The organism is Hydrogenophaga sp. GW823-FHT04C09, from assembly GCF_058796355.1.
Genome location: NZ_JBXAIO010000002.1, coordinates 160,973 through 380,484, shown reverse-complemented (window position 1 = coordinate 380,484; position 219,512 = coordinate 160,973). Strand labels below are relative to the sequence as shown.

At 66.3% G+C, this 219,512-nt stretch carries 224 protein-coding genes, 2 tRNA genes, 1 pseudogene and 1 riboswitch (2 of these 228 running past the window's edge); of the genes and pseudogenes, 83 read left to right on the top strand and 144 right to left on the bottom strand.

Annotated features, from left to right (window positions below):
- The 7 genes from AC1Q9M_RS07000 to AC1Q9M_RS06970 all read right to left on the bottom strand — a co-directional run.
- Positions 1-2,057: the 5' portion of a 4Fe-4S binding protein gene (locus AC1Q9M_RS07000; protein ID WP_492433038.1), read on the bottom strand. The gene continues 28 nt to the left of window position 1, outside the view; the window shows 2,057 of its 2,085 coding nt (coding positions 1-2,057); the start codon lies at positions 2,055-2,057; the stop codon falls past the left edge of the window.
- Positions 2,017-2,694, bottom strand: coding sequence for a DUF3306 domain-containing protein (locus tag AC1Q9M_RS06995; RefSeq protein ID WP_382323421.1), 678 nt, complete (start codon positions 2,692-2,694; stop codon positions 2,017-2,019). The genes AC1Q9M_RS07000 and AC1Q9M_RS06995 overlap by 41 nt, the downstream gene beginning before the upstream one ends.
- A 2-nt stretch (positions 2,695-2,696) precedes the next feature.
- The gene (locus AC1Q9M_RS06990; protein ID WP_382323420.1) at positions 2,697-3,314 is read right to left on the bottom strand and encodes a DUF3305 domain-containing protein; all 618 of its coding nucleotides are present in this window, start codon (positions 3,312-3,314) and stop codon (positions 2,697-2,699) included.
- A gap of 255 nt (positions 3,315-3,569) precedes the next feature.
- Positions 3,570-4,871, bottom strand: coding sequence for a benzoyl-CoA 2,3-epoxidase subunit BoxA (gene boxA / locus AC1Q9M_RS06985; RefSeq protein ID WP_382323419.1), 1,302 nt, complete (start codon positions 4,869-4,871; stop codon positions 3,570-3,572).
- A 70-nt stretch (positions 4,872-4,941) separates the two neighbouring features.
- The gene (gene boxB, locus AC1Q9M_RS06980) at positions 4,942-6,369 is read right to left on the bottom strand and encodes a benzoyl-CoA 2,3-epoxidase subunit BoxB (RefSeq protein WP_382323418.1); all 1,428 of its coding nucleotides are present in this window, start codon (positions 6,367-6,369) and stop codon (positions 4,942-4,944) included.
- Between the two features lie 35 nt (positions 6,370-6,404).
- Positions 6,405-8,072, bottom strand: coding sequence for a 2,3-epoxybenzoyl-CoA dihydrolase (boxC, locus tag AC1Q9M_RS06975; protein WP_444688405.1), 1,668 nt, complete (start codon positions 8,070-8,072; stop codon positions 6,405-6,407).
- 145 nt (positions 8,073-8,217) lie between these two features.
- Positions 8,218-9,165 carry a helix-turn-helix transcriptional regulator gene (locus tag AC1Q9M_RS06970; protein WP_382323417.1) on the bottom strand — a complete coding sequence of 316 codons (948 nt, stop codon included), beginning with the start codon at positions 9,163-9,165 and terminating at the stop codon, positions 8,218-8,220.
- Positions 9,166-9,343: 178 nt separating this feature from the next.
- Between AC1Q9M_RS06970 and AC1Q9M_RS06965 the strand changes: the two genes are divergently transcribed.
- The 4 genes from AC1Q9M_RS06965 (at position 9,344) to AC1Q9M_RS06950 (ending at position 13,102) form a co-directional block, all read left to right on the top strand.
- Positions 9,344-10,921, top strand: a complete 1,578-nt coding sequence (locus AC1Q9M_RS06965; protein ID WP_492433034.1) for a 3,4-dehydroadipyl-CoA semialdehyde dehydrogenase — start codon at positions 9,344-9,346, stop codon at positions 10,919-10,921.
- Positions 10,922-10,956: 35 nt separating this feature from the next.
- Complete coding sequence (locus AC1Q9M_RS06960) at positions 10,957-12,531, top strand: benzoate-CoA ligase family protein (RefSeq protein ID WP_382323415.1); 1,575 nt, start codon at positions 10,957-10,959, stop codon at positions 12,529-12,531.
- A 68-nt stretch (positions 12,532-12,599) separates the two neighbouring features.
- Positions 12,600-12,851 carry a type II toxin-antitoxin system Phd/YefM family antitoxin gene (locus AC1Q9M_RS06955; protein ID WP_382323414.1) on the top strand — a complete coding sequence of 84 codons (252 nt, stop codon included), beginning with the start codon at positions 12,600-12,602 and terminating at the stop codon, positions 12,849-12,851.
- Positions 12,848-13,102, top strand: a complete 255-nt coding sequence (locus tag AC1Q9M_RS06950; RefSeq protein ID WP_382323413.1) for a Txe/YoeB family addiction module toxin — start codon at positions 12,848-12,850, stop codon at positions 13,100-13,102. Before AC1Q9M_RS06955 ends, AC1Q9M_RS06950 begins: the two co-directional genes overlap by 4 nt.
- Positions 13,103-13,115: 13 nt before the next feature.
- Here the strand turns inward: AC1Q9M_RS06950 and apbC are convergent, their stop codons facing one another.
- A complete protein-coding gene (gene apbC, locus AC1Q9M_RS06945) occupies positions 13,116-14,207 on the bottom strand; it encodes an iron-sulfur cluster carrier protein ApbC (protein WP_492433031.1) in 1,092 nt (363 codons plus the stop codon).
- Between the two features lie 158 nt (positions 14,208-14,365).
- On the opposite strand from apbC, the gene metG reads away from it, so the two are divergent.
- Both metG and AC1Q9M_RS06935 read left to right on the top strand, forming a co-directional pair.
- Positions 14,366-16,420: a methionine--tRNA ligase gene (metG, locus tag AC1Q9M_RS06940; protein WP_444688408.1), complete on the top strand. Its 2,055-nt coding sequence runs from the start codon at positions 14,366-14,368 to the stop codon at positions 16,418-16,420.
- Between the two features lie 14 nt (positions 16,421-16,434).
- A complete protein-coding gene (locus AC1Q9M_RS06935) occupies positions 16,435-17,178 on the top strand; it encodes a YoaK family protein (protein WP_291115017.1) in 744 nt (247 codons plus the stop codon).
- A 9-nt stretch (positions 17,179-17,187) separates the two neighbouring features.
- Here the strand turns inward: AC1Q9M_RS06935 and bamE are convergent, their stop codons facing one another.
- Positions 17,188-17,715, bottom strand: a complete 528-nt coding sequence (gene bamE / locus AC1Q9M_RS06930; RefSeq protein WP_444688409.1) for an outer membrane protein assembly factor BamE domain-containing protein — start codon at positions 17,713-17,715, stop codon at positions 17,188-17,190.
- 98 nt (positions 17,716-17,813) lie between these two features.
- On the opposite strand from bamE, the gene AC1Q9M_RS06925 reads away from it, so the two are divergent.
- The 4 genes from AC1Q9M_RS06925 (at position 17,814) to nadB (ending at position 22,295) form a co-directional block, all read left to right on the top strand.
- On the top strand, positions 17,814-19,457 hold the full coding sequence (locus AC1Q9M_RS06925; protein ID WP_492433028.1) for a SulP family inorganic anion transporter: 1,644 nt from the start codon (positions 17,814-17,816) through the stop codon (positions 19,455-19,457).
- Positions 19,458-19,516: 59 nt separating this feature from the next.
- Entirely contained in the window at positions 19,517-19,729 is a 213-nt protein-coding gene (locus AC1Q9M_RS06920) for a DUF3460 family protein (protein WP_297398212.1), read from the top strand.
- Positions 19,730-19,741: 12 nt separating this feature from the next.
- Positions 19,742-20,590, top strand: coding sequence for a segregation and condensation protein A (locus tag AC1Q9M_RS06915; RefSeq protein ID WP_382161177.1), 849 nt, complete (start codon positions 19,742-19,744; stop codon positions 20,588-20,590).
- A 106-nt stretch (positions 20,591-20,696) separates the two neighbouring features.
- Positions 20,697-22,295, top strand: coding sequence for an L-aspartate oxidase (gene nadB, locus AC1Q9M_RS06910; protein WP_492433025.1), 1,599 nt, complete (start codon positions 20,697-20,699; stop codon positions 22,293-22,295).
- A gap of 7 nt (positions 22,296-22,302) precedes the next feature.
- Here the strand turns inward: nadB and nadA are convergent, their stop codons facing one another.
- Positions 22,303-23,412 (bottom strand): quinolinate synthase NadA, encoded by a 1,110-nt coding sequence (gene nadA / locus AC1Q9M_RS06905; RefSeq protein ID WP_382323408.1) that lies wholly within the window; start codon positions 23,410-23,412, stop codon positions 22,303-22,305.
- Between the two features lie 30 nt (positions 23,413-23,442).
- Positions 23,443-24,306, bottom strand: coding sequence for a carboxylating nicotinate-nucleotide diphosphorylase (gene nadC, locus AC1Q9M_RS06900; protein WP_444688413.1), 864 nt, complete (start codon positions 24,304-24,306; stop codon positions 23,443-23,445).
- 72 nt (positions 24,307-24,378) lie between these two features.
- Between nadC and panB the strand changes: the two genes are divergently transcribed.
- Genes panB through AC1Q9M_RS06885 form a run of 3 tightly spaced genes read left to right on the top strand, consistent with a single transcriptional unit; the run spans position 24,379 to position 26,402 of the window.
- Positions 24,379-25,266 carry a 3-methyl-2-oxobutanoate hydroxymethyltransferase gene (panB, locus tag AC1Q9M_RS06895; protein ID WP_382161190.1) on the top strand — a complete coding sequence of 296 codons (888 nt, stop codon included), beginning with the start codon at positions 24,379-24,381 and terminating at the stop codon, positions 25,264-25,266.
- Positions 25,267-25,281: 15 nt separating this feature from the next.
- On the top strand, positions 25,282-26,133 hold the full coding sequence (gene panC / locus AC1Q9M_RS06890) for a pantoate--beta-alanine ligase (RefSeq protein WP_382323405.1): 852 nt from the start codon (positions 25,282-25,284) through the stop codon (positions 26,131-26,133).
- A gap of 17 nt (positions 26,134-26,150) precedes the next feature.
- The gene (locus AC1Q9M_RS06885; RefSeq protein WP_382323404.1) at positions 26,151-26,402 is read left to right on the top strand and encodes a DUF1272 domain-containing protein; all 252 of its coding nucleotides are present in this window, start codon (positions 26,151-26,153) and stop codon (positions 26,400-26,402) included.
- Here the strand turns inward: AC1Q9M_RS06885 and AC1Q9M_RS06880 are convergent.
- From AC1Q9M_RS06880 to AC1Q9M_RS06865, 4 genes are all read right to left on the bottom strand, one after another.
- The gene (locus AC1Q9M_RS06880) at positions 26,399-27,415 is read right to left on the bottom strand and encodes an NAD(P)H-dependent glycerol-3-phosphate dehydrogenase (protein WP_382161195.1); all 1,017 of its coding nucleotides are present in this window, start codon (positions 27,413-27,415) and stop codon (positions 26,399-26,401) included. The genes AC1Q9M_RS06885 and AC1Q9M_RS06880 overlap by 4 nt on opposite strands.
- 19 nt (positions 27,416-27,434) lie before the next feature.
- A complete protein-coding gene (secB, locus tag AC1Q9M_RS06875; protein WP_291114995.1) occupies positions 27,435-27,893 on the bottom strand; it encodes a protein-export chaperone SecB in 459 nt (152 codons plus the stop codon).
- Positions 27,894-28,003: 110 nt separating this feature from the next.
- Positions 28,004-28,261, bottom strand: a complete 258-nt coding sequence (gene grxC / locus AC1Q9M_RS06870) for a glutaredoxin 3 (protein ID WP_492433021.1) — start codon at positions 28,259-28,261, stop codon at positions 28,004-28,006.
- A gap of 42 nt (positions 28,262-28,303) precedes the next feature.
- Positions 28,304-28,714: a rhodanese-like domain-containing protein gene (locus AC1Q9M_RS06865; protein WP_382161198.1), complete on the bottom strand. Its 411-nt coding sequence runs from the start codon at positions 28,712-28,714 to the stop codon at positions 28,304-28,306.
- A gap of 152 nt (positions 28,715-28,866) precedes the next feature.
- Between AC1Q9M_RS06865 and gpmA the strand changes: the two genes are divergently transcribed.
- From gpmA to AC1Q9M_RS06850, 3 genes are all read left to right on the top strand, one after another.
- Entirely contained in the window at positions 28,867-29,610 is a 744-nt protein-coding gene (gpmA, locus tag AC1Q9M_RS06860; protein WP_492433018.1) for a 2,3-diphosphoglycerate-dependent phosphoglycerate mutase, read from the top strand.
- 152 nt (positions 29,611-29,762) lie between these two features.
- Positions 29,763-31,244 carry a S41 family peptidase gene (locus AC1Q9M_RS06855; RefSeq protein WP_382161201.1) on the top strand — a complete coding sequence of 494 codons (1,482 nt, stop codon included), beginning with the start codon at positions 29,763-29,765 and terminating at the stop codon, positions 31,242-31,244.
- Between the two features lie 37 nt (positions 31,245-31,281).
- Positions 31,282-32,034 carry a HesA/MoeB/ThiF family protein gene (locus AC1Q9M_RS06850; RefSeq protein WP_444688415.1) on the top strand — a complete coding sequence of 251 codons (753 nt, stop codon included), beginning with the start codon at positions 31,282-31,284 and terminating at the stop codon, positions 32,032-32,034.
- Between the two features lie 9 nt (positions 32,035-32,043).
- Here the strand turns inward: AC1Q9M_RS06850 and AC1Q9M_RS06845 are convergent, their stop codons facing one another.
- From AC1Q9M_RS06845 to AC1Q9M_RS06705, 29 genes are all read right to left on the bottom strand, one after another.
- Positions 32,044-32,550, bottom strand: coding sequence for a thermonuclease family protein (locus tag AC1Q9M_RS06845; RefSeq protein ID WP_382323402.1), 507 nt, complete (start codon positions 32,548-32,550; stop codon positions 32,044-32,046).
- The gene (locus AC1Q9M_RS06840; protein WP_291114983.1) at positions 32,547-32,768 is read right to left on the bottom strand and encodes a hypothetical protein; all 222 of its coding nucleotides are present in this window, start codon (positions 32,766-32,768) and stop codon (positions 32,547-32,549) included. The genes AC1Q9M_RS06845 and AC1Q9M_RS06840 overlap by 4 nt, the downstream gene beginning before the upstream one ends.
- Positions 32,769-32,875: 107 nt before the next feature.
- A complete protein-coding gene (locus AC1Q9M_RS06835; protein WP_382323401.1) occupies positions 32,876-33,460 on the bottom strand; it encodes a preprotein translocase subunit YajC in 585 nt (194 codons plus the stop codon).
- Entirely contained in the window at positions 33,457-33,882 is a 426-nt protein-coding gene (locus AC1Q9M_RS06830) for a hypothetical protein (RefSeq protein ID WP_382323400.1), read from the bottom strand. Before AC1Q9M_RS06830 ends, AC1Q9M_RS06835 begins: the two co-directional genes overlap by 4 nt.
- A 63-nt stretch (positions 33,883-33,945) precedes the next feature.
- On the bottom strand, positions 33,946-35,046 hold the full coding sequence (locus tag AC1Q9M_RS06825) for an MBL fold metallo-hydrolase (RefSeq protein ID WP_382327293.1): 1,101 nt from the start codon (positions 35,044-35,046) through the stop codon (positions 33,946-33,948).
- 77 nt (positions 35,047-35,123) lie between these two features.
- Positions 35,124-35,582 carry a VOC family protein gene (locus tag AC1Q9M_RS06820; RefSeq protein ID WP_382323398.1) on the bottom strand — a complete coding sequence of 153 codons (459 nt, stop codon included), beginning with the start codon at positions 35,580-35,582 and terminating at the stop codon, positions 35,124-35,126.
- An 80-nt stretch (positions 35,583-35,662) separates the two neighbouring features.
- Positions 35,663-36,490: a helix-turn-helix domain-containing protein gene (locus tag AC1Q9M_RS06815; RefSeq protein ID WP_492433014.1), complete on the bottom strand. Its 828-nt coding sequence runs from the start codon at positions 36,488-36,490 to the stop codon at positions 35,663-35,665.
- Positions 36,491-36,541: 51 nt separating this feature from the next.
- A complete protein-coding gene (locus AC1Q9M_RS06810) occupies positions 36,542-37,051 on the bottom strand; it encodes a 6,7-dimethyl-8-ribityllumazine synthase (protein ID WP_382323396.1) in 510 nt (169 codons plus the stop codon).
- Positions 37,052-37,139: 88 nt separating this feature from the next.
- Positions 37,140-37,335, bottom strand: a riboswitch (FMN riboswitch).
- Positions 37,336-37,411: 76 nt separating this feature from the next.
- Positions 37,412-38,266, bottom strand: a complete 855-nt coding sequence (locus AC1Q9M_RS06805; RefSeq protein WP_492433012.1) for a DUF429 domain-containing protein — start codon at positions 38,264-38,266, stop codon at positions 37,412-37,414.
- A gap of 1 nt (position 38,267) precedes the next feature.
- Positions 38,268-39,149, bottom strand: coding sequence for an EamA family transporter (locus AC1Q9M_RS06800; protein ID WP_444688419.1), 882 nt, complete (start codon positions 39,147-39,149; stop codon positions 38,268-38,270).
- Positions 39,150-39,279: 130 nt separating this feature from the next.
- Positions 39,280-39,705 (bottom strand): BLUF domain-containing protein, encoded by a 426-nt coding sequence (locus tag AC1Q9M_RS06795; RefSeq protein ID WP_382161236.1) that lies wholly within the window; start codon positions 39,703-39,705, stop codon positions 39,280-39,282.
- Between the two features lie 8 nt (positions 39,706-39,713).
- Positions 39,714-40,448: a GTP cyclohydrolase I gene (gene folE / locus AC1Q9M_RS06790; protein ID WP_444688420.1), complete on the bottom strand. Its 735-nt coding sequence runs from the start codon at positions 40,446-40,448 to the stop codon at positions 39,714-39,716.
- A gap of 62 nt (positions 40,449-40,510) precedes the next feature.
- Positions 40,511-42,346 carry an ATP-dependent DNA ligase gene (locus tag AC1Q9M_RS06785; protein WP_492433009.1) on the bottom strand — a complete coding sequence of 612 codons (1,836 nt, stop codon included), beginning with the start codon at positions 42,344-42,346 and terminating at the stop codon, positions 40,511-40,513.
- Positions 42,343-43,365, bottom strand: coding sequence for a ligase-associated DNA damage response exonuclease (locus AC1Q9M_RS06780; protein WP_492433007.1), 1,023 nt, complete (start codon positions 43,363-43,365; stop codon positions 42,343-42,345). Before AC1Q9M_RS06780 ends, AC1Q9M_RS06785 begins: the two co-directional genes overlap by 4 nt.
- Positions 43,366-43,375: 10 nt before the next feature.
- Positions 43,376-44,641 carry a cardiolipin synthase ClsB gene (gene clsB / locus AC1Q9M_RS06775; RefSeq protein WP_444688422.1) on the bottom strand — a complete coding sequence of 422 codons (1,266 nt, stop codon included), beginning with the start codon at positions 44,639-44,641 and terminating at the stop codon, positions 43,376-43,378.
- Between the two features lie 41 nt (positions 44,642-44,682).
- A complete protein-coding gene (locus AC1Q9M_RS06770) occupies positions 44,683-45,411 on the bottom strand; it encodes an endonuclease/exonuclease/phosphatase family protein (protein ID WP_291114956.1) in 729 nt (242 codons plus the stop codon).
- A complete protein-coding gene (nudB, locus tag AC1Q9M_RS06765; protein WP_444688423.1) occupies positions 45,408-45,863 on the bottom strand; it encodes a dihydroneopterin triphosphate diphosphatase in 456 nt (151 codons plus the stop codon). Before nudB ends, AC1Q9M_RS06770 begins: the two co-directional genes overlap by 4 nt.
- A 17-nt stretch (positions 45,864-45,880) precedes the next feature.
- Complete coding sequence (locus tag AC1Q9M_RS06760) at positions 45,881-46,186, bottom strand: YqjK family protein (RefSeq protein WP_492433004.1); 306 nt, start codon at positions 46,184-46,186, stop codon at positions 45,881-45,883.
- The gene (locus AC1Q9M_RS06755; RefSeq protein ID WP_382161255.1) at positions 46,183-46,569 is read right to left on the bottom strand and encodes a phage holin family protein; all 387 of its coding nucleotides are present in this window, start codon (positions 46,567-46,569) and stop codon (positions 46,183-46,185) included. The genes AC1Q9M_RS06760 and AC1Q9M_RS06755 overlap by 4 nt, the downstream gene beginning before the upstream one ends.
- A gap of 17 nt (positions 46,570-46,586) precedes the next feature.
- Positions 46,587-46,907: an ElaB/YgaM/YqjD family protein gene (locus tag AC1Q9M_RS06750; RefSeq protein ID WP_382323387.1), complete on the bottom strand. Its 321-nt coding sequence runs from the start codon at positions 46,905-46,907 to the stop codon at positions 46,587-46,589.
- Between the two features lie 139 nt (positions 46,908-47,046).
- Entirely contained in the window at positions 47,047-48,849 is a 1,803-nt protein-coding gene (gene aspS / locus AC1Q9M_RS06745; protein WP_382161261.1) for an aspartate--tRNA ligase, read from the bottom strand.
- A 48-nt stretch (positions 48,850-48,897) separates the two neighbouring features.
- On the bottom strand, positions 48,898-49,575 hold the full coding sequence (locus AC1Q9M_RS06740; RefSeq protein WP_382161264.1) for a DUF502 domain-containing protein: 678 nt from the start codon (positions 49,573-49,575) through the stop codon (positions 48,898-48,900).
- Positions 49,576-49,585: 10 nt separating this feature from the next.
- Positions 49,586-49,918, bottom strand: coding sequence for an FmdB family zinc ribbon protein (locus tag AC1Q9M_RS06735; protein ID WP_382161267.1), 333 nt, complete (start codon positions 49,916-49,918; stop codon positions 49,586-49,588).
- Between the two features lie 151 nt (positions 49,919-50,069).
- Positions 50,070-51,635 (bottom strand): ubiquinone biosynthesis regulatory protein kinase UbiB, encoded by a 1,566-nt coding sequence (gene ubiB / locus AC1Q9M_RS06730; RefSeq protein WP_382161270.1) that lies wholly within the window; start codon positions 51,633-51,635, stop codon positions 50,070-50,072.
- Positions 51,632-52,249, bottom strand: a complete 618-nt coding sequence (locus AC1Q9M_RS06725; RefSeq protein ID WP_492433001.1) for a hypothetical protein — start codon at positions 52,247-52,249, stop codon at positions 51,632-51,634. The genes ubiB and AC1Q9M_RS06725 overlap by 4 nt, the downstream gene beginning before the upstream one ends.
- An 81-nt stretch (positions 52,250-52,330) precedes the next feature.
- Positions 52,331-53,335, bottom strand: coding sequence for a Tim44 domain-containing protein (locus AC1Q9M_RS06720; RefSeq protein ID WP_382161276.1), 1,005 nt, complete (start codon positions 53,333-53,335; stop codon positions 52,331-52,333).
- A gap of 41 nt (positions 53,336-53,376) precedes the next feature.
- Complete coding sequence (ubiE, locus tag AC1Q9M_RS06715; protein ID WP_444688425.1) at positions 53,377-54,108, bottom strand: bifunctional demethylmenaquinone methyltransferase/2-methoxy-6-polyprenyl-1,4-benzoquinol methylase UbiE; 732 nt, start codon at positions 54,106-54,108, stop codon at positions 53,377-53,379.
- A 17-nt stretch (positions 54,109-54,125) separates the two neighbouring features.
- Entirely contained in the window at positions 54,126-54,539 is a 414-nt protein-coding gene (locus AC1Q9M_RS06710; RefSeq protein ID WP_382323384.1) for a gamma-butyrobetaine hydroxylase family protein, read from the bottom strand.
- A gap of 23 nt (positions 54,540-54,562) precedes the next feature.
- A complete protein-coding gene (locus AC1Q9M_RS06705) occupies positions 54,563-58,441 on the bottom strand; it encodes a DUF3683 domain-containing protein (protein ID WP_492432998.1) in 3,879 nt (1,292 codons plus the stop codon).
- A 186-nt stretch (positions 58,442-58,627) separates the two neighbouring features.
- On the opposite strand from AC1Q9M_RS06705, the gene ugpB reads away from it, so the two are divergent.
- The 5 genes from ugpB (at position 58,628) to ugpQ (ending at position 63,604) form a co-directional block, all read left to right on the top strand.
- A complete protein-coding gene (gene ugpB, locus AC1Q9M_RS06700) occupies positions 58,628-59,947 on the top strand; it encodes a sn-glycerol-3-phosphate ABC transporter substrate-binding protein UgpB (RefSeq protein WP_382323383.1) in 1,320 nt (439 codons plus the stop codon).
- 126 nt (positions 59,948-60,073) lie between these two features.
- The gene (gene ugpA / locus AC1Q9M_RS06695) at positions 60,074-60,955 is read left to right on the top strand and encodes a sn-glycerol-3-phosphate ABC transporter permease UgpA (RefSeq protein WP_382323382.1); all 882 of its coding nucleotides are present in this window, start codon (positions 60,074-60,076) and stop codon (positions 60,953-60,955) included.
- A gap of 1 nt (position 60,956) precedes the next feature.
- Entirely contained in the window at positions 60,957-61,808 is an 852-nt protein-coding gene (gene ugpE, locus AC1Q9M_RS06690; protein ID WP_291114924.1) for a sn-glycerol-3-phosphate ABC transporter permease UgpE, read from the top strand.
- A gap of 36 nt (positions 61,809-61,844) precedes the next feature.
- Positions 61,845-62,849: a sn-glycerol-3-phosphate ABC transporter ATP-binding protein UgpC gene (ugpC, locus tag AC1Q9M_RS06685; RefSeq protein ID WP_382323381.1), complete on the top strand. Its 1,005-nt coding sequence runs from the start codon at positions 61,845-61,847 to the stop codon at positions 62,847-62,849.
- Entirely contained in the window at positions 62,846-63,604 is a 759-nt protein-coding gene (gene ugpQ / locus AC1Q9M_RS06680) for a glycerophosphodiester phosphodiesterase (protein WP_492432995.1), read from the top strand. Before ugpC ends, ugpQ begins: the two co-directional genes overlap by 4 nt.
- A gap of 10 nt (positions 63,605-63,614) precedes the next feature.
- On the opposite strand, the gene AC1Q9M_RS06675 is transcribed toward ugpQ, so the two are convergent.
- Positions 63,615-63,884 carry a hypothetical protein gene (locus tag AC1Q9M_RS06675; RefSeq protein WP_291114918.1) on the bottom strand — a complete coding sequence of 90 codons (270 nt, stop codon included), beginning with the start codon at positions 63,882-63,884 and terminating at the stop codon, positions 63,615-63,617.
- Between the two features lie 48 nt (positions 63,885-63,932).
- On the opposite strand from AC1Q9M_RS06675, the gene hemA reads away from it, so the two are divergent.
- The 5 genes from hemA (at position 63,933) to AC1Q9M_RS06650 (ending at position 68,790) form a co-directional block, all read left to right on the top strand.
- Complete coding sequence (gene hemA / locus AC1Q9M_RS06670) at positions 63,933-65,231, top strand: glutamyl-tRNA reductase (protein WP_382327304.1); 1,299 nt, start codon at positions 63,933-63,935, stop codon at positions 65,229-65,231.
- A gap of 69 nt (positions 65,232-65,300) precedes the next feature.
- Positions 65,301-66,389, top strand: coding sequence for a peptide chain release factor 1 (gene prfA, locus AC1Q9M_RS06665; RefSeq protein WP_382323380.1), 1,089 nt, complete (start codon positions 65,301-65,303; stop codon positions 66,387-66,389).
- Positions 66,386-67,225: a peptide chain release factor N(5)-glutamine methyltransferase gene (gene prmC / locus AC1Q9M_RS06660; protein WP_382161310.1), complete on the top strand. Its 840-nt coding sequence runs from the start codon at positions 66,386-66,388 to the stop codon at positions 67,223-67,225. Before prfA ends, prmC begins: the two co-directional genes overlap by 4 nt.
- 52 nt (positions 67,226-67,277) lie before the next feature.
- Positions 67,278-67,601 (top strand): Grx4 family monothiol glutaredoxin, encoded by a 324-nt coding sequence (grxD, locus tag AC1Q9M_RS06655; protein ID WP_291114910.1) that lies wholly within the window; start codon positions 67,278-67,280, stop codon positions 67,599-67,601.
- A gap of 184 nt (positions 67,602-67,785) precedes the next feature.
- Complete coding sequence (locus AC1Q9M_RS06650) at positions 67,786-68,790, top strand: AAA family ATPase (protein ID WP_492432991.1); 1,005 nt, start codon at positions 67,786-67,788, stop codon at positions 68,788-68,790.
- A 14-nt stretch (positions 68,791-68,804) separates the two neighbouring features.
- Here the strand turns inward: AC1Q9M_RS06650 and AC1Q9M_RS06645 are convergent, their stop codons facing one another.
- Positions 68,805-69,434, bottom strand: coding sequence for a lytic transglycosylase domain-containing protein (locus AC1Q9M_RS06645; RefSeq protein WP_492432989.1), 630 nt, complete (start codon positions 69,432-69,434; stop codon positions 68,805-68,807).
- Positions 69,431-71,176, bottom strand: coding sequence for a proline--tRNA ligase (locus AC1Q9M_RS06640; RefSeq protein ID WP_444688429.1), 1,746 nt, complete (start codon positions 71,174-71,176; stop codon positions 69,431-69,433). Before AC1Q9M_RS06640 ends, AC1Q9M_RS06645 begins: the two co-directional genes overlap by 4 nt.
- Before the next feature lie 182 nt (positions 71,177-71,358).
- Between AC1Q9M_RS06640 and AC1Q9M_RS06635 the strand changes: the two genes are divergently transcribed.
- Both AC1Q9M_RS06635 and AC1Q9M_RS06630 read left to right on the top strand, forming a co-directional pair.
- The gene (locus tag AC1Q9M_RS06635) at positions 71,359-72,000 is read left to right on the top strand and encodes an RNA pyrophosphohydrolase (RefSeq protein ID WP_291114902.1); all 642 of its coding nucleotides are present in this window, start codon (positions 71,359-71,361) and stop codon (positions 71,998-72,000) included.
- Positions 71,997-72,533, top strand: a complete 537-nt coding sequence (locus AC1Q9M_RS06630) for a CNP1-like family protein (protein ID WP_382323377.1) — start codon at positions 71,997-71,999, stop codon at positions 72,531-72,533. The genes AC1Q9M_RS06635 and AC1Q9M_RS06630 overlap by 4 nt, the downstream gene beginning before the upstream one ends.
- A 21-nt stretch (positions 72,534-72,554) precedes the next feature.
- Here the strand turns inward: AC1Q9M_RS06630 and proB are convergent, their stop codons facing one another.
- The 4 genes from proB to rplU form a co-directional block, all read right to left on the bottom strand.
- Complete coding sequence (gene proB, locus AC1Q9M_RS06625) at positions 72,555-73,685, bottom strand: glutamate 5-kinase (protein WP_382325898.1); 1,131 nt, start codon at positions 73,683-73,685, stop codon at positions 72,555-72,557.
- 69 nt (positions 73,686-73,754) lie between these two features.
- Positions 73,755-74,828 carry an Obg family GTPase CgtA gene (gene cgtA, locus AC1Q9M_RS06620; RefSeq protein ID WP_382161332.1) on the bottom strand — a complete coding sequence of 358 codons (1,074 nt, stop codon included), beginning with the start codon at positions 74,826-74,828 and terminating at the stop codon, positions 73,755-73,757.
- A gap of 140 nt (positions 74,829-74,968) precedes the next feature.
- On the bottom strand, positions 74,969-75,226 hold the full coding sequence (gene rpmA / locus AC1Q9M_RS06615; RefSeq protein WP_297397423.1) for a 50S ribosomal protein L27: 258 nt from the start codon (positions 75,224-75,226) through the stop codon (positions 74,969-74,971).
- A 13-nt stretch (positions 75,227-75,239) separates the two neighbouring features.
- On the bottom strand, positions 75,240-75,551 hold the full coding sequence (rplU, locus tag AC1Q9M_RS06610; protein ID WP_382161335.1) for a 50S ribosomal protein L21: 312 nt from the start codon (positions 75,549-75,551) through the stop codon (positions 75,240-75,242).
- Between the two features lie 264 nt (positions 75,552-75,815).
- Here rplU and AC1Q9M_RS06605 point away from each other — a divergent pair, with 264 nt between their 5' ends.
- From AC1Q9M_RS06605 to AC1Q9M_RS06570, 8 genes are all read left to right on the top strand, one after another.
- Positions 75,816-76,745 carry a polyprenyl synthetase family protein gene (locus AC1Q9M_RS06605; protein ID WP_382325896.1) on the top strand — a complete coding sequence of 310 codons (930 nt, stop codon included), beginning with the start codon at positions 75,816-75,818 and terminating at the stop codon, positions 76,743-76,745.
- Between the two features lie 51 nt (positions 76,746-76,796).
- A tRNA-Pro gene (locus AC1Q9M_RS06600) sits at positions 76,797-76,873 on the top strand.
- Positions 76,874-77,031: 158 nt separating this feature from the next.
- Positions 77,032-78,765, top strand: a complete 1,734-nt coding sequence (gene pilB / locus AC1Q9M_RS06595) for a type IV-A pilus assembly ATPase PilB (RefSeq protein ID WP_382161347.1) — start codon at positions 77,032-77,034, stop codon at positions 78,763-78,765.
- A gap of 41 nt (positions 78,766-78,806) precedes the next feature.
- Complete coding sequence (locus AC1Q9M_RS06590; protein WP_291121454.1) at positions 78,807-80,024, top strand: type II secretion system F family protein; 1,218 nt, start codon at positions 78,807-78,809, stop codon at positions 80,022-80,024.
- A complete protein-coding gene (locus AC1Q9M_RS06585; protein WP_492432984.1) occupies positions 80,024-80,887 on the top strand; it encodes a prepilin peptidase in 864 nt (287 codons plus the stop codon). The genes AC1Q9M_RS06590 and AC1Q9M_RS06585 overlap by 1 nt, the downstream gene beginning before the upstream one ends.
- Positions 80,884-81,498, top strand: coding sequence for a dephospho-CoA kinase (gene coaE / locus AC1Q9M_RS06580; protein ID WP_382323374.1), 615 nt, complete (start codon positions 80,884-80,886; stop codon positions 81,496-81,498). Before AC1Q9M_RS06585 ends, coaE begins: the two co-directional genes overlap by 4 nt.
- A gap of 43 nt (positions 81,499-81,541) precedes the next feature.
- Positions 81,542-82,297 (top strand): cell division protein ZapD, encoded by a 756-nt coding sequence (gene zapD, locus AC1Q9M_RS06575; RefSeq protein WP_291121446.1) that lies wholly within the window; start codon positions 81,542-81,544, stop codon positions 82,295-82,297.
- 8 nt (positions 82,298-82,305) lie between these two features.
- The gene (locus AC1Q9M_RS06570; RefSeq protein ID WP_382161355.1) at positions 82,306-82,509 is read left to right on the top strand and encodes a DNA gyrase inhibitor YacG; all 204 of its coding nucleotides are present in this window, start codon (positions 82,306-82,308) and stop codon (positions 82,507-82,509) included.
- A gap of 30 nt (positions 82,510-82,539) precedes the next feature.
- Here the strand turns inward: AC1Q9M_RS06570 and AC1Q9M_RS06565 are convergent, their stop codons facing one another.
- From AC1Q9M_RS06565 to AC1Q9M_RS06545, 5 genes are all read right to left on the bottom strand, one after another.
- A complete protein-coding gene (locus AC1Q9M_RS06565) occupies positions 82,540-82,992 on the bottom strand; it encodes an NUDIX domain-containing protein (RefSeq protein ID WP_382323372.1) in 453 nt (150 codons plus the stop codon).
- Positions 82,989-83,867, bottom strand: a complete 879-nt coding sequence (locus tag AC1Q9M_RS06560) for an ATP-binding protein (RefSeq protein ID WP_492432981.1) — start codon at positions 83,865-83,867, stop codon at positions 82,989-82,991. The genes AC1Q9M_RS06565 and AC1Q9M_RS06560 overlap by 4 nt, the downstream gene beginning before the upstream one ends.
- The gene (gene argJ, locus AC1Q9M_RS06555; RefSeq protein WP_444688432.1) at positions 83,864-85,111 is read right to left on the bottom strand and encodes a bifunctional glutamate N-acetyltransferase/amino-acid acetyltransferase ArgJ; all 1,248 of its coding nucleotides are present in this window, start codon (positions 85,109-85,111) and stop codon (positions 83,864-83,866) included. The genes AC1Q9M_RS06560 and argJ overlap by 4 nt, the downstream gene beginning before the upstream one ends.
- Before the next feature lie 78 nt (positions 85,112-85,189).
- Positions 85,190-87,949 (bottom strand): preprotein translocase subunit SecA, encoded by a 2,760-nt coding sequence (secA, locus tag AC1Q9M_RS06550; protein WP_492432979.1) that lies wholly within the window; start codon positions 87,947-87,949, stop codon positions 85,190-85,192.
- A gap of 170 nt (positions 87,950-88,119) precedes the next feature.
- Positions 88,120-89,070 carry a M23 family metallopeptidase gene (locus AC1Q9M_RS06545; protein WP_444688434.1) on the bottom strand — a complete coding sequence of 317 codons (951 nt, stop codon included), beginning with the start codon at positions 89,068-89,070 and terminating at the stop codon, positions 88,120-88,122.
- A 79-nt stretch (positions 89,071-89,149) separates the two neighbouring features.
- On the opposite strand from AC1Q9M_RS06545, the gene AC1Q9M_RS06540 reads away from it, so the two are divergent.
- Positions 89,150-89,440, top strand: coding sequence for a DciA family protein (locus AC1Q9M_RS06540; RefSeq protein ID WP_291121429.1), 291 nt, complete (start codon positions 89,150-89,152; stop codon positions 89,438-89,440).
- 29 nt (positions 89,441-89,469) lie between these two features.
- Here AC1Q9M_RS06540 and AC1Q9M_RS06535 read toward each other — a convergent pair.
- The 6 genes from AC1Q9M_RS06535 to petA all read right to left on the bottom strand — a co-directional run bounded on the left by AC1Q9M_RS06535 (position 89,470) and on the right by petA (position 93,696).
- A tRNA-Thr gene (locus AC1Q9M_RS06535) sits at positions 89,470-89,545 on the bottom strand.
- A gap of 17 nt (positions 89,546-89,562) precedes the next feature.
- Positions 89,563-90,096, bottom strand: coding sequence for a ClpXP protease specificity-enhancing factor (locus tag AC1Q9M_RS06530; RefSeq protein ID WP_492432976.1), 534 nt, complete (start codon positions 90,094-90,096; stop codon positions 89,563-89,565).
- Positions 90,097-90,135: 39 nt separating this feature from the next.
- Positions 90,136-90,747, bottom strand: coding sequence for a glutathione S-transferase N-terminal domain-containing protein (locus AC1Q9M_RS06525; RefSeq protein WP_291121425.1), 612 nt, complete (start codon positions 90,745-90,747; stop codon positions 90,136-90,138).
- A 115-nt stretch (positions 90,748-90,862) separates the two neighbouring features.
- Entirely contained in the window at positions 90,863-91,618 is a 756-nt protein-coding gene (locus AC1Q9M_RS06520) for a cytochrome c1 (protein ID WP_382161371.1), read from the bottom strand.
- A 31-nt stretch (positions 91,619-91,649) separates the two neighbouring features.
- Positions 91,650-93,050 (bottom strand): cytochrome b, encoded by a 1,401-nt coding sequence (locus tag AC1Q9M_RS06515; protein WP_291121420.1) that lies wholly within the window; start codon positions 93,048-93,050, stop codon positions 91,650-91,652.
- 37 nt (positions 93,051-93,087) lie between these two features.
- Positions 93,088-93,696, bottom strand: a complete 609-nt coding sequence (gene petA, locus AC1Q9M_RS06510; RefSeq protein ID WP_291121418.1) for a ubiquinol-cytochrome c reductase iron-sulfur subunit — start codon at positions 93,694-93,696, stop codon at positions 93,088-93,090.
- A gap of 207 nt (positions 93,697-93,903) precedes the next feature.
- Between petA and mscL the strand changes: the two genes are divergently transcribed.
- Positions 93,904-94,332: a large conductance mechanosensitive channel protein MscL gene (gene mscL, locus AC1Q9M_RS06505; RefSeq protein WP_382161377.1), complete on the top strand. Its 429-nt coding sequence runs from the start codon at positions 93,904-93,906 to the stop codon at positions 94,330-94,332.
- 58 nt (positions 94,333-94,390) lie between these two features.
- Here mscL and pdxA read toward each other — a convergent pair whose 3' ends face one another.
- Both pdxA and AC1Q9M_RS06495 read right to left on the bottom strand, forming a co-directional pair.
- Positions 94,391-95,395: a 4-hydroxythreonine-4-phosphate dehydrogenase PdxA gene (gene pdxA, locus AC1Q9M_RS06500; RefSeq protein ID WP_382323368.1), complete on the bottom strand. Its 1,005-nt coding sequence runs from the start codon at positions 95,393-95,395 to the stop codon at positions 94,391-94,393.
- A gap of 44 nt (positions 95,396-95,439) precedes the next feature.
- A complete protein-coding gene (locus AC1Q9M_RS06495) occupies positions 95,440-96,225 on the bottom strand; it encodes a Nif3-like dinuclear metal center hexameric protein (RefSeq protein ID WP_492432972.1) in 786 nt (261 codons plus the stop codon).
- A 164-nt stretch (positions 96,226-96,389) separates the two neighbouring features.
- Here AC1Q9M_RS06495 and AC1Q9M_RS06490 point away from each other — a divergent pair, with 164 nt between their 5' ends.
- Positions 96,390-97,538: a Do family serine endopeptidase gene (locus tag AC1Q9M_RS06490; protein WP_382161384.1), complete on the top strand. Its 1,149-nt coding sequence runs from the start codon at positions 96,390-96,392 to the stop codon at positions 97,536-97,538.
- Between the two features lie 13 nt (positions 97,539-97,551).
- Here AC1Q9M_RS06490 and tatC read toward each other — a convergent pair whose 3' ends face one another.
- The 7 genes from tatC to hisI all read right to left on the bottom strand — a co-directional run bounded on the left by tatC (position 97,552) and on the right by hisI (position 100,854).
- Positions 97,552-98,352 carry a twin-arginine translocase subunit TatC gene (gene tatC / locus AC1Q9M_RS06485; protein WP_382161387.1) on the bottom strand — a complete coding sequence of 267 codons (801 nt, stop codon included), beginning with the start codon at positions 98,350-98,352 and terminating at the stop codon, positions 97,552-97,554.
- Complete coding sequence (gene tatB, locus AC1Q9M_RS06480) at positions 98,352-98,837, bottom strand: Sec-independent protein translocase protein TatB (protein WP_382323366.1); 486 nt, start codon at positions 98,835-98,837, stop codon at positions 98,352-98,354. The genes tatC and tatB overlap by 1 nt, the downstream gene beginning before the upstream one ends.
- 93 nt (positions 98,838-98,930) lie before the next feature.
- The gene (gene tatA, locus AC1Q9M_RS06475) at positions 98,931-99,176 is read right to left on the bottom strand and encodes a Sec-independent protein translocase subunit TatA (protein ID WP_291121406.1); all 246 of its coding nucleotides are present in this window, start codon (positions 99,174-99,176) and stop codon (positions 98,931-98,933) included.
- A gap of 114 nt (positions 99,177-99,290) precedes the next feature.
- Entirely contained in the window at positions 99,291-99,653 is a 363-nt protein-coding gene (locus AC1Q9M_RS06470; protein ID WP_382323365.1) for a histidine triad nucleotide-binding protein, read from the bottom strand.
- 13 nt (positions 99,654-99,666) lie between these two features.
- A complete protein-coding gene (locus tag AC1Q9M_RS06465; protein ID WP_291121402.1) occupies positions 99,667-100,056 on the bottom strand; it encodes a DUF4870 family protein in 390 nt (129 codons plus the stop codon).
- Positions 100,057-100,068: 12 nt separating this feature from the next.
- On the bottom strand, positions 100,069-100,449 hold the full coding sequence (locus tag AC1Q9M_RS06460) for a phosphoribosyl-ATP diphosphatase (protein WP_382323364.1): 381 nt from the start codon (positions 100,447-100,449) through the stop codon (positions 100,069-100,071).
- 6 nt (positions 100,450-100,455) lie between these two features.
- A complete protein-coding gene (gene hisI, locus AC1Q9M_RS06455) occupies positions 100,456-100,854 on the bottom strand; it encodes a phosphoribosyl-AMP cyclohydrolase (protein ID WP_382163743.1) in 399 nt (132 codons plus the stop codon).
- Positions 100,855-100,963: 109 nt separating this feature from the next.
- Here hisI and AC1Q9M_RS06450 point away from each other — a divergent pair, with 109 nt between their 5' ends.
- Entirely contained in the window at positions 100,964-101,464 is a 501-nt protein-coding gene (locus tag AC1Q9M_RS06450; protein ID WP_492432968.1) for a LapA family protein, read from the top strand.
- Between the two features lie 9 nt (positions 101,465-101,473).
- On the opposite strand, the gene hisF is transcribed toward AC1Q9M_RS06450, so the two are convergent.
- From hisF to AC1Q9M_RS06305, 29 genes are all read right to left on the bottom strand, one after another.
- Positions 101,474-102,253: an imidazole glycerol phosphate synthase subunit HisF gene (gene hisF / locus AC1Q9M_RS06445; RefSeq protein WP_382323362.1), complete on the bottom strand. Its 780-nt coding sequence runs from the start codon at positions 102,251-102,253 to the stop codon at positions 101,474-101,476.
- Between the two features lie 8 nt (positions 102,254-102,261).
- Positions 102,262-103,002, bottom strand: coding sequence for a 1-(5-phosphoribosyl)-5-[(5-phosphoribosylamino)methylideneamino]imidazole-4-carboxamide isomerase (gene hisA / locus AC1Q9M_RS06440; protein WP_291121393.1), 741 nt, complete (start codon positions 103,000-103,002; stop codon positions 102,262-102,264).
- A 27-nt stretch (positions 103,003-103,029) separates the two neighbouring features.
- Positions 103,030-103,692: an imidazole glycerol phosphate synthase subunit HisH gene (hisH, locus tag AC1Q9M_RS06435; protein WP_382323361.1), complete on the bottom strand. Its 663-nt coding sequence runs from the start codon at positions 103,690-103,692 to the stop codon at positions 103,030-103,032.
- 13 nt (positions 103,693-103,705) lie between these two features.
- The gene (hisB, locus tag AC1Q9M_RS06430) at positions 103,706-104,326 is read right to left on the bottom strand and encodes an imidazoleglycerol-phosphate dehydratase HisB (RefSeq protein ID WP_382161405.1); all 621 of its coding nucleotides are present in this window, start codon (positions 104,324-104,326) and stop codon (positions 103,706-103,708) included.
- Positions 104,323-105,411, bottom strand: a complete 1,089-nt coding sequence (gene hisC / locus AC1Q9M_RS06425) for a histidinol-phosphate transaminase (RefSeq protein WP_382323360.1) — start codon at positions 105,409-105,411, stop codon at positions 104,323-104,325. Before hisC ends, hisB begins: the two co-directional genes overlap by 4 nt.
- Complete coding sequence (hisD, locus tag AC1Q9M_RS06420; RefSeq protein WP_492432966.1) at positions 105,408-106,799, bottom strand: histidinol dehydrogenase; 1,392 nt, start codon at positions 106,797-106,799, stop codon at positions 105,408-105,410. The genes hisC and hisD overlap by 4 nt, the downstream gene beginning before the upstream one ends.
- Positions 106,796-107,449 carry an ATP phosphoribosyltransferase gene (hisG, locus tag AC1Q9M_RS06415; RefSeq protein WP_492432965.1) on the bottom strand — a complete coding sequence of 218 codons (654 nt, stop codon included), beginning with the start codon at positions 107,447-107,449 and terminating at the stop codon, positions 106,796-106,798. The genes hisD and hisG overlap by 4 nt, the downstream gene beginning before the upstream one ends.
- Positions 107,446-108,726 carry a UDP-N-acetylglucosamine 1-carboxyvinyltransferase gene (murA, locus tag AC1Q9M_RS06410; RefSeq protein ID WP_492432964.1) on the bottom strand — a complete coding sequence of 427 codons (1,281 nt, stop codon included), beginning with the start codon at positions 108,724-108,726 and terminating at the stop codon, positions 107,446-107,448. The genes hisG and murA overlap by 4 nt, the downstream gene beginning before the upstream one ends.
- Before the next feature lie 8 nt (positions 108,727-108,734).
- On the bottom strand, positions 108,735-108,980 hold the full coding sequence (locus AC1Q9M_RS06405; RefSeq protein WP_291118478.1) for a BolA family protein: 246 nt from the start codon (positions 108,978-108,980) through the stop codon (positions 108,735-108,737).
- A 9-nt stretch (positions 108,981-108,989) separates the two neighbouring features.
- Positions 108,990-109,745 (bottom strand): ABC transporter permease, encoded by a 756-nt coding sequence (locus AC1Q9M_RS06400; RefSeq protein ID WP_492432963.1) that lies wholly within the window; start codon positions 109,743-109,745, stop codon positions 108,990-108,992.
- Entirely contained in the window at positions 109,742-110,680 is a 939-nt protein-coding gene (locus AC1Q9M_RS06395) for an ABC transporter ATP-binding protein (RefSeq protein ID WP_382161421.1), read from the bottom strand. The genes AC1Q9M_RS06400 and AC1Q9M_RS06395 overlap by 4 nt, the downstream gene beginning before the upstream one ends.
- Positions 110,681-110,799: 119 nt before the next feature.
- A complete protein-coding gene (locus tag AC1Q9M_RS06390) occupies positions 110,800-111,075 on the bottom strand; it encodes an STAS domain-containing protein (protein WP_382161423.1) in 276 nt (91 codons plus the stop codon).
- A 4-nt stretch (positions 111,076-111,079) separates the two neighbouring features.
- Complete coding sequence (locus AC1Q9M_RS06385) at positions 111,080-111,709, bottom strand: MlaC/ttg2D family ABC transporter substrate-binding protein (protein WP_382323354.1); 630 nt, start codon at positions 111,707-111,709, stop codon at positions 111,080-111,082.
- A gap of 122 nt (positions 111,710-111,831) precedes the next feature.
- Positions 111,832-112,569: an MlaA family lipoprotein gene (locus AC1Q9M_RS06380; protein ID WP_492432962.1), complete on the bottom strand. Its 738-nt coding sequence runs from the start codon at positions 112,567-112,569 to the stop codon at positions 111,832-111,834.
- Positions 112,570-112,678: 109 nt separating this feature from the next.
- A complete protein-coding gene (mlaD, locus tag AC1Q9M_RS06375; RefSeq protein WP_382323352.1) occupies positions 112,679-113,167 on the bottom strand; it encodes an outer membrane lipid asymmetry maintenance protein MlaD in 489 nt (162 codons plus the stop codon).
- A gap of 15 nt (positions 113,168-113,182) precedes the next feature.
- Positions 113,183-113,965, bottom strand: a complete 783-nt coding sequence (gene mlaE, locus AC1Q9M_RS06370; protein WP_297397875.1) for a lipid asymmetry maintenance ABC transporter permease subunit MlaE — start codon at positions 113,963-113,965, stop codon at positions 113,183-113,185.
- Positions 113,962-114,789 (bottom strand): ABC transporter ATP-binding protein, encoded by an 828-nt coding sequence (locus tag AC1Q9M_RS06365; RefSeq protein WP_492432961.1) that lies wholly within the window; start codon positions 114,787-114,789, stop codon positions 113,962-113,964. The genes mlaE and AC1Q9M_RS06365 overlap by 4 nt, the downstream gene beginning before the upstream one ends.
- Before the next feature lie 89 nt (positions 114,790-114,878).
- The gene (locus AC1Q9M_RS06360; protein WP_382323350.1) at positions 114,879-116,345 is read right to left on the bottom strand and encodes a glutamate synthase subunit beta; all 1,467 of its coding nucleotides are present in this window, start codon (positions 116,343-116,345) and stop codon (positions 114,879-114,881) included.
- Between the two features lie 35 nt (positions 116,346-116,380).
- Positions 116,381-121,159 (bottom strand): glutamate synthase-related protein, encoded by a 4,779-nt coding sequence (locus AC1Q9M_RS06355; RefSeq protein WP_492432959.1) that lies wholly within the window; start codon positions 121,157-121,159, stop codon positions 116,381-116,383.
- A 190-nt stretch (positions 121,160-121,349) separates the two neighbouring features.
- Positions 121,350-122,051, bottom strand: a complete 702-nt coding sequence (locus AC1Q9M_RS06350; protein ID WP_382323349.1) for a transposase — start codon at positions 122,049-122,051, stop codon at positions 121,350-121,352.
- A 55-nt stretch (positions 122,052-122,106) separates the two neighbouring features.
- Positions 122,107-123,306, bottom strand: a complete 1,200-nt coding sequence (locus AC1Q9M_RS06345) for an MFS transporter (protein WP_492432958.1) — start codon at positions 123,304-123,306, stop codon at positions 122,107-122,109.
- On the bottom strand, positions 123,303-124,493 hold the full coding sequence (locus AC1Q9M_RS06340) for a deoxyguanosinetriphosphate triphosphohydrolase (RefSeq protein WP_444688447.1): 1,191 nt from the start codon (positions 124,491-124,493) through the stop codon (positions 123,303-123,305). The genes AC1Q9M_RS06345 and AC1Q9M_RS06340 overlap by 4 nt, the downstream gene beginning before the upstream one ends.
- Positions 124,493-125,614: a 3-dehydroquinate synthase gene (gene aroB, locus AC1Q9M_RS06335; protein WP_492432956.1), complete on the bottom strand. Its 1,122-nt coding sequence runs from the start codon at positions 125,612-125,614 to the stop codon at positions 124,493-124,495. Before aroB ends, AC1Q9M_RS06340 begins: the two co-directional genes overlap by 1 nt.
- A gap of 45 nt (positions 125,615-125,659) precedes the next feature.
- Positions 125,660-126,223: a shikimate kinase gene (locus tag AC1Q9M_RS06330; protein WP_492432954.1), complete on the bottom strand. Its 564-nt coding sequence runs from the start codon at positions 126,221-126,223 to the stop codon at positions 125,660-125,662.
- Positions 126,220-128,352 carry a type IV pilus secretin PilQ gene (locus tag AC1Q9M_RS06325; protein WP_492432952.1) on the bottom strand — a complete coding sequence of 711 codons (2,133 nt, stop codon included), beginning with the start codon at positions 128,350-128,352 and terminating at the stop codon, positions 126,220-126,222. Before AC1Q9M_RS06325 ends, AC1Q9M_RS06330 begins: the two co-directional genes overlap by 4 nt.
- Positions 128,349-128,903, bottom strand: a complete 555-nt coding sequence (locus tag AC1Q9M_RS06320) for a pilus assembly protein PilP (RefSeq protein WP_382323344.1) — start codon at positions 128,901-128,903, stop codon at positions 128,349-128,351. The genes AC1Q9M_RS06325 and AC1Q9M_RS06320 overlap by 4 nt, the downstream gene beginning before the upstream one ends.
- A complete protein-coding gene (locus tag AC1Q9M_RS06315; protein WP_382325894.1) occupies positions 128,900-129,580 on the bottom strand; it encodes a type IV pilus inner membrane component PilO in 681 nt (226 codons plus the stop codon). Before AC1Q9M_RS06315 ends, AC1Q9M_RS06320 begins: the two co-directional genes overlap by 4 nt.
- 17 nt (positions 129,581-129,597) lie before the next feature.
- On the bottom strand, positions 129,598-130,203 hold the full coding sequence (locus AC1Q9M_RS06310) for a PilN domain-containing protein (RefSeq protein WP_382323343.1): 606 nt from the start codon (positions 130,201-130,203) through the stop codon (positions 129,598-129,600).
- Positions 130,200-131,279: a pilus assembly protein PilM gene (locus AC1Q9M_RS06305; RefSeq protein ID WP_291113824.1), complete on the bottom strand. Its 1,080-nt coding sequence runs from the start codon at positions 131,277-131,279 to the stop codon at positions 130,200-130,202. Before AC1Q9M_RS06305 ends, AC1Q9M_RS06310 begins: the two co-directional genes overlap by 4 nt.
- Positions 131,280-131,547: 268 nt before the next feature.
- On the opposite strand from AC1Q9M_RS06305, the gene AC1Q9M_RS06300 reads away from it, so the two are divergent.
- Positions 131,548-133,974, top strand: coding sequence for a penicillin-binding protein 1A (locus AC1Q9M_RS06300; RefSeq protein ID WP_444688452.1), 2,427 nt, complete (start codon positions 131,548-131,550; stop codon positions 133,972-133,974).
- Here AC1Q9M_RS06300 and cyaY read toward each other — a convergent pair.
- Positions 133,964-134,293, bottom strand: a complete 330-nt coding sequence (gene cyaY, locus AC1Q9M_RS06295; RefSeq protein ID WP_291113827.1) for an iron donor protein CyaY — start codon at positions 134,291-134,293, stop codon at positions 133,964-133,966. The two genes, AC1Q9M_RS06300 and cyaY, sit on opposite strands and share 11 nt — an antisense overlap.
- A gap of 713 nt (positions 134,294-135,006) precedes the next feature.
- On the opposite strand from cyaY, the gene AC1Q9M_RS06290 reads away from it, so the two are divergent.
- The 15 genes from AC1Q9M_RS06290 to AC1Q9M_RS06220 all read left to right on the top strand — a co-directional run bounded on the left by AC1Q9M_RS06290 (position 135,007) and on the right by AC1Q9M_RS06220 (position 147,827).
- On the top strand, positions 135,007-135,366 hold the full coding sequence (locus AC1Q9M_RS06290) for a hypothetical protein (RefSeq protein WP_492432948.1): 360 nt from the start codon (positions 135,007-135,009) through the stop codon (positions 135,364-135,366).
- Positions 135,363-135,542: a hypothetical protein gene (locus tag AC1Q9M_RS06285; RefSeq protein ID WP_492432947.1), complete on the top strand. Its 180-nt coding sequence runs from the start codon at positions 135,363-135,365 to the stop codon at positions 135,540-135,542. The genes AC1Q9M_RS06290 and AC1Q9M_RS06285 overlap by 4 nt, the downstream gene beginning before the upstream one ends.
- 275 nt (positions 135,543-135,817) lie before the next feature.
- A complete protein-coding gene (locus AC1Q9M_RS06280) occupies positions 135,818-136,030 on the top strand; it encodes a hypothetical protein (RefSeq protein ID WP_492432945.1) in 213 nt (70 codons plus the stop codon).
- A gap of 90 nt (positions 136,031-136,120) precedes the next feature.
- Complete coding sequence (locus AC1Q9M_RS06275) at positions 136,121-137,515, top strand: hypothetical protein (protein ID WP_492432943.1); 1,395 nt, start codon at positions 136,121-136,123, stop codon at positions 137,513-137,515.
- Position 137,516: 1 nt separating this feature from the next.
- Positions 137,517-137,846 (top strand): DUF5455 family protein, encoded by a 330-nt coding sequence (locus tag AC1Q9M_RS06270; RefSeq protein ID WP_492432941.1) that lies wholly within the window; start codon positions 137,517-137,519, stop codon positions 137,844-137,846.
- A gap of 1 nt (position 137,847) precedes the next feature.
- The gene (locus tag AC1Q9M_RS06265; RefSeq protein ID WP_492432939.1) at positions 137,848-138,738 is read left to right on the top strand and encodes a zonular occludens toxin domain-containing protein; all 891 of its coding nucleotides are present in this window, start codon (positions 137,848-137,850) and stop codon (positions 138,736-138,738) included.
- 1,050 nt (positions 138,739-139,788) lie between these two features.
- The gene (locus AC1Q9M_RS06260; protein WP_492432937.1) at positions 139,789-140,766 is read left to right on the top strand and encodes a rolling circle replication-associated protein; all 978 of its coding nucleotides are present in this window, start codon (positions 139,789-139,791) and stop codon (positions 140,764-140,766) included.
- Positions 140,657-141,373: a recombinase family protein gene (locus AC1Q9M_RS06255; RefSeq protein ID WP_492432935.1), complete on the top strand. Its 717-nt coding sequence runs from the start codon at positions 140,657-140,659 to the stop codon at positions 141,371-141,373. Before AC1Q9M_RS06260 ends, AC1Q9M_RS06255 begins: the two co-directional genes overlap by 110 nt.
- Positions 141,336-141,590, top strand: a complete 255-nt coding sequence (gene lptM, locus AC1Q9M_RS06250; protein ID WP_492432933.1) for an LPS translocon maturation chaperone LptM — start codon at positions 141,336-141,338, stop codon at positions 141,588-141,590. The genes AC1Q9M_RS06255 and lptM overlap by 38 nt, the downstream gene beginning before the upstream one ends.
- Positions 141,591-141,621: 31 nt before the next feature.
- The gene (gene lysA, locus AC1Q9M_RS06245; RefSeq protein ID WP_382327326.1) at positions 141,622-142,911 is read left to right on the top strand and encodes a diaminopimelate decarboxylase; all 1,290 of its coding nucleotides are present in this window, start codon (positions 141,622-141,624) and stop codon (positions 142,909-142,911) included.
- Between the two features lie 198 nt (positions 142,912-143,109).
- Complete coding sequence (locus tag AC1Q9M_RS06240) at positions 143,110-143,892, top strand: ABC transporter ATP-binding protein (protein WP_382323340.1); 783 nt, start codon at positions 143,110-143,112, stop codon at positions 143,890-143,892.
- Positions 143,892-144,602: an ABC transporter ATP-binding protein gene (locus AC1Q9M_RS06235; RefSeq protein WP_382323339.1), complete on the top strand. Its 711-nt coding sequence runs from the start codon at positions 143,892-143,894 to the stop codon at positions 144,600-144,602. Before AC1Q9M_RS06240 ends, AC1Q9M_RS06235 begins: the two co-directional genes overlap by 1 nt.
- Before the next feature lie 65 nt (positions 144,603-144,667).
- On the top strand, positions 144,668-145,861 hold the full coding sequence (locus AC1Q9M_RS06230) for an ABC transporter substrate-binding protein (protein WP_291113839.1): 1,194 nt from the start codon (positions 144,668-144,670) through the stop codon (positions 145,859-145,861).
- Between the two features lie 87 nt (positions 145,862-145,948).
- The gene (locus AC1Q9M_RS06225; protein WP_291113842.1) at positions 145,949-146,827 is read left to right on the top strand and encodes a branched-chain amino acid ABC transporter permease; all 879 of its coding nucleotides are present in this window, start codon (positions 145,949-145,951) and stop codon (positions 146,825-146,827) included.
- 10 nt (positions 146,828-146,837) lie between these two features.
- Positions 146,838-147,827, top strand: a complete 990-nt coding sequence (locus tag AC1Q9M_RS06220) for a branched-chain amino acid ABC transporter permease (RefSeq protein ID WP_444688455.1) — start codon at positions 146,838-146,840, stop codon at positions 147,825-147,827.
- A gap of 6 nt (positions 147,828-147,833) precedes the next feature.
- Here the strand turns inward: AC1Q9M_RS06220 and msrQ are convergent, their stop codons facing one another.
- From msrQ to AC1Q9M_RS06195, 5 genes are all read right to left on the bottom strand, one after another.
- Positions 147,834-148,460: a protein-methionine-sulfoxide reductase heme-binding subunit MsrQ gene (msrQ, locus tag AC1Q9M_RS06215; RefSeq protein ID WP_382323337.1), complete on the bottom strand. Its 627-nt coding sequence runs from the start codon at positions 148,458-148,460 to the stop codon at positions 147,834-147,836.
- Positions 148,461-148,465: 5 nt separating this feature from the next.
- Positions 148,466-149,467: a protein-methionine-sulfoxide reductase catalytic subunit MsrP gene (msrP, locus tag AC1Q9M_RS06210; protein ID WP_382161480.1), complete on the bottom strand. Its 1,002-nt coding sequence runs from the start codon at positions 149,465-149,467 to the stop codon at positions 148,466-148,468.
- 129 nt (positions 149,468-149,596) lie between these two features.
- Positions 149,597-150,964: a c-type cytochrome biogenesis protein CcsB gene (gene ccsB / locus AC1Q9M_RS06205; RefSeq protein WP_382323336.1), complete on the bottom strand. Its 1,368-nt coding sequence runs from the start codon at positions 150,962-150,964 to the stop codon at positions 149,597-149,599.
- On the bottom strand, positions 150,961-153,117 hold the full coding sequence (locus tag AC1Q9M_RS06200) for a cytochrome c biogenesis protein ResB (RefSeq protein ID WP_444688456.1): 2,157 nt from the start codon (positions 153,115-153,117) through the stop codon (positions 150,961-150,963). The genes ccsB and AC1Q9M_RS06200 overlap by 4 nt, the downstream gene beginning before the upstream one ends.
- Before the next feature lie 188 nt (positions 153,118-153,305).
- Entirely contained in the window at positions 153,306-153,920 is a 615-nt protein-coding gene (locus AC1Q9M_RS06195; protein ID WP_382161488.1) for a c-type cytochrome, read from the bottom strand.
- Between the two features lie 103 nt (positions 153,921-154,023).
- On the opposite strand from AC1Q9M_RS06195, the gene yihA reads away from it, so the two are divergent.
- Together yihA and AC1Q9M_RS06185 are read left to right on the top strand one after the other, a co-directional pair.
- Entirely contained in the window at positions 154,024-154,812 is a 789-nt protein-coding gene (gene yihA / locus AC1Q9M_RS06190) for a ribosome biogenesis GTP-binding protein YihA/YsxC (RefSeq protein ID WP_382327328.1), read from the top strand.
- A gap of 26 nt (positions 154,813-154,838) precedes the next feature.
- A complete protein-coding gene (locus AC1Q9M_RS06185; protein ID WP_382323334.1) occupies positions 154,839-155,759 on the top strand; it encodes an alpha/beta fold hydrolase in 921 nt (306 codons plus the stop codon).
- Between the two features lie 6 nt (positions 155,760-155,765).
- On the opposite strand, the gene AC1Q9M_RS06180 is transcribed toward AC1Q9M_RS06185, so the two are convergent.
- Positions 155,766-156,689 carry a lysophospholipid acyltransferase family protein gene (locus tag AC1Q9M_RS06180; protein ID WP_444688457.1) on the bottom strand — a complete coding sequence of 308 codons (924 nt, stop codon included), beginning with the start codon at positions 156,687-156,689 and terminating at the stop codon, positions 155,766-155,768.
- On the bottom strand, positions 156,689-157,585 hold the full coding sequence (locus AC1Q9M_RS06175; RefSeq protein WP_492432926.1) for a lysophospholipid acyltransferase family protein: 897 nt from the start codon (positions 157,583-157,585) through the stop codon (positions 156,689-156,691). The genes AC1Q9M_RS06180 and AC1Q9M_RS06175 overlap by 1 nt, the downstream gene beginning before the upstream one ends.
- A 124-nt stretch (positions 157,586-157,709) precedes the next feature.
- Here AC1Q9M_RS06175 and metK point away from each other — a divergent pair, with 124 nt between their 5' ends.
- From metK to AC1Q9M_RS06160, 3 genes are all read left to right on the top strand, one after another.
- The gene (gene metK / locus AC1Q9M_RS06170) at positions 157,710-158,891 is read left to right on the top strand and encodes a methionine adenosyltransferase (protein WP_297397795.1); all 1,182 of its coding nucleotides are present in this window, start codon (positions 157,710-157,712) and stop codon (positions 158,889-158,891) included.
- 183 nt (positions 158,892-159,074) lie between these two features.
- A complete protein-coding gene (locus tag AC1Q9M_RS06165) occupies positions 159,075-161,126 on the top strand; it encodes a PAS domain-containing sensor histidine kinase (RefSeq protein WP_444688459.1) in 2,052 nt (683 codons plus the stop codon).
- 27 nt (positions 161,127-161,153) lie between these two features.
- On the top strand, positions 161,154-161,954 hold the full coding sequence (locus tag AC1Q9M_RS06160; protein WP_444688460.1) for an SDR family oxidoreductase: 801 nt from the start codon (positions 161,154-161,156) through the stop codon (positions 161,952-161,954).
- A gap of 12 nt (positions 161,955-161,966) precedes the next feature.
- Here the strand turns inward: AC1Q9M_RS06160 and AC1Q9M_RS06155 are convergent, their stop codons facing one another.
- A complete protein-coding gene (locus AC1Q9M_RS06155; protein ID WP_291114095.1) occupies positions 161,967-162,518 on the bottom strand; it encodes an NADPH-dependent FMN reductase in 552 nt (183 codons plus the stop codon).
- 76 nt (positions 162,519-162,594) lie between these two features.
- Positions 162,595-164,253 (bottom strand): sensor domain-containing diguanylate cyclase, encoded by a 1,659-nt coding sequence (locus tag AC1Q9M_RS06150; protein WP_492432923.1) that lies wholly within the window; start codon positions 164,251-164,253, stop codon positions 162,595-162,597.
- A gap of 324 nt (positions 164,254-164,577) precedes the next feature.
- On the opposite strand from AC1Q9M_RS06150, the gene AC1Q9M_RS06145 reads away from it, so the two are divergent.
- Complete coding sequence (locus AC1Q9M_RS06145) at positions 164,578-164,871, top strand: co-chaperone GroES (RefSeq protein ID WP_066268460.1); 294 nt, start codon at positions 164,578-164,580, stop codon at positions 164,869-164,871.
- A gap of 31 nt (positions 164,872-164,902) precedes the next feature.
- Positions 164,903-166,549 carry a chaperonin GroEL gene (gene groL, locus AC1Q9M_RS06140; RefSeq protein ID WP_382323280.1) on the top strand — a complete coding sequence of 549 codons (1,647 nt, stop codon included), beginning with the start codon at positions 164,903-164,905 and terminating at the stop codon, positions 166,547-166,549.
- Between the two features lie 188 nt (positions 166,550-166,737).
- On the opposite strand, the gene tal is transcribed toward groL, so the two are convergent.
- Complete coding sequence (tal, locus tag AC1Q9M_RS06135) at positions 166,738-167,679, bottom strand: transaldolase (protein ID WP_382323279.1); 942 nt, start codon at positions 167,677-167,679, stop codon at positions 166,738-166,740.
- 69 nt (positions 167,680-167,748) lie between these two features.
- Here tal and AC1Q9M_RS06130 point away from each other — a divergent pair, with 69 nt between their 5' ends.
- Positions 167,749-168,597: a MurR/RpiR family transcriptional regulator gene (locus AC1Q9M_RS06130; RefSeq protein ID WP_382161596.1), complete on the top strand. Its 849-nt coding sequence runs from the start codon at positions 167,749-167,751 to the stop codon at positions 168,595-168,597.
- Between the two features lie 141 nt (positions 168,598-168,738).
- On the opposite strand, the gene AC1Q9M_RS06125 is transcribed toward AC1Q9M_RS06130, so the two are convergent.
- The 8 genes from AC1Q9M_RS06125 to AC1Q9M_RS06090 all read right to left on the bottom strand — a co-directional run bounded on the left by AC1Q9M_RS06125 (position 168,739) and on the right by AC1Q9M_RS06090 (position 178,319).
- Positions 168,739-169,818, bottom strand: a complete 1,080-nt coding sequence (locus AC1Q9M_RS06125) for an ABC transporter ATP-binding protein (RefSeq protein WP_444688462.1) — start codon at positions 169,816-169,818, stop codon at positions 168,739-168,741.
- Entirely contained in the window at positions 169,815-170,789 is a 975-nt protein-coding gene (locus AC1Q9M_RS06120) for an ABC transporter ATP-binding protein (RefSeq protein WP_382161602.1), read from the bottom strand. The genes AC1Q9M_RS06125 and AC1Q9M_RS06120 overlap by 4 nt, the downstream gene beginning before the upstream one ends.
- A 7-nt stretch (positions 170,790-170,796) precedes the next feature.
- Entirely contained in the window at positions 170,797-171,708 is a 912-nt protein-coding gene (locus tag AC1Q9M_RS06115) for an ABC transporter permease (protein ID WP_444688463.1), read from the bottom strand.
- Between the two features lie 64 nt (positions 171,709-171,772).
- On the bottom strand, positions 171,773-173,359 hold the full coding sequence (locus AC1Q9M_RS06110) for an ABC transporter substrate-binding protein (RefSeq protein ID WP_444688464.1): 1,587 nt from the start codon (positions 173,357-173,359) through the stop codon (positions 171,773-171,775).
- On the bottom strand, positions 173,356-174,639 hold the full coding sequence (locus tag AC1Q9M_RS06105; RefSeq protein ID WP_492432918.1) for a M20 aminoacylase family protein: 1,284 nt from the start codon (positions 174,637-174,639) through the stop codon (positions 173,356-173,358). The genes AC1Q9M_RS06110 and AC1Q9M_RS06105 overlap by 4 nt, the downstream gene beginning before the upstream one ends.
- Complete coding sequence (locus AC1Q9M_RS06100; protein WP_291114063.1) at positions 174,639-175,619, bottom strand: ABC transporter permease; 981 nt, start codon at positions 175,617-175,619, stop codon at positions 174,639-174,641. The genes AC1Q9M_RS06105 and AC1Q9M_RS06100 overlap by 1 nt, the downstream gene beginning before the upstream one ends.
- 63 nt (positions 175,620-175,682) lie before the next feature.
- Positions 175,683-177,254 (bottom strand): ABC transporter substrate-binding protein, encoded by a 1,572-nt coding sequence (locus AC1Q9M_RS06095; protein ID WP_444688466.1) that lies wholly within the window; start codon positions 177,252-177,254, stop codon positions 175,683-175,685.
- 96 nt (positions 177,255-177,350) lie between these two features.
- Positions 177,351-178,319, bottom strand: coding sequence for a DUF3047 domain-containing protein (locus tag AC1Q9M_RS06090; protein ID WP_492432915.1), 969 nt, complete (start codon positions 178,317-178,319; stop codon positions 177,351-177,353).
- 50 nt (positions 178,320-178,369) lie between these two features.
- Here AC1Q9M_RS06090 and AC1Q9M_RS06085 point away from each other — a divergent pair, with 50 nt between their 5' ends.
- On the top strand, positions 178,370-178,684 hold the full coding sequence (locus tag AC1Q9M_RS06085; RefSeq protein WP_492432913.1) for a ComEA family DNA-binding protein: 315 nt from the start codon (positions 178,370-178,372) through the stop codon (positions 178,682-178,684).
- A 73-nt stretch (positions 178,685-178,757) separates the two neighbouring features.
- On the opposite strand, the gene AC1Q9M_RS06080 is transcribed toward AC1Q9M_RS06085, so the two are convergent.
- Complete coding sequence (locus AC1Q9M_RS06080) at positions 178,758-179,744, bottom strand: porin (RefSeq protein ID WP_382161624.1); 987 nt, start codon at positions 179,742-179,744, stop codon at positions 178,758-178,760.
- A 261-nt stretch (positions 179,745-180,005) separates the two neighbouring features.
- Positions 180,006-181,010 carry a porin gene (locus tag AC1Q9M_RS06075; RefSeq protein ID WP_492432911.1) on the bottom strand — a complete coding sequence of 335 codons (1,005 nt, stop codon included), beginning with the start codon at positions 181,008-181,010 and terminating at the stop codon, positions 180,006-180,008.
- Between the two features lie 316 nt (positions 181,011-181,326).
- Between AC1Q9M_RS06075 and coq7 the strand changes: the two genes are divergently transcribed.
- Positions 181,327-181,989, top strand: coding sequence for a 2-polyprenyl-3-methyl-6-methoxy-1,4-benzoquinone monooxygenase (coq7, locus tag AC1Q9M_RS06070; RefSeq protein ID WP_492432909.1), 663 nt, complete (start codon positions 181,327-181,329; stop codon positions 181,987-181,989).
- A gap of 21 nt (positions 181,990-182,010) precedes the next feature.
- Here coq7 and AC1Q9M_RS06065 read toward each other — a convergent pair whose 3' ends face one another.
- Positions 182,011-182,460 carry an OsmC family protein gene (locus AC1Q9M_RS06065; RefSeq protein ID WP_444688470.1) on the bottom strand — a complete coding sequence of 150 codons (450 nt, stop codon included), beginning with the start codon at positions 182,458-182,460 and terminating at the stop codon, positions 182,011-182,013.
- 220 nt (positions 182,461-182,680) lie between these two features.
- Between AC1Q9M_RS06065 and ilvA the strand changes: the two genes are divergently transcribed.
- Together ilvA and AC1Q9M_RS06055 are read left to right on the top strand one after the other, a co-directional pair.
- Positions 182,681-184,285: a threonine ammonia-lyase, biosynthetic gene (ilvA, locus tag AC1Q9M_RS06060; protein WP_444688471.1), complete on the top strand. Its 1,605-nt coding sequence runs from the start codon at positions 182,681-182,683 to the stop codon at positions 184,283-184,285.
- Between the two features lie 9 nt (positions 184,286-184,294).
- Positions 184,295-185,392 (top strand): nicotinate-nucleotide--dimethylbenzimidazole phosphoribosyltransferase, encoded by a 1,098-nt coding sequence (locus AC1Q9M_RS06055; protein WP_492432906.1) that lies wholly within the window; start codon positions 184,295-184,297, stop codon positions 185,390-185,392.
- An 8-nt stretch (positions 185,393-185,400) separates the two neighbouring features.
- Here the strand turns inward: AC1Q9M_RS06055 and AC1Q9M_RS06050 are convergent, their stop codons facing one another.
- The gene (locus tag AC1Q9M_RS06050; RefSeq protein ID WP_382161635.1) at positions 185,401-185,907 is read right to left on the bottom strand and encodes a type II secretion system protein N; all 507 of its coding nucleotides are present in this window, start codon (positions 185,905-185,907) and stop codon (positions 185,401-185,403) included.
- Positions 185,908-185,999: 92 nt separating this feature from the next.
- Here AC1Q9M_RS06050 and gspG point away from each other — a divergent pair, with 92 nt between their 5' ends.
- The 13 genes from gspG (at position 186,000) to AC1Q9M_RS05985 (ending at position 199,731) form a co-directional block, all read left to right on the top strand.
- Positions 186,000-186,461 (top strand): type II secretion system major pseudopilin GspG, encoded by a 462-nt coding sequence (gene gspG / locus AC1Q9M_RS06045; protein ID WP_488929251.1) that lies wholly within the window; start codon positions 186,000-186,002, stop codon positions 186,459-186,461.
- A gap of 121 nt (positions 186,462-186,582) precedes the next feature.
- On the top strand, positions 186,583-187,035 hold the full coding sequence (locus AC1Q9M_RS06040; RefSeq protein ID WP_492432904.1) for a prepilin-type N-terminal cleavage/methylation domain-containing protein: 453 nt from the start codon (positions 186,583-186,585) through the stop codon (positions 187,033-187,035).
- On the top strand, positions 187,032-187,400 hold the full coding sequence (gspI, locus tag AC1Q9M_RS06035) for a type II secretion system minor pseudopilin GspI (RefSeq protein WP_382161641.1): 369 nt from the start codon (positions 187,032-187,034) through the stop codon (positions 187,398-187,400). Before AC1Q9M_RS06040 ends, gspI begins: the two co-directional genes overlap by 4 nt.
- 2 nt (positions 187,401-187,402) lie before the next feature.
- A complete protein-coding gene (locus AC1Q9M_RS06030; protein ID WP_382323268.1) occupies positions 187,403-188,137 on the top strand; it encodes a PulJ/GspJ family protein in 735 nt (244 codons plus the stop codon).
- Positions 188,137-189,114, top strand: a complete 978-nt coding sequence (gene gspK / locus AC1Q9M_RS06025; protein ID WP_444688474.1) for a type II secretion system minor pseudopilin GspK — start codon at positions 188,137-188,139, stop codon at positions 189,112-189,114. The genes AC1Q9M_RS06030 and gspK overlap by 1 nt, the downstream gene beginning before the upstream one ends.
- A 103-nt stretch (positions 189,115-189,217) precedes the next feature.
- Positions 189,218-190,525 carry a type II secretion system protein GspL gene (gspL, locus tag AC1Q9M_RS06020; RefSeq protein WP_492432901.1) on the top strand — a complete coding sequence of 436 codons (1,308 nt, stop codon included), beginning with the start codon at positions 189,218-189,220 and terminating at the stop codon, positions 190,523-190,525.
- Between the two features lie 2 nt (positions 190,526-190,527).
- Entirely contained in the window at positions 190,528-191,064 is a 537-nt protein-coding gene (locus AC1Q9M_RS06015; RefSeq protein WP_444688475.1) for a type II secretion system protein M, read from the top strand.
- Entirely contained in the window at positions 191,061-191,855 is a 795-nt protein-coding gene (gspN, locus tag AC1Q9M_RS06010) for a type II secretion system protein N (protein WP_492432898.1), read from the top strand. The genes AC1Q9M_RS06015 and gspN overlap by 4 nt, the downstream gene beginning before the upstream one ends.
- A gap of 45 nt (positions 191,856-191,900) precedes the next feature.
- On the top strand, positions 191,901-194,099 hold the full coding sequence (gene gspD / locus AC1Q9M_RS06005) for a type II secretion system secretin GspD (protein WP_492432896.1): 2,199 nt from the start codon (positions 191,901-191,903) through the stop codon (positions 194,097-194,099).
- Positions 194,100-194,109: 10 nt separating this feature from the next.
- Positions 194,110-195,552 (top strand): type II secretion system ATPase GspE, encoded by a 1,443-nt coding sequence (gene gspE, locus AC1Q9M_RS06000; protein WP_382323264.1) that lies wholly within the window; start codon positions 194,110-194,112, stop codon positions 195,550-195,552.
- 160 nt (positions 195,553-195,712) lie between these two features.
- Positions 195,713-196,942 carry a type II secretion system inner membrane protein GspF gene (gene gspF / locus AC1Q9M_RS05995; RefSeq protein ID WP_382161664.1) on the top strand — a complete coding sequence of 410 codons (1,230 nt, stop codon included), beginning with the start codon at positions 195,713-195,715 and terminating at the stop codon, positions 196,940-196,942.
- Positions 196,943-196,944: 2 nt separating this feature from the next.
- Positions 196,945-197,844: a 5'-nucleotidase gene (locus AC1Q9M_RS05990; protein WP_382161667.1), complete on the top strand. Its 900-nt coding sequence runs from the start codon at positions 196,945-196,947 to the stop codon at positions 197,842-197,844.
- A gap of 87 nt (positions 197,845-197,931) precedes the next feature.
- Entirely contained in the window at positions 197,932-199,731 is a 1,800-nt protein-coding gene (locus AC1Q9M_RS05985) for an ABC transporter ATP-binding protein/permease (protein WP_492432893.1), read from the top strand.
- A 24-nt stretch (positions 199,732-199,755) separates the two neighbouring features.
- Here the strand turns inward: AC1Q9M_RS05985 and AC1Q9M_RS05980 are convergent, their stop codons facing one another.
- The 21 genes and pseudogenes from AC1Q9M_RS05980 to flgB all read right to left on the bottom strand — a co-directional run bounded on the left by AC1Q9M_RS05980 (position 199,756) and on the right by flgB (position 218,315).
- A complete protein-coding gene (locus tag AC1Q9M_RS05980) occupies positions 199,756-200,442 on the bottom strand; it encodes an HlyD family type I secretion periplasmic adaptor subunit (RefSeq protein WP_492432891.1) in 687 nt (228 codons plus the stop codon).
- On the bottom strand, positions 200,367-200,786 hold the full coding sequence (locus tag AC1Q9M_RS05975; RefSeq protein WP_492432889.1) for a hypothetical protein: 420 nt from the start codon (positions 200,784-200,786) through the stop codon (positions 200,367-200,369). The genes AC1Q9M_RS05980 and AC1Q9M_RS05975 overlap by 76 nt, the downstream gene beginning before the upstream one ends.
- Positions 200,783-201,346 (bottom strand): hypothetical protein, encoded by a 564-nt coding sequence (locus tag AC1Q9M_RS05970; protein WP_492432887.1) that lies wholly within the window; start codon positions 201,344-201,346, stop codon positions 200,783-200,785. The genes AC1Q9M_RS05975 and AC1Q9M_RS05970 overlap by 4 nt, the downstream gene beginning before the upstream one ends.
- Positions 201,347-201,357: 11 nt before the next feature.
- A complete protein-coding gene (locus AC1Q9M_RS05965; RefSeq protein ID WP_492432885.1) occupies positions 201,358-202,578 on the bottom strand; it encodes an SPM autocatalytic domain-containing protein in 1,221 nt (406 codons plus the stop codon).
- A gap of 314 nt (positions 202,579-202,892) precedes the next feature.
- Positions 202,893-203,072: a hypothetical protein gene (locus AC1Q9M_RS05960; RefSeq protein WP_492432883.1), complete on the bottom strand. Its 180-nt coding sequence runs from the start codon at positions 203,070-203,072 to the stop codon at positions 202,893-202,895.
- Positions 203,073-203,196: 124 nt separating this feature from the next.
- Complete coding sequence (locus AC1Q9M_RS05955; protein ID WP_492432881.1) at positions 203,197-203,577, bottom strand: hypothetical protein; 381 nt, start codon at positions 203,575-203,577, stop codon at positions 203,197-203,199.
- Between the two features lie 62 nt (positions 203,578-203,639).
- Positions 203,640-204,566, bottom strand: a complete 927-nt coding sequence (locus AC1Q9M_RS05950) for an SPM autocatalytic domain-containing protein (protein ID WP_492433396.1) — start codon at positions 204,564-204,566, stop codon at positions 203,640-203,642.
- A 513-nt stretch (positions 204,567-205,079) separates the two neighbouring features.
- Positions 205,080-205,706 (bottom strand): annotated as a pseudogene (locus AC1Q9M_RS05945) (SPM autocatalytic domain-containing protein).
- 158 nt (positions 205,707-205,864) lie between these two features.
- Entirely contained in the window at positions 205,865-206,653 is a 789-nt protein-coding gene (queC, locus tag AC1Q9M_RS05940) for a 7-cyano-7-deazaguanine synthase QueC (RefSeq protein WP_492432879.1), read from the bottom strand.
- A gap of 21 nt (positions 206,654-206,674) precedes the next feature.
- Positions 206,675-207,874 (bottom strand): HDOD domain-containing protein, encoded by a 1,200-nt coding sequence (locus AC1Q9M_RS05935; RefSeq protein WP_382161675.1) that lies wholly within the window; start codon positions 207,872-207,874, stop codon positions 206,675-206,677.
- Between the two features lie 19 nt (positions 207,875-207,893).
- On the bottom strand, positions 207,894-209,111 hold the full coding sequence (gene flgL, locus AC1Q9M_RS05930) for a flagellar hook-associated protein FlgL (protein WP_382327388.1): 1,218 nt from the start codon (positions 209,109-209,111) through the stop codon (positions 207,894-207,896).
- A gap of 161 nt (positions 209,112-209,272) precedes the next feature.
- Complete coding sequence (gene flgK, locus AC1Q9M_RS05925; RefSeq protein ID WP_382161680.1) at positions 209,273-211,186, bottom strand: flagellar hook-associated protein FlgK; 1,914 nt, start codon at positions 211,184-211,186, stop codon at positions 209,273-209,275.
- A 13-nt stretch (positions 211,187-211,199) separates the two neighbouring features.
- Positions 211,200-212,066 carry a flagellar assembly peptidoglycan hydrolase FlgJ gene (gene flgJ, locus AC1Q9M_RS05920; RefSeq protein WP_444688479.1) on the bottom strand — a complete coding sequence of 289 codons (867 nt, stop codon included), beginning with the start codon at positions 212,064-212,066 and terminating at the stop codon, positions 211,200-211,202.
- On the bottom strand, positions 212,067-213,185 hold the full coding sequence (locus AC1Q9M_RS05915) for a flagellar basal body P-ring protein FlgI (protein WP_382161686.1): 1,119 nt from the start codon (positions 213,183-213,185) through the stop codon (positions 212,067-212,069).
- Positions 213,186-213,237: 52 nt separating this feature from the next.
- Positions 213,238-213,933, bottom strand: a complete 696-nt coding sequence (locus tag AC1Q9M_RS05910) for a flagellar basal body L-ring protein FlgH (RefSeq protein ID WP_382161689.1) — start codon at positions 213,931-213,933, stop codon at positions 213,238-213,240.
- Positions 213,934-213,942: 9 nt separating this feature from the next.
- Complete coding sequence (gene flgG / locus AC1Q9M_RS05905) at positions 213,943-214,725, bottom strand: flagellar basal-body rod protein FlgG (RefSeq protein WP_382323257.1); 783 nt, start codon at positions 214,723-214,725, stop codon at positions 213,943-213,945.
- A 25-nt stretch (positions 214,726-214,750) separates the two neighbouring features.
- Positions 214,751-215,488: a flagellar basal-body rod protein FlgF gene (flgF, locus tag AC1Q9M_RS05900; protein WP_382327390.1), complete on the bottom strand. Its 738-nt coding sequence runs from the start codon at positions 215,486-215,488 to the stop codon at positions 214,751-214,753.
- 37 nt (positions 215,489-215,525) lie between these two features.
- On the bottom strand, positions 215,526-216,740 hold the full coding sequence (gene flgE / locus AC1Q9M_RS05895) for a flagellar hook protein FlgE (RefSeq protein ID WP_382161698.1): 1,215 nt from the start codon (positions 216,738-216,740) through the stop codon (positions 215,526-215,528).
- 50 nt (positions 216,741-216,790) lie between these two features.
- Positions 216,791-217,453, bottom strand: coding sequence for a flagellar hook assembly protein FlgD (locus tag AC1Q9M_RS05890; RefSeq protein WP_492432875.1), 663 nt, complete (start codon positions 217,451-217,453; stop codon positions 216,791-216,793).
- Positions 217,454-217,479: 26 nt separating this feature from the next.
- Entirely contained in the window at positions 217,480-217,884 is a 405-nt protein-coding gene (gene flgC / locus AC1Q9M_RS05885) for a flagellar basal body rod protein FlgC (protein WP_291112611.1), read from the bottom strand.
- Between the two features lie 17 nt (positions 217,885-217,901).
- On the bottom strand, positions 217,902-218,315 hold the full coding sequence (gene flgB / locus AC1Q9M_RS05880) for a flagellar basal body rod protein FlgB (RefSeq protein ID WP_382323255.1): 414 nt from the start codon (positions 218,313-218,315) through the stop codon (positions 217,902-217,904).
- Between the two features lie 194 nt (positions 218,316-218,509).
- Between flgB and flgA the strand changes: the two genes are divergently transcribed.
- Positions 218,510-219,241 (top strand): flagellar basal body P-ring formation chaperone FlgA, encoded by a 732-nt coding sequence (flgA, locus tag AC1Q9M_RS05875; RefSeq protein WP_291112615.1) that lies wholly within the window; start codon positions 218,510-218,512, stop codon positions 219,239-219,241.
- A gap of 131 nt (positions 219,242-219,372) precedes the next feature.
- Positions 219,373-219,512, top strand: the 5' portion of a protein-coding gene (gene flgM / locus AC1Q9M_RS05870; protein ID WP_382161714.1) for a flagellar biosynthesis anti-sigma factor FlgM. It continues 178 nt past the right edge of the window; 140 of the gene's 318 nt are visible here — the first part of the coding sequence; the start codon lies at positions 219,373-219,375; its stop codon lies off the right edge, out of view.

Below are 219,512 nucleotides of genomic sequence, written 5' to 3'. Positions count from 1 at the left end.
GGGTTGGAATACAGGTCCACCACGCGGCAGTCGCCGCACATCTTCAGGCGCTCCAAGGCCTCGCCCTGGAACATCGCATGGCCCGAGAGCTTGGCCAGCATCACCTCGATGCCCTTGAGCGTGCCAAAAGGCTTGGCACAGCGGATGCAGTGGTACGGCTGAGCCTCGTTGAGCACGCGCAACTGCTTGCGCTGCTCACCCAGCAGGAGACGCGGTTGCAGCGTGATCGCGTCCTCCGGGCAGGTGCTGGCGCACAGGCCGCACTGCACGCAGTTCTTTTCGATGAAGCGCAGCTGCGGGCGCTCGGTGTTGTCCTGCAAGGCGCTGGACGGGCAGGCGCTCACGCAGCTCAGGCACAGGGTGCAGGTGTCCTTGTTGACCTCGATCGAACCCAGCAAGGACGCACCGGGCAGCACGATGGTTTCCACCGGCGCGCGCTGGGCCGCGCTGTCCTGCATCAGGTGGTCGAGCGCGAGTTCCACGGTCGCGCGCTTTTCGGCCTGGATGGCGAAGGTTCCGCGGCGCTTCACGGTCTGTGCCGGTGCGTCGCCGAGCTCGGCGTCCAGCGCCTTCACGTCCTTCGCTTCGATCAGGCGGAAATGACGGCCGCCATAGCCCAGGCCGCTCACGATGGCCTGCGCCACGTCCATCTGCGCGCGCACCGCGTCGCGGTACTGCGGCGCTTCGTCGCCGGTCATCAGCACCCAGACCTGCGAGGCGCCATAGGCGAAGGCGGAGAGCCACACGTCCAGCCCGATGGAGGCGGTGTGCCACAGCGGCACCGGGATCACGCGCGCGGGCACACCGCGCGCGGGCACACCGCGCACGGCCTTCTTGTCCAGCGAGGCCGCGCGCCCGAGTTCACCGATGAGCGCGCCGCCCGCTTCCTCGCTGTGCAGCAGCACGGCAGCGTCTTTGCCGCCGGCCTTGGCGTAGGTGGCCAGCAGGGTGCGCAGCTTCACGCCCTGCTCGCTCGCTCGCGGGTAGGCGTACGACAGCGCGCCAGTGGGGCACACCGTGGTGCAGGCGCCGCAGCCCACGCAGAGGTTGGGGTTGACGACGATCTGGTTGCGCTTGATCTCGCTGCGGATCGCCAGCGCCGAGCAGATCTCCACGCAGGCGTTGCAGCCCACGGTCTCGTTGCGGCCGTGCGCGCACAGCTTCTGCTTGTAGGTGAAGAACTTGGGTTTCTCGAACTCGCCGACCAGGTCGCGCAGTTGCACGACGGTGGCCATGGCGGCCTCGGCCTGCAGGCCGCCGCGCAGGTGGAAGTAGCCCTGCGGGTGCGCGTGCTGGGTGAAGGCGGGAGCGTCGCGCAGGTCGAGCACGATGTCGAAGCGCTCGCTGTGGGTCTGCGGCTCGCGCTGGAAGTTGATCGCACCCACGGCCTCGCAGGCCTTCACGCAGGCGCGGTGGTCCTGGCACTTGGCCAGGTCGATCTGGTAGTCCAGGCCGATGGCGCCTTCCGGGCAGGCCGCCACGCAGGCGTTGCAACGCGTGCAGAGGTCGAGGTCGATCGGGTTGTCGCTGCGCCATTGCACGTCGAACGCGCCCAGCCAGCCTTGTACCTGCTCCAGCGCGCCCGCGATCACGGGGTAACGCCGCGCCTGCATGCCCTGCCCGCCCGTGGCCAGGAGGCTGACCTCGAGCACGTCGCCCACCAAGCCGGCGATGCGCTCGCTCTCGTCCAGCGCGCCGATGATCAGCAGGCGCCCCGCGCTGTGGTAGGTGACGGTGGGCACCGGCTCGGGATCGGGCAGGCGCGCCGCCGCCAGCAGCGCGGCCATCTTCGGCATGGCCTGCGCGCCTTCGCGGCCCCAGCCGCCGGTCTCGCGGATGTTCACGAAATGGATCGGCCGCACGTCCAGCGGCACCGCGCCCTCGGTCTGTTCCGAGAGTTCGGTGAAGAGCCGGCTTTCCTGCGTGCAGGCCACCACGAGCTCATCCTTGCTGCGGCAGGCCTTCTGGAAAGCGGGCGCGTCGCGGCGGCACAGCGTGGTGTGCAGGCTCAGGTCTTCATCCAGCGCGTCGCCCAGAACCTGGGGGTTCAGGGACATCGTCTGGTTGCAATTGCAGATCAGCGTGGTCATCGTGGGGTGCCGCGTCGTGGGCGGCAGCAGTGGGCTCGCGGGGGTCGGCGGCGACAGGGGCGTCGTCGACGGCGTCGTTGGCTTCGGCCTGTTCGGCGGCCGTTGTGTCGGGTGGTGTATCGGTGGCCGGTGTGGCGGTGGCGGCGGCGGGCTTGGGCTCGTTGGGGTCGTCCACCAGCTTGAGGAACTGCGCGCCCACCATCTTGGCCATCTCGGCGGCCGTGATGGGGCTGGGCTGGGAGTAGTCGTCGATGTAGATGTCCAGCCCGTCCATCACGTTGTAGTGCGGGTCGGTAAACAGCTTCTTCACGGCGGCGTTGCGCACGTCGGCAGGCACGTCGCGCGCGACGAAGGCCGAGTAGTCCGATTCGGGCGTGAGGCGGGCCACGTCGTCCAGCGTGAGCGCGGGTGGCGGCTCGGCAGGTGTTTCGGCGGGCGCGGTCACCAGCTCAGGCATCGGCGGCGCCACCACCGCGGCCGCGGCCGCGACCGGGGCCACGGGTGGGGCGGGCGGCTCGGGCGGCAGGGGCTCGCCACTGCGCACCTGCACCTTGCGGCGCGACCAGCGCGAGAAGAAATTGCTGCTGTCGTCTTCGGCGGCCATGCTCACTCTCCGGGCGGCCCACCGCCACGCAGCTTGCTGGTGCTGATGCGTACGGGTTGGCCGAAGCGGTCGGTCAGCGGCTTGAAGCTGTCGGGCCGCTTGCGGCGCTTGGGTTCGGGCTGGTAGGTGGTGTCCACAAAAGCGCGCAGCCAGCCCACCACCTCGTCGGGCGCGGCGACCTGGTCCACGCGCTCCTGCGCGTCGAGCCAGCGGCCGGCATCGTGGTAACTCAGCGTGACGATCTGCGGCACCGCCATGGGCTCGCCGTCGAGCAGGCGCGCTTCGTCAGCGCGCCAGAACACCCAGAAGCAGGGGTTCGGGCTGTTGAGGTTGAGGAAGTAACCCTCGGCGTCGTCGCGGAACAGTTCGACACGAAAACGCGGGAACAGCCAGTGCGTGGCCTGCGCGTCGACGCCCTGGGTGTTCACGGGCTCGACCGCCTGCGGTTCGTGGCTCTCGTGCTCGGGTGCCGGGCCGGTCTCGTCGGGATCGCTGCGCACCATCACGTCGGCCAGCACCCAGCGCCAGGCCTGCCAGCGGCTCATGGGCCCACTCACCGGCTCGCGCCGCATCACCACATCGACCTCGATGGCGGGTCGGCTGCGGGTGGGGGACGACATATGTTCGATCTGCATACGGAGACCGACTGTAAGCCATACCCCTGGGAGAAGTACCCCTTCGGGCGTTTCTCCCCGCCCCACGGTGTGACATGCGCGGGGAAACCCTGAGTGCAACGCCAGCCCGAAGGTCGGTGGTGACCGGGTGGCCCGCCGCAGCGAAGTCAAGGGGGAGGCGGCACCAGCCGCCGGAGGACATTCGCGGAGGCGGGCCACCCGGTCGCCACCGACCGCCGCCACGCCAACGCGAAACGCAACTCAGTACGTCTCGAGGTGCAGGCGTCCTTCGCGCTTCAACGCGCCGCCGATCGTTTCCCAATTCAGGCCAGCGCCCTGCGCCACATCGCGCAACGCGAGCACCACGCCCTCTTCCATGCTCTTGAGGCCGCACACATAGAAATACGTGTTCGGGTCCTGCAGCAGCACGGCCAGGTCGGCCGCGCGCTCGCGCATCACGTCCTGCACGTAGCGCTTGGGCTGACCGGGCGTGCGGCTGAACGCGAAGTTGGTGTCGATGAAATCCTTGGGCAGGCTCTGCAGCGGGCCGAAGTACGGCAGCTCTTCCTGCGTGCGCGCGCCGAAGAACAGCAGCAGCTTGCCGCCTTCGAACTTGCCCGAGGCGCGCAGGCGCCGGCGCCACTCGGTCATGGCGCGCATGGGCGCACTGCCGGTGCCGGTGCAGATCATCACGATGTTCGAGCGCGGGTGGTTGGGCATGAGGAAGCTGGTGCCGAACGGCCCGATCACCTCCACCTTGTCGCCCACCTTGAGATCGCACATGTAATTGCTCGCCACGCCACGCACCGGTTCGCCGTCGTGGTCTTCGAGCACGCGCTTGATGGTGAGCGACAGGTTGTTGTACCCCGGGCGCTCGCCGTTGCGCGGGCTGGCGATGGAGTACTGGCGCGCGTGGTGACGGCGGCCGATGTCGTCCACGCCCGGCGGCACGACGCCGATGCTCTGGCCTTCCAGCACCGGGAAGGGCATGGCGCCGAAATCGAGCACGATGTGGTGGGTGTCGTAGTCGCTGCCGGCGGTCTTGCCGACTTCGGTCACGCGCACATTGCCCACCACGGTGGCGGTCACGGTCTTCTGCGTGGCCTTGGGACCGTAGAGGTTGCTGTAGGCGTGCGCGGCCGACCAGGGCGGCAGCGTCGCGCCGAAGGCCGACGAGTTGAAGGCCTCCTCACCGCTGGGGTCTTTCGCCACCGCGGGCGCGGCGGCGGGCGGCGCGGCCACGGACACGTCGGCATCGGCATCGGCCAGGCCTTCGAGCTCTTCGGGCGGCAGCTCGGCCGGCAGCGATTCCCAGGTGAGCTGCTCGGCGGTCGTGTAGGCCCGCACGCGCGGCATCATGCGCCAGTTGTCGATCGAGCCCGTGGGGCACGGCGAGATGCAGTCCATGCACAGGTTGCACTTGGACGCGTCGACCACGTAGTTGAGGTTGTCGTGCGTGATCGCCTGCACCGGGCAGATCGCTTCGCAGGTGTTGCAGCGGATGCAGATCTCGGGGTCGATCAGGTGCTGCTTGATGACAGCGGCTTCGGCAACAGCGTTCATGATGGTGTCTCCATGCGGTCGAGACAGTGTAGGAGAGAGGGGCGCGCCGCGGGGTGCGGCGCGCAGAGGTTCAACCAAACCGGACGTATTCGAAATCCACCGGCTGGCGGTTGATGCCCATCACGGGCGGCGCGATCCAGCCGGCGAACTTGCCGGGGTCGACCACGCGGCCCATGAGCGAGGCGACGAAAGCGAAGTCTTCCGGCGTCGGCAGCCATTCGCTCTTCTTCGCGGCCCACTCGGCCTCGCTCACCACGCGGCCTTCGGGCGACATCTTGATGCCCGCGAGCGCGCCGATCTGGCGGTTGAAGGCCTTGTGCGGCACGGTCAGGCGCGTGGGGATACCGGCTTTTTCCAGCACCTTGTTCCAGCGGTTCACGCCAGCCACGGAGTCGGCGATGAAGTCGTCGCGCAGCACTTCGTTGAGCGCGTTGAGCATGGGCACGTCCTTCTCGACGAGCTGGCCGTCCTTCACTTCGAGCACCTTGTAGGTCTGGCCCTTGAGCACGTGGTCGTCGGTGCGCTTGCCTTCTTCGTAGCGGCCCTTGAGGCCCGAGCTGTAGAAGATGGCGGCGTTGCTCGACTGGTCGGCGCCGAACAGGTCGATGGTGACGCTGTAGTGGAAGTTCAGGTAACGCTGGATGGTGCCCAGGTCGATGGCGCCGGCGGCACGCACCTTCTGCGCGTCGTCGGTCTTGAGCTCGTTCATCACCTGCGCGGTGCGCGTGAGCACGCGCGAAACGCCGCTCTCGCCCACGAACATGTGGTGGGCTTCTTCGGTCAGCATGAACTTGGTCGTGCGGGCCAGCGGGTCGAACGCGGATTCGGCCAGGGCCGACAGCTGGAACTTGCCGTCGCGGTCGGTGAAGTAGGTGAACATGAAGAAGGCCAGCCAGTCGGGCGTCTTCTCGTTGAACGCGCCCAGGATGCGCGGGTTGTCCTGGCTGCCCGAGGTGCGCTGCAGCAGCGCCTCGGCCTCTTCGCGGCCGTCGCGGCCGAAGTGCTTGTGCAGCAGGTAGACCATGGCCCACAGGTGGCGGCCCTCTTCCACGTTGATCTGGAACAGGTTGCGCAGGTCGTACATGCTGGGCGCGGTCAGGCCCAGGTGGCGCTGCTGCTCGACCGACGCGGGCTCGGTGTCGCCTTGCGTGACGATGATGCGGCGCAGGTTGGCGCGGTGTTCGCCGGGCACGTCCTGCCAGGCCTTTTCACCCAGGTGGTCACCGAAGTGCACCTTGCGCTCGGCGTCGCCCGGGTTCAGGAAGATGCCCCAACGGTAGTCGCGCATCTTCACGTGGCCGAACTGGGCCCAGCCTTGCGGGTCCACGCTGACCGCGGTGCGCAGGTAGACCTCGTGGTTGGTCGAACCCTCGGGGCCCACGTCGTCCCACCAGTTGATGAAGTTGGGCTGCCAGCCTTCGAGCGCGCGCTGCAGCGTTCGGTCTTCGCTGAGGTTGACGTTGTTGGGGATCTTCTCGCTGTAGTTGATCGAGCTCATGTCGTGCTTCCTCGGGTTCGGTGGCTGGAATGAAATCAGACGCGGTTGAAGTCGAAGGCGGCCTTGTCGCCCTTGCCGTAGACCTTGAGTGCGCCCTTTTCGCCGACGGCGTTGGGGCGGATGAAGATCCAGTTCTGCCAGGCGGTGAGGCGGCCGAAGATGCGGGTGGCCATGTTTTCCTTCTGCGCGAAACGCAGGTTGGCTTCCAGGCCGGTGAGCGCGTCGGGCGACATGGAGGCGCGCTCTTCGAGCGCCATGCGCACTTCGTCGGCCCAGTCGATGTCGTCGGGCGCGGCCGTCACCAGGCCCAGGGCCAGCGCGGCGTCGGCGTCCAGCGCCTGGCCGATGGCACCGCGCGCGGCTTCCATCGGGGCCGTTTCTTCGTAGAAGCGGCGCTGCAGGCGCGACTGCTCGTTGACCATGGGCAGGAAGCCGAAGTTGAACTCGCCCAGCTGCAGCTTGGGCGCGGCATCGGCGTCGTCGGGCAGGGCCAGCATGTAGGCGCGGTCGGCGCAGAAGGCCAGCTCGGCCAACGAGCCGGCGAAGCAGGAGCCGGACTCGATCAGCGCGAACAGGCTGCGCGAGGACACGTCCAGGCGGGCGAAGGTGCGGCGCATCAGGCCCAGGGTCTCGCGCACCAGCCAGTGGTCCTTGTTCGCGAGCATCAGCGCGTCGCTGGCGAGCACGGCGGCGGCGTCGCCTTCGGTCTTGAGCAGCCAGGTGCCGATGTCGAGTTCGTTGGTGCGCAGGCAGAGGATGGCGTCGTCGAGCTCGCGCGCCATCTGCAGCGGCCACCAGGCGGCGCCCGCGGCCTCGATGCCGGCGATGTCTTTCGGCTGCGCGCCGGTGGGCGCCTTCACGGTGAGGGTGACGTTGCGCTTGGCGCGGTCGATCGCCACGTTCACATATTGGTAGCTGATGCCGTCGGCGCTGTCGGTGCGCTCGACGCGGGTCAGGGCCACGCCCTTGCCGGCGGCCGGGCGGTCGCTCTTGGCGGCCAGCGCGGCGGCGCGCTCTTTCACGTGGGCGGCGAACTGCTGCGGCTTGGCAATGGAATCGACCAGGCGCCAGTCCACGGCCTTCTGGCCGCGCACGCCTTCGCTGGTGGTGCAGAAGATGTCGGCCAGGTCGTGGCGCACGTGGCGCTTGTCGGTCACGCGGGTCAGGCCGCCGGTGCCGGGCAGCACGCCGAGCAGCGGCACTTCGGGCAGGGACACGGCGGAGGAGCGGTCGTCCACCAGCACGATCTCGTCGCAGGCCAGGGCCAGCTCGTAGCCACCGCCGGCGCAGGCGCCGTTGAGCGCGGCGACGAACTTCAGGCCGCTGTATTGGGAGGAGTCTTCGATGCCGTTGCGGGTTTCGTTGGTGAACTTGCAGAAGTTCACCTTCCAGGCGTGGCTGGAGAGGCCGAGCATGAAGATGTTGGCGCCGGAGCAGAACACGCGGTCCTTGCCGCTGGTGACGACCACGGTGCGCACTTCAGGGTGTTCGAAGCGCACGCGGTTGAGCGCGTCGTGCAGCTCGATGTCCACGCCCAGGTCGTAGCTGTTGAGCTTGAGCTTGTAGCCGGGGCGGATGCCGGCGTCTTCGTTGATGTCGACGGCCAGGGTGGCGACATCGCCTTCAAACGACAGCTTCCAGTGGCGGTACTGGCTGGGGTCGGTGCGGTAGTCGACGGCGGGGGGCGTGGCGGTGGCGCTCATGGGGTGTCTCCGGGCAGGTGTCTGAGGTCGATGGCGGTCCGCAGGGGACTGCGGCGGGATCAGGCCCGAAGACCTGCACTCAAACGCCGGTCCGAACCTGGTGATGTGAATAATAATTCACAAAGTCAAAAACGTCAATGCACTTTCATGCATGTTTTTCTTCAAGCCCGATCGCCTCGCGCACCTGGGCCCGCAGCGCGTGGAAAGCGTCTTCCAGGTTGTAGGCGCTGGTGTCGAAGGCCATGTCGGCCTTGGAATAGAAGGCCGAACGCCCGGCCAGGATGCGCTTGAGGTCTTCCATGGCCTCGCGGCTCGCGGCCATGGGCCGCAGGTCGCCCTGGGCCGCCACGCGGCCCATGTGGTCGGCCGGGTCGGCCTGCAGCCAGACCGTGGTGCAGTGGGACAGCAGCAGGTTGAAGTTGGCCGCGTCGGACACCAGGCCACCGGGGGTAGCGATCACCACCTCGGGGTAGATCTGGATCGCCTCTTCCAGCGCGCGGCGCTCGTAGCGGCGGTAGGCCGGCGTGCCGTAGAGGGAGTGGATCTCGTTGATGCTGCAGCCGGCGAATTTCTCGATTTCGCGGCTGAGCTCGATGAAGGCAAAACCCAGGTCGTCGGCCAGCCGCTGGCCCAGGGTGGACTTGCCCGCCCCGCGCAGGCCGATGAGGGCGATGCGCGCCTTGCGCCCGGGGTCGCCGCCACTGGCCGCGCCGCCGCCCAGCAGGCTGCCGATGGCAATGCGGGCCCGGCGCAGGTCGGCTTCGTTGCGTTTTTCCAGCAGCTCACGGATCAGCAACCATTCCGGTGAGCTTGTGCTCACATCACCCAGCAGCTCGGCCAACGAGCATTGCAGCGCCTGTGCCACCTGCAGCAGCACGAGGATGGACGCGTTGCCGGTGCCGTACTCGAGGTTGGCAAGGTGCCGCTCGGACACATCGGCCGCGATCGCCACCGCCTTGCGCGTCATGCCCCGGCGCGAGCGCAGAGTGCGCACGCGCTCGCCCAGCGCCACCAGAAACGGGTGGCGCTCTTCTTCGGCGCCGGGCTGCTTGGCCTCGCTGGCGGCCATCACGCCGGTCGCGTCGATGTCCATGGTGGGCTGACCTTTCTGTGGATCGGTTGGGCGGGAAAAACCCTTTGAGGGCTTGCCATTCGGCAAAACATGCACTTTAATGCACAATCCGCAAAACGCAAGATAGTGCATTTATAGCGCCATTCTCCCCCCGCGGCCAGTGCCCCGGGGTCCGCCATCACCCACCGAGACAACCACCATGACCCCCTCTTCCCTGCTCCCCAACTTCCTCGGCGGCCAATGGCAGACCGGCACCGGCGCGGGCACGCCTTTGTTCGACCCGGTGCTGGGCACCGAACTCGCCCGTGTGAGCAGCGCCGGGCTGGACCTCGCCGCCGGTTTCCGGTTCGCCCGCGAACAGGGCGGCCAGGCCTTGCGCACCCTGAGCTACGGGGAACGCGCCGGGCTGCTGGCGGCCATCGTCAAGGTGCTGCAAGCCAACCGCGACGCCTACGACGAGATCGCCACCGCCAACTCGGGCACCACCACCAAGGACTCGGCGGTGGACATCGACGGCGGCATCTTCACGCTGGGCTACTACGCCAAGCAGGGCGAGGCCCTGGGCGGCGCGCGCGCGCTGCTCGACGGCGAGCGCATCCGCATGGGCAAGGACCCGGTGTTCCAGACCCAGCACGTGCTGCAGCCCACGCAGGGCGTGGCGCTGTTCATCAACGCCTTCAACTTCCCGAGCTGGGGCCTGTGGGAAAAGGCCGCGCCCGCCCTGCTCTCGGGCGTGCCGGTGATCATCAAGCCCGCCACGGCCACCGCGTGGTTGACCCAGCGCATGGTCAAGGACGTGATCGACTCGAACATCCTGCCGCCGGGCGCGCTCTCGGTGGTCTGCGGCTCCTCCGCCGGCCTCATGGACCAGCTGCAGCCCTTCGACGTGGTCTCGTTCACCGGCTCGGCCGACACGGCGCGCATCATCCGCAGCCACCCGGCCGTGGCCGAGCGCTCGGTGCGTTGCAACATCGAGGCCGACAGCCTCAACAGCGCCCTGCTCGACCCGGCCGCCACGGCCGACAGCGAGGCCTTCAACCTGCTGGTGAGCGAGGTGGTGCGCGAGATGACGGTGAAGGCCGGCCAGAAGTGCACCGCGATCCGCCGCGTGTTCGTGCCGCGCGCGCTGTACGACGCGGCCGCCCAGGCCATCGGCGCCAAGCTCGCCAAGACCAGCGTGGGCAACCCGCGCAACGAGGGCGTGCGCATGGGTTCGCTGGTGAGCCAGGAGCAGAAGGCCAGCGTGCTCGAAGGCATCGCCAGACTGTGCACCGAAGCCGAGGTGTTGTTCGACGGCAGCGGCGCTGCCCTGGTGGACGCCGACGCGGCCGTGGCGGCCTGCGTGGCGCCCACGCTGCTCGGCTCGCGCGAACCCGCGAAGGCGAAGGTGCTGCACGAGGTCGAGGTGTTCGGCCCGGTGGCCACGCTGATGGCCTACGACGGCATCGAACAGGCCTACGAACTCATTCGCCGCGGCGAGGGATCGCTGGTGTGTTCGGTCTACAGCGCCGACCCGGCCTTCACCGCCAGCGCCGCGCTGGAGCTGGGCTCGGCCCACGGCCGCGTGCACGCCATCTCGCCCGACGTGGCGGCCAGCCAGACCGGCCACGGCAACGTGATGCCCATGTCGCTGCACGGCGGCCCGGGCCGCGCCGGTGGCGGTGAAGAACTCGGCGGCCTGCGCGCGCTCGGCTTCTACCACCGCCGCAGCGCGGTGCAGGCCAGCAGCGCCGCGCTGGACGCCCTGGCCGCCTCGGCGGTAGCCTTGAAGTATTGAGCCCGAACCCCGCGAACCGCAGAGGAGACAACCCCATGGACACCACCGTCGCGCCGCCCCCCGAGCGCTTCAACTTCGCGCGCCACCTGCTGGACCTCAACAGCGGCCGCGCGGCCAAGACCGCCCTGATCGACGACCAGGGCCAGCTGAGCTACGGCGAGCTCGCCGACCAGGTGCGGCGGTTTTCCGCCGCGCTCAGCGCCTTGGGCCTGCGCCGCGAAGAGCGCGTGCTGCTGCTCATGCACGACAGCAGCGACTGGGTGGTGGCCTTCCTCGGCGCGCTGCATGCGGGCGTGGTGCCGGTGGCGGTGAACACCCTCCTGACCGCGCAGGACTACGCGTACATGATGGCCAACAGCCGCGCCCAGGCCGCGCTGGTGTCGGCCGCGCTGCTGCCCACGCTGCAGACCGCGCTGGACCACCTGAGTGCCCAGGGCGGCCACGAGGTGAAACACGTCATCGCCTCGCGCGCCACGGGCGCCCTGCCCGAGGGCGTGCACCACTTCACCACCTTGGTGGGCAGCCACGCACCGGCGGCGCAGGCCGCCGACACGCACGGCGACGAGCCCGCGTTCTGGCTGTATTCCTCGGGCTCCACCGGTGCGCCCAAGGGCACGGTGCACACCCAGGCCAACCTGTACTGGACCGCCGAGCTGTACGGCAAGGGTGTGCTGGCGCTGCGCGAGAACGACGTGGTGTTCTCCGCCGCCAAGCTGTTCTTCGCCTACGGCCTGGGCAACGCGCTGAGCTTCCCGCTCACCGTGGGCGCCAGCGTGGTGCTGATGGCCGAGCGCCCGACGCCGCAGGCCTGCTTCAAGCGCTTCAAGGACCAGCAGCCCACGGTGTTCTACGGCGCGCCCACCGGCTACGGCGGCATGCTCGCCGCTGCCGACCTGCCGAAGAAGAGCGAGGTGGCCCTGCGCCTGTGCTCCTCGGCCGGCGAGGCCCTGCCGCAGGACATCGGCCAGCGCTGGACGAACCACTTCGGCGTCGAGATCATCGACGGCATCGGCTCCACCGAGATGCTGCACGTGTTCCTCTCCAACCGCCCCGGCGACGTGCGCTACGGCACCACCGGCAAACCCGTGCCGGGCTACCAAATCGAACTGCGTGGCGAGGACGGCCAGCCCGTGGCCGACGGCGAGATCGGCGACCTCTACATCAAGGGCCCGAGCGCCGCGCTGATGTACTGGAACAACCGCGGCAAAAGCCGCGACACCTTCCAGGGCGGCTGGACCAAGGCCGGCGACAAGTACACGCGCGACGTGGACGGCTACTGCACCTACGCGGGCCGCAACGACGACATGCTCAAGGTCAGCGGCATCTACGTGAGCCCGTTCGAGGTGGAGGCCACGCTGGTGCAGCACCCCGCCGTGCTCGAAGCCGCCGTGATCGGCAAGACCGACGCCGACGGCCTGACCAAGACCAAGGCCTTCGTGGTGCTCAAGGCCGGCGCTCAGGCCACCGAAGCCGAACTGCAGGCCTTCGTGAAGGAAAAGCTCGCGCCCTACAAGTACCCGCGCTTCATCGAGTTCCTGCCGGAACTGCCGAAGACGGCCACGGGCAAGATCCAGCGCTTCCGGTTGCGGGAGCGGGAGACGGGGACCTGACGACCTGGTCAAGCAGGCCGGCCGACAGGGGCGTACAATAATGCGTACCTGTACAAGAAGGAGTACGCATGAACACCATCAGCTACAGCGCCGCCCGAGCCAACCTGGCCACCACCATGGACCAGGTGTGCGAGGACCATGAGCCCATGATCATCACCCGGGGCGGAGAACGCTCGGTGGTGATGCTCTCGCTGGAAGACTACAAGGCGCTGGAAGAAACCGCCTACCTGCTGCGCAACCCCACCAACGCACGGCGCCTGCTGTCGTCGGTATCCCAGCTGGCCGCCGGGAAGGGAAGCGAGCGGGGGCTGGCCGAGTGAAGCGGGTGTTCTCGGACGAAGCCTGGGAAGACTACCTGTACTGGCAAAAGCAAGACCGCAAAATGGTCGAGCGCATCAACAAGCTGATCCGCGAGGTGATGCGAGAGCCTTTTGCCGGCGTGGGCAAGCCCGAACCGCTCAAGCACGCGCTGTCGGGTTTCTGGTCCCGGCGCATCACGGACGAGCACCGCATGGTGTACCGCATCGAAGGCGATGCGCTGCAACTGGCCCAGTTGCGGTACCACTACTGACGGCAGGAAGGCCTCAGGTGTCCTTCGAAATCTTGATCGAAGGGAACTTGCTGGAGAAGTCCTTGGACTTGGCCGCGATCTTGATCGCCACCTGCCGCGCCACACCCTTGTAGAGGCTGGCGATCTCGCCCTCGGGGTCGGCCACCACCGTGGGCATGCCGCTGTCGGCCTGCACACGGATGCTCATGTTCAGCGGCAGCGCGCCCAGGTAGTCCATGCCGTATTCGGCCGCCATCTTCTTGCCGCCGTCGGCGCCGAAGATGTGCTCCACGTGGCCGCACTTCTCGCACACGTGCACCGCCATGTTCTCCACGATGCCCAGGATGGGCACGCCCACCTTCTCGAACATCTTGATGCCCTTGCGCGCGTCGAGCAGCGCGATGTCCTGCGGCGTGGTCACGATCACGGCGCCGGTGAGCGGCACGCGCTGGCTCAACGTGAGCTGGATGTCGCCGGTGCCCGGCGGCATGTCGACGATGAGGTAGTCGAGGTCGCTCCAGTTGGTCTGGCGCAGCAGCTGTTCCAGCGCCTGCGTGGCCATGGGGCCGCGCCAGATCATGGCTTCGTCGCGGTCGATCAGGAAGCCGATGGAGATCACCTGCACGCCGTAGTTTTCCAGCGGGTCCATGGTCTTGCCGTCCGAACTCTCGGGCCGGCCTTCCACGCCCATCATCATGGGCTGGCTGGGGCCGTAGATGTCGGCGTCCAGGATGCCGACCTTCGCGCCCTCGGCGGCCAGCGCCAGCGCGAGGTTGACGGCGGTGGTGCTCTTGCCCACGCCGCCCTTGCCCGAGGCCACGGCGATGATGTTCTTCACGTTGGGCATGAGCTGCACACCGCGCTGCACGGCGTGCGCGACGATCCTGGTGCCCATGTTGACCGAGACGTTGTCCACGCCGGGCACGCTCTTGGCCGCCGCGATCAGCGCGCGGCGCAGCGACGGCAGCTGGCTCTTGGCCGGGTAGCCCATTTCCACCTCGAACGAGACATCGCCCTCGGCCACCTGCAGGTTCTTCACCGCCTTCGTGGAGACAAAATCCTTGCCGGTGTTCGGATCGACAACGGCTTGCAGCGCGGTCAGCAGTGCCTGGGAATCAACGGCCATGGGAAACGGTCTCCTGAGAGGGGGTGGGGTATCGGTGTTGTGAGGGGTGCGGGAGCGTGGGGAAGTCTAACGTGACCCCCGGGTCAAGGGCATACACACAGGCGCCATGAGGGCATCGGCCCGTAAAATGGCCGGTTCCCCGACAGAAAGCCCTTCCCATGAGCCAGCGACGCCTGTTCGTCACCACCGCCCTGCCCTATGCCAACGGCCATTTCCACATCGGCCACATCATGGAGTACATCCAGGCCGACATCTGGGTGCGTTTCCAGCGCATGCAGGGCCATGAGGTGAACTTCGTCTGCGCCGACGACGCGCACGGCGCCCCCATCATGATCGCCGCCGACAAGGCCGGCAAAACCCCGCAGCAGTTCGTGGCCGACATCGCCGCCGGCCGCAAGCCCTACCTGGACGGCTTCCACATCGGCTTCGACAACTGGCACAGCACCGACGGCCCGGAAAACCACGCGCTGGCCCAGGACGTGTACCGCGCGCTCAAGGCCAACGGCCTGATCGAGACGCGCACCATCGAGCAGTTCTTCGACCCCGAGAAGAACATGTTCCTGCCCGACCGCTTCATCAAGGGCGAGTGCCCGAACTGCCACGCCAAGGACCAGTACGGCGACAACTGCGAGGTCTGCAGCAAGGTCTACAGCCCGACCGACCTGATCAACCCCTACTCGGCCCTCTCGGGCGCCAAGCCGGTGCTCAAGCAGTCGGAGCACTTCTTCTTCAAGCTCTCCGACCCGCGCTGCCTGGCCTTTCTTGACCAGTGGACCCAGAGCGGCGCGGTGCAGCCCGAGGTGCTCAACAAGATCAGCGAGTGGATCGAACCCGGCGAGGACGGCAAGCCCAGGATGGGCGACTGGGACATCAGCCGCGACGCGCCCTACTTCGGCATCGAGATCCCGGACGCCCCGGGCAAGTACTTCTACGTGTGGCTGGACGCGCCGGTGGGCTACCTGGCCTCGCTGAAGAACCTGTTCGACAAGACCGGCCGCGACTTCGATGCCTTCATGGCCGACCCGAGCACCGAGCAGTACCACTTCATCGGCAAGGACATCATCACCTTCCACACCCTGTTCTGGCCCGCGATGCTGAAGTTCAGCGGCCGCAAGGTGCCCAACGCGGTGTTCGTGCACGGCTTCCTCACCATCAACAACGGCGAGAAGATGAGCAAGAGCCGGGGCACCGGCCTGGACCCGCTGAAGTACCTGCAGCTGGGCATGAACCCCGAGTGGCTGCGCTACTACCTGGCCGCCAAGCTGAGCAGCCGCAACGAAGACATCGACTTCAACCCCGAAGACTTCATGCTGCGCGTGAACAGCGACCTGGTGGGCAAGTACATCAACATCGCCTCGCGCGCGGCCGGCTTCATCGCCAAGCGCTTCGAGGGCCGCCTGGGTGAGGTCTCGGCCGACGGCGACGCGCTGCTCGACCACCTGCAGAGCGCCGCGCCCAGCGTCGCCGAGCTCTACGCCGAGCGCGAGTACGGCAAGGCGCTGCGCGAGATCATGCTGCTGGCCGACCGCGTGAATGCCTATGTGGACCAGAACAAACCCTGGGAACTCGCCAAGCAGGAGGGCATGGACGGCCGCCTGCACGACGTGTGCACCACCTGCATCGAGGCCTTCCGCCTGCTCACGCTCTACCTCAAGCCAGTGCTGCCCGCGCTCGCCGCGCAGGTGGAGGACTTCCTGCAGGCCGCGCCGCTGCAGTTCGCCCACACCACGCGCCTGCTCGGCAAGGGGCACGCGATCAAGGCCTACCAGCACCTGATGCAGCGCGTGGATGTGAAGCAGCTCGACGCCCTGTTCGAGCCGCCACCGGCGCCCGCGCAGGCCGTCACAGTGCCGGGGGGCGAGCCCATCGCCGACACGATCACCATCGACGACTTCGCCAAGATCGACCTGCGCATCGCGCAGATCGTGAACTGCGAGGCGGTGGAAGGTTCGAGCAAGCTGCTGCGCCTCACGCTCGACGTGGGCGAGGGCCGCACGCGCAACGTGTTCAGCGGCATCGCCAGCGCCTACGCGCCCGAAGACCTGGTGGGCAAGCTCACCGTGGTGGTGGCCAACCTCGCGCCGCGCAAGATGAAGTTCGGCGTCAGCGAAGGCATGGTGCTGGCCGCCAGCCACGCCGACGAGAACGCCGAACCCGGCATCCACGTGCTCAACCCCTGGCCGGGCGCCACGCCGGGCATGCGGGTGCGCTGAACGGCGGTCCGCCCGTGTTCAAACCGATCCGGGGCTTCACCAGTCTGCAGCGCACGCCGCAGACCGATCTGAAGCTCGGCTCGGTGCTGGCCTTCGTGGCCGGAGCGGCCAACGCGGGCGGCCTGCTGGCCGTGGGCCAGTACACCTCGCACATGACGGGCATCGTGTCCTCGGTGGCCGACCACCTGGTGCTGGGCGAACTCACGCTGGCCCTGGCCGGCCTGGGCTCGGTGCTGGCCTTCCTGCTCGGGGCCATGACCACGGCCTGGCTGGTGAACTGGGGCCTGCGCCGCGAACTGCGCAGCGCCTACGGCCTGCCCCTGGTGCTGGAGGCCGCCGCGCTGCTGGTGTTCGGCCTGTTCGGTGCCGCCATGGGTTTCATGACGCCGGTCTTCCTGCCGCTCACCGTGGTGCTGCTGTGTTTCATCATGGGTCTGCAGAACGCGGTGATCACCAAGATCTCGCGCGCGACCATCCGCACCACCCACGTCACCGGCCTGGTGACCGACCTGGGCATCGAGCTGGGCAAGCTGCTCTACGTGAACCGGCAACCGGGCGCCGCGCCGGTGCGGGCCCACCGCGGCCGGCTGCGCGTGCACGGCCAGCTGATCGCCTGCTTCTTCTTCGGCGGGCTCGCGGGCGCGCTGGGCTTCAAGCACCTGGGTTTCATCAGCACCCTGCCGCTGGCGCTGATGCTCCTGCTGCTGGTGATGCGCCCGGCGCTGGACGACTGGCAGCGGCTGCGGGCAGCCGCCTGACCCCGCCGCTCAGCGGTTCTTGTCCAGGTCCGGGTCGCGCACCGACATCGTGCGCACCACCTTGAGGTCGGCGTCGAACACCACGGTGAAGACCTGGGACTCGCCCACGTTCGGGCTTTCGAAGTAGCGCCAGTCGTAGTGCGTCTCGCGCTTGAGCGCGTAGGTGGTGATCTTCATGGGCTTGCCCAGCATGCGGCGCACCGCCTCCATCGGCATGCCGGGCTGCACCTGGGCAAAGGTGCGCGGGTTGAGCACCTGGCGCAGCGAGGCCATCTTGCCGTCCGGGCCGATGGTGATCATGTAGTTGGTGTGGCCCGCGGGCTGGCGGTTGTACTCGTAGATCTGCGCGCCGTCCTCGCCTTCCCACACCGCCTCGGGCGCGCCGAAGCGCTCGCGAACGTCGGCCTCGGTGGACACGCCCTCTTCCAGCTCGCTGATGTTCTGCGGGTCGCAGGCCGCGAGCAGGCCCGCCAGGCCGAGCCCGCCCAGCAACGCCAGCGCGCCACTCCACGTCTTGCCCATCGCCGCTGTTCGCATGTCGGTCCTTGTCCAGATCAAAAGGCCAGTCTAATGCCCGACCCCATGGCTCAAGCTTGGCGGGCGGCACGAACCGTAGCCAAAGGTAACATCGGCCCATGTTCCAAGGCCTGCCGCCCCTGGCGCCGTTCCGCCCCCGCCTGCTGAAAGACCTGCAAGGCTACAACCGCGACAAACTCGCGCGCGACGTGGGTGCGGGTGCCACGGTGGGCATCGTGGCGCTGCCGCTGGCCATGGCCTTCGCGATCGCCAGCGGCCTCAAGCCCGAGGCCGGTCTGTGGACCGCGATCATCGCGGGCTTCCTGATCTCGGCCCTGGGCGGCACATCGATGCAGATCGGCGGCCCGGCCGGCGCCTTCATCGTCATCGTCTACGGCATCGTCGAGCGCTACGGCGTGGCCAACCTGCTGATCGCCACCGCCAGCGCGGGCGTGTTGCTGTTCCTGCTGGGCCTGTTCCGCCTGGGCACGCTGGTGCGCTACGTGCCGGTGAGTGTCGTGATCGGCTTCACCAACGGCATCGCGGTGCTGATCGCGCTGTCGCAGGTGCGCGACCTGCTCGGGCTGGACATCGCGAAGATGCCGGGCAGCTTTTTCGGTCAGATGAAGGCCCTGGCGCAGCACCTCGACAGCTTCAACCCCTTCGCCTTCGCGCTCGGCGGCCTGTGCGTGCTGGGCCTGTTCGTCTGGCCGCGCCTGTGGGCGGTGGACTTCCAGTTCCGCCGCCAGATCGAGAAGCTGGACCGGGTGAGCGCGCTCAAGGCCACCTCGCGCCTGCCCGGCCCGGTGGTGGCCCTGGTCACGCTCACGCTGCTGGCCTGGGCCCTGAGCCTGCCGGTGGAGACCATCGGCACGCGCTTTGGCGGCATCCCGCGCGGCACGCCGGCCTTCGAGCTGCCCGACTTCTCGTGGGAGACGGTGCGCCTGCTGGTCACGCCCACGCTGACCATCGCGCTGCTGGGCGCCATCGAATCGCTGCTGTGCGCGCGCGTGGCCGACCAGCTGAGCGACGCGCCCAAACACGACCCCAACCAGGAGCTGATGGCGCAAGGCATCGCCAACGCCGTGGTGCCGTTTTTCGGCGGCATGCCCGCCACCGGCACCATCGCGCGCACCGTGACCAACATCCGCTCGGGCGCCGCCTCGCCGGTGGCCGGCATGGTGCACGCGCTCACGCTGGCCGCCGTGGTGCTGGTGGCCGCGCCCCTGGCGTACCACATCCCGCTGGCGGTGCTGGCCGGTGTGCTGCTGTTCGTGGCCTGGAACATGGGCGAGTGGCGCGAGTTCGGGCGCCTGAGGCAGTTCAGCAACCACTACCGGTTGATGCTGCTGTCCACCTTCTTCGTCACCATCGTCTTCGACCTCACCGTGGCGGTCGAGCTCGGCCTGGTGCTGGCGGTGGTGCTGTTCGTGCGCCGCCAGAGCGAGATCTTCCGCGCCGAGCCGGTGGCGCGCACCGAGCAGCAGGCCACCTACAAGCTCTACGGCTCGCTGTTCTTCGGCGCCGTGGCCAAGATCGACCCCATCGTCGCGGACGTGGAGCGCTCGCCCACGCCGATCAACGTGATGCTGGACGCCAGCCACATGATCTCGCTCGACACCACCGGGCTGGACGCGCTGGAACAGCTGCACAAGGCGGTGCACAAGCGCGGCGGCCACCTGGGCATGGTGGGCCTGCACGCCCAGCCGCGTTCGCTGATCGAACGCTCGGGCTTCGCGGGGCGGCTGAACACCTTCCAGTGAGGCCCCGGGGCGGCCCGGTAAAATCGGCCTCTTTCCCCCCGCGCACCACCGAGCCCACCATGTCCATCTTCCGCCGCCCCGACTACCAATCCGACACGACGCAGTTCATCGAACAGCTCAAGGCCGGCAAGCCGGGGCTGGAGCAGTCGCAGCGCCAGGGGCGCGCCCTGCTCTGGGACAAGCAGATCGACCGCGAATTCCAGGCCAAGGCCGAGGCCGCCCGCGTGCCCCAGCAGCCCTACGTCTACCAGACCGGTTCCGACCACGCCTGACCGGCCTCCTGAATGAGCGATCCGCACACGCTCAACGAGGCCCCTCAGGGCCTGGACGATGTCCTGCCATCGGTGGTGGACCACGTGGCGCTGGCGCGGCTCTACGGCGAACCGCTGTTCGCCATGCCGCGCGACCTGTACATCCCGCCGGACGCGCTGCAGATCTTCCTGGAGGCCTTCGAGGGCCCGCTGGACCTGCTGCTCTACCTGATCCGCAAGCAGAACTTCAACATCCTCGACATTCCGATGGCGGCGGTGACCCGCCAGTACCTCACCTACGTCGATGAGATCCGCGCCAGCAACCTGGAGCTGGCGGCCGAGTACCTGCTGATGGCGGCCATGCTGATCGAGATCAAGTCGCGCATGCTGCTGCCGCCCAAGAAGACGGCCGAGGGCGAGGAACCGGAAGACCCGCGCGCCGAGCTGGTGCGCCGCCTGCTCGAGTACGAACAAATGAAGCTGGCCGCGCACCGCCTGGCCGACAGCCCGCAGTACGGCCGCGATTTCCTGCGCGCCCAGGTCTATGTGGAACAGGCGCTGGCGCCGCGCTTCCCGGACGTGAACGCGATCGACCTGCAAAGCGCCTGGCGCGACATCCTCAAGCGCGCCAAGCTCGTGCAGCACCACAAGATCAGCCGCGAGGAGCTCTCGGTGCGCGAGCACATGAGCATCGTGCTGCGCCACCTGCAGGGCCGCAAGTTCGTCGAGTTCGGCGAACTGTTCGATCCCTCGCAAGGCTCGCCGGTGCTGGTGGTCACCTTCATCGCCATGCTCGAACTCGCCAAGGAAACGCTGATCGAGCTGACCCAGGCCGAGGCCTTCGCCCCCATCTACGTGCGGCTCGCCTACACCCCTGCATGAGCACCCCCACGCTCCGCCGCTGCGCGGGTCGCTGCCCCCCGAGGGGGCTGGGCCGCCTTGGGAGCGGCCCGGCGTCGGCCCTGTCCCTCTTCCTCCTCTCTCCGCCATGACCGACCAACACCGCTTCGACGTCCTCATCATCGGCAGCGGCCTGGCCGGTCTCACCGCCGCGCTGCACCTGGCCAAGACCCACCGCGTGGCGGTGATCACCAAGCGCGCGCTCAGCGACGGCTCGAGCAACTGGGCGCAGGGCGGCATTGCCGCCGTGCTGGCCCAGGGCGACAGCGTGGCCTCGCACGTGGAAGACACCCTGGTGGCCGGCGCCGGCCTGTGCGACCTGGAAGCCACGCAGTTCACGGTGGAGAACGCCCCGGCCGCCATCGCCTGGCTGCAGGAACTCGGCGTGCCGTTCTCGCTGGAAGACGGCGAGCTGCACCTGACCCGCGAGGGCGGCCACAGCCACCGCCGCATCGTGCACGCGGCCGACGCCACCGGCGCGGCGGTGCAGGCCACGCTGATCGATCGCGTGCGCGCCACGCCCGAGATCCAGCTGTTCGAGCACCACATGCTGGTCGACCTCATCACCGACCGCAAACACCCGGGCACCGATGGCCAGCCGCGCTGCTTCGGCGCCTACGTGCTGGACACCGAGCGCGACGAGGTCCTGACCTTCAGCGCCACCCATACCGTGCTGGCCACGGGCGGCGCGGGCAAGGTCTACCTCTACACCACCAACCCCGACACCGCGACCGGTGACGGCATCGCCGCGGCCTGGCGCGCCGGCTGCCAGGTGGGGAACATGGAATTCATCCAGTTCCACCCGACCTGCCTGTACCACCCGCACGCCAAGAGCTTCCTCATCACCGAGGCGGTGCGCGGCGAGGGCGGCCACCTCAAGCTGCCGCCCCACCTGGGCAGCCACCGTTTCATGCCCGACCACGACCCGCGCGCCGAACTCGCGCCGCGCGACGTGGTGGCGCGCGCGATCGACTTCGAGATGAAGAAGCACGGGCTGGACTGCGTGCACCTGGACATCTCGCACCAGCCGCCCGAGTTCCTGCACGAGCACTTCCCCAACATCCTCGCGCGCTGCGCCGAGCTGGGCATCGACATCACGCGCGAGCCGATTCCCGTGGTGCCGGCCGCGCACTACACCTGCGGCGGCGTGGTGACCGACCTGGCCGGCCACACCGACATCGCCGGCCTGTACGCGGTGGGCGAAACCACCTGCACCGGCCTGCACGGCGCCAACCGCCTGGCCAGCAACTCGCTGGTGGAGTGCATGGTGTTCGCGCAAGGCGCGGTCAACGCGATCCGCAACGCCCCGGCGGCACCCGCCGCGCCGGCCGCGCCGCTGTGGGACGACAGCCGCGTGACCGACGCCGACGAGCAGGTGGTGATCTCGCACAACTGGGACGAGCTGCGCCGCTTCATGTGGGACTACGTGGGCATCGTGCGCACCAACAAGCGGCTGGAGCGCGCGGCGCACCGCATCGCGCTGCTGCAGCGCGAGATCCAGGAGTTCTACTCGCAGTTCCACGTCACGCGCGACCTGCTGGAGCTGCGCAACCTGGTGCAGGTGGCCGACCTGATCGTGAAGTCCGCCCTGTTGCGGCACGAGAGCCGCGGCCTGCACTTCAGCCGCGACTACCCCGGGCTGCTGCCCGAGGCAAAACCGACGATCCTCGTTCCCCCGAGCCGATAAACCGGGTTCAGGCCGCGCCGATGTTCGGGATGAGCGCGCCGGGGTTCTGACCGTTGCGCTGCGCACCGGTGAAGGCCAGCATGCGGTCGATCGGCCGGCGCGCCAGCGGGATCAGCGCCGGGTCGACGTGGATCTCGTTGAGGCCTTTTTCCAGGATCTGCGCCACGCCCGCCAGGCCGTTCATCGCCATCCAGGGGCAGTGCGCGCAGCTCTTGCAGGTGGCGCTGTTGCCGGCCGTGGGCGCCTCGATGAACACCTTGCCCGGATTCTGCTGGCGCAGCATGTGCATCATGCCGTTGTCGGTCGCGACGATGAACTCGGGCGCGTCCAGCGTGCGCGCGGCCTTCAGGATGGCCGAGGTCGAGCCCACGGCATCGGCCAGCGCGATTACGTCGGCCGGGCTTTCCGGGTGCACCAGCACCTTGGCTTTGGGGTGCTCCTTCTTGAGCGCTTCGAGCTCGAAGGCCTTGAACTCATCGTGCACGATGCACGAGCCGGTCCACATCACCATGTCGGCGCCGGTCTCGCGCTGGATGTAGGCCCCCAGGTGCTTGTCGGGCGCCCACAGGATCTTGTGGCCCTTCTCCTTGAGCGCCTGCACGATGTCGAGCGCGCAGCTGGAGGTGACCAGCCAGTCCGAGCGCGCCTTCACGGCCGCGCTGGTGTTGGCGTAGACCACCACGGTGCGGTCGGGGTGGGCGTCGCAGAAGGCGTTGAACTCGTCGATCGGGCAACCCAGGTCAAGCGAGCAGTTCGCATCGAGGTCGGGCATGAGCACGGTCTTTTCGGGGCTCAGGATCTTGGCGGTCTCGCCCATGAAGCGCACGCCCGAGACCACCAGCGTGGTGGCCGCGTGGTCGCGGCCGAAGCGCGCCATCTCCAGCGAATCGCTCACGATGCCGCCGGTCTCGATGGCGAGGTCCTGCAGGTCGGGGTGCACGTAGTAGTGCGACACCATGACCGCGTTGCGCTCCTTCAGCAACTGGCGGATGCGCTCCTTGAGCGCGGCGCGCTGCTTCGGGCCGGGCTCGACCGGCACGCGCGCCCAGGCATGCTGCGTGGGGCAGGCCGGCTGTTCGTATTCCACGTCGATGACGGAAGGGTCTGCGGTGTTCATGGGGTCGTTGTGTCTCGGAGTTCCGACGCCTCAGAGCGTCTGGAAACGCATGGAAAAGTCGGTGGCCTTGACGTCCTTGGTGAGGGCGCCGACAGAGATGCGGTCGACCCCGGTTTCTGCAAGGGCCCGCACGGTGTCCAGGTTCACGCCACCGGAGATTTCAAGAATCGCGCGGCCGGCGTTGAGCCGCACCGCCGCGTGGAGCGTGGGGATGTCCATGTTGTCGAGCAGCACCATGGTGGCGCCGCAGGCCAGGGCCTCTTCGAGCTGGGCCAGGGTCTCGACCTCGATCTCGACGAAACGCGCCTCCGGCGCGGTCTCGCGCACGCGCTGCAGCACCTGGGCCACGCCGCCGGCCGCGGCAATGTGGTTTTCCTTGATCAGCACCGCGTCGTACAGGCCGATGCGGTGGTTCACGCCGCCGCCGGCCTTCACCGCGTATTTCTGGGCCAGGCGCAGGCCCGGCAGGGTCTTGCGCGTGTCCACGATCTGCGCGCGCGTGCCGGCCACGGTGTCGACGAAGGTGGCGGTCTTGGTGGCCACGGCCGAGAGCAGCTGCAGGAAGTTGAGCGCGGTGCGCTCGGCCGTGAGCAGCGCCTGCGCGCGGCCTTCGATGGCGAGCACGGTCTGGTCGGCGGCGCAGCGCTGGCCTTCGCCCACGTGCCAGGTCAGCGTGGCCTGGGGGTCGAGCGCGTGCACGGCGGCTTCCACCCAGGGCGTGCCGCAGATCACGGCCGCTTCGCGCGCCAGAATGCGCGCCTGCGCGGGGCGCTGCGCGTCCACCAGCGCGGCGGTCAGGTCACCCGCGCCCACGTCTTCGGCCAGCGCCAGCGCCACGTCGCGCCGGGCCAGCTCCTGCACGTCGGCCTGGGTGAATTCAGAGAGGTGTTTCATGGGGCGCAAGCATAGCGGTTTGGTCTATAGTGCCCGATTCTCACCCACCCCCAACCCCTGCGGGATTTCCAGATGAGCACCCCCACAAACCCCACGCCCATGGCCACCCCCTACGGCACCCTGCCCGCGGCCTCGCCCCTGCCCCAGCGCAAGCCGGTGAGCCTGCCCCGGTTGAACGAGCTGCGCGAGCGGGGCGAGAAGATCACCATGCTCACCGCCTACGACGCGACCTTCGCCGCCGTGGCCGACGCCGCCGGCGTGGAATGCATCCTGGTCGGTGATTCGCTGGGCATGGTGTGCCAGGGCCTGGCCAGCACGGCCGGCGTGACGCTGGAGACCATGGCCTACCACGTGGAGAGCGTGGCGCGCGGCCTGCGCCGCGTGCAGGGCACGGCCTGGCTGCTCGGTGACCTGCCGTTCGGCAGCTACCACGAGTCCAAGGAACAGGCCATGCGCAGCGCGGCGCAGCTGGTGCATGCGGGCGCCCACATGATCAAGCTCGAAGGCGGCGGCTGGACGGCCGAGACCGTGCGGTTCCTGGTGGAGCGCGGCATTCCCGTGTGCGCCCACCTGGGCCTGACCCCGCAGACCGTGCACGCCCTGGGCGGCTACCGCGTGCAAGGCCGTGGCGACGCGGCCGCGCTCACGCTCAAGCGCCACGCGCTGGAGCTGCAGGACGCCGGCGCCACCATGCTGGTGCTCGAGATGGTGCCGGCCGCGCTGTCGGCCGAGATCACCGGCCAGCTGCCGCACTGCCACACCATCGGCATCGGCGCGGGCAAGGGCACGGCCGGCCAGGTGCTGGTGATGCACGACATGCTCGGTGTCAACCTGGGCAAGAACCCGAAGTTCGTGCGCAACTTCATGGAAGGCGCCAGCAGCGTGCGCGACGCCATGGCCGCCTACGTGGCCGCGGTGAAGGACGGCAGCTTCCCCGACGACAGCCTGCACGCCTGGTAAATCAACGATCCACCCATGAAACTCGTTCACACCATCGAAGAGTTGCGCGCCACGCTGCGGCCCTTCAACGCGCCTGCCCTCGTGCCCACCATGGGCAACCTGCACGACGGCCACCTGGATCTGGTGCGCGCCGCCAAACCCCTGGGCGACGTGACCGTCGCCAGCATCTTCGTCAACCGCCTGCAGTTCGCGCCGCACGAGGACTTCGACACCTATCCCCGCACCCTGCAGGCCGATTGCGACAAGCTCGCCGCCGAAGGCTGCGACGTGGTGTTCGCCCCGTCGGAAAAGGAGCTGTACCCCGAGCCCCAGGGCTTCAAGGTGCAGCCGCCCGCCGAGCTGGCCGACATCCTCGAAGGCCATTTCCGGCCCGGTTTCTTCACCGGGGTCTGCACCGTGGTGATGAAGCTGTTCCAGTGCGTGCTGACCGAGGGCAAGGGCCCGCGCCACGCGGTCTTCGGCCAGAAGGACTACCAGCAGCAGATGGTGATCCGCCGCATGGCGCAGCAGTTCGCCCTGCCGGTGACCATCGTGAGCGTGCCCACGCAGCGCGCGGCCGATGGCCTGGCGCTGAGTTCGCGCAATGGTTACCTGAGCGAGACCGAACGCGCCGAGGCGGTGCAGCTCTCGCTGGCCTTGCGGGCGCTGGGGCGCGACGCCCTGGCCGCCGCCGATGGCCTGGCGCGGCACCTGCCGGGGCTGGAAGAACGCGCCATGAAGGCCCTGGCCGCGCGCGGCTGGCAGCCCGACTACCTCACCGTGCGCCGCCGCGCCGACCTGCAGGCGCCGCAGGCCGGCGACCCGCTGGTGGTGCTGGGCGCCGCGCGCCTGGGCAAGACGCGCCTGATCGACAACTTCGAAATCTGAGCTCCCGGAGGTCCGCCATGCTGCAACTGCGCCCCAATTGCGAATGCTGCAACCGGGACTTGCCCAACGAAAGCACCGAGGCGCGCATCTGCACCTTCGAATGCACGTTCTGCAGCGACTGCGCCGACACCCGGCTGAACCACATCTGCCCCAATTGCGGCGGTGAACTGGTGCGTCGCCCACGCCGGCCGGCGGCGGCGCTGGCGCGGCATCCGGCCTCGACCGAGCGCGTGCTCAAGCCCGAAGGCTGCGCATCAGCGGCGGCCTAGAGGCCTTCTTCTTTCGGGTCGCGCCCCATGAGCGCGGCCACGGCCTGCGCTGGCTTGAGCCGGCCTTCGATCAAGGCCACCACGCCCTCGCTGATCGGCATGTCCACGCCGAGCAGGCGCGCGCGCTGCACCGCGGTGCGGGCGCTGTACACGCCCTCGGCCACGTGGCCCAGCGAGTCCACCGCCTGCTGAAGGCTCATGCCCTGCGCCAGCAGCTGGCCGACACGGCGGTTGCGCGAGAGATCGCCGGTGGCGGTGAGCACCAGATCACCCAGGCCCGACAGGCCCATGAAGGTCTCGGCGCGCGCGCCGAGGGCCAACCCCAGGCGCGTCATTTCGGCCAGGCCGCGCGTGATCAGCGCGGCGCGCGCGTTCAGGCCCAGGTCCAGGCCGTCGCACAGGCCGGTGGCGATGGCCAGCAGGTTCTTCACCGCGCCACCCACCTCCACGCCCACGATGTCCTCGTTGGCGTACACGCGCAGCGTGGGGCTGTGGAACGCGGCCACCAGCATGTCGCGCACGCTGGCGTGTTCGCTCGCGGCCACCAAGGCGGTCGGTTGGCCCCGCGCCACTTCCTGCGCGAAGCTCGGGCCGCTGAGCACCCCGGCCTTGAGCCGTGGCGCCACCTGGGCGCGCACCTCATGGCCCAGCAGGCCATGGTGGCCCTCGCGCGGTGCCTCGAAACCCTTGCAGAGCCAGGCCACGGGCGCGGGATGCGATGCCAGCACCTGCAACATGCCGCGCAGGCCCGACATGGGCGTGCCGATGATCAGCAGATCGGCCTCGGCCAAGGCCTTCGAGGACGCGTCCAGCGGACCGGCATCGATGCCCACCGAGGGCGGCAGAGCCACGCCCGGCAGGTAGCGCCGGTTCTCGCGCTGCGCGCGCATGTCATCGGCCTGCTGCGCATCGCGCGCCCACAGCGTCACCTGGCGGAACTCGCCGCCCTGGGCGGCCGCGCCGACGGCCAGGGCGGTGCCCCAGGCGCCCGCTCCGAGCACGACGATGTTCATGGGTCCCCCGCGAGAGGACTTACTGCGTGACGATGCGCGGTGCGTCGTCGGCGGCTTGCGCCTGCTGCTGCTCGTACATGGCCTGGAAGTTGATCTCGGCCAAGTGCACCGGCGGGAAACCGCCGCGCTGGACGATGTCGGCCACGTTGCTGCGCAGGTAGGGGTAGACGATCTGCGGGCAGGCGATGCCCATGATCGGGCCCATCTGGTCCTGCGGCAGGTTGCGGATCTCGAAGATGCCGGCTTGTTTGGCCTCGACCAGGAACACGGTCTTGTCCTTGATCTTGGTGGTCACCGTGGCGGTGACGCAGACCTCGTACACGCCATCGGCCACCGGGCTGGCTTCCACGCCGAGCTGGATGTCCACCGTGGGCTGCTCCTGCTCCAGCAGGATGGCCGGGGAATTGGGTTGCTCCAGGGACGCTTCCTTGAGGTAGACGCGCTGGATCTGGAAGATGGGGTCCTGGTTTTCTGCCATGGTGGTGTCTCGAAAGATTCGGGGAGGAAAAAACAAACCCGCCGGGGATCGAAGTCCCTGCGGCGGGCACTGCCCGGGATTATGTCAGCCCGGCAAGGCGGCTTTGTGACTCAGGCCTGCAGCATCGGCACCAGGCCGCCGCGCCCGTCGAGCGCGTGCAGGTCGTCGCAGCCGCCCACATGGGTGTCCCCGATGAAGATCTGCGGCACGCTGGTGCGCCCGGTGAGCTGGGTCATCTGGGCGCGCAGTTCGGGTCTGCCATCCACGTACACCTCTTCCAGGTCGGACACGCCCCGCCGGTCGAGCAGGGCCCGGGCCCGGCTGCAATACGGGCAGTACGCGCTGGTGAACATCTTGACCTTGGCCATGCGGAAATCCTGTCGAACCCGATGAAAAACAAGCCCAGATGATCAGGCTTTTTCCACGGGCAGGTTGGCGGTGCGCCAGGCACCCATGCCACCGGTCAGGGCATGCGCATTCTCGTAACCCAGCTTCTTGGCGATGGCCACGCCCTTGTTCGCGCTCGCGCCATTGGCGCACACGAAGATCAGCGGCAGCGCCTTGTTCTTGACCGTGGTGGGCAGCTTGGCCTCCAGGTCGGCCAGAGGCAGGTTTTTCGCGCCGATCACGTGGCCCGACGCAAAACCGTCGGCGTCGCGCACGTCCACCACCACCGCCTTGTCGCGGTTCATGAGCTGCACGGCCTCGGTCGTGTTGAGGGACCCCGCGCGACCGCCGGCAGAGGCCAGCGGCCAGAGCAGGAAGGCCCCCGACGTGATGGCCACGGCAATCAGAACCCAGTTTTCGATGAAGAAACTCACAGATACACCTTTCGAGTAAGCCCGGGATTTTAGAATGCTTGGCTGTGCCGCGCCGGCCACATCCCGGCGGCACGTCACCCGACAGGCCGGTTGGCCCGGCTTGTGATCCCCCCGTCCGTCCCCATTTCCGCTCTTCAACGCACGCCCTGCCCATGTACAAACTCGTCCTGATTCGCCATGGCGAATCCACCTGGAACCTGGAAAACCGCTTCACCGGCTGGACCGACGTGGACCTCACCGCCACCGGCCTGGAGCAGGCCAAGAACGCCGGCCGTCTGCTCAAGGCCGATGGTTACGACTTCGATCTGGCCTACACCAGCGTGCTCAAGCGCGCCACGCGCACCCTGTGGCACGCGCTGGACGAGATGGACCGCACCTGGTTGCCGGTGGTGCACAGCTGGCGCCTCAACGAGCGCCACTATGGTGCATTGCAGGGCCTGAACAAGGCCGACATGGCCAAAAAGTACGGCGACGAGCAGGTGCTGGTCTGGCGGCGCAGCTACGACACGCCACCGCCGGCCCTGGAGGCCACGGACCCGCGCAGCGAGCGCGGCGACCGGCGCTACGACCGCCTCAAGGCCGAAGAAATCCCGCTCACCGAGTGCCTCAAGGACACGGTGGCACGTGTCTTGCCCTTCTGGAACGAAGCCATGGCGCCGGCGATCAAGGCCGGCAAACGGGTGGTGGTGGCGGCGCATGGCAACAGCATCCGCGCCCTGGTGAAGTACCTCGACGGCATTTCCGACAACGACATCGTGGGCGTGAACATCCCGAACGGCATTCCACTGGTGTACGAACTCGACGCGGATCTGAAACCGATCCGGCATTTCTACCTGGGCGATGCCGAGGCGGCGGCGAAGGCCGCGGCGGCGGTGGCCGCGCAGGGCAAGGCCTGAAACCGGCGATCCGTCACGACAACCCGGGGAATACCACTGTGGAGCCCCGGGAACCGAAGCATCTCGCCATGCTCCAAGGTGTATATTGACCCGAGAGGGTCCCGCAGGCCCTGCACGGGCTTTTTTACTGGGGTATTTCGATGGCAAAACAGGTGAGTCACAAGCTGAAGATTGCAGGCTGGGTGGCCATTGGCGTGGTCGCCGGCGCGCTGACCACGGTGCAGTTGCAGGCGGTTGCGCGCGGTGCGCTGGCCCCGCTGCCGCTGGAAGAGCTGCAGCAGCTCGCCGCCGTCTTCGGCATGGTCAAGAGCGACTATGTGGAACCGGTGGACGAGAAGAAGCTCATCTCCGAAGCCATTTCGGGCATGGTCGCGAGTCTGGACCCGCATTCGCAGTACTTCGACAAGAAGTCGTTCAAGGAATTCCGCGAAGGCACCAGCGGGCGCTTCGTCGGCGTGGGCATTGAAATCACGATGGAGGACGGCCTGGTCAAGGTGGTCTCGCCCATCGAGGACTCCCCCGCCTTCCGCGCCGGCCTCAAGACCGGCGACCTGATCACCAAGATCGACGACACCCAGGTCAAGGGCCTGAGCATCAACGACGCCGTCAAGCTCATGCGCGGCGAGCCGCGCACCAAGGTGCTGCTCAACATCTACCGCAAGGACGAGAACCGCAGTTTCCCCGTGACGATCACGCGCGAGGAAATCAAGACGCAGAGCGTGAAGTCGCGCGTGGTCGAACCCGGCTACGCCTGGGTGCGCGTGTCGCAGTTCCAGGAGCGCACGATCGAGGACTTCGCCCGCAAGATGGAAGACATCTACAAGGCGGACCCCAACCTCAAGGGCATCGTGCTTGACCTGCGCAACGACCCGGGCGGCCTGCTCGACGCGGCCGTCGCCCTGTCCGCCGCCTTCCTGCCCGACAACGTGACCGTGGTCTCCACCAACGGCCAGCTCGAGGACAGCAAGTTCACCTACAAGGCCATTCCGCAGCACTACCTGCGCCGCGGCGGCACCGACCCCATCAAGCGCCTGACCGACAACACGCAGGGTGCGCTCAAGCGCGTGCCGCTGGTGGTGCTGGTCAACGAAGGCTCGGCTTCGGCCAGCGAGATCGTGGCCGGCGCCCTGCAGGACCACAAGCGCGCCACCATCCTGGGCAGCCAGACCTTCGGCAAGGGCTCGGTGCAGACGGTGCGTCCGCTGGGCCCCGACACGGGCCTCAAGCTCACCACGGCGCGCTACTACACGCCGTCGGGCAACTCCATCCAGGCCAAGGGCATCGTGCCCGACGTGATGGTCGATGAAACGCCCGAGGGCAACGTGTTCGCCGCGCTGCGCACGCGCGAAGCCGATCTGCAGAAGCACCTGAACAACGGCACCGAGGCCGTCAAGGGCGACCAGGGCATGACCGACGCCCAGCGCGCCGCCGAGCAGCAGCGCGACGAGGCCCGCGAAGCCGCGCGCAAGCGCCTGGAAGAGGAAGCCAAGAAGAACCCGAACCAGCGCCTCGTGCCCGAGTTCGGTACCGACAAGGACTTCCAGCTGACGCAGGCGCTCAACCAGCTCAAGGGCCAGCCGGTGCTGATCAGCAAGACGCTGTCGGTGCGCACCGAAGAGAAAAAAGAAAACTGATGGATGCCGCGGGCGGTGACCGCCTGCGGCAAGACCCTTGGACGACGCCCAGCTCCTGCGCTATTCGCGCCACATCCTGCTCAACGAACTCGGGGTCGAAGGCCAGGAAGCCCTGCTGGCTTCGCACGCGCTGGTGATCGGCGCGGGCGGCCTGGGCTCTCCGGTGGCGCTCTACCTGGGCAGTGCCGGTGTCGGTCACATCACGCTGGTGGACCACGACACGGTGGACGAGACCAACCTTCAGCGGCAGATCGCGCACAACCTCGCGCGTGTGGGCCACCTCAAGGCCGAATCGGCGCGCGAGGCGATCGCCGCCATCAACCCGGACGTGCGCGTCACCACTGTCACCCAGCGGGCCGATGCGGCGCTGCTGGACCAGCTGGTGTCGCAGGCCGACGTGGTGCTGGACTGCACCGACAACTTCGCCACCCGCCACGCCATCAACCGCGCCTGCGTGAACCACCGCAAGCCGCTGGTGTCGGGCGCGGCGATCCGCATGGACGGCCAGCTCAGCGTGTTCGATCCCCGCACCCCGGGCAACCCGTGTTACGCCTGCGTGTTCCCCGAGGACGCCGGTGTGGAGGAGGCCCTGTGCGCCACCATGGGCGTGTTCGCGCCACTGGTGGGCATCGTGGGCACCATGCAGGCGGCCGAGGCGCTCAAGCTGCTGACCGGCCTGGGCTCGCGCCTCACGGGCAAGCTGCTGATGATCGATGGGCGAGACCTGGCCTTCACGCCGATCTCGCTGCCGCAGAACCCGCAATGCGCGGTCTGCGGCCAGGCCCACTGAAGCCTTTCGTCAATCGGGCCGCGGGCAAGGCCCGTGGCGCTGGCGGAATTCGCGTGGCAACTCGGCCGAGGCATCGGCGAACAGACCCTTGCGGCCCTGCCTGGCACGCGCCTCTTCGGCCTGGAACGGCCCCAGGCTGCGGCGCCACCGGTAGGACCAGGCCTGGCCTTGCGCCACCATCCAGGCGGCGATGTCGTCGTCCTGGTGCGTGAGCCTGGCCAGCCCACGGCCGTAGTCGTCGTGATGGCGCACGCTGACCGCCACCACCTGGTTCAACACCCGCCGGGCCAGCGCATCGCGCGAGGCCGTGCCGCCGGCCTGGCAGATCTCGGGCGCGTCGATGCCATCGAGGCGCAGCTTGCGGTAACGGCCACCGTCCAGCGGCTTGACCCACAGCGTGTCGCCATCGAACACGCGGCTGACCCGGGCGGCGTACACCGTGGGTTCATCCGCCGCCGCGTGCAGCGTCCCGGCGCTCGCCAGCGCCAGGACCGCGCAGAAAAGCGCCCGCCTCAACCCTTCTTGCCGCCCAGCACCAGCAGCACCGCGCCGACCACGATGGCGCCGACACCGGCCCACACCGGCACGTTGACGGTTTCCTTCTGCTTCACCGACAGCTCCAACGGCCCCAGCTTCACGGCTTCCGTGTCCTTGGTGTAGCTGAAACTGCCATACACCAGGCCGAGCACACCGGCGACAATGAGCACGATACCGACCAGCTTGGCTGCGTTCATGGGGATTTCCTCGAAGGCTTGTGCTTCCGCCGGCCGACCCGAGTGTCGGCGGCGCAGCGCAAGCGCCCATGATGCACCAAGTGCGGGCCCGCAGAGCACGCCTTGGCTCAGTTGTGGAGGACTTCCCCGGCGATCAGGCCCGCGCCCAGCCCGCCCGCCGCGGCCCCTCCCCCGCCGCCCCCTCCACCACCTCCCGCGCCGCCACGCCCCCCCGCACCGCCGCCACCGCCGCCACCGCCTTCACCGTCCCCCCGCCCGCGCGGCGCGGCGCGCCCCGGCCCCGAGGTCGGCAACAGCAGGGTGATCGGAATGGGTTCGAGCCCCAACTGGCGGCGCAGGTCGGACCGCAGGGCTTCCACCAGGGGCTGGAAGTCCGGCGATTCGCCGCGCTTGAGCGCGGTGGCGCAGGCCGCGGCCAATTCGACCTGAGGCAGCGAGCCGAACAGCACGATCTCGGCCAGCGTTTCCTCCATCTGCGTCGCGTGCTCGACCGTGGCCGGCGAGAACGACCCCGCCAGCGCGCGGTACGCCGCCACCAGCGATTTCAGGCGCTCGGTTTCCTGGCGGTTCTCGCGCTGGCGCCGCTGCTGCACCCGCTGCATCACGAGCACGCGGATCACCAGCAGCACGATGGCGACGCCCAGCGAGGCCAGCAGGGTGAGTGGCAGGGCTCCCATGTCGGTCAGGTTCACGGTGCGGCCTCGGGCGCGGCCAGGGCTTGCTGCAGGCGCGCGCGCAGGGCCTCGTACTCGGGTCGGTGGCGGGCCTTGAGGCGCCGCAGGCCGGCCTCGACCATGTCCACCTGGGCCGCCGCGTCCTCGGCCTTGATGCGCTCGATCTCGGCCTGGATCTTCTGCAGCCGCTGGCGCGCCTCGCGGCCGGCCCGGGTGCGCGGCGGCGTCTGCGCGGCCATGTCGAGCAGCAGTTCGGTGATCAGCCCGAGCTGGCGCCCATAGGTCGCCACCTCGAAGGCCTTGCGCTCGATCACCGGATCGCCCGACGCGGTGTCGATGCCGTCAAAGAACCACTGGGTGCGGGGTTCGATACGCTGCGCCACATCGCCGCTGAAGGGCAGTTGCAGCTGCGGCGCCCACAGAAAGAGCCAAGGGTACATGGGAGTCCTCCTGAAACACGGAGGACAGCTTACCCGCTCGGGCGCTCCCTGGGGGCGGGCGCGTCAGCGCAGGCCTTTCCACCAGCGCTGGTTCTGGCGCGGGCGGCCCAGCGTCAACACCTCGCCGATCTCCGGCGTGGCCAGGGGCAGGCCTTCCCGCTCGGCGATGTCGGCCACGCGGTCCATGGGGTCGTGCCAGGTGTGGAAACCCAGGTTGAAGGTGCTGTTGTGCACCAGGTACAGCTGCTTCGCCCGCAGGTCCTTGAAGGCCTGCACGGTCTCCTCGGGCGACATGTGGGCGGACGGCCAGTAGCTGTCGTAGGCCCCGTTTTCCAGCAGGGCGATGTCGATGGGGCCCAGGCGCTCGGCAATCGCCTTGAAACCCGCGAAATAACCCGAGTCGCCGCTGAAGAAGATGCGCTCGTCGCCACTCTGGATGAACCACGAGGCCCACAGCGTGCTGTTGCGGTCCCACAGCGTGCGCCCCGAGAAGTGGTGGGCCGGCGTGGCGGTGAGCTGCACCCCCGCGTGGCGGGTGCCCTGCCACCAGTCGAACTCCTGCACGCGCTGGGGGTCCACGCCCATGCCCTGCAGGCGCTCGCGCACGCCCAGGGGCACGAAGTAGCGCTGCACGCGCTCGCGCAGCGCCTCGATGGTGGCTTGATCCAGGTGGTCGTAGTGGTCGTGCGAGAGGATCAAGCCATCGATGGGCGGCAACTCGTCCAGCGACAGCGGCGGCGCGTGGAAGCGCTTCGGGCCGAGCCACTGTACCGGAGACGCGCGTTCGCTGAACACCGGATCGATCAGCCAGTAGCGGCCCTGCAGCTTGAGCAGGTGCGACGAATGGCCCAGGCGCACGATGTGGTTGGCCGCCGGGTCCAGCGCGTCGAGCGTGGCCCGGTCCAGACGGCGAACCGGGATCGGGTCCAGCGGGACGGCGCCCACCGGGGTCTCGAACAGGAAGCGGCTCCAGATTTTCCAGCTGCCTTCGGTGGGGCGGTTGCTCGGGTCGGGCGGATTGCGGAACCGCCCGTCGTCGCCCCGCTGGGTCGAGGCCGGTGGGCGCTCGGCCTCACCGGCGCGAACGGCGGCGCAACCCGCGAACAGGCCGACAGAGGTCAGGATCAGGGAGCAGGAAACGGCCAGGTGCGACAGCAGGTGCATGAAGGGCTTCGGATGGATGAAACCCGTGCATGGTGCCTGCGCGGCGGGCCGGCGTCGAGGCCCGGCCGCGGATGTCCTCAACCCTCGCCGGGATCGCCGGATGCCATCAGCGCCGTGTAGCGGCGCTGCATCTCGTCCGTGGTCACGTCTTCGATGTGGTGGCCGATCAGCCAGCGGTGGCCGAAGGGGTCGCGCACGACGCCGGAGCGTTCGCCGTAGAACGCGTCTTGCGCCTCGCGCTCGAGCGTGGCCCCGGCCTTCAGGGCCTGCTCGATCATGCGGTCGGCGTTGTCCACGTGCAGGTGGATGGACACCGGGGTGGCGCCGATCGCCGAGGCCGAGCGGATGCCGTATTCCGGGTACTCGTCGCTGAGCATGACGGTCATCGGGCCAAAGGCCATCTCGGCGTGGCCGACGCGGCCGCTGGGCTCGGTGAGGCGGAATTTCTCGGTGGCGCCGAAGGCGTTGCGGTAGAACGCGATGGCGGCCTTCGCGTCGGACACGCAAAGGTAGGCGAACACTTCTTCGATCTTCATGGTTTCACCTCGGTGGACAGGAATGGACAGGGTTCGCATCTTCCCCAGGCACCGCGCGGGCGTATAGAAAAAAATTGACCTCAGCCACCGCCCATCGGCAGGTGGTGGATGTCGGTCCCCATGCGCTGACGGTACGCCAGCGGCGTGACACCGCTGAAGGCCAGGAACTCGCGGTTGAAATGCGACTGGTCGCTGTAGCCCAGGTCCGCCGCCAGCGCCGCCAGGGACAGCGCGGGGTCCGAGCGCAGGACCGGCAGCACGCGCTGGAAACGCAGCACGCGCAGGTAGGTCTTGGGCCCCAGGCCCACGCCCTGGCGGAACAGCTGCAGGAAGCGGCGGTGGCTGAAACCGCTGTCCTGCACGGCGGCCGCCACCGACACCCCACCCCGGAACTGCGCCAGCGCGCCGGCCACCGCGGGATGCAGGCCCTGCACGCGCGGCAGGCGCGCCGCGAGCGCGGCCTCGAACAGGGTCAATCGGTCCTGCGGCGAGCGCAGCGCCAGCAACCGCTCGCGCAGCCGATGCGCCTCAGCGCCCCACAGCGCGTCCAGCGGGGTGTGGCGTTCGGCCAGCTCGTCGGCGGTCACGCCACCGAACAGGCATTCGGCCGCACCGGGCCGCAGCACCGCGCCCACGGAGCAGGACGGCGCGAGCAACTCCCGCAGGTAGAACCGGGAGCGCATGCCGCCCACCAGCGACGGGGCCACCGTCTGCGCGCGGTCGCCGCTGCCGGCATCGGCGATGCGCAGCGGGTGGTCGGACAGCCGGATGACGAGGTGCATCGCCCCGCTGGGCAAGGCGTGCTCGCGCCACGGCGTGGCGCAGCGCGCCTCGCCCGGGTCCTCGCTCGCCCACAGCTGCGCCACGAAAGGGCGCAGGGCGGGCGAAGGCAGGCGTTGCAGCGACATGGTGAACGGCGGTTGTACCCCATCGCCCCCGCGCGCTCAAGGCGCCGGCCGTCAGGCGGCGGCGGTCGGGCTCAGCAGCGCGTCCAGGCGGCGCAGACCGGCCACGGTCTGCAGACAGGCCTGCGCGGCCTCGGTGCCCTTGACGGCGAAGTGCCGCAGGAAGTACTTGCGGTGCTCGGCGTGTTCGTGGAAGTGGTGCGGCGTGAGCACGGCCGAGATCATCGGCACGCCGGTGTCGAGCTGCACGTCCATGAGCGCCTGCACCACCGTCTGCGAGACGAAGTCGTGGCGGTAGATGCCCCCATCGACCACCAGCGCGCTGCCGACGACGGCGGCGTAGCGGCCGGAGCGGGCCAGGCGCTGGGCATGCAGCGGGATCTCGAAGGCGCCGGGCACGTCGAACACGTCGATGGCGTCGGCGCCGAAGCCGCCTTGCGCCATTTCGGCGAAGAAGGCATCGCGCGCCTGGTGCACGATGTCGGCGTGCCAGGACGCCTCGACGAACGCGAAGCGCAGGCCGGCGGGCAGGTGGAGGTGGTGGGAAGACTCGGTCTGATTCATGGTGTCCTCGGAAAAAGGAGGGGCCAACAAATCAGGGCGCACAAGCGCACGCGCCACCGGCGCGCGGGCGCGCACGGGGGTGCCTGGCTCGCGCTCTCTTTCATCCGGACTGTCAAGCGGGTCGGTCAGACCCGCTTCTTACCGTCGGTCCCGGGATCTCACCGGGTCTGCTGACCCCACGCGCCGGACGAACCGGCGCCTGGGCGCTCGCGGCACTCGTGCGGTCGTGTCGCCACGCCGCCATCACCGCCGGTGGGGAGTTTCACCCCGCCCTGAGAACGCTTGTGTCCGGCACGCGGCCGGACCCGACGAATTCTAGGCAGTGCCGAAATCCCGCGCTGTCGCACGGGTACCAACCCGTCAGGCCGTGACGATCCAGCCTTCGAGCGGGTCGAACACCGGCAGGCCCCAGCGTGGCAGGCCGGCGCGGTGCTGCTGCTCGGCCCAGGCCGCCTGCAGCAGGCAGAGCACGGCGTCCAGCCGGTCGCCGCTGGCGTCGTCGGCCAGCGCGTCGCGCTGGGCGTGCGTGAGCCGCAGGCGCAGGCCCACGGCCTGCAGCAGCGGGGCCTGGCCGTTCTCCAGCGCGTTGATCAGCGTCTTGCGCGCGATCAGGCGCTCGGGCGTCTGCTTGGCCTTGTCGTCGCTCTTGTACGAGACCGTGCCCAGCACGCTGCGCGCGAGCAGGCCCGGGTAGGCCTCCAGCCCCACGCGGCTGCCGTCGCCCTCGAACAAGCCCGGCAGCGTGACGCCGGCGGCGATCAGGCGCGGCACGCCGGCGTGCAGCATGAAGGCCACCGGCGGGTTGACCCATTTCATGCTCGGGCTGGAGCCGGCCGGCCCGTCGGTGGCGCGGTGCGCGAACTTGCCGCCCACCGGCCGCGCATCGCAGAAGGCGGCGAAGGCCTCGCGGATCGCCTGTCGGCTCAGGCCCTCGTAGTGCGCCATGCAGGCCGCCCAGTCGGTCGGCCAGCCCAGGGTGGTGACCAGTTCGCGCGGCAGGCCGAACGGCAGGTCGAAACCGCCTACCCACCGGCCCGATGCCCCCAGGCGCTGGCTCCAGGCGTCGAGCGTCTCGAAGTGCTCCACGCCCTCGAGCACCACGCGGCCCCGGTCGGCGCGTCCCACGGCCAGCGTGATGGGTTTGCGCCGGCTCGGTGCGCTGCTGAAGTCGCAGCCCAGCAGCTGGAAGGCCGCCGTGTCGCTCACACTGCCCATTTCAACCCAGGGCCAGCGCGGTCACGCCGGCGGCGATGCACAGGGCGCCGAGGATGCGCGCCGCGCGGTCGCCCTCGCCCAGCAGGTGGCCACCGATCAGCGCCGCGAACAGCATGGACACCTCGCGCGCGGGCGCCACATGCGACAGCGGCGCCTCGCGCATGGCGTAGAGCACCAGCACATAGGCGATGGGGCTGACCACGGCCACCAGCAGCGCGTAGCGCCACTGCACGCGCCACAGCTGCCGCGCGGTGGGCAGGTCGCGCAGCACGGCGGGGGCGAGCAGGCCCAGGCGCACGAAGTTGCCCATGTAGTCGATCAGGATGGGCGACATCAGCAGCATCTTGACCGCGTAGCCGTCCACCACCGTGTAGGCCGCGATGAACACGCCCGTGAGCACGCCGTAGACCATGCCCTTGTGCACGCGGCGGCGCGCCACCGGATCGTGCGCGGCGCGCAGCAGGCCCGGGCCGCCGGCGATCAGGAACACACCGCCCACCACCCCCGCGATGCCCAGGGCGCCCAGCGCCGAAATGCGCTCGCCCAGAAACACGATGGCCACCAGCGAAGACAGCAGCGGCCCCGAGCCGCGCGCCATCGGGTAGACCACGGTGAGATCCGCCTTGCGGTAGCCGCGCAACAGGATCACGTAGTAGAAGACGTGCAGCACGCCGCTGGCGACCACGAAACCCCATTCGGTCGCGCCCCAGCGCGGCACCTCCTCGCGGCCCAGCCACCAGCCCAGCGGCGCCCAGACCAGCATCATGAGGAAGGCGTTGAAGAAGGCGAAGCGCGCGTCGCCCGCGGCCTTCTTGGCGACGATGTTCCAGCCGGCGTGGATCAGGCCGGCCAGCACGATGAGACAGAACGCGTTCAGCGACATGCAGTGGAGAAATCAAACTCAAGGGGCGCCGAGGGTCCGGCTCCGCCGGCCCAAGGTGCCGTCCCCCCTCGAAGCGCCGAAGGCGCGCCACGGAGGGGGGAAGCCGCGCAGCGGCGCAGGGGGGAGATCCTCAAGCTCTGCCGATGATGCTGGCTGTGGCCATCAACTCTTCGAGAAGAGCCAGCGACACCCGACCCGAGACGGCGTAGGGGTCGAACTCAGGGCGTTCGGAGTACTTCAGCACGATGGAGGTGTTGAGCTTGGAGAGGTTGACCTGGCCCATGGTCCAGCCACCGAAGCGGCGCTCGGTGATCTCTTCGTAGTGCAGCAGCACCACCTCGGTGTGGCGCGGGTCGGCCACGATGTGGCTGTAGAGGCCGTTCACCGCGTTGCGGCCGCCCTCGATGGCCTGCAGGAACACGCCGCCGCCGTAGCAGAGCACACCGGTGATGCCGTTGCCCAGGTTGTGCGAGCGCGACGACTCCAGGATGGATTCGATGGCTTTGGCGCAGTCCTTGTCGACAGCGCGGCTGACGTAGAGCAGGCGTACCAGCATGATGGGCCTCAGGATTGACGGGGGATGAGGGCGAGGAATTCGCGGCGCAGGTTGGGGTCCTTGAGGAACACGCCGCGCATGACCGAGTTGATCATCTTGCTGTTCATGTCCTTCACGCCGCGCCAGGCCATGCAGTAGTGGCTGGCTTCCATCACCAGCGCCAGGCCGTCGGGCTGGGTCTTTTCCTGGATCAGGTCGGCCAGCTGCACCACGGCCTCTTCCTGGATCTGCGGGCGGCCCATGATCCACTCGGCCAGGCGCGCGTACTTGGACAGGCCGATCACGTTGGTGTGCTCGTTGGGCATCACGCCGATCCAGATCTTGCCGATGACCGGGCAAAAGTGGTGGCTGCAGGCGCTGCGCACGGTGATCGGGCCGACGATCATCAGCTCGTTGAGGTGCTCGGCGTTGGGGAACTCGGTGATGCTCGGGGCCTTCACGTAACGGCCGTTGAACACCTCCTTGAGGTACATCTTGGCCACGCGACGCGCGGTGTCGCCGGTGTTGTGGTCGTTCTCGGTGTCGATGACCATGGCATCGAGCACGCCCTGCATCTTCTCGGTCACTTCGTCGAGCAGCTTCTCCAGCTCGCCGGGCTGGATGAACTCGGCGATGTTGTCGTTGGAGTGGAAACGCTGGCGCGCGGCCTTCACGCGCTCGCGGATCTTGACGGAAACGGGCACGCCGTGGTCGTCGTCAGGGGGGGCTGCGGGGGTCATGTCGGATGCGGTTTTCGTCAGCATTGGGGCATGCTAACACCGGACCTCCCGGGGGTACCCGGCCTGGGGGCATTGGGCGCCGGGCCTCAGCCGGCCTTGCTGGCCAGCAGTTGCTCGAGGTCCTGCAGGGTGTTGGCCTCATGCAGCGGCTTGTCGTCGCGGATGCGCTGCATGCGCGGAAAGCGCAGCGCCACGCCGCTCTTGTGGCGCGAACTGCGTGCGATGCCCTCGAACGCCAGCTCGAACACCAGCGTGGGCCGCACGCTGCGCACCGGGCCGAACTTCTCCAGCGTGTTCTGGCGGATCACCGCATCGACCGCTTTGAACTCCTCGTCGGTCAGGCCTGAATAGGCCTTGGTGAAGGCCACCAGCTGCAGGCCCTCGGGGTCGGCCGGGCGGCGCTGCGCGATCGCCTCGACCACCGCCTGCGCCTCGGCGGCGTCCACCGGGGGACGGTTCCACACCGCGAAGGTGTAGTCGGTGTAGACCGAGGCGCGGCGGCCGTGGCCGGCCTGGGCGTAGATCAGCACGCCATCGATCGTCAGCGGATCGATCTTCCATTTCCACCACGCCAGCAGACCCGGGCCGTCGCCGCGTTTCTGCCGGCCGGTGCCGTAGGCGCTGTCGCGGTGCTTGAGCATCAGGCCCTCCACGTCGAGCGTCCGCGCCTGCGCGCGCCAGCGGGCCAGCGTGGCCCAGTCCCCGCCCGGGACCCGGGGCGAGAGCCACAGGCGCGGGCCCGGCGTGGCGTTGAGCGTGGCGGCCAGGGCTTCCAGGCGCAGGCGGCGTTCGTGCTGCGGCACCTGGCGCAGGTCATCGTGGCCGGCCTCGAGCAGGTCGTAGGCCATGAAGCCGACCGGCGCCTCGGCCAGCACCTTGGGGCCCAGGGTCTTGCGGCCGATGCGCTGCTGCAGCAGGGCGAAGGGTGCGGGGCCGCCCGGTCTCTCGCTGCCGGGCAGCCGGGGCGTGACCGGGTCGCCGTCGTCCCAGACCAGGATTTCGCCGTCCAGAACGGTGCCGTCCGGCCAGCGCTGCGCGAGCGCCTGCAGCTCGGGGAAGCGCTCGCTCATCAACTCCTCTCCGCGCGACCAGACCCACACCTGCCCCGCGCGCTTGACGATCTGGCCCCGGATGCCGTCGAACTTCCACTCGGCGAGCCAGTCGCTCGCGGGGCCCAGGCGGGCCTCCATGGTCTGGGCCGTGCCCGCGCTCGCGATCTCCATGGCCAGGAGATCGCCGTCCGCCTCCGCGCTCAACGGACTGGCCAGGAAGAACGGATAGGGCTGGCTCGGGTCGCGGCCGCCCTGTGCCTCGCCTGCCGGCTCGGCCGGCGCCACCAGCGCGCGGTACAGCGCGGGCGTGGGCGAGCGTTTGCTGTCGGTGAAGCCCATCATGCGCGCGGCCACCAGCTTGGCGTCCAGCCCGGCGTGCGCGGCGATCGCGCGCTGCACCAGCAGCTTGCTCACGCCGACACGAAAGCCTCCGCCCACCAGCTTGACGAGCAGGAAACGCCCCGCGGCGTCGAGCTCGCGCCACCAGGCGCCCAGGGCCATGGCCACGGCCTCGTCCCCTTGCCCGCGCAGGGGCAGCAGCCGCTCTTCCATCCACTCGCTCAACCGGGTCTGCATGCCTTCGGCCTGTGGCGGCAGGGGCAACACCAGCGCGATGGTCTCGGCCAGATCGCCCACCGCCTGGTAGCTGGCCTCGAACAACCACTCCGGCAGGCCCGAGGCGGCGATCGCCTGCGCGCGCAATTGCGCCGTCTTGATGAGCTGGCGCGGCTTCCCGCCGGCCAGGAAGTACACCGCCCAGGCCGCGTCGGCGTCGTCCACCTCGGCCAGGTAACGGCGCAACGCGGCGACCTTGGCGTTGGTCGCGGTGGTCGCGTCCAACTCGTTGAACAGGGCCGCGAAGCGTTTCATGCGCCGGTGGCCTCGGTCTCGTCGCCGTACTCGGTGTCGAAGCTCTCGGCCTGCAGGCCCTGCTCCTGCAGGTAACGCACCAGCACCGGCACGCTGCCGTGCGTGACGATGACCCGCTCGGCCCCGCTGGCGCCGATGGCGCTGAGCAGGCCGGGCCAGTCGGCATGGTCGCTGAGCACGAAGCCGCGGTCCAGGCCACCGCGCCGCCGCCAGCCGCGCACCTGCATCCAGCCACTGGCGAAGGCGTCGGAGAAATCGCCGAAGCGCTTGATCCAGGGCGTGCCCAGGGCGGAGCCCGGGCACAGCACCAGCGCGCGGCGGAAGGTGGCGGGGTCGCTCACGTCGCTCACCTGCAGCGTCTCGGGCAGCGCAACGCCGGCAGCGCGGTAGGCGCGGTTCAGCGGTTCGACCGCGCCATGGCACACGATGGGACCAATGGACGCGTCCACCCCGGCGAGGATGCGCTGCGCCTTGCCCAGGCTGTAGCAGGAGAGCACGCTGGCGCGGCCGGTCTCGGCGTTGTCCTGCCACCAGCGGTTGATCTCGCCGAACAGCTCGGCATCGGAGCGCCAGCGGTAGATCGGCAGGCCGAAGGTGGACTCGGTGATGAAGACGTCGCAGCGCACCGGTTCGAAGGGCGCGCAGGTGCGGTCGGGCACGGCGCCGGCCGGCGTGGTGCGGTAGTCGCCGCTGGCCACCCACACGCGCCCTTGGTGCTCCACCCTCACTTGCGCCGAGCCCAGCACGTGGCCGGCCGGGTGCAATGAGATGCGCACGCCGTGGTGCTCCACCGTCTCGCCGTAGGCAAGCCCTTGAAGGTGGATGTCAGCCCCCAGCCGCGCGCGCAGCAGGCCTTCGGACACCGCCGTGGCCAGGTAGTGCGCGTGGCCGGTGCGCGCGTGGTCGGCATGGGCGTGGGTGATGACGGCGCGCTCCACGCGGCGCCAGGGATCGATGTAGAAGTCGCCGGGCGGGCAATACAGCCCTTCGGGGCGCTGGAGGATCAGGTCGTCGGGCATGTGGCTGGCTCTAGTAGCGGTGGCCCGTCACGAACAACGTGATCCGCATGACAGCGAAGGCGACGCGGTCGAGCTGCCGCTGCACCCAGGGGCGCCGATTCAGGGCACCCGTGTCGAGCAACTGGCCGGTGTGCTGCACCAGACCATCGAGGTAGCTGTGCAGCAGGCCGGAGAAGCGGCGGTCGTTGGTCATCACGTTGGCCTCGCGCGCCAGCAGCATGGACAGCGGATCGAGGTTGGTGGAACCCACGGTGGACCAGCGCCGGTCCACCACCGCCACCTTGGCGTGCAGCGCGCTGGGCGCGTACTCGTGGATCTCGATGCCCGCGTCCACCAGCCGCTGGTACACCGGGCGCGCCGCGCGGTACTGCAGGAAGTGTTCGTAGCGCCCCTGCAGCAGCAGGCGCACGCGCACGCCGCGCGCGGCGGCCATCGTGAGCGCGCGGCGCAGCTTGCGCCCGGGAATGAAGTAGGCGTTGGCGATCACCACCTCCTGGCGCGCCTCGCCGATGGCTTTGAGGTAGGCGCGCTCGATGTCGTGCCGGTGGGTCACGTTGTCGCGCAGCAGCAGCGTGGCGCGCGCGCCGTCCACCCCCAGCGGCGACGGCGCGGATTCGCCGTAAGGGCCTTCCACCCTGGCGTCCTCCTGGGCCTCGGCCAGGGCTTCGATCTTCTGCAGCAGGCGGGAGAAATCGCCCACCGGGCGCGAGGCCCGCAGCGCGTCCCACGCGGCCTTGAACTCGCGCTGGCGCACGCGCCGCGCGGCCAGGGTGCGCCACCAGAGCTGTTCCATGGTGTCGACCATGTCCTCCACCAGCGGGCCGGCCACGCGCAGCGCGAAGTCCAGCCGGGGCGCGGTCAGGCGGCCGAGCGCCACGTCGTCCTGATCGTCGATGATGTTGATGCCGCCGCAGAAACCCACCACGCCGTCGACCACGCAGAGCTTGCGGTGCAGGCGGCGCCAGTTGCGCGGCACCAGCAGGCCGAGCCGGCCCAGCGGGGCGTAGATGCGCATCACCACGCCGGCCTCGGCGAAACGGCGCTGCCACTCCTGGGGCACCATGGGCGTGCCTACGCCGTCGATGAGCAGGCGCACCACCACGCCGCGCCGCGCCGCGCGCTCCAGCGCCTCGGCCACGCCCAGGGCCGAGCCGGCGAACTCGAAGATGTAGGTCTCCAGGTGCACCACCATGCGCGCCGCGTCCATCGCTTCGATCAGGGCGGGGAAGAACTCCACGCCGCCCTGCAGCAACAGCAGCTGGTGGCCCCTTCGCATGGGCGCGTGCCGCGCGCTCGCGGAACGAAGGGGTGCCGCGCTCACAGTTCGAGCTCGGCGATCAGGGGCAGGTGGTCCGACATGCGCGACCACACCCGGCCGTGCGGCACGTGGGCCGAGACCGGCCGCAGGCCGCGCGCGAAGATGCGGTCCAGGTGCAGCAGCGGCAGGCGCGACGGGTATGTGGCCAGGCGGATGCCCTCGAAGGTGCGCAGATCCAGGGCCGCCATGGGCCGCAGCAGCTGCGCGCCCCAGTCGTTGAAGTCGCCCGCCACCACCAGCGGCGCGCTCGGCGGCACGGCGGTGGCGATGTACTCGCCCAGGCGCTGCACCTGGCGCTCGCGGCTGGCGTGGATCAGCCCCAGGTGCACCACCACCACGTGCACATCGACGCCCTCGACCAGCAGCTGCACGTGCAGCAGGCCGCGCTGCTCGAAACGGTGGTCCGACACGTCGGAGTGTTTGGTGTCGATCACCGGCCAGCGCGAGAGCAGCGCATTGCCGTGTTCGCCGTGGCGCGTGATCGCGTTGGTCCGGTAGACCGATTCGTAGCCTTCGGGGGAGAGGTAACCCGCCTGATCGAGCTCGGGCCAGCGGGTGAAGTGTTTTTCGAGCTTGCGGTTGTGGCGCCGCACCTCCTGCAGGCACACGATGTCGGCGTCGAACTGTTCCACCGCGTGGGCGATGTTGTGGATCTCCAGCCGGCGCCCTGGCCCGAGGCCTTGCACACCCTTGTGGATGTTGTAGGTCGCGATCCTGACGATGCTCATGGGCAAATCATGCCACCAAGGCGGGGCAGCCAGGCGATCGCTTCGGCGTTGGATGGCGAGAAGCAGCGTTCGGCAGCCTGCGCCCAGGGCAGCCACACCTGGTTGCGGTGTTCGCGTGGGCTCAGCCGCACCGGCACCGCGCGGGGAATGCACAGGCCGAACAGGTGCTCGGTGTTGTGCGTGACGCCCGGCGCGTAGCGGTGCCGCCACTGCGGGTAGATCTCGTACACGTTTTCCAGCCCCCAGTCGCTCAGCACGTGGCCGGGCGCATGGGCATCAAGGCCGGTCTCTTCCTGCACTTCGCGCGCCGCCGTGGCCTCGAAGCCCTCGGCCTCGGTGTCCTTGGAGCCGGTGACCGATTGCCAGAAACCGGGCGCATCGGCGCGCTCGATCAGCAACACCTCCAGCGCCGGGGTGTGAATCACCACCAGCACCGATTGCGGAATCTTCACGGGACGAACAGGTGGGTTCAGCGCCGTGGGGACGGCGGTTTCGCGCCGATCCCGCGAAGGCCCTGCACGAACTTCCAGGCCGACCACAGCCGCATGCCGAAGCTGGCCGCACGGCGCGGGCGCCACACGGCCAGCAGCAGGCTGCCGGCGGTGGCGATCAAGGGGTTGCCGCGCAACCACAGCAGGGCGTCCTGCAGGCGGTCCACCCAGGTCAGCGCGGGCTGCACCGCCTGCAACTCGGTGGTGATCTGCCGACGAAGCTGCTGCGAGCGCAGCACCAGCCGCTCCCGCCGCATCGCCAGCACGACCGCACGCGGGTTCAAGCGTCCTCCTTGGCGGCGCGCAGACCCTCACGGTCCTGCCTGAGTTCCTCGACGCTGGCCGAGAACAGGTAGGTGCCGGAGCGCACGCGCTCCCGCGCCAGCCAGGCGGCCACGCCGCCGGTGACGAGGAACAGCCCGGTGAAGATGCCCAGCGCCAACAGGCGGTGGGTGTCCCAAAGGGCCACGGTGATCAGCAGCGCCAGCAGCACCACGCCCAGGCTGAGGAAGGCCACGGCCACGGCGCCATAGACCAGCAGCGCGCCGACGCGCAGCACCTCTTCCTGGGCTTCGATGCTGAACAGCTCCAGCCGGATCTGCACCAGTTCCAGGACCGTGGAGGCCAGTCCCCGGAGAGACGACGAAAAACGCTGCGGCGTGGCCATGGCGCGGGCGGCCCCGATCAGCGGCGGCTGATGAGCAGGCCGACCAGCAGGCCCACACCGGCGGCGGCGCCGATCGCGGACCAGGGGTTTTCGTGCACGTAGTCGTCGGTGGCGCGGGCCATCTCCAACGTCTTTTCCTTGATGGCCTCCTCGGCATCCGCCAACTTGTGGCGGGCGTCGCGCAGGTTCTCGTTGATGCGGTCGCGCAGTTCCACCACCTTGCCTTCGGTCTGGTGGGCCGTGGCCTGCATCAGTTCTTCGGCGTCGGTGATCACGCGCTGGAGGTCGGCCACGAGCTTGTCCTTGCCATCGAGGGCGGTCGTACGAATCTTGGGCATGAGGGACTCCTTTTCAAAAGGCCATGTTACCCCGAAGGAATGGCGATGTTTGAAGGCAGATCGCTGCAATCAGCGCATTGATACAAGAAAAAGGGGCGCACTCGGCGCCCCTTTCGGAGGTGTCCTACAGACAGGCTCGTCAGGCGGATTTCGCCAGGTCCACGTTGCGCAGACGGATGTGCAGCTCGCGCAGTTGCTTCTCGTCCACCGGGCTGGGGGCCTGGGTCAGCAGGCACTGGGCGCGCTGGGTCTTGGGGAAGGCGATCACGTCGCGGATGGACTCGGCACCGGTCATGAGCGTGACGATGCGGTCCAGGCCGAAGGCCAAGCCGCCGTGGGGCGGCGCGCCGTACTGCAGCGCGTCCAGCAGGAAGCCGAACTTGAGCTGGGCTTCCTCGGGCGTGATCTTGAGCGCGTCGAACACCTTCTGCTGCACGGCCGCGGTGTGGATGCGGACGGAACCGCCGCCGATCTCCCAGCCGTTGAGCACCATGTCGTAGCCCTTGGCGATGCACTTCTCGGGCGCGGTCACCATCCAGTCCTCGTGGCCGTCCTTCGGCGCGGTGAAGGGGTGGTGCACCGCGGTCCAGCGATCGGCTTCCTCGTCGTGTTCGAACATCGGGAAGTCCACCACCCACATGGGCGCCCAGCGGTCTTCGAACAGGCCATTCTTCTTGCCCAGTTCGCTGTGACCGATCTTCAGGCGCAGCGCGCCGATGGCGTCGTTGACCACCTTGGCCTTGTCGGCGCCGAAGAAGATGATGTCGCCGTTCTGCGCGCCGGTGCGCGAGAGGATGTCGGCCACGGCCTTGTCGTGCAGGTTCTTCACGATCGGGCTCTGCAGGCCATCGCGGCCCTGGGCGGCGTCGTTGACCTTGATCCAGGCCAGGCCCTTGGCGCCGTAGATCTTCACGAACTCGGTGTAGGCGTCGATCTCGCTGCGGCTCATGTCGGCGCCGCCGCGCACGCACAGGGCGACGACGCGACCACCCTTCATGGTGGCGGGTGCCGAGAAGACCTTGAAGTCCACGTCGCCCATCACGTCGGTGAGTTCGGTGAACTCCAGCTTCACGCGCAGGTCGGGCTTGTCGGAGCCGAAGCGATGCATGGCTTCGCTGTAGGCCATGATGGGGAACTCGCCCAGGTCCACGCCCAGCGTGTTCTGGAACACCGTCTTGATCATGCCCTGGAACATGTCACGGATGTCTTCCTCGGTCAGGAACGAGGTTTCGATATCGATCTGGGTGAACTCGGGCTGGCGGTCGGCACGCAGGTCTTCGTCGCGGAAGCACTTGGTGATCTGGTAGTAGCGGTCGAAGCCGGCCACCATCAGCAGCTGCTTGAACAGCTGGGGCGATTGCGGCAACGCGAAGAAGTGGCCGTCGTGCACGCGGCTGGGCACGAGATAGTCGCGCGCGCCTTCGGGCGTGCTCTTGGTCAGCATCGGGGTTTCGATGTCGATGAAGCCGTTGGCGTCGAGGAACTTGCGCACTTCCATGGCCACGCGGTAGCGCAGCATCAGGTTGTTCTGCATGTAGGGGCGGCGCAGGTCGAGCACGCGGTGCGTGAGGCGCGTGGTCTCCGACAGGTTCTCGTCGTCGAGCTGGAACGGCGGCGTCACCGAGGCGTTGAGCACCTTCAGTTCGTGGCACAGCACCTCGATCTGGCCGCTCTTGAGCTTGTCGTTGGTGGTGCCCGCGGGGCGCGCGCGCACCACGCCGGTGACCTGCACGCAGAACTCGTTGCGCACGTCCTCGGCGGTCTTGAACATCTCGGCGCGATCGGGGTCGCAGACCACCTGCACATAGCCTTCGCGGTCGCGCAGGTCGATGAAGATCACGCCACCGTGGTCGCGGCGGCGGTTGACCCAGCCGCACAGCTGAACGGTTTGGCCCAGTTGGGCTTCGGTCACCAGACCGCAATAGTGGGTACGCATCGCCATTTCGACTCTTCTTTCAACAGGTTCGCGGACAGGCCCGCGGGAGAACATTCAGGAGGCTTCGGTGATGGCGCCATCGGCGGCCACCTTGAAGTGCGGGTTCTTCGGCCCGCCGGGCACGATCACGCCCATGGAGACGACGTAGGTGAGCGCTTCGTCCACGCTCATCTGCAGCTCCACGCAGGCGCTCTTGCGCACCATCACGAAGTAGCCACCCGTGGGGTTGGGCGTGGTGGGCACGTACACGCTGAAGAACTCATCGTGCTCGGCGCCGCCGGGCATGGATTGGAGGTGGGTCAGGACGTCGCCCGCGGGGGAGCCGGTGAGAAACGCGATGGTCCACATGCCTTCGTGCGGCCATTGCACCAGCATGGCCTTGCGAAAGGCGTTGCCCTTCTCGGAGAACAGCGTGTCGGAGACCTGCTTGACGCCCGAATAGATCGAGCGCACCACCGGGATGCGGTGCAGCATGGCGTGCCACCAGCTCACCAGCTTGTTGCCGATGATGTTGGACGCCAGCGCGCCGATGGACAGCACGACGACCAGGGCGAACAGCACGCCCAGGCCCGGGATGTGCACCCCCAGCAGCTGATCGGGCTGCCAGCTCGTGGGCAGGATGCGCAAGGTCTGGTCGAGCGTGCTCACCACCCACTCCAGCACCCAGAGGGTGATGATCAGGGGCACCAGGACCAGCAGGCCCGAGAGCAGCCATTTGCGCAAGGAAGGCATCAGGACAGGCTCAGGTGGAGGACGCGGGCGGGCTGGCGGGCGCCGTTGCCGGCGCGGGCGCGGCGGCCGGCGCCGGGGCGGCGGAGGCATCGGCCTTGGCCGGTGCGGGGGCCGCGGCGTCGCCGGCCGTGGCGGGCGCGGTCGTGGTGGCGGGCTTGTTGCCTTCGCGGAAGTCGGTCACGTACCAACCCGAGCCCTTGAGCTGGAAACCGGCCGCCGTCAGCTGCTTCTTGAAGCTGGCCTGGCCGCAGGCCGGGCAGACAGTGAGCGGATCGTCGGAGATTTTCTGCAGCACGTCCTTGGCATGGCCGCAGGACTCGCACTTGTAGGCATAGATAGGCATGGCGTGGACCGGAATGAGGGCTGGAGCGCCTCGGGGAATCGGACCCCGGAGGGCGCCGGACGTTCCCGTGCGGGACGTGGAACAAAACCCGTCATTATAAATTGAGGGTGTGTCCCGCGTGCGCCGGGCGTCGGCGCCCGTTGGCCCCCACCTACCAGAGCCGGACCCGCACCAGCACCTGCATGACGATCAGGCCCAGCACGAAGCCGACGCCGCCGTAGATGATGCTCTGCAGCAGGCGGTTGGTGCGGCGCTGCTCGGCCACCAGGGTGTCGAGTTCGCGCCGCAGTTCGTGTGGCTTGTGCTGCAGGTAGTCGTGCAGCAGGCGCGGCAGCGCCGGCAGCAGCTTGGCGTACTGCGGCGCCTCGGCCTTGAGTTGCTGCAGCAGCTTCTGCGGGCCGACCTGCTCCACCATCCATTTCTCCAGGAACGGCTTGGCCGTGCTCCAGAGGTCGAGTTCGGGGTCGAGCTGGCGCCCGAGGCCCTCGATGTTGAGCAGGGTTTTCTGCAGCAGCACGAGCTGGGGCTGGATTTCCACGTGGAAGCGGCGCGAGGTCTGGAACAGCCGCATCAGCACCATGCCGAGCGAGATTTCCTTCAGCGGACGGTCGAAATAGGGTTCGCACACCGCGCGGATGGCCGATTCGAGCTCGTCCACCCGCGTTTCGGCGGGCACCCAGCCCGATTCGATGTGCAGCTCGGCCACGCGCTTGTAGTCGCGCCGGAAGAAGGCGGTGAAGTTCTGCGCCAGGTATTCCTTGTCGAACTCGGTGAGCGTGCCCACGATGCCGAAATCGAGCGAGATGTAGCGCCCGAAGGTGGCCGGGGCGGTGCTGACCTGGATGTTGCCCGGGTGCATGTCGGCGTGGAAGAAGCCGTCGCGGAACACCTGGGTGAAGAAAATGGTGACACCGTCGCGCGCGAGCTTGGGAATGTCCACGCCCAGGGCCCGCAGCTCCTCGACCCGGTTGATGGGCGTGCCGTGCATGCGCTCCATCACCATCACCTCGGTGTGGCAGTAGTCCCAGAGCATTTCCGGGATCAGCACCAGGTCCAGCCCCTGCATGTTGCGGCGCAGTTGGGCTGCGTTGGCGGCTTCGCGCAGCAGGTCCAGCTCGTCGTGCAGGTATTTGTCGAACTCGGCGACCACCTCGCGCGGCTTGAGGCGCTTGCCGTCGGCCGACAGCCGCTCGACCCAGCCGGCCATCATGCGCATGAGGCTGAGGTCCTTGTCGATCACCGGGCGCATGTTCGGGCGCAGCACCTTCACCGCGACCTCGCGCCCACCGTGGCGGCCGTCCAGCAGGGTGGCGAAATGCACCTGGGCCACGGAGGCGCTGGCCACCGGCACCTGTTCGAAATGCGAGAACACCGAGGACAGCGGTTTGCCGAAGGCGCGCTCGATGCTGGCGACCGCAACTTCGCTGGGGAACGGCGGCACCCGGTCCTGCAGGCGCGCGAGTTCGTCGGCGATGTCGGGCGGCAGCAGGTCGCGCCGCGTCGACAGCACCTGGCCGAACTTCACGAAGATCGGGCCCAGGCGCTCCAGGGCCTCGCGCAGGCGGGCACCGCGCGGCGCGTCCAGGTTGCGGCCGATGGAGACGATGCGGGTGAGCAGGCGAATGGCCGGGCGCTCGAAGCTGGAGAGCACCAGCTCGTCCAGGCCGTAGCGCAACACCACCCAGACGATGAAGGCGCCGCGGAAGAGCCGGCTCATGCCGCGGTTCCGTCGGCGCGCGGAGGCACCGACGCATCGCCACCGGCGGCCGCGCGCGGCGCACGGCCGGCTGGCAGGCGCTCCACGAAGGCCTTGACGGCCTGGGCCGCCGACTGAGCGAAGCGCGCCAGCGTGTGGGCAGTGGCGTCACCGACGATGCGGGAAAGATCTTCCTCCACGTCCCAGCGCACGTTGTCCACCAGCCAGGCCACCTCGGCGGCGAGTTGCACGTCGCCCTGGATGTCTACGCCCGGTTTCTGGCCGGCGAGCACGCTCTGGGCCAACGCCAGCGGCGAGCGCTGGGTGAGCGTGACGCTCAGTTCGGGCGTCGCATCGGGTGCACAGCGCTCCAGCAGGCCGGCGGCGCTGGGTGCGAGCGTGAGGTGGAAATCGCCCCACTGGATGCGCACGGGTTTGCCCTTCTGGCGGCGCAGGCGGTCCTGGGCCGCTTTTTCCTGCATCAGCACGTGGTTGAGGAACAGCACCACGCGGTTCTGCAATTCGTCCACCACCCATTCGGGCGGGCGGATCGCGCCGAGCAGCGATTGCAGGAAGCTCAAGGGGGCGGCGGCCGCACCGGCCCTGGAAGAAGAATCGGGTGGTTCATTTTTCATGACCACCCGATTTTGACGGATAAAGCGCGAGGCACGGCGTCAGCGTGCATCAGCCGGGCTGGCGAGGCAGCCCCTGCGGCGTCACTGCAGCGCTTGCACGCCCGCCACCAGCCAGCCACCCGGGCCGTTCTTCGGGCGGGTGATGTTCCAGACTTCGCGGAACGGGTTGGGACCGGCGGACGCTTCCTCGCGGATGAGACCGGAGAATTCGACACTGGCCATGTACTCGCCCTGCAGTTCCTCGATGCCGAGCAACTGCGCGTCCAGCATGACGACCTCGGTCTTGTTGGCGCCACTCCGGGCCTGCTCGCGCTCGGCCAGCTGGCCGCGGATCTGCTGGAGCATGTCGTCGGTCATCATCGCGCGCAGCGCGGGGATGTCGGAACGGTCCCAGGCATCCTGCAGGCTCACGAAGTTGGCTTTGGAGGCCTTGAGGAAGCCCTCGGCATCAAAACCGGCGGGAACGCCCCAGCTCTGGCTGCCGCCGAGCGCCGAACCGATCATGGAACCGCCGACGGGGCGGTGGGAGTGGTCCAGCGCGGCCGGGCCGCTGCGCTCCCAGGGCCGGGCCGAGGCGTCGTTGCCGACGTTCTGCGGGCTGTAGCTGCGCGGCGTGGCCGGGTCGTACTGCGACTGGCCGGCCGGGCCGGCGCCCTGGTAGGCCATGCCACCCGGAGCAGCCGCCGCAGGCGCGCGGCGGCGCATCACCATGCCGATCACCGCCATGACCACCATCGCCAGCAGGGCGAACAGCAGGATCTGGCCAAAGGCTTCACCCAGGCCCAGAGAAGAGGCCAGCCAGGCCAGGCCCAGGCCGGCGGCCAGGCCCCCGAGCATGGCGCCCCAGGGGCGCTTGGGCGCCGCCGCGGCGGCGGCCGGATTGGCGGTGGCCGGACGGGCCGCCGCCGCGTTCTGGGCAGGCGCCTGCTGCGGCGCGGCCTGCTGGGACGGCGGCGCGCTGCTGCGCTGCGTCACGTTGCCCGACTGCTTGCCGAACGACGCGCCACCGCCCATGCGCTTGGCCCACACATCCTGGGTGCCCAGCGCCATCGCGAACACCAGCAACACCGACCACAACTTGTTCATGCTTTTGCCTCCTTCAAACAACAGAAAACCTGAAAAACCATTCAACACTTGATGCCCATGTGCAACGCCACCACCCCGGCGCTGAGGTTGTGCACGTCCACATGGCCGAATCCGGCTGTGCGCATCATCTGCCGCAACTCTTCCTGCCCCGGGTGCATGCGGATGGACTCCGCGAGGTAGCGGTAGCTGCTCTCGTCGTTGGCCACCAGCTTGCCCAACTTGGGCAGCACATTGAACGAATACCAGTCATAAGCCTTCTCGAGCGGTTTCGCCACCCGGGAAAACTCCAGCACCAGCAATTTGCCCCCCGGCTTGAGGGTCCGATGCATTTCGGCCAGTGCAAGTTCCTTGTGCGTCATGTTGCGCAGGCCGAAAGCCACTGAAACAAAATCGAACGACTCGTTGGCGAACGGCAGTTTCTCGGCGTCGCACACCATGGTGGGCAGCACCACGCCCAGGTCCAACAGGCGCGAGCGGCCCTCGCGCAGCATGGCTTCGTTGATGTCGGTGTGCACCACGCGGCCGGTGGGGCCCACCTTGCGGGCAAACGCCAGCGAGAGGTCGCCGGTGCCACCGGCGATGTCGAGCACCTGCTGGCCCGGCTGCGGGTTGGCCACGGTGATGGTGTAGCGCTTCCAGAGGCGGTGCAGCCCGGCCGACATGAGGTCGTTCATCACGTCGTACTTGGGCGCGACCGAGTCGAACACGCTGCGCACGCGCTGCGCCTTCTCGCCTTCGTCGACGGTCTTGAAACCGAAATGGGTGGAGGCCATGGTGGAATTTCCTCGCTTCAGTGGCTGCCGCAGGCGTGGCCGCCCTTGTCCGGCATGGGGGCGTCGCGCTCCACGCCGGCGGCCTGCAGACGTTCCAGGTACTCGGCCCACAGGTCGGCCTGCTTCGAACCCAGAAAATACAGGTAGTCCCAGGAGAAGATGCCCGAGCTGTGGCCGTCGGAGAAGGTGGGCTGCACCGCGTAGTTGCCGACCGGCTCCAGCGCCACGACGCCGACCTCGCGCTTGCCGGTCTGCAGCACCTCCTGGCCTTTGCCATGGCCTTGCACCTCCGCCGAAGGGGAATAGACCCGCATCAGCTCGAACGGGATCTTGAACTCGCGGCCGTCGGAAAAGCCGATTTCCAGCACCCGCGACTGCTGGTGCAGGGTGATCGACTGCGGCGAGGGGGTGTTCTTGTCGAGGCCAGCCATGAAAGTCTCCGTTGTCGGGCGGGTCAGACGAGCACGCGCTCGATGCCGCCTTCGTTGGCCTTGGCCACGTACTCGGGCAGCCATTCTTCGCCCAGGATCTGGCGCGCCATCTCCACCACGATGTAATCGGCTTCCAGCAGGCCGGACTTGAGGTCGTCGCCATAGCGGCTCAGGCCTTGCAGGCAGCTCGGGCACGAGGTGAGGATCTTGACGTTGTCGTTCGCGCCCACGGTGCCGGCGGCGCGCAGGGCGGCTTCGCCCTTCTGGATTTCCTCTTCCTTGCGGAAGCGGACCTGGGTGGAAATGTCGGGCCGGGTTACGCCCAACGTGCCCGATTCGCCGCAGCAACGCTTGCTCTCCACCACGTTGTCGCCCACCAGCGCCTTGACCGTCTTCATCGGATCCTGCAGCTTCATCGGCGTGTGGCAGGGGTCGTGGTACAGGTAACCGCCCTGCCCGGCCGGCAAGGTGATGCCCTTTTCCAGCAGGTATTCGTGGATGTCGATGATGCGGCAGCCCGGGAAGATCTGGTCGAACTCGTAACCCTGCAGCTGGTCGTAGCAGGTGCCGCAGCTCACCACCACGGTCTTGATGTCCAGGTAGTTGAGCGTGTTGGCGACCCGGTGGAACAGCACCCGGTTGTCGGTGATCATCTTCTCGGCCTTGTCGAACTGGCCGCTGCCACGCTGCGGGTACCCACAGCACAGGTAGCCCGGTGGCAACACCGTCTGCACGCCGGCATGCCAGAGCATGGCCTGCGTGGCCAGACCCACCTGCGAGAACAGCCGCTCCGAACCACAGCCCGGGAAGTAGAACACCGCCTCCGTCTCGGCCGTGGTGGCCGAGGGGTTGCGGATGATGGGCACGTAGTCCTTGTCTTCGATGTCCAGCAAGGCGCGGGCGGTCTTCTTGGGCAGGCCACCCGGCATCTTCTTGTTGATGAAGTGGATCACCTGCTCCTTGATCGGCGCCGGGCCCAGGGTGGCCGGGGGGGCGCCGGTCTGCTTGCGCGCGAGGCGCTGGAGCAGGTCGTTGGCCAGGCGCTGGGCCTTGAAGCCCGCGCCCACCATGGCGCCGCGCACGAACTTGATGGTCTCGGGGTTGGTCGCGTTCAGGAAGAACATGGCCGCCGCGTTGCCGGGCCGGAAGCTCTTCTGGCCCATCTTGCGCAGCAGGTTGCGCATGTTCATGGTCACGTCGCCGAAGTCGATCTTGACCGGGCAGGGGCTCAGGCACTTGTGGCACACCGTGCAGTGGTCGGCCACGTCCTCGAACTCTTCCCAGTGCTTGATGCTGATGCCGCGGCGGGTCTGCTCTTCGTACAGGAAAGCCTCGACCAGCAGCGAGGTGGCCAGGATCTTGTTGCGCGGCGAATAGAGCAGGTTGGCGCGCGGCACGTGCGTGGCGCACACCGGCTTGCACTTGCCGCAGCGCAGGCAGTCCTTGACGCTGTCGGCGATGGCGCCGATCTCGCTGCGCTGCATGATGATCGATTCGTGCCCCATCAGGCCGAAGCTGGGCGTGTAGGCGTTGGACAGGTCGGCGCTGCGCAGGCTGGCGTCGCCCACCGGACCCTGGCGCAGCAGCTTGCCCTTGTTGAAGCGGCCCTCGGGGTCGACGCGTTGCTTGTAGTCCGCGAAGGGTTGCAGCTCCTCGTCGGTCAGGAACTCCAGCTTGGTGATGCCGATGCCGTGTTCGCCCGAGATCACGCCGTCGAGCTGGCGCGCGAGCACCATGATGCGCGCCACGGCCTCGTGCGCGGTCTGCAGCATTTCGTAGTCGTCGCTGTTGACCGGGATGTTGGTGTGCACGTTGCCGTCACCGGCATGCATGTGCAGCGCCACCCACACGCGGCCCTTGAGCACGCGCTGGTGGATGGCGGTGCATTCGGCCAGCAAGGAGCCGAACGCCGCCCCAGTGAAGATGGCCTGCAGCGGCGCGCGGATCTGCGTCTTCCAGCTCGCGCGCAGGCGGTGGTCCTGCAGCTGCGGGAACAGCGCGTCCACGTCGCTCAGCCAGCCCGCCCAGAGCGCGCGCACTTCGCGCACCAGGGCCAGGGCCTGCTGCACGCGGTCTTCCAGCAGTTCGGCGCTGGGGATGTCGCTGGCGTCGTCGGTCTTGCCCAGCGGCAGGTTGCCCTTGGCGAAGAAGGCTTCGAGCGCGTCGGCCAGCTTGATCTTGTTGCGCAGCGACAGCTCGATGTTGATGCGTTCGATGCCTTCGGTGTACTCGCCCATGCGCGGCAGCGGGATCACCACGTCTTCGTTGATCTTGAAGGCGTTGGTGTGCCGGCTGATGGCCGCCGTGCGCTTGCGGTCCAGCCAGAACTTCTTGCGCGCCTCGGCGCTGATGGCCACGAAGCCCTCGCCGCTGCGCGAATTCGCCATGCGGATCACTTCGCTGGTGGCGCGCGCCACGGCATCGGCGTCGTCGCCCACGATGTCGCCGATCAGCACCATCTTGGGCAAGGTGCCGCGCTTGCTCTTGGTGGCGTAACCCACGGCCTTGAGGTAACGGTCGTCGAGGTGCTCCAGGCCGGCCAGGATGGCGCCGCCCGGGCGCTTCATCTCGGCGAACATGAAGTCCTTGATGTCCACGATGGACGGCACGCAGTCCTTGGGATTGCCGAAGAATTCCAGGCAGACCGTGCGCACGTGGTCGGGCATGCGGTGCACCACCCAGCGCGCGCTGGTGATCAGGCCATCGCAGCCCTCCTTCTGGATGCCCGGCAGACCGCTGAGGAACTTGTCGGTCACGTCCTTGCCCAGGCCTTCCTTGCGAAAGGTCTTGCCCGGGATCACCAGCTGCTCGCTGCGCACCGGGGTCTTGCCGTCGGCCTCGAAGTACTGCAGCCCGAAGGTGGCGACCTCGGCGTCATGGATCTTGCCCAGGTTGTGGTCCAGCCGGGTGACTTCCAGCCACTGGGCCTGCGGTGTGACCATGCGCCACGACACCAGGTTGTCCAGCGCCGTGCCCCACAGCACGGCCTTCTTGCCGCCCGCGTTCATGGCGATGTTGCCGCCGATGCACGAGGCCTCGGCCGAGGTCGGGTCCACCGCGAACACGTGGCCCGCGCGGTCGGCGGCGTCGGACACGCGCTGGGTCACGACGCCGGCTTCGGTCCAGATGGTGGGCAACGGCTTGTCGTGCCCGGGCACCTTGACCCACTCCACCTCGGTCATGGCTTCGAGCTTCTCGGTGTTGATCACCGCGCTCTTCCAGGTCAGCGGAATCGCGCCGCCCGTGTAGCCGGTGCCGCCCCCTCGCGGGATGATGGTCAGCCCGAGCTCGTAGCAGCCCTTGACCAGCAAGGCCATTTCGGCTTCGGTGTCGGGCGTGAGCACCACGAAGGGGTATTCCACGCGCCAGTCGGTCGCGTCGGTCACGTGCGAGACGCGCGACAGGCCGTCGAACTTGATGTTGTCCTTGGCCGTCAGCCGGCGCAGCGCCTTGGTGGCGCGCTGGCGCAGCGCGGCCATGTCCTGGAACGAGCGGGAGAACTGATCGACCGCCGCGCGGGCCGCCGTGAGCAACTCGGCCACCAGGCCATCGCGCACCGCGTCGTCCTGTGGCGTGCGGCGCTTCTGCACCTCGGCCAGCCGGTGGTGCAGGGCGTCCACCAGCTGCTGGCGGCGCTTGGGGCTGTCGAGCAGGTCGTCCTGCAGGTAGGGGTTGCGCTGCACCACCCAGATGTCACCCAAAACCTCGTACAGCATGCGGGCGGAGCGGCCCGTGCGACGCTCACCCCTCAGTTCGTCCAGCAGGCCCCAGGCGCGCTCGCCGAGCAGGCGCAGCACGATTTCACGATCCGAGAAGGAGGTGTAGTTGTAGGGAATCTCGCGCAAACGTGGCGCATCGTCGGTGGCGGTGGCGAGCAACGAAAGCGGTGTGGGTGCGTTCATGTGTGTGGCAGTCGCCAGCATGACAGTAAAGAACCCAGGATGGTACCGCAGCGCAACATTCACCCACCCCCCCTGTGGAAACCCCTGTTGTCACACCTGGGAAACGCATGTGCAATCGTTTTGACATATCGGAGCCCTACCCTACCCCCACCGGTTTCCGACCATCCATCCCAAGGAGCAACACCCATGCACAAGCGTTTTCTTCCCATGACCGGCGCCCTGGCGCTCGCCGCCCTGATGAGCGGCCCGGTCCACGCCCAGGCGCCGACCGAGATCCAGTGGTGGCACTCGATGAGCGCAGCGCTTGGCGAGTGGGTGAATGACCTGGCCAAGCAGTACAACGCCAGCCAGAGCCAGTACAAGGTCGTGCCCACGTACAAGGGCACGTACGACGAGTCCATGACGGGCGCCATTGCCGCCTTCCGCGCGGGCAATGCGCCACACATCCTGCAGGTGTTCGAGGTCGGTACCGCGACCATGATGGCCAGCAAGGGCGCCATCGTGCCCGCCGCCAAGGTGCTCAACGACGGCGGCTTCAAGTTCGACCCGACGCAATACGTGTCGGCCGTGGCCGGCTACTACACCGCCCCCAACGGCCAGATGCTGAGCTACCCGCTCAACAGCTCGACCACCATCTTCTATTACAACAAGGACGCCTTCAAGAAGGCCGGCCTGGACCCCGAAAAAGCGCCCAAGACCTGGCCCGAAGTGTTCGCCGCCGCCTCCAAGCTCAAAGCCAGCGGCCACGCCTGCCCGTTCACCACCAGCTGGATCAGCTGGACGCAGCTGGAGAGCTTCTCGCTCTGGCACAACACCCTGTTCGCCTCCAAGAACAACGGTTTTGACGGCAACGACGCACAGCTGATGATCAACACGCCGCTGCACGTGCGCCACTTCGAGAACCTCGCCAAGGCTTCCAAGGAAGGCAGCTTTGTCTACAAGGGTCGAGGCAACGCGCCCGACGCCTCCTTCCCCTCGGGCGAGTGCGCCATGATCACGGGCTCGTCGGGCCTGTATGCCCGCGTGTCCAAGGACGCCAAGTTCGCCTACGGCATCTCCGCCCTGCCCTACTACGCCGATGTCAAGGGCGCGCCCCAGAACACCGCCATCGGCGGCGCCAGCCTGTGGGTGATGGCCGGCAAGAAGCCCGCCGAATACAAGGGCGTGGCCGATTTTCTGAACTTCCTGAACGACACCCGGGTGCAGGCCGCCAGCCACCAGCGCACCGGTTACCTGCCGGTGACCACCGCGGCCTACAAGCTGACTGAGGCATCCGGCTTCTATGAAAAGAACCCGGGCACCGACGTGGCCGTGACGCAGATGATCCGCAAGGCCACCGACAAGTCGCGCGGCATCCGCCTGGGCAACTTCGTGCAGATCCGCACCATCATCGACGAGGAAACCGAGCAGATCTGGGCCGGCAAGAAGTCGCCCAAGGAAGCGCTGGACACCGCCGTGACACGAGGCAACGAGCAGCTCGTGCGTTTCGCCCGCGCCAACAAGTAAATTCTGGCCCGAAGCCTGACGATGCCTGCCAGTCCTTTGGTCGGCATCGATAGCCCGCCACTCTGCAGACCCCCGCGGTTTGCACAGCGGCGGGTTGTCTTTTTGAAAGACTGAGAAAGACTGGACATGGAAAAGCGCGTGCTCTTTCGCTCTGCGTGGTTGCCCTGGGTGTTGCTGGCGCCCCAGCTGGCCATCATCAGCATCTTCTTCTTCTGGCCGGCAGGTCAGGCCCTGGTGCAATCGTTCCAGGTGCAGGATTCGTTCGGCTTTTCCAAGGAGTGGGTGGGCTTCGAGAACTTCAGAAACCTCTTCGAAGACCCGAGCTACCTGGCCTCGTTCAAGACCACGGCCTTCTTCTCGGTGCTGGTCGCGGGTTTCGGCATCGCCATTTCGCTGGTGCTGGCCATCTTCGCCGACCGCATCATCAAAGGCGCGCTGGCCTACAAGACCGCGCTGCTGCTGCCCTATGCCGTGGCCCCGGCGGTGGCTGGCGTGCTCTGGATGTTCATGTTTTCGCCGTCGCTCGGCGTGGTGGCCTACATGCTGCGCCAGTCGGGCTTCAACTGGAACCACATGCTCAATTCCGACCACGCGATGACGCTGATCGTGATCGCGGCGGTGTGGAAGCAGATCTCCTACAACTTCCTGTTCTTCCTCGCAGGGCTGCAGTCGATCCCCAAGTCGCTGATCGAGGCCGCCGCCATCGACGGCGCGGGCCCCTGGCGCCGGTTCTGGAGCATCCAGTTCCCGCTGCTGTCACCCACCACCTTCTTCCTGCTGGTGATCAACGTGGTGTACGCCTTCTTCGACACCTTCGCCATCGTGGACGCGACCACGCAAGGCGGCCCGGGCCGCGACACCGCGATCCTGGTCTACAAGGTCTACCACGACGGCTTCAAGGCCATGGACATGGGCGGCTCGGCCGCGCAGTCGGTGGTGCTGATGGTGATCGTCATCGTGCTCACGGTGATCCAGTTCCGCTACGTCGAGAAGAAAGTGCAGTACTGACATGGTTGAACGCAGTCCCTATCTGACGCTGCTGTCGCACCTGATCCTGGTGCTGGGCGTGCTCATCGTCGGCTTCCCGCTGTACCTGGCGTTCGTGGCGTCCACCCACACCGCGCAGGACATCGTGCAAGCCCCCATGCCTTTGCTGCCCGGCAGCAACTTCTGGCAGACCTACCGCGACACCCTGTTCGGCGGCGGCAGCGGCCCGGGCTCCAGCGCGCCGGTGGCGCGCATGATGTGGGTAAGCCTGGTCACGGCGCTCGTCATCACCTTCGGCAAGATCGCCATCTCGCTGCTGTCGGCCTTCGCCATCGTCTACTTCCGCTTCCCGTTCAAGGGCATCTGCTTCTGGCTGATCTTCATCACGCTGATGCTGCCCGTGGAAGTGCGCATCGGCCCGACCTACCAGGTGGTATCCGACCTGGGCATGCTCAACACCTACGCGGGCCTGACCGTCCCCCTCATCGCCTCCGCCACCGCCACCTTCCTGTTCCGGCAGTTCTTCCTCACGGTGCCAGACGAACTGGTGGAAGCCGCGCGCGTGGATGGCGCAGGCCCGATGCGTTTCTTCAAGGACATCCTGGTGCCCTTGTCGCGCACCTCGATCGCCGCGCTGTTCGTGATCCAGTTCATCTACGGCTGGAACCAGTACCTGTGGCCGTTGCTCGTCACCACCTCGGAAGAGATGTACCCGGTGGTGATCGGCATCAAGCGCATGATCGCGGGCGGCGACGCCGGCAACGAGTGGAACATCGTGATGGCGACCGCGCTGCTGGCCATGCTGCCGCCCGCGCTCGTGGTGATCTTCATGCAGCGCTGGTTCGTCAAGGGACTGGTGGACACCGAAAAGTAACCCGGCAACCGACAACAACACGATCACAACAACGCCATGGCTTCTCTCTCACTTCGCAACATCGTCAAGCGCTACGGCATCGGCCCCAAGGCCAATCAGGTCATCCACGGGGTGAACGCCGAGATCCAGGATGGCGAGTTCGTCGTCATCGTCGGGCCGTCGGGCTGCGGCAAGTCCACGCTGCTGCGCATGGTCGCGGGCCTGGAGGAAATCTCCGGTGGTGAACTTCGCATCGGCGACCGCGTCGTCAACAACCTGGAACCGGCCCAGCGCGACATCGCCATGGTGTTCCAGAACTACGCGCTCTACCCGCACATGACGAACTTCGACAACATGGCCTACGGCCTGAAGATCGCCAAGGTGCCCAAGGAAGAGATCCGCGCCCGTGTGGACAAGGCCGCCAAGATCCTCGAACTCGGCCACCTGCTTGAGCGCAAGCCGCGCGAGCTCTCGGGCGGCCAGCGCCAGCGCGTGGCGATGGGCCGCGCCATCGTGCGCCAGCCACAGGTCTTCCTGTTCGACGAGCCGCTCTCCAACCTGGACGCCAAGCTGCGCGCCCAGACCCGGCTGGAAATCCAGAAGCTGCACCGCGAACTGGGCATCACCTCGCTGTTCGTCACGCACGACCAGGTCGAAGCGATGACGCTGGCCGAACGCATGATCGTGATGAACGCGGGCAACATGGAGCAGTTCGGTACGCCCGAAGAGGTCTATTCGCGCCCGGCCACGACCTTCGTGGCCAGCTTCATCGGCTCGCCGCCCATGAACCTGCTGAAACACGCGCCCGGTGGGCGCCCCGGCAGCATCCTGGGCATCCGCCCCGAGCACCTGGACGTGGGTGACAGTGGCTGGGCGCTGCAGGTGGAAACGGTGGAGTTGCTGGGCGCCGAGCGCCTGGTGCACGCCCGCCTGGGCGACGAGATGCTGATCATCCGCACCCACGAGGACCAGGGTGCCCCGGCCATCGGCAGCACCATCCATGCCCAGCCGCGCGAGGACCGCCTGCACTGGTTCAACGCCGAGACCGGCCAGCGGCAATGAGTGGGAGAGAGCAGCCGGGCCACTGGCCCTACCCGCGCTGGGTCGCCCACCGCGGCGCCGGCAGGCTGGCGCCCGAAAACACCCTCGCCGCCTTCCGCCTCGGGGCCTCGCACGGCTACCGCATGTACGAATGCGACGCCAAGCTCAGCGCCGATGGCGTGGTCTTCCTGCTGCACGACGCGACCCTGGAGCGCACCACGAACGGCAGCGGCGTGGCCGGTGAGCGCCCCTGGGGCGAGCTGAGCCAGCTCGATGCCGGTGGCTGGCACTCGCGCGCGTTCGCGGGCGAGCCCCTGGCCACCCTGGAAGCCGTGGCCCGCCACTGCCAGGCGCAGGGCCATTGGCTCAACATCGAGATCAAACCCACCCCCGGCACGGAGCTGGCCACGGGGCGCGCCGTGGCGGAAGCGGCCGCGCGGCTCTGGGCCAGCAACGCCGAGCGCGCGCCCTTCCTCACCTCGTTCCAGCCCGACGCGCTGCAGGGCTCGCGGGAAAGCGCTCCCCACCTGCCGCGCGGGCTGCTGCTCGACACCCTGCGGGAAGGCTGGCGGGACATGGCGCAATCTTTGGGGTGCGTGGCGGCCGTGTGCAACCACGCCCTGTGGGACAGCAGCACCGTGGCCCAGGCCCGGGAAAGCGGCCTGCGCACCCTGGCCTACACCGTGAACGACGAATGGGCCGCGCAGCGGCTGCTGGACCTGGGCTTGGACGGCATCATCACCGACCGCATCGACCTGTTTGCGCCCGGGCGCTGAGGCGAAGCGCTCAGCGCTTGCGGTGCAGCCACCAGGCCAGCGTGCCCTGAACGAACACCAGGGCGGCGTAGGTGGCCATCTTGCCGTCACGGCCAAAGAACACCAGCCCCGCCAGCAGCACCACCACACCCGCCACGACCAGCATGAAGGCCTCCAGGCCGGCGCCCTGCGCCGCACGGCCGGCGCGGCGGAAACGGGGCACCGTCCACAGGACCAGGGCCATGAAAACGGCAGGGGCGATGAAGCCGGCGATGTGCCCGAGGAAGGCCAAAGGCGTCATTCGAAGCGGGCGGCGGCGTGCATAAGGGTTCAATTTTATAATCACCCCATGTCTGTCTGGGCCCTCGGCATCAACCACAACACGGCTCCGCTCGATCTGCGGGGCCGTTTTGCGTTTGCGCTCGACCAGATCCAGCCCACTTTGCACGGCTACCGCCAGAGTCTGGCGCGCCAGCCCGAGGCCACGCTGCTGTCCACCTGCAACCGCACCGAGCTGTACGGCGCGGGCGACCAGTCGGCGGTGGACCCCACCCTGGACTGGCTGGCGCAGACCGGCGGCGTGAGCGGCCAGGTGCTGCGCGACCACGCCTACATCCTGCGCGACGACCAGGCCGCGCGCCATGCCTTCCGCGTCGCCAGCGGCCTGGACAGCATGGTGCTGGGCGAAGCCCAGATCCTCGGCCAGATGAAGGACGCGGTGCGCGCCGCCAGCGACGCGGGCGCCCTGGGCACCACCCTGCACCAGCTGTTCCAGCGCTCGTTCGCCGTGGCCAAGGAAGTGCGCAGTTCCACCGAGATCGGCGCCCACTCCATCAGCATGACCGCCGCCGCGGTGCGCCTGGCGTCGCAGCTGTTCGAAGACCTGCGCGACATCAAGGTGCTGTTCGTCGGCGCGGGCGAGATGATCGAACTGGCCGCCACCCACTTCGCGGCCAAGACGCCCAAGGGCATGGCGATCGCCAACCGCACACTGGAGCGCGGCGAGAAGCTCGCCAGCCGCTTCGGCGCGCAGGTGATGCGGCTGGCCGACGTGCCCGACCGCCTGCACGAGTTCGACGCCGTCATCAGCTGCACCGCGAGCACGCTGCCCATCATCGGCCTGGGCGCCGTGGAACGCGCGCTCAAGAAGCGCCGCCACCGGCCCATGTTCATGGTCGATCTGGCGGTGCCGCGCGACATCGAGGCCGAGGTCAAAGCCCTGCCCGACGTCTACCTCTACACCGTGGACGACCTCGCCACCGTGGTGCAGACCGGCAAGGACCACCGCCTGGCTGCCGTGGCGCAGGCCGAGGCCATCATCGACGCGGGTGTGCTCAGCTTCATGCACTGGATGGAGCAGCGCGACCCGGCCCACGGCGTGGTGCCGCTGATCCAGCAGATCAACGCCCAGGCCGACGAATGGCGCGCCGTGGAAATGGCGCGCGCCCGCCGCCTGCTGGCCAAGGGCGAGCCGGTGGAAGCCGTGCTGGAAGCGCTCTCGCGCGGCCTCACGCAAAAAATGCTTCACGGCACCCTGGCCGAACTGCACACCGGTGACAGCACCACACGTGCCGCCACCGCGCAGACCGTTTCGCGGCTGTTCCTGCGCGACGAACCGCTCAAACCCCCGCGCAACGCGCAAAACTAGCTGACCCGGCCCGCGCACGGCGTTGCGGGCCCGCGCCCGTGTCGGCGTGCAGGGTCTCCGTGCCCCACCATGAAACCCTTCGTCCGTGACACCCTGCTGCGCCAGCGAGCCCGACTGCACGAGCTCGATGCGCTGCTGTCCGCGCCCGACGTCGTCGACCAGATGGATCGCTTCCGCGCGCTGAGCCGCGAACACGCCGAGGCCTCCACGGTGGTCGAGGTGTTCAACCGCTATCTCCAACGCGAGACCGACCTGGCGACGGCGCGGGAAATGCTCGACGACCCTGACATGGCCGAGATGGCGCAGGAGGAAATCCAGAGTGCCGAGGCCGACCTGGCGCAGCTGGACATCGATTTGCAGCAACTCTTGCTGCCCAAGGATCCGGACGACGAGCGCAACGCCTTCGTCGAGATCCGCGCCGGCACCGGCGGCGACGAGTCGGCCCTGTTCGCCGGCGACCTCGCCCGCCTGTACACGCGCTACGCCGAAAAGCAGCGCTGGCAGGTGGAGACCGTGAGCGAGTCGCCCAGCGAGCTCGGCGGCTACAAGGAAGTGGTGCTGCGCATCGCGGGCCCCGGAGCCTATGGGCGGCTGCGTTTCGAGTCCGGCGGCCACCGGGTGCAGCGCGTGCCCGCCACCGAGACCCAGGGCCGCATCCACACCAGTGCGGCCACCGTGGCGGTGATGCCCGAACCCGACGAGACCCAGGCGGTGCAGCTCAACCCGAGCGAGTTGCGCATCGACACCTTCCGCGCCAGTGGCGCGGGCGGCCAGCACATCAACAAGACCGACTCCGCCGTGCGCGTGACCCACCTGCCCACCGGCATCACCGCCGAATGCCAGGACGGCCGATCGCAGCACAGCAACAAGGCCAAGGCGCTGCAGGTGCTCACGGCGCGCCTGCAGGAAAAAGACCGCAGCGAGCGCGCAGCCGCCGAAGCCGCCACGCGCAAGGGCCTGATCGGCAGCGGCGACCGCAGCGACCGCATCCGCACCTACAACTTCCCGCAGGGCCGCCTGACCGACCACCGCATCAACCTCACGCTGTACAAGGTGCTGCAGGTGATGGAAGGTGATCTGGACGAGGTGATCCACGCCCTGCAGGTCGCGCGCGGCACCGAGCTGCTGGCCGAGCTCGAACAACGCAACGGCGCATGACCACCACGCTGCGCGAAGCCCTGACGCACCTGCAGCGCGACGGCCTGGACCGGATCGACGCGCAGATGCTGCTGCTGCTGGCCCTGCAGCGCAGCCCCCACGACCGCGCCTGGCTGCTGGCGCACGACGGCGACGCGATGGACGCCGAGGCGGCCGCCCGCCTCGCGGCCCTGGTGCAACGCCGCCGGCACGGCGAGCCCATGGCCTACCTGCGCGGCGACCAGGAATTCTTCGGCCTCACGCTCCAGGTGGACCCGCGCGTGCTCGTGCCACGGCCCGACACCGAAACCCTGGTGAGCTGGGCGCTGGATGTGCTGGATGCGCTGCCGGCAGCCGCCCGCGTGCTCGACCTGGGCACCGGCAGCGGCGCCATCGCACTGGCCCTCAAGGCCCAGCGCCCGGGCGCCGTGGTCTCGGCCACGGACGCCAGCCCCGATGCGCTGGCCGTCGCCCGTGCGAACGCCGATCGGCTGGGCCTGGCGGTGGATTTCCACCTCGGGCACTGGCTCACCGCGGTGCCGGCACAGCACTTCGACCTGATCGCCAGCAACCCGCCCTACATCGCCGAAGGCGACGCCCATCTGGCGGCGCTCGGCCACGAGCCCGGCTCGGCGCTGACCGCCGGCCCCGACGGCCTGGACGACATCCGGGCCTTGGTGTCCACCGCGCCCGCCGCCCTGAACCCGGGGGGCTGGCTGCTGCTCGAGCATGGGCACGACCAGGCCGGCGCGGTGCGCAGCCTGCTCCAGGCGGCCGGCTTCACACAGGTCGGCAGCCGCGCCGACCTCCCGGGCATTGAGCGCTGCAGCGGCGGCCAGTGGCCGCAGCGGCGATAATGTGAGCCGTTTCCGGGTCTCTCCAGACCCTTCCGCAGAAGGACTTTCAGCCATGAGCGACGCGCAAACCCGAATCGACCAGCTGGTCAAATCCCACGACATCGTGTTGTTCATGAAGGGCAACGCGAGCTTCCCCATGTGCGGCTTCTCCGGCCGTGCGATCCAGATCCTCAAGGCCTGTGGCGTCGAGACGAAAACGCTGACCACCGTCAACGTGCTCGAAGACGACGGCATCCGCCAGGGCATCAAGGAATACAGCAACTGGCCCACCATCCCGCAGCTCTACGTCAAGGGTGAGTTCATCGGCGGCTCGGACATCATGATGGAGATGTACCAGTCCGGCGAACTGCAACAGGTCATCAACGGCGAAGCCTGATCCCGTTCTCCTCTCGTGCGCCAGCCAGGGCCACCTTCGGGTGGCCTTGTTGTTTCTGGTGCGCGATTTCGCACACCTCGTGCCCATCTTTCGGAATGCGGTGACTTTGCCGGGCATTTCTGCATTGAGGTCGGGCATGTTGTGTGCTTGAATGAAATCGCCACCGAACCTCAAGGAGAATCGCATGAGCTCTCGCAGCCTGGTCGCTTCACCCTCCCTCGGTCTGCCCATCGCCCAGATGCGCAGCGTGTTCAGCGCCGACGACGTCGAGCGCAAGCTGGCCCACCTGCAAGCCAGCGGCAACGAACGCGACTACGAAAGCCTTCGAAACACTTGGCAGCGCATGCTGGAGCGCGGTCCCCAGCGCTTCGCGGTCAAGCCCTCGGGCGTGCCCGACATGGCACCGCTCTACGACCTGCTGCCCAATTTTGGTGAAGTGCTCGACGATGTGAAGCGCCACGTGGCGCTGAGCCAGGACAGCCGCGACAGCCTGGAAGTCACACCCATCCTGCTGCTGGGCCCGCCCGGCGTCGGCAAGACCCACTTCGCGCGCCAGCTCGCCGACCTGCTCGGCACGAGCATGAGCCTGGTGCCCATGAGTTCCATGACGGCCGGCTGGCTGCTCTCGGGCTCGTCCTCGCAATGGAAAGGCGCCAAGCCCGGCAAGGTGTTCGAGGCCCTGGTGGATGGGCAGTACGCGAACCCGGTGATCGTGGTGGACGAGATCGACAAGGCGGCTGCGGACGCGCAGTACGACCCGCTGGGTGCGCTCTACGGCCTGCTGGAACACGACACGGCGCAGAGCTTCGTCGACGAGTTCGCGGAAGTGCCGATCGACGCCAGCCAGGTGATCTGGGTCACCACGGCCAACCACGAGCGCGGCATCCCCGAGCCCATCATGAACCGCATGAACGTGTACGAGATCTCGCCGCCCTCACCCGAGGCCGCGCGCAAGATCGCGGCCCACCTCTACCGGGGCATTCTGGGGGAGCACGACTGGGGCCAGCGTTTTGACCCCGAACCGGCCAACGACGTGCTGGATTTGCTGGCGACGCTCGCGCCGCGGGAGATGCGCCGCGCGCTCGTCACCGGCTTTGGCAATGCGCGGCTGGACAACCGCTATCGCATCGAACCCGAAGATCTGCCTCGCGCGGGCGCGGGCAAAGGCCGCATCGGCTTTCTTCAGTAAACGGCCTGGCGCGCTCAGGCGTCCGGGTGGGCCCAGTTCCTGGCCGCGGCATAGACCGCGTTCGGGTACTCGGCGCGGCCCCGGCTGCCGTTGTAGCGGCCGAGCGCCAGGAAGGTATCACCGCGTTCGCGGTCCAGGTAGTGGCGCAGGATCACGCAGCCAAACCGCAGGTTGGTCTGCATGTTGAAGAGCCGGCTGGCATCGCCGTCGCCGATCAGGCGCGACCAGAACGGCATGATCTGCATGTAGCCCCGAGCGCCCACGTGCGAAATGGCAAACTTGCGGAACGCGCTCTCGACCTGCACCAGCCCCAGCACCAGGGTGGTGTCCAGCCCCGCGCGCCGGGTTTCGTACCAGAGGGTCTGCAGGAACTCGATGCGGGTCTGGAAATCCGGCTTGCGGCGCTGCAGCCGGTCGCTAGAAGCGCCCAGCCAGCGCAGATAGGCCAGGCGTTTTTCCAGGTCGGTGAACTCGGGCACGGGCGGCGCGCTGTTGGCGATCGCAGCGCTCAAGGCACCGCGCACCGAATCGGCCAGGGGCTCTTCCAGTTGGCCACCGGCGTGCGCGACCGGGGACAGAGAGCCCAGGCCCAGCGCGCCGGCAGCCAGCAGGCAGTCGCGGCGCGACCAGACCAGCGGCTTCATGCGCCCAGCTTGCCCTTCAGGAGCGCCACCACCTCGCCCAACGCCACCTGGGTGGCGGCGGCATCGCGGCGGTGCTGGTATTCCACCTGCCCGGCCTTGAGGCCGCGGTCGCCGATGGTGACGCGGTGCGGCACACCGATGAGCTCCCAGTCCGCGAACATGGCGCCGGGGCGCTCGCCCCGGTCGTCCAGGATCACATCCACGCCAGCCGCCAGCAGCTCGCTGTACAGCTGTTCGGCGGCGACCTTCACCTCGGGGCTGCGGTCCATGCCGATGGGGCAGACCACCACCGTGAATGGCGCCAGCGCGTCGGGCCAGATGATGCCGCGTTCGTCGTGGTTCTGCTCAATCGCCGCGGCCGGCAGGCGCGTGATGCCGATGCCGTAGCAGCCCATCTCGAAATGCGCGGGCTTGCCGTCCTCGCCCAGGAAGGTGGCGTTCATGGCCTTGCTGTACTTCGTGCCCAGGTAGAACACGTGGCCGACCTCGATGCCACGCTCGATCGCCAGCACGCCCTGGCCGTCGGGCGAGGCATCGCCTTCGACCACGTTGCGCAGGTCCGCCACCAGGGTCGGCTCGGGCAGGTCGCGGCCCCAGTTCACACCGGTCATGTGGAAGTCCGGCTCGTTGGCCCCGCAGATCCAGTCCGCCAACACGGCCACCTCGCGGTCGACCACGAGATTCACCGGCTTCTTCAGGCCGATCGGGCCCAGGTAACCTGGCTTGCAGCCGAAGTGCGCATCGATCTCGGCGCCGGTGGCGAACCGGAAGCCGGCGTTGAGCCCCGGCACCTTTGCCACCTTGACTTCGTTCATGTCGTGGTCGCCGCGCAGCAGCAACAGCCAGACCTGGCTCTTGGCGACCTCGCCCGCCTCGTCGAGTTCGTCGGTGGCCAACACCAGCGATTTCACCGTGGTGGCCAGAGGCACGCCCAGCAGCGTGGCCACGTCGGCGCAGGTGGCCTTGCCGGGCGTGGGCGTCTTGACCATGGGGTTGGCTGCCGCGGGGCGCGGTCCAGCCGGCGCCAGCGCCTCGGCCTTTTCCATGTTGGCGGCGTAGTCGCTCGCCGGGCAGTAGACGATCGCGTCTTCCCCGGTCGCGGCGATCACCTGGAATTCCTCGCTCAGATCGCCGCCGATGGCGCCGCTGTCGGCCGCCACGGCGCGGTAGCGCAGGCCGAACCGGTCGAAGATGCGCCGGTAGGCCGCGGCCATCACCTGGTAGCTCAGCTTGGCTGTCGACTCGTCCCGGTCGAAGCTGTAGGCGTCCTTCATGATGAATTCGCGGCCCCGCATGAGGCCGAAACGCGGGCGCCGCTCATCACGGAACTTGGTCTGGATCTGGTACAGGTTCTTGGGCAACTGCTTGTAGCTGCGGAAATCCTGGCGTGCAATGTCAGTGACCACTTCCTCACTGGTGGGTTGCACCACGAAATCTCGGTCGTGCCGGTCCTTGATGCGCAGCAGCTCGGCCCCCATCTTGTCAAAGCGCCCGGTTTCCTGCCAGAACTCCGCCGGCTGGATCACCGGCATGGTGAGCTCCACCGAACCTGCCCGGTTCATTTCTTCGCGCACGATGGCCTCCACCTTGTGGATCACGCGCAAGCCCATGGGCATGTAGCTGTAGATGCCAGCGCCGAGCTTCTTGATCATGCCGGCGCGCGTCATCAGCTGGTGGCTGACGACTTCCGCGTCGGCCGGGGCTTCCTTGAGGGTGGAAATCAGGAACTGGGAGGCTTTCATGGGCGAGCTGGGTTCTGCCGCGAGGCAGTGTTGCGGTACATCGGAGGTGGGAACCGGGAGAACGGCGCATCCGGCGATCTGGACGGCCCACCTGCGCCCGGAGATGCAACAGGTGTGTGATCACTTCGCAACTTGCATGCCGCGATGCATAATGAACACAGTTTAAAAATTTGGGGTTGATTATGCTTGACAGAGAAGGCTTCAGGCCCAATGTCGGCATCATTCTGCTCAACCAGCGAAACCAGGTGTTCTGGGGCAAGCGCATCCGCTCACACTCCTGGCAGTTTCCGCAAGGTGGCATCGACAGAGGCGAGACACCTGAGCAGGCGATGTACCGCGAGTTGCACGAGGAAGTCGGGCTCATGCCCGAGCACGTGAGCATCGTCGCCCGCACGCGCGACTGGTTGCGCTACGAAGTGCCGGACCGCTTCATCCGCCGCGATGCACGCGGCCACTACAAGGGGCAGAAACAGATCTGGTACCTGCTGCGCCTCGTGGCGCAGGACTGGAACCTGAACCTGCGCGCGACCAGCCATCCGGAGTTCGACGCCTGGCGCTGGCACGACTACTGGGTACCGCTCGACGTGGTCGTGGAGTTCAAACGAGGCGTCTACGAAATGGCGCTCACCGAACTCTCGCGCTACCTGCCCAAGAACGACACCCGCAACCGCTACCTGCGCGGTGGCTCCCGCCACCGCCACGACGAAAGTCCCGAATCCTCGTCCCTGTCGGCCCCACCGCCGGGCCTGGAGCTGCCCCCGGGCGCCAGTTTTGATCCCGACCCGCAGAGCGGCTCCCGCTCTGCCCACATCGAACACAAATGACTTCTGCCCGCCACCGGTTGCCGCGATGCCTGTCCGTCGCAGCGGCCCTGATTTCGTTTCTGGGTTTCAGCCCTGCATTGCAGGCCCAATTGCGAGACGACCCGGACGCCCCTGCGTGGCAGGAAGCGGCGGTCAAGCCGCCGCCCACTTTCAGCATCGACCAATTGCAGGCCTTCGAGGTCTCAGCCGGTACGGCGTTGAGCTACGGTATCGACCCCAAGACCTTGAGCGTGGGCGAGGACGGTGTGGTGCGCTATGTGCTGGTCGCCCGCAGCTCCAGCGGGGCGCTCAATGTGCTGTACCAGGGCCTGCGTTGCCAGACGGCCGAAGTCAAGACCTATGGACGCTGGAACAACAACGCGTCCAGCTGGAACGTCAACGCCAAGGAAGCATGGCAAGAGCTGTCGTTCTCCGGACCCACCCGCCCCGCCATGTTGCTGGCACGGGCGGGCATCTGCGAAGGCCGAACCATCAACGGCAGCGCGCAGAAAATCCTGCACACCCTCAAACACGGCCGCCCGGAAACGCGCTGAGCGGGCCCGGGGGCGCTGGCCTTAGCCGCGCGCCAGGACGAGGTTGTCGCGGTGGATCATTTCGGGTTCAGCCACGTAACCCAGCAAACGCTCGAAGTCCTGCGATGACTTGCGGCAGATGAGCCGGGCCTCGCTGCTCGCGTAGTTGGCCAATCCGCGCGCCACTTCGGCCCCGCGCGCATCGCGCACCGCGATCACATCCCCTCGGGAGAACTCGCCGTCGACGCCCGTCATGCCGATAGGCAGCAGGCTCTTGCCTTCGCCCACGATCTTGCCGACCGCGCCATCGTCCACCACGACGGCGCCACGCAACTGCAAATGATCGGAAATCCAGCGCTTGCGCGCCTGGTGCTTGGGTGTCTGGGCCACGAGGCAGGTGCCGATGGCTTCACCCGCCGTCAGTCGCAACAGCACGTCGGGCTCGCGGCCCCAGGCGATGACCGTGGAGGCCCCGGAACCGGCGGCGCGTTTGGCGGCCAGTATCTTGGTGATCATGCCGCCCTTGCCAATGCCGCTGCCCGCGCCGCCCGCCATGGCTTCCAGGCGTGCATCGCCAGCGCGGGCCACGTGAACAAACTGAGCGGAAGGATCGCGCCGGGGATCGGCCGTGTACAAGCCCTTCTGGTCGGTCAGGATCACGAGCACGTCGGCCTCCACCAGATTGGCCACGAGCGCGCCCAGTGTGTCGTTGTCGCCAAACTTGATTTCGTCGTTGACGACGGTGTCGTTCTCGTTGATCACCGGCACCACGCCCAGCTGGAGCAATGTCAACAGGGTCGAGCGGGCATTGAGATAACGTTCACGGTCCGCGAGGTCGGCGTGCGTCAACAGCACTTGCGCGCTGCCGACGCCACAACCGCGCAGCTTGGTCTCGTACATCTGCACCAGGCCCATCTGCCCTACGGCCGCCGCAGCTTGAAGTTCGTTGATCTCCTTGGGCCGCACGGTCCAGCCCAGGCGTTTCATGCCTTCGGCCACCGCGCCGCTGCTGACCATGATGACCTCACGCCCCTGCTGCACCAGGGCCGCCAATTGCTGACTCCATTGCCCGATGGCTTCTTCGTCAAGGCCGCGGCCCTCGTTGGTCACCAAGCTGGAACCCACCTTGACCACGATGCGGCGAGCGGTCTTGAACACGGCCGCCGGGGCCATGCCATGCACATTCATTGAATCAACAGGCGAAGAGGTTGAGGCGATGTCCATGGGCAAATGGGCTCGGAGTCAGTGAGTGTCAGGACCATTCACGAAGCGGGGATCCACATCCACCGGCGCTTGCATCGACTGATGCACCTGCGCGATGTGCTGGTAGATCTTCTGCACCAGCAGTTCGCAACCCTCGCGGGTAAGCGCTGAAATTTCGAAGACGGGCCCCTTGTATTTCAGGCGTTTCACGATGTCCTTGACCCGGGCCTCCCGCTCCTCGGTGGGCACCATGTCCAGCTTGTTGAGCACAAGCCAACGAGGTTTCTCGTACAGCTTCTGATCGAATTTCTTCAACTCCGCCACGATGGCCTTGGCCTGCGCGACAGGATCGACCCCTTCATCGAAGGGCGCCACATCCAGCATGTGCAGCAGCAGGCGCGTGCGTTGCAGGTGCCGCAGGAACTGGTGTCCCAGGCCAGCGCCCTCCGACGCCCCTTCGATCAGCCCGGGTACATCGGCCACCACGAAGCTCTTCTCCGGCCCGACGCGGACCACACCCAGATTGGGATGCAAAGTGGTGAAAGGGTAGTCGGCGATCTTGGGGCGCGCGTTGGAGATGGCCGCGATCAAGGTCGACTTGCCCGCGTTGGGCATGCCCAACAAGCCGACATCGGCCAGCACCTTGAGCTCCAGCTTCAAGCTGCGCTTCTCGCCTGGCCAGCCGGGCGTCTTCTGACGCGGCGCCCGGTTGGTCGAACTCTTGTAGTGCATGTTGCCGAAGCCACCATCGCCCCCCTTGGCGATCGTCACCTGTTCACCGGGCTGCAGCAACTCGAACAGCACTTCGCCGGTCTCCGCATCCGCGATGATGGTGCCGACCGGCATCTTGAGCACGATGTCGTCGCCCTTGACGCCAAACATGTCCGAACCCTTGCCGTGTTCGCCGCGATGCGCTTCGAAGCGGCGGGTGAACCGGAAATCCACCAGGGTGTTCAGGCTGGCGTCCGCCACGGCGTACACATGGCCACCACGGCCACCGTCGCCGCCGTCGGGCCCCCCGAACTCTTTGTATTTTTCATGCCGGAAAGATGCGCAGCCATTGCCGCCATCGCCCGCAGCGACATCGATCGTGGCTTCGTCCACAAATTTCATGACATGCTTTCCAGGAAGGAACTGCTAGAGAAGGGCCAAACAAAAAGCCCGCACGGGCGGGCCTTTTGCATTCAACGTATCACATGTGCCTCATCGCACTGCACCGATTTTTCAATCTTGCAGCACGGGAGCACGCCCGCTCAGACGGGGGTGATGCTGACAACCTGACGGTTCAGCGCGCCTTTGATGGCGAAGCTCACGTGGCCATCGACCGTTGCAAAAATGGTGTGGTCCTTGCCCACGCCCACGTTCATGCCGGGGTGGAATTTGGTACCGCGCTGACGCACGATGATCGAGCCAGCACTGACCAGCTCGCCACCAAACGCCTTCACGCCGAGCATCTTGGGCTTGGAATCGCGCCCGTTTCGCGTTGAGCCGCCGCCTTTTTTCTGTGCCATGTTGACTTACTCCTCAGGCTGCGATCGAAGCAATCTGCAGTTCGGTGAAATTCTGACGGTGCCCTTGGCGCTTCTGGTAGTGCTTGCGACGGCGCATCTTGAAGATGCTGACCTTGTCGTGCCTGCCGTGGGCCAACACCGTGACCGTGACCGTTGCGCCGGAAACCAAGGGAGTGCCAACCTTGATATCGGTGCCGTTGCCGACAGCGAGTACTTGGTCAAACACGATCTCTTGGCCCACATCCGCAGCAATCTGTTCTACTTTAATTTTTTCGCCAGCAGCAACACGATACTGTTTGCCACCGGTTTTTATGACCGCGTACATATGAACCTCTTTAAAAATTCCACGAATGGAAGCCCGGCGGACCCAATTCCACCGAGCCTTAGATTTTAGCATGTGCCCGGAAAACCGGCAAGCGGCTGGCATGCCACAGCCTTTTCGGCTCGCTGGCGCGGCCATTTTCAGAGGGCCTGGGGCACCGTTCCTATAATCCCAACCCGGCCCGACACCCCCTACCGATCCCGCGTTTCCACCTTGACCACCCCCATCAATTCCCCCGCCAGCCCCTTGGAGCTGATCCAGCCCGACATGCAGCGGGTGGACCAAGTCATCAGCGAACGCCTGACCACCGAGGTACCGCTGGTCCGGGAAGTTGCTCAGTACATCATCTCGGCGGGCGGCAAGCGCTTGCGCCCGGCCTTGCTGCTGCTGGTCAGCGGCGCGATCAACAGCCAGAACCCCCAGCGCCACACGCTGGCGGCCGTCGTGGAGTTCATTCACACCGCGACCCTGCTGCACGACGACGTGGTGGACGAGTCCACCTTGCGCCGGGGGCGCGAGACCGCCAACGAGCGGTTTGGCAATGCCGCCAGTGTGCTGGTGGGTGACTTTCTTTACTCCCGCGCCTTTCAGATGATGGTGGACATCAACGACATGCGCGTGATGCAGGTGCTGTCCGACGCCACCAACGTGATCGCCGAAGGCGAAGTGCTTCAACTCATGAACATGCACGACGCCACCATCGACGAGGCCGCGTACCTGCGCGTGATCCGCTCCAAAACGGCCAAGCTGTTCGAAGCCAGCGCCCGCTTGGCGCCCATCCTGGCGGGCACGGATGCCCATACCGAGGCCCTGTGCGCGGAGTACGGGCAGGCCCTGGGCACTGCCTTTCAGGTCATCGATGACGTGCTCGACTACGAGGGCAGTGCCGATGAACTGGGCAAGAACCTGGGGGATGACCTGCGCGAGGGCAAGGTCACGCTGCCCATCATTTGCGCCCTGCGTTCCGGCTCCGAGGCGCAGAAGGCGCTGCTGCGTCAGGCCATCGAACAGGGCGACGTGGCGCACCTCGATGCCATCAGGGACATCATTCTTCAAACGGGTGCCCTGGATGCGGCTCGGGTCAGTGCGCACGCGGAGGCCCAACGGGCAATCGAGGCCGCCAAGCAACTGCCGGTCAATGCCTACAGCGCAGCTTTGCTACAATTGGCGGCTGGCCTGCTTGAGCGTCGATCTTGAGCAGCCACGGAAGGCCAACGGCCTTCAGACGATCGACCATTTTCGGTCCATCGGGGTGTAGCTTAGCCAGGTAGAGCGCTACGTTCGGGACGTAGAGGCCGGAGGTTCGAATCCTCTCACCCCGACCAGTTTCCCCCTTTCAGACATTGCCGTTCAGACCGAGCCAACGACCGGCCGGTCGGATTTCGCGTCCTCGATACAACGGCCAGCGGGGGAATCCGCATTTCCGACACAAGTTGCCTCAATAATGGCGGGCAAGTCCTTGATTTACGATAAATAGAAATCTATGGCGTCCGTCGAAACCGTCCCCCAGGAGACCCCGTCCATGGCCTTGCCAGGCCTGGGCCGCGCGCTTGTGTCTGCGGGGAAGCTTGGCCAGAAGGCGGCTGAAGATCTTTATCGCAAAGCACAAAGCGGCCGCTCCAGCTTCATCGCAGAGCTGACCGGCTCAGGGGCTGTGTCCGCTTCGGATCTGGCCCACACCATGTCGGTGGCTTTTGCCGCGCCACTGCTCGATCTGGACGCGATCGACGTGCAACGCCTGCCCGCCGGCCTGCTGGATCCCAAGATTTGCAGCGACTACCGCATCGTCGTCCTGAGCAAACGCAACAACCGCTTGATGGTGGCCACGGCCGATCCAGCCGACCAACAGGCCGCCGAGAAGATCAAGTTCGCGACCCAGATGGGCGTGGACTGGGTGATTGCCGAGTACGACAAGCTCAGCAAACTGGTGGAGACCCAGACCACGAGCGTCAACGACACGATGGACAACATCATCGGTGGCGAGTTCGAGTTCGACGAGGCGGCCACCGAGACGAGCGTGAGCGACGTGACCGACAAGGCGTCGGAGGTCGACGACGCGCCCGTGGTCAAGTTCCTGCACAAGATGCTGATTGACGCATTCAACATGCGGGCATCCGACTTGCACTTTGAGCCTTACGAGCACAACTACCGGGTCCGTTTTCGGGTGGACGGCGAACTGCGTGAAATTGCGTCGCCGCCGATCGTGATCAAGGACAAGCTGGCGTCGCGGATCAAGGTGATCTCCCGCATGGACATCTCGGAGAAGCGTGTGCCCCAGGACGGGCGCATGAAACTCAAGATCGGACCGGACCGCGTGATCGACTTTCGGGTCAGCACCCTGCCCACCTTGTTCGGCGAGAAGATCGTGATCCGTATTCTGGACCCGAGCAGCGCCAAGGTCGGCATCGATGCCCTAGGCTACGAACCCGAGGAAAAAGAGCGGCTGTTGAACGCGATCAGCCGGCCATACGGCATGGTGCTGGTCACCGGCCCCACGGGGTCGGGGAAAACGGTGTCGCTGTACACCTGCCTGAACATCCTGAACAAGCCAGGCATCAACATTTCCACGGCGGAAGATCCGTCGGAAATCAACCTGCCGGGTGTCAATCAGGTCAACGTCAACGAGAAGGCGGGCCTGACCTTCGCGGCGGCCCTCAAGGCATTTCTGCGCCAGGATCCCGACGTGATCATGGTGGGTGAGATTCGCGATCTCGAAACGGCGGACATCTCGATCAAGGCCGCACAAACCGGTCACATGGTGCTGTCCACCCTGCACACGAACGACGCGCCGACCACACTGACGCGGATGATGAACATGGGCATTCCCACGTTCAACATCGCCTCCAGCGTGATCCTGATCACCGCCCAGCGGCTGGCCCGTCGCCTGTGCGCCACCTGCAAGGCGCCGCTGGACGTACCGCGCAAGGCCCTGGTGGACGCCGGATTCAAGCCGGAAGACCTTGATGGCACCTGGACGCCCTACAAGCCCGTGGGGTGCTCGGCCTGCAACAACGGCTACAAGGGCCGCGTCGGCATCTACCAGGTGATGCCCATTTCGGAAGAAATCCAACGCATCATCCTGCGTGGTGGCAGCGCGCTCGACATTGCCCAGCAGGCCGGCAAGGAGGGCGTTCGCACGCTGCGCGAATCGGGTCTGCTCAAGGTGAAGCTGGGCATGACTTCGCTGGAAGAAGTGCTCAGCGTGACCAACGAGTGATGCAGTTCCAGACACAAGGCTCAGAGGGATAGAGGGACACCATGGCAACCGCAGTATCCAAGAACGTCAAGGACGCCGTCTTCGAGTGGGAGGGCAAAGACCGCAACGGCAAGACCGTGCGTGGAGAAACACGGGCCGCGGGAGAAAACCAGGTGTTGGCTGCGCTGCGGCGCCAGGGCATCGTGCCCGGCAAGGTCAAGAAGCGCCGCATGAGTTCGGGCAAGCGCATCAAGCCCAAGGACATTGCCATCTTCACGCGCCAGCTGGCCACCATGATGAAAGCCGGTGTGCCCCTGCTCCAGGCGTTCGACATCGTCGGCCGGGGCAACGCCAACCCCAGCGTCACCAAGCTGCTCAACGACATCCGCACCGATGTGGAAACCGGCACCTCGCTGAGTTCGGCGTTTCGCAAACACCCGTTGTACTTTGACAGCCTGTACTGCAACCTCGTGGAAGCCGGTGAAGCCGCCGGTATTCTGGAGGAGTTGCTGGACCGCCTGGCCACTTACATGGAGAAGACCGAGGCGCTCAAGTCCAAGATCAAGTCGGCGCTGATGTACCCGATCGCCGTGATCATCGTGGCCTTCGTGGTGGTGACCATCATCATGATCTTCGTGATCCCCTCGTTCAAGGAGGTGTTCTCCTCCTTCGGCGCCGATCTGCCCGCGCCGACCCTGTTCGTGATCGCGATAAGCGAGTTCTTCACCGAGTACTGGTGGTTGATCTTTGGCGTCCTCGGTGGCGGCTTCTACTTTTTCATGCAGGCCTGGCGGCGCAATGAGAAGGTGCAGCGGTTCATGGACCGCCTGCTGCTCAAGCTGCCGATCTTTGGTCCATTGATCGAAAAATCGGTCATCGCCCGCTGGACGCGCACGCTGGCGACAATGTTCGCGGCGGGCGTGCCCCTGGTGGAAGCACTGGACTCGGTGGGTGGTGCATCGGGCAACTCGGTCTACGCCATCGCCACCGAACGGATCCAGCAGGAGGTGTCGACCGGCACCAGCCTGACCAACGCCATGACCAATGCCAACATCTTCCCATCCATGGTGCTGCAGATGTGCGCCATCGGTGAGGAGTCGGGCTCCATCGACCACATGCTGGGCAAGGCCGCCGACTTCTATGAAGCCGAGGTCGACGACATGGTGGCGGGCATCTCCAGCCTGATGGAGCCCATCATCATCGTCGTGCTGGGGACCGTCATTGGCGGTATCGTGGTGTCGATGTACCTTCCCATCTTCAAGCTGGGCCAGGTGGTTTGATGCTGGCGGAAGCGGGCGTGCCGGGCGCGGCGCTGCTGGGCTTGCTCGGCTTGTTGGTGGGCAGCTTTCTCAATGTGGTGATTCACCGCCTGCCCAAGATGATGGAACTGCGCTGGGCGGCCGAATGCGCGGATCTTCAGAACACGGTAGAGAATCCGGCAGCGGCCTCACCAGAAGCTGAAACATTCAACCTGATGGTGCCGCGCTCGCGCTGCCCGCATTGCGGACATCAGATCCGCTGGTTCGAGAACATCCCGGTGTTCAGCTACCTCGCGTTGCGCGGCCAATGCAGCCAGTGCAACGCGCCGATCAGCGCACGCTATCCGGCGGTAGAGTTGACGGCCGCGGTCCTGTTCGCCTGGTGCGGGTGGCAATGGGGGCTGGGCTGGGAGGCCCTGGCCTGGTGCGGCTTTTCTGCGGCGGTGCTGGCACTCGCGTGCATCGACTGGGACACCACGCTGCTGCCCGACGACATCACCCTTCCCTTGCTGTGGGCCGGCCTGTGCGCAGCAGGTCTGCGACTGACAGACACCGCGCTCCCGGACGCTCTCTGGGGGGCTGTGGCAGGCTACCTGTCGCTCTGGCTGGTGTACTGGGCCTTCAAGCTGATCACGGGCAAGGAAGGCATGGGCTACGGTGACTTCAAGCTCTTCGCCGCCTTCGGCGCGTGGTTCGGCTGGCAAGCGTTGATCCCGGTGATCTTGATGGCCTCGGTGATCGGTGCCGTGGTGGGCATCGCCATCAAACTCAAAGGCAACCTGCGCGAGGGAGGCTATGTGCCTTTCGGCCCCTTCCTGGCATTGGCCGGCTTGACCTCGATGGTCTTTGGCCCTTCGGCCATTCTGGCCGCCATCGGCCTGTGAGCCAGACGCCTCACAGGCCGCCCCTGCGGCTGGGACTCACCGGTGGCATTGGCAGTGGCAAGAGCACGCTGGCGCGCCTGCTGCAGGCCCGTGGCGCCGGTGTGATCGATGCCGACGCCATCTCCCGCCGCAGCACCGAAGCCGGCGGCGCCGCGATGCCCGCCATCGCACACACCTTTGGCCCGGCATTCCTGGCTCCAGATGGCGCCCTCGACCGGCAGCGCATGCGCGATCACGTGTTCGCACACCCCGAAGCCCGCCACACGCTGGAGCACATCATCCATCCGCTGGTGGGCGCGGAAATCCAGCGCCAGGCCCAGGCATCGGCCTCTGCCTGTCTGGTGTTCGATGTGCCTCTGCTCGTCGAGTCCCCACGCTGGCGGCCTCAGCTGGACCGCGTGCTGGTGGTCGACTGCTCGCCCACCACGCAGATCCGCCGCGTGAACGCTCGCAGTGGATGGGACGCCACCACCACCGAAGCCGTGATGCGCAACCAGAGTCCGCGTGCCTTGCGCCTGGCCGCGGCCGACCTCGTGGTCTTCAACGACGCCGACGACCTGGCCCTGCTGGAGCGCGCCGCTGAGGCCCTGGCCAAGCGGTTCGGGCTATGATGAACCCCCACCCGCCGCTCCGTCCCGCGACCGCCCCGCTGCCGTGATCCTGTACGACTACCCCTTCAACGAACGCATTCGCACCTACCTGCGGCTTGAACAGCTGTTTCGTCGCATGGTGGAACTGGTGCCCCGCAGCCACCCGCTGGATCACCACTATGCGATCCAGACCATCTTCGAGATCATGGACGTGGCGGCCCGGGCCGACATGAAGTCGGATGTGCTCAAGGATCTGGACCGGCACAAGCAGCAACTCATCGGTTTTCGCGGCAATCCGATGATCGCGGAGCAGGCCCTGGAAGAGGTCATCCAGAAGCTGGAAGACTGCTTCACGCAACTGAGCGAAATGACCGGCAAGACCGGCCAGGCCCTGACTGAGAACGACTGGCTGATGAGCATCCGCAGCCGCATCGGCATTCCAGGCGGCACCTGCGAGTTTGATCTGCCCGGCTACTACCACTGGCAGCACCGGAGCGCGGAGGAACGCCGGGCCGATCTGCATCGCTGGTCGGTACCGCTGGCGCCCTTGGCCGAGTCCATCGTGCAGTTGCTCAAGATGCTGCGCGAATCGGGTTCGGCCCAGAAGGTGGTCGCGCCGGGTGGCCAGTTCCAGCTGACCCTGCCGCAGGGCCGCAGCTTCCAGCTGCTGCGCTTGCGCATCGACCCGTCCACGGGGCTCATCCCCGAAATCAGCGGCAACCGGCTGATGCTGTCGGTGCGCCTGATGCGCCACGGCGAAGACGACCGCCTGCATCCAGCGCAGGAGGACGCCGCGTTTGAACTGACCCTGTGCGCCTGAGGTCGGCCGTGAGCGACAAAGCCACCCACACACCCGTCAGAACCGTCCGCTGCCCGAATTGCGGCGGGCCCAGTATCTACGCGCCGAGCAACGCGTACCGTCCGTTCTGCAGCGAGCGCTGCAAGCAGATGGACCTGGGTGCCTGGGCGAACGAGGAATTCGGCCTGCCGGAAAAGGAAGGTCAGAGCGACCCCGGCTTCGAACAAAGCTGAAACCGCCTCCCGCGGTTCAGCAGACCGACCTCAAACCGTCTGTTCGGCCGCCAGCCATTCCAGCACAGGCACGGTACCGGCCAGCACAGGGGCACACGACACCGGCAGGGTTTGCCAGCCAAACTGCTGGCCTTCGCGCATCTGCAGCTCACCGGTCCAGTCGCGCACCTTGCAGAAATGCAGCCGCACCAGTCCATGCGGGTAGTCCACCATCGACACTTTCCAGATGTGCGCGGTGCCGATGGTCAGGCCGATCTCTTCCTGAAGTTCGCGCCGCAGCGCCTGCTCCACGGTTTCACCCGCCTCCAGCTTGCCGCCCGGAAACTCCCAGTACCCGGCATACACCTTGCCCGGTGGACGGGATGTCAGCAGGAAAGCACCATCGGGAGCGATCAGCACGCCAACGGCCACGTCCACCACGGGCCGATCGGCAGGACGCGGCGCGTCCTGGTCGGCATCGACCACCAACACCGGCGCGCTCATGCCTGGATGGCGTGGGTGCCCGCGTAGTCGCGCGCGAACTGGTAGGCCACCCGACCGCTGCGCGAACCGCGCTCCAGTGCCCAGACCAGTGCCAAGGGCCGCGCCGCCGCAATGTCAGCGGCAGGCACACCCATCGAGCTGAGCCACTGCGCGACGATGGTGAGGTACTCGTCTTGGCTAAACGGGTAGAAGCTCACCCAGAGGCCGAAGCGCTCCGACAGGGAAATCTTTTCCTCCACCACCTCGCCCGGGTGCACCTCGCCATCCGCCGTGTGCGTGTAGGTGAGGTTTTCCTTCATGTACTCGGGCAGCAGGTGGCGGCGGTTGCTGGTGGCATAGATCAGCACGTTGGGGCTCGCGGCCGAAACCGAGCCATCCAGGATGGACTTGAGCGCCTTGTAGCCTGGCTCGCCATCCTCGAAACTGAGGTCGTCGCAGAACACGATGAAACGCTCCGGCCGCTCAGCCACCACTTCGACGATGTCGGGCAAATCCACCAGGTCGGACTTGTCCACCTCGATCAGCCGCAGGCTTTGCGGCGCGTATTCGTTAAGGCAGGCGCGCACCAGCGAGGACTTGCCGGTACCGCGCGCACCGGTCAACAACACGTTATTGGCCGGCAGCCCCTGCACGAACTGCAGGGTGTTGCGCTGGATTTTTTCCTTCTGCCCGTCGATCTCCTGCAGATCGTCCAGGCGCATCGCACCCACGTGTCGCACCGGCTCCAGCACGCCATGGCCGCTGCTGCGCTTGCGGTAACGCCAGGCCACGGCGGCGGCCCAGTCGGGCGCCGACATGGGCTGCGGCAGCACCGCCTCGATCCGGGTGATGAGCTGCTCGGCGCGCTGCAGCAGGCGTTCGAAGTGCTCGTTCATGACCGGTAGTCGGCGTTGATGGTCACGTACTCGTGGCTGAAGTCGCAGGTCCACACGGTCTCGCTCGCCGTACCCCGGCCCAGCCCGATTCGCACCAGGATCTCGGCTTGCTTCATGACACGCTGGCCGTCCTCTTCCTTGTAGGCCGGGTGGCGCCCACCGGCGCTGACCACATGCACGTCACCAAGGTGCAGATCGATGCCGTTGACATCCAGGTCGTGAATGCCCGCGTAGCCCACCGCTGCCAGGATGCGGCCCAGGTTCGGGTCGCTGGCGAAGAACGCCGTCTTCACCAGGGGCGAGTGAGCGACCGCGTACGCGGCCAGCAGACATTCCGAGGCGTCGCGGCCACCGTCCACCTGCACGGTGATGAACTTGGTGGCGCCTTCGCCGTCGCGCACGATGGCATGCGCCAACTGCCGCGCCACCGGGGTGAGTGCCGCCAGCAGCGCACGCCCTGCGAGGCTCTCCAGATCGGTGATGGGTGTGTTGCCCGCCCGCCCGGTGGCCACCACGACAAAGGAGTCGTTGGTGCTGGTGTCGCCGTCCACGGTGACGCGGTTGAAGGAAGCATCGGCCAGGCGGCGCGCCAGCGCATTCATCAGCTCGGGCGCGACGGCGGCGTCCGTGGCCAGGAAACCCAGCATGGTGGCCATATTGGGCCGGATCATGCCCGCGCCCTTGGCAATGCCGGTGGCGCTGAGGGTCCGCCCGTCCAGCTCGAAGCGCTGGCTGAAGGCCTTGGGCAAGGTGTCGGTGGTCATGATGCCCTGAGCCGCGGAGAGCCATTGCGCGCCGCCCTCGGTCTGAGGCTGTGCCGCGTCAGCCAGCGCCAGCGGCAGGCCGGCCAGCAGACGGTCCAGCGGCAGCGGCTCCATGATCACGCCCGTCGAGAACGGCAGCACCTGTTCGTGGTGCAGACCGAGCGAGCGCGCCAGCGCGGTGCAGGTCTGGCGTGCGTTGGCCAGGCCCGGTTCACCGGTGCCGGCGTTCGCGTTTCCGGTGTTGATCACCAGCGCGCGGATCGACTGCCCGGACGCCAGGTGGTCCCGGCACACCTGAATCGGTGCGGCCGCATAGCGGTTCTGCGTGAACACCGCGCCCACGGCGCAGCCTTCATCGAGCAGGAACACCGTGAGGTCTTTGCGGTTGGCCTTGCGGATACCCGCCTGCGCCACACCGATGCGCACACCCGCGACGGGCAGCAGATCGGTGGCCAAGGGGGCGTTGAGTTGAACAGGCATGTGAACTCCGTGGATGTACCGTGATGTCCGACGGCCGCGCGACGGCGGGCACCCTGGGGGGCCGCCCTCACGCCACCGTCAGTCCAGCTTGCCGTGGCAGTGCTTGTATTTCTTGCCGCTGCCACAGGGGCAGGGATCGTTGCGCCCCACGCGCGGCACGTCGCCCGCAGGGCGCGCGGCCGCGGCAATGGCCGCATCGGCGATGGTCTCGGCCTCGCCCGTTTCGGTCGGGGCGGTGTAGGTCACGTTGGCGATCTGCTCGGCGCGCTCTTCCAGCCGCTCGGCCGCCTCGGCCATCTGTTCGGCCGATTGCACGCGCACGTTCATGAGCACGCGGGTGACGTCGTTTTTGACGCTGTCGAGCAGTTGGCCGAACAGCATGAAAGCCTCGCGCTTGTACTCCTGTTTCGGCTGCTTCTGCGCATAGCCCCGCAGGTGGATGCCCTGACGCAGGTAGTCCAGGGCCGAGAGGTGTTCGCGCCATTGGCTGTCGATGGTCTGAAGGAGCACCACGCGCTCGAACTGGGTGAAGTTCTCCTCGCCCACCAGCGCCACCTTGCCCTCGAAGACCGTCTTGGCCGCCGCCTGCACGCGCTCGACGATTTCCTCGACATCGATGGCTTCCGCATCGGCCACCCAGCTAGACACGGGCGCTTCCACGGCCCACTCCTCGCGCAGCACACGCTCGAGCGTGGGCAGGTCCCATTGCTCTTCCACACTGCCCTCGGGCACGTACTGGTGCACGAGGTCGGTGAAGCAGCCTTCACGCAGTGCATCGATCTGCGCGCGCAGCGACGTGGCGTCCAGAATGTCGTTGCGCTGCTGGTAGATCACCTTGCGCTGGTCGTTGGAAACGTCGTCGTACTCCAGCAGCTGTTTGCGGATGTCGAAGTTGCGCGCCTCGACCTTGCGCTGCGCGCTCTCGATGCTGCGCGTGACGATGCCGGCTTCGATCGCCTCGCCCTCGGGCATCTTCAGGCGGTCCATGATCGCGCGCACGCGGTCGCCCGCGAAGATGCGCATGAGCGAGTCGTCGAGGCTCAGATAGAAACGCGAGGAGCCAGGGTCGCCCTGGCGGCCCGAACGGCCGCGCAGCTGGTTGTCGATGCGGCGCGATTCGTGGCGCTCGGTCGCGATGATGCGCAGACCGCCCAGCGCCTTGACCTTCTCGTGGTCCTGTTGCCATTGCTGGCGGATCGCCTCGATGCGGGCCGCCTTGGTCGCGTCGTCGAGTGACTCGTCGTTCTGCACCGCGTCGACCATCTTCTCGAGGTTGCCGCCGAGCACGATGTCGGTGCCGCGACCGGCCATGTTGGTGGCGATGGTGATCGCGCCAGGCCGGCCGGCCTGGATGATGATGTCGGCCTCACGGGCGTGCTGCTTGGCGTTGAGCACCTCGTGCGGCAGCTTTTCGGCCTGCAGCAGGCTGGCGATGATCTCGGAGTTCTCGATCGACGAAGTGCCCACCAGCACCGGCTGGCCGCGCTCGTGGCACTCGCGGATGTCCTCGATCGCCGCGACGTACTTTTCCTTGGTGGTCTTGTAGACCCGGTCCAGCTGGTCGTTGCGCTTGCTCGGCCGGTTGGGCGGGATCACCACCGTCTCCAGGCCATAGATTTCCTGGAATTCGTAGGCCTCGGTGTCGGCCGTGCCGGTCATGCCCGAGAGCTTGCTGTAGAGACGGAAATAGTTCTGGAAGGTGATGGACGCCAGCGTCTGGTTCTCTGGCTGGATGGCCACGCCTTCTTTCGCTTCCACGGCCTGGTGCAGGCCGTCGCTCCAGCGACGGCCCGACATCAGACGGCCCGTGAACTCGTCGACGATGACGATCTCGCCGTTCTGGTTCACGTAGTGCTGATCGCGGTGGTAGAGGTGGTGCGCCTTCAGCGAGGTCACCAGGTGGTGCAGCAGCGCGATGTTGGCGGGGTCGTACAGCGAAGCCCCTTCGGGCAACAGGCCGGCCTGGCTCAGCAGGCGCTCGGCATTCTCATGGCCCTGCTCGGTCATGTGGATGGAATGCGCCTTCTCGTCCACGGTGAAGTCGCCGGGTTTGATCACCCCTTCACCCGTGCGCGGATCGGCCTCGCCCTCCTGTCGCACCAGGTGGGGCACCAGCTGCTTGATCGCCAGGTAGACCTGGGTCTGGTCTTCGGCCTGGCCACTGATGATCAGGGGTGTGCGGGCCTCGTCGATCAGGATGGAATCCACCTCGTCCACGATCGCGTAGTTCAGGCCCCGTTGCACGCGGTCGGCGGCCTCGTAGACCATGTTGTCGCGCAGGTAGTCGAAGCCGTATTCGTTGTTGGTGCCGTAGGTGATGTCGGCGCGGTAGGCGGCCTGCTTGTCCTCGCGCGGCGCCTGAGGCAGGTTGATGCCCACGGTCAGGCCGAGGAAGTTGTACAGCCGGCCCATCCACTGGGCATCGCGGCTGGCCAGGTAGTCGTTGACGGTAACGACGTGAACACCCTTGCCTGTCAGTGCGTTGAGGTAGACCGGCAGCGTGGCGGTCAGCGTCTTGCCTTCGCCGGTGCGCATCTCGGCCACCTTGCCATGGTGCAGCGCCAGGCCCCCCATCAGTTGCACGTCGAAGTGGCGCATCTTCATGACGCGCTTGCTCGCTTCGCGCACCACGGCAAACGCCTCGGGCAACAAGGCCTCCAGGGCTTCGCCCTGGGCGATGCGTTGCTTGAACGCCTCTGTCTGCGCCTTCAGCTCGTCGTCGCTGAGCTGCTCGAACTTCGACTCCAGTCCATTGATGCGCTCCACCGTCTTGCGATAGGTCTTCAGAAGACGGTCATTGCGGCTACCAAAGATTTTGGTGAGGAAGTTTGTGGCCATACGTGCGGGCCTGCGCCGGACACCCTGTGGATTCCGGGCAGGCAATTGGAGGTAGGAGGGCTCTCGCGAACCCGGGAGAGCAAACGACGGGAAACTACCCGTGATGTGCCGACGGACGCAGGGCTTTCAAGAGCAAAGCGCGCATTTTACCCGCCGCACCTGCCCCGCGCTCAGGGCCTGCGGGGTCCGGGCCCTGTGGCCTTGGCCACGGCCATGTTTTCGCCCGCGGCCAGGAAGCGCTGCGGATCCTGGGGCACGCCCGAGACCCAGACTTCGAAGTGCAGATGCGGCCCGGTGGAGCGTCCCGTGGAGCCCACTTCCGCGATCTTCTGGCCCCGCTTCACGATATCGCCCTTCTTGACCAGCACCTTCGAGGCGTGGGCATATCGGGTGATGAGGTCGTTGCCATGGTCCACTTCCACCATGTTGCCGTAGGCAGGGTGGTATTCCTGCACCACCACCATCCCGCCCGCGGCGGCCAGGATGGGGGTGCCCGGATCGGACGGGAAATCCAGGCCCGTGTGCAGGGCGGAGCGCCCGGTGATGGGGTCGATGCGAAAGCCAAACGGCGACCCCACCTGCACGCCCGCCACCGGTTGCTCGGTCGGCACCATCGTGCGCTGGATCTTCTGGTCGAACAGGCGCGACTCCACCACCGTCAACCAGTCCACCCTCGAACCGCTGGTCTGGTCGATCCGCTCCAGCGCACCCATCAATTCGTCCATGCTCAGGTCACGCCCCCCCACCAGCGCGCCGCCGGCACCCGGCTTGGGCTTGAACTCCGCCGGGCTCAGGCCCGCCAGGCCTGCGACCCGCTCACCCAGCGAGTCGATCTGCACCATGCGCGCCTGCATTTCGCCCAGCTTGCGGGCCATGGCGTCGAGGTTGGCGCGCATGTAGGCGTTCTGGGTATTGGCTTCGTCCTGGTGCACCAACCGCGCCACCGGCGCAAACCCGGGCCAGCCCTGGCGCACCCCCTCCAGAAACACCCAGTGGTACGTGGTGATCGCCCCCAGCATCAGCAGCACCGACGCGAGCACGCCGACACCGACGAGCTTGAGTCCACTGAGGTGCATGGCGCGGCTCTTGGCCAGCCAGGCGTCCGTGATAATGATGTGCACTGCTCTACCTTTCCAGGCTGCCCAGATTCAACCAGGCCACCTTCATCGCATGTCTACCGCCCCCCGATCCCACAACACCATGCTCAGCCTGGAGCAGGCCGTGGGAGCTGCGCCCACGCTCGCCGCGCTGCAGGAGCGCATCCGGGAGTCCCGTTGGTGCCTGGATCAGGTGCAACACCTGATCCCCGCCAGCTTGCGTCCGCATGTGCTGGCCGGCCCCTTGCAAGATCAGGAGTGGTGCCTGCTGGTGGCCAGTTCCGCCGCGTCGACCAAACTGCGCCATTTGCTGCCTTCGCTGCAACTGGCTTTGACCCAAAGGGGTGCGCAGGTTAACGCAATCCGCATCAAAGTCCAAACGCCGGGACGATGAGCGCGCCCTGAGCCTGCGCGGGCGGTGCCTGGTGCCGCTTGTCTGACTCGAACAGACGACCTATCGCTTACAAGGCGATTGCTCTACCAACTGAGCTAAAGCGGCGGGTTGAACGAAAAATTCTACTTGACGCGCTTGAGCTGGGGCCTGCCGCCCGGCCGACCAGGGCCTGCCGGTGGATCGGGCAGATCACCCGACGCGGGCGCGCCATCGCTGGGAACGGACCGCAGCGGGCCACGGGCGGGACCGTCGGAGGCCTCTTCGACACCCGAAGGTGCATCGGGCACCACAGCGGCGTCCACGGCGGGCCGGGAGGAAACGGCCGCCGCGGGCGGCGCTGGAAAGGCCATGCCTTGGCCGTTCTCGCGCGCATAAATGGCGATCACATGGCTGATCGGCACAATGATCTCGCGCGCCACCCCGCCGAACCGGGCCTTGAATTCGATGAATTCATTGCCCAGCTTGAGCGAGCTGGTGGCTTCCATGCTCACGTTGAGCACGATCTCACCGTTCTTCACGAACTCCATGGGCACCCGCACCGACGCATCGACCTGGACGGCGATGTAGGGCGAGAACCCATTGTCGGCACACCATTCGTGCAAGGCACGGATCAGGTACGGCCGCGTGGAGGGGATTTCCGGTTCGAAGGTACTCATGAAGTTTCTGGCTTGGTCCCCTGCGGGACCGCGTGCCGTTTACTTGCGCATCACCTTTTCGGACGGCGTGAGCGCCTCGATGTAGGCCGGGCGCGAGAAGATGCGCTCGGCGTACTTGAGCAGGGGAGCGGCGTTCTTGCTGAGTTCGATGCCGTAGAAATCCAGGCGCCACAGCAGGGGGGCGATGGCCACGTCCAGCATGGAGAAATTGTCACCCAGCATGAACTTGTTCTTCAGAAACACCGGTGCGAGCTGGGTCAGGCGATCGCGGATGTGCGAACGGGCCTTCTCCAGCGCTTTCTCGTTGCCCTTGGTGCTGCGCGATTCGAGCATGGACACGTGCGTGAACAACTCTTTCTCGAAGTTCAGCAGGAACAGGCGCACGCGCGCGCGGTCCACCGGGTCGCCGGGCATCAGCTGGGGATGCGGGAAGCGTTCGTCGATGTACTCGTTGATGATGTTCGATTCGTACAGGATGAGATCGCGTTCGACCAGGATAGGCACCTGGCCATACGGGTTCATCACGCTAATGTCTTCAGGCTTGTTGTACAGGTCGACGTCCCGGATCTCGAAATCCATGCCTTTTTCAAACAGCACGAAACGGCAGCGGTGGGAGTAAGGGCAGGTGGTGCCCGAATACAAGACCATCATGTGGGAGTCTCCTTAAAGCAAAAAACAGTGGCTTGCGAACATGCCCGTCGGGCATTGCAAACCACTGTGGAACGGTCGGGCCGGCCTCCCATGAGACCGCCCCAGCCGGATCGGATTATTTGACGTCTTTCCAGAAGGCCGCATTCAAGCGCCAGGCCACGATGGTGAAAGCCGCCAGGAACAGCATCACCCACACGCCGATGCGCACGCGGGAGTTCTGGGAAGGCTCGGCCATCCACTGCAGGTAGGCCACCAGGTCGCCAACGTTTTCTTCGTAGCGCGCATCGCTCAGGGTGCCGGGTTTGACCTGCTCCCAGCCTTTGACGCGGTCCACCTCGTGGCCGTGGCTCATCACCTTCTCGTGCACCGGACGGCGCTCGCCTTGCAGCTCCCACAGCGGGTGGGGCATGCCGATGTTCGGGAACACCAGATTGTTCCAGCCGGTCGGCTTGGTGTCGTCGCGGTAGTAGGTGCGCAGCAGGGTGTAGACGTAGTCGGCACCGGTGCCCGCGCTGCTGGAGCGCGAACGGGCGATCAGGCTGAGGTCGGGCGGGTTCACGCCGAAGAACTGCTTGGCCTGCTTCGGATCGATGGCGGCCTTCATCGTGTCACCGATCTTGTCGGTCGTGAAGGTGAGGTTCTCAGCGATCTGCTTGTCGTTCAGGCCGATGTCGCGCAGGCGGTTGTAGCGCATGAACGCCGCCGAGTGGCAGCTCAGGCAGTAGTTGACGAACAGTTTGGCGCCGTTCTGCAGGGCGGCCATGTCGTTGGTGCGCTGAGGCGCCTTGTCCAGGGGGAAGTTTCCACCAGCGGCCAGCGCCGCGCCCGACAAGCCCAGGGCCAGCATGAAGCCCAAGAGGATTTTTTTCATTTGCTTGACTCTCCGGATTGGCTCTGTGGGTTCAGTGGGGCTGGAACGTGACGCGCTGGGGCACCGGCTTGAATTCGCCGATGCGGCTCCACCAGGGCATCAGCAGGAAGAAGCCGAAGTAGAACAGCGTACCCAACTGGGACACCCGCTCGCCAATGGGCGACGGCGGTTGCACCCCGAGATAACCGAGGATCAGGAAGTTGATCACGAACACCGTGTACAGCCAGATGTTCCAGTTCGGGCGGTAGCGGATGGACTTGACCGGGCTGTGATCAAGCCAGGGCAGGAAGAACAGGATGATGACGGCGCCACCCATGGCGACCACGCCCCAGAACTTGGCATCGATGGACAGCATCAGCGCCACCAGCACCAGTGCGGCGATCACGATGCCACCCTTGATCGCGCCGGACACCTTGGCCTTGAGCGCACCCAGGACCGCCGCGATGACGACGATGGCCACCAGGGCGTACATCATTTCGGTGGTGATGGCACGCAGCATCGAGTAGAACGGCGTGAAGTACCAGACCGGCGCGATGTGCAGCGGCGTCACCAGCGGGTCGGCCGGGATGAAGTTGTTGTACTCGAGGAAGTAGCCGCCAAACTCGGGGGCGAAGAAGATGATCGCCGAGAACACCATCAGAAAGACCGAGACGCCCAGGATGTCGTGCACGGTGTAGTACGGGTGGAACGGGATGCCGTCCAGCGGCTTGCCCGATGCATCCTTGGTGGCCTTGATCTCCACACCGTCGGGGTTGTTGGAGCCCACTTCGTGCAGGGCGATCAGGTGAGCGACCACCAGACCCAGCAGCACCAACGGCACAGCGATCACGTGGAAGCTGAAGAAGCGGTTCAGCGTGGCGTCGCCCACCACGAAGTCGCCGCGGATCAGCAGCGCCAGGTCGGGACCGACGAAGGGAATGGCGGAGAACAGGTTGACGATCACCTGGGCGCCCCAGTAGGACATCTGGCCCCAGGGCAGCAGGTAGCCCATGAAGGCCTCGGCCATCAGGCACAGGAAGATCGCGCAGCCGAACACCCAGACCAGCTCGCGCGGCTTGCGGTAGCTGCCGTAGATGAGGCCGCGGAACATGTGCAGGTACACCACCACGAAGAACGCCGAGGCGCCGGTGGAGTGCATGTAGCGGATCAGCCAGCCCCAGGGCACGTCGCGCATGATGTACTCGACCGACGCGAAGGCGAGATTGGCGTCGGGCTTGTAGTGCATCACCAGAAAGATGCCGGTGACGATCTGGATCACGAGCACCAGCAGGGCCAGCGAGCCGAAGAAGTACCAGAAGTTGAAGTTCTTGGGCGCGTAGTACTCGGAGAGGTGCTCCTTGTACAGCTTGGATGCCGGGAACCGGTTGTCGATCCAGTTCAGCGCTTTCTGACCGATCGGCGCGTCGGGGGAAATTTCTTTGAATTCAGCCATGGGGATGCCTCTGTGATCCGTTGTCTGTCAGTGCCGCTCAGGCCTGCTTCTCTTCACCCACCAGCAAGGTGGTGTCGGACAGGTAGTAGTGCGGCGGCACTTCCAGGTTGTCGGGCGCCGGCTTGTTCTTGAACACGCGGCCGGCCACGTCGAAGGTGGAGCCGTGGCAGGCGCACAGGAAGCCGCCCTTCCAGTCGTCCGGCAGCGAAGGCTGCGGGCCGGGGGTGAGCTTGTCGCCGGGGGAACAACCGAGGTGGGTGCAAATGCCCACGGTCACGAGGAATTCGGGCTTGATGGAACGGTGGCGGTTCTTGGCGTAGGCCGGCGTCGGGTAGGCCGTGCGGTCCGAGTTCGGATCGGCCAGTTGACCCTCGATGGTCTCGAGCGCGGCGAGCTGCTCGGGCGTGCGACGCAAGATCCACACCGGCTTGCCGCGCCATTCGACAACGATCTTTTCTCCCGGCTGGATGCCGGAGATGTCCACTTCCACGGCGGCCCCGGCGGCCTTGGCCCGCTCGGACGGCTGGAAGGTGCTCACGAAGGGAACGGCGACGGCGGCTGCACCAGCACCACCCATGGCGCAGGAGGTGATCAGCCAGGTTCTGCGGCTGCGATCGACAGTCGCACCGGCGGTTGCTTCACTCATGGGGATCTTTCAATGGGGTCGAGACGGGACACTAGGGACAACCCGGCATTGTACTGGAGCAGTCAAGGGGCTTTACCGCTTGTCGGGGTGTGGGACTTGGCTATTGCCCGGGAGCGCTCGATACCAGCGGACGCCACGCACGACTGTGTGAGAATGCCTCTCGACTTTCCGCCATCCATTTCAATCACTCGCCAACCGGAGGACCTCATGGGCATGTTGCAAGAGTTCAAGGAATTTGCCGTCAAGGGCAACGTGATCGACCTCGCCGTGGGCGTGATCATCGGCGGGGCTTTCGGCAAGATCGTCACTTCCATGGTCGACGACGTGATCATGCCCATCGTGGGCGCCATCTTCGGCAGCCTGGATTTCACCAACCTGTACCTCGCGCTCGGCAAAGTGCCCGAGGGCACGCCCGCGACGCTGGCCGGCCTGAAAGCGGCCGGTGTGCCGACCCTGGCCTACGGCAACTTCATCACGGTGGCGCTGAACTTCACCATCATGGCGTTCATCATCTTCATCATGGTCAAGCAGATCAACCGCCTCAAGCGCGAAGCGCCCGCCGCCCCGGCCGAGCCGCCCGCAACGCCCGAAGACATCGCCCTGCTGCGCGAGATCCGCGACAGCCTGCGCAAGTAAGCGTCAGCCGCTTCCGACCACGCCGCACCCCTCACGGGGCTGCGGCGTTTTTCATGCCTCAGACGCCCGTGGCTGCCAGGGCCGCGTCGATGGCCGCCAGCAGGCTGGTGGCGCTGGCCTGGCCGGTGCCGGCGATGTCGAACGCCGTGCCGTGGTCGGGGCTGGTGCGCACGAAAGGCAGGCCCAGCGTGGTGTTCACGCCGTGCTCCAGACCCAGCAGCTTGACGGGAATGAGTCCCTGGTCGTGGTACATCGCCACCACCACGTCAAAAGCCCCCTGGCGGGCGCGCATGAACACCGTGTCGGGCGCGTGCGGCCCACTGGCCTGCACACCTTCCTGTTGCGCCTGTGCCACCGCCGGCGCAATGGTCTCGATTTCTTCCCGACCGAACAATCCCCCCTCCCCCGCGTGCGGGTTCAGCCCGGCCACCGCGATGCGTGGCGCGGCCAGCCCGGTTCGCCGGAAATGCGCGTCGGTGATGCGGATGGTCTGCAGCACCTGGGCCTGCGTCACGGCTTGCAGCGCCTGCTGCAAGGACACATGAATGCTCACCAGGACGGTGCTCAACCCGGGGCAGCTCAGCATCATGCGCACCGGTAGCGCAGAGATCGGCACGCCGGCGTGCGCCGCCGCGAGCGCCTGCAGCAACTCGGTGTGACCCGGGTGGTCGACACCGGCCGCCGCCAGCGCTTCCTTGTGGATGGGCGCGGTCACCAGGGCTCGGGCTCGTCCCGACAGGGTCGCCTGTGCGGCCCACCGAATGCAGTCGGCTGCCGCCAGCCCGGCCTCGGCGCTCACACGCCCCGTGGGCACCGGTCGGGCCAGCGAACACGCCTGCACCACCGCCATGCATCCCGGAGGCACCGCGTCAAGGTCCGACAACGCCTCGATTTCGGCCAGCATCAGCGCTTCGGCGGCCGAGCCCCGCTCCGCCGCCGTGGCGCGCAAGGCCTGGTGCATCGTCGCCACGTCGCCGGCCACCACCACCTGGCGCTGCAGCGCCGGCCGTTCACGAAACGCCTTGGCGATGATCTCGGGCCCGATACCCGCGGGATCGCCCATGCTCAGAATCAGCGGAGGGGGTGGGAACGGCGGCATGTGGCGCTTCAGGCGGGGTTGTCGATGTCGATGAACACGTGCGCCAGCCCCAGCTGCGCGGCCACATGGGCACCGACGGCAGGCGCGCCATAGCGCTCGGACGCGTGGTGGCCGCAGGCGATGTAGGAGACGCCACATTCGCGGGCATAGTGCGCCTGCGGCTCGGAAATTTCGCCGGTGATGAACACATCCGCACCGGCCGCGATGGCCGCCTCGAAGTAGCCCTGCGCGCCGCCCGTGCACAGCGCCACATGGCGCACCGGACGATCGGGCTCGGCGACCAAGGTCACTGCGCGCCCCAGGCACCGGGCCACATGATCGGCCAGTGCGGCGGCCGACTCGCTGCGGCGCTCGCCCATGAAGCCCAGGGCCTGCTCGCCGAAGCGGCCGCGCGCGTCGGCGTACACGGCCACTCCCAGCTGACGTGCAAGCTGCGCGTTGTTGCCCAGCTCGGGGTGCGCATCCAGCGGCAGGTGGTAGGCCAGCAAATTGATGTCGTGCGCCAGCAGCAGCGCCAGACGCTGCTTCATCCAGCCGGTCACGCGGCCGTCCTGGCCGCGCCAGAACAGGCCGTGGTGCACCAGGATGGCATCGGCGCCCTCCTTCACGGCGGCCTCGATCAGCGCACGGCTGGCGGTCACCCCGCTCACCAGCTTGCGCACTTCTGCCCGGCCCTCGACCTGCAACCCGTTCGGCCCATAGTCCTTGAACTGGGTTGGCTGCAGCAGCGTGTCAAGGGCATCGGTCAGGGCGGCGCGGGAAACGGCAGGGTGGTCGGTGCGCGGATCGGGCATGGGCAGGCGGCGTGGGGCAAGGCGGAGCCCTCCATTCTGACACCCCCTCCTCCACCGACCGGGTCGCCCGCCTCTTGAAGCCGTCGCCGTTCACGCCCATATGCGGGACAATATCGGCGGACGCGGCCGAGGCCGCGCCCCTCCTCAACCCGCTCGACATCCCCATGAAACGACTCTGGCTCCTGTTCGCCCAAACCGTCACTGTGCTCGTGGCGGCGTTGTTCGTGGTGGGCACCTTGCAGCCCCAATGGCTGGGCCGCCAGACCGCCGTGGTGCCCGTGTTCGAGGCCCCATCGGGCACGCCAGTGGCGACGGTCGAGGGCACCGGGAGCTTTCGCGCCGCCGCCCGCACCGCATCGCCGGCCGTGGTGAGCATCAACACCAGCAAGGCGCCAGCCCACAACCCGCAAAGCGCGGATCCCTGGTTCCGGTTTTTCTTTGGCGACCAGGCCCCCTCGCAGCAGCAAAGTGGCCTGGGATCGGGCGTGATCGTCAGTCCTGCCGGCTACGTGCTCACCAACAACCACGTCATCGAAGAAGCCGACGAGATCGAGGTCATCCTCAACGACGGCCGCAAGGCCGTGGCGGAGGTGATCGGTACCGACCCGGAAACCGATCTGGCGATCCTGAAGATCAACCTGACCGACCTGCCCGTGATCACCCTGGGCAACTCCGATGCGCTGGAAATCGGCGACCAGGTGCTGGCCATCGGCAACCCGTTTGGCGTGGGCCAGACCGTCACCAGCGGCATCGTCAGCGCGCTTGGCCGCACCCAGCTGGGCATCAACACCTTCGAGAACTTCATCCAGACCGATGCCGCCATCAACCCGGGCAATTCGGGCGGCGCACTGGTGGACGTGAGCGGTCAGCTGATGGGCATCAACACCGCGATCTACTCACGCTCCGGCGGCTCGATGGGCATCGGCTTTGCCATCCCCACCTCCACCGCGCGCAGCGTGATGGAAGCCATCGTGAAGGACGGACAGGTCACGCGCGGCTGGATCGGCGTGGAGCCCCAGGACCTGAGCCCCGAACTCGCCGAGAACTTCGGCATGCAGCCGGGCACGGGCGTCATCATCAGCGGCGTGCTGCAGAACGGGCCCGCCGCCCAGGCCGGCATTCGTCCAGGCGATGTGATCACCGCCGTGGCCGGCCGCTCGGTGAACAACGTCGCGCAGCTGCTGTCGGCCGTGGCCAACCTGTCGCCGGGCACGCCCGCGTCGCTCGATGTGGTGCGGCGCGAGGGCAAGACGAAGATCGAGGTCACACCGGGCCGGCGCAACCTGCCGCGTCAGCAAGCCACCCCACGCTGAAGCGCGGGATCGATCAAGCCGCCGGCTTTTCTTCTTCCTTGGCTTCTTCGTCGGTCTTGGCCGACGCCTTGATGAACCACTGCGCGCCCCAGATGCCCAGCTCGTAGAGCAGGCACATGGGCACGGCCAGCGCCAGCTGGGAGATCACGTCCGGCGGCGTCACGACGGCCGCGATGACGAAGGCCACGACGATGAAGTAGCCCCGGAACTCCTTGAGCTTCTGCACCGTCACCATGTTCATCTTGACCAGCAGCACCACGACGATGGGCACCTGGAACGCCAGGCCAAAGGCGAGGTACAGCGACAGAATGGCCTCCACGTATGAGGCGATATCGGGCGTGGCGGCCACGCTCGCGGGCGTGAACTTCTGGATGAAGCCGAACATTTTGTCCAGCACGAAGAACTGCACGAACGCGATGCCGATGTAAGCCAGCAAGCTGCCCAGCACGATCAGGGGCACGGCGAAGCGCTTCTCGTGGCTGTACAGACCGGGCGCCACGAAGGCCCACACCTGGTACATCCACCAGGGCAGGGACAGCAGCAGCGCCGCCATGGCCAGCACCTTGATCGGCACGAAGAAGGGCGAGAACACGCCCACGGCGATCAGCTTGGCGTCGGGCGGCATGTGGGCCCGGATAGGCACCGCGATCAGGTCGATCAGCCCGCTGGGGCCGGGCCAGACGGCCAACAGGGCCATGCAGATGGCCAGGCCGATGATGCCGTACAGAAGCCGGTCGCGCAGCTCCATCAGGTGCTGGACAAACGGCTGCTCGGAACCGGCGAGTTCGTCGGTGGAATCTTTGGGATCGGACATCAACGGGGAGCGGAAGAGGAGCGGGGCCGGAACCGGGCCACGCGGGCCGCACCCGACTGGGTGCGGGTGCGCACGCCGGTGCGGGCCTTGAACCACTGGGGCATCGCCTTCTGCTTCAGGCGCCAGTTCTTCTTGGGGTGTTTGTAAACCGGTGGGGTTTCGAGTGAGCCGTTGGAACCATAGGTGGTGGACGTGCCATCCAGGCCAGCGGTCGCGTCCGACCACGATTTCTCGAAATCGTTGGCACCGCTCTGCACCGAGGCCTCCACGTCGCGCGCCGCCTCGGTCACCGAGTCCTTCATCTTCTTGAGCTCTTCGAGCTCCATGGAGCGGCTGACCTCGGCCTTGACGTCCGACACGTAGCGCTGCGCCTTGCCCAGCAGGGCGCCCACCGTGCGGGCGACGCGAGGCAGCTTTTCGGGGCCGATGACGATCAACGCCACCGCCCCGATGAGGGCGAGCTTGGAAATGCCCAGATCAATCATGTGTCGGCCATCCTGCGGGCAATGTTGGGCGGGAGGTCCGCCCGGAAACGGTGCTGCCTAGGGTATTCAAACCCACCGCGGGCAGCAGGAGCATCAGCTTTTGTGCTTGGCTTCGACGTCGATCGTGTTTTTGTCGGTGCGGGTGTCCTGCGTCACCTGCCCCGCGGGGGCCGCCGCCGCGTTGTCGGCGGGGGTCTGGCCACCTTCCTTGATGCCGTCCTTGAAACCCTTGACCGCACCGCCCAGATCGGAACCGATGTTCTTGAGCTTCTTGGTGCCGAACACCATCACCACGATCAGCAGCACGATCAACCAGTGCCAGATGGAAAACGAACCCATGAGTTACTCCAGATAAGGAAATAGGGAAGCGAGAGCCGCTATGCGTGGGATTCTAAGCCCCGGTGGGAGTTCAGCCGCCCTCGCGGCGCAATACCAGGGCCCGCCGGACGGCACTTATCCACGCAACCAGGGCCGGGGACCACCCATCACGTGCACGTGAAGGTGGTGCACCTCCTGCCCGCCTTCCCCACCGTTGTTGCACACGATGCGAAATCCGCCTTCGGGGTATGGATTGCAACCCTGCTCCAGCGCCAGGCGCGGGGCCAGGGTCATGATGCGGCCCATCAGCCGCTCGTGCTCAGGGCCCAACTGGGCCATGGAGGGGATGTGCGCCTTCGGTACCATGAGGAAATGCACCGGTGCCCAGGGGTGGATGTCGTGAAAGACGTAAAGGTCTTCGTCTTCGTAGACCTTTTTCGACGGGATCTGGCCGGCAATGATCTTGCAAAAGATGCAATTCGGGTCGTGAGCGCTCATGGGATCGGAGGTGTTAGTCGGGCATAGCCTGGCTGGCGTTCATGCGCACCATGCCCTTGACGATGCGGTAGAGGAACCAGATGGAGATCAGGCACCAGGCAATCCAGCCGGGCGCCAGGAACAGCAGCCACAGCGGCAGGGTCACCAGGTACAGCACGGCGGCCCAGATGACGGTGCGGATGCGCCAGGAGAAATGGCTCGCTTGCCAGGTGCCCTCGGCATCGCTTTTTTTCACGAGGTCGACGATCAAGGCGATGATGAGCAACACCGGGCTGGCCTGCGCGCCGGGCAACACCGCCGCCACGGCCACGATCAGGTGCAAGAGGTAGCTGACCCAGCCCACCGTCTTGAGAGACTGGGCCTTCTCGCTGTCGACCGCCTTGACGTCAATGATGTCGCTCATCACAAGCTCCTTTCAGCCAGCTTCCGGACCGGCTGCAGCCTCTCGCTGCAGCACTTTGCGCATCGCCTTTTCCTCCAGGCCGCTCAGGCCCTCGCGGCGCACCAGTTCGGCCACCACGTCGGCCGGGCTCAGGTTGTAGTGCGCCAGCGCGATCATGCTGTGGAACCAAAGGTCGGCGATTTCGTTGACCAGCTTCTGGGGGTCGCCGCCATGGTCGGCGTCCTTGGCCGCCATCACCGCCTCGGTGGCCTCTTCGCCGATTTTTTTCAGGAAGGTGTCGGGCCCCTTGTGCAACAGGCGAGCCACGTAGCTTTTTTCGGGATCGCCCCCGTTGGCCGGTTTGCGGCTTTCGATCACGGCGGCCAGGCGCGCCAGGTCATCGGTGGTGGACATGTCGGTTCACTTGTAGATCGATTCGGGGTCTTTAAGCACGGGCTCGACGGCGTGCCATTGGCCGCCCTCGAAACGCTGGAAGAAGCAGCTGTGGCGGCCGGTGTGACAGGCAATGCCGGGTTCGTGCCCCAGTTGCGTGACCTTGAGCAGCACCACGTCGTTGTCGCAGTCCATGCGGATGTCGTGCACGGTCTGCACGTGGCCCGACTCCTCCCCCTTGAACCACAGCCGTTCGCGTGAGCGGCTGTAATAGACCGCACGGCCCAGTTCGGCCGTCTTCTGCAGCGCCTCGCGGTTCATCCAGGCGAACATCAACACGTCGCCCGAGGCGGCTTCCTGCGCGATCACAGGCACCAGGCCTTGCGCGTCCCACTTCACTTCATCGAGCCAGTTCATGGCAGGAATCTACCATGGGGCCCGGGCTTGACGCCCCTGGCGGCCGGAATGCCGTTAGGATGGTCCAGGCACCGGTCCGAGGCACACCGCCCCGTCCCCAACCATGACAAGGAACACCATGAAACTCCGCACCCTGCTCCTGGTCCTCTTCATCCTGTTCATCGCGGGCTTCGTGGCCCTGAACTTCGAACAGATCCTGCAACCCACCGCGCTCAATTTCGGTTTCACCCAGGTGCAAGCGCCCATGGGCCTGGTGTTGCTGGGCATGCTGGCCCTGGTGCTCGTGGTGTTTCTGGCCGCGCTGGTGTACTACCAGACGCTGCATCTGATGGAGGTCCGCCGCATCACCCGCGAGGCGGCCGACCAGCGCCTGCTGGCCGACAAGGCCGAAGCTTCGCGCTTCACCGAGCTGCGGCAATACCTGCAGACCGAACTGCAGGCCACCACGGCACGCGAACAGGCGTTGTCGGAGAAGGTGCACACCAAGCTGGACCAGGTCCAGTCCGCGCTGACCCAGGTGATCGAGCAGACCGGCAACAGCGTGAGTGCGAGCGTGGGCGAGCTGGAAGACCGGCTGGAGCGCCAGCTTCCACCCCGCCACAGCGGCGACCACCTCTGAAGAAACGCCTCAGCGCCGGACCGGGATGCCGCGTTCGGCCATGCGCGCCTTGGCTTGCGCCACGGTGAACTCGCCGTAGTGGAAGATGCTGGCGGCCAGCACGGCATCCGCCCCACCCTGTTGCACGCCATCGGCCAGGTGGTCAAGGTTGCCCACGCCCCCCGAAGCGATCACCGGCACGCTCACCGCGTCGGCCACCGCGCGGGTCAGCGCCAGATCGAAGCCGGACTTGGTGCCATCGCGGTCCATGCTGGTGAGCAGGATTTCGCCGGCACCGAAGTCAGCCATCTTCGAGGCCCAGGCCACGGCGTCCAGGCCGGTGTTCTTGCGCCCACCGTGGCTGTAGACGTCCCAGCCTTCGCCGCGCTGGGCCAGGTCGTCGCCCTGGCGGCGCTTGGCGTCGATCGCAACCACGATGCACTGCGCACCGTACTTGTCCGACGCGTCGCGGATCACCTGCGGGTTGGCGATCGCAGCCGAGTTGAAGCTGGTCTTGTCGGCGCCGGCATTGAGCAGGCGGCGGACGTCTTCCACCGTGCGCACGCCACCACCCACCGTGAGCGGAATGAAGACCTGCGAAGCGACGGCCTCGATGATGTGCAGGATCAGGTCCCGGCCATCGGAGGTGGCGGTGATGTCCAGGAAAGTGAGTTCGTCGGCACCCTGCTCGTTGTAGCGGGCGGCGATTTCCACCGGGTCGCCCGCATCGCGCAATTCCACGAAGTTGACGCCCTTGACGACGCGGCCGCCGGTGACGTCCAGGCAGGGAATGATGCGCTTGGCAAGCATGGGCTGCGTTATCCGTTGAGGTCGTCGGCCAGCTGCTGCGCGGCCTCGAAGTCGAGGTCGCCGCTGTAGATCGAGCGGCCACAGATCACGCCTTCGACGCCTTCGTCTTCCACGGCGCACAGCGCGCGGATGTCTTCCAGGTTGGACAGGCCGCCCGAGGCGATCACGGGAATGGACAGCGCCTGCGCCAGCTTGACGGTGGCCTCGATGTTGATGCCCGAAAGCATGCCGTCGCGGCCGATGTCGGTGTAGATGATGCCTTCGACGCCGTAGTCCTCGAACTTCTTGCCCAGGTCCACCACCTCGTGGCCGGTGAGCTTGCTCCAGCCATCGGTGGCAACCTTGCCGTCCTTGGCGTCCAGGCCCACGATGATGTGGCCGCCGAACGCCGTGCAGGCGTCCTGCAGGAAGCCTGGGTTCTTCACCGCCGCCGTGCCGATGATCACGTAGCGCAGGCCGGCGTCCAGGTAACGCTCGATGGTGTCGAGGTCGCGGATGCCACCGCCCAGCTGCACGTCCACTTCCGAACCCACCTCCTTGAGGATGGCGCGGATCGCCTGCTCGTTCTTGGGCTTGCCAGCAAAGGCACCGTTGAGGTCCACCAGGTGCACACGGCGCGCGCCCTTGTTGACCCAGCTGCGGGCGATGGCCGCCGGGTCTTCGCCGAACACCGTGGATTGGTCCATGTCGCCCTGTTTGAGGCGAACGCACTGGCCGTCTTTCAGATCAATGGCAGGAATCAGCAGCATGATGGTGTGGGTGAAGGGCGGATGGACTCAGGGATTCCAGGACAGGAAATTGCGGTAGAGCGCCAGCCCCTGATCGGCGCTTTTTTCCGGGTGAAACTGGGTGGCAAAAATATTATCGCGGGCAATGGCCGCCGCAAAGCGCCCGCCGTAGTCCGCTTCACCCACGCTGTGCACTGCCTGGGCAGGCCGGGCGTAGAAGCTGTGCACAAAATAGAAATAGGCGCCGTCCGCGATGCCCGACCACAGCGGGTGGGCCGGGCCCCGGCCCAGTTCGTGGAACACGGGGTTCCACCCCATCTGGGGCACCTTGAAACGGCTGCCATCGGCCTGCAAACGCCCTTCCAGCTGGAAACGCACGACTTCGCCGGGGATCAGGCCCAGACCGTCGGTCGGTCCTTCCTCGCTGCGGTCCAGCAACATCTGCATGCCCACGCAGACACCGAACAGCGGTTTGTGGGCGGCAGCGTGCAGCACGGCCTCCAGCAAACCGGACGCGGCAAGCTCACGCATGCAATCGCCCATGTGGCCCTGGCCGGGCAGCACCACGCGGTCGGCGTCCAGCACCTCCTGGGCCTGGGCGGTGACGCGCACCTCCACGTCCTGCGCGCGCGCCACGTGTTGCACCGCCTGCGAGACCGAGCGCAGGTTCCCGCTGCCGTAGTCCACCACGGCGACCGTCTTGCGTTTCATCGGGGTGAAGAACTCAGAGCGAGCCTTTGGTCGAGGGAATCACGTCGCCCATGCGCGGGTCGCGCTCCAGGGCCATGCGCAGGGCACGGGCGAAAGCCTTGAACACGGTTTCGGCCTGGTGGTGGGCGTTTTCGCCGTGCAAGTTGTCGATGTGCAGGGTCACGCCGGCGTGGTTGACGAAGCCCTGGAAAAATTCGAAAGCGAGCTGCGTGTCGAAGCCACCGACCATGCCGCTCTTGAACGGCACGCGCATGTGCAGGCCCGGGCGGCCCGAGAAATCGATCACGACGCGCGACAGGGCCTCGTCCAGCGGCACGTAGGCGTGGCCGTAGCGGCGGATGCCCTTCTTGTCGCCCACGGCCTGCGCAAAGGCCTGACCCAGCGTGATGCCCACGTCTTCCACCGTGTGGTGGCCGTCGATGTGCAGGTCGCCCTTGGCCTGTACGTCGAGGTCGATCAACCCGTGGCGGGCGATCTGGTCCAGCATGTGGTCGAAGAAACCGATGCCGGTGGACAGGCTGGCCTGTCCCGTGCCGTCGAGGTTGATGCGCACGCCGATCTGCGTCTCCGAGGTGTTGCGTTGCACTTGGGCCACGCGGTCGGACACGGCGGGGGCGGGAGGCGTCTGGGTCATAGGGCGGTCTGGAGGGCTCGGATCAGCTGGGCGTTTTCCGACGGTGTACCCACCGTCAGGCGCAGACAATGGGTCAGCAAAGGATGCATTCTAGAAACATTCTTCACCAGAATCCCCTGGGCCTTGAGCGCATCGAAGCAGCGTTGTGCATCGGGCACACGCACCAGCACCATGTTGGCCTCGCTCGGGAAGGGTGTGACGCCCGGCATGGCCGCCAGCGCGTCGATCAGCAAAGCGCGCTGTTCGCGGATCTGCGAGGCCTGGTCGGCGAACACTTCGGCGTGCTCCAGCGCGAACAGGGCGCACTCGGCGTTGAGCACGCTCACGTTGTACGGCGGGCGCAGTTTGTCGATCTCGTGCACCAGCGCCTGCGCACCCACCATGTAGCCGATGCGCACGCCGGCCAGGCCGAACTTGGAGAGGGTGCGCATGAGCAGCACGTGCGCATGGGCCGCCGGCTGGGCGCGGATCTCGTCCAGCCAGCTGTGGCTAGAGAACGGCTGGTAGGCCTCGTCCATCACCACCAGGCCACCGAAACCGGCCGCCTCGGCGATCAGGCGGCGGATGGTGTCCGCGTTCCAGAGGTTGGCGGTGGGGTTGTTGGGGTAGGCGATGTAGGTGATGGCCGGCTTGTGCTCGCGCATCGCGGCCAGCATGGCCGGCTCGTCCAGCTCGAAATCGGCCGTGAGCGGCACGCCCACGAACTTCAGGCCCTGCAGCTGGGCGCTCATGGCGTACATGACGAAACCCGGCAGGGGGGCCAGGATGGTGGCGCCCGGCAGGTCGCAGCCCATGGCCAGCAGCGAAATCAGTTCATCCGAGCCATTGCCCAGCATAAGGCCGCAGCCCGCAGGCAGGTCCACGTGACGGGCCAGTGCCTGCCTGAGCTCGTCGATGCGGGCGCCGGGGTAGCGGTGGATGGCCACCGCGCCCAGGCGCGCGCCCAACTCGGCCTGCAGGGCGGGCGGCAGGGCGAACGGGTTCTCCATCGCATCGAGCTTGACCATGCCGGTCGAGTCCTGGATGGCGTAGGCGTGCATGGACTGCACGTCCTGGCGGATCGTGTTCAAAGGGTTCTGGCTCATGAGGCACCCCGCATCGGCGGCACGTCCTTGAGCCGCATTTCGGCCGCGCGCGCATGCGCCTGCAGGCCCTCGCCATAGGCCATTTCGGCCGCGATGGCGCCCAGGCTCTGCGCGCCGGCCTGGCTCACCTCGATCAGGCTGCTGCGTTTCTGGAAGTCGTACACGCCCAAAGGCGAGGAAAAACGCGCGGTGCCGCTGGTGGGCAACACGTGGTTGGGGCCGGCGCAGTAGTCGCCCAGGCTTTCGCTGGTGTACGCGCCGAGGAAGATGGCACCCGCGTGCCGCAGCAGCGGCTCCCAGCGGTGCGGCTCGCCGCTGGACACCTCCAGGTGCTCGGGCGCGATGCGGTTGCTGATCGCGCAGGCCTCTTCCATGTCGCGGGTGTGGATCAGCGCTCCCCGGTCGTTCAAGCTCTTGGCAATGATGGCCGCGCGCGGCATGCTGGGCAGCAGGCGGTCGATCTCGCGCTGCACCGCGTCGATGTAGGCAGCGTCCGGGCACAGCAGGATGCTCTGGGCCAACTCGTCGTGCTCGGCCTGGCTGAAGAGGTCCATCGCCACCCATTCGGCTGGCGTGCTGCCGTCGGCCAGCACCAGGATTTCGCTCGGGCCGGCGATCATGTCGATGCCCACGGTGCCGAACACGCGCTTCTTGGCGCTGGCCACGTAGGCGTTGCCGGGGCCGGTGATCTTGTCGACCTTGGGCACGGTGGCCGTGCCGTAGGCCAGCGCGGCCACGGCCTGCGCGCCGCCGATGGTGAAGGCGCGGGTGACGCCGGCCACGTAGGCCGCCGCGAGCACCAGGTCGTTGCGCTCGCCGCGCGCCGAGGTGTCCGAACCACTGCCGCCGGTGGCCACACTGCCGCGCACCGGCGTGGGCACCACCATGATGATTTCCTGCACGCCGGCCACGTGCGCGGGCACGGCGTTCATGATCAGGCTGGACGGGTAGGCCGCCTTGCCGCCGGGCACGTAGATGCCCACGCGGTCCAGCGGCGTCACCTTCTGGCCCAGCAAGGTGCCGTCCTCGTCGCGGTAGCTCCAGCTTTCGCCGCCGGCCTTCTTCTGCGCTTCGTGGTAGCTGCGCACGCGGCGCGTGGCGGCCTGCAAGGCCTCGCGCTGGGCCGAGGGCAGGCCATCGAACGCGGCCTTGAAGTCGGCTTGCGTCAACTCCAGGTCGGCCATGCCGTCCGCCGTCAGGCCGTCGAAGCGCGCCGTGTATTCCAGCACCGCCGCATCGCCGCGCTCGCGCACATCGGCCAGGATGTCGGCCACGCGCTGCTCGATCGCCCCGTCGGTCTCGGCCGACCAATGCAGGCGGGCCGCGAACTGCGCCTCGAAATCCGCGGCGGTGGTGGACAGGCGGGCTGGGCGGGCGGAGAGGCTCATGAGGAGACGGGATCCTTTTCGATGGCTTGCGCGAAGGCGTCGATGATGGGTCGGATGGCCGCCTGCTTGAGCTTGAGCGAGGCCTGGTTGACCACCAGGCGAGCGCTGATGTCCATGATGCGTTCGACCTCGACCAGGTGGTTGGCCTTGAGCGTGTTGCCGGTGGAGACCAGGTCGACGATGGCGTCGGCCAGGCCGGTCAGCGGCGCCAGCTCCATGCTGCCGTAGAGCTTGATCAGGTCCACGTGCACGCCCTTGCCCGCGAAGAACTCGCGCGCGATGGTGGTGTATTTGGTGGCGACCTTCAGGCGCGAACCCTGGCGCACGGCCGAGGCGTAGTCGAAGTCGGCGCGCACCGCCACGCTCACGCGGCAGCACGAGATGTGGAGGTCCAGCGGCTGGTACAGGCCCTGGCCACCGTGTTCGATCAGCGTGTCCTTGCCGGTCACGCCGATGTCGGCACCGCCATATTCCACATAGGTGGGCACATCGGTCGCACGCACCAGCACCACACGCACCTCGGGGTTGCTGGTCGGCAGGATGAGCTTGCGCGACTTCTCGGGGTCTTCCAGCACCTCGATGCCCGCGGCCTTGAGCAGCGGCAGGGTCTCGTCGAAGATGCGGCCTTTGGAGAGGGCGAGAGTGATCATTTGATGCGTTCGATGTCCGCGCCGATGCCGCGCAGTTTGGCTTCCATCTGGTCGTAACCGCGGTCCAAGTGGTAGATGCGGTCGACGATGGTTTCACCGTCGGCCACGAGGCCGGCGATCACCAGGCTGGCCGAAGCGCGCAGGTCGGTGGCCATCACGGTGGCACCCGACAGGCGAGGAATGCCCTCGATGATCGCCACCTTACCGTCCGTCTGGATGCGCGCGCCCAGCCGCACCAGCTCGTTGACGTGCATGAAGCGGTTTTCGAAGATGGTCTCGGTCACCTTGCTCGCGCCGTCGGCGACGCAGTTGAGCGTCATGAACTGGGCCTGCATGTCGGTCGGGAAGCCCGGGTACTCGGTGGTGCGGAAGCTCTGCGCCTTCAGGCGGCCGGAGGCGCACACGCGGATGAAGTCACCACGCGCGTCTTTGCCGGCCTCGATCTGGGCCCCCGCCTCGCGCAGCTTGTCGATCACGGCGTCGAGGTGGTCGGCGCGGCCATGGCGCAGCACCACGTCGCCACCCGCGGCGGCCACGGCGCACAGGAAAGTGCCGGTCTCGATGCGGTCGGCCACCACCTGGTGCGTGCAGCCCTGCAGGCGGTCCACGCCCTGCACGTGGATGCGGCTGGTGCCGTGGCCCTCGATCTTCGCGCCCATGGCGATCAGCATTTCCGCCAGGTCACCGATCTCGGGTTCCTGCGCCGCGTTCTCCAGCACCGTCTCGCCCTGGGCGAGCGCGGCGGCCATGAGGAAGTTCTCGGTGCCGGTGACGGTCACCATGTCGGTGGCGATGCGCGCGCCGTGCAGACGCGTCTTGCCCGCGGGCAGCTTCGCGACCATGTAGCCGTGCTCGACCACGATCTCCGCGCCCATGGCCTGCATGCCCTTGATGTGCTGGTCCACCGGCCGGGAGCCGATGGCACAGCCGCCCGGCAGCGACACGCGGGCGTGGCCAAAGCGCGCCAGCAGCGGGCCAAGGACCAGCACCGACGCGCGCATGGTCTTGACCAGCTCGTACGGCGCCTCGGCCTTGATCGGGTCGGCCGCCTGCAGGGTGATGCCGCTGCGGTCCTCCCGGGTCTGCGTCTGCACGCCCATGTTGTCGAGCAGCTTGCGCATGGTGACCACATCCTGCAGACGCGGCAGGTTGTTCAGCGTCACCGGCTCGGACGTGAGCAGCGCGGCGCACAGTTCGGGCAGCGCGGCGTTCTTGGCGCCGGAGATGGTCACCTCACCCTGCAGGGTGCGGCCGCCGTTGATTCGCAGTTTGTCCATGGGGCGCGTCAGTTACGGGGTTGTGTGGCCCATTCGGCGGGCGTGAAGGTCTTCATCGACAGGGCATGCACCTCGTCGGTCTGGATGCGTCCGCCCAGCGTGCCGTAGACGGCCTGGTGGCGCTTGATCAGCCGCTGGCCCTCGAACGCGGGCGAGACGATCACCGCCGCCCAGTGGCGGCCGTCACCGGTGACTTCGAGGTGCTCGCAGGGCAGGCCGGCGGCGATGAGGGATTGCAGTTCTTCAGCGGTCATGGGGTGTTGTCAGTGCCGGATCTTGTAGCCGGTCTTGAGCAGGTGCAGCGCGATCGCGCTCACCAGGGCCAGCGCGCCGCCCACCAGGGCCAGGCTGATCCAGGGCGACACGTCGCTCACCCCGAAGAAGCCATAGCGGAAGCCGTCGATCATGTAGAAGAACGGGTTGAGGTGGCTCACGCGCTGCCAGAAAGCGGGCAGGGAATGGATGGAGTAGAACACGCCCGAGAGGAAGGTCATGGGCATGATGATGAAGTTCTGGAACGCGGCCATCTGGTCGAATTTCTCGGCCCAGAGCCCGGCAATCAGCCCCAGCGTGCCCAGCAGCGCCGCGCCCATGAAGCCGAAGGCCAGGATCCACAGCGGCGCCACCATCGAGGGCTGAGCGAACCACCAGGTGACCAGCATCACGCCCAGGCCCACGGCCAGGCCGCGCACGATGGACGAACCCACGTAGGCCACGAACCAGGCGCGGTGCGACAGCGGCGTGAGCAGCAGGAACACCAGGTTGCCCATGATCTTGCTCTGGATCAGCGAGGACGAACTGTTGGCAAAGGCGTTCTGCAGCACGCTCATCATCACCAGGCCGGGCAGCAGGAAGGCGGTGTAGCTCACCGAGTCGTAGACCTGCACCCGGTCTTCGAGCACGTGGCCAAAGATCATGAGATAGAGGATGGCCGTGATGACGGGTGCGGCCACGGTCTGGAAGCCGACCTTCCAGAAGCGCAGCACTTCCTTGTAGAACAGGGTCTGCCAGCCGGTCATGCTGCGACCTCCGCGGGCGAGCTGGCGCGCGGTTGCGCACCAGTAAGGTCCAGGAACACGTCTTCCAGATCGGCCTTGCGGATCTCGATGTCCTCGGGCGAGACGCCCACCTCGCGCAGGCGCGCCAGGATGCGCTCGACCGCCAACGCGTCGTTGGCCGGCAGCTGCACCACGCGGCCGGTGATGCGGGCCTGCACGGCGAGATCGATCGGCAGGGCCGCGTCGGTCTTGAAGCGCAGCACGTTGGAGGCCGCACGCGCCAGCAGCGCGGAGGTGGATTCGAGCGCCACCACCCTGCCCTGCTTGAGCATGGCGATGCGGCCGCACAGGGCCTCGGCCTCTTCCAGGTAGTGCGTGGTCAACAGCACCGTGCTGCCCAGGCGCTTGTTGAGGTCCGAGACGAACTGCCAAAGGGTCTGGCGCAACTCCACGTCCACGCCAGCGGTGGGCTCGTCGAGCACGATCACCGGCGGCTTGTGCACCAGCGCCTGCGCGATCAGCACGCGGCGCTTCATGCCGCCCGAGAGCTGGCGCATGTTGGCCGTGGCCTTGTCGGCCAGGCCCAGGCCTTCGAGCAGTTCGTCGATCCAGGCGTCGTTGCGCTGGATGCCGAAGTAACCGGACTGGATGCGCAAGGCCTCGCGCACGTTGAAGAAGGGGTCGAACACCAGTTCCTGCGGCACCACGCCGAGCTGGCGGCGGGCGGTGGCGTAGTCGGCCTGCACGTCGGCGCCGTGCACCAGCACGCGGCCCGAGGTGGCGCGCGCCAGGCCCGCGAGCACGCTGATGAGGGTGGTCTTGCCCGCACCGTTGGGGCCGAGCAGGCCGAAGAACTCGCCGGGTTCGATGTCGAAGGACACCGATTGCAGCGCGTGCAGGTCACCGCGCGGGGTCGAGTAGGTCTTGGAAACGTGCTGGAAGGAAACGGCTGGCATGCGCGGGCGGGACCCATGGGTCACCGGCCACGGGGCAGGACATCTGGCGCCCGCCGGTGAACCGGGTATTTTATGCGCGCCCCTCCCGCCGCGCTGGCGCGGGGTCGCTTGGCCGCGCCTCAGGCCGCGAGCAGTTCGTGCACGCCGTAGAGCGAGGCGAGGTCTTCCAGCCGCCGGGGCCAGCCGCTGACCTGCAAGGCCTTGCCCTGGGTCAACAGGCGGCGGCGCAGCTCCAGCAGCACCGACAGCGCCGAGGAGTCGAACACCTGCAACGGGCGGGCGTTGACCACCACCGTGGCCTCCGACTGGCCGGCCAGCTCACCGCCGAGGCGCGCCAGGGTCTGGTCCGCCTCGGCCAAAGTCAGCCGCTCGGGCAATTCAAGCGTGGTAGGCATGGCGTCAGCTGGCCTTGGGGGCCGCACCGCTCTTGTTGCGCTGCGCCAGCGAAGCGATCAGGCCGTCGATGCCCTTGCTGCTGATTTCCTGGGCGAACTGGGTGCGGTAGGTTTCGACCAGCCAGACGCCAAGCACGTTCAGGTCATAGATCTTCCAGCCGGCGGGCGTCTTTTCCATGCGGTAGTCGAGCTGGATCGGATCGCCCTTGCCCCGCACCTCGGAGCGCACCACCACCTCGGTGTCCTCGGGCTTGGAGCGCATCGGGCGGAAGCTCAGGGTCTGGTCCCGGACCTCGCCCAACGCGCCCGAATAGGTGCGCACCAGCAGGGTCTTGAACTCGTCCTGCAGCTGCTTCTGCTGCTCGGGCGTGGCCTGGCGCCAGTAGCGGCCCACCACGGAAGCGGTCATGCGCGAGAAATTCACGTTGGGCATGATCTTGCTGTCCACCAGCGCGATGATGCGGTTCACGTCACCCGCCTGGATGGCCGGGTCGGCCTTGATGGTGGCCAGCACCTCGGCGGACAGGCGCTTGACCATGGCGTCCGGCGCCTCGTCCTGTGCGAGCGCGGGAAGCGAGACAACACCCGCTGCGGCAGACATCAACAGGGCGGCGAGCCAGGAGCGGCGTTTCATCATGTGGTTCCTTTCGAGGCCAGGCGGCCTTGCTGCAGACACCGCAGCGTAGTTCATCCGAGGGCCCGGATTGTGAAGCGGTTCCCCCTCAATCGTTGCGATTCGTATCCGTGTGGCCGTCCTCACTGCTCACCGTCGCCGAGCCCGATGCCCTTGTCGATCAGGTCTTCGATCTGGTTTTGCCGGCGGTTGAGGTAGAAATCGCGCATGAAGCTGTATTTGTCCAGTGCGGCGTCGTCCAGCAGGGTGCCGGCGCGCAGCAGCCCGGCGCGGGTGTCGACCACGCGCAGCGCCATCAGGGAGTTGCGCGTGGGCACATGGTCCACACCCGTCACGGGGTCGCCGACCACGTCCACGATCAAGCCCGTGCCGTCGCGCACCGACGAGGGCCCCAGGAGCGGCAGCACCAGATAAGGGCCCGACGGCGCGCCCCAGCGACCCATCGTCTGGCCAAAATCCAGGCGCGTGCGGGGGATGCCCATTTCACTGGCGATGTCGAGCAAGCCGGCCAGGCCGAACACCGTGTTCACGCTGAAACGCATGAGGTTTTCGGTCGCCTCGCGCGGGCGCAGTTGCAGGCCGGCATTCACCGAGGACCAGAGATCGCCCAGGTTGCCGAAGAAGTTGCCCACGCCGGTGCGCACCGGGCTGGGCGTGACCTTCTGGTAGGCGGTGGCGACGGGCTTGAGCACCGCCGTGTCCACGGCATCGTTGAACTGGTAGACGCCACGGTTGAACGGTTCGAGCGGATCGCGCGGGTTGGCGTCCGGGCCCGTGGCGCAGCCCGCGATCACTGAAAACGTCAGCGCCAGCGTGGCGCCTTTGCTGACCGCCCCGATGGGGCTGTGAAGGTGTGTCATGTTGTGGGTTCCCCTGGGTTGTGCACCCGGCTGTTGTTTTTGCGAACAGCCTGCATTTTCGGCGCCCCTGGAATGCCTTCGTGAGGGGCGTTGCAAAGCCCCCACAGCGCTATTTCGCCGTTTCGGCTTCCTTGTTGTTGCTGCCATCGGCGGCGCGGCTGAAGAGAAACTGGCTGATCAGGTTCTCCAGGACGATGGCCGATTGCGTCTGGGTCACCACGTCGCCGTCGGCGAAGTTGCGCTCGTCGCCACCCGGCTCGATGCCGATGTACTGCTCGCCGAGCAGGCCACTGGTGAGGATCTTGAGCGAGCTGTCCTTGGGGAAGGCGTAGCGCGATTGCAGCTCCAGCCGGATGTTGGCCTGGAAGGTCTTGTCGTCGAAGGTGATGGACTCGACACGACCGACCAGCACGCCGGCGCTGCGCACGGCCGCCTTGGGCTTGAGGCCGCCGATGTTGTCGAAGCGGCCGACCACGTGGTAGGTCTTCTCGAAATTCAGGCTGAGCAGGTTGGCCGACTGCAGCGCGAGAAACAGGATGGCGGCCGCGCCGATCAGCACGAACAGCCCCACCCAGACGTCATTTTTGGAAGTTTGCATGTCCGTCCACTCCAATCAGATGCTGAACATCATGGCGGTGAGGACGAAGTCCAGCGCCAGCACGCTCAGCGAAGCCACCACCACCGTGCGGGTGGTGGCGCGAGAAACCCCTTCGGGCGTGGGATGCGCATCGAAGCCCTGCAGCAGGGCCACGAAGGTGACGGCGAAGCCGAACACCACGCTCTTGATGATGCCGTTGCCCACGTCGGCCCAGACGTCCACCCCGCCTTGCATCTGGCTCCAGAAGGCGCCGCCGTCCAGGCCGATGAGCAGCACGCCCACCACCCAGCCACCCACGATGCCCACGGCGCTGAACACCGCGGCGAGCAAGGGCATGGTGATGACGCCAGCCACGAAACGCGGCGCCAGCACGCGGCGCACCGGGTCGACGGCCATCATTTCCATGGCGCTGAGCTGCTCGCCGGCCTTCATGAGGCCGATCTCGGCCGTGAGCGAGGTGCCGGCGCGGCCCGCGAACAGCAGGGCCGTGACCACCGGGCCGAGTTCGCGCATGAGCGAGAGCGCCACCAGCAGGCCCAGCGCCTCGGTGGCGCCGTAGCGCTGCAGCGTGTAGTAACCCTGCAGGCTGAGCACGAAGCCGACGAACAGGCCGGAGACGCTGATGATGGCCAGTGAGTGGTTGCCCAGGAAATGGATCTGGTCGCGCACCAGCGAGGGCCGGCGCAGCGCGGCCCCCATCAGCCACACCAGGCGCCCGAACAGGCGGGTGCCATGGCCGATGCCGGCGAGTTGCAGGCGCACCGCACGGCCCACGCGGGCGGGATGCAGGGCATTCATGGGCGTGCTCCCCGGCGGGTGGGGCCGAAATCTTCCAGGAGTTCCGGGCCCGGGTGGTGGAAACGCACCGGCCCGTCGGGCAGGGCGTTGACGAACTGGTGCACCAGCGGATCCTGACTGTGCCGCACTTCCTCGGGCGTGCCCTGGGCGGCGATCTTGCCGTTGGCCAGCACGATCACCTGGTCGGCGATGTGGAAGGTTTCGTCGAGGTCGTGCGAGACCACGATGCTGGTCAGACCCATGGCATCGTTGAGTTGGCGGATCAGGCGCGCGGCGGTGCCGAGCGAAATCGGGTCCAGGCCGGCGAAGGGCTCGTCGTACATCACGAGTTCGGGGTCCAGCGCGATCGCGCGCGCCAGCGCCACGCGCCGGGCCATGCCGCCGGAGAGCTCGCTGGGCATGAGGTCGCGTGCACCGCGCAGGCCGACCGCGTTGAGCTTCATCAACACGATGTCGCGCACCATGGCTTCGGGCAACTGCGTGTGCTCGCGCAACGGGAAGGCCACGTTGTCGAACACGCTCATGTCGGTGAACAAGGCGCCGAACTGGAACAGCATGCCCATGCGCCGACGCGCTTCGTACAGCGCCTTCGGGCCCATGGTGGTGATGTCCTGCCCGTCGAACAGGGTCTGGCCGGACTGGCCGCGGATCTGACCACCGATCAACTTCAGCACCGTGGTCTTGCCGCCGCCGGACGCACCCATGAGCGCCGTGACCTTGCCACGCGGCACGGTCAGCGAGATGTTGTCGAGGATGGCGCGCTCGCCGTAACCGAAGGTCAGGTTGCGCAGTTCGACCAGAGGGGGGGTGGAGTCGGTGGGCATCAAACAAAAACCGGGCAGTTCAGCGCCCGGTTTTTGGATGATACGGGATTCAGGGGTAAACCCTCGACGCCGTTTTGTTTCGATAAATGTCAGCGAGGCAGGTCGGAGAAGCCCATCAGGAATTCGTCCACCGCGCGCGCGGCCTGACGGCCTTCGCGGATCGCCCACACCACCAGACTCTGGCCACGGCGCATGTCGCCAGCGGCGAACACCTTGGGCACGTTGGTCGCGTAGCCACCCGTGAAGTCGGTGCTGGCCTTGGCGTTGCCGCGCGCGTCCTTCTCGACACCGAAGCCGTCCAGGATGGTGGCGACCGGGTTCACGAAGCCCATGGCGAGCAGCACCATGTCGGCCTTGTAGGTCTTTTCCGTGCCGGGGATCTCGACCAGCTTGCCGTCCTTCATCTCGACGTGCACGGTCGTGAGGCCGGTGACCTTGCCTTTTTCGCCGATGAATTCCTTGGTGGAGATGGCGAACTCGCGCACGCAGCCTTCCTCGTGGCTGGAGCTGGTGCGCAGCTTGAGCGGCCAGTAGGGCCACACCAGGGGCTTGTTCTCTTCTTCCGGCGGCTGCGGCATCACCTCGAACTGCGTGACGCTGACCGCGCCGTGGCGGTTGCTGGTGCCCACGCAGTCGCTGCCGGTGTCGCCGCCGCCGATCACGATGACGTGCTTGCCGTCGGCGCGCAGCTGGCCCTTGAGCTTGTCGCCGGCGTTGACCTTGTTCTGCTGCGGCAGGAACTCCATCGCGAAATGGATGCCGTCGAGATCGCGGCCGGGCACGGGCAGGTCGCGGCTCTGCTCGGAGCCGCCGGTCAGCAGCACGGCATCGAAGTCCTTCTGCAGCTGCTCGGGCGTGACGGTTTCCTTGGCCCAGTTCGTGACCTTGCTGCCCTTGGGCAGGGTGCCGACCATGACGCCGGTGCGGAACACCACGCCTTCGGCTTCCATCTGCTTGACGCGCAGGTCAATGTGGCTCTTCTCCATCTTGAAGTCGGGAATGCCGTAGCGCAGCAGGCCACCGACGCGGTCGTTCTTCTCGAACAGGGTCACGTCATGACCGGCGCGCGCGAGCTGCTGTGCCGCGGCCATGCCGGCCGGGCCCGAACCCACCACGGCGATCTTCTTGCCGGTCTTGTGGCGCGGCGGCTGCGGCTGCACCCAGCCTTCGGCCCAGGCGCGGTCGATGATGGCGTGCTCGATCGACTTGATGCCCACGGCGTCGTCGTTCACGTTCAGCGTGCAGGCGGCCTCGCAGGGCGCGGGGCAGATGCGGCCGGTGAACTCGGGGAAGTTGTTGGTGCTGTGCAGCACGGTGATGGCGTTCTGCCAATCGCCCTGGTACACGAGGTCGTTGAAGTCCGGAATGATGTTGTTGACCGGGCAGCCGCTGTTGCAGAACGGCGTGCCGCAGTCCATGCAACGCGCGGCCTGAACCTTGGATTGCGGCTCATTGAGGCCGACGACAAATTCCTTGTAGTGCTTCAGGCGCTCGGGCACGGGCTTGTAGCCCTCTTCCAGACGCTCGTATTCCATGAAGCCGGTGACTTTTCCCATGATGCGATTCCTTCGTGTTCGTGCGTGCGGCGGGCTTACTTGGCGGGCGCCGTGGCTGTTTTCGCCGTGGTCTGGGCCTTGGTGGTGACGACGGCGGCGGCCTTGCGGGCGTGGATCTCGCCCAGGGCGCGCTTGTATTCGTTCGGGAACACCTTCACGAACTTGCCGCGCGACTGCGCCCAGGTGTCGAGCAGTTCGCGCGCGCGCTTGCTGCCGGTCCAGCGGTTGTGCTCCTCCAGCAGCTTCTTGAGCTGCGCTTCGTCGCTCAGGTCGCGGTGCCAGATGGCGCGGTCCAGCGTGGCTTCCTGCTCGGTGGCGGACAGCACCTTTTCCAGGCTGACCATGGCCGTGTTGCAGCGCTTGGCGAAGTCGCCGTCCTCGTCGTACACGTAGGCAATGCCGCCGCTCATGCCGGCGGCGAAGTTGCGGCCGGTCTTGCCCAGCACCACCACGGTGCCGCCGGTCATGTATTCACAACCGTGGTCGCCCGTGCCTTCCACCACCGCGGTGGCGCCCGACAGGCGCACCGCGAACCGCTCGCCGGCCACGCCGCTGAAGAAGGCTTCACCGGTGGTGGCGCCGTACATCACGGTGTTGCCCACGATGATGTTGCGCGTGGCTTCGCCCCGGAAGTCGATGCTGGGGCGCACCACCACGCGGCCGCCGGAGAGGCCCTTGCCGGTGTAGTCGTTGGCGTCGCCGATCAGGTACAGCGTGATGCCGCGCGTGAGGAAGGCGCCGAACGACTGGCCGCCCGTGCCCTCGAGCTGGATGCGGATGGTGTCGTCCGGCAGGCCTTCGGGGTGCACCTTCGTCACGGCGCCCGAGAGCATCGCGCCCACCGAGCGGTTGACGTTGCGCGCCACCTCGATGAACTGCACGCGCTCGCCCTTGTCGATCGCCGCGCGCGACTTCTGGATCAGGATGTTGTCGAGCGACTTCTCCAGCCCGTGCTCCTGCTGCTGGGTGTGGAAACGCGGCACGTCGGCCGGCACGATCGGCTGCGCCAGCAGGCGGCCGAAGTCCAGGCCGCGCGCCTTCCAGTGTTCGATGCCCTGCTTCATGTCCAGCAGGTCGGCGCGGCCAATCAGATCGTCGAACTTGCGGATGCCCAATTGCGCCATGATCTGGCGCGCCTCTTCCGCGATGAAGAAGAAGTAGTTCACGACGTGCTCGGGCTTGCCGCTGAACTTCTTGCGCAGCACCGGGTCCTGCGTGGCCACGCCCACCGGGCAGGTGTTGAGGTGGCACTTGCGCATCATGATGCAGCCCTCGACCACCAGCGGCGCGGTGGCGAAGCCGAATTCGTCGGCGCCGAGCAGGGCACCGATCACCACGTCGCGGCCGGTTTTCATCTGGCCGTCGGCCTGCACGCGGATGCGGCTGCGCAGGCGGTTGAGCACCAGCGTCTGCTGCGTTTCGGCCAGGCCGATTTCCCAAGGGCTGCCGGCGTGCTTGATGGACGACCAAGGCGAGGCGCCCGTGCCGCCGTCGTGGCCCGCGATCACCACGTGGTCGGCCTTGCACTTGGCCACGCCCGCGGCGATGGTGCCCACGCCGATCTCGGACACCAGCTTGACGCTGATGCTGGAGTGCGGCGCGACGTTCTTCAGGTCGTGGATCAGCTGCGCCAGGTCCTCGATGGAATAGATGTCGTGGTGCGGAGGCGGCGAGATCAGGCCCACGCCCGGCACGCTGTGGCGCAGCTTGCCGATGTAGTCGCTCACCTTGCCACCGGGCAGTTGGCCGCCCTCGCCGGGCTTGGCGCCCTGCGCCATCTTGATCTGGATCTGATCGGCGCTGTTGAGGTACTCGGCCGTGACGCCGAAGCGGCCCGAGGCCACCTGCTTGATCTTGGAGCGCATGGAGTCGCCCGCCTGCAGCTCGTAGTCCACCTCGAAGGTGTCCTTGCCCAGCAGGTCCGACATGGTCTGGCCCTGCTTGATCGGGATGCCCTTGAGCTCGCTGCGATAGCGCAGGGCGTCCTCGCCACCTTCACCGGTGTTGCTCTTGCCGCCGATGCGGTTCATGGCCACGGCCAGCGTCGCGTGGGCCTCGGTCGAGATGGAGCCCAGCGACATGGCGCCGGTGGCGAAGCGCTTGACGATCTCCGCCGCCGGCTCGACCTCGTCGATCGAGATCGCGGTGCTGGGGTTGATCTTGAACTCGAACAGGCCGCGCAGCGTCATGTGGCGGCGGCTCTGGTCGTTGATGAGCTGCGCGTACTCCTTGTACGTGTTCCAGTTGTTCGCTCGCGTGCTGTGCTGCAGCTTGGCGATGGCGTCGGGCGTCCACATGTGCTCTTCGCCCCGGGCGCGCCAGGCGTATTCGCCGCCGGTCTCCAGCATCGTGGCCAGCACCGGGTCGTCGCCGAAGGCGGCCTTGTGCATGCGAATGCCTTCTTCGGCGATCTCGAACACGCCGATGCCACCCACACGGCTGGCGGTGCCGGTGAAGTACTTGTCCACGGTCTCGCTGTTGAGGCCGATCGCCTCGAACAGCTGCGCGCCGCAGTAGGACATGTAGGTCGAGACGCCCATCTTGGACATGATCTTGGACAGGCCCTTGCCGATCGCCTTGACGTAGTTGTAGATCGCCTTGTCCGCGCTCAGGTCGCCCGGCAGGCCCTGGCTGATCGCGGCCAAGGTTTCCATGGCCAGGTAGGGGTGCACGGCCTCGGCACCGTAGCCGGCGAGCACGGCGAAGTGGTGCACTTCGCGCGCCGTGCCGGTTTCGACCACCAGGCCGGCGGTGGTGCGCAGGCCTTCACGCACCAGGTGCTGGTGGATCGCGGACAGCGCCAGCAGCGCGGGAATGGCGATCTGCGTGGCGCTGACGGCGCGGTCGCTGATGATCAGGATGTTCTTGCCGCCCTTGATCGCGTCCACCGCGCTCGCGCACAGGGAGGCCAGCTTAGCTTCCACGCCTTCGCGGCCCCAGGCCGCGGGGTAGGTGATGTCCAGCGTGTGGCTGCGGAACTTGCCCTGCGTCACGGCATCGATGTCGCGCAGCTTGGCCATGTCGGCGAAGTCGAGCACGGGCTGGCTCACTTCCAGGCGCATCGGCGGGTTGACCTGGTTGATGTCCAGCAGGTTGGGCTTGGGGCCGATGAAGGACACCAGCGACATCACGATCGCTTCGCGGATCGGGTCGATCGGCGGGTTGGTCACCTGCGCGAACAGCTGCTTGAAATAGTTGTAGAGCGGCTTGTTCTTGTCGGAGAGCACGGCCAGCGGGCTGTCGTTGCCCATGGAGCCGATGCCCTCTTCGCCGTTGGCGGCCATCGGGCTCATCAGGAACTTGATGTCTTCCTGCGTGTAGCCGAAGGCCTGCTGGCGGTCCAGCAGCTCGGGCGCCACGCGCTCGACGCCAGCGGACTGCGGCTCGGTGGCGGTGATGCGCTGCTCTTGCGCGGACTCGCCGGCCACCGGCGTTTCCACATCATCGAGGCGGATGCGCAGGTTGTCGATCCACTGCTTGTAGGGCTTGCTGTTGGCGAGGTTGGCCTTGAGCTCCTCGTCATCGATCATGCGGCCCTGTTCCAGGTCGATCAGGAACATCTTGCCGGGCTGCAGGCGCCACTTGCGCACGATCTTGTTTTCCGGCACGGGCAGCACGCCCGACTCGGAGCCCATGATCACGAAGTCGTCGTCGGTGATGCAGTAGCGCGACGGGCGCAGGCCGTTGCGGTCCAGCGTGGCGCCGATCTGGCGGCCGTCGGTGAACACGATGGAGGCCGGGCCGTCCCAGGGCTCCATCATCGCGGCGTGGTACTCGTAGAAGGCCTTGCGGCGGCCGTCCATGGTGGTGTGCTGCTCCCAGGGCTCGGGAATCATCATCATCACGGCCTGGGCCAGCGGGTAACCCGCCATGGTGAGCAGCTCGAGGCAGTTGTCGAAGGTGGCGGTGTCGGACTGGCTGGCGAAGCTGATCGGGTACAGCTTCTGCAGGTCGGCCCCCAGCACCGGCGAGGACATCACGCCCTCGCGCGCCTTCATCCAGTTGTAGTTGCCCTTGACGGTGTTGATCTCGCCGTTGTGCGCGACATAGCGGTACGGGTGGGCGAGCGGCCATTCGGGGAAGGTGTTGGTCGAGAAACGCTGGTGCACCAGACCCAGGGCCGAAACGCAGCGTTCGTCTTCCAGATCACGGAAGTAGGTGCCCACCTGATCGGCCAGCAGCAGGCCCTTGTAGACCACCGTGCGGCTGCTCATGCTGACCACGTAATACTCTTTGCTGTGGGTCAGCTTGAGGCGCTGGATGTTGGCGCTGGCCGTCTTGCGGATCACGTACAGCTTGCGCTCCAGCGCGTCCTGCACGATCACGTCGTTGCCGCGGCCGATGAAGACCTGGCGGATGATCGGCTCCTTCTCGCGCACCGTGGGCGACATGGGCATGTCGCGGTTGACCGGCACGTCGCGCCAGCCCAGCAGCACCTGGCCTTCGGCGGCGATCGCACGCTCCATCTCCTGCTCGCAGGCCAGGCGGCTGGCGTGCTCCTTGGGCATGAAGATCATGCCCACGCCGTACTCCCCCGCCGGCGGCAGCACCACGCCCTGGGCCGCCATCTCCTCGCGGTACAGCGCGTCGGGCAGCTGGATCAACAGCCCTGCCCCGTCGCCCATGAGCTTGTCGGCGCCGACCGCACCCCGGTGATCCAGGTTCTCCAGGATCTTCAGACCCTGCTTCACGATGGCGTGGCTCTTCTCGCCCTTGATGTGGGCCACGAAACCCACGCCACAAGCGTCGTGCTCGTGGGAAGGGTCGTACAGACCGTGTTGCTGGAGGTGCTGTTGTTCGGCTGCCGTGGTCATGGCGCTTCCTTCTCGGTTCGTGGGCGTAAATGCAAAAACGGGACTGCGAGCTTATTGCATTGCAACAACAATGCCAAGCAGATTAAATGGGGTCAGATTCCATTTAAATCCCGACAAATTTGATCGATGTTTTATTGGGGACAGATTAAAAACGCTTTGATGAAGCGTTCCAGGCCTTCGGAGCCTTGCGTCAGGTTTCGTTGGAGGAGGTGGACGCGGGACGGCCCGGGCGGCCGCGCGCAATCCGGCGCGGGGTGCGTTTTTGCAACTCCGCGGCAAAGTCCGCATCCCCGAGCGCCCAGCCGTGCAGCGTGGCGTCGGTGATGGCGCCCTGCTGCGCCACCGATTGCCCCGCATGCACCAACTCGGTGTACGCCGCTTCGCGCGCGAACGGGGTGTTGCCCAGCCCCCAATACACGGCGGGCGGTGTGATCCGCCGGTCCGGCGTCTGCCCGATGTAGTGGCGATGGCTTGACCAGGGATGGTTTTTCGGGTCCACCACCAGGCCAGCGCGCACGGGGTTCAAGTCCAGATAGACCATGCAAGCCAGCAGGTAGCGTTCGGTCTGAACCAGCGTGGATTTGTAGCGCCCTTCCCACAGGGTGCCAGTGCGGTGGTACAGGTCGTTGAAATAACGGACGTAGCGCCGCCCCACCGCCTGCATCATGAGCGGTACACCCTCCGCCGTTTCGGGCGTGAGCAGCAGATGGAAATGGTTGTCCATCAGCACATAGGCGTTGAGTGCCACCTGGTGCTTGCGCGCGTTGTCGCCCAACAGCTCCAGCAGGAACTCGCGGTCGGCGTCGCTGCGCACGATGTCCTGGCGGTTGTTGCCGCGCTGGATCACATGGTGCGGGTAACCGGCGACGGTCAGGCGGGGAAGACGGGCCATGGTGCGGTCAGTTGGGCGTCGCCGCGAAGCGGCTCCGAAGGGAATCCGACCCCGATTATGGTCGGGCGCTCCACGCGGCCTGCAGCCGCCCCGCCAGCAGCACACCGAGCAAGGAGGAAGCGCCTGTCACGGTCCAGGTCCATTGCCAGCCGCCGACCAGGGTGGCCACCCAGGCCACCAGCGGCGGCCCGAGAAATTGACCCATGGCAGAGAACTGCTGCATCCAGCCCACCGTGGTGGACACCGTCTCGTTGTCGGGAGCGAGTTTGACCGCCAGGCCAAACAGCGTCCCGGGAATCAGCCCACCCACCCCGGAGAAGACCAACACCGCAAGGTACTGCGCCACCGGGTAACCCTCGGCGCCAAAGGCCACCCAGGCCCCCACACCCATCGCGACATAGGCCAGCGCCAGCACCACACCAGGGCGCGCGCCCCTGGCGAGCCACCAGCCCCCGCCAATGTTGCCGACCATGTTGATGCCCGCGGCCAGGGCGCTGAGCACGGCCACCGTGGCGCCGGTGTACCCGGCCTGGTGGTAGATCGTCGGCAGGAAACCGACCACGGCCAGCCATTGGCCCGAATACAGGAAGAAGGCCAGCGCCATCAGCCAGGGGCCGGGCGCCCGCAGGGTCCGTCGAAGCCGTGGGCCCAGGGCCGTGGCGCTGGATGCGGACTGCGCTTGTGCGTCCGGGGTCACCCATTTCGCCAGTCCGACCGCCGCCAACAGGGAAAGCAGCGCCAACAACAACCAGGCCCAGCGCCAACCGACGGCGGAGAGCAAGGGCACGCCGAGCAGCAGGGCCAGCGAAGTGCCCAGGGGCATGTACGCCCCCCACCAGCCGAGCGAACGGGACAGCGTGGGCGCATGGTGCACGCGCTGCCGCAGCAGGCCCGGCGCCGGCAACACGGCCGAGAGGAAGCCCATGCCCTCGATCACCCGCGTGGCCAGCAACACGTGAACGTTGGGGGCCAGCGCACCCAGCGCACTCCCCGTGGCCAGCAACAGCAAGCCGGCCAGCATGACGCGGCGAGGACCCAGCCGATCCGCCATCAGCCCCACCACCAAGCCCAGCGTCATGCCCGCCAGCTGCACCAGCGACAACAGGAACCCGGCTTGCACCAGACTCAATCCCAGGCTCTCGCGCAACACCGGAATGGCCACCGGCAGTTTGCCCACGTGCAAGGCGCAGGTGACGCCTACGGCGACCACCAGGGCCGCCAGCGGCCGCGAAGCGAGGCCGGGAGACGCCGTCATGGGAACAGCACGGCGCCATAAAGGCGCTCGTGCTCACGGATGGCAAATCGGTCTGTCATGCCAGCGATGTAGTCGGCCACCGCCCTGGCCAGGTGTTGTTTGCGCCCATGCGCCTCGGGCAATTCGCCAGGCGCGTTCATGTAGCGATCGAACAAGTCACTGACCACGCGGCGCGCACGATCCGTGGTCTCCATCACCTGCGGATGGCGGTAGAGATTGCGAAACAGGAAACTTTTCAACACTTGCGAGCGTTCCCTCATGCCATCGGAGAAGGCCACCAGCGGCGGACCCGCGCGCACGGCGTCCGCGCTGTGAACCTGCGCCGTCGAGAGCCGCGCGCGCGTGGTGTCGATCACGTCATAGACCTGGTCGCTGAGCATGAGACGGATGGACTCGAACAACAGGCGGCGCCCCTGCAGCTGCGGATGCGCCTTCAAGGCCGTGCGGCGGTAGTGCTCGAACAGCTCCACGTCGGCCATCTGGTCCAGGGTCAACAAGCCCGAGCGCACACCGTCGTCGATGTCGTGCGCGTTGTAGGCGATCTCGTCGGCCAGGTTGCACAACTGCGCCTCCAGCGAGGGCGATCCCCCCTGCAGGAACCGCGATGCCACGCCGCCTGGCTCCTGTTGCTCCAGCCGCTGGGCGTTGGCCCGGGAGCAGTGTTTGAGAATGCCTTCGCGGGTCTCGAAGCAAAGGTTCAAACCGTCGAAGGCGGGGTAACGCTCTTCCAGTTCATCGACCACGCGCAGACTCTGGAGGTTGTGTTCGAACCCCCAGCTGTCGGTATCGCCGGGCACCGCTTGCGCGGACGCGGCCTTGAGGCACGCGTTGAGGGCATCCTGCCCGGCATGGCCAAAGGGCGTGTGGCCCAGATCGTGGGCCAGGGCAATGGCCTCGACAAGATCTTCGTTGAGGCGCAGCGAGCGCGCGATGCTCCGACCCAGCTGAGCGACCTCCAGCGAATGGGTCAGGCGCGTGCGGAACAGGTCGCCTTCGTGGTTCAGGAACACCTGGGTCTTGTAGACCAGCCGCCTGAACGCGGTCGAATGGATCACACGGTCTCGGTCGCGTTGGAACGCGGTGCGGGTCGGCGCTTCGGGCTCAGGATGGCGACGTCCCCGACTGAGCGCCGGATCGCTGGCGAAATCCGCCAGCCCGGTGGGCAGGGGGGTGGTCGGCACGGCCATCAGGCCCGGCAACTGGCTTCGATCACCTGAGCCACCACCGCGTCGGGGGCACTGCGCATGCTGGCGTGGCCCGGGGCATCGATCACCACGAACTTGATGGCCCCACCCTCGGACTTCTTGTCCACCCGCATCAACTCCAGGTAGCGGCCCACATTGTCCTGGGCGTCCAGCACCGGCGCCACCGTGGGCAAGCCCGCGCGCCGAACCAATGCGGTCAGGCGTTCGACAAAAGCGGTGTCCACCAGACCCAGGGCCGCCGACAGGCGCACGGCCATGACCATGCCGCAACCCACCGCTTCGCCATGCAGCCAAGCCCCATAACCCATACCCGCTTCGATGGCGTGCCCGAAGGTGTGGCCAAAATTCAGAATCGCGCGCATGCCCGACTCGCGTTCGTCCTGGCCCACCACCCAGGCCTTGATCTCGCAGCTGCGGCGCACGGCGAAAGCAAGCGCGTCGGCGTCGCGCGCCATGAGTGCGTCCATGTTGCTTTCGATCCAATCCTGGAAAGCCATGTCGGCGATCGGTCCGTACTTGATGACCTCGGCCAACCCCGCGCTGAGCTCCCGCTCGGGCAAGGTCTTGAGCGCGTCGAGGTCGCACAGCACACGCCGAGGCTGGTAAAAGGCCCCGATCATGTTTTTGCCCAACGGGTGGTTGATGGCCGTCTTGCCCCCCACGGACGAATCCACCTGCGCGAGCAAGGTGGTTGGCACCTGCACGAAAGGGACGCCACGCATGTAGCTCGCGGCGGCGAATCCCGTCATGTCGCCGACCACACCCCCCCCCAACGCAAAGAGCACGGTCTTGCGGTCGCAACCGTTGGACAACAAGGCATCAAAAATGAGGTTGAGCGATTCCCAGGTCTTGTACGCCTCGCCATCGGGCAGCACCACGGTGTGAATCGCCTTGTAGCGCTGCGCCAGAGAGTCGAGCAGGCGGTCCCGGTACAAAGGCCCCACCGTCTGGTTTGTGACGATCATGGCGCTGGCGGCGCTGGGCAGATCGGTATAACTCTCGGGTGCGTCCAGCAGGCCTGCACCAATGATGATGCCATAGCTGCGATCGCCGAGATCGATGTCCACCCGTTGGGTGCGCGGGGCCGTGTGCGATGAAGTCATGGACACCGAGTTTATTCGGTGTCCGTCCCGAAGGTCTGGAAAGCGCTAAGGCGCGCCGGGGACTGGTGGGCGCGTGGAAGCGGGCGCCACCGACCCATCGAGCTCCAGCTGCATCACGATCATGTTGACCAGCGTGGCCACCGAAGGGCGACCGGTCTCGATGACGAAATGCGCGGTCTGACGGTAGAGGGGATCGCGCACGTCGAACAGGTCGCGAATGCGCTGCAACGGATCTTCCACTTGCAGCAAGGGCCGGTTGCGGTCGTACCGCAGTCGGCGGTACACCTCTTCCGGTGTGGATTTCAGGTAGAAGACCTTGCCACGCCCGTGCAGGTGCTCGCGGTTTTCGGGCCGCAAGACCGACCCGCCGCCAGTGGACACGACAGCGACCGGTCCTTGCGTCAACTCATCGATGACAGAGGCTTCGAGGTCGCGAAAACGCGCTTCGCCCTCCCGCTCGAAAAACTCCCGGATCGAACAACCCAGGCGCTGCTCGATCACGTGGTCGGAATCGAAGAAGGGGAGAGCGAGGCGTCGGGCCAGTTGCCGCCCGACCGTCGACTTGCCGGATCCCGGCAAGCCGATCAGATAGCTCGATGAAACGCTCAATTGATTGCCGCGCGCCCCAATACACGTGGTGTGATGAAGATCAGGAGTTCGGACTTGTTCGCGACGCGGTTGCGCGACTTGAACAGGTTGCCCACGGCGGGCAAGTCGCCCAGCAGGGGCACCTTGTTGACTTCATCGCGTTCGGTCTGCTCGAAGATGCCACCGATCACCACCGTTCCGCCGTTCTCCACCAGCACCTGCGTCTGCACGTGTTTGGTGTTGATCGCGATACCGTCCGGCGTCGACTCACCACGGCTGTCCTTGTTGATGTCGAGGTCGAGAATGATGTTGCCCTCGGGCGTGATCTGCGGCGTCACTTCCAGCTTCAAGTTGGCCTTGCGGAACGCAATCGCCGTGGCACCGCTGGAGGTTGCCGTCTGGTAGGGGAATTCCGTGCCCTGTTCGATCAAGGCCTTGACCTGATCGGCGGTGACCACACGCGGGCTCGACACGATACGACCCTTGCCATCCGATTCGAGCGCCGAAATTTCAAGGCTCAGGAAGCGGGACGCACTCGGGTTGAACAGCGACAGTGCAAAAGAGGCCGCCTGTGCGTTGCTGGGATTGGCGGGCAGGTTGACGAAGGGCGCCGACGTCAGCGTAGGGCCCCCGAGCGACGACGCGGCGCCGTAGTTCGAACCGAAGTTGCCCTGAATCGGGCTGCCGTTGGCCGAGCCCACACCAAAGCCGCGGACACCGCCACCCAGCCGCACGCCCAGGGATTTGCCAAAGGTGTCATCGGCTTCCACGATGCGCGCCTCGATCATCACCTGACGGATCGGGATGTCGAGCTTGCGGATCAGCTCCTGCACTTGCTCAAGGCGCGACGCGATATCGGTCACGAAAAGCTGGTTGGTCCGGGGCTCGGAGATCACACTGCCGCGATCGGACAGGATGCGCGCACCGGCCGCCCCGCTCCCGGAGGAAACGCTGCTGCTACTCGCCGTGAGTTGCGCGGCGATGTCGGCCGCCTTGGCGTAGTTCATCTGGAAGCCCTGCGTTCTCAGGGTCTCCAGGCTTTCTATCGACACCTTGGACTCCAGCTCCTGCTTCTCGCGGGCCGCGATCTCATCCTTGGGCGCGATCCACAGCACATTGCCGGACTTGCGCATGCCCAGACCTTTGGCCTGCAGGATGATGTCCAGCGCCTGGTCCCAAGGCACGTCCTTGAGTCGCAGCGTGACCGCGCCGGTGACCGAATCGGAGGTCACGATGTTGAAGTTGGTGAAGTCCGCGATGACTTGCAGCAGCGAACGAACCTCGATGTTCTGGAAGTTGAGCGACAGCTTCTCGCCGTTGTAACCCGGGCCCTGCGTCAGCTTGGAAGAATCGATCTTCTGTTCACGCACTTCCAGCACGAACTGGTTGTCGCTCTGGTACGCCGAATGCTCCCAGTTGCCCGTCGGGGTCACCACCATGCGCACGCGGTCACCCGCCTGCGAGGTGGTCACGCTTTGAATCGGTGTGCCGAAATCGCTGACGTCCAGGCGGCGGCGCAAGCCTTCGGGCAGCGAGGTCTTGAGAAATTCGACGACCAGGTTCTGTCCCTGCTGACGAATGTCCACACCAACCTGGTTGTTGGCCAGTTCGACCACCACACGGCCCGCATTGCCAACACCACGGCGGAAGTCGATGTCCCGCAAGGCGGCCACGTCGCGGTTGCGGTTTTCGGCAAAGGCCGAAGGTGGCGCCGTCGCGGCAGTCACCGGTTGAGCACGCTCCAACACCACCAGCAGTGTCTTGCCTTCAATCCTGGCCTCATAGGCGGCCGACTGCTTCAGGTTGATGACCACGCGGGTGCGATCACCCGCCTGCACCACGTTGGCCGAGCGAAGGTTGCCTTCATTGATGTCCACCGCATTGCGCCCAATGGCGTTGGCCACGCCGGGGAAATCCAGAGCGATGCGCGCGGGCGCCTGAATGGTGAACCCCGTGGGCAAGGCCGCCAAAGGCTGGGTGGTGTTGATGCGGATGACCTCCACGCCCCCTTGAATGCCCCCCGTGATCGATTGGATCGCGTTTTGAGCCTGCGCCCACACGGTGGTCAACGTCATGCAGGCGAGCACGGCCCCCCTGAGCACTCCTCGCCCCAATGCTGCGAATCCCGTTGCCCTGTTTGGCTTGTTCATTTAGAAGCACCCTCTTGTAATTGCAGCGCCGCAGCGCGCTCGATCCATTCCCCCGCCGAATCCTGCACGATCTCGCGCATCACCACCTCGGTCTCGGTGATGCGCGTGACGCGTCCGAAGTTCTGCCCCAGGTAGTTGCCGGGCCTGACCTGGTACAGCAGGCTGTCCACCTTTACCAGTGCCACCAGTTTTCCATCGCGGTTGAGGCTGCCCACCATGGCCATCGCGTCCAGCGGATGGGCTTCGAGGGGTTGTTTGCGGCGGTTCAGTTCGGGCTCGAGAAGCGCCGCGTTGACCACGGGCGCTGATTGGCTGCCGCGCAGCACGCTCGCCAGCTTCTCTTCGCTGAACGGCTGCATCTGGCGTTCACCCAGGTAGGCCTGCGGAACGAACTTGGTGGGCTCCGGGATGGGCTGGACAGAGGGCTTGATCGAGTTGCGCTCGGTCTGCATCCAGACCTGCAGTTCATCCTGCCCGGACGAAGTACATGCGGCCAATGTCGATGCGAGCAACACAGCAGCGACCGTTGGGATCCATCGGCGGTGCGTCACGGCTTGGCTCCCTTTGGTGCGACAGCCTTTTGCTGCGCTGCGATCTCTTGCTGGTCGAGGTAACGGAAAGTCTTGGCCGTGCAATCCAGCGTCAGGATACCCTCACGATCTTTGATGGGCGTCAGGGTCAAGTTGTTGAGGGTGACGATGCGCGAGAGGTTCGCGATGTCGGCCGCGAACAGCCCGATGTCATGGTAGGTCCCGGTGACGCGCACCGCGATCGGCAACTCCGCGTAGTACTCCTTCACGCTCACCTGGCCCGGGCGAAAAAGTTCGAACTGCAGACTTCGGCCCAGACCGGCCTGGTTGATGTCGGACAGCAGCGCGTCCATCTCGGCCTTGCTGGGCAGTTGCTTTTCAAGCTGCGTCACGTATTGCTGCACCTGCTCGAGCTGTTTTCGCAGGGCGTCCAGGTTGACGGCTTGCACGAGCTTCTTGCGATAGTCTTCGCGCAATTGCACTTCGCGCGCCTTTTCGGCAATCAACTCTTCATCCGAGTTCTTGAGCCAGGCAAACCACAGCGCGGCGACCACCGCCACGCACACCGCCACAAACAACAGGTTGCGAGGCAGACCCGGCCATTGCGAGGGGTCATTGGGATCCAGTCCGGTGAACTGGGCTTTGAGCTTGTCCTGGATTCCCTTGAAATCCACAGCGATCTTGGGCGTTCTGGCCATGTTGCGCGGACCCTTGTTCAGACTTTGCGCTGCGCAGCTGGCGCGGCGGAGGCCGGAGGCGCGGAAGGACGCTTCAGCGAAACACGGATGGTGAAATTCGAGACGCGGCGCTGATCTCGGCCTCCGGCCGCGGGTCTAGCCGCTACGATTTCAACCAGATCCGGTCGCACCAACCAGGGGCTGTTGTTCGATAGATTGCGCAGCAGATCGGAGACGCGCTCTTGCGATTGAGCCACGCCCACCAGCAACACGCTCTGGTTGTCCTGCTTCATGCTGGTGAGGTAGACCCCATCGGGCAGTTGCGCGACCAGCTCATCCAGCAAGTGCACGGGCAGATTGCGGTCACCCTGCAGGTTCTCCACCGCCGTCTGGCGAGCGCGCAAGGAGGCGATTTCGCGCTGCAGATTGGCGATGTCCTTGATCTCGGTATCCAGCTTCGTGATTTCACCCTGGAGAAAGGCATTTCGATCCTGTTGCGCCGAAATCTGCCCCTGGTACCAGGTAAAAACCGCCCCGCAGATCACCCCACCCAACAGCGCGGACAAGCCCAACTGCGTGAAGAACTGGTCCTTTTGCCGCTTGCGGGTCGCCTCACGGTGAGGCAACAGGTTGATGAGGATCATTGGTAGAACCTCCGCAGCGCCAGGCCGGTGGAGGTCAGGTACGACGGCGCTTCGCGGGACATCTTTCGCGCCTGAACGGAAGCCGCCATTTCCATGGCGTCAAAAGGATTGATCACCATGCAGGCGAACGATGTCTGGTGGGTCACGGCCTCGGTCAGACCCGGCAACGCCGCGCTGCCACCAGCGAGGAGAATGTGGTCCACCTTGTTGTACGGCGTGCTGGTGAAAAAGAACTGGAGGGCACGGCCGACTTCCTGCGCCATGCTTTCGATGAAGGGGTCGAGCACCGCGGAACGGTAGTCGTCGGGCAAGTCGCCCGAGCGCTTCTTGGCCTCGGCTTCGTCCGACGAAAAGCCGTACTGACGCACGATCAGTTGCGTCAGCTGAGCGCCGCCAAAGGCCTGATCGCGTTCGTACAGCACGTCATCGTTGCGCATCACCTGCATGCTGGTCGTCAATGCGCCTACCTCGAACAGAGCCACCAGCGAGTCCACGCCCTGGTTGGGCAGAGTTTCAATCACGCGGCCTGCGGCCATTCGGGAAGCGTAGGACTCCACGTCCATCACGACCGGCTTGAGCCCGGCCGCCTCGGCCAAACCTTGCCGGTCCGAGACCTTCTCCTTGCGCGACGCGGCAATCAGCACTTCCACATCGCCCACGGAATTGGCGCTCGGGCCGATGACGCAGAAGTCGAGGCTGACCTCGTCAAGCGAAAAGGGAATGTATTGATTGGCTTCCGATTCGACCTGGGCTTCAAGTTCCTTGTCGGAAAGGCCGCCTGGCAGAATGATCTTCTTGGTGATCACGGCCGACGCTGGCAAAGCAAGCGCCACATTCTTGGTCTTGCTGCCGCTTTTGCGGACCACGCGACGCACCGCCTCGGCCACCTCATCGAATTTCTCGATGTTGCCGTCGGTGATCCAGCCTCGCTCCAGGGGCTCCATGGCGCAACGCTCCAGCACCAGGTCGCCCGAACGGTTGCGGCTCAACTCCACCAATTTGACGCTGGATGAGCTGACATCGATGCCCAACAAGGGCGCCGGTTCCCGGCTGAATAACGACCCCAATGAGATCAAGGTGGCCCCCAAAAATGATGGCGACAGGCGTCGCCAAACTTAATAATTCACTTGAATGCTAGCAGTAAGCCCCTTGTCCAGCAAAGATTTTTTGCCTTTGAGACAAACTGAAACGTTGTCAAAAGCATACGCATCCTGGACCCGGTGTTTACCGCTTCATCGGCCGTTTGGCCGGGAAATACACAACAACTCACAATATGCTTGCCGAGCCCATCTGAGCTCGCCATCCCGATTTTTATAATCACGGGCTCCGGCTCTGAACGACTGCATGCCCAAGAACGACACTTCTTCGCCTCGCCCCTCTGACGCATCAGTATTGACTGGGCGAACCGCACTCATCTGGGCCGGTCGCTTGGTGGTGGGTCTGGCCGGACTGGCGGTGGCGGGTGTTGCGTGCGTGTTGATGGCCGTGGGCATCGCGCTCGCGGTGGCCTATCCCAATCTGCCCGAGGTGGCCGGCTTGGCCGACTACCGGCCCAAGCTGCCTTTGCGTGTGATCTCGTCCGATGGCTCGTTGATCGGCGAGTTTGGTGAAGAGCGGCGCAACCTGCTCACCATCAACGAGATCCCCGCGGTCATGAAGCACGCGGTGCTGGCCATCGAAGACGCTCGCTTCTTTGAACACAACGGCGTCGACTACCGTGGCATGCTTCGCGCAGCCCTCGCCAATCTGCGGCAGGCCAAGAGCCAGGGGGCGTCCACCATCACCATGCAGGTGGCGCGCAACGTGTACCTGTCCGCCGAGAAGAGCTACACCCGCAAGATCTACGAGGTGCTCCTGACGTTCAAGCTGGAGCACATGCTGACCAAGGAGCAGATCCTCGAGATCTATATGAATCAGATCTTCCTGGGACAGCGGGCCTACGGTTTTTCCGCCGCATCGCAGATCTACTTTGGCAAGTCCCTGAAGGATGTGACCATTGCGGAAGCGGCCATGCTCGCCGGTCTGCCCCAGGCGCCTTCCGCCTACAACCCTGTCAAGAACCCGCGCCGCGCGCGCGCGCGCCAGTTGCACATCATCGACCGGATGGTGGAAAACGGCTTCATCACCCCCGAAGAAGCCGAAGTGGCGAAGGCCGAGCAGCTGAAGCTGCGGGCATTGAACCCCTCGAACAGACCTCACGCCGAGTTCGTGGCCGAGATGGTGCGCCAGTCCATCGTCTCTCAATATGGAGAAGAAGCCTATACACGAGGCTTGGTCGTGACGACCACCATCAAGGCGAACGAACAACTCGCGGCCTACCGTGCCGTGCGCCAGGGGGTGCTGGACTACGAGCGGCGCCAGTTCTACCGGGGGCCGGAGTTGTTCATCGACTTGCCGGAAGACAAGGCGGCGCGCGACGACGCCATCGACGAAGCGCTGACGGATCGCCCGGACAACGACGACTTGCTGTCGGCGGTCGTGCTGGAGGCCAATGCCAAGCGCGTGGTGGCCGTGCGCCAGGATGGCGAGCCGTTCGAGATCACCGGTGAAGGCCTCAAGCCCGTGCAGTCGGGCCTGTCCGACAAAGCGGGCCCCAACGTCAAGATCCGGCCGGGCGCGGTGATCCGCGTCGTGCAGACAGCCCCCAAGGTCTGGCGCATCACACAGCTGCCGGAGGTCGAGTCGGCCTTCGTGGCGCTGGACCCGCGTTCCGGCAAGGTGATTGCCCTGGTCGGCGGGTTCGACTTCCAGAAGAGCAAGTTCAACCACGTCACGCAGGCCTGGCGCCAGCCCGGTTCGAGCTTCAAGCCGTTCATCTACTCAGCGGCACTGGAAAAGGGCGTGACGCCGATGACGGTGGTCAACGACGCGCCGCTCTTCTACTCTGCGGGAGAAACCGGCGGCAAGCCCTGGGAACCGAAGAACTACGACGGTCAGTTCGAAGGCCCCATGTCGGTGCGGCGCGCGCTGGCCAAGTCGAAGAACATGGTGTCCATTCGAGTGCTGCAACTGGTCGGCACGCAGAGTGCGCAGCAGTGGGTGTCGCGTTTCGGCTTCGATGCCGACAAACACCCCCCCTACCTCACGATGGCGCTGGGCGCGGGCTCGGTCACCCCGATGCAGATGGCCACCGGCTACGCCGTGTTTGCCAATGGTGGCTACCGCATTGCACCCACCCTCATCCTGCGGGTGAGCGACCACAAGGGCAAGCTGCTGTACGAAGCGCCGGAAGTGAGCCCCACCGAAGAGCAACGCGCGATCGAACCTCGCAATGCCTTCATCATGAACAGCCTGCTGCAGGAAATCACCCGGTCCGGCACGGCCGCGCGGGCGCAGGCCACCCTGAAGCGGACCGACCTGTACGGCAAGACCGGCACGACCAACGATTCGGTGGATGCCTGGTTCGTCGGTTACCAGCCCACGCTGGTGGCCGCGGCCTGGGTGGGCTACGACTCCCCGCGCAACCTCGGCAGCCGAGAAACCGGCGGCGGCCTGAGCCTGCCGATCTGGATTTCCTTCATGACGGAAGCCCTCAAGGGCGTTCCCGTCGCCTCCTACACAGCGCCCTCCGGCGTGATCAACGTCGGCGGCGAGTGGTACTACGAGGAGTTCGGCCCAGGACGTGGTGTGCACAGCCTGGGATTGCAAGATCCCCTGCCGGGAGCCACCGGGGCGCCACCCGAGCTGGATGCCAACGGTGTCCCTATCAGCAAGCCCCCTGCAGGGCCCACCGAAGAGCGCCGCAGCATCCTGGACCTCTTCAGGAACTGAAGCCCAGCGACTGCCCGGCCTGCTCCGAGGCGCAACGCGAGAGGTGGGCAAAGAACTCGCCCTGCCCCTTGGTGTCCATCCAGGCTCGGCCGTCGTGCTTGTAGTGGAAGCCACCGGCACGCGCAGCCATCCACACTTCGTGCAGCGGCTTCTGCAGGTTGATGATGATCTGGCTGCCGTTGGCGAAGGTCAGGGTGATCATGCCGCCCACCCGCTGGTTGTCGACGTCGGCATCGGTCTCGTCGTTGATGCGGTCGCAGGCCAGTTCAATCGCCCGAAGCAGCGCTTCTGCGCGGTCCTGGTACTCGGTGTCGGTCATTACAGTGTCCGTCCTGCCAATTTCAGCTGGCGCATCAGGTTGGCTACGCCGTGATTCTTCTCGGCGTCCTTAGCCGCCTCAAGGCCAGCAAGCTCCCGTTCCAGCTCGTTGAAGTCCACGTGTGCCACGTGGGCTAGAGCAAGCGCCTGGGGCCGTGTTGGCAGTCTCCTTCCCTTCCGCCAGTCCGTAACGCGTGCTGCTGGCACGCCTAGCGATGCCAGTTCGCGTGTCGCATTTGCATCAATTCGGTCGAGGCACTGCTGAAACATGTTGACGCTCCTATCCAATTTGGTTACTGTCTCGGTTAACCATTTTGGATATCCGTTTGTGTTGGATATCCGCAACGGTTATCCAACTTTAACAGGAGCCCGCAATGCACCACCCCCTTCCTCCAGTTCGGCCCTCTGCGTCACAAGAATCGGCCCCGCGACCTTTGCGGGCTCCCCGGGCTGTGAAGGCGCAGGGGGCCACCTTTTCCATCCCCGCTGACTACTTCAGCTACACGACGTCGCGGTCTGTGTTTCGCCAGCATGGGCTCGGGCGATTCGTGCCTGACTCAGTGCTTCGCGCTGGCGCTGGTCACCTCATTGGTCGGGGTGTCGCATGAAGCATGTCCTCACTTGGCTCCGCCTTCTCATCTGCCGCAAGTGCGGTTTTCACGCCTACGTCTCGCGCGCCAAGTGCCCGCGCTGCGGCGGTCCCATGGGTGAGCCATGAGCCTTGCCCAGGTGCTTGCGCGCAGGCACCTCGGCAGCGCTCCTGCTGCTCCCACCGAGGAAATCACCATGCAATCGACCATCCAAATTTTCAAGCTCGACGAAGTGAAGCGCGGCACGTCCAAAAAGACCGGCCAGCCTTACGAAATCCACACCGCGCAGGCCGCGCTGATCGACGCCGCCGGCAACGTCGATACGGTCGGCGTGCTCGACATCCCCAAGGATCTGCAGGGCAAGCTGAACCCCGGTCGTTACACCGGCACCTTCGCCATGAAGACGAACTTCATGAACGGTCGCATCGAGTCCGTGCTCACCGCCCTGCTGCCGCTGCCGCCCAGCAAGGAAGCCGCGAAGTGAAAAACCTCGTCGCTGTGCTGATCGTCGTTGCACTGCTCGGTGCGTGCTCGGCCTATGTGATCGAGAACACGCACGTACGTCAAGACATGCACTCGCGCCAGGAACTGATCCCCGCATACCCAGCTACCCAGTGGGATTCGTACGTGCAGCAAGGCGGCGCTTTCAGGGGCAAGTGATGGAAGTCGATCTTTCCCCTCTCGTGATCGTGGTGGCCGTCGCAGCGTGCTTCTTCGCGGCTGTGATGGGCTATCGAGACGGGCGGTCGCTGTGAGCCTCACAGACTTCACGCTCATGTTTCTCGGTGGCCTTGTTGCCTCGTACTGGGCCGGTGTGAAGGTCGGCGTTGCTGTCCGCGTTATCAAGAATCTAGGCACTCACGCCTGATACGTACCGGCGTTTTCCGGCGAAAGAGAGGTTCCCTGTGAACGGAAACAAAGCAAAGCAAAAGTTGATGGCCGGCCTCGCGCTGATGGTGGTCGCCGGTGGCGCCATGGCCCAGGGTGTCACCGTCCCTGCCCCGATCAGCACGGGCATCGCGGATGCCATCGCGCTGATCTTGCTCGTGGTTGCGCTCGGTGGTGCGGGTTACATCGGCATCGCCAGCGCCAGCGTGGCCTGGAACGTCGGTGCGAAGTTCATCAAGCGCCTGGCCGGCAAAGCCTGACGCGCAGGGGTGGGGTGCGCTAGGCCGCCGAGCGGTCGACGCGCACTCCACCTCTGTTTCCATCTGCAAGCGCTCCCGGAGTCTTTACACATGGAAATGACACAACCTCGCCGCATTGCCGCGCTTGATGCACGTTGCAGCCTCTGCGCTGCCGTGTGCGGCCTCGCTGGTGCTCTTCGTTGGTGCATGTATGTCGCGGTCGGTGCGCTCATGCTGTCGTTGCTGACGCCTTCTGTGGCGCACGCACAGATCAACCCAACCTCGACCACGGAATACAACTGCGGTTATGGGTGGTATTCAAGCGCTCATGCGGCCCTTGCCGCGCACCCATCTACCCAGACCGGGACGTTTGGTCAGCCTTGGCGCGTAGATGCCTTCAGTTGTTACGCTACCCGGCTTGCTACAGGCGTGGAGGTGGTGCTAAACAGTGTTTCTCTTCGCACAGTGAATTCTTGCCCCTCCAATTCGACGCTTGGGGCAGGTACTAAGTGCTTCTGCAACAGTGGCTACAACCAGCACGGCAACGCCTGTGTGAACGCTCAATGCGAGGTCGGTAAGGGGCGGACATTCAACCGCACGGAAGGGTGGGCTAGGGGCACGAATGCTGATGCAGATGACGTTGTGAGCAGCGTTGGTCCTCCGCAAGGGATTTACGATTACAACGATGGTGTTTGCGTGGGCAATATCACTGCGATCGATCGGTGCTACCGCTCTCAGGAGCCCACCACGCAGGGGCTCTACCGGCTAAGCTGCGATTACACGATGGTGGTCACTGGGGAGGCCAGCGGCGCTGGCGACAGTGCTGCTTCGCCCACCACGCCTAACGCGGCCTGCCCTGGTTTCGTCGGCGAGGTCAACGGCAAGACCGTTTGCGTCGGCACTGCCTCGAACCCACTCCCCTCCAATGCGGCCCCCAATAGTCCTACCGTCGCTGGAAATCCGTCCGCGGGCGTGAAGCCTGCCTCGGGGCCTGGGTCGGGGTCTACCGGGGCAGATCGCACGCCTACAACCGGTTCTGGTGGCAATGCGGGCGGCCCTGCATCCTCTGCGGTTGGCCGTGGTGGTACTGGGGTCCGTGGCGAGAGTGGGCAGGATGGCGAAGACGCAAAGGCGGTGTGTGGTGCGCCTCCGCTTCCTGCATGTAACGTCAAGGTCGACGAGACCGGTACACCGGACGGCGCAAACCTCGGCTCAGGCACCGAACTGGGGGCGGCCCTGGACGCGCGGCTTGCGGGTCTCGCCACCGCTCGCGACAGTGCGGGGGATGCTGGCTGGGGCATCGTGCCTGTCTGGATCGTTGACCGCACCTGTGAGCCCTGGGTGATGTTCACGCTCCCCGAGTTCTTCGGTTCGCATGTCGTCACGCTCGACATGTGCCAGTTCAAGCCCGTGGCTGACGGCATTCTGAATTTTCTGTGGGTGTGCTTCGGCATGTTCGCTGTTACTGGGCTCGTGGCCTCCGCCATGACCGGTCGGGAGTCTTGACATGCCGCAACTCGGTGGCCTTCTCGTCAACATCTTCGGTGGGCTGGTCGCTTACCTCGTCCAGTGGGTCAGCCGCAAGGTGGCGTTTGGCCTTGCCGCTGTCGCGATGTCGTCTGCTCTCACCCTTGGTCTGTTCGTGCTGATGCGGTCTACGCTGCTCGCGCTGAATACGTATGTGACCGGTGTCCCGGCGATGTTTGTCAATGCGTTGGCGATGGTCATTCCTCCTGCCGCGCCCTTCGTGATTTCAGCGTACATCACAGTTTGGACTGCGGTCATGGCCTACCGTTGGCAACGCGATCTGATCATCTTGTTTGCGAAGGCAGGTTGACGTGTCGAACTATGTTGTTCAGGGCAAGCTCGGTGTTGGCAAGGGAAAGTTCACCGTCAACAAGATGCGCGTGCACATGCGCAATGAATTGCGCGTTGCAACGAACTGCGATCTGTTCCTTGACAAGCTCTTGCCTCCTGACAGTCGCGCCACGGCCATCCGTGTGCCGGACAAGCCGACAGCCGCCGACCTCATGGCTATCGGGCCGGGGTCGAGCGACGAGGACAAGTACGACGAGGACCGCTACGGAATCATGGTGCTCGATGAGCTTGGGTCCTGGCTCAATGCGCGGTCGCACACGTCGCCTGATCGTGCGGCGTTTATCGACTTCATCATTCACGCCCGCAAGCGCCGGTGGCACGTGTACTTCATCGTGCAGGACCTTGAAATGATCGATCGGCAGGTGCGGTCTGGCCTTGTCGAGTATTCCGTGCGGCTGGTGCGTGCCGACAAGTTGCGCATCCCTGTGGTGGGTGCGCTGCTCGGTAAGGCGGGCAAGCTCAAGGGCCTGCACATCGCTACCACCACGTTGATCGAACTGCCTGGGTTTGTGGTCGACCGCGATTGGTTCAAGGGCACTGATCTGCACGAAGGCTACGACACCCTGCAGGAGTTCCGCGACTGGGCCCGCGATCCGCGCGACCCTAACTTCCATGGCGAACAGCGCGCAGGGCCGTACAGCATGCTTAGCGCGTGGCATCTGAAAGGCAGGTACACAGTGCAGACCACCAAGCAACGCAATTTCGTGCAGCGCATGATCTGGCGCGATGATCCGACGCCTCGTGTTCTGAAGCCTAAGACTCCGCTGATCGCGCGTTTGGAGAGCCGGCCCCCGGATGAGGCGTGGAAGCTCGCGGTGATGGCTTCTCGCATGCGTGTGGGGGTCGCATGATCGGGAACATCGTCATGTTCGTGGTGTTCGCCGGCGTCGTGTACTGGGCGGCGTCGAAGCTGGCGGGTCACCTGGATGAGCTTTGAACTTTCACCTAGGGCAGTGCGTTGTGTCGGTGCGCTGTTGAGCGTGGTGATTGGGCTAGGCGTGCTCACGTGGGTTCGTGTAGGGCGCGCACTTGACAACGCACACCACCTCGGTTGGGTGGCTGGCGTGAGTAGCGTCCAGTGCATCGCGCCGCCTCCTCCGCCTGATGTGCTGCTGTAACCCGCAAGCGGTTTCCGCAGGCAGGTTAGGAAAGCAAGGCTTTCCGGTCTGCCTGTGGAAAAGAGCGCTGTCGGCCAACGCCTGGGGGTATGGGGCATCGCCCCATGTCAACGCACTGGGACGCACAGGCCGCTACGCCATCGCCAGCCACGCAACGGGCCTGTGCCAAGGCCTACCCCTATGCGATGCCCCTGCGGGCCTCTGCGCGCCCTCTAGCGGTCCACGGGCGTGGTGGCTGATAACAGGCCCAGGGGATGCGTGCTTGCCAAGCAATGGCTGTTCTGGTGGTACGCCCACAAGCGGTTTTCGCAAGGGCCGGGAAAAAAGAGCGAAGCGGTTTCCCGGGCCTTGCGAAATAGAGCGCTCTCGGCCAACGCCAAGGGAGCCCGCACCCGCATTCAAAGTTTTTGAAAAAAACGGCTGTTTGGCAAGCGCAGCGCGTCAGGCCGTAGGCGTACATCGGGGAGCTGTGGTCAACCCACGCACCCCGCAGGGGCCGTCCACACCTTCAGGGTGTGGTCGGGTGGGTTGTCCACGGCGGGCGCTAGCGCCAAGGGTGCCGGCGCCACCAGTTGGTGGAGCGAGGTGGTGCAGGACGCCGCCGCGCGGCAGCAGCGGCGGCGCGCAGCGCCGCCTAGATTTATCAATAGGTCACATCTCGACGGTTGAAGAACCGGTGGCCTGAAGGGAAGTTCGGCCCGCAGGGCCGTGAGAAAAAAAGTGACCCCCGCATGCCTGGAACGCATCGGGGGTCGTGACAGCAACGAAATGGAGCTTCGTGCCATGGCCAATTATGTCGTGATGGGCAACGACGGTAAACCCGCAGCCCGTGGGAACTATGTGGTGAAGAACGGGTTGCACTGCGAGGTCTTCGAATCAGGCTGGCGCTACAAGGTCTGGGAGAGCCCGCTCACCGGCCAGCTTGAGCACAAGCTCTGGCCGAAACTGGTCTATGTGCCCATGGGCGATCCTGACGATCCAGCGGATGCCGATGTGTGGGCTGACCCACCCATCGATCAAAGCGGCACCCTGATGGAGCAGGAGCGGCTTGAGGCGCAGCGGTTGCGCGACCTTGAGAGGAATGCGCGCCGAGCGAAGCAACAGTGCTCGCACAAGATCAAGCACGCCGGCTTCGAATCACTGCTGACATGCACCTACAGAGAGAACATGCAGGATTTCGACCGCATGCGCCGAGACTGGGCTGCGTTCATGCGGAAGATCGCGCCGTTGCTGAAGGAATGGGCTTGCGTGTTCTCGTTTGAAGAGCAGAAGCGCGGTGCGTGGCACGTGCATGCAGCCATCCGCAAACTGCCGGTGTACATGTGGGTGCCTGAGGGTCGTGGCAAGCACGCGCGCATGGTCATGGTGCGGTCGTGGGACTACCTTCGGCGGGCGTGGCGCGGCATCGTTGGTGAGGGCAATATCGACGTTGATGGCCACCGCAAGAAGGGGCGCGCAGCTCGTGGTTTCGCCTCGCTGGCACGCATGGCTGCATACGTGTCGAAGTACCTCACGAAAGACCACGCGACCGGGCCGACTGGTCGCAAGCGTTGGGGTTCATCGCAGGGCATCACGCCGCCCAAGCCTCGCGTGATTGACCTGCCCTGGATGCGCCTTATTGATGCAATGGAGCTAGCGTTTCATCTGCCCGATGGCCACCGCGTTGTGCGCCACTCCGTGTGGGGATTTGGCAAGTATTGGTGCCTCTTTTCCGAGCCTGATAACGGCGCTTTGGCGGATATACATGCCGGTCCACAATGAACAGGAGGTTGCCGTGCTCATAGGCTACGCAAGGGTCTCGACGTCCGATCAGGACACCCGGCTTCAGTTGGATGCGTTCGGCGCTGCTGGCGTCGATACGGTGTACCAAGACAAGGCGAGTGGGGTCGGGAAGCGGCTGCAGCTGCAACGTGCGCTCCGGTCCCTAAAGCCCGGCGACACGTTGGTTGTTTGGAAGATCGATCGGCTCGCTCGAAGCCTCAGTGACTTGCTGTCCCTGCTCGGTCAGATCGAGGCGCGTGGTGCTGCGTTCCGGTCGTTGACAGAACCCATTGACACGTCTTCGGCCATGGGTACTTTCGTGCTTCAAATCCTCGGCGCGGTGGCGCAGCTAGAGCGGTCAATCATTCGCGAGAGGGTCATGGCTGGTCAGGCTGCTGCGAGGGCTCGGGGGAAGACCTGGGGGCCAAGTCGTACGCTTTGCCCTGAGCGTGAGGCTGATCTTGTTGCGTACTTTCAACGGGGCGGGGTGACCTACCGTGAGGCCGCCCAAAAATTCGAGGTTGGGCTAGGCGTGGCGAAGTACGCTATCTATCGCGTAGTGCGGCCAGATGCGCCGTATTTGGTGCGCAAGCGTAGGGGTCGATAAGTACAATGCGTCGATGTTTGGTTTGAAACGCATTCTAGGTCGGGCTGTCGGCCCCTCGCGTGGCATGGCCATCGCCGTGAGCGCCTTGGTGCTCGCAGCCTGTGGCCAAAAGGGCCCCCTGTACCTGCCCGATCCCAACGCGCCCGCGCCCAAGAAGTCATCAGCCCCCGCTCCAACGGCTCCTGCCGAGACGCCCACCACCCCAGCGCAGCGTTGATCCGCCGCCCTCTTCGCTTCGCACCGCTCGCATGACCACACTCGCCGGCCTGCCCGCCACCCCGTTGCCGCCCTTCGTCACCTACCAGGACCAGCAACTCATGGTCGAGGGCGTGTCTCTGGCCGCGCTGGCTCGCGAGCATGGCACGCCGCTGTTCGTGTACAGCCGCGCCGCCATGCTGCAAGCGCTGGCCGCGTACCAGCGTGGTCTGGCCGGGCGTCGGCACCTGATCTGCTACGCCATGAAAGCCAATTCATCGCTGGCGATCCTGCAGACCCTGGTGGCCGCGGGCTGCGGGCTGGACATCGTCTCGGGCGGCGAGCTTGAACGCGCCCTGGCGGTGGGCGTCGATCCGGCCAAGGTCATCTTTTCCGGTGTGGGCAAGACGCGCGCCGAGATGCGCCAGGCGCTCTCCGTGGGCATCGGTTGTTTCAACGTGGAAAGCCGCGCCGAGCTCGACGTGCTCGATGAGGTGGCCCGGGGCATGGGCCTGCGCGCACCGGTGAGCATCCGTGTCAATCCCAACGTGGACGCACAGACTCACCCTTACATTTCCACCGGCCTCAAGGGCAACAAGTTCGGCATCGCGCACGAGGACGTGTTGTCGACCTACCAGCACGCCGCCGCGTGCGTTGGCCTGCGCGTGGTCGGCATCGACTGCCACATTGGCTCCCAGATCACGCAGACCGGCCCCTACCTCGACGCCATGGACCGCGTGCTCGACCTCGTGGAACAGATCGAAACGGCCGGCGTGCCGATCGAACACATCGACTTCGGCGGTGGCCTGGGCATCGACTACCAGGGTGACAACCCACCGGAAGCCGATGTGCTCTGGCGCGCCCTGCTGCAACGCCTGGACGCGCGGGGTTTCGGCGACCGCCAGATCTGCATCGAGCCCGGCCGCTCGCTGGTGGGCAATGCCGGCGTGTGCCTCACCGAGGTGCTGTACCTCAAGCCCGGCGAGCAGAAGAACTTCCTGATCGTGGACGCGGCCATGAACGATCTGCCGCGACCGGCGATGTACCAGGCGTTTCACCGCATCGTGCCGGTCGCACCGCGCGCCTCAGAAGACACACCGACCTGGGACGTGGTGGGCCCTGTGTGCGAGAGCGGCGACTGGATCGGCCGCGACCGCGCGCTCGCGGTGCAGGCGGGTGACTTGCTGGCCGTGCTGTCGGCGGGCGCGTACTGCATGAGCATGGCCAGCAACTACAACACGCGGGGCCGCGCGGCGGAAGTGCTGGTGGATGGTGCACACGCGCACCTGATCCGCGCGCGCGAATCCCTGGCCGACCAGACACGGCTCGAGCGCCTGCTCTGACCTCTCGCGCCGTCTCGAGCGCGACACCCTTGCATGAATGCACGCGGCGCCAAGCCGCGTGCCCGCTCATGGTGCAGCGGGCCGCCATACTCCCCTCGGTGTTTGCACCTATAGGCCGTGCAGATCGAGTCCTCCAGAATCCGTCGACATTGTGCACAGCAACATGGCCCGACGGCCTTCTGGAAGCGCCCCCATCCCATGCACGACAAGACCAGCGACACCATTCTGGAAACTCGCCAGCTCACCAAGTCCTTCAAGGGTTTCACCGCGGTCAACGACGTCAATCTGCGCGTCCAGCGCGGGGCGATTCATGCATTGATCGGACCCAATGGCGCCGGCAAAACCACGTGCTTCAACCTGCTGACCAAGTTCCTGGAGCCAACGCAAGGCCAGATCCTGTTCAACGGCCAGGACATCACGCGTGAGCAACCGGCGCAGATCGCGCGCCGCGGCATCATCCGTTCCTTCCAGATCTCAGCGGTGTTTCCTCACCTGAGCGTGCTCGAGAACGTGCGCGTCGGCCTGCAGCGCCAGCTGGGCACGGCCTATCATTTCTGGAAGAGCGAACGTTCTCTCAACCAGCTCAACGAACGGGCCCACCAGTTGCTGACCGAAGTCGGCCTGCAGGACTTCGCGCGCGAGACCACGGTCAACCTGCCCTACGGCCGCAAACGCGCGCTCGAGATCGCCACCACCCTGGCCATGGAGCCCGAGCTGATGCTGCTGGACGAACCCACCCAGGGCATGGGTCACGAAGACGTGGACCGCGTGACCCAGCTCATCAAGAAGGTGGCGACCGGCCGCACCATCCTGATGGTGGAGCACAACATGGGCGTGGTCTCGAACATCGCCGACACGATCACGGTGTTGCAACGCGGGGCCGTGCTGGCCGAGGGCTCGTACGCCCAGGTCTCTGGCAATCCCGCCGTGATGGAGGCCTACATGGGCACCACCGACGGCCAGCTCCAGGGAGCGCACTGATGACCGCACCGGCGCTCGAGATCAAGAACCTGCAGGCCTGGTACGGCGAATCGCATGTGCTGCATGGGGTGGACATGGTCGTGCAACCGGGCGAGGTCGTCACCCTGCTCGGGCGCAACGGCGCGGGGCGCACCTCCACGCTGCGCGCCATCCTGGGCCTGACCGGCTCGCGCAAGGGCTCCATCCAGAGCAACGGGCAGGAGCTCATCCACCTGCCCACCCACCGCATCGCACGCCACGGCATCGGTTACTGCCCCGAGGAACGCGGCATCTTCGCCAGCCTCTCGTGCGAGGAAAACCTCCTGCTGCCCCCCACGCTCAAGGGCTCGGGCAAGGGCATGTCGGTGGACGACATCTACGAGATGTTTCCCAACCTGGCCGAGCGCCGCCACAGCCAGGGCACGCGCCTGTCCGGCGGAGAGCAGCAGATGCTGGCCGTGGCCCGCATCCTGCGCACCGGCGCCCACCTGCTGTTGCTCGACGAGATCTCCGAAGGCCTCGCTCCCGTGATCGTGCAAGCCCTGGCCCGCATGATCAAGATGCTCAAGAGCAAGGGCTACACCGTGGTCATGGTGGAGCAGAACTTCCGCTTCGCCGCCCCGCTGGCCGACCGCTTCTACGTGATGGAGCACGGCCGCATGGTCGAGCACTTCAGCGCCTCCCAGCTGACCGAAAAGATGCCCGTTCTTCACGAGCTGCTGGGCGTCTGAGCGCCCTCACCCCGTTCACCGATCACCGCTTCCCCCCAACCGCCACCTCAACGGAGACTGACAGCATGAAACACACCGTCAAACTGCTCACCCTGGCACTGGGTGCCGCGGGGCTGTTCACCGCCGCCCACGCACAGGACAAAGTGCGCATCGGCTTCACCACCGACATGTCGAGCCTGTACTCCGACGTGGACGGCAAGAACGGCGCCATGGCGATCCAGATGGCCATCGACGACTTCGGTGGCAAGGTGCTGGGCAAGCCCATCGAGCTGCTGAGCGCCGATCACCAGAACAAGGCCGACATCGCGGCCTCCAAGGCCCGCGAATGGATCGACACTCAGGGCCTGGACGTCATGATCGGCGGCACCAACTCCGGCACCGCCCTGGCCACGGCCAAGGTGGCCGAAGAGAAGAAGAAGCTGTACATCGTCAACGGCGCGGGCTCGTCCGCGCTCACCAACGACGCCTGCTCTCCCTACACCGTGCACTACGCCTACGACACCGTGGCCCTGGCCAAGGGCACCGGCAGTGCGATCGTCAAGCAGGGCGGCAAGGACTGGTTCTTCCTGACGGCCGACTACGCCTTCGGCCACGCGCTGGAAACCGACACCGGCAACGTCGTGAAGGCGGCCGGCGGTGCCGTGAAGGGTGCGGTGCGCGCGCCGCTCAACACCTCGGACTTCTCCTCCTTCCTGCTGCAGGCCCAGAGCTCGGGCGCCAAGATCCTCGGCCTGGCCAACGCGGGCGGCGACACCATCGCCTCGATCAAGGCCGCGAGCGAATTCGGCATCACCAAGACAATGAAGCTGGCGGGCCTGCTGATGTTCATCACCGACGTGCACAGCCTGGGCCTGAAAGACACGCAGGGCATGTACCTGACCGACAGCTGGTACTGGGACAAGGACGATGCGAGCCGTGCGTTCGCCAAGAAGTTCTTCGACAAGGCCAAGCGCATGCCGACCAGCATCCAGGCCGCCAACTACTCGGCCACCACCACCTACCTGAAAGCGGTGACAGCAGCCAAGACCACCGACAGCGACAAGGTGATGGAACAGCTCAAGAAGATGCCGATCAACGACTTCTTCGGCAAGGGCAACATCCGCCCCGATGGCCGCTACGTGCACGACATGTACCTGCTGGAGGTGAAGAAGCCCGCCGAGTCCACCAAGCCGTGGGACTACATGAAGGTGGCCGCCACGCTGCCGGGCGATTCGGTCTTCACGACCAAGGCCGACTCCAAGTGCAAGCTCTGGAAGTGATCTGAGCGGGACACCCGCGGGCCGCGGCCCGCGGGTGTCCCTGTCCACACGGCCTGACCTCACCCACCCCCAACCCACGCCCTGCCGATGGACTTCTTCGGAATACCCTTGTCCGCCCTGCTGGGCCAGTTGTTGCTGGGCCTGGTCAACGGCTCGTTCTACGCCATCCTGAGCCTGGGGCTGGCGGTCATCTTCGGCCTGCTCAACGTCATCAACTTCGCGCACGGCGCGCTGTTCATGCTGGGCGCGGTGCTGACCTGGATGGGCATGAACTACCTAGAGCTGAACTTCTGGGTGATGATCGTGCTCGCCCCGCTGGCCGTGGGCGTGGTGGGCATCGTCATCGAACGGCTTTTCCTGCGCTGGATCTACCGCCTGGACCACCTCTACGGCCTGCTGCTCACGCTGGGCCTCACGCTGATGCTGGAAGGCGTGCTTCGCTCGGCCTACGGGGTCTCGGGCCTGCCTTACAGCGCCCCCATCTCGGGCGCCACCAACCTGGGCTTCATGGTGATGCCGAACTACCGCGGCTTCGTGGTGCTGGCCTCGCTCGTGGTGTGTTTCGCCACCTGGTACGTGATCGAAAAGACCAAGCTCGGCGCCTACCTGCGCGCGGGCACCGAGAACCCCCGGCTGGTGGAAGCCTTCGGCATCAACGTGCCGCTGATGGTCACGCTGACCTACGGCTTTGGCGTGGCGCTGGCGGGCCTGGCCGGCGTGCTGGCCGCGCCCATCATGCAGGTGTCCCCGCTCATGGGGCAGAACCTCATCATCATCGTCTTTGCCGTGGTGGTGATCGGAGGCATGGGCTCCATTCTCGGCACCATCCTCACCGGCCTGGGCCTGGGCGTCATCGAAGGACTGACCAAGGTCTTCTATCCCGAGGCCTCGTCCACCGTGGTCTTCGTCATCATGGCCATCGTGCTGCTGATCCGGCCGGCCGGCCTGTTCGGCAAGGAAAAGTGAAGCCAGCCGCATGAACACGACTTCCAAGAACATCCTCTACGGCTTGCTGCTGCTGGTGCTGCTGGCCGTTCCCTTCATCGGCATCTACCCGGTGCTGGTGATGAAGCTGCTGTGCTTCGCGCTCTTTGCCTCGGCCTTCAACCTGCTGCTGGGCTACACCGGCCTGCTCTCGTTCGGCCACGCGGCCTTTCTGGGCGGCTCGGCCTATGTCACCGGCCACGCGCTGAAGGTCTGGGGCGTGCCGCCCGAGCTGGGTCTGGTGATCGGCACCCTGGCGGGCGCGGTGCTGGGCTGGCTGGTGGGGTCGCTCGCGATCCGCCGCCAGGGCATCTACTTCACCATGATCACCCTGGCGCTGGCGCAGATGCTGTTCTTCTTCTGCCTGCAGATGCCCTTCACGGGGGGCGAGGATGGTCTGCAAGGTGTGCCGCGCGGCCGGCTGCTGGGCTTCATCGAGCTCGGCAACGACATGACCATGTACTACTTCACCTTGCTGATCACGGTGGCGGCGTTCCTGCTCATCATGCGCATCGTGCACTCCCCTTTCGGCCAGATCCTCAAGGCGATCAAGGAAAACGAGCCGCGCGCCATCTCGCTGGGCTACGACACGCAGCGTTTCAAGCTGCTGGTGTTCGTGTTGTCGGCCGCGTTGTCCGGCCTGGCAGGTTCGCTCAAGACCCTGGCCATGGGCTTTGCCACACTCACCGATGTGCACTGGACCATGTCCGGCTCGGTGGTGCTGATGACGCTGGTGGGGGGCCTGGGCACCCTGTCCGGTCCGCTGGTGGGTGCCGCGGTGGTGATCGCGTTGGAAAACAAGCTCGGCGAGATCGGCCATTTCCTGGCGGGCGTGACCGGCATCGACTGGTTCAATGGCCTGGGCGAGTCGGTGACGATGGTGATCGGCTTCATCTTCGTGGTGTGCGTGCTGGCCTTCCGCCGCGGCATCATGGGCGAGGCCATCGCGCTGGTGGAGCGCTGGCGCGGCAAGCAGGCCTGAACAGGCTCAGCTTTTGAGCCGGCGCCACAGGCGCCAGGCCAGCAGGCTGCCCAGGATCGCGGCGTACACGGCCACCTCCGCAAAGTCGTTCTTGCCGGCGCGCATCCAGAAAAAATGCAGCACCGCCAGGCCCGCGATCACATACACCGCGCGGTGCAGCAGTTGCCAGCGCCGCGCCCCCAGCGTGCGGATGGCGCGGTTGAACGAAGTGGCCGCCAGCGGCAGCAGCAACAGCCAGGAGAGGAAGCCCACCAGGATGAACGGGCGCTTGGCGACGTCGGCCGCGATGCCCACCACATCAAATTCCATGTCGAACCAGGCATAGGCCAGCAGGTGCATGCAGGCGTAGAAGAAAACGAACAGCCCCACCATGCGCCGCAGGCGCAGCAACGCGGGCCAGCCCAGGCTCACGCGCAGGGGCGTGATCGCCAGCACCAGCACCAGGAAACGCAGGGTCCAATCGCCCAGCGAGCGGATCAGGGCCTCGGCCGGGTTGGCCCCCAGCCGATCGGCAAAGGCCGCGAACACCAGCCAGACAAAGGGCAAGCTGGCCAGCACGAACGCCACCGGCTTGGCAGCGCCGTGGCTGAGCACGCGGTTGACCGGCCCTCCGGCAGGCGGGCGGCGCTGCATGCCGATCAATACAGCTTGCGAAGATCCATGCCGGCGTAGAGCTGGCCGACCTGGGGCGCGTAACCGTTGAACATCTGCGTCTGGCGGCGCTTGGCAAACAGGCCACCTCCCTCGCCGATGCGGCGCTCCGTGGCCTGGCTCCAGCGCGGGTGCGAGACCTCGGGGTTGACGTTCGAGTAGAAGCCGTACTCCTGCGGCGCGGCCACGTTCCACGCCGTGCGCGGTTCCTTGTCGGTGAAACGGATCTTCACCAGCGACTTCCCGCTCTTGAAGCCGTACTTCCAGGGCACCACCAGGCGCAGCGGCGCACCGTTCTGGTTGGGCAGCACCTCGCCGTACATGCCGAAGGCCAGCAGCGTCAGCGGGTGCATGGCCTCGTCCAGCCGCAGGCCCTCCACATAAGGCCAGCCCAGCACGTTGGAGCGCAGGCCGGGCATCTGTTTGGGGTCGGCCAACGTCACGAATTCGACGTACTTGGCGCTGCCCTGAGGCTGCACCTGCTTGATGAGTTCGCTCAGCGAGTAGCCCACCCAGGGAATGACCATGGACCAGCCCTCGACGCAGCGCAGCCGGTAGATGCGCTCCTCCATCGGGCTGAGCTTGAGCAGGGCGTCCAGGTCGAAGGTGCCGGGCTTGTTCACCAGACCTTCAACGGCCACCGTCCAGGGCCGGGGCTTGAGGGTCTTGGCCTGGGCCACGGGGTCGGACTTGTCGGTGCCGAACTCGTAGAAGTTGTTGTAGGAGCTGACGTCGTCGTAGGAGGTGAGTGCCTCCATCGTCATCGCACCGTCCACGGCGGAGCGCTTGCCGGGCAAGGCAGCGAGCTTGCCGGGTTTGGGCGTGACCGAAGCGGCCTGAGCCCAAGCATCGCGCGCAGCCCAGGAAGCCATGCCGCCCATCGCCGCCGCGGTCAGCAGCCATTGGCGCCGGTTCTGGTAGGCCGCCGGCGGCGTGATCTCGCTGGAGAGGGGGTGCTCGAAGCCATTGTCGCGCGTGCGAATGAGCATGGGACCATCCTTGCTGAAGACACCCGACGGCGGAAGATGCCGCGTCGCGGGTTCGTCGATCTTAGGACCGAACCGGTTCTCACAAAGTTCCGGCGCCGCCGCGCGCACCGGAACCAGGCCCAACCCGCGTCAGAGTTCGCCGTAGCTGTGCAGGCCGGAGAGGAACATGTTCACGCCGATGAAGGCGAAGGTCGTGATCGCCAGGCCCACCAGCGCCCACCAGGCCGAGACCGTGCCACGCAGGCCCTTGATGAGCCGCATGTGCAGCCAGGCGGCGTAGTTCAACCAGACGATCAGCGCCCAGGTTTCCTTCGGGTCCCAGCTCCAGTAGCCACCCCAGGCCTCGGCCGCCCACAGGGCGCCCAGCACGGTGGCGATGGTGAAGAACGCAAAGCCCACCGCGATGGCCTTGTACATCACGTCGTCGAGCACCTCGAAGCTGGGCAGGCGCTCGGCAATGCGGCGGCGGCCAAACAGGATGGTGCCCACGATCAGCGCCGAAACGCCGAAGTACACGAACCAGTAGCTGCTGCCGTTTTCCGCCGCCGACTGGCGGAACACGATGGGCTCGAAACACAGCACCACGCCCAGCAGCCACAGCGGCGCGAGCTTGTACCAGCGGCTTTCGGTGGCGCTCTGCTTGATCAGGTAGGCAAAGGCCAGCATCGCGGCAATGGCGAAGGTGCCGTAGCCGATGAAGTTGGCCGGCACATGCAGCTTCATCCACCAGCTCTTGAGGGCGGGCACCAGTGGCTGGATGGCATGCGCCTCGCGCACCAGGGTGTACCAGAGCAGGAAGCCCACCGCGGCGCTGACCACCAGCATCGCGAATGCGCCCATGCGACGCGTCTTGTACTGGTCTTCGTAATAAAGATAGAAAGCCGTCGTCATCCAGCAGAACAGCACGAACACTTCGTACAGGTTGCTCACCGGGATGTGCCCGATGTCGGGGCCGATCTGATGGCTCTCGTACCAGCGCACCATGGTGCCGATCAGGGCCAGCGTCACCGCCACCCAGGCCATGCGCGAACCCAGCAGTTCAAAGGTGTCGCCCGCGCGCTTGAACATGCCGACCCAGTAGAACGCGGTGCTCATGAAGAACAGCACGCTCATCCACAGGATGGCGGATTGGCTGGAGATGAAGTACTTCAGCAGGAAGACCTGGTCGGCCCGCGCGAGGTCGGCCGTGCCGGCGGGCGTCTGGTACAGCCAGATCGCGAGCAGCGCCGTGGCCGCCACCACGACGGTGAGCGCGCGCAGCGGGCGCCAGAACCAGCCCAGCCAGATCATGCAAGGCACGGTGCCCACGAGGATGGCCTTCTCGTAGCCGTCCATGGCCGCGTTGTAGCGTGTGAAGGCCCAGGCAGCCCCCGCGATCACGAACACGGCGAACAGCCAGTCCCAGACATTGCGGCGCGCGAAGTAACCGGGCTCCAGGCCCTGCCCGTGGTGACCCTTCTTCAGTTCGATGGTCTGCGTGGCGGCGACGGTATTCATGGATGCACCTTCAACAATTGGGTCTTCAACAGCTCGAATTCACGGTCGGCGTCCATCGTCTTGCGGTTCGACGACAGCGCCATGCGGGCCTGCGAGGATTGCTCACCCGAGGGCGAGAGCCAGACCCAGAGGCGGCGCTCGCGGACGTAGAGCATGGCAAAAACGCCCAGAATGAGCAACAGGCAGCCCAGGTAGACGATGTTCTGGCCCGGTGCGCGCGCGACCTGGAACACGCTGGCCTGCACGTGCGTGAAGTCCTTGAGTTGGAAGGTCATGGGCGCGGGGTAGAAGAAGGTGTCGCTCAGGCTGATCACCGACTGCGACATGAACTGCTGCGTGGCCTCGCTGCGCTCCAGCGGCGGCAGGCCGGCGCGCTCGCGGCTGATCTGCATCAGCTCGAACAGCGTGCCGTTGAGGATGCGCACCAGCACATCGCTCGCTCGCTCGCGTTCGGCGGCCGGCACGTTGTTTTCAAGGAAGGCCGAGACGGCCTGCAGGCCTCCGCGAATGGGCTTGTCGGTGGTGCCGTTGGCCACCACCGGTTGCACGCCGGGCGCGTTCACCGACTCGGCGCCGGCAAACAGGCCCAGGGCGCGCGTGGCCGAGGCGGCCAAGGCTTCGGCCAGCTCGGGGCGGCCGTCTTCCACCGCCGAGGCCGCGTAACGGCGCACCGCCAGATCGCGCAACTGCGGGTCGCCCAAGGCGGCGCGCAGGCGCACGAAACCGTCGAGGCCATCCTTGTCGTCCACGGGAATGCGCAGGTAGCGGAACGGTTCGGCCGGCGTCTCGCGCAGGCCCAGCAGGTACACACGCGCGCCGTCGATCTCCACCGGCAGCATGTAGTTGTGGTACTCCACCGCCTGACCCGCCGCATCGCGCAGCTTGTAAGACACGCTCGGCCCCACGTTGCGCAGCGTCTTCTCGGTCGCGGTCTTGTGGCCCGAGCCCAGGCGGCTCTCGATCGAGCCCCGCAGATCCACCTTGCGCACATCGACGCCGTCGGCGGCGTTGCTGGTGGCGAAGTTCTCCACGTTGATCACGCGCAGGCCGGTGTACTCCAGCGTGAGCTTGTCGTCGCCATTGCTCAGCGCGGTCGAGCTACCGATGGTGCCCTCGATCTCGAAGGGCCGCGTGGGCCCGTTCAGCGGCACAGCCTGCAGCTTCACACGCGAACCGCCGTCATCGAAGCTGGACTGGTAGATGTTGATGCCGCGGTGGCTGGCGGGGTGGTTCACCTCCACCCGCGCTTCCTTGCTCTCACCGGTCTCGTTGTCGTGGATCACGATCTCGCTGGCGAACAGCTTGGGCATGCCGGTGTCGTAGTACTCGACGATGAACTTCTTGAGTTCGACCGAGAACGGCAGATCCTGCAGCAGCACACCCTGGGGCTGCGCGAGAATGGCCGTGCCCGCCGTCGTGCCCTCGGTCACCAGCAGGTTGCCGCGGAAGGTGGGGTTGCTGGCCGAGAGCCGGTGCTGAGCCGGCACATCGGCGATCAAGCCGCCACCCATGAAGGGCGTCTTGCCGTTGAACCAGGTCTGCGCGCGCACCATCAGATCGCCATCGAGCAGACCGCCGATGCACACCAGCACGATGGCGCTGTGCGCGGCGAGGTAGCCAATCTTGTTGGCCGCGCCAGCCTTGGCCGCCACCATCCAGCCGGTGCCTGCCGCGGTGGTGCGCGACTGCAGCTTGACCTTCCAGCCCGAGCCCAGCAAGGCCTGGCCGATGCGGTTCGCCGCGGCTTCGGGCGTCTCGCCCAGCTCACCCTCGGCACGGTGCGGAAAAGCCTTCAGACTTTGCTCTCGGATGTTTTCCTTGTAGGCCTTGAGGTCGGCAAAGATCTTGGGCGTGTTGCGGGCGATGCACAGGCTGGTGCTGACGACCAGGAACGCCAGGATCAACAGGAACCACCACGCGCTGTAGACCGAGTACAGGTTCGCGCTGGCAAACACGTCGGCCCAGAAAGGCCCGAACTGGTTGACGTAGTTGATGAAGGGTTCGTGCTGTTTGACCACCGTGCCGATCACCGACGCGATGCAGATCACGGTGAGCAGCGAAATGGCAAACCGCATCGACGACAGCAACTCCACCAGCTCGCTGACAATGCGCGAGCCGGTGCGGATGTGCAGGCCTTGGGTGGAGACGGTCATGGAGGAATGGGGGCAGAACGGTGCAGCAAAAAAGGGCGGCCCCGGAAGTCCCGGAACGCGCCCTGATGTGATGTGTTTTTTGGCTGGCGGTTCAACGCCCGGCGGGGTTTATGGCATTGTGCCGGCAAATATTATTGTTGGCTTATATCCCGGCCAGGCACGAGGGGCTTGCGCCCCTCGAAAGTCGATCAGCGCAGGCCGGCGATGTAGTCCGACACCGCCTGGATTTCGCGGTCGTTCATCTTGGCGGCCACACCGGCCATCTGCGCGTTGTTCTTGCGGGTGCCGTCGCGGAAGTGCTTGAGCTGCGTGGCGGTGTACTCCGCCTGCTGGCCCGACAGGCGCGGGTACTGCGCGGGAATGCCGGCGCCATTGGGGCTGTGGCAGCCGGCGCAGGCGGCGATCTGGCGGTCGGCGATGCCGCCGCGGTAGATGCGTTCACCCAGACGCACCAGATCCTTGTCGGTGGCGGCGCCGCCCTTGGCCTTCTGATCGGCCAGCCAGTAGGCGATGTTGCGCATGTCGGCGTCGGACAGGGCCGAAGCGAAGCCCTTCATGATGGCGTTGTCGCGCTTGCCCGATTTGTATTCCTGCAACTGCTTGACGAGGTACTCGGGGTGCTGTTGCGCCAGCTTCGGGTTGGCCGGCGTGGTCGAGTTGCCGTCCGCCGCGTGGCAGGCCACGCAGACCTGACCGTACATGGCGCTGCCCTTGGCCAGATCGGGCTTGGCCGATTGCGCCTGGGCGCTGAACGACAGGGCTGCGGCAGCAGCGGCGCAAAGGAAGGAAACAGGCAATTTCATGACGGGGCGGGCGTCGGTTGCGACGGGTTCGGTTTGTGGGAATTCTCGGTTTGTCTGGACAAAGCCAATCGATTTTACAATGTCCCACCGGGAAAACCCCCAAATGACCCACCGCCCCACTCCAGCCCCCCAGACCGCTTCGCCGTCGCACGACGCCCCGGGCCTCAAAGCCCCGATACCCCGAGCTGGAAAAACCATCGATCCCCTCAAGCCCGATCCCAAGATCGCGCACGGCTGGCTGCACACCGCCCGCTTTCTCACCACCGCCCCGCAACTCGAACACCTGCCGCCGCTGGAGGTGCCCGAGATCGCCTTCGTCGGGCGCTCCAACGCGGGCAAGTCCACCTGCATCAACACGCTGACGCAGCAGAAGCGCCTGGCCTTCGCCTCCAAGACGCCGGGCCGCACGCAAAGCATCAACCTGTTCTCGCTCGGCAAACAGGGCGTGACCGACGCGGTGCTGGCCGACCTGCCGGGCTATGGCTATGCCGCCGTGCCGCGCGAAGCCAAGTTGCGCTGGCAGCGCGTCATGGGCAACTATTTGCTCACGCGCGAAAACCTCAAGGGCGTGGTGCTGTTGATCGACCCTCGCCTGGGCCTGACCGAGCTCGACGAGATCCTGCTGGAGGTGATCCGGCCTCGGGTCGAGGAAGGCCTGAAGTTCCTGGTGCTGCTCACCAAGGCCGACAAGCTCAACCACGCCGAAGCGCAAAAGGCGCTGTCGATTGCGCGACTGCAGTCGGGCGGTGGCGAGGCGAGACTCTTCTCGGCCCTGAAGAAAAAGGGGCTGGACGAGGTGGCGCTGCTGCTCTGGCAATGGACCCATGGCGCCAACGCGCCAGCCCAAGCGGCCGACCCCGTTCCCGACGACGAGCCGCCCGCGCTGGACTGAACCGTGCGGGCTCGAGGAGAGCCCGCATGATCCAGACCTTCCAACAAGCCCTGCCCCACGGCATCACGCTGAGTTGCCGAGCCGCCGGCGAGCCCGGCCGCCCCGTGCTGCTGTTCCTGCACGGTTTTCCCGAAGCCGCCTTTGTGTGGGACGAGCTGCTTCTGCATTTCGCTCAAGTCGAACACGGCGGCTACCGCTGCGTGGCGCCCAACCTGCGCGGCTTCGAGCAGTCGAGCGCCCCCACCGACACATCGGCCTACCGCGCCAAGCCCCTGTTGCAAGACCTGGGCGCACTGGCCACGGCCATCACCGCCGACAGCCCCGCGCCAGGTCAACTGGCCGGCCTGATCGCGCACGACTGGGGCGGTGCACTGGCCTGGGGCCTCGCCGCGCAGCGGCCTGGCTTGCTTCGGCAACTGGTCATCGTCAACGCGCCGCACCCCGCCACCTTCCAGCGCGAACTGGCCCAGTCGCCCGCGCAACAGGCGGCCAGCGCCTACATGAATTTCCTGGTCCGGCCCGACGCGCCCGCGCTGCTGGCCGAGAACGACTTCGCCCGCCTCTGGCCCTTCTTCACCCACATGGCGGCCGACAGCGGGCCAATGGCCTGGCTCGACGAGCCCACGCGCGATCGCTACCGCGCGGTGTGGCGCCAGGGGCTGACGGGCCCTTGCGCGTACTACGCCGCGTCGCCCCTGCGCCCACCGACGCCCGACGACCCTGGGGCAGCAGCCGTGCAGGTGCCGCGCGAAAAGGCCATGGTGACGCGGCCGACCCTGGTGATCTGGGGACTGAACGACACCGCCCTGCCCGAAGCCCTGCTGGAAGGGCTGGACGGGTATGTGCCAGACCTGCGCATCGAGCGCGTCCCCGGCGCCACGCACTGGATCGTGCACGAGCAGCCGGCGCGCGTGGCCGCCTTGATCGGCGGCTTTCTGAACACCTGAACCGGTTCAGAGATCGGCGTAGAAAGAACGCTCATTGCCCGGGCGGGTCTTGAAGCGCTTGTGCACCCAGTAGTACTGCGCCGGCGCCTGGCGGATGTAACCCTCCAGGTAGCGGTTCATGACCGCCGTGTCGGCTTCGGGATCCGCTGTCGGGTAGTCGGGCCAGGGTGACATCACCTTCACCTCATAACCTTCGCGCGTGAGGCGGCTCACCACCGGCACCACGCAGGCACGCCCCAGGCGGGCCAACCGGGACAGCGACATGAGCGTGGCGGTCTGCACGCCGAAAAAGGGCACGAACGCCGCGTCGCGCATGCCGTGATCCATGTCGGGCAACAGGTACAGCGGCAGGCCCTGGCGCATCGCCGCGACCAGGGGTTTGATGCCCTGGCGCTTGCCCACGACATGGGGGTTGCCGAAACGCTGGCGGCCCTGTGCCATCCAGCGGTCCACGTCGGCGTTGAGCTGCTCGGCGTACAGCCCGCAGAAACGCCGCTCCAGGTGGGCCGTGAGCCCGATCCAGCCTGCGTCCATGCCCACGAAATGCGGGGCGAAGATCACGGTGGGCTCGTTCCCGGCCAGGGCCTGCAGATCGCCCGTGAGTGTCAGGCGCTGACGCACCGTGGCCAGCGGCGCCTCCCACAGCCAGCTGCGGTCCAGCCAGGCCTGCGCGAAATACACGAAATGCTGGCGCACCGCGCGGTCGCGCTCGACCTCGCTGCTCTCCGGAAAGCACAGGGCCCAGTTGATGCGCGCGATGCGCCGGCGCCGCACCGCCGCCAAGTGCAGCACCTGCCCCAGCAACCAGCCCATGCCACGCACCCAGGAGAGCGGCAATGCGGCCAGCACGCGCATGAAGGCCACCCCCAGGCGGTTGCCGAGGTTGCCGGGGGGCAGCGGAGCGTCGGAGGTGGGCGGCAAGGAAGACATCAGGGCGACGGCGGTGTCGACCGGGTCGGCGACTTGTAGCGGTTGTAGGACCAGAGGTACTGGGCCGGGCATTCTCGCACCAGCGCCTCCATGGCGCGGTTGATCTGTGCCGCGGCCTCCAGCGGGTCGTCCGACAGCGGCCCTCCGTTGAGCGGCTCGAATGGGCGCACGTGCACGCGGTAGCCCCGGCCCCAGCTCAGGCGCTCCCCCCAGCTCAACAGGATCTGCACGCGACCGGACTGGGCCAGGCGGCCCGACAGCGTCATGGTGTACGCATCACGGCCGAAGAACGGCGCCCACACACCCTGCCCTTCAGGCGGCACCTGGTCCGGCAGCAGGCCCACCGCCTGCCCGGCCTTGAGCGCCTTGATGAGCTGCTTCACGCCCGCCAGGGTGGTGGGGGCGGCGAACAAGCCGGGGCGCTGGCGCGCACCGGCCACGAGATCGCGCAGCCAGGGCTGGCGCGCCGGGCGGAACAGCACCGTCATGGGATGCACCGCGCCGAAGCGCTGTGCGTACGCCTGGGCCGTGATCTCGAAACAGCCCAGGTGGGGCGTCAGGAACAGCACCCCGGTGCCCTGTTGATGCGTGGATTCGATGTGCTCGGCGCCCGCCCAGGCCACGGGCACGGGCCGGCCGAGCCACAGGCGCGGCAACTCGGCCACCAGCTTGCCCGACTCACCGACCGTGGCCAGCGCCACCTGACGGGGGTACCCCGCGAGGGCGGCGTGCGCGAACAGCCGCCGCCGGTAGCGGCCCGAGAGCGCAAAGCTCACCCAGCCCAGCAGCCAGCCCATTGCATGCAGCACGGACAGGGGCATCCAGCTCAGCACGCGGAAAAGGCCATGGATCAATAGGGTCACGGGATGGAGAAGACTGGGTGGACGGGCGGGCATTCATCTAGAATGCCGCCATCGCCGAGTTATGGAACTAATTGCGGGGCGATTCACAAATTCCGCTAAAGCGTTCGCCGAACTCTGACAGACCGGCAACGCCGGTCAACCAACGTGGAGTTTATACATGGCGAACGATTTTCTTTTCACCTCCGAATCCGTCTCCGAAGGCCACCCCGACAAGGTCGCCGACCAGATTTCCGACGCGATCCTCGACGCGATCTTTGCCCAGGATCCGCGCAGCCGCGTGGCCGCCGAGACCCTGTGCAACACCGGCCTGGTGGTGCTGGCGGGTGAAATCACCACCAACGCCCACGTCGACTACATCCAGGTCGCACGCGACACCCTCAAGCGCATCGGCTACGACAACACCGAGTACGGCATTGACTACAAGGGCTGCGCGGTCATGGTCTGCTACGACAAGCAGTCCAACGACATCGCCCAGGGCGTGGACCACGCGTCCGACGACCACCTGAACACCGGCGCCGGCGACCAGGGCCTGATGTTCGGCTACGCCTGCGACGAGACGCCCGAGCTGATGCCCGCGCCGATCTACTACGCCCACCGCCTCGTGGAGCGCCAGGCCCAGCTGCGCAAGGACGGCCGCCTGCCTTTCCTGCGTCCCGACGCCAAGAGCCAGGTGACGATGCGCTACGTGGACGGCAAGCCCCACAGCATCGACACCGTGGTGCTCTCGACCCAGCATTCGCCCGACCAGAGCGAGTCGCCCACCAAGATGAAGGCGTCTTTCAACGAAGCCATCATCGAAGAGATCATCAAGCCCGTGCTGCCCAAGGAGTGGCTCAAGGACACCAAGTACCTGATCAACCCGACCGGCCGCTTCGTCATCGGCGGCCCGCAGGGTGACTGCGGCCTGACCGGTCGCAAGATCATCGTCGACACCTACGGCGGCGCCTGCCCGCACGGCGGTGGCGCGTTCTCGGGCAAGGACCCGTCCAAGGTGGACCGCTCGGCCGCCTACGCCGCCCGTTACGTGGCCAAGAACATCGTGGCCGCCGGCCTGGCCAAGCAGTGCCAGATCCAGGTGGCCTACGCCATCGGCGTGGCCCGCCCGATGAACGTCACCGTCTACACCGAAGGCACGGGCGTGATCCCGGACGAGAAGATCGCCGCGCTGGTGCAGGAACACTTCGACCTGCGCCCCAAGGGCATCATCCAGATGCTCGACCTGCTGCGCCCGATCTACACCAAGACCGCCGCCTACGGCCACTTCGGCCGCGAAGAACCCGAGTTCGCCTGGGAGCGCACCGACAAGGCCGCCGCGCTGCGCAAGGCCGCCGGCCTGTAAATAGTCACCGAATCAACCGACAAAGCCCTGGGGCGTGAGCCTCAGGGCTTTTTTTACGTACTTTTTTCGGACAGCAGGGAAAACCACCGGTCGTAACAATTTGAATTTTCTGCGGCGGTGTCCGATATGGGAGTACAAGCCACCTTTCTGGCTTGCACTGCAACGACCCGGGAGCCTTGAACCATGGACAACTCTATCTGCCCAGACGGGATGGAAACGCCAGAGCAACAGCTCGAACGGCTGGTGGCCCTGCGCACGCAAGACCTCCAGTCCGCCCTGGACAGCGCCCGTTCCCTCGTTGACCAGGCGCCTTGCGGCCTGCTCACTTTTGACGACGCGCAGCGTTGCGTCCATCTCAATCAAGCCCTGCTGGGTTGGCTGGGCCATGGCGCACCGGGCATGCCCCTGAATGAACTGGTCGCCCCGCGCTCGCGCGACGCACTGACCGCCCACGTGGAAGCCCTGCGCCAGAGCGGGCAGAGCGAACCGGTCGATCTGGACTGGTTGCGCGTCGACGGCAGCCTGTTTCGCGCCCGCCTCGCCTCGACGCCGGTGTTTGATGCCGAGGGCCATTTCCTGCACGGCAGCGGTGTGGTCACGCCGCTCGATGCGGCCCAGATCGCCTCCGCCCAGGACAGCCTGCTGCGCAGCATCACCGACCGCATTCCCGCACGGCTGGCCTACTACGACAAGAACCTGATCTGCCGCTTCGCCAACCAAGCCCACGCCGCGCGCTACGGCAAACTGCCGAGCGACATGGTGGGTTCGCCGCTGAGCCAGGTGGTGCGGCCCGACATCCTGCCCGACATCCTGCCGCGCGTGGCGCAGGCCCTCTCCGGCCAGACGCAGACCTTCGAAGCCGCGCGCACGGCCGCCGACGGTTCGACCAACTACTTCGAGATCCACTACATCCCCGACTTCCAGAATGGCACCGTCGAGGGCATCTTCATCGAGCTGCACGACATCACGGAACGCCGCCGCACGGAAGAGTTCGTGCTGCACGCCAACCAGGATCTGGAAGAACGCGTGCGCTCGCGTTCGGCCGAGCTGTTTGCCAGCGAGCAGCGCTACCGCCTGATGGTGGATGCGATCCAGGACTACTGCATCTACTTCGTCGACGAAAACGGCGGCATCACCGAATGGACCGAGAGCGCCCAGCGCCTGCATGGCCATACCCGCTCGCAGATCATGGGCCGCTCCTATGAGGCGCTGCTGTCCAGCGACAACGCGGGCGAGGACGAGGTCGACCCCGGCCAGGTGTTGCGCCTGGCCAAGGCCCACGGCCAATGGGAAACCCGAGGCTGGCGCCTGCGCGAGGACGGCTCGCGCTTCTGGGCGCACACCGTGCTCACTGCGCTGCGCAACGAAGCCGGCGAGTTGCAGGGCCTCTCCAGCATCACGCGCGACATGACCGCCGCCAAGAGCCTGGAGGACGTGATGAACGACCTCAACCGAGAGCTGGAAAAGCGCGTCGCCGAGCGCACGCAGCAGCTCGTGGCGGCCAACAAGGACCTGGACGTGTTCTCACACATGGTCTCGCACGACCTGCGCGCGCCGCTGCGCCACATCGCCAGCTTCGTGAGCCTGCTGCAGGAACAGATGGGCGACTCCGCCGACACGCTGGCCCTGCAGTACCAGAATTCGATCGCCAAGGCGTCCAAGCGCATGAGCCTGATGATCGAAGGCCTGCTCGAGTACGCCCGCCTGGGCCGTGTGGCCATCGACACCCAGCCGGTGCCGATCGCCCAGCTCGTGGAAGGCGTGATCGCGCACCTGAAGCAGGAAAACCCGGACCGGCGCATCGAGTGGGTGATCGAGAACGACCTGCCCGTCGTGCGGGGCGATGCCATGCTGCTCGCCCAGGCCCTGGGCAACCTGCTGGGCAACTCCGTGAAATACACCCGTCCCCGTGACCTGGCCCGCATCGAGGTGGGTTGGAAGGTCAGCCCGGTGGGGGGACGCACCTTCTACATCGCCGACAACGGCGTGGGCTTTGACCTGGAAAAGGCGCACAACCTGTTCGTGATGTTCCAGCGCCAGCACCATTCGATGGACTTCGAAGGGACAGGCACGGGCCTGGCGCTGTCGCAGCGCATCATCGAGCGCCATGGTGGGCGCATCTGGTCCGAAACCGCACCCGGCGAAGGCTGCACTTTCTACTTCACCTTGCCGTTTGACGGCATGGAGCCGGAGATGGCTTTTCCCGAGTCGTCCCTGGCCGAGCTGCCGGCCTGAGGCCGAAGGCCGGCCGATAATCGCGCGGTGAGCCCCACCACCGCACCGATTCCCTCTTCCCTGTTCTCCCTGTCAGGCCGCGTCGCCCTGGTCACGGGCGCGACCCGTGGCCTGGGCCTGTGCATGGCCCAGGCGCTGGCCGCCCACGGCGCCACCGTCTGGCTCAACGGCCGCGATGCCACCAGCCTGCGTGAAGCGGTGGACCGGGTGCGCGAAGGCGGCCAAGCCGCTGGTGGCACCGCGCACGCGCTGCCCTTCGATGTGTGCGACGAGGCCGCTGCCACGGCGGCCGTGGCCCACCTGCTGGCCGAGAGTGGCCGGATCGACATCCTGATCAACAACGTGGGCCAGCGCCGGCGCCAGCCCCTGGACGAATTGCCCGCCCAGGCCCTGCGGGAGCTGCTGGAGGCCAACCTCGTCTCGGCCTGGCACCTCTGCCGCGAGGTGGCGCGGCCCATGCGCGCCCAGGGCGCTGGCCGCATCATCAACGTCACCTCCATCGCCGGGCCGATCGCCCGCGCCGGCGACGCGGCCTACACCACCAGCAAGGGCGCGCTCGAAGCCTTCACGCGCGCGCTCGCGGCCGAACTCGGCCCGCAAGGCATCAACGTCAACGCGATCGCTCCGGGCTATTTCGCCACCGGCGCCAACACCGCCATGGTGGAGGACGCCTCCGTGGCGGCCTGGCTTGATCGGCGCAGTTCGCTGGGCCGCTGGGGCCGGCCCGAGGAGATCGGTGGCGCGGCGGTGTTCCTGGCCTCACCCGCCGCCAGCTACGTCACGGGCCAGGTGCTGGTCGTGGACGGCGGCTACCTCGCCCACTTCTGAGCCGCGCGGGCGTCAGCCCGCGTGCCGGCGAACCCAGGCTTCGTAGGTGGACACCCATTTCTGAAGGAATTCGCGGCTGTCGGCGCCGATGCCCCCGTCCTTGTCGAACAGGCCTTCCTTGGACTGGATGAACGCCTCGGGCTGGCCCAGCGTGGGCACGTCGAGGTAGGCGAGGATGTTGCGCAGGTGCTGCTGTGCGAGCGCTGTGCCAATCGCGCCGACCGACACGCCGATCACCCCGGCGGGTTTGCCGGCCCAGGCGCTCTGGCCGTAGGGGCGCGAGGCATGGTCGATGGCGTTTTTCAACACCCCGGGCAGGGAGCGGTTGTACTCGGGGGTCACGAACAGCAGGCCTTGCGAAGCCGCGATCTCGGCCTTGAGCCGTTTCACCGGGGCGGCCTGGTTCGCGTCGTCGTCCTGGTTGTACAGCGGCAGGTCACCGATCTCGAGTTGCTTGAACGTGAACTCCTTGGAGGCAAGCTGGGCGAGGGCCGTCGCCAGCCGACGGTTGAAGGAGTCGCGGCGCAAGCTGCCGACGATCACGCCGATCTGAAATCCACTCATGGCAAATCCTCTCCTGGAACGGGGTTGGGGAAACAACAACGGTGAACGCGAGAGACTACAGGCTCAAGACAAACACTCAGGACGGTGTGGGTACCGGTGAGCCCGCCGGCAGGTGCAGCACCACCTTGCGCGGATCGTCGGCCATCTGGTCCAGCGCGGCGCGGAGCCGATCGAGCAGGCTCGCGTCGTCCGCATCCTTCGCTTCGCCAGGCAGCGACAGGGAGGCCAGGCGAAAGCGCAGCGACAGGCCCGCCGGCAAGGAAGGCACCTGCTCCAGCCCCTTGGCCACGATGTGTTGTGCCAGCAGCATCAGGTCGTCGGGCTGCAGCGGCCCTTCGACCAGCACCGCAAAACGCGCATTGGCCACACGGCAGACCGTGTCCACGTCGCGCGCCACGTGCGACAGCCGCGATGCGGCCACCACCAGTGCGCGCTCCGCCACCTCCCGGCCATGGCGGGAGACGATGTCCGCATGGTTGAGCAGCTCCACCATCAGGAGGCCACTCTGATGCCCATAGCGCCTGGAGCGGCGCATGGCGTCGCGCAAACGCAGATGAAGCACGGGCTCGATGGTCAACCCGGTCAAGGGGTCCGTGCTCTCGATCGCGCGCAGGCGGGCATGGTTCTCGTTGAACTCCTTGGCACGCCGATGCAGGATGTAGAGCAGGAGCGGGATCTCGATGGCCGAGCCGATGAGCACGGCGTATTGCGTGACCCAGCTGTCCGGCAACACGCCGGCCGCGCGCAGTGCGGGAAACGGGTAACTCAGATGCACCGGCAGGAACCCAAGCGCCAGCCAGCCCCCGTACTTTTCACCCAGGCGCCAGGCCCAGATGCACAGTGCGAAGCTCAACACCACCGACAACAGGCCGTACAGGTTGAGCACGACAAAGGCAAAGCGGTTCTGCAGCAACAGGTAGACCACGGGAAACAGCAGCCCGAACCACGACCAGGCCTTCACGAAAAGGTCCACCTGCCGGTGGTGGCGCGACACCGCACAGGCCTCGCGCACGAACCAGATGCCCGCCGCGGTGAGCCACAGCATGAACACCGCCGGCGCGGCGTCGTTCCACCACGCCCAGTCGCGCCAGAAAAACACCCCACCCACGCCGGTGAAGGCCGCCTGAAAGCCCAACATGCTCGCGACATAACAGCAGTAGGCGATGAAGGCGCGGTCGCCATACAGGCGCGCGTGCACCCAGCCCCAGAACAACACCAGCAGACCGAAACCGAGGTAGCCCCCGATCATCAGGAAAGTCCAGTAGCGCGTTTCCTGCAGCGTGTCTTCCTCCAGCAGCAGCAGTCGCGGGCTCAGCGGTGCCGGCCGGTTTTCCAGGCGCAGCCAGACCGGGCCCGTTGACCCGGCCGGCAAGGCAAACACCGGTGTCTGGTCGGGATGGCTCCATTGCGACACCGGCAAATGATCGCCCGCTTGTTGCACCGTCCACGCTCCCTGGGGTCCGGTGGCATGAAGCGTCGCCCGGTTGGTGAAGGCCGCCGCACTCAGGGCGAGGTACCAACGCCGGCTGGCGTCCAGGGGCGGCAAGTCCAACCGCAACCACAAGGCGGCAGCCGCCAGGTCAAAGGACCGGTAGTGGCCCATGGGCTGGAAGTCCCCCACCGGTCGGCGCATGGCCTCGTTGAGGGAGGCCTGACCCGAGGCATCGACCCAGAAGTGCGCTTGCAGGGTGACGTCGGACGCAGGAGGGGCCGCCTGGGCAGAACCCGGGTGCAAGCAAAGACCCAGGAGGGTGACCAGCGCCGTCAGAAAGCGAAGAAGGAGACGCTGGGCCGGCCCGTGGAAGGAGAAGATGCAGTCCATGCCGGCATCGTAAGTGTTTGTGTCTGACCAGCGCCCGGCGATCCGGTGGCCAGACCCATCGCATCAGAAATAAACCCCTTCGATCTTGAAATGGGGTTCCGGCGCCCTTATGATTAGCACTCGCTGGCGTTGAGTGCTAACACCCGACGCCATGTCGATCAGCGGTATCCGCTGGCCCGTCCGGGCTGGCACCGCCGTTCTGAACAAACCCCATCTGTTCCATACCCAGGAGATGCAATGAACCTTCGTCCTCTCGCCGATCGCGTGATCGTCAAGCGCATTGACAGCGAAACCAAGACCGCCTCCGGCATCGTCATCCCCGACGCCGCCGCCGAAAAGCCCGATCAGGGCGAAGTCCTGGCGGTCGGTCCCGGCAAGAAAAACGACAAGGGCGAACTGTCCGCCATGAACGTCAAGGTCGGTGACCGCGTTCTGTTCGGCAAGTACAGCGGCCAGACCGTCAAGGTCGCTGGCGACGAACTGCTGGTCATGAAGGAAGACGACCTGTTCGCGGTCGTCGAGTCCAAGTAACTGAACACCTCAATTTTTCCGGAGAAACAACATGGCAGCAAAAGACGTCATTTTCGGCGGCGAAGCCCGCGCACGCATGGTTGAAGGCGTGAACATCCTGGCCAACGCGGTCAAGGTCACCCTGGGCCCCAAGGGCCGCAACGTGGTGCTCGAGCGCTCCTTCGGCGCCCCCACCGTGACCAAGGACGGTGTGTCCGTGGCCAAGGAAATCGAACTCAAGGACAAGCTCCAGAACATGGGCGCGCAGATGGTCAAGGAAGTTGCTTCCAAGACGTCCGACAACGCCGGTGACGGCACCACCACCGCCACCGTGCTGGCCCAGGCCATCGTGCGCGAAGGCATGAAGTACGTGGCCGCCGGCATGAACCCGATGGACCTCAAGCGCGGCATCGACAAGGCCGTGGAAGCCCTGATCGCCGAGCTGAAGAAGGCCTCCAAGGCCACCACCACCAGCAAGGAAATCGCCCAGGTCGGTTCCATCTCCGCCAACAGCGACACCAGCATCGGCGAGATCATCGCCAATGCCATGGACAAGGTCGGCAAGGAAGGCGTGATCACCGTGGAAGACGGCAAGTCGCTGCAGAACGAACTCGACGTCGTCGAAGGCATGCAGTTCGACCGCGGCTACCTGTCGCCCTACTTCATCAACAACCCCGAGAAGCAATCGGCGCTGCTGGACAACCCCTTCGTGCTGCTGTACGACAAGAAGGTTTCCAACATCCGTGACCTGCTGCCCACGCTGGAGCAAGTCGCCAAGGCTGGCCGTCCGCTGCTGATCATTGCCGAAGACGTCGAAGGCGAAGCCCTGGCGACGCTGGTGGTCAACACCATCCGCGGCATCCTGAAGGTCGTGGCTGTGAAGGCCCCTGGCTTCGGCGACCGCCGCAAGGCCATGCTGGAAGACATCGCCATCCTGACCGGCGGCAAGGTCATCGCTGAAGAAGTGGGCCTGACGCTCGAGAAGGTGACCCTGGCCGACCTGGGCCAGGCCAAGCGCGTGGAAATCGGCAAGGAAAACACCACCATCATCGACGGTGCCGGCGCTGCCGCTGACATCGAAGCCCGCGTCAAGCAAGTGCGCGTGCAGATCGAAGAAGCCACCAGCGACTACGACCGCGAGAAGCTGCAAGAGCGCGTGGCCAAGCTGGCCGGCGGCGTGGCCGTCATCAAGGTCGGTGCCGCCACCGAAGTCGAGATGAAGGAAAAGAAGGCCCGCGTGGAAGACGCCCTGCACGCCACCCGCGCTGCCGTGGAAGAAGGCATCGTGGCCGGTGGTGGCGTGGCCCTGCTGCGCGCCCGCCAAGCCGCTGGCACCATCAAGGGTGACAACGCTGATCAGGACGCCGGCATCAAGCTGGTGCTCAAGGCCATCGAAGCGCCCCTGCGCGAAATCGTGGCCAACGCCGGTGGCGAACCGTCGGTGGTGGTCAACGCCATCCTGGCCGGCAAGGGCAACTACGGCTTCAACGCCGCCAACGACACCTACGGTGACATGATCGAGATGGGCATTCTGGACCCGACGAAGGTCACCCGCACCGCGCTGCAGAACGCCGCATCGGTGTCCAGCCTGATGCTGACGACCGAAGCCATGGTCGCCGAGTCCCCGAAGGACGACGCACCTGCGATGCCGGGTGGCGGCATGGGTGGCATGGGCGACATGGGCGGCATGGGCATGTAAGCTCTCCTTGCCTGAGACGCCATGCCGGCGTTGCAAGGGCTTGCCGTGGCGCTGCCACTGTCTACGCCCTTGCGCCTTGGCCTGGCACCTCAGGCTGCGTCGGAATGCATCACTGCACACTGACGAAAGCCCAAAACAAAAAGCCCCGCGAGAAATCGCGGGGCTTTTTGTTTTGGGCTCGGCTCGAGCTACTTCATCAAGGCTTCGAGCTTGATCGTGTCCGCCACGAACGCCCGGATGCCTTCGGCCAGTTTCTCGGTCGCCATCGCATCCTCGTTCAGGGCGAAGCGGAAGCTGGCTTCGTCGTGGGTCACGAAGGGGATGTCCAACGACTGGGCGGCGCTGGCGTCCAGTGCCCGGCTCAAGGGCGCATCGCTGGCGGCCAGCTGGGCCAGCAGCTCGGGGCTGATGGTGAGCAGGTCGCAACCCGCCAGCGCCGTGATCTGACCCACGTTGCGGAAGCTCGCGCCCATCACCTCGGTGGCGATGCCGTGCTTCTTGTAGAACTCGTAGATGCTGCGCACCGAACGCACGCCCGGGTCGTTGGCACCGGCCATTGCGGCCTCGTCCCAGCCGGCGCCCGCGCTCTTTTTGTACCAGTCGTAGATGCGGCCCACGAAGGGCGAGATCAGCTGCACCTTGGCCTGGCCACAGGCCACCGCCTGGGCGAACGAGAACAGCAGCGTCAGGTTGGTGTGGATGCCTTCGCGCTCCAGCCGCGCGGCGGCCTGAATGCCTTCCCAGGTGGAAGCGATCTTGATCAGCACACGGTCCACATGCACGCCGTCACCCTGGTAGAGCTCGATGATGCGGCGCGCGCGGGTCACGGTGGCCTCGGTGTCGAAGCTCAGCCGGGCATCCACCTCGGTCGAGACCCGGCCCGGGATCAGGCGCAGGATCTCGCCACCAAAGGCCACCAGCAAGCGGTTCATCACCTCATCCAACCCCTGGGCGCCGTGCTTCGCGACAGCGTCCTTGAGCAGATGGGCGTACTCGGGCTTCTGGACCGCCTTCAGGATGAGCGACGGATTCGTCGTGGCGTCCTGCGGGGCGTAGGCTGCAATCTGATTGAAGTCGCCCGTGTCGGCCACGACCGTGGTGAGTTGCTTGAGAGCGTCAAGTTGGTTCATCAGCGGATTATCGGCCAGGCGATGTAATAAAATTTCACCGCATCGCCCCTCAATGTAACCAACCCCAACATGCTCGACCGGATCAAAGCCTCCCTGCCCTCGCTGGCGCCTGCCGAGCAACGTGTGGCCAAGCTCGTGCTGCTGGACCCGCGCACCTTCGCCAGCCTGCCCGTGACCGAACTCGCCGAGCGCGCTCACGTGAGCAAACCCACGGTGGTGCGGTTCTGCCGCAGCATGGGTTACGACGGCCTGTCGGACTTCAAGCTCAAGCTCGCCGGCACGGTGAGCGAAGGTGTGCCGTTCATCCACCGCAGCGTGGACGTGGACGACAAGACGAGCGACGTGCTGGTCAAGGTGATCGACAACACGGTGGCGGCCTTCCTGAAGTACCGCAACGACGCCTCCAGCCACGCGATCGAAAAGGCGGTGGACGCCCTGGTGGCCACCTACAAGAACCGTGGCCGCATCGAGTTCTATGGCGCGGGCAACTCGGGCATCGTCGCGCAGGACGCGCAACACAAGTTCTTCCGCCTGGGCATCAATGCCATCGCCTACAGCGACGGCCACATGCAAGTGATGAGTGCGTCCCTGCTCGGGCCGGGCGACTGCGTGGTGATCATCTCCAACTCCGGCCGCACGCGCGATCTGATGGACGCGGCCGACATCGCGCGCAAGCACGGCGCGACGGTGATCGTCATCACCACCAGCGGCTCACCGCTGGCGCAGAGTGGCCACATCCACCTCTCGGCCGACCACCCGGAAGGCTACGACCGCTACAGCCCGATGACCTCGCGCCTGATGCACCTGATGGTGATCGACATCGTGGCCACCTGCCTGGCGCTGCGCATCGGCGGCACCAAGCTCCAGCCCCTGCTCAAGGAAATGAAGAACAACCTCCGAAGCAAGAGGTACACGTGATCGTGCGTGCCAGAAACGGCCCAGGACGGCGGGTGCTTCCCGCAGCGACGTAAAGTGGGAGGCCCGGCGAAGCCGGGCCGGAGGACATTCGCGGAGGGGAGCACCCACCGTCCGCGCCAACGCCCACCCGGTGGCGTGAAACTAGATCCGCCCTTCTTCCACCGCATGGCAGGCGATGCGAATGCCCCCAAGGTCCAGCAGATTCGGACGCTCGCTGCGGCAGCGGTCGTTGGCATGCGGACAACGCGGATTGAAAGCACACCCGCTGGGCGGGTTCAGCGGGTTGGGCACCTCACCCGAGACCGGTGTGCGCGCCTTGCCGGTGTCGTGCATCTTCGGAATCGCATCGAGCAGCATGCGCGTGTAGGGATGGCGCGGCCGGTCGAACAGCGTGTGCTTGGGCGCCAACTCCACCAGCCGCCCCAGGTACATCACCCCCACCTGGTCGCTCACGTGGCGCACCACCGCCAGGTTGTGGCTGATGAACAGGTAGGTCAGCCCGCGCTCGCGCTGCAGGTCCTTCATGATGTTGAGCACCTGCGCCTGCACGCTCACGTCCAGCGCCGAGGTGGGCTCATCGCACACCAGAAACTCCGGCTGCGTGGCCAGGGCCCGCGCGATGGAAATGCGCTGGCGCTGCCCGCCCGAGAACTGGTGCGGGTACTTCACGCGGTCCAGCGGTGACAGGCCCACCGACTTCAGCAACTCATCCACCCGTGCGCGCAAAGCCACCGGCTCGGTCTCGATCTCGTGCTCGCGCAGCGGCTCGGCAATGATGTCCTCCACGCGCCAGCGCGGGTTCAGGCTCGCGTACGGGTCCTGGAAGATCATCTGGATGCGGCGGCGCAGCTTGCGGCCTTCCGGCGTCTTGAACGCCGCATGCGCGTCCTGGCCATCGAACTCGAAACCACCCCGCGTGGGCTCGTACAAGCCCACGAGCAGGCGCGCCACCGTGCTCTTGCCGCAGCCCGACTCGCCCACCAGGGCCAGCGTCTGACCCCGTGGAATGTCGAAGGACACGCCGTCCACCGCACGCAACAGCTGGCGCGGCTGACGCTCGATCACGCGATTGAGCCAGGGCACGGACACGTCGAAGGTCTTGGCTAGGTCGGTCGCACGCACCAACGGCGCCTCGAGGGCGGCAGCAGGTACCGCGGCACGACTTGAAGCACCACGGTTTTGCGCGGCCCGCACCGCTTTTTCGATCATGTCGGCGCTCATGCCAGGGCTCCTGCTTGCGCGTGCAGCCAGCAGGCCGCCCGGGTGGCTCCGGCCGGCAGCAGATCGGGCCGGTCGACGTGGCAGCGGTCGAACACCTTCTCGCACCGCGGGTTGTAGGCACAGCCGGAGGGAATGGCGTTGAGCCGCGGCATCGCGCCGTCGATCTGGTGCAGGCGCTCGCGGTCCTGGCTCATGTCGGGAATGCAGGCCATCAGGCCGGCGGTGTAAGGGTGCGCCGGGTGGTTGATGACCTCGTGCACCGGGCCGATCTCGGCGACGCGTCCGGCGTACATCACGGCCACGCGGTCGCAGGTCTCGGCGATCACGCCCATGTCGTGCGTGATCAGCATCACCGCCGCCCCACGCTGTTTGCAGATGGTCTTGAGCAGCGTGATGATCTGCGCCTGGATCGAGACATCGAGCGCGGTGGTGGGTTCGTCGGCCACGATGAGTTGCGGCTCGGCCGCGAGTGCCAGAGCGATCACGACGCGCTGGCGCATGCCACCGGAGAACTGGTGCGGGAAGTGGTCGATGCGCTGCTCGGCGGCCGGGATGCCGGTGTCCTTGAGCAGGTCGATCGCGCGCCTGCGCGCCTCGGCCTGGCTCACCGGCAGGTGGGTGGTGATGGTCTCGATGAGCTGGCGGCCCACGGAATACAGGGGGTTGAGCGAGGTCAACGGGTCCTGGAAGATCGCGCCGATCTGGCGGCCCCGCACCTTGCGCATCTGGTCGTGCGGCAGGTTGTCGATGCGGCGGCCGTGCAGCAGGATCTCGCCCGAGGCGACACGGCCCGGCGGCTCCAGCAGGCCGATGATGGAGGCGCCCGTGAGCGACTTGCCCGCGCCGGACTCACCCACCACGCCGAGGATCTCGCCCGGGGCGATGTCGAAGGAAACGTCGTCCAGCGCGCGCAGCGTGCCGCGGCGGCCGGGGAATTCGACGACCAGGTTCTTGACTTGGAGAAGGCTCATCTTGGTCTCAGCGCAGGCGGGGGTTGAGTGCGTCGCGCAGCCAGTCGCCCAGCAGGTTCACGCTGAGTGCGATCAGCACCAGCATGGCGCCCGGAAAAATGGTGATCCACCATTCGCCGGAGAACAGGTAGTCGTTGCCCACGCGGATCAGCGTGCCCAGCGACGGTGAGGTGGGCGGAGCGCCCACGCCCAGGAAAGACAGCGTGGCCTCGGTGATGATGGCCGTGGCCACCTGGATGGTGGCCAGCACCAGCACCGGGCCCATGACGTTGGGCAGCACATGGCTGCGCATGATGTGCAGCGGCGCCACGCCGGTCACGCGCGCGGCCTGCACGTACTCCTTGTTGCGCTCCACCAGCGTGGAACCCCGCACCGTGCGCGCGTACTGCACCCAGCCGGTGAGCGTGATCGAGATGATCAGCACGCCAAAGGCCAGCGTCTCGTGCGCATTGGGGAACAGGGCCCGGCCCACGCCGGCGATCAGCAAGGCGATGAGGATCGGCGGGAAGGACAGCATCACGTCGCACAGGCGCATGAGGAAGCCGTCCACCCAACCGCCGAGGAAGCCGGCCAGCAGGCCGAAGGTGACGCCGATCACCACCGAGAGCAGCACCGAGGCCAGACCCACCGCGAGCGAGATGCGCGCGCCGTACATCAATGCCGAGAGGATGTCGCGGCCCTGGTCGTCCGTCCCGAGCAGGAAGTTGCTGGATCCATCGGGGTGCCAGGCTGGCGGCAGCCGGGCATTCGTGAGTTCGAGCGTCGCAAGGTCAAAAGGGTCGTGCGGAGCCACCCACGGCGCGAAGACCGCGCAGAACACGCAGATGAAAGCGATCACCGCCGCGACGATGGCGGTCGGCGAGGTGCGGAAGCTGTGGCCGACATCGCTGTCGAGCCCTCTTTTGATGAGGCTGATCACGTGGGGAACCTGGTTGGGTGCGACGCCACCACAAGGCCGGGGCCTCGTGGTGGCGAGGGCCGGCTTATTTCGCCGGTTTCACCGACATGAAACGGAACGGCATGAAGTTGTCGGCCAGCTGGACCAGCTCCACGTTGTTGGCCACGCCCCAGGCCAGGGCCTGTTGGTGCAGCGGCAGGTGGCCGATGTCGTCCGAGTGCAGCTTGAAGGCTTCCTTGATCAGGGCATCGCGCTTGGCCTTGTCGGTCTCCGACTGGATCTGCACCGTCAGCTCGTCGACCTTGGGGTTGCAGTAGGCGCCCAGGTTGAACTGGCCACTGCCCTTGTCGTCCACGCAGCGCATCAAGGCATTCAGGGCGTTGTGCGCGTCGTAGGTGCCCGGGGTCCAGCCCAGCATGAAGAAGCTGGTGTCGCGGCGCAGGATCTTGGGGAAGTAGGTGCCCTTGGTTTCGGCCTGCAGGTTGATCTTCACCCCGATGCGCGCGAGGTTGGCGGCGACCGCCTGGCAGATCGCGCCGTCGTTCACGTAGCGGTCGTTGGGGCAGTTCAAGGCCACTTCAAAGCCATTGGGGTAGCCGGCATCGGCCAGCAACTTCTTGGCGGCGTCGGGGTCGTACGGCAGGCGGTTGTTCATGGCGTTGTCGAAGCCATTGATGCCGGGACCCACCATCAGCGCCATGGGCTTGGAGGCGCCGCGCATCACGGTGCGCTGGATGCCGTTGATGTCGATGGCCTGGTAGAAGGCCTGGCGCACGCGCTTGTCCTTGAAGGGGTTCTTGCCCTTGACGCTGGAGTACAGCAGCTCGTCGCGCTTCTGGTCCATACCCAGGAAGATGGTGCGCAGTTCGGGACCCTGCATCACCTTGCTCTTGCCGCTGGCGTTGATGCGCGCCACGTCCTGCAGCGGGACCGGCTCGATCACGTCCACCTGGCCCGAGAGCAGCGCCGCCACGCGGGTGGAGTCGTTGCCGATCGGCGTGTACTCCACGTTGACCACGTTGCCCTCGATCTTGCCCCAGTAGCTGCCATTGCGCACGAAGCTGGTCTTGACGTTCGGCTGGCGCTCGCGCAGGCGGAACGGGCCGGTGCCATTGGCGCGGAACGAGGCCGCATTCTCGACACCCTTTCGTCGGTCCACGGGTCGCGTGGCCTGGTTGTCCTCGGCCCACTTCTTGTTCATCATGAACAGCAGCGACAGCACGTCGGGCAGGATAGGGAACGGTCCCTTGGTCTCGATGTCGACCGTGAAGTCGTTGACCTTGCGGACTTCCTTCACGTCGTTGGTGTAGCTCTTCATGTCCGAGCCTTCGCCCGAAGCGCGCGCGAAGGTGAACAACACGTCATCGGCCGTGAAGGGTGCGCCGTCGTGGAATTTCACGCCCTTGCGCAGTTCGAAACGCCAGACGCTGGGCGAGGTCTGTTTCCAGCTCGTCGCCAGCCCGGGCACCAGCTTCAGGTTCTGGTCGCGCGCCACCAAGGGTTCGTAGACGTTGTTCGTCACGCTGAGCTGCAAGGACTCGTTGAGCGAATGCGGGTCCATGGACAGGGCATCGCCCTGGTTGCCGATGCGGATGGTCTGCGCCGAGGCGGCCCCCAGGGTGAGCATGGCGGTTGTGACCAGTGCGGCCGCCAGCGTTTTCCGGAAAATCATGCTTCGCTCCTTGATGCGTTTGTGGTTGTGGAAGGGGTTTTGCTCGACGCGTGAGCCTCATCGGCCAATGGCATGGCGTGCTCCACCAGGCTGGCGTGCAGGGCCGCTCCGAGCGGCAGAACCTCGTCGTTGAAGTCGTAGCGGCTGTTGTGCAGGAAACAGCTGCCAAGGCCGTTTTCGGCGCCTTGCCCCAGGCGCAGGTAGGCCCCGGGCTTGACCTGCAGCATGAACGAGAAGTCCTCGGCCCCCATGCTCGGGTCCATGTTGCGGTCCACGTGGTCGTGGCCGACCAGCTTCTGCGCCACATCGGCCGCGAAACGGGCTTCGTCCCGCGTGTTGATGGTGGCCGGGTAGATGCGCTCGTAGTTCACGTGCGCCGTGGCACCCAGGCCCAGCGCCACGCCGGAGCAGACCTCCTGCAGGCGTTTCTCGACCATGGCCTGCACTTCGGGGTTGAAGGTGCGCACCGTGCCCACCAGCGTGGCCTTGCCCGGCATCACGCTGAACGCGCCCATGTCGCCGGCCTGCATCGCGCACAGGCTGATGACCGCGCTGTCGATGGCGCGCACGTTGCGTGAGACGATGCTCTGCACCGCCGTGATGATGTGGGCCGACACCAGCACCGGGTCCACCGTCTGGTAAGGGTGCGCGCCGTGGCCGCCCTTGCCCGTGACTTCGATGGTGATGCGATCGGCCGAGGCCATCATGGGGCCGGGGTTCACGCCCACCATGCCAGGGCGCATCTGCGGCCAGTTGTGCATGCCGAAAACGGATTGCACCGGGAAGCGGTCGAACAGGCCGTCCTCGATCATGGCCTTGGCGCCCGCAAAACCTTCTTCACCCGGCTGGAAGATCAGCACCGCCGTGCCGTCGAACTGGCGCGTTTCGGCCAGGTAGCGCGCCGCACCCACCAGCATGGCGGTGTGGCCGTCGTGGCCGCAGCCGTGCATCATGCCGGGGCGCATGGACTTCCAGGCAAAGTCGTTGTGCTCGGTCATGGGCAGCGCGTCCATGTCGGCGCGCAGGCCGACCATGCGGCCACTGGTGTGACGGCGGCCGCGGATCACGGCCACCACCCCCGTCTTGCCGATGCCGGTGTGGATCTCGTCCACGCCACACACCTTGAGCGACTCGACTACGCGCTGCGCGGTGTAGTGCTCTTCGAAACCGATTTCCGGATGGGCGTGCAGATCACGGCGCAAGGCCGTGAGCTCGGGGTGGAAGGCCGCGATGTGGGAAAACGCGCGGCCATGGGCCTTGATGCGGGACGGGGTGGACATCAATGGCCTCCCGCCTTCTCCACGCGAAGGCGGGGGTCGACCGCGAAGTACAGCAGATCGACGATCAGGTTGATGACCACGAAGATCAGCGCGATGAGGCACAGGTAGGCGGCCATCACCGGGATGTCGGCGAAGGTCACGGCCTGGATGAACAGCAACCCCATGCCCGGCCACTGGAACACCGTCTCCGTGATGATGGCGAAGGCGATCAAGCCCCCCAGTTGCAGACCGGTGATGGTCATCACCGGCACCAGCGTGTTCTTCAGCGCGTGTCCAAAATGCACCGCGCGGTTGGTCAGGCCTCGGGCGCGCGCGAACTTGATGTAGTCGGTGCGCAGCACCTCCAGCATTTCCGCGCGCACCAGCCGCATGATCAACGTGAGCTGGAAGATCGCCAGCGTGATGGCCGGCAGGGTGATGTGGTGCCAGCCCTTCGGAGTCAACAAGCCGGTGCTCCACCAACCCAGCTGTGTCACGTCACCCCGACCGAAGCTGGGGAACCAGCCCAATGTGACGGCGAACAGCAGGATCAGCAGGATGCCGATCAGAAACGTGGGCAGGGACACACCGAGCAGCGACACGGTCATGAACACCTGGCTCATGAACGTACCGCGCCGCAACGCCGCGTACACCCCCATCGGGATGCCCACCACCAGCGCGAGCACCGCCGCCACCATGGACAGCTCCAGCGTGGCGGGGAAACGCTCGGCGATCAGGCGCGAGACCTTGGCCCCCTGCCGCAGCGACAGACCGAATTCACCTTGCACCGCGTTGGCGAGGAAATGCCAGAACTGCACGAAGAAGGGGCGGTCCAGACCAAGCTCGGTGCGCAGTTCGCGCACCTGGTCGGGGGTGGCATCCTGCCCGAGCAGGAACACCACGGGATCCCCCACATACTGAAACAACATGAACGCGATGAACGCCACGCTGACCATGACGATCACGGCTTGCGCCAGTCGCCGAAGAATGAATGCGAACATCGTTTGAAAAATAAAGAGAGGGTCGCCCCCTGCGGTGCGCGACCCTCGACTGACGCTGTGAAATCAGTTTACCTTGATGAGACGCCAGTCCAGGCGGTTGTCCGCCCGGTGCACCACGTCGACATTCTTCTTCATGGCCCAGGGAATGATCTGGTTGTGCAGGGGAATGTGGGCCACGTCCTCGTTCTGCAGCGCCAAGGCCTTGGTCAGCAGTTCCGTGCGCAGCTTGAGATCCGTTTCCTTTTTGGTGCGCTCCACCAGCGCGTCCATCTGCGGGTTGCTGTAGCGGCCCACGTTGTAGTTGCCATCGCCACCCGCCCCGACCGAACGCACCAGGGACTGCAGACTGTAGAGCGCGTCAAAGGTGGGCACACCCCAACCCAGCATGTAGATGCTGGCTTCGTAGCGCTGGATCATCGGGAAGTAGGTCACCAGCGGCAAGGTGCGCAGCTTGGCCTTCACACCGATGCGCGCCCACATGGACGTCACGGCCTGGCAGATCTGCTCGTCGTTGATGTAGCGGTTGTTGGGGCAGGCGAAGTCGACTTCAAAGCCATCCTTGTAGCCCGCATCGGCCAGCAGCTTCTGGGCTGCCGCCACGTCGAAAGGATGCCGCTTGTGAACCGCCTCCGTCCAACCATTGACCTGCGGAGCCACCAAGGCGCCAGTGGGCTGCCCCAGACCACGCAGGCTCACACGCGCGATCGTGTTCATGTCGATGGCTTGGTACAACGCCTTGCGGACCCGCTGGTCCTTCAAGGGGTTCTTGCCCTTGATGTTGCTGCCCGGCAGTTCGTCGCGAAACTGGTCCATGCCGAAGAAGATGGTCCGGTTTTCCACGCCATCGATCACCTTGAGGTTCTGGTCGCCACGCACGCGCGCCAGATCCTGCGGGCTGGGGTCGAGCACCAGATCCACCTCACCTGAAAGCAGCGCCGCCATGCGCGTGGCCACCGCTTTGACGGGCGTGTAGACCACTTCGGTCACGTTGCCTTCCGACTTGCCCCACCAATTCGGGTTGCGCGTGACGACCAACTTCTGGTCCGGCTGCCACTCCTTCAGCACGAAGGGGCCCGTGCCATTGGCGTTGCGATGGGCGAAGTTCTCGTCCTGCGTCTTGATGTCCTTGGGCATGGTCGAGTTGTTCTTCTCCGCCCAGGCCTTGCTCATCATGCGCAACTCGGTGAGCTGGTTCAGCAACACCGGGTTGGGGTCCTTCGTGAAGATGTCGATGGTGTTGGCGTCCACCTTCACGACCCGGTCGATGCCTTGCGCATAGATGCCGAAATTCGATGTCTTGGTCATTGCCCGTTCGATCGAGAACACCGCGTCGTCCGCCGAGAACGTCGAGCCATCGTGGAACTTGACCCCCGTGCGCAGATTCATGCGCAACTGCGTGGGCGTCACCTGCTTCCAGGCCGTCGCCAGAACGGGCTCGGGCTTGAAGGTCTTGCTGTTGTAGTAAACCAGCGACTCATACACCGACGCATGGATGCCGTTGGCCAGGGCGTTGTTCTGGGAATGGATGTCCCACGTGGGAATGTCACTGGCGCTCGTCCATTTGAAAGTTTTGGCGTGAGCACCGCCGGCACCAACGGCCATCGCGGCGAACAGGACTGCAAGTGGGAGCTTCATTTGTTGACACCTAAATAAAGTGGACATCCCGCCACTATGCAACAAACGTTCCCGGCCAATGCACCGGAGTAACCCGAACGGACAGACGCCCTGGCGTCAATCTGAGGCGCGTTCCAGCCTCAGCGCGCCATACCACGCCGTGAGTTGGCTGTCCGTGTTGTCGGTGTCCGTCATCAGCGCCACCAGGCGCAAGGGTCCCGGTTCCTCGCCAAACGCCAGACGGAAGTCGGCGCGCACGTCGCGCACATGATCGCGCCACTGCCCCAAGTTGGCCACATCGCTGTCCACCACCAGTTTTCGGATGCGGTCCGTGCGGGGGTTCACCACAACGGTGCCCGGTTCGTGCTTGGCGCTCCAGACGTAGACCAAGGAGGCATAGGGCATCTCTTCGCCCGTCAGCAAGCGACTCATCTCCGAAAGGCGATGGTTTCTGGCCGTCCAGCGCGCGCGATCACCATCGAAGGCGAGGACCACCCGCACCGCCGAGTCCGCCTGACTGGACACGGCCAGATCGGCATCCGTGGGCAAGCCATCGACCCGCCACGAAAAAGACAGACGCCCCACGGATTCCAGCGAAGGCACGAACCGCTGCCGCAGGATGCTGACGGAACTCTTCGCACGCACCTGCAGCGCCGGGCGCCCCGCGGCCTGAACCGGCTCGAACGCCAGGTACCGCTTGCCGGGGAAGAAGAACGGCTCCCAGGGCACACCCGCCACCGGTGTGAAAAAAAGCTGGTTCGCGGCTTTCAGCACCTCTGGGCTGGCTCCGCTGGGCACCTTTTGGGGCCGGGAAGGTGGCCCTTCTTCCGCCAGCTCGTCTGACATCGCCGGTGATCCTGCGCACCCTCCCAACGCCAAGGTGACCGATCCCACATAGACAAGGGACGCCATCACGCGCACCAGACTCTTTTTTGGCGCTCGAAAGGACGCCTTCATGTTGCAAACATGCATAAAGAATGAATTAGATTTATAAAAATGAAGATTTATCTTCAAAAAATCAAACTTTAGAAATAAATTCATGACCCGAAGCCATGGTGGCTTCGGGTCATGAATGGGGAAGCGCATCTTGCAAGCCCAGCCATGGCGTGTCAAAACGTTTCAATGGAGAGGAATCCATGTTCAAGAAAATCCTGACCAGTCTGCTGGCCCTTCTCGCCGCCGCCAGTTTCGCCGCAGTGGACATCAACACCGCCACCGTGGCCGACCTTGACAGCATCAAAGGCATCGGACCAAGCACCTCGGCCAAGATCCTGGAAGCGCGCAAGGCCTCCCCCTTCAAGAACTGGGGCGATCTGATTCAGAGGGTACCCGGCATTGGTGACAAACGCGCCGCCAAACTGTCGTCGGAGGGACTGACCGTCAATGGGGACAGCTTCAAACCCGCCGCGGCTGCGCCAGCAGACAAGAAGTCTGCGGCCCCGACAAAGTAGTCTTAGCCCATAAAAAAAAGCCACCCGGCATGCCGGGTGGCTTTTGGCTGATCGGTGTTCCGAAGAACGGAGATCAGAACTTGTGCTGCAGGCCAACACCGAACACGGTGCCCTTGACGGCGGTCGTGCCAGCGACTTCTTCCTTGGCCTTGGTGAAGGCGGCGTAGGTCGAGGTGCGCTTGGACAGCGCGTACAGGGCGCCCACGGAGTAGCCGGTGCGCTTGGTGTCCGTGCCATCCTTGTCCTTGGACGAGGCGTAGCCGGTCGACAGGCTCAGAGCGGACGACAGGGGGAAGTCGGCGCCGATTTGCCAGTCGTTGGTCTTCGTGGCGAACACATTGCGGGTCTGGCCAACGCCGCCCTTCAGCACGGCCACGCCCAGGTCGTAGGCGGCGGTGAAGTAGGTGAACTTGGCGTCTTGGCCAACGCCAGCAGCGTCGTTTTGCAGCTGGTAGGCGAAAGCAGCCGTCAGAGGACCAGCAGCGTACTGCAGGTTGAAGTCGGTCTGGTCGCGCTTGACAGCAGCGTTCTCGTCCAGGCCGTGCGACACAGCAGCGCTGAAGCCGCCGAAGTTGGGCGAGGTGTAACGCAGGGCGTTGCGCGGCTTGTCGTTATAGGCAGCAACGCTCATGACAGCGTATGCGGGCGAGAAGGACACTGCGTCGAAGATGGAGTTGCCGATGTAGAACACATCGTCAAAAGCCGACCACACGTTACCGAACTGGACGGTACCGAAGCCGCCTTCCAGACCCACCCACGATTGGCGGTTGAAAGCGGTGCCAGCAACGGCCGTGCCGTTGGAAGCATCAAAGCCTTGCTCCAGCTTGAAGATGGCCTTCAAGCCGCCGCCCAGGTCTTCCGAACCCTGCACGCCCCAGCGGCTGGTGGCCAGACCAGCGGAGTCCAGACGCGTGGAAGACACGGAGCCCACGCCAGGCACTTCCGTCTTGACGCGGCCAGCCCAAACGTCCACCAGACCGTACATGGTCACGCTGGATTGGGCTTGGGCCACACCAGCCACGGAGCCGAGAACTGCCAGGGCGATCAATGATTTTTTCATGGTTACTTCCTTAAAAATATTGCGGTGAGAACCACCACAAAGTTAGAAAACTGACTGGTGCATGTTAGGAGGAAAGCTCCTCGCCCCTAGGGTAAGCCCTGAAAAACGGTTCAAATTCCGTCCGTTTTGTTGCCTCAGTGCAACAACACGCGGACGGCGGCCCTCTGTGGCCGTCAACCAACCAAACAAAAAAAAGCCACCTGTCCGAAGACAGGTGGCTTTCAAACATCTGAACAAGCTGGCTTGGAGCCAGCGAGTCGATCAGAAGTTGTGTTGCAGACCGAAGCCGAAGCCGGTGCTGGACTTGGCGCCGTTGCCGCCAGCGGCCGTCACCGTAGCCGGGACCCAAGCGGCGTTGCGGCGTGCAACGTTCACGTAGGCCTGGGTGCGCTTGCTAAGGAAGTACTTGTAGCCAGCGATGATGGTGCGGCCATCGTCGCCCACTTGCTCGTTGTTGTTGAACGAAGCGTAGACAAGGCCAGGGCCCACGGGCGCCGTCAGGCCCAGAGCGTAGGAGTTGTCTTGCGTGGAAGCCAGACCGCCTTGGTCACGGATGGTGAAGAACACCTTCACGACGCTGAAATCATACGAGACCGCGAACTGGTTCACGGCCTTGAGCGTGGTGGCCGCTGCCGTGGCGCCCGTGTAGTTCACGAACGTGGCGCTCAGAGGGCCGCCGTCGTAGCGAACACCGATGGCCTTGCCAGCCTTGTTGCCAGCAGCCGTGGACTCGGAAGGTGCGTACTCCAGTTGGACTTGCACGCCGCCGAAACGGGGCGAGTGGTACTGCACCGCGTTGGGCACGTACACCGAGCTCGAAGCATTCGACGTCTTGGCCGAGGCCGTGGCATTGCCGCCCAGCACCGTGTTGGCGTCATGCACGGAAACACCCTTGGTGCCGTTGGCCAGCAGGACGTTGCCGTACAGCGTGTTGACCGGACGGCCAGCGCGCAGGGTACCGAAGCCGCCGGTCAGGCCAACGAACATGCCGTTGTTGCCCAGGCCATCAACGGAAGACACGGTGCCGGTGTCGCTGTTGAACGAGGTCGACACTTGGAACACAGCCTTCAGGCCGCCGCCGAGGTCTTCGGTGCCGGCCAGGGTCCAGTTGCTGGTGCCGTTGCGGTTGGCGGTCATGCGCAGGGCGTCGCCAGAGAAACGCTTCTCGAGGCCAACGTCAACGGTGCCCGACAGGGTCACGGTCGACTGTGCGAAAGCGGCGCCGGTGGCTGCCACGGCGGCCAGAGCGATCAGGGTCTTTTTCATTGAAGGGTTCTCCAAGGGTTAATAAGGGCCGGGGGTCTTTGCCACCGAGCCAACCTCCATCCAGGAAGCTGCGCTAATTGCATCAGAAAGTTTCCGATGGCGCCATGGTGGTGAAGGCTTTTCTCGCCTCATGGCGGTGCATCCGTTGCACCTGTGCCACGTTGTTAGTAGATACCCGCATATGGTTAGGCCCACAAATCATGATCCGTGGCTCGTGGCGTTCAGCCCAGGAAACCGGCACAGGCGTCCGATCGCCAAAATCATCTAGGAGCAATCCATGGCAGCATGTGCCCTGGCGATCCCTTCTGTCCACACCATGCCCAACACCACCGATGCATTGCTGAATGCGGCCGACTCGGCCCTGAGGACCTTGTTCGTTTCACCCAGGGGCACGCGCGAATGCCCGACCTTGCCCGAACGGGCATCGGACGCGGAACTCGGCCCGGAAGAGCGCCAGCTCTCTGGCGCCCTGATGCGGGTGAACCATGTCGGCGAGGTTTGTGCCCAGGCGCTGTACACAGCGCAGGCCTTGGCGGCGCGCTGGCCCCGGGCTACCGGCGCCATGCCCAATGAGGCACTCGCCCTGCAATTGGAAGCCGCGGGGCGTGAAGAGACGGACCACCTCGCGTGGACCCAGGCACGCCTGGACGAGCTGGGCGCCCGACCCTCGCTGCTCAACCCGCTCTGGTATGCAGGGGCCTTTGGCCTGGGCTTGATCGCCGGACGCGTGGGGCCGGGTGTGAGTCTGGGTTTCGTGGTCGAAACCGAGCGCCAGGTGGAAGCCCATCTGGCGAGCCACATGGACCGCCTGCCCGCGAAGGACCAAGCCTCCAGAGCCATCGTCGCGCAAATGAAGGACGACGAAGCCCGACACGCTCGCGAGGCTCAGCAGGCTGGCGCGGTGGAGCTTCCCGCCCCGGTCAAAGGACTGATGCGTATGGCGGCCAAGGTCATGACCACCGTGGCACACCGCATCTGAGCAGTGCACAAGCGCCGACGCTCAAGCCTCCAGCAGATCAAAGCTGGTCGTGATCTCAGCGGTCTTGCCCAGCATGATGCTGGCCGAGCAGTATTTGTCGTGGCTCATGGCAATGGCGCGCTCCACCGCCACGGCCGGAATGCCTTTCCCGGTCACCGTGAAATGCATGTGGATCTTGGTGAACACCTTGGGATCGACAGGCGCGCGCTCGGTCACCAGCTTCACGCTGCAACCGCGCACGTCGTGGCGGCCTCTTTTAAGGATCAGGACCACGTCGTAGGCGGTGCATCCGCCCGTGCCGGCCAGCACCGTTTCCATCGGGCGGGCCGCCAGGTTGGCGCCCCCGTTTTCCGGCTTCGCTTCATCCGGGGCGCCATCCATGGCGATCACGTGGCCACTGCCGGTCTCGGCCACAAAGCCCATGTTGGAGCGGGTACCGGCGGCGCCGGTCCAGGTGACGGTGCATTCCATGAGGTGTCCTGTCGTTAAATAACCAAAGGTATTGGGGTGAGCGCTCTAAAAATCATAGAAATCTGATTGGCGATGTTGCAATGCAGCATGCGAGCGTTATACTGGCGTCATTGTATTTACGGTTGTCTCCTCTACCCTCCACGGGTGGATTCAAGCCCGGTCTGGTTCTGCCAGCCCGGGCTTTTTTTCGCCCCCGATATGATGTGCGGCGAGGAACACCATGCCGCCAGCCCGCCCCAAACAACACAACAACACCCCAAAAGCCTCGTCGACCACCACCATGGGGCCGGCGGACTACCTGAAAAAAATCCTGAATGCCCGGGTGTATGACGTCGCGGTGGAATCCGCGCTGGAGCCGGCAACCAACCTGAGCCGGCGGCTGCACAACACCGTGCTGCTCAAGCGGGAAGACCAGCAGCCCGTGTTCAGCTTCAAGTTGCGGGGCGCCTACAACAAGATGGCGCACCTCTCGCCAGAGCAGTTGAAAAAGGGTGTCATCTGTGCCTCGGCGGGCAACCATGCCCAGGGGGTGGCGCTGGGCGCGCGCAAACTCGGCACGCGCGCGGTGATCGTGATGCCGACCACCACGCCCCAGGTCAAGATCGACGCGGTCCGTGGTTTTGGTGGTGAAGTGGTCCTGCATGGCGACAGCTACTCCGACGCCTATACCCACTCCCTCACCCTGCAGAAGAAGCAGGGACTCACTTTCGTGCATCCTTTCGATGACCCAGACGTGATCGCGGGTCAGGGCACGATCGCCATGGAGATCCTGCGCCAGCTCCAGAGCCTGGGCTCGGACCACCTGGATGCCGTGTTCGTGGCGATCGGCGGCGGCGGTCTCATTTCGGGCGTGGCCAACTACATCAAGGCCGTGCGCCCCGAAATCAAGGTGATCGGTGTGCAGACGACCGACTCGGACGCGATGTTGCGCTCGGTCGAGGGAGGTGAACGCGTCACCCTGGCCGACGTGGGCCTGTTCGCCGACGGCACGGCGGTCAAGCTGGTCGGCGAAGAAACCTTCCGCATCGCACGCGATCTGGTCGACGGGTACATCACCGTCGACACGGACGCGGTGTGCGCCGCGATCAAGGACGTGTTCGTGGACACGCGCAGCATCGTCGAGCCCTCGGGGGCGCTGGCGGTGGCGGCCATCAAGCAATACGTGGCCCAGCACAAGACCCGCGGCGAAACCTATGCCGCCATCCTGTGCGGCGCCAACATGAACTTCGACCGGCTGCGCTTCGTGGCCGAGCGCGCCGAAGTGGGCGAGGAGCGTGAGGCGCTGTTTGCCGTCACCATCCCCGAGGAGCGGGGCAGCTTCCGCCGCTTCTGCGAAGCGATCGAAAAGCTGCCAGGCGGACCGCGCAACGTGACCGAGTTCAACTACCGCATCCACGACGGCAGCGCGGCCCATGTGTTCGTGGGCCTGACCACCCATGGCAAGGGCGAGTCCGGCAAGATCGCGGCCAACCTGATCAGGCACGGTTTCGAGACCCTGGACCTCACGCACGACGAACTGGCCAAGGAGCACATCCGGCACATGGTGGGTGGGCATTCGCCCCTGGCGCACGACGAGCGCCTGCTGCGCTTCGTGTTCCCGGAGCGGCCGGGTGCGCTGCTCAAATTCCTGAGCCTGATGCGCCCGGGCTGGAACATCAGCCTGTTCCACTACCGCAACCAGGGCGCCGACTACGGCCGCATCCTGGTCGGGCTTCAGGTGCCTGCAAAGGACCACAAGGCGTTCGACAAGTTTCTTGACACGTTGGGTTATCCGTACGTGGAGGAAACCAGCAATCCGGTGTACCGTCTGTTCCTCAAAAGCTGACCACCCGCCATGGCCCTCGACCCCGTCTTCGAACCGATCACCCGACGGGCACCCGAGTTGCCCGCGAACCTGAAGCTGCCCCACATCGCGGCCACGACGGACACGCTGCTGGACCACTCGGTGATGCTGCGCCTGGCGCCCGAAGGCATGCCGGAGCACTCACTCGGCCGCATGGAAGCCCTGGTGCTGCAGCTGGCGCGCATCCAGCACGGCAGCCCCCTGCCCTTTGACCTGCTGGTTTTCGACTCCCCTCAACTGGTCGTGTTCGCGGCCGACCACGGCATTGCCGACGAGGGCATGTCGGAATTGCCGCAGTCCATGACCTGCGAGCACGTGCTGCAACTGCTGCTCGGCGCCGCACCGGTCAATGCCCTGGCCCAGATGCACGGCTTCGACCTCACAGTGGTTGACGCCGGCGTGGCCTCCCACATCACCCTGCCCGACGATGCCCGGCGCAAGGCACCGCTGCTGCTGCGCAAGATCGGTTATGGCACCCGCAACCTGATGATCGGCCCGGCCATGTCACAGGCGCAGGCCGTATCGGCCCTGCACGCGGGCATGGACGTGGTGCGCCACCTTCCCGGCAACGTGATTGCCCTGGGCGACGTGGGCGTGGCCAACAACGTCGCCGCCTCCCTGCTGCTCTCCCGGCTGTGTGGCGTGCCGCTGTCCGACGCCTGCGGACGCGACGACTTCCACGGCGCGGGCCCCCACGACGACCCGCACCCCCAGCGCATCGAAAAACTCTCGGCCGCCGCCAGCCGGCACCGCAAGGCGCTGGGGCCGCTGGACGCGCTGGCCGCGCTCGGTGGGTTCGAGATCGCCATGATGGCCGGCGCCATGTTGCAGGCGGCCGCCGAGCGGCGGGTGGTGCTGGTGGATGGGTACGTGGCGAGCGCGGCCGCCCTGGTGGCGCGGGGCCTGGTGCCAGCCGTGGCCGACTACCTGGTGTTTGGCCACCGCTCGGCGGAAAGCGGGCACCGCCTGATGCTGATCCATCTGCAGGCCCAGCCTCTGCTGGACATGGGCATGCGCATGGGCCAGGGCACCGGCGCACTGCTGGCGTGGCCCCTGCTGCTCGCCGCCCAGGGCTTGCTCGAACGCTGAGCCCGGATTCAGGGCGTCGTGGCGGTCTCGGGCAGGGTCAGCTCCACCGAGGCCGGGGCTTCCAGCGAAGGCCCCAGGTGCACAGCGCGGCGCGAGACGGATTGCAGCACCAGCCCACCCTCCAGCGAGGCCCCTAGGCGGTAAGGCCGTGGTGGCTGGCCATCCACCGCGATCAGCGCGGCACCATCCCGAGTACCGACCGCGACCACCCCCAGCAAGTTGTACCGGGGCGGCGCTGCGCTGGCCACCGCACCCGTGGACGCGGCAGCGGGCAAGGCACCCAGCGAGCGGGCCACGGAAGCCGTATCGGCCGCCACCTGCGCCGGTGCCATGGCCGACACCGGCGTCACCGGCGACCGGCCCCAGGCCAGCAACACCCAGTAACCCGCGCTCAGGCCAGCCGCCAGCCACAGGAGGCCTGCGGCGATGGTCGGCCCTCGCCGTCCTGCGGTCTGCAGGGCGGCTGGGCTTTCCATGAGGAAGCCGGAATGGCCGAACGCGGGTGCCTTGTTCATATGGGCGCATTATGATCGACGACCACCGGTTTCCGGCCTGGCCATCGGGCCGTTCCACAGGCCCTTGTTCGCGGGAGATTGATTTGCCACACCTGACCACCCCCACCCTGCGCACGCCGGCCTTCGCGGCCCGCCTGGCCCGCACCCTGCAACGCGGCTTCACGCTCATCGAGCTCATGGTGGTGCTGGTCATCATCGGTGTGCTCGCGGCGCTGATCGTGCCCAACGTGCTGGACCGTGCCGACGATGCGCGCGTGACCGCCGCCAAGACCGACGTCAACAACCTGATGCAGGCGCTCAAGCTGTACCGGCTGGACAACCAGCGCTACCCGACGAACGAACAAGGCCTGAACGCCCTGGTGGCCAAGCCGACCGCCGGCCCCGTGCCGCCGAACTGGCGCCCCTACCTCGACAAGCTGCCCGGCGACCCCTGGGGCCGCCCCTACCAGTACATCAACCCGGGCCTGAGGGGCGAGGTGGACGTGCTGTCGCTCGGTGCCGACGGCCAGGCGGGTGGCGAGGGCAAGGATGCCGACATCGGCAGTTGGCAGTGAAAAACAAGCCCCCACGCTCCGCCGCCGCGCGGGTCGCCGCCCCCCAAGGGGGCTGGCCTTGCTTGGGGTGGCCTTGCGCGGCGGCCACCATCGGCCTTCCGGCAACGCGGTTTCCCTGATCATGGCCAGCAAGGCACACGGCTTCACCCTGCTCGAACTCATGGTGGTGCTGGTGATCGTGGCCTTCGCCACCGCCGGTGTGAGCGTGGCCTTGCGCGACGACGGCGCCACCCGCCTGGAGCGCGAGGGCCTGCGGCTGACAGCCATGCTGGAGTCCGCGCGTGCCCAGTCGCGCACCAGCGGGCTGCCGGTGGTCTGGCGCAGCCTGCCGCAAGGCTTCGAATTCCTCGGCCTGCCCACCCAGGCGGGCAGCGGCTCGCTCACCGGGCCGCGCCCCTGGCTCAACCAGGACACCCAGGCCCAGGTGCTGCAACCGCCGGGCGCGCAAACCCTGGTGCTCGGGCCTGAACCGCTGATCGCCGCACAGCGGGTGATGCTGGTCCAAGGGGACCGGCGCATCACCCTGGGCACCGACGGCCTTTCGCCCTTCACCGTGCTGGCCGCCACACCATGACGCGCCCGCGCGGCTTCACACTGATCGAGGTGCTCGTCGCCCTCGCGGTGGTCGCCATCACCCTGGCCGCCGGGCTGCAGGCCACCGGCGCTCTCACGCGGGCATCCGGCCGGCAGAGCGACCAATGGCTGGCCCAGCTGTGCGCCGAGAACGAACTCACCCGCTTGCGCCTGCAACGCCAGTTGCCCGGCACCGGCGACACCGACACCGTGTGCACGCAGGCGGGGCGCGAGATGCGCGTGCGCTTGTCGGTGCTGCCCACGCCCAACCCGAACTTCCGGCGCGTGGACACGGTCGTCGAAGCCGCCGTGGATGGGGTGAACGTGCGCCTGCTCAGCCTCTCCACCGTGATGGGCCGGTATTGAGCATGATGAAACACGCGCGCGGTTTCACCCTCGTCGAACTGCTGGTGGCCATCGTCGTGATGTCCATGCTCGCGCTGCTGAGTTGGCGCTCGCTGGACGGCATGACGCGCACCCAGAACATCACCCAGCAACGCGCCGACGATTTGCTGCGCATGCAGGCGGCCATGGGCCAGTGGGCCGCCGACCTGGACGCCCTGATCGACACCGGCGAAGTCAACGCGCTCGACTTCAACGGCCAGGTGTTGCGCATGACGCGGCGCGACAGTGGCGAAACCGGCCTGGACAGCCGCGGCATCCGCGTCGTGGCCTGGGCGCGCCTGACCGGCGTGGCGCTGGCCGGCCTGCCGCAGATTTCATCGAGCATCAACGCCAGCGGCCAATGGGTGCGCTGGCAGTCCGGCCCCTTGTTGCGGCGCGACGAACTGGCGCGCGCCTGGCAACGGGCCGGCGAATGGGGCCGCGGCGCCCTGCCCTCCCAGGCGGGCAACGCCAGTTCCGACAGCGCCATCGCCCTGCTCGGCATCGACAACTGGCAGCTCTTCTACCACCGGGGCGAAACCTGGGGCAACCCGCAGTCGTCCACGGGCAATGAAGAGCCCGTGGGCGGCCCCGAGGGCGCGCGCACCGGCAGCCTGCCCAATGGCGTGCGCCTGGAACTCGTGCTCGGCACCGGCGAAGGCCTGAGCGGCAGCCTGGTGCGCGACTGGGTCCGCCCCACCCTGGAAGCGGGGCGCTGATGAAGACCCTGCGGCGACACCAGCAAGGCGCAGCGCTGCTGCTCGCCATGCTCGTCGTCACGCTGGTGGCCACCCTGGCCTCGGCCGCGTTGTGGCAGCAGTGGCGCTCGGCCGAGGTCGAGCAGGCCGAGCGGCGCCGCGTGCAGGCCGGCTGGGTGTTGACCGGTGCGCTCGATTGGGCGCGCCTGATCCTGCGCGAGGACGCGCGCGACAACCAGAGCAGCGGCAACGCCGACCACCTGGGCGAACCCTGGGCCATGCCGCTGGAGGAGGCGCGCCTCTCCAGCTTTCTCGCCGCCGACAAGAACAACAACACCGACGGCATGCTGGAGGCCTTTCTCTCGGGCGAAGTGATCGACATGCAGTCGCGCATGAACTTCCTGAACGTGGTGCGCACCGTCGGCGCGGGCGCCCAGGCCAAGGTGGAACTCTCCGAAGCCGACATGCGCAGCTTCGCCAAACTCTACGAACAACTCGGGCTGCCGGTCTCGGAACTCAACGCCGCCGCCAACGAGCTGCGCACCTCCATGAGCCTGGCGCTGAGCGACCCCCTGCCCTCGCGCACCGCCCTGCTGCCCCGGAAATACGCGCAACTGGCCTGGCTCGGCATCAGCCGCAACAGCCTGGCCGTGCTCGAACCCCACGTCACCGTGCTGCCCACCCGCTCCACGCTCAACCTCAACACCGCCAGCGCACAGGCCATCTGCGCCAGTGTGCCGGGCCTGGACATGGCCCAGGCCCGGCAGATCACCAGCGCCCGCGAGCGCGAACCGTTCAAAAGCCTGGCCGACGCCAGCGCCGTGGTGCCCGCCATGACGGGCCAACTGTCTGATCTGTACCACGGTGTGCGCAGCAACCACTTCGAGGTGCGCGGGCGCCTGAGGCTCGACGACACCATCATCGAAGAGCGCTCTCTCGTCGTGCGCAACAACCTCGATGTGCGCGTGAACTGGCGCGAACGCTTTGCCCGGCGCTGAGACGGCGTGTTTTCCCGGTGCACATCAGGCCCCTGAGAGTCACCCAGGGTCTCTAGAATGAGGGGCTCGCCGCCCTGTAACACCTTCGCATGACCGCATCACCGTGCTGATCGTCACTCCCTCGGACTTCTCCGCTGCGCCCCCTGCGGGACCCACGGCCCTTTTCGACTGGGCCACGTCCAGCAATGGCCAGCAGATCACCGACCACGGTCAGTGCGCGGCCGCGTTGCTGCCGCGGGACGACGACGTGGTGCTCGTGCTGCCGCCGCGCGCCGTCTCCTGGCACCGGGTCGCCCTGCCCAAGGTCGCCACCGCGCGCCTGCGGGCCGCGCTCGAAGGCTTGCTGGAAGACCGCCTGCTGGCCGACACAGCCGACCTGCACTTCGCCCTGGAGCCCGGTGGCCGTTCGGGCCAGACGGTGTGGGTCGCCGCCTGCCACAAGGTCTGGCTGCGCGGCTGGCTGCAGATCCTGGAGGGAGCGGCCCGCCCGGCCGGGCGCATCGCGCCGGCCCTGTGGCCGCTGGTGCCCTCCGAAACCCCCGGCGCCACGCCGGGCTCATCGCGCAGTTTCGCGCTGGACGTGCCCTCCAACGTCCACTGGGCCTACAACGAGAACGGCGAGATCTGGCTGGGCAGCGCCGGCCTGCTCGGCGTGAGCTGCACACCGCTGCGAGAAACTCCCCTGGGCCATGGCACCGCGGGCGACATGGTGGTCACCGCGCTCATGCCACCCGCCAGCGACGCGCCAGGCGAGCCCGGTGAATACGACGTCTGGCTGGCCGACCCCACCGTGGCCGGGCAGGCCGAGCAGGTGCTGCAGCAGCGTTTTGAGCTCGTCGCCCTGCCCGCGTGGTTGCTGCGCTGCGCCCAGTCCGACTGGAACCTCGCACAGTTCGACCTCAGCCTCTCGGCGGGCGCGCGGCGAGGCCAACGGCTCAAGCGCAGCTTCCGGCAATGGCGCAACGCCCCGGCCTGGCGACCCGCGCGCTGGGGCCTGGCGGCGCTGGTGGGCGTGCAACTGGTGGGCCTGAACGCCGCCGCCTGGCACGAGCGCAGCGGCCTGGAAGCCAAACAGAAGGCCGTGGTGCAGACCCTGCAGAAAAGCTTCCCGCAAGTGACGCTGGTGCTCGACGCCCCGGTGCAGATGCAACGCGAAGTGGCCCGCCTGCAACAGGCCACCGGCGCCCTGTCCGAAGGCGACCTGGAAACCCTGCTCGCGGTGATCGACCAGGCCTCGGCCGGCGAAGCCCTGCTGCCCTCCACCATCGCCTACAGCACGGGCGAAGGGCGCTTCGCGGGCTGGCGCGCCACCCAGGACCAATTGCGCGCCCTGCAACAGTCGCTGCAGAACAGCGGCTGGCGGGTGCGTTTCGATGGCAATGAGCTGGCCCTGCGCCCGCCGGAACCCTGACCATGGCCACCGCCTCTTCCTCCCCCTCCCCCATCGCCAGGCTCACCCTGGCCCTCTCGGTGGCGCTGGCCCGCCTCTCGTCCCGCGAGCGCAACGCCGTGACCATCGCCGCCTGGGTGATCGGCCTGGGTCTGGTGTGGTGGGTGGCCATCGCGCCCGCCCTGGACACGCTGCGCCAGGCCCCCGCGCGCCACGCCCGGCTGGATGCCCAGCTCGGGCAGATGCAGCGCATGGCCGCCACCGCCGAAACCCTGCGCAGCCAGAACACCGCCCAACCGCCCGGGCGCGACGAGGTGTTGCGCGCCGTCGAGACCGCCACCAACGGCCTGTCCGGCACCGGCCAGCTTTCGGTGCTGGGTGAGCGCGCCACGCTGACCCTGCGCAACACCCCGCCCGAGGCCCTGGCCCAGTGGCTGGCCCAGGTGCGCATCAACGCCCGTCTGCTGCCAGTGGACAGCCAGATCCACCGCGAACCCGGCAGCCCCGGCTGGAGCGGCACCCTGGTCCTGACCGGCCCCGGCCTGGGTGGCACGCCATGAACGGCAACTGGCCCATCCGCCTGGCCTGGATCGGTGGCCTGCTCGGCATGCTGTTCGCCATCGTCGTGTTCGCGCCCGCGCGCTGGCTTGCCAGCGGCGTGACGTCGGCCACCCAGGGCCAGCTGCAATTGGTCAATGCCCGCGGCACGGTCTGGAACGGCCAGGCCGATCTGGTGCTGACCGGCGGCGAAGGCAGCCGCACCCAGACCGCGCTGCCCCAAGGTCTGCAATGGCAGCTCGCGCCGCGCCTGGCCTCGGGATCGCCCGCGATGGCGCTGCGCCTGATGGCCCCCTGCTGCACCCCCGAGCCCCTGGCGATGACCTTCATTCCCCGCCTGGGCGGCGGCGAACTGCGCGTGGCCAGCTCCACCAGCCTGTGGCCGGCCGAACTGCTCAGTGGCCTGGGCACGCCCTGGAACACCTTGCGCGTGGAAGGCCAACTGGCCCTGCAGACCGCCGGTCTCACTCTGCGCTGGGACGAAGGCCGCGCCAGCATGCAGGGTGAGGCCGCCATCGACGCGCTCGACCTGGCCTCGCGCCTGTCCACCCTGCGCCCCCTGGGCAGCTACCGCATGACCCTGCGCGCCGACGCCGACGGCAACACCACCACGCTGAACCTGGAAACCCTCAGCGGCGCGCTCAAGCTGCAGGGCGCGGGCCGCTGGGTCGGTGGCCGGCTGCGCTTCGAAGGCGTGGCCGAGGCCGCGCCCGAAGCCGAAGCCGCACTGGGCAACCTGCTCAACATCATGGGCCGCCGCCAAGGCCCACGCTCGCTGCTCAACATTGGCTGACAACTGAGCGCGCCCCTTCTCCACACTTCAAGATACGATCCGACCATGAAACCGAACCCACTCCGTGTCGCCCCGGGCCGTGCAGCCCACGGCGGTGCGCTCACGGCGCTGGCACTGGTCCTGTGCCTGCTGTCGGGCAACGGCATCTCGCAGACGGCGCGCGCGCCGGCCGCGGCGAACGAGCCCGTCACCCTCAACTTCGTCGCCGCCGAAATCGAAGCGGTGGCGCGCACCATGGCCACCATCACGGGCCGCAACGTGGTGGTCGATCCGCGCGTGAAGGGCACCGTCAACCTCGTCACCGAGCGGCCCGTCACCCCCACCGCGGCGCTCAACCAGTTCGCCGCCGTGCTGCGGCTGCAGGGCTTCTCGCTGGTGGACACCGGCGGCCTCTACAAGATCGTGCCCGAGGCCGACGCCAAGCTGCAGGGCAACGTGGTGAGCGCCGGTTCGGTGTCGGCCCTGCCCGCCTCCAACACCGTGGTCACGCAGATCTTCCGGCTCAACCACGAATCGGCCAACAACCTCGTGCCGGTGCTGCGCCCGCTGATCGGCCCGAACAACACCATCAACGTCAACCCCGGCAACAACTCGCTGGTCATCACCGACTACGCGGACAACCTGCAGCGCATCGGCCGCATCATCGCCTCGCTCGACGTCGCAGGCGCGACCGACGTGGAGATCATCCCGCTGCAGCACGCCGTGGCGGCCGACATGGCCGCGCTCGTCACCCGGCTGATCGACCCCGCCACCGCCGGCGGCGGCGCGCAGGCCGACCAGTCGTACAAGACCACGCTGGTGGCCGAACCGCGCAGCAACAGCCTGGTGCTGCGCGCGGCCAACCCCGCCCGCCTGGCCCTGGTGCGCTCGCTGGTGACCCGGCTGGACCAGCCTTCGTCCGACAAGCTCAGCGGCAACATCCACGTCGTCTACCTGAAGAACGCCGACGCCACCTCGCTGGCCACCACCCTGCGCGCCGCGCTGGCGGGTGAGTCCTCCGGTGGGCTGAGCGGCGGTTCCCTGGGCGGTGGTGCGACGTCCCCGCTCAACCGCGCGGCCCTCACGCCCACCGGCACCGCAGGCGCGAACAACAACAACGCGGCCACCGCCGCCGTCACGCCCAGCGGCTCGCCGTCGACCGGCGGCCAGATCCAGGCCGACCCGGCCACCAACTCGCTCATCATCACCGCGCCCGAACCGCAGTACCGCCAGCTGCGCGCCGTGATCGACCAGCTCGACTCGCGCCGCGCCCAGGTCTACGTGGAAAGCCTGATCGCCGAAGTGAACGCCGAGAAGGCGGCTGAGTTCGGCATCCAGTGGCAAGGCGCGCTCGGCAGCTCGGGCGACCGCGTGATCGGTCTGCTGGGCACCAACTTCGGCACTGGTGGCCGCAACATCCTGGAACTGGCCCAGGGCAACGCCACGCCATCCCCCGGCATGAACCTGGGCCTGGCGCGCCGCACCAACGGCGTGTACGTGCTGGGCTTCCTCGCGCGCTTCCTGCAGGAAAACGGCGAAGGCAACGTGCTCTCCACCCCCAACCTGCTCACGCTGGACAACGAAGAAGCCAAGATCGTGATCGGCCAGAACGTGCCCTTCGTCACCGGCCAGTTCACCAACACCGGCAGCAACGAAGGCTCGGTCAACCCGTTCCAGACCATCGAGCGCAAGGACGTGGGCCTGACGCTGCGCGTGAAGCCGCAGATCAGCGAGAACGGCACCATCAAGATGACCATCTACCAGGAGGTCAGCAACGTCGTGCCCTCTTCGGTCAACTCCACCACCGGCCTGATCACCAACAAGCGCACCATCGAATCGACCGTGCTGGTCGAGGACGGCGCGGTCGTGGTGCTGGGCGGCCTGCTGCAGGACGAGTACGCCGGCAACCAGGAGAAGGTGCCCGGCCTGGGTGATGTGCCCATCTTCGGCAACCTGTTCCGCAGCGAAACCCGCTCGCGCAAGAAGACCAACCTGATGGTGTTCCTGCGCCCCGTGGTGATGCGCGACGGGCGCGAAACCAGCAGCCTGGCACTCGACCGCTACGAACTCATGCGCTCGGTGCAGAAGGACGCCCAACCCCGGCAGAGTGGCGTGCTGGGCGTGAACGAGGCGCCGGTCATGCCACCGCAACTGCCGCCACGCGCGCCCTCGCCAGACGGCACGGCGCCGGTGCGCTCGCTGGCCGACCCGCAAACGACGCCCCCGGTGAACCCGGCGCCGCAGAACACGGCACCCCGGCAGTGAGGCGGCGGCCGTGAAGTACCCGCTGCCCTACGCCTTCGCCCGCGAGCACCACTGGCTCATCGAGGACGACGGCGCCACGCTGACCCTGCTGGGCAGCAGCACGCCCGCCACCGATTCCGGCGCGCAGACGCGTCGCCTCTCGGCGCTGACGGAAATCCTGCGCGTGCACCCGGTCAACGACATCCGCTGGGAAAGCGGCGAGACGCTCAAGCAGCGCATCAGCGCGGCCTACGCCCAGGGCGAGTCCAGCGCCGCCGCCGTGGTCAGCGAGGTGCAGAGCGACGCCGACCTCAGCCGCATGATGCAGGAGCTGCCGGCGATCGAGGACTTGCTGGAGACCGCCGACGACGCGCCCATCATCCGCATGCTCAACGCCCTGCTCACGCAGGCCGCGCGCGACGGCGCGAGCGACATCCACATCGAACCCTACGAACGGCATTCCAGCGTGCGCTTCCGTGTCGACGGCTCGCTGCGCGAAGTCGTGCAGCCCAACCGCGCGCTGCACGCGGCGCTGATCTCGCGCCTGAAGATCATGGCCGAGCTCGACATCTCCGAGAAGCGCCTGCCGCAGGACGGCCGCATCTCGCTGCGCATCGGCACCCGCGCGGTGGACGTGCGCGTCTCCACCCTGCCCAGTGCCCACGGCGAACGCGCCGTGCTGCGCCTGCTGGACAAAAGCGAGAGCAAGCTCAGCCTGGAAGCCGTGGGCATGCAGGGCGATGTGCTCAACGCCTTCCGCAAGCTCATCGGCCAGCCGCACGGCATCATCCTCGTCACCGGCCCGACCGGCTCGGGCAAGACCACCACGCTGTACGCCGCGCTGCAGCGCCTGGACGCCAACGCTCAGAACATCATGACGGTGGAAGACCCGATCGAATACGAACTGCCCGGCGTGGGACAGACGCAGGTCAATGCCCGCATCGAACTGACCTTCGCCAAGGCCTTGCGCGCCATCCTGCGGCAGGACCCGGACGTGATCATGATTGGTGAAATCCGCGACTTCGAGACCGCGCAGATCGCCATCCAGGCCTCGCTCACCGGCCACCTCGTGCTCGCCACGCTGCACACCAACGACGCGCCCAGCGCCGTCACCCGCCTGACCGACATGGGCGTGGAGCCCTTCCTGCTGAGCTCCTCGCTGCTGGGCGTGCTCGCGCAGCGCCTGGTGCGCAAGCTCTGCCCGCACTGCCGCCGCGCCGACGACAAGGGCCATTGGCACCCGGTGGGTTGCGAGCAGTGCAACCACACCGGCTACAAGGGCCGCACCGGCATCTACGAACTGATGGTGGCCGACGACACGATCCGCGCGCTGATCCACAACCGCGCCGCCGAGAGCAAGGTGTATGTGGCGGCCGAAGACGCCGGCCTGCGCTCCATGCGCGCCGACGGCCAGCGCCTGATCGATTCGGGCATCACCTCGCCGGAAGAAGTGATGTCGGTCACCCGAGATTGAATATGAATCGCCCACGCGATCTCCCCGGCAAGACGTGTCTCGTGCAGGGCGCCGGAGGGTCCGGCTCTGCCGGCCCAAGGGTGCGTCCCCCCTCCCAGCGCCGAAGGCGCGTCAGCGAGGGGGGAAGCCGCGCCAGCGGCGCAGGGGGGAGTTCCTGCTGATGCCCGCCTACACCTTCGAAGCCCTGGACGCCCAGGGCGCCACGCAGAAAGGCCTGATCGACGCCGACACCGCGCGCGCCGCGCGCAGCATGTTGCGCGCGCGCGCTCTGGTGCCGCTGCTGGTCGAACCCGCCGCGGGCTCGCAGGGCACTTCGGCCGCGAAGGGCCTCAACATCACGCTCTGGGGCGGTCGCGCCTTCAGCGCCACCGCCCTCGCGGTCTGGACGCGCCAGCTCGCCGGCCTGGTGGCCGCCGGCCTGCCGCTGGAACGCGCGCTCTCGGCCCTGACCGAAGAGTCCGAAGACGAAAAACAGCGCAACCTCATGGCCTCGCTGCGTTCCGAGGTCAACGGCGGCTCCACCTTCGCCCGCGCGCTCTCGCAACACCCGCGCGAGTTCTCCCCCATCTACACCGGCGTGATCGCCGCGGGCGAACAGAGCGGCCTGCTCGGCACCGTGCTCGAACGCCTGGCCGACGACCTGGAGGCGCGCGAAGCCCTCAAGAACAAGATCGTCGCGGCCTCGCTCTACCCGGCCATCGTCACGCTGGTGGCGATCGTGATCGTGGTGTTCCTCGTCTCCTACGTGGTGCCGCAGGTGGCCAACGTGTTCGCCGGCAGCAAGCGCGCCCTGCCCTTCCTCACCGTGGTCATGCTCGGCCTGAGCGACTTCGTGCGTTCCTACGGCTGGTTCATGCTGGCCCTGCTGGCGCTGGGCATCGGTGGTGTCGTGTTCGCGCGCCGCAACGAAGCCATCCGCCTGCGCATGGACGCCGCCTGGCTGCGCCTGCCGCTGGTGGGCCGCCTGGCGCGCGGCTACAACGCGGCCCGCTTCTCGGCCACGCTGGCCATGCTGGCGGCGGCCGGCGTGCCCATCCTGCGCGCCCTGCAGACCGCCGCCGAAACCCTCTCCAACCAGGCCATGCGCGCCGACGCGCTCGACACCGTGGTGCTGGTGCGCGAAGGCGCGCCCCTGGCCTCGGCCCTGGGCAGCAAGAAGCGCTTTCCGCCGCTGGTGTCCATGTTCGCCCGGCTGGGCGAGCAGACCGGCCAGCTGCCCGCCATGCTGGACCGCGCCGCCAAACAGCTCGGCGACGAGGTGCAGCGCCGCGCCATGCACATGGCCACCATCCTGGAGCCCCTGCTGATCGTGGGCATGGGCCTGGTCGTGATGCTGATCGTGCTCGCGGTGCTGATGCCGATCATCCAGCTCAACCAACTCGTCACCTGACCATGGGCGTTTCCCTCGAAGGCAAGCTCGTCGTTGCCATCTCTTCCCGCGCCCTGTTCGACTTCGAGGAAGAAAACCGCCTCTTCGAAACCGGCGACGACCGCGCCTACATGAAGCTGCAGCTCGACCGGCTGGACCAGCCGGCCGCGCCCGGCGTGGCCTTCTCGCTGGTGCACAAGCTGCTCGCCTTCAACGACGCGCAGGCGCAGCGGGTGGAGGTGGTGATCCTCTCGCGCAACGACCCGGTCTCGGGCATGCGCGTGTTCCGCTCCGCCAAACACTACGGCCTGCCGATCCAGCGCGGCAGCTTCACGCGCGGCCAGCCGCCCTGGCGCTACCTGCGCCCGCTGCGCGCCAACCTGTTCCTCTCCACCCACCTGGCCGACGTGCGCGCCGCGCTCGAGGCCGGCGTGCCCGCCGCGCAGGTCTACCCCCAGTCGGTGCACGCCAGCAGCGAGCACCCGAACGAGGTGCGCATCGCCTTCGACGGCGACGCCGTGCTGTTCTCCGACGAGGCCGAGCGCGTCTACCAGGCGCAAGGGCTCTCGGCCTTCCAGGAACACGAGGCCAGCAAGGCCGCGCTGCCGCTGGCCGGCGGCCCCTTCAAACCGCTGCTCGAAGCCCTGCACCGCCTGCAGAGTGAGGGCACGCCGATGATGCGCGTGCGCACCGCACTGGTCACCGCGCGCAGCGCCCCGGCGCACGAGCGAGCGATCCGCACCCTGATGAACTGGAACATCGAGGTCGATGAAGCCATGTTTCTCGGCGGCCTGCCCAAGGGCGAGTTCCTGCGCGAGTTCGAGCCCGATTTCTTCTTCGACGACCAGACCGGCCACATCGAGTCGGCTGCGCTGCACGTGCCTGCCGGGCATGTGGCCAGCGGGGTCAGCAACGGCGCCTAAGCCCCGCCTCAGCGAGCGGGCCGGCCGACCCGCTACGATGCGCCATCACCGGGCGCCGTCCGCGCCCGACCAGCCTAGGGCCCACCCATGACGACATCCGCCGCCCCCGCCGCCCGCCGACCGCCCTCGCTGTGGCCCACGCTCAAAGGCATTGGCGCCTTCGCCATGCCGTACTTCAAGTCCGAGGAAAAATGGCGCGCGCGCGGCCTGCTGCTGGCCGTGGTGCTGCTCAACCTCGGCACGGTCTACATGCTGGTGCAGATCAACGAGTGGTACCGCGTCTTCTACGACGCCCTGCAGGCCAAGGACCAGCCCGTGTTCTGGCAGCAGATCGGGCGCTTCGGCTGGCTGGCGCTGATCTACATCGTGCTCGCGGTCTACAAGTTCTACCTCACGCAGATCCTGCAGCTGCGCTGGCGCGTCTGGCTCACCGACCACTACATGGGCCGCTGGCTGGCGAACAAGGCCTTCTACCGCATGGAGCTGGCGCGCTTCACCGCCGACGAGCACGGCAACCCCGACAACCCGGACCAGCGCATCCAGGAAGACCTCAACCTCTTCACCAGCTACACCGTCACGCTGTCCATGGGCATGTTCAACGCCCTCATCACCCTGGTGAGCTTCGTCGGCATCCTCTGGACACTCAGCGGCTCCATCAACGTCCCGCTGCCCGGCTTCCTGGGCGGCGGCGAACTGGAAATCGTAGGCTACATGGTGTGGGCCGCCGTGCTGTACTGCGTGGTAGGCAGCGCCATCGCGCACTGGATCGGCCGGCCGCAGGTGCGGCTGAACTTCCAGCAGCAGATGCTGGAAGCCAACTTCCGCCACCACATGGTGCGCGTGCGCGAGTACAGCGAATCCATCGCACTCGACGGCGGCGAGCAGGTGGAGCGCCGCCACCTGGATGTGCGCTTCCGCGACGTGATGGGCAACTACTTCGCCCTCATCCGCAACCAGAAACAGCTCACCTGGTTCAGCAGCTTCTTCTCTCAGGCCGCCATCATCTTTCCCATGATCGTCGCCGCGCCGCGCTATTTCAGCGGCGCCATCCAGCTCGGCCAGCTGATGCAGATCAACTCCGCCTTCGGCCGCGTGCAGGACTCGCTGTCCTGGCTGGTCGATAACTACATGGCCCTGGCGGTCTGGAAAGCCACCACCGACCGCCTGGTGGGCTTCGAGGCCAGCCTGTCGCACCAGTCGCAGACGCGCGACGACCTTTCGCTCAACGAGTCGGCCGACGGCATCCACGCGCAAGACCTCACCGTGGCCCTGCCCGGCGGCAGCACGCTGCTCGCCGGCGTGGACCTGGACGTGAAGCCCGGTGACACCGTGCTGCTGCACGGCCCCTCGGGCAGCGGCAAGTCCAGCCTGTTCCGCGCCCTCGCCGGCATCTGGCCGCACGCGCTGGGCCGCGTGGGCCTGCCCAAGGACACCATGTTCATCCCGCAGCGGCCCTACTTCCCCGACGGCCGCCTGCGCGACGCCCTGGCCTACCCTGACCCGGCGGAGAACTACACCGACGAAGCCCTGCGCGATGCCCTGAACGAGGCCCTGCTGCCGGCGCTGACCGACCAGCTCGACCGCGAAGACGCCTGGAGCCAGAAACTCTCGGGCGGCGAACGGCAGCGCCTGGCGATCGCGCGCGTGATGCTCAAGAAACCGGCCTGGGTGCTGGCCGACGAAGCCACCAGCGCGCTCGACGAAGAAGCCGAAGCGACCATCTACCAGCGCCTGGTGGAACGGGTGAAGCAGGCGCACGGCGCCATCGTCTCCATCGCCCACCGCTCCACCCTGGCCGCGCACCACCGGCAGCGCTGGGCGCTGCGGGCCAACGAGCAGGCGGCGGCGGGCGGGGCGCGTTACCGGCTGGACGTGTCTTCCGACTGAACGCCGCTGGCCTCCTGCGCGGGCTCAACGTTCGCGCAGGCTCTCGCTGGTGTGCTGCAGCAACGGCGCCAGGAAGTACTCGATCACCCGGCGCTGCCCGGTCTTGACCTCCACCGTCACCGCCATGCCCGGCGAGAGGCTCACCTCGGTGCCATCCACCATCAGCGTGGTCTTGGCCATGCGCACCCGGCTGGAGTAGATCAGCCCGCGCTTCTCGTCGTTGATGGCATCGTGCGAGACCGAGGACACCTCGGCATCCAGCGTGCCGTACTTGGTGTACTGGAAGGTCTCGATCTTCACCTCGGCCTCCTGCCCGGCCTTCACGAAGCCGATGTCCTTGTTCTCGAAGAAGGCCTCCACCTCCAGCGGGTTGTCGCTGGGCACGATCACCATCAGCGGCTGCGCCTCCGTCACCACGCCGCCTTCGGTGTGCACCACGAGCTGCTGCACCGTGCCGTCCACCGGCGAAGTCAGGCGCATGAGGCGGCCGCGCGAATCCGCCTTCTTCCACTCCTGGCCCAACGCGTCCAGGCGCTGCTGGGCTTCGGTGGTGCTGTCCAGCGTGGCGCGGCGGGTTTCGGCCATCAAGGCCTGGCGCTGCCCTTGCACTTCGCGCAGCGTGGCCTCGATCTCGCTCAGCCGGCTGCGCTGGTTGGCCAGATCCGCCTCCTGTTCAATGCGCTCCTGCTCCCGCTCCAGGTACTCGACCATGCCGCATGGAGGTCAGATACTTTTTGAGCGGCCGTGCGCATGGGCGAGCCAATAGCATCGGCCTTTGCTTGATAGTGCACCGACCACTTGTCCATGACCGCCGCCATGCCCGTATTACCCTGCGCAATAGCTCCATCTCTGAAGGTCCGCGCCCATGAACTGGCATCCTCATAGGCTGTTCGCGTTGCTTCGACAACTTGTTGCAGCTTCGTCTCAGCAGGGGTTATTTCTGACAACCATTGGTCATGGAGCTTTTGGTACGCAGCGGATAGGCCTGACAAATAGGCACCCGACACCAAGCCTGCCGCCTCCGAGAATGTAGCAATGTTAAGTGTGTCGCTCATGGTTGAACTCCGGCTGCGTGTTGAAAGAACCACTGAATGATTTTAATAATGCCTGCCGCAAACATGGCGCAAAGGCCTGTCACAGCAGCAATCACGATCCACAAGCCGAACCGCGAGGATTCGAGCAAGTACAAAAGAGCGAATCCTCGACTCATCGGAACATCAGGCGTTGATGTAGGAAACTTGATTGCAAAGAATAGAAACGTCAGTCCACCGACAAGCAGTGCACCAGTGATCAACATCAGCGCATGTTTTGCATTTTTAATCTGAGGCGACTTGTGTCTTGTTAAATAGACAATAGTGAGAGTCCACACGGGAAGCAACAACCAGTTGATCGAAAGATAGCTGTACACGTTGGCAGAATGATCAGACCTTGATGACAACGTGGCTACCGCAGGTAGCATCGAATGCACATTCAAGAAATCCAATAAAGATGCAAGCGATTGAACAAGCGTTTCGGGTAAAAAAAGAACCACTAAACCCAGAATCGGATGCCATGCCCAAGGCAAGCTTTTTGATAGAAAGGGTTTTTTGCCTTTGGATGTCAAGGATTTGTTCATGCGACTCACATTCAAAAAGAATAATCTCGTGCAATGCGATTGGCAAAGCCCGTGGTCGACCTCGCACCAAATTGATCAAACAAAGCAAGGTGTTCAGTTGTATCGCGCGCCATGGCCTGGCGCAGGCTGTGCACGTTGCCCAGCCCCTGCATGTCGGGCAGCGCCGCAATGGCCGCACTCACCTCCACGGGGTCCACCTCCCGGTGGTGCACCGCGTCGGTGGCAAACCACACGTCGTGCATCGCACCGCTGCTGCCGTCGCTTCGCGTGAAGCTGCCCAGCTGCCGGTGCTGGTTGCCCTGCGCATCCGTGGTGGTGCTGGTGGTGTGGCCCACACCCAGGCTGCTCACGCCCGCATCACCCAGACCGATGAGTTCGCCGTCATCGGTGATGCCGTTGCCATTCGCGTCCTTCCACAGCCGCAAGCTGCTCCAGGCGCTGTCCAGCGCGTTGACCTTCCCGTCGTTGTTGCTGTCCAGCGCGCCCAGCGCGGCAAAGCCGTGGGCCGCGTCCACGCCCGGGCTCAGCTCGGTCTGGTTGCCAAAGAGTTCGGCACCACCGTCGATGCGGCCGTTGCCGTTCAAGTCCCGCACCAGCAGGGCGTCACCCGCGCCCACCCAGCCGCTTTGCTCGGCCAGGCCGTTGCCGTCGTGGTCGAAGTACGCGCCTTCGCCCACCCCTCGCGTGGACACCACGCCATTGCCGTCCAGGTCCAGGATCAGCGGGCTGCTGTACCTTGCTTCACCGAAGAGGCGGCGGGTTTGGGTAATCGAAGTCTTAGAAATTGAATCGACTGCTTTTTGTCGTTCAATTTCGGCACTATAGGCTTTCATTGTGGTTGCTGCTATTTCCCATGGTTGGCCACCATTACCCACGCCATTGAAAAGTGCCTCAAGAGCATCCAAAGAAGCCACTGGATTTTTGTGGTATGCAGCAAATGCCACGGCACTAAAAACGGCAAAGCCGACCAATGCGCTAGGAGCGGCTGTCACGCCAAGTGCGCCACCTAGTATTCCATAGGAAACGAGACCCACTTCTATTGCAGTAGTGGCACGCCATACATCATGAAATGATGCTTGACCATCATGAATCTTATATGCAAGCTCAAATACCTCCTCTGTTGCGAGAGCAGTTGTAGCGGCTAATCCTCCAATGGCAGCGCCGACAGGTCCACCCATGAATTTACCAGCTTGCTTGTAAATAAAATTAACAGCAAAATTTGGAATTGACATGATTTTCCTTAACCAAAAATCCAAAGAAACACTAAATAAGCTGCACTAAGCAACATAATTCTCGTAACGTAGTACATGACTTGCCAATCAGAGTACGAGGCTGAAAAACGGAAGGCTCCAAGCCGCGCCCTATTAGGTCGCTCAAATGCAAAAGCAAAGTACTTTTCCGTATAGAACACCATCCACATCAAAACACACAAAACGCTAACTGCGCCAAACAATAGTGACAGAATAAAAAGAAATACCTTCAAATCTGGAATTGACATAAGTATTTTCTCAACCAATTTTTCAAAAAATCACCAACAAACTCGCACTTAACAATAACATTTTTGTTGATGATTAGATACGACCAACGTCCACTGCTCGTGCACCATAGCTCTGGCCGCAACAACTAATTCGTCAAGCGCACTTACTGTCGATTTCAAATAAGGTCGCGCTTTTACGGCAACCCCTCCGGCAACATCCCACGCACCAAGCTCATTCCATTTATTCATGTCTTTTCTCCTTGAAAATATTTAAACAATGCAAGTACGCTACAAAATATCCATGCAAGGCACCATGCCGGGATTGCACCGGCCACAAGCCATCCACCGGTCGCCAATGCGATTCTTGAACTATTTAAAGGAAGAAGATTGAAGTCGTACCCGGGATTAAAAAAATAGAAAAAACCACCAAGCCAGCAACAACGAAAACAAGAATCAACTTTCCAACCATATCTTTGCTCGATCGAATATTCCACAATCGCTCAAACCACAGCTCTTCATTTTTACTCATCAATTCTTTATACGTATAAAAGAAGTGCAGTGAGAGCAACAAAAATGCTATCGTCATATAAATCGCAGTAGTGGCTGGAAATTGCGATCTAGATGCATAGGCCAAAATTGGAGGGAATATCGCTCCAAGCGCGCTCGTAAACAATAGTTGCCATTCAACCGCTCTCTTAACGTGAGAAGGCCAATACCACGCGAGACCTGCAAGCAAGCCAATTGGGAATGCCACCAAAGGTTTGATTAAAAAAATATGGGAGTGAGATTTTTTTGTCCTTTTTTACCCATTGATTTTTAGTGAATAGCCTTAGCATCGCGCGCCATGGCCTGGCGCAGGCTGTGCACGTTGCCCAGCCCCTGCATGTCGGGCAGCGCCGCTATGGCCGTGTTCACCGCCACCGGGTCCACCTCCCGGTGGTGCACCGCATCGGTGGCGAACCACACGTCGTGCATCGCACCGCTGCTGCCGTCGCTGCGCGTGAAGCTGCCCAGCTGCCGGTGCTGGTTGCCTTGCGCATCGGTCTGGGTGCTGGTGGTGTGGGCAACCCCCAGGCTGCTCACGCCTGCATCACCCAGGCCGATGAGTTCTCCGTCGTCGGTGATGCCGTTGCCGTTCGCGTCCTTCCACAGCCGCAGGCTGCTCCAGGCGCTGTCCTGCGCATTCACCTTCCCGTCTCCGTTGCTGTCCAGCGCCCCCAGCGCGGCAAAGCCGTGCGCCGCGTCCACGCCCGGGCTCAGCTCGGTCTGGTTGCCAAAGAGTTCGGCACCACCGTCGATGCGGCCGTTGCCGTTCAAGTCCCGCACCAGCAGCGCATCGCCTGCGCCCACCCAGCCGCTTTGCTCGGCCAGGCCGTTGCCGTCGTGGTCGAAGTACGCGCCTTCGCCCACCCCTCGCGTGGACACCACGCCATTGCCGTCCAGGTCCAGGATCAGCGGGCTGCTGTAGCGGGCTTCACCGAAGAGGCGGCGGGTTTGGGTGATGGTGGATGAGTTGAAGGAGTTATTGATTAATGGATCGGAATGGGTCCAATCGTATATTCTCCCACCGATATGCAACTCATTAATCGCATCGATCACTGCACCAGCGCCTATCCCCGTAGTTGCGCCAGCCGCCCATGTTAACGCCTCCCATTTCCAAATATTCCCAGAAATTGCAAGACCCAATCGTACAGCAGGCAAAATTGTCCGAACATGCACAGCCACCAATCCTCCAACGGCCATTTCTGCTGCAAGCTTTGACGCAGCAGCACCAACTTCAACAGCACCATTCGCGCTTGCAAGATCCTCAAGTGCATTAGTCACGTTCGAGAGCTCTTCGAATCGTCGAGTCCATTCAATTACACTTCTGAGAATGCTCATTTCAATTCACCTTAAAAATTAAACAGCAGAAAAAAAGCCAAATACGCAAGAACCCTGAAAAATTTTGAGATTGAATTATTTGAAAAAGGAAGCAACACCAAACAAAACCACATCAAAAATACAATAAGAGGAGAGAATAGCAGCAAGACAGCCGCCTTATCTTTAAAAACAAATTCTCTTAGGAAAATGAAATTGCTATCCAATAACAAAGACCCAAAACCTGCAATAACCACAATGCAAACAAAAATAAATGACCATCGATCCCAAAAATAGGATTCGCTGCGAAAAAAAACTCCCACACTGCTTTTGCCATCTATCATTTAATTTCCAATTAACAAAGAAAAGATAAAACCAAGACAACAGGTCCAACTAAATTTATAACCACCTACTCGCATCGCGCGCCATGGCCTGGCGCAGGCTGTGCACGTTGCCCAGCCCCTGCATGTCGGGCAGCGCCGCAATGGCCGTGTTCACCGCCACCGGGTCCACCTCCCGGTGGTGCACCGCATCGGTGGCGAACCACACGTCGTGCATCGCACCGCTGCTGCCGTCGCTGCGCGTGAAGCTGCCCAGCTGCCGGTGCTGGCTGCCCTGCGCATCGGTCTGGGTGCTGGTGGTGTGGGCAACCCCCAGGCTGCTCACCCCCGCATCGCCCAGGCCGATGAGTTCTCCTTCATCGGTGATGCCGTTGCCGTTCGCGTCCTTCCACAGCCGCAGGCTGCTCCAGGCGCTGTCCTGCGCATTCACCTACCCGTCTCCGTTGCTGTCCAGCGCCCCCAGCGCGGCAAAGCCGTGCGCCGCGTCCACGCCTGGGCTCAGCTCGGTCTGGTTGCCAAAGAGTTCGGCGCCGCCGTCGATGCGACCGTTGCCGTTCAAGTCCCGCACCAACAGCGCATCGCCCGCGCCCACCCAGCCGCTTTGCTCGGCCACGCCGTGACTATCCCGTCGCCTCGACAAACAGTCGCGTAGATGTCTGCCAGTGCAGATGCTGGCGAAGTGCATTGACTTCATGTGTCCTCCCTCCCTCCCTCTCTGGTCAGCCCTTCTGCTGTGGACTGCCGGTGTGTTTTGCGATGCCCGGTTTTTTAGTTCAAAAGTTCCAATTTGTCTATTTGGGGAATGCGCTCTCCCCGTCTCGCCCGAAGTTGCACTAGCGGCGGCTAGGCGCCCACTTCGTGTCCCACATACCCGGCCCACCCCTTCGCGCGCAACTCACACGCCGGGCACCCGCCACACCCGTACCCCCAGGGCTGGCGGTGTTCGCGGTCGCCGAGGTAGCAGGTGTGGGTGTGTTCGACGATCAGGTCCACCAGGGCGTTGCCGCCGCCCACCAGCAGCGCGTTTTCGCCCAGCTCGTGGGCCAAGCGCCAGGTGGCGGCCTTGTCGATCCACATCAGCGGGGTGTCGATCAGGAAGCGGTGGTCCATGCCGAGCGAGAGCGCGACCTGCAGCGCCTTCATGGTGTCGTCGCGGCAGTCGGGGTAACCCGAGAAGTCGGTTTCGCACACGCCGGTGACGATGACCTGGATGCCACGCCGGTAGGCCAGGGCGGCGGCCAGCGTGAGGAACAGCAGGTTGCGCCCGGGCACGAAGGTGTTGGGCAGGCCGTTCTCTTCCATGCGGAAGGCCATGTCGCGCGTGAGCGAGGTTTCGCTGACCTTGCCGAGCACGCCGAGGTCGAGCACATGGTCTTCACCGAGCCGCAGCGACCACGCGGGGAAACGCTGGCGCAGTTCGCGCAGCACGTTGAGGCGCGCGGTCATTTCCACGCTGTGGCGCTGGCCGTAATCGAAACCGATGGTTTCCACGCGCGGGTAGCGCGAGAGCGCGTGCGCCAGGCAGGTGGTGGAGTCTTGTCCACCGGAGAACAGCACGAGCGCGCTGGTGTGGTGGGGGGTGGAGGCGGGGGCGGTGGTCATGGGCGTCATCGTAGCTTGCGACAACGCCATGCAAGACCCGGGCCTTGCGCTCTAGGTCAGGCGTTCTGACCGGGGGCTGGCGTGGTCGCGGCTGGTGGCCAGCATGCGGATGAGCGCGCGGTTGGCGTGCTCCAGGCTGATGTCGTGGCGCTGGCACACCGCCGGCAGGCGGTGCAGCTGGGCGGGTTCGCCCAGGGCGCGCGCCACGTCGAGCAGCGGGTGGTAGGGGCCGTCGTGGCGCAGCACGGCGTCGAACACCCGGCCCGACAGGGGCAGTCGGTTGAGCAGTTCGCCCAGCGGCTGGTGCAGCAGGCGGTCGAGTTGCGAGAGCAAGGCGGTGGTGTAGACCTCGCCGCGCAGGTTGTCTTCGGAGCCGGTGGCCAGCAGGTGCTGGGCCAGACGCGAGCGCATCACCATGGCGTAGCGCACGGGGTGCAGGTCGCGGTCGGCTTCGCTGCTGGGCAGTTGCTCGGCCAGCCAGCGGCCCAGCTCGCGAAAGCCCAGCATCATCAAGGCGTGGCGCAGCGAGCCGATTTCGTGGCGCCCGCCGAAGGCGGCGGAGTTGACCATCAGCAGGATGCGGTAGACCAGCACCGGGTCTTGCCGCACCAGGCGCTCCAGGTGTTCGATGGAGCAGTCTTCGTCGCCGATGGCCATGAGGATCTGCTTGACCACGGCACCGTCGTAGTTCAGCGGCTGGTGGCGGTGCGCGTGCAGCACGTCGCTGTCGGGCCAGCCGAGCACGCCCCAGGCGCCGGCGTCGTCCAGGCACTGGCGCGCCAGGGTTTGCGTGGTGACGCCTTCGACCAGTTGGCCGATCAGACCGGCCGGCACGGATTCGGCGCCGAGTTTGAGCAGGTTGCGCGCATCGGCCGGGGCCAGGCCCTCGCCGCGCACGGCGGCCAGGTCGGTGCGGCGCAGCAGCCGGTGCCCGCGCCGGGCCCCGGCCGTGAGGCGGGCCAGGGTCTCGGGCTGTTCGAACAGGGCGGCGGGCACTTCGAGCCAGGTGTTCTGCACGGGCGCGCAGGCCAGCGCCTGCTGCAGCAGCCGAGGGCTGTCCACGCTGAGGATGAGCACCGGCGCGCTGGCGGGCCAGTCGTCGCCCAGGGCCTGCATGAGGTGGGCCGCGTCGACGGATTCGGGGTGCACGGCGCGCACGCCCATGCGCACGGCGGCGAGTTCGCGCGCGCGGTTCCACACGGGCTCGTAGCCCAGTGCGATGCTGTCCAACACGGTGTGGCTGATGATCATGAGAAGAGGGGAACGCAGGTCAATTGATCACCTGGAAGAGCGACAGGCGCTGCACCTGTGCGTAGGTCTTGATGGCGGCCTCCAGGCCGAGCTGCTGGGTCTGCAGGTCGGACAGGCCCTTGATCGGGTCAAGTTCGACCAGGCGGGCGTTCTCGGTCTTGAGGGCAATCGAGCCGTCTTCCATCTGGGAGTTGAGCGAGTCGGCGCGGTTGAGCCATTCACCGGCCCGGCCTCGGGCGGCGAGCACGCGGTCGTGCCCGGCGTCCACCTCGGTCATGGCGCGCGCCATGGCCTGGGCGTGGTACGCGCTTTCGTTGGGGCCGTTGTAGCGCAGCGCGTCCACGGCGTTCTGCACGACCGAGAAGATGTCGGTGGTGGTGGTCACGGGCCGCAGTTCCACGCGGTCGCCGGCGGCGGGTTTGCCGCGCAGCTCCAGCGACATGCCGTCGAATTCGATGGTCTTGTTGGCCACGTAGGGCTGGCCGACATGGCCGGGCACCGGCGTGCCGGTGGTGGCGTTGGTCACGGTGTACTGCATCACGCCGCCGACCTCGGCGAAGGTGATGTCGTAGTCGTCGCCGGTGAGCGCGGCGGCGTTGGTGACGTTGCCCATGGTGGTGCTCACGTTGCCGGCGTTGCTGGTGGGCACGCCGAGCGTGAAGGTGCCATTGCCCTGGGGCACGCGCATCCAGATGGCGTCGCCGTCGAGCGCCTGCGGCAGCGAGCTGTTGCCGGCGGCGGCCTGGCCGCGCTGGCCGTCGAACTGCACGCCGCTGCCGCTGGGGCCGTAAAGGTCCACGAAGGGCGTGGAAGAACCGCCCAGGCCGCCATAGAGGGTGCGGCCGGCGTTGTCCTTGCGGTTGGCCACGGCGATGAGCTGCTCGCGCAGGCCTTCGAGCTGTTTGGCCACGTCTTCGCGTTCGGCGTCGGTGAAGGTGGCGTTGCCGGCGGTCACCAGCAGGTCGCGCACGCGCTGGATCAGGTCGCCCGATTCCTTCAGGCCGCTCTCGGCCTGTTGCAGGCTGGCGCGCGAGGCTTCCAGCGCGCGCATGTCGGCGGTGGTGCGGGCCAGGCGGTTGGCGGCGGTTTCGGCCAGCGTGGCGGCCACCGGGTCGTCGCTGGCCTTCTGCACGCGCAGGCCGGTGGACACGCGCTCCTGCTGCGCGGCCAGTTCGGCCTGGCGGCGGGTCAGGATGGCGATGGTGTTGTCGTAGCTGTGGGCGGTGGAGATTCGCATGAATTTTCCTCAATCTTTCCGAAGCTCGAGATCGAGCCGAGCGCCATCCAGAGGCATCGAGGGTCCGGCTCCGCCGGCCCAAGATGCCGTCCCCCCTCCAAGCGCCGAAGGCGCGCCAGGGAGGGGGGAAGCCGCGCAGCGGCGCAGGGGGGTGTTCATATCTAGCGACCCACGGTCTGCAACAGGCTGTCGAAGGTGCTCTGGGCGATCTGGAGGAATTTCGCCGAGGCCTGGTAGGCCTGCTGGTACTGCAGCAGGCGCGCGGCTTCTTCGTCGAGGTTGACGCCGGCCACGTTGGCGCGCGCGGTCTCGGCGGTGTTGGCGACGTTGGCCGAGAAGTCCGCGGCGAACTTGGCGCCCTGCACGCGCGTGCCGATGTCGGAGAACAGGCTGACGTAGCCATCGGAGAGCGGCACGCCACCGTAGGTGGGCAGGTCGCGCAGGCCCAGCATGCCGGCGCCGTTGCCCGCGTTCTGCGAGATCGCGCCAGCGGGCGCGGCGCCGATGCTGAAGGTATCGCCCGCGCCCGGGCTGCCGCGCATGGTGAGGCTCCAGCCGTTGAGGGTGATGGACTGGCCCGGCTTGAAGTTGTAGCTCGGCGGCGGGCCGGGGTTGTCGGGCGGCGGGTTGCCCGGGCCCAGGCCGGTGGCGGTGAAGCTGCCGTCGGCCAGGAAGGTGATGGTGACCGGGTCGGTGAGGTTGGGCGAGGCCGACGAGGCGTACAGGCTCTCCACGCTCAGGCCGCCAGAGTTGCCGGTGCCGGGCGTGACCATGACCGGGCTGGCCGCGGCCAGCTTGTCGGGCGAGCCGATCGCCACCTGCAGGTCGCGCGCGGCGGCGGCGTAGGGGCGCACCAGGAAGCGGTCGCCCGGCGAGCCGGCGCCGTTGTCGAGGTTGAAGGTGAGGCCATCGACCACGGCGGGCAGGGACGTCACGGGGGTGGAGGTGCCGTCGGACAGGCGCACCACGCTCATGCCGCCGGTCTCGAAACGCAGTTCGTAGTCGGAGGCGACGAGCGCGGTCGGGTCGGCCACGCTGGCGCTGATTTCGGCGGTGCCGTTGTTCCCCGGCCGGGGCAGGCCCACGGCCCCAGCGGGCTGGTTGAAGAAGTTCTGACCCGGGTTGCCCTGCAGGTCCACGCCCAGCTTGTGCTGGTTGTTCACCGTGGTGGCCGTGGCCAGGGCCATGCGGCCCAGCAGGTTCTGCACGTCGACCAGGTCTTCGTTCATGAAGCGCATCAGGCCGGCGAGTTCGCCGCCACCCAGGCTGGCGTCCGGGATCGGGGTGCTCACGCCGCCCTGCACGAACGAGAGCGCCACGCGCGCGCTGTCGGTGCTGTCCTGCCCCACGGCCAGCGCGTTGGCGCGCGTGCCCAGCACCAGCGGCTGGCTGCCGGCGATGAACACGCTCACGCTGCCGTCGGCCGCGGGCACGCTGGTGGTCTGCACGTACTTGTTGATGTCGCCCAGGATCTTGTCGCGCTGGTCGAGCAGGTCGTTGGGTGTGTGGCCGTTGCCCTGGCTCTCGGTGATGCGCGCGTTGACCTTGGCCAGGTCCTGCGCCAGGCCGTTGATGATGTTGACCGCGCCACCGACCTGCTGCTTGGTGGTGTGCTGCAGCGAGTCGATCTGGCTGGCGGTGTTGCGCAGGCGCGAGGCGAGTTCTTCGCCCTTGGCGATCACGACCACGCGCGCGGTCAGGTTGCCGGGCGAGGATGAGACGTCGGTCCAGGCGTTGAGCATGTCGTTGAGCGCCGTGCCCAGGCCCGCCGAGCCGGTGGGAAAGGCGCTTTCCAGCTGCTGCAGGCGCGCATAGCGCAGCGCATCGGCGGAGGCCACGGAGCCGGCCTTCTGCGCTTCGCGCGTGAGGTACTGGTTGTGCGAGCGTTCGACGGTGGCGATCTCCACGCCCATGCCGAAGTAGCCGTTGCCCATCTGCTGGTAGCCCGACGACTGCTGGATCACGTTCTGGCGCGAATAGCCGGGCGTGTTGACGTTGGCGATGTTGTTGCCGATGACCTGCAGGGCCGCGAGGTTGGCATTGAGCGCGCGGGCGCCGATGTTGAGGGCGGACATGGCGTGCTCTCTTTCAGCCCTGCGCCCGCTGCAGGCTCAGGGTGGAGTTGATCGCGCGGCTGAGTTTGGCCGCGTACTGGGGGTCGGTGGCGTAGCCGGCCTTCTGCAGGCCGCTGGCAAAGCCTTGCACGGAATGCAGCTGGTCCATCACGCCTTCGTAGCGTGGGCTGTTGCCGATGAGGCGCGCGTAGTCGCGGAACGAATCGGCGTAGGAGTCGTAGGCGCGGAACTTGGCCGTCACCTTGCGCGGCTCGCCGTTGATGTACTCGGTGGTCGTGATCTCGGCGACCTTGCCCTTCCAGCTGTCCGTGGCCTTGATGCCGAACAGGTTGTGCGAGGGCGTGCCGTCGGCATGCTTGATCTCGCTGCGGCCCCAGCCGGTCTCGTGGCCGGCCTGGCCGATCATGAAGCTGGCGGGAATGCCGGACTCGCGCGCCACGGTGGCCGCGGCCTCGCTGTGCTGCTCCACGAAACCGGCCTGGCGCGGGCCCGCGTTCGCGCGGCCCACGGTGCTGGTGTCGCCGGTGGCGGAGAGGGCGCCGCTGCCGCCACCCCGGGTGGCGTCGGTGTTGGTCATCTGGCGGCCGAGCTGGCGCTCGATGGCTTCGGACAGCCCGCCGGGCAGGCCCGAGAGCTGCACCGAGAACTGCTGGTCGAGCAGGTCCATACCCAGGTTGCTGCCCTCGCCGTCCATCAGGCCGGACTTCTGCGTCGCCTCGCGCATGCTCTTGATGAGTTCGCGCATGAAGAGCGATTCGAACTGCTTGGCCGCTTCTTTCAGCGCGGCCTTGTCATCGCCCTTGCCCGAGCCATAGCGCAGCGCGTTGAGCGCTGTCGGGTCGGCGGCCAGGCCGCTGGGCGTGAGCGGACGCGTGTTCACTTAGATGACCTCCAGCTCCGCGTTCATCGCGCCGGACGCCTTGATCGCCTGGAGGATGGCGAGCAGGTCCTGCGGCGTGGCGCCGAGCGAGTTCAGGGCGCGCACCACGTCGGAGAGTTGCGGCGCGGTGTCGATCTTGACGAGCGAACCCTTGTCCTGGCGGATCTGGATGTCGGCCTTCTCGGTCACCACGGTCTGCCCGCCCACGGACAGCGGGTTGGGCTGGCTGATCACCGGGGTGGAGCTGATGCTCACCGAGAGGTTGCCGTGCGAGACGGCGCAGGCGCCGAGCGTGACGGCCTGGTTCATCACGATGGAGCCGGTGCGCGAATTGATGATGACGCGCGCCATGGGGATGGTGGCGTCCAGGCGGATGTCTTCCACCTTGGCCAGGAAGCTCACGCGCTGGCTCGGGTCGGCCGGCGCGCGCAGGCGCACCACGCGGCCGTCCATGGCACTGGCCACGCCGGCACCCATCACCTTGTTGATGGCGTCGGTCACGCGGCTGGCGGTCTGGAAGTCGTTGGAGTTCAGGCCCAGGTCGATGGTGTCGCCCAGGGCGAAGGGTGTGGCCACCGCGCGCTCCACCTGCGCGCCACCGGGCACGCGGCCCGCGCTCAGGTGGTTGACCTGCACCTTGCTGCCGCCGGCCGAGGCGCCCGCGCCGCCGACCAGCAGGTTGCCTTGCGCGAGCGCGTAGATCTCGCCGTCGGCGCCCTTGAGCGGTGTGGTGATGAGCGTGCCGCCGCGCAGCGACTTGGCGTTGCCGACCGAGGACACGGTCACGTCGATGGCCTGGCCGGGCTGGGCGAAGGCGGGCAGTTGCGCGGTGACCATCACGGCCGCCACGTTCTTCAACTGCATGTTCGTGCCCGGCGGCAACGAGAGGCCCAGCTGCTGCAGGTAGTTGTTCAGGCTCTGCGTGGTGTAGGGCATCTGCGTGGTCTGGTCACCGGTGCCGTCCAGCCCCACCACCAGGCCATAGCCGGTCAGCTGGTTGCTGCGCACGCCTTGCACCGCCGCGATCTCCTTGATGCGGATCGCCTGGGCGGCGGCGGGCAGGCAGAGCAGCACGCCACACAACAGCATCAAGTTTCGGAACAGTCGGTCGATAGTCATGTCATGGTTCCCACGGAGCCCCAGCAAAGGGGTGAGCCATCATGCAACGGCATCAGAACGGGAGAACGGTCAAAAAGAACCGTGCCAACCAGCCAATTGAGAGCGCTTCGCCCTGCTGGCCGCGCCCGCGCGACTCGATGCGCACATTGGCCACCTGGGTGGAGGCGACCACGTTGCCGGGGCGGATCTGTTTCGGGTCCACCGTGCCGGAGAACCGCAGCACGTCCACGTTCTGGTTCACACCGATCTGTTTCTCGCCCACCACCAGCAGGTGGCCGTTGGGCAGCACCTCTTGCACCGTGGTGGTGATGGAGCCGGTGAAGGTGTTGGCGTTCTCGGTCTCGCCGTTGCCGGCGAACTTGTTGGACGAATTCGCGCCCACGTCGAGCTTGCCCAGCAGCGAGCTGCTGGGGCTGATGAAGGGCAGCGCGGAGACACCGGCCGATGCGTTGGCGGTGCGGTCCACCGACGACGAGGACTTCTGCGTCGCGTTGATGCGCTCGGTGATCTGCACCGTGAGAATGTCGCCTGGCATGCGCGCGCGCGGGTCTTCGAACGCGGGCCGGTAGCTCACGGCCTGGAACAGGCTGCCGCTGGGCGCGACGGTGACAGTGGGCGCGGCCATGGGGGCCTGCTGCGCGTAGCGCACCGGCTGGGCCGGCACCAGGTCCACCTGGGGCGTGCGCTGCAGGGTTTCGCAACCGGAGGCGAGCACGGCGAGCGACAGGATGAGGGCGAAACGCAACATGGCGGGTCCTTACAGCTGGCTCAGGCGCTGCAGCATCTGGTCGGATGTCTGGATCGCCTTGGAATTCATTTCATACGCGCGCTGGGTCTGGATCATGGTCACCAGTTCCTGCACCACGTTGACGTTGGAGGTTTCGACGTAGCCCTGCATCAGCGAGCCCATGCCGGCCGAGTTGGGTGCGCCGTTGATGGGGTTGCCCGACGCCAGGCTCTCGGCGTAGAGGTTCTGGCCCATGGGCTCCAGGCCGGCCGGGTTGATGAAGCTGGCCAGCTCGATGGCGCCCACCCGCTGCGGCGCGGGGTTGCCCGGCAGCTTGACAGTGACCACGCCATCGGACGAGACGGTGATGCTCTGCGCCTCGGCCGGCACGGTGATGCCGGCGGTGAGCGGGTAGCCGCTGTTGGTGACGATGCGGCCCTGCGCGTCGGCCTTGAAGCTGCCGTCGCGCGTGTAGGCGGTGGTGCCGTCGGGCATCTCGACCTGGAAGAAGCCGTTGCCGTTGACCGCGATGTCCAGCGGGTTGTCCGACTGCTGCAGGCTGCCCTGCGAGAAGTTGCGCGAGGTGGCGACGGTGCGCACCCCCAGCCCCACCTGCAGGCCCGTGGGCAGCTCGGCCTGCTCGGCCGTGTTGGCGCCCACCTGGCGCAGGTTCTGGTACATCAGGTCTTCGAACACCGCGTTGGCGCGCTTGAAGCCGTTGGTGGAGACGTTGGCCAGGTTGTTCGAGATCACGTCCAGCTGCATCTGCTGCGCCTGCATGCCGGTCTTGGAAATCATCAGCGAATTGATCATGGTGTGCTCCGCAAGGGGAAAGTGATTAGCCGTTCATGCTCAGCAGCTGGCTGGCGGTCTTGTCATTGGTTTCGCCGTTCTGCAGCATGCGCATCTGCACCTCGAACTGGCGGGCCACGGCGATCATGCCGACCATGGCCTCCATGGGATTGACGTTGGAGCCTTCGAGCGCGCCGTCCTGCAGGCGGGCCACGTCGCTCGCGGGCAGCGGGTCGCCCTGCGGGCCACGGAACAGGCCGTCCTCGCTGCGGCGCAGCGGGTTGTCGGCGTCGGGCATCACCATCTTGAGGCGGCCCACGGTCTGCGAAGGCTGGTTGCCCACGCGCGTGCTCACGGTGCCGTCGGAGGCGATGTCCACGCGCGCGCCTTCGGGCACCACGATCGGCCCACCATCGCCCAACATGGGCAGGCCCTGGCCGCTGACCAAGGTGCCGTCCTGGTTGATTTCGAGCGCGCCCGCGCGGGTGTAGGCCTCGGTGCCGTCCAGCCCCTGGACCGCGAAATAGGCGTTGCCGCGCGCGGCCACGTCCAGGTTGCGGCCGGTGGCGGCGATCGAACCGGGCAGGTCGGAATGGCCGGGCGTGGCTTCCAGGGCGAACACGCGCGTGCTCGCGCCGTCGCCGCGCACCGGCACCGCGCGGAAGGTCGAGAGTTCGGCGCGAAAGCCCGGCGTGGACACGTTGGCCAGGTTGTTGGCCAGCACCTGCTGCCGGTACTGCGCGGCGTTGGCGCCGGTCATCGCGGTGTAGATCATGCGGTCCATGCGGGGCTCCTTCGTTCAGCTCAGGCGCGGATCTGGATCAGCGCATGTTCAGGAGGGTGCTCAGCACCTGGTCCTGCGTCTTGATGGTCTGGGCGTTGGCCTGGTAGGTGCGCTGCGCGGTCATCATGTTGACCAGCTCGGCCGTGATGTCGACGTTGGAGTCTTCCAGCGCCCCCGAGCGCAGGGCGCCGAAGTTGCCCGTGCCGGGCTCGCCGTGCAGCGGGTCGCCCGAGGTGAAGGTGGCCGTCCAGTTGCCGCCGCCGGTGGGCTGCAGGCCTTGCGTGTTGCGGAAGTTGACCAGCGCGATCTGGCCCGCGGCGCGGGTTTCACCGTTGGAGTACTGGCCGCTGACCAGACCGTCCTCGCCGATCTTCAGGCCCAGGAACTGGCCCGGGCGGTAACCGTCCTGGTCCAGGTCGCTCACGGCGAAGTTGGTGCCGAACTGCGTCGCAGCACCAAAGTCGAGATCGACGTTGAAGGTCACCGTGGGGTCGTTGGGCGAGGTCAGCGTGAGCTGCGGAATCGTCGAGGCCGGATCGAGCGAACCGTCCGGCAGGAAGCTCACGACGAAGGGCGTGGACGCCGCGGGGTCGGCGCCGTTGACGCCGGTGTACACGTTCCACTGGTTGTTGCCGATTTTCTCGAAGCTCAGCGCCACCGGGATCTCCAGGCCCTGGGAGTCGTAGGCGACCAGGGACGTGCCGTAGGTGGAAAGCGGCGTGGGCGGCGTCTGCGTGGAGGCCACCGGTGCGCGCGCGTCGAGGTTGAATTCGGCCAGGATATTGGTGGTCTGGCGCGCGGGGATCGGGCCGCCGGTGGGCAGGCGCAGCGGCTGCGTGTCGAAGCTCAGGCGCGTGCCATCGGGCGCGGTCGGGTAGCCCATGAGGTTGGCGCCGCCGTTGGTGATGATGTTGCCGCTGCTGTCGAGCTTGAACATGCCGGCGCGGCTGTAGGCGACCGTGCCATTGGGCATGTTGAGTTCGAAGAAGCCCGAGCCGTTGATGGCCACGTCCAGGTCGTTGCCCGTCACCGTGATGTTGCCCTGCGTGAAATGCTGCGACACGGTGGTCAGCGCCACGCCGATGCCGGAGTTCACGCCGCCGGCCGCGTTCACGGAGCTGGCGTAGAGCTCGCCGAACTCGCCGCGCGAGCTCTTCATGCCCACCGTGTTGGCGTTGGCGATGTTGTGCCCGATCACGTCGAGGTTGCGGCTGGCGCTGTTCAGGCCGGAGAGTCCTTGCTGGAATGCCATGGTGATGTCCTTAGGAGGGAAAAGCGGTGTGTGGGGAAAGGCTCAGGCGCTCACATGAACGCGAGCACGTCGTTGTAGGCGCGGGTGCTGCCGTCCTGCAGCAGCATGTAGATGGAGCCGCCGGAGAAGCTCACCGAGTCCACGGTCATGCGCTGCAGCGACACGGTGTCCACGGGCTCGCTGCCGTCGACCGCGCGCACCTTGAAGCCCTTGACCGTCGCAGGGTCCACGCCCTCGGCGTCCCAGTTGAAGCGGTGCAGGCCGCTGCCCAGCGCGCCCATCTCGACGGTCTTGATGACCTCGCCGTTGGTGCCCATGATGTCGACCTTCACGTCGGAGGCCTTGGTGTCGAGCGAGAACGCCGCCTTGGCCTGGCCGTCCTTGAAGGTGAGCTTGTCGCCCGGCAGCAGGGCCTCGCGGCCGATCAGCGAGGTGCCCTGCAGCGCGGTCTGCGAGGAGAACTGCGCGGCCATGTTGTTGAGCGTCGCGTTGAGTTCCTGGATGCCGCTGACCGTGTTGATCTGCGCCATCTGGGTCGTCATCTGCGCGTTGTCCATCGGGTTCAACGGGTCCTGGTTGTTGAGCTGCGCGACCAACAGCTTGAGGAAGCGGTCCTGCGAGGCCTTCGGGTCCATGCTGTTCTGGGCCGAGGTGCCGGTCGTGCTGCCGGGCGTGTTGCCCAGCTTGCTGATGTCGATGGGGGTCATGAACATGGGTCAGGTCTTTCCAAAAGTCGGGCTCATTGCCCCATTTGCAGGGTCTTGAGCAACAGCGACTTGGCCGTGTTCATGACCTCGACGTTGTTCTGGTACGAGCGCGAGGCCGAGATCATGTTGACCATCTCCTCGACCGGGTTCACGTTGGCGTGCGTCACATAACCTTCGGCGTCGGCGCTGGGGTGCGTGGGGTTGTGCACGCGGCGGCCCGGGGCGTCGCTCTCCACGATGTTCTGCACCTTCACGCCCGCATTGCCCTCGCCGCCCATGGGCACGGTCTGGAACAAGATGTGGCGCGCCTTGTAGGTCTGGCCATCCGGGCCGGCCACCGCGTCGGCGTTGGCCAGGTTGGAGGCCACCACGTTGAGGCGCTGGGACTGCGCGCTGACCGCGCTGCCCGAGACACCGAAGATGGAGAACATCGACATGACAGGGTCCTTTCAGCTCATTGGCCGGTGATGGCGCTGAGCATGGTCTTCACGTGACCATTGATGAAACGCAGCGTGGACTCGTAGCGCACGCTGTTGTCCACGAAGTTGGCGCGCTCGCGGTCGAGGTCGACCGAGTTGCCGTCCTGGCTGGGCTGGGTCTGCACCGTGTAGGCCATGTCGGGCCGGGCCGGGCCCGCGCTGGTGGTGCCCAGGCGCATGTGCTGGGCGTTGGTCTGGGTCACGCCGGCGGTGGCGCCGGTCTGCATGCCCGAGACGTTCTTGAGCGCGCTGGCGAAATCGAAGTCGCGCGCGACGTAGCCGGGCGTGTCCGCGTTGGCGATGTTGCTGGCGATCACCTGCTGGCGCTGCGAGCGCAGCAGCAGGGCGTTGGCATGGAAGTCCAGCCGGCCGGTCATCTGTTCAAGCATCGTCCACTCCAGCAAGGTTGGGGGCCGGCTCGGGTCTCCAGAGGGAGGCCCAGATACCGGGGGTTGGACGAATTATGGAAATCTTGAGGGTCGCCAATGGCCGGAACAAGCGCCGCTTTGCAAGCCATTTCCCGCCTTTGTCCGGGCGGCCGCCGGCCTACAGTGCAGGCCTGACCACCCATCGGAGACCGCCCATGCGCCCCACCCTGCACCGCCTGCTCGCCGCCTGCGGCTGGGCCCTGGCCCTGCTGCTGCCGGGCCTGGGCACGGCCCACGCGAACAACCAGACCGACGAACTGGAGAAGACCGCGCGCGCGTGGCTGCAGCCCGCGCTGGAGGCCGCGATCCCGAAAGACGAGGCCCTGCCCCTGCGCACCGAGGTCGTGATGGGCGCGCTCGACACCCGCCTGCGCCTGGCGCCCTGCGCCAGGGTCGAGCCCCACCTGCCGGCCGGCTCGCGCCTGTGGGGCCGCAGCCGCATCGGCCTGCGCTGCGTCGAGGGCCCTTCGCGCTGGAACGTCTTCGTGCCGGTCACGGTCAAGGCCTTCGGCCCGGCCTGGGTGATCAAGCGCCCGGTGGACGCCGGTGCCACCCTCACTCAAGAAGACGCCGAACTGGCCGAAGTGGATTGGGCGGCCAGCCCCGCCACGGTGCTGGCCCGCCCCGAGATGTGGATCGGCCAGGAAACCGCCTTCGCCCTCACCCCGGGCCTGGCGATCCGCCAGAACATGGTGCGCCCGACCAAGGCCTTCGCCGCGGGCGACCAGGTGCGGGTCAACAGCAGCGGCACCGGGTTCAGCATTTCCGTGACCGGCCTGGCGCTCACCGCCGGCCTGGTCGGGCAGTCCGCCCGCATCCGCCTGCCCGGCGGGCGGGTGGTCACCGGTCTGGTGCAGGAAGACCAGACCGTTGAGATGGCGCTTTGAGCCGGACGTCCGCGACGGCCCCGCCAACGTGACGGATTGCCCGAACCGGCTCCTCAAAAATGCCTAAAGTTCGTTCCACCCAGGTCGATAGTTCTCACACATCACCCTGACTACGGGGTTTGGAGCGTGAAATGAAAGTCGATTCGTCACCCGATTCCTATATAGGTTCCGTGGCCGGTGGTCCCCAGAAGGCCGCCGAAAAACCCGCAGCGGTCGCCGAACTGGCCGCCGCAGGCGCCCCCACGGCCAAGCCACAGGGCGTGACCGTGAC

What these genes read in the sequence shown, in the direction of transcription:
- AC1Q9M_RS06995 (WP_382323421.1), bottom strand. Translation starts at nt 2,694, where the DNA reads ATGGCCGCCGAAGACGACAGCAGCAATTTCTTCTCGCGCTGGTCGCGC.
- AC1Q9M_RS06990 (WP_382323420.1), bottom strand. Translation starts at nt 3,314, where the DNA reads ATGTCGTCCCCCACCCGCAGCCGACCCGCCATCGAGGTCGATGTGGTG.
- boxA (WP_382323419.1), bottom strand. Translation starts at nt 4,871, where the DNA reads ATGAACGCTGTTGCCGAAGCCGCTGTCATCAAGCAGCACCTGATCGAC.
- boxB (WP_382323418.1), bottom strand. Translation starts at nt 6,369, where the DNA reads ATGAGCTCGATCAACTACAGCGAGAAGATCCCCAACAACGTCAACCTC.
- boxC (WP_444688405.1), bottom strand. Translation starts at nt 8,072, where the DNA reads ATGAGCGCCACCGCCACGCCCCCCGCCGTCGACTACCGCACCGACCCC.
- AC1Q9M_RS06970 (WP_382323417.1), bottom strand. Translation starts at nt 9,165, where the DNA reads ATGGACATCGACGCGACCGGCGTGATGGCCGCCAGCGAGGCCAAGCAG.
- AC1Q9M_RS06965 (WP_492433034.1), top strand. Translation starts at nt 9,344, where the DNA reads ATGACCCCCTCTTCCCTGCTCCCCAACTTCCTCGGCGGCCAATGGCAG.
- AC1Q9M_RS06960 (WP_382323415.1), top strand. Translation starts at nt 10,957, where the DNA reads ATGGACACCACCGTCGCGCCGCCCCCCGAGCGCTTCAACTTCGCGCGC.
- AC1Q9M_RS06955 (WP_382323414.1), top strand. Translation starts at nt 12,600, where the DNA reads ATGAACACCATCAGCTACAGCGCCGCCCGAGCCAACCTGGCCACCACC.
- apbC (WP_492433031.1), bottom strand. Translation starts at nt 14,207, where the DNA reads ATGGCCGTTGATTCCCAGGCACTGCTGACCGCGCTGCAAGCCGTTGTC.
- metG (WP_444688408.1), top strand. Translation starts at nt 14,366, where the DNA reads ATGAGCCAGCGACGCCTGTTCGTCACCACCGCCCTGCCCTATGCCAAC.
- bamE (WP_444688409.1), bottom strand. Translation starts at nt 17,715, where the DNA reads ATGCGAACAGCGGCGATGGGCAAGACGTGGAGTGGCGCGCTGGCGTTG.
- AC1Q9M_RS06925 (WP_492433028.1), top strand. Translation starts at nt 17,814, where the DNA reads ATGTTCCAAGGCCTGCCGCCCCTGGCGCCGTTCCGCCCCCGCCTGCTG.
- AC1Q9M_RS06920 (WP_297398212.1), top strand. Translation starts at nt 19,517, where the DNA reads ATGTCCATCTTCCGCCGCCCCGACTACCAATCCGACACGACGCAGTTC.
- AC1Q9M_RS06915 (WP_382161177.1), top strand. Translation starts at nt 19,742, where the DNA reads ATGAGCGATCCGCACACGCTCAACGAGGCCCCTCAGGGCCTGGACGAT.
- nadB (WP_492433025.1), top strand. Translation starts at nt 20,697, where the DNA reads ATGACCGACCAACACCGCTTCGACGTCCTCATCATCGGCAGCGGCCTG.
- nadA (WP_382323408.1), bottom strand. Translation starts at nt 23,412, where the DNA reads ATGAACACCGCAGACCCTTCCGTCATCGACGTGGAATACGAACAGCCG.
- nadC (WP_444688413.1), bottom strand. Translation starts at nt 24,306, where the DNA reads ATGAAACACCTCTCTGAATTCACCCAGGCCGACGTGCAGGAGCTGGCC.
- panB (WP_382161190.1), top strand. Translation starts at nt 24,379, where the DNA reads ATGAGCACCCCCACAAACCCCACGCCCATGGCCACCCCCTACGGCACC.
- panC (WP_382323405.1), top strand. Translation starts at nt 25,282, where the DNA reads ATGAAACTCGTTCACACCATCGAAGAGTTGCGCGCCACGCTGCGGCCC.
- AC1Q9M_RS06885 (WP_382323404.1), top strand. Translation starts at nt 26,151, where the DNA reads ATGCTGCAACTGCGCCCCAATTGCGAATGCTGCAACCGGGACTTGCCC.
- AC1Q9M_RS06880 (WP_382161195.1), bottom strand. Translation starts at nt 27,415, where the DNA reads ATGAACATCGTCGTGCTCGGAGCGGGCGCCTGGGGCACCGCCCTGGCC.
- secB (WP_291114995.1), bottom strand. Translation starts at nt 27,893, where the DNA reads ATGGCAGAAAACCAGGACCCCATCTTCCAGATCCAGCGCGTCTACCTC.
- grxC (WP_492433021.1), bottom strand. Translation starts at nt 28,261, where the DNA reads ATGGCCAAGGTCAAGATGTTCACCAGCGCGTACTGCCCGTATTGCAGC.
- gpmA (WP_492433018.1), top strand. Translation starts at nt 28,867, where the DNA reads ATGTACAAACTCGTCCTGATTCGCCATGGCGAATCCACCTGGAACCTG.
- AC1Q9M_RS06840 (WP_291114983.1), bottom strand. Translation starts at nt 32,768, where the DNA reads ATGAACGCAGCCAAGCTGGTCGGTATCGTGCTCATTGTCGCCGGTGTG.
- AC1Q9M_RS06830 (WP_382323400.1), bottom strand. Translation starts at nt 33,882, where the DNA reads ATGTACCCTTGGCTCTTTCTGTGGGCGCCGCAGCTGCAACTGCCCTTC.
- AC1Q9M_RS06825 (WP_382327293.1), bottom strand. Translation starts at nt 35,046, where the DNA reads ATGCACCTGCTGTCGCACCTGGCCGTTTCCTGCTCCCTGATCCTGACC.
- AC1Q9M_RS06820 (WP_382323398.1), bottom strand. Translation starts at nt 35,582, where the DNA reads ATGAAGATCGAAGAAGTGTTCGCCTACCTTTGCGTGTCCGACGCGAAG.
- AC1Q9M_RS06815 (WP_492433014.1), bottom strand. Translation starts at nt 36,490, where the DNA reads ATGTCGCTGCAACGCCTGCCTTCGCCCGCCCTGCGCCCTTTCGTGGCG.
- AC1Q9M_RS06810 (WP_382323396.1), bottom strand. Translation starts at nt 37,051, where the DNA reads ATGAATCAGACCGAGTCTTCCCACCACCTCCACCTGCCCGCCGGCCTG.
- AC1Q9M_RS06805 (WP_492433012.1), bottom strand. Translation starts at nt 38,266, where the DNA reads ATGGGCAGTGTGAGCGACACGGCGGCCTTCCAGCTGCTGGGCTGCGAC.
- AC1Q9M_RS06800 (WP_444688419.1), bottom strand. Translation starts at nt 39,149, where the DNA reads ATGTCGCTGAACGCGTTCTGTCTCATCGTGCTGGCCGGCCTGATCCAC.
- AC1Q9M_RS06795 (WP_382161236.1), bottom strand. Translation starts at nt 39,705, where the DNA reads ATGCTGGTACGCCTGCTCTACGTCAGCCGCGCTGTCGACAAGGACTGC.
- folE (WP_444688420.1), bottom strand. Translation starts at nt 40,448, where the DNA reads ATGCTGACGAAAACCGCATCCGACATGACCCCCGCAGCCCCCCCTGAC.
- AC1Q9M_RS06785 (WP_492433009.1), bottom strand. Translation starts at nt 42,346, where the DNA reads ATGAAACGCTTCGCGGCCCTGTTCAACGAGTTGGACGCGACCACCGCG.
- AC1Q9M_RS06780 (WP_492433007.1), bottom strand. Translation starts at nt 43,365, where the DNA reads ATGCCCGACGACCTGATCCTCCAGCGCCCCGAAGGGCTGTATTGCCCG.
- clsB (WP_444688422.1), bottom strand. Translation starts at nt 44,641, where the DNA reads ATGCGAAGGGGCCACCAGCTGCTGTTGCTGCAGGGCGGCGTGGAGTTC.
- AC1Q9M_RS06770 (WP_291114956.1), bottom strand. Translation starts at nt 45,411, where the DNA reads ATGAGCATCGTCAGGATCGCGACCTACAACATCCACAAGGGTGTGCAA.
- AC1Q9M_RS06755 (WP_382161255.1), bottom strand. Translation starts at nt 46,569, where the DNA reads ATGGCCACGCCGCAGCGTTTTTCGTCGTCTCTCCGGGGACTGGCCTCC.
- AC1Q9M_RS06750 (WP_382323387.1), bottom strand. Translation starts at nt 46,907, where the DNA reads ATGCCCAAGATTCGTACGACCGCCCTCGATGGCAAGGACAAGCTCGTG.
- aspS (WP_382161261.1), bottom strand. Translation starts at nt 48,849, where the DNA reads ATGGCGATGCGTACCCACTATTGCGGTCTGGTGACCGAAGCCCAACTG.
- AC1Q9M_RS06740 (WP_382161264.1), bottom strand. Translation starts at nt 49,575, where the DNA reads ATGCCTTCCTTGCGCAAATGGCTGCTCTCGGGCCTGCTGGTCCTGGTG.
- AC1Q9M_RS06735 (WP_382161267.1), bottom strand. Translation starts at nt 49,918, where the DNA reads ATGCCTATCTATGCCTACAAGTGCGAGTCCTGCGGCCATGCCAAGGAC.
- ubiB (WP_382161270.1), bottom strand. Translation starts at nt 51,635, where the DNA reads ATGAGCCGGCTCTTCCGCGGCGCCTTCATCGTCTGGGTGGTGTTGCGC.
- AC1Q9M_RS06725 (WP_492433001.1), bottom strand. Translation starts at nt 52,249, where the DNA reads ATGAAAAATGAACCACCCGATTCTTCTTCCAGGGCCGGTGCGGCCGCC.
- AC1Q9M_RS06720 (WP_382161276.1), bottom strand. Translation starts at nt 53,335, where the DNA reads ATGAACAAGTTGTGGTCGGTGTTGCTGGTGTTCGCGATGGCGCTGGGC.
- ubiE (WP_444688425.1), bottom strand. Translation starts at nt 54,108, where the DNA reads ATGGCCTCCACCCATTTCGGTTTCAAGACCGTCGACGAAGGCGAGAAG.
- AC1Q9M_RS06710 (WP_382323384.1), bottom strand. Translation starts at nt 54,539, where the DNA reads ATGGCTGGCCTCGACAAGAACACCCCCTCGCCGCAGTCGATCACCCTG.
- AC1Q9M_RS06705 (WP_492432998.1), bottom strand. Translation starts at nt 58,441, where the DNA reads ATGAACGCACCCACACCGCTTTCGTTGCTCGCCACCGCCACCGACGAT.
- ugpB (WP_382323383.1), top strand. Translation starts at nt 58,628, where the DNA reads ATGCACAAGCGTTTTCTTCCCATGACCGGCGCCCTGGCGCTCGCCGCC.
- ugpA (WP_382323382.1), top strand. Translation starts at nt 60,074, where the DNA reads ATGGAAAAGCGCGTGCTCTTTCGCTCTGCGTGGTTGCCCTGGGTGTTG.
- ugpE (WP_291114924.1), top strand. Translation starts at nt 60,957, where the DNA reads ATGGTTGAACGCAGTCCCTATCTGACGCTGCTGTCGCACCTGATCCTG.
- ugpC (WP_382323381.1), top strand. Translation starts at nt 61,845, where the DNA reads ATGGCTTCTCTCTCACTTCGCAACATCGTCAAGCGCTACGGCATCGGC.
- ugpQ (WP_492432995.1), top strand. Translation starts at nt 62,846, where the DNA reads ATGAGTGGGAGAGAGCAGCCGGGCCACTGGCCCTACCCGCGCTGGGTC.
- AC1Q9M_RS06675 (WP_291114918.1), bottom strand. Translation starts at nt 63,884, where the DNA reads ATGACGCCTTTGGCCTTCCTCGGGCACATCGCCGGCTTCATCGCCCCT.
- hemA (WP_382327304.1), top strand. Translation starts at nt 63,933, where the DNA reads ATGTCTGTCTGGGCCCTCGGCATCAACCACAACACGGCTCCGCTCGAT.
- prfA (WP_382323380.1), top strand. Translation starts at nt 65,301, where the DNA reads ATGAAACCCTTCGTCCGTGACACCCTGCTGCGCCAGCGAGCCCGACTG.
- prmC (WP_382161310.1), top strand. Translation starts at nt 66,386, where the DNA reads ATGACCACCACGCTGCGCGAAGCCCTGACGCACCTGCAGCGCGACGGC.
- grxD (WP_291114910.1), top strand. Translation starts at nt 67,278, where the DNA reads ATGAGCGACGCGCAAACCCGAATCGACCAGCTGGTCAAATCCCACGAC.
- AC1Q9M_RS06650 (WP_492432991.1), top strand. Translation starts at nt 67,786, where the DNA reads ATGAGCTCTCGCAGCCTGGTCGCTTCACCCTCCCTCGGTCTGCCCATC.
- AC1Q9M_RS06645 (WP_492432989.1), bottom strand. Translation starts at nt 69,434, where the DNA reads ATGAAGCCGCTGGTCTGGTCGCGCCGCGACTGCCTGCTGGCTGCCGGC.
- AC1Q9M_RS06640 (WP_444688429.1), bottom strand. Translation starts at nt 71,176, where the DNA reads ATGAAAGCCTCCCAGTTCCTGATTTCCACCCTCAAGGAAGCCCCGGCC.
- AC1Q9M_RS06635 (WP_291114902.1), top strand. Translation starts at nt 71,359, where the DNA reads ATGCTTGACAGAGAAGGCTTCAGGCCCAATGTCGGCATCATTCTGCTC.
- AC1Q9M_RS06630 (WP_382323377.1), top strand. Translation starts at nt 71,997, where the DNA reads ATGACTTCTGCCCGCCACCGGTTGCCGCGATGCCTGTCCGTCGCAGCG.
- proB (WP_382325898.1), bottom strand. Translation starts at nt 73,685, where the DNA reads ATGGCCCCGGCGGCCGTGTTCAAGACCGCTCGCCGCATCGTGGTCAAG.
- cgtA (WP_382161332.1), bottom strand. Translation starts at nt 74,828, where the DNA reads ATGAAATTTGTGGACGAAGCCACGATCGATGTCGCTGCGGGCGATGGC.
- rpmA (WP_297397423.1), bottom strand. Translation starts at nt 75,226, where the DNA reads ATGGCACAGAAAAAAGGCGGCGGCTCAACGCGAAACGGGCGCGATTCC.
- rplU (WP_382161335.1), bottom strand. Translation starts at nt 75,551, where the DNA reads ATGTACGCGGTCATAAAAACCGGTGGCAAACAGTATCGTGTTGCTGCT.
- AC1Q9M_RS06605 (WP_382325896.1), top strand. Translation starts at nt 75,816, where the DNA reads ATGCAGCGGGTGGACCAAGTCATCAGCGAACGCCTGACCACCGAGGTA.
- pilB (WP_382161347.1), top strand. Translation starts at nt 77,032, where the DNA reads ATGGCGTCCGTCGAAACCGTCCCCCAGGAGACCCCGTCCATGGCCTTG.
- AC1Q9M_RS06590 (WP_291121454.1), top strand. Translation starts at nt 78,807, where the DNA reads ATGGCAACCGCAGTATCCAAGAACGTCAAGGACGCCGTCTTCGAGTGG.
- AC1Q9M_RS06585 (WP_492432984.1), top strand. Translation starts at nt 80,024, where the DNA reads ATGCTGGCGGAAGCGGGCGTGCCGGGCGCGGCGCTGCTGGGCTTGCTC.
- AC1Q9M_RS06565 (WP_382323372.1), bottom strand. Translation starts at nt 82,992, where the DNA reads ATGAGCGCGCCGGTGTTGGTGGTCGATGCCGACCAGGACGCGCCGCGT.
- AC1Q9M_RS06560 (WP_492432981.1), bottom strand. Translation starts at nt 83,867, where the DNA reads ATGAACGAGCACTTCGAACGCCTGCTGCAGCGCGCCGAGCAGCTCATC.
- argJ (WP_444688432.1), bottom strand. Translation starts at nt 85,111, where the DNA reads ATGCCTGTTCAACTCAACGCCCCCTTGGCCACCGATCTGCTGCCCGTC.
- secA (WP_492432979.1), bottom strand. Translation starts at nt 87,949, where the DNA reads ATGGCCACAAACTTCCTCACCAAAATCTTTGGTAGCCGCAATGACCGT.
- AC1Q9M_RS06540 (WP_291121429.1), top strand. Translation starts at nt 89,150, where the DNA reads ATGCTCAGCCTGGAGCAGGCCGTGGGAGCTGCGCCCACGCTCGCCGCG.
- AC1Q9M_RS06530 (WP_492432976.1), bottom strand. Translation starts at nt 90,096, where the DNA reads ATGAGTACCTTCGAACCGGAAATCCCCTCCACGCGGCCGTACCTGATC.
- AC1Q9M_RS06525 (WP_291121425.1), bottom strand. Translation starts at nt 90,747, where the DNA reads ATGATGGTCTTGTATTCGGGCACCACCTGCCCTTACTCCCACCGCTGC.
- AC1Q9M_RS06520 (WP_382161371.1), bottom strand. Translation starts at nt 91,618, where the DNA reads ATGAAAAAAATCCTCTTGGGCTTCATGCTGGCCCTGGGCTTGTCGGGC.
- AC1Q9M_RS06515 (WP_291121420.1), bottom strand. Translation starts at nt 93,050, where the DNA reads ATGGCTGAATTCAAAGAAATTTCCCCCGACGCGCCGATCGGTCAGAAA.
- petA (WP_291121418.1), bottom strand. Translation starts at nt 93,696, where the DNA reads ATGAGTGAAGCAACCGCCGGTGCGACTGTCGATCGCAGCCGCAGAACC.
- mscL (WP_382161377.1), top strand. Translation starts at nt 93,904, where the DNA reads ATGGGCATGTTGCAAGAGTTCAAGGAATTTGCCGTCAAGGGCAACGTG.
- pdxA (WP_382323368.1), bottom strand. Translation starts at nt 95,395, where the DNA reads ATGGGCGATCCCGCGGGTATCGGGCCCGAGATCATCGCCAAGGCGTTT.
- AC1Q9M_RS06495 (WP_492432972.1), bottom strand. Translation starts at nt 96,225, where the DNA reads ATGCCCGATCCGCGCACCGACCACCCTGCCGTTTCCCGCGCCGCCCTG.
- AC1Q9M_RS06490 (WP_382161384.1), top strand. Translation starts at nt 96,390, where the DNA reads ATGAAACGACTCTGGCTCCTGTTCGCCCAAACCGTCACTGTGCTCGTG.
- tatC (WP_382161387.1), bottom strand. Translation starts at nt 98,352, where the DNA reads ATGTCCGATCCCAAAGATTCCACCGACGAACTCGCCGGTTCCGAGCAG.
- tatB (WP_382323366.1), bottom strand. Translation starts at nt 98,837, where the DNA reads ATGATTGATCTGGGCATTTCCAAGCTCGCCCTCATCGGGGCGGTGGCG.
- tatA (WP_291121406.1), bottom strand. Translation starts at nt 99,176, where the DNA reads ATGGGTTCGTTTTCCATCTGGCACTGGTTGATCGTGCTGCTGATCGTG.
- AC1Q9M_RS06470 (WP_382323365.1), bottom strand. Translation starts at nt 99,653, where the DNA reads ATGAGCGCTCACGACCCGAATTGCATCTTTTGCAAGATCATTGCCGGC.
- AC1Q9M_RS06465 (WP_291121402.1), bottom strand. Translation starts at nt 100,056, where the DNA reads ATGAGCGACATCATTGACGTCAAGGCGGTCGACAGCGAGAAGGCCCAG.
- AC1Q9M_RS06460 (WP_382323364.1), bottom strand. Translation starts at nt 100,449, where the DNA reads ATGTCCACCACCGATGACCTGGCGCGCCTGGCCGCCGTGATCGAAAGC.
- AC1Q9M_RS06450 (WP_492432968.1), top strand. Translation starts at nt 100,964, where the DNA reads ATGAAACTCCGCACCCTGCTCCTGGTCCTCTTCATCCTGTTCATCGCG.
- hisF (WP_382323362.1), bottom strand. Translation starts at nt 102,253, where the DNA reads ATGCTTGCCAAGCGCATCATTCCCTGCCTGGACGTCACCGGCGGCCGC.
- hisA (WP_291121393.1), bottom strand. Translation starts at nt 103,002, where the DNA reads ATGCTGCTGATTCCTGCCATTGATCTGAAAGACGGCCAGTGCGTTCGC.
- hisH (WP_382323361.1), bottom strand. Translation starts at nt 103,692, where the DNA reads ATGAAACGCAAGACGGTCGCCGTGGTGGACTACGGCAGCGGGAACCTG.
- hisB (WP_382161405.1), bottom strand. Translation starts at nt 104,326, where the DNA reads ATGACCCAGACGCCTCCCGCCCCCGCCGTGTCCGACCGCGTGGCCCAA.
- hisC (WP_382323360.1), bottom strand. Translation starts at nt 105,411, where the DNA reads ATGAGCCAGAACCCTTTGAACACGATCCGCCAGGACGTGCAGTCCATG.
- hisD (WP_492432966.1), bottom strand. Translation starts at nt 106,799, where the DNA reads ATGAGCCTCTCCGCCCGCCCAGCCCGCCTGTCCACCACCGCCGCGGAT.
- hisG (WP_492432965.1), bottom strand. Translation starts at nt 107,449, where the DNA reads ATGATCACTCTCGCCCTCTCCAAAGGCCGCATCTTCGACGAGACCCTG.
- murA (WP_492432964.1), bottom strand. Translation starts at nt 108,726, where the DNA reads ATGGACAAACTGCGAATCAACGGCGGCCGCACCCTGCAGGGTGAGGTG.
- AC1Q9M_RS06405 (WP_291118478.1), bottom strand. Translation starts at nt 108,980, where the DNA reads ATGACCGCTGAAGAACTGCAATCCCTCATCGCCGCCGGCCTGCCCTGC.
- AC1Q9M_RS06400 (WP_492432963.1), bottom strand. Translation starts at nt 109,745, where the DNA reads ATGACCGGCTGGCAGACCCTGTTCTACAAGGAAGTGCTGCGCTTCTGG.
- AC1Q9M_RS06395 (WP_382161421.1), bottom strand. Translation starts at nt 110,680, where the DNA reads ATGCCAGCCGTTTCCTTCCAGCACGTTTCCAAGACCTACTCGACCCCG.
- AC1Q9M_RS06390 (WP_382161423.1), bottom strand. Translation starts at nt 111,075, where the DNA reads ATGCCTACCACGCTTGAATTGCCCGAGCGGCTGACTTTGGCCGAGGCG.
- AC1Q9M_RS06385 (WP_382323354.1), bottom strand. Translation starts at nt 111,709, where the DNA reads ATGAAACGCCGCTCCTGGCTCGCCGCCCTGTTGATGTCTGCCGCAGCG.
- AC1Q9M_RS06380 (WP_492432962.1), bottom strand. Translation starts at nt 112,569, where the DNA reads ATGACACACCTTCACAGCCCCATCGGGGCGGTCAGCAAAGGCGCCACG.
- mlaD (WP_382323352.1), bottom strand. Translation starts at nt 113,167, where the DNA reads ATGCAAACTTCCAAAAATGACGTCTGGGTGGGGCTGTTCGTGCTGATC.
- mlaE (WP_297397875.1), bottom strand. Translation starts at nt 113,965, where the DNA reads ATGAATGCCCTGCATCCCGCCCGCGTGGGCCGTGCGGTGCGCCTGCAA.
- AC1Q9M_RS06365 (WP_492432961.1), bottom strand. Translation starts at nt 114,789, where the DNA reads ATGCCCACCGACTCCACCCCCCCTCTGGTCGAACTGCGCAACCTGACC.
- AC1Q9M_RS06360 (WP_382323350.1), bottom strand. Translation starts at nt 116,345, where the DNA reads ATGGGAAAAGTCACCGGCTTCATGGAATACGAGCGTCTGGAAGAGGGC.
- AC1Q9M_RS06355 (WP_492432959.1), bottom strand. Translation starts at nt 121,159, where the DNA reads ATGACCACGGCAGCCGAACAACAGCACCTCCAGCAACACGGTCTGTAC.
- AC1Q9M_RS06350 (WP_382323349.1), bottom strand. Translation starts at nt 122,051, where the DNA reads ATGGCCCGTCTTCCCCGCCTGACCGTCGCCGGTTACCCGCACCATGTG.
- AC1Q9M_RS06345 (WP_492432958.1), bottom strand. Translation starts at nt 123,306, where the DNA reads ATGACGGCGTCTCCCGGCCTCGCTTCGCGGCCGCTGGCGGCCCTGGTG.
- AC1Q9M_RS06340 (WP_444688447.1), bottom strand. Translation starts at nt 124,493, where the DNA reads ATGGCCGTGCCGACCACCCCCCTGCCCACCGGGCTGGCGGATTTCGCC.
- aroB (WP_492432956.1), bottom strand. Translation starts at nt 125,614, where the DNA reads ATGACTTCATCGCACACGGCCCCGCGCACCCAACGGGTGGACATCGAT.
- AC1Q9M_RS06325 (WP_492432952.1), bottom strand. Translation starts at nt 128,352, where the DNA reads ATGAACAAGCCAAACAGGGCAACGGGATTCGCAGCATTGGGGCGAGGA.
- AC1Q9M_RS06315 (WP_382325894.1), bottom strand. Translation starts at nt 129,580, where the DNA reads ATGGCCAGAACGCCCAAGATCGCTGTGGATTTCAAGGGAATCCAGGAC.
- AC1Q9M_RS06310 (WP_382323343.1), bottom strand. Translation starts at nt 130,203, where the DNA reads ATGATCCTCATCAACCTGTTGCCTCACCGTGAGGCGACCCGCAAGCGG.
- AC1Q9M_RS06300 (WP_444688452.1), top strand. Translation starts at nt 131,548, where the DNA reads ATGCCCAAGAACGACACTTCTTCGCCTCGCCCCTCTGACGCATCAGTA.
- cyaY (WP_291113827.1), bottom strand. Translation starts at nt 134,293, where the DNA reads ATGACCGACACCGAGTACCAGGACCGCGCAGAAGCGCTGCTTCGGGCG.
- AC1Q9M_RS06290 (WP_492432948.1), top strand. Translation starts at nt 135,007, where the DNA reads ATGAGCCTTGCCCAGGTGCTTGCGCGCAGGCACCTCGGCAGCGCTCCT.
- AC1Q9M_RS06280 (WP_492432945.1), top strand. Translation starts at nt 135,818, where the DNA reads ATGGCCGGCCTCGCGCTGATGGTGGTCGCCGGTGGCGCCATGGCCCAG.
- AC1Q9M_RS06275 (WP_492432943.1), top strand. Translation starts at nt 136,121, where the DNA reads ATGGAAATGACACAACCTCGCCGCATTGCCGCGCTTGATGCACGTTGC.
- AC1Q9M_RS06270 (WP_492432941.1), top strand. Translation starts at nt 137,517, where the DNA reads ATGCCGCAACTCGGTGGCCTTCTCGTCAACATCTTCGGTGGGCTGGTC.
- AC1Q9M_RS06260 (WP_492432937.1), top strand. Translation starts at nt 139,789, where the DNA reads ATGGCCAATTATGTCGTGATGGGCAACGACGGTAAACCCGCAGCCCGT.
- AC1Q9M_RS06255 (WP_492432935.1), top strand. Translation starts at nt 140,657, where the DNA reads ATGGCCACCGCGTTGTGCGCCACTCCGTGTGGGGATTTGGCAAGTATT.
- lptM (WP_492432933.1), top strand. Translation starts at nt 141,336, where the DNA reads ATGCGCCGTATTTGGTGCGCAAGCGTAGGGGTCGATAAGTACAATGCG.
- lysA (WP_382327326.1), top strand. Translation starts at nt 141,622, where the DNA reads ATGACCACACTCGCCGGCCTGCCCGCCACCCCGTTGCCGCCCTTCGTC.
- AC1Q9M_RS06240 (WP_382323340.1), top strand. Translation starts at nt 143,110, where the DNA reads ATGCACGACAAGACCAGCGACACCATTCTGGAAACTCGCCAGCTCACC.
- AC1Q9M_RS06235 (WP_382323339.1), top strand. Translation starts at nt 143,892, where the DNA reads ATGACCGCACCGGCGCTCGAGATCAAGAACCTGCAGGCCTGGTACGGC.
- AC1Q9M_RS06230 (WP_291113839.1), top strand. Translation starts at nt 144,668, where the DNA reads ATGAAACACACCGTCAAACTGCTCACCCTGGCACTGGGTGCCGCGGGG.
- AC1Q9M_RS06225 (WP_291113842.1), top strand. Translation starts at nt 145,949, where the DNA reads ATGGACTTCTTCGGAATACCCTTGTCCGCCCTGCTGGGCCAGTTGTTG.
- AC1Q9M_RS06220 (WP_444688455.1), top strand. Translation starts at nt 146,838, where the DNA reads ATGAACACGACTTCCAAGAACATCCTCTACGGCTTGCTGCTGCTGGTG.
- msrQ (WP_382323337.1), bottom strand. Translation starts at nt 148,460, where the DNA reads ATGCAGCGCCGCCCGCCTGCCGGAGGGCCGGTCAACCGCGTGCTCAGC.
- msrP (WP_382161480.1), bottom strand. Translation starts at nt 149,467, where the DNA reads ATGCTCATTCGCACGCGCGACAATGGCTTCGAGCACCCCCTCTCCAGC.
- ccsB (WP_382323336.1), bottom strand. Translation starts at nt 150,964, where the DNA reads ATGAATACCGTCGCCGCCACGCAGACCATCGAACTGAAGAAGGGTCAC.
- AC1Q9M_RS06200 (WP_444688456.1), bottom strand. Translation starts at nt 153,117, where the DNA reads ATGACCGTCTCCACCCAAGGCCTGCACATCCGCACCGGCTCGCGCATT.
- AC1Q9M_RS06195 (WP_382161488.1), bottom strand. Translation starts at nt 153,920, where the DNA reads ATGAAATTGCCTGTTTCCTTCCTTTGCGCCGCTGCTGCCGCAGCCCTG.
- yihA (WP_382327328.1), top strand. Translation starts at nt 154,024, where the DNA reads ATGACCCACCGCCCCACTCCAGCCCCCCAGACCGCTTCGCCGTCGCAC.
- AC1Q9M_RS06185 (WP_382323334.1), top strand. Translation starts at nt 154,839, where the DNA reads ATGATCCAGACCTTCCAACAAGCCCTGCCCCACGGCATCACGCTGAGT.
- AC1Q9M_RS06180 (WP_444688457.1), bottom strand. Translation starts at nt 156,689, where the DNA reads ATGTCTTCCTTGCCGCCCACCTCCGACGCTCCGCTGCCCCCCGGCAAC.
- AC1Q9M_RS06175 (WP_492432926.1), bottom strand. Translation starts at nt 157,585, where the DNA reads ATGCCCGCCCGTCCACCCAGTCTTCTCCATCCCGTGACCCTATTGATC.
- metK (WP_297397795.1), top strand. Translation starts at nt 157,710, where the DNA reads ATGGCGAACGATTTTCTTTTCACCTCCGAATCCGTCTCCGAAGGCCAC.
- AC1Q9M_RS06165 (WP_444688459.1), top strand. Translation starts at nt 159,075, where the DNA reads ATGGACAACTCTATCTGCCCAGACGGGATGGAAACGCCAGAGCAACAG.
- AC1Q9M_RS06155 (WP_291114095.1), bottom strand. Translation starts at nt 162,518, where the DNA reads ATGAGTGGATTTCAGATCGGCGTGATCGTCGGCAGCTTGCGCCGCGAC.
- AC1Q9M_RS06145 (WP_066268460.1), top strand. Translation starts at nt 164,578, where the DNA reads ATGAACCTTCGTCCTCTCGCCGATCGCGTGATCGTCAAGCGCATTGAC.
- groL (WP_382323280.1), top strand. Translation starts at nt 164,903, where the DNA reads ATGGCAGCAAAAGACGTCATTTTCGGCGGCGAAGCCCGCGCACGCATG.
- tal (WP_382323279.1), bottom strand. Translation starts at nt 167,679, where the DNA reads ATGAACCAACTTGACGCTCTCAAGCAACTCACCACGGTCGTGGCCGAC.
- AC1Q9M_RS06130 (WP_382161596.1), top strand. Translation starts at nt 167,749, where the DNA reads ATGCTCGACCGGATCAAAGCCTCCCTGCCCTCGCTGGCGCCTGCCGAG.
- AC1Q9M_RS06125 (WP_444688462.1), bottom strand. Translation starts at nt 169,818, where the DNA reads ATGAGCGCCGACATGATCGAAAAAGCGGTGCGGGCCGCGCAAAACCGT.
- AC1Q9M_RS06120 (WP_382161602.1), bottom strand. Translation starts at nt 170,789, where the DNA reads ATGAGCCTTCTCCAAGTCAAGAACCTGGTCGTCGAATTCCCCGGCCGC.
- AC1Q9M_RS06110 (WP_444688464.1), bottom strand. Translation starts at nt 173,359, where the DNA reads ATGATTTTCCGGAAAACGCTGGCGGCCGCACTGGTCACAACCGCCATG.
- AC1Q9M_RS06105 (WP_492432918.1), bottom strand. Translation starts at nt 174,639, where the DNA reads ATGTCCACCCCGTCCCGCATCAAGGCCCATGGCCGCGCGTTTTCCCAC.
- AC1Q9M_RS06100 (WP_291114063.1), bottom strand. Translation starts at nt 175,619, where the DNA reads ATGTTCGCATTCATTCTTCGGCGACTGGCGCAAGCCGTGATCGTCATG.
- AC1Q9M_RS06095 (WP_444688466.1), bottom strand. Translation starts at nt 177,254, where the DNA reads ATGAAGCTCCCACTTGCAGTCCTGTTCGCCGCGATGGCCGTTGGTGCC.
- AC1Q9M_RS06090 (WP_492432915.1), bottom strand. Translation starts at nt 178,319, where the DNA reads ATGCGCTTCCCCATTCATGACCCGAAGCCACCATGGCTTCGGGTCATG.
- AC1Q9M_RS06085 (WP_492432913.1), top strand. Translation starts at nt 178,370, where the DNA reads ATGTTCAAGAAAATCCTGACCAGTCTGCTGGCCCTTCTCGCCGCCGCC.
- AC1Q9M_RS06080 (WP_382161624.1), bottom strand. Translation starts at nt 179,744, where the DNA reads ATGAAAAAATCATTGATCGCCCTGGCAGTTCTCGGCTCCGTGGCTGGT.
- AC1Q9M_RS06075 (WP_492432911.1), bottom strand. Translation starts at nt 181,010, where the DNA reads ATGAAAAAGACCCTGATCGCTCTGGCCGCCGTGGCAGCCACCGGCGCC.
- coq7 (WP_492432909.1), top strand. Translation starts at nt 181,327, where the DNA reads ATGCCCAACACCACCGATGCATTGCTGAATGCGGCCGACTCGGCCCTG.
- AC1Q9M_RS06065 (WP_444688470.1), bottom strand. Translation starts at nt 182,460, where the DNA reads ATGGAATGCACCGTCACCTGGACCGGCGCCGCCGGTACCCGCTCCAAC.
- ilvA (WP_444688471.1), top strand. Translation starts at nt 182,681, where the DNA reads ATGCCGCCAGCCCGCCCCAAACAACACAACAACACCCCAAAAGCCTCG.
- AC1Q9M_RS06055 (WP_492432906.1), top strand. Translation starts at nt 184,295, where the DNA reads ATGGCCCTCGACCCCGTCTTCGAACCGATCACCCGACGGGCACCCGAG.
- AC1Q9M_RS06050 (WP_382161635.1), bottom strand. Translation starts at nt 185,907, where the DNA reads ATGAACAAGGCACCCGCGTTCGGCCATTCCGGCTTCCTCATGGAAAGC.
- AC1Q9M_RS06040 (WP_492432904.1), top strand. Translation starts at nt 186,583, where the DNA reads ATGGCCAGCAAGGCACACGGCTTCACCCTGCTCGAACTCATGGTGGTG.
- gspI (WP_382161641.1), top strand. Translation starts at nt 187,032, where the DNA reads ATGACGCGCCCGCGCGGCTTCACACTGATCGAGGTGCTCGTCGCCCTC.
- AC1Q9M_RS06030 (WP_382323268.1), top strand. Translation starts at nt 187,403, where the DNA reads ATGATGAAACACGCGCGCGGTTTCACCCTCGTCGAACTGCTGGTGGCC.
- gspK (WP_444688474.1), top strand. Translation starts at nt 188,137, where the DNA reads ATGAAGACCCTGCGGCGACACCAGCAAGGCGCAGCGCTGCTGCTCGCC.
- AC1Q9M_RS06015 (WP_444688475.1), top strand. Translation starts at nt 190,528, where the DNA reads ATGGCCACCGCCTCTTCCTCCCCCTCCCCCATCGCCAGGCTCACCCTG.
- gspN (WP_492432898.1), top strand. Translation starts at nt 191,061, where the DNA reads ATGAACGGCAACTGGCCCATCCGCCTGGCCTGGATCGGTGGCCTGCTC.
- gspD (WP_492432896.1), top strand. Translation starts at nt 191,901, where the DNA reads ATGAAACCGAACCCACTCCGTGTCGCCCCGGGCCGTGCAGCCCACGGC.
- gspF (WP_382161664.1), top strand. Translation starts at nt 195,713, where the DNA reads ATGCCCGCCTACACCTTCGAAGCCCTGGACGCCCAGGGCGCCACGCAG.
- AC1Q9M_RS05990 (WP_382161667.1), top strand. Translation starts at nt 196,945, where the DNA reads ATGGGCGTTTCCCTCGAAGGCAAGCTCGTCGTTGCCATCTCTTCCCGC.
- AC1Q9M_RS05985 (WP_492432893.1), top strand. Translation starts at nt 197,932, where the DNA reads ATGACGACATCCGCCGCCCCCGCCGCCCGCCGACCGCCCTCGCTGTGG.
- AC1Q9M_RS05980 (WP_492432891.1), bottom strand. Translation starts at nt 200,442, where the DNA reads ATGGTCGAGTACCTGGAGCGGGAGCAGGAGCGCATTGAACAGGAGGCG.
- AC1Q9M_RS05975 (WP_492432889.1), bottom strand. Translation starts at nt 200,786, where the DNA reads ATGAGCGACACACTTAACATTGCTACATTCTCGGAGGCGGCAGGCTTG.
- AC1Q9M_RS05970 (WP_492432887.1), bottom strand. Translation starts at nt 201,346, where the DNA reads ATGAACAAATCCTTGACATCCAAAGGCAAAAAACCCTTTCTATCAAAA.
- AC1Q9M_RS05965 (WP_492432885.1), bottom strand. Translation starts at nt 202,578, where the DNA reads ATGTCAATTCCAAATTTTGCTGTTAATTTTATTTACAAGCAAGCTGGT.
- AC1Q9M_RS05960 (WP_492432883.1), bottom strand. Translation starts at nt 203,072, where the DNA reads ATGAATAAATGGAATGAGCTTGGTGCGTGGGATGTTGCCGGAGGGGTT.
- AC1Q9M_RS05950 (WP_492433396.1), bottom strand. Translation starts at nt 204,566, where the DNA reads ATGGCCGTTGGAGGATTGGTGGCTGTGCATGTTCGGACAATTTTGCCT.
- queC (WP_492432879.1), bottom strand. Translation starts at nt 206,653, where the DNA reads ATGGCGTTGTCGCAAGCTACGATGACGCCCATGACCACCGCCCCCGCC.
- AC1Q9M_RS05935 (WP_382161675.1), bottom strand. Translation starts at nt 207,874, where the DNA reads ATGATCATCAGCCACACCGTGTTGGACAGCATCGCACTGGGCTACGAG.
- flgL (WP_382327388.1), bottom strand. Translation starts at nt 209,111, where the DNA reads ATGCGAATCTCCACCGCCCACAGCTACGACAACACCATCGCCATCCTG.
- flgK (WP_382161680.1), bottom strand. Translation starts at nt 211,186, where the DNA reads ATGTCCGCCCTCAACATCGGCGCCCGCGCGCTCAATGCCAACCTCGCG.
- AC1Q9M_RS05915 (WP_382161686.1), bottom strand. Translation starts at nt 213,185, where the DNA reads ATGACTATCGACCGACTGTTCCGAAACTTGATGCTGTTGTGTGGCGTG.
- AC1Q9M_RS05910 (WP_382161689.1), bottom strand. Translation starts at nt 213,933, where the DNA reads ATGTTGCGTTTCGCCCTCATCCTGTCGCTCGCCGTGCTCGCCTCCGGT.
- flgG (WP_382323257.1), bottom strand. Translation starts at nt 214,725, where the DNA reads ATGATCAATTCGCTGATGATTTCCAAGACCGGCATGCAGGCGCAGCAG.
- flgF (WP_382327390.1), bottom strand. Translation starts at nt 215,488, where the DNA reads ATGGACCGCATGATCTACACCGCGATGACCGGCGCCAACGCCGCGCAG.
- flgE (WP_382161698.1), bottom strand. Translation starts at nt 216,740, where the DNA reads ATGGCATTCCAGCAAGGACTCTCCGGCCTGAACAGCGCCAGCCGCAAC.
- AC1Q9M_RS05890 (WP_492432875.1), bottom strand. Translation starts at nt 217,453, where the DNA reads ATGTTCATGACCCCCATCGACATCAGCAAGCTGGGCAACACGCCCGGC.
- flgC (WP_291112611.1), bottom strand. Translation starts at nt 217,884, where the DNA reads ATGTCGATGTTCTCCATCTTCGGTGTCTCGGGCAGCGCGGTCAGCGCG.
- flgB (WP_382323255.1), bottom strand. Translation starts at nt 218,315, where the DNA reads ATGCTTGAACAGATGACCGGCCGGCTGGACTTCCATGCCAACGCCCTG.
- flgA (WP_291112615.1), top strand. Translation starts at nt 218,510, where the DNA reads ATGCGCCCCACCCTGCACCGCCTGCTCGCCGCCTGCGGCTGGGCCCTG.